This is a genomic window from Streptomyces sp. NPDC088733 (assembly GCF_044751185.1).
GTDB lineage: Bacteria > Actinomycetota > Actinomycetes > Streptomycetales > Streptomycetaceae > Actinacidiphila.
The window spans coordinates 1-225807 of record NZ_JBIVLH010000005.1; the positions used below are offsets into that span (position 1 = coordinate 1).

Consider the following 225807-nt stretch of genomic DNA (forward strand, 5'->3'; position numbering starts at 1 on the left):
TCGAAGCCCCAGACACCCGGCGCCTCGCCGTCGGCCAGGATCTTGGTCTTCGAGCGCAGCTTCGCGGTCGGCTCGGTACCGTCGATCCAGATGTACTCGGCCTTGTAACTCACGGATGTCATCCTCGGGGGCGCGGGCCTTGCGGGGCGGCTGGTCTGTTCCGCAGCAGCGTCACAATCCGTGATTTCACATCCATTGCCCATGTGTTAACCCGGTGTGAACGAGCCCGCGTCCCGTGCGCCGGGCACCGCCCGGGGCCCGGTACCCCTGCCCGACAGGGCCTCTGGGCAGCACTTACGCTGTGTGCCATGCCTCACATCACCGTGGACTACTCCGCCGGACTGGCGGACGCGTTCGACCGGCGCGGCTTCGCGCTCGCGCTCCACCCGCTCATCGCCAAGACCATCGACGCGCGGGCCGAAGCCTGCACGACCCGCTTCCGCCGCATCGAGGAGGCGGTCATCGCCGACGGCGGCGCGGAGCACGCCATGGTCTACACGCAGATCTCCGTCATGGCCGGGCGCAGCCCGCAGGCCAAGGCCGAGCTGAGCGAGGCCGTCCTGGAGCTCCTGGCCGTCCACCTGGCGGCCACGCCGGAGCTGCGGGTGCAGAGCGCCGTCGACATCATCGACCTCGACCCCGCCTGGTACCGCAAGCACACCGAGCCCGCGAAGGAGGCCTGAGCATGAGCATGCGCATCGGACTGCTCGGCACCGGCCCCTGGGCCGGGATCACGCACGCCCCCGCGCTCGCCGCCCACCCCGGCGTGGAGTTCACCGGGATCTGGGGCCGCCGCCCCGAGGCGGCGGAGGCGCTCGCCGCGGAGCACGGCACGCGCGCCTACACCGACGTCGACGAGCTCATCGCCGACGTGGACGCCGTCGCCGTCGCCCTGCCCCCGGACGTCCAGGCGCCGCTGGCCGTACGCGCCGCCGAGGCCGGCCGGCACCTGCTGCTGGACAAGCCGGTGGCGACCACCGCGGACGACGCGCGCCGCGTCGCCGAGGCCGTGGAGAAGGCCGGGGTGGCCTCGGTCGTCTTCTTCACCCTGCGCTTCGCCCCGCACAGCGCCGCGTGGATCGACGAACGCGCCGCCGAGGACGGCTGGTTCACCGCCCGTGCCGACTGGCTCGGCTCGGTCTTCACCTCCGGTGACAGCCCGTACGCCAACTCGCCCTGGCGGCGCGAGAAGGGCGCGCTGTGGGACGTCGGCCCGCACGCGCTGTCGGTGCTGCTGCCGGTGCTCGGCGACGTCACCGCGCTCACCTCCGCCCAGGGCCCCGGCGACACCGTGCACCTCGTGCTCCGGCACGCGAGCGGCGCGTCCAGCACCGCCACGCTCAGCCTCACCGCGCCCCCCGAGGCGGCGGGTGTGACCGTCGAATTCCGTGGCGACCACGGGGTCTCCACGCTGCCCCCGCGCAGCGACGGACCGGTCGTCTCCTTCGGCAAGGCGGTGGACGCCCTGCTCACAGCGGCGCAGACGGGTGTCGCCCACCCCTGCGACGCCCGCTTCGGATTCCGTGTGACGGAACTGCTCGCCTCGGTGTGACCCGCGGCGCGGGAAGGGTGACGCGCCGTCAGGCGCCAAACCCTGGCGGGGGGCTTGCGAAGTGCCTATCGTTTTGGGTATGGCAGCGGACTGGTGGTCCATCGAAGTCCTCAACGCCGGCACATCCGCCGCGGCATGGCGCGACGCGTACGCGCCCGCACTTGTGGAGTCCGCGGTCACCAACCGTGCGCTGGCGTGGGAATGGCACACGTTCGGTTGGGGCGTGGTCTTCGAGCTGTGCTTCCGCGAGGAGGAGCACTGGCTCGGCTGGTACACCCTGCCCGGGATCCGGGCGGCGCTCGACGCCGTGCCCGACCCGGTCTCCGGCGTCCTGGCGCACCGCGGCCGCGGCGGCACCAGCGGCGCGTACGTCCCGCGCTCCCCGCGCCGCTCCCCGGGCGCGGCGGCGCGCGCGCTCCCCGAGCCGCCGCCGGCGCCCGGGGGCGGCCCCGTCGTACTGTGCGACGGGATCGGGCGGGTCTGACCCCGCGGGCCGCCGGGCACGGGAAGAAACCCGCTCCGGCGGGACTTGTACGGATCATGAAGGCGATCGTGTACACGGAGGGCGGCGGCCCGGAGGTGCTGCGCCTGACCGAGCGTCCCGTCCCGGAGCCCGCTCCCGGCGAGGTCCGGGTGCGGGTCGAGGTGTCCGGGGTGAATCCCACGGACTGGAAGTCGCGGACGGCCGCGCCGCCCGGCGGCGGCGAACGCGTGCCGAACCAGGACGGCGCCGGCGTGGTCGACGCGGTGGGCGAGGGCGTCGACCCCGCCAGGAACGGCCAGCGGGTGTGGATCTGGGAGGCCGCCTACCAGCGCCCCGGCGGCACCGCGCAGGAGTACGTGACGGTGCCGGAGGCGCAGGCCGTGCCGCTGCCCGACGGGGCCTCCTTCGACCTCGGCGCGAGCATCCCCATCCCCGCGATGACCGCGCACCGCGCCCTGACCCTGCTGGAGGGCGGCCCGCACCGGCTCGGCCCCGGCACGCTCCGCGGCCGCACGGTGCTGGTCGCCGGCGGCGCGGGCGCGGTCGGCAACGCGGCGATCCAGCTGGCGCGGTGGTCGGACGCGACCGTGATCGCCACGGTCAGCGGTCCCCACAAGGCGGGCCTGGCCAGGGCCGCCGGCGCCGACCACGTGGTGAACTACCGGGCGGGCGACGCGGCGGAGGAGATCCTGCGGGCGGCCCCCGACGGCGTCGACATCGTCGCGGAGGTCTCGGTGGCGGTCAACGCGCAGCTCGACCTCGCCGTGCTCGCGCCGAACGGCGTCGTCGCCTACTACGCGGACAACGGCGGCCCCGAGGTGACGCTGCCCGTACGGGAGACCTTCTCCCGCAACCTGCGCTGGCAGGGCGTGCTGGTCTACACGATGCCGGCCGCCGCCAAGCGCGAGGCGATCGCGGCGATCACCGCCGCCCTGACCGTCGGCGCCCTGCGGGTGGGCGAGGAGGCGGGCCTGCCGCTGCACCACTTCCCGCTCGTGCGCACCGCGCAGGCGCACGCCGCGGTCGAGGGCGGTGCGATCGGCAAGGTGCTCATCGACGTGTAGCGCGGGCTTCCCGCCGGCCGGGTGGGGGCACCTCCCGGCGGTAGCCGGGGGAGTCGCGTTTGTTCAAGACCGGGTGCCGCCCGCGTTCCTAGCGTGGGCGGCATGACCGATCTTCACGCGTACCTGACCGAAGCCGCCGCCGAGGCCGCCCGCATCGCCCGCGGCGTGCCGTCCGGCCCGGAGCAGCTCGCCGCCCCGACGCCCTGCGCCGCATGGGACACACGGGCGCTGCTCAACCACTGGATCCTCTACACCTCGCACGGCCTGGAGCACCGCGCCCTGCGCCGGCAGCTCCCCGAGGAGCTGACCGCCCGCGACTTCACCGCCGACCCGGACTGGGCCGGGGCCTACGCACGGCAGCTGGACCGCGCCGTCGCGGCCTGGGCCGATCCCGCCGTCCAGGAGGGCGAGATCGACCTCGGGTACGCGCGGATGCCCGCCGCCGAGATCGCCGCGATGATCGTCAAGGAGCTGGCCGTCCACGGCTGGGACGTCGCCCGGGCGACCGGCCAGGAGTACCGCTGCGGCGACGCCCTCGGGGAGTTCGTCCTCGGTGTCGTCGAACGCCACGCGGAGGTCTACCGCCAGTACGAGGGCTTCGCCGCGCCCGTCGGGCTCCCCGGTCCCGGGGCGCCGGCCTTCGACCGCGCTCTCGCGCTGTCCGGCCGGGACCCCCGGGCCTGACCGGATCAGGCGCCGATGACGTCGGTGGCGAGCAGGCCGAAGAGGAGGGCGCCGATGACGAGGCGGTAGACGATGAAGGCGTTGAAGGAGTGCTTGGCGACGAACTTCAGCAGCCAGGCGATCGAGGCGTAGGCGACCACGAAGGAGACGAGGGTCCCGACGACCAGGGGCGCCGTGTCGATGCCGGCGCCGAGCGCGTCCTTCAGCTCGTACAGACCGGCGCCGACGAGGGCGGGGATGCCGAGGAAGAAGGACAGACGGGTGGCGGCTACCCGGTCCAGGTCGAGGATGAGCGCGGTGGACATCGTCGCGCCGGACCGGGAGAAGCCGGGGAAGAGCAGGGCGAGGATCTGGGAGGAGCCGACGAGCATGGCGTCCTTGAAGGTGGTGTCGTCCTCGCCGCGCTTGTGCCGGCCCATCTGGTCGGCGACCCACATCACACCGCTGCCGACGATCAGCGACCCGGCGACGACCCACAGGGAGGCCAGCGGTCCCTCGATGAGCTTCTTGGCCGCGAGGCCGACCACCACGATCGGGATGGTCGCGAAGATCACCCACCAGGCGAACTTGTAGTCGTGGTGGTAGCGCTCCTCGCGGTTGGCCAGGCCGGTGAACCACGCCTTGCAGATCCGGACGATGTCCTTGAAGAAATAGACGAGGACCGCGGCGATGGCGCCGGACTGGATGACCGCGGAGAAGGCGACGACGGCCTTGTCGTCGACGTCGATGCCCATCAGGCCTTCGGTGATCTTCAGATGGCCGGTGGACGAGATCGGAAGGAACTCCGTGACCCCCTCCACGACGCCGAGCACAGCTGCCTGACCGATACTGATGGCGCTCATGGGACCCATCTCTGCGGAGTACGTGGCGTGCCTGCGACCGTCACGGCCGGAGCCCTACGGAGTGTAAAAGACGGGTAGCGCCCCCCGCGAACCAGGGCGCCGGTCGCACCGGCCGCCGCGCCCCGTGCGGAGCCGGGCGCCCCTTCACGCCCGGCATCCCCCGCGCGGCGGGCCCTTGGGCATACTGGCGCAGGCCAGACGCGTTCAGGAGCCCTTCATGTCAATGATCAACAACCTCCGCAAAGCCGTCCGTTTCGCTCATCCGCGCCACCGGCGCGTGGACCTGAGCCACCCCGGGCGCTCGCCCCTCGGCAGTTCGGTGGTCAACTGCGTCGTCTACCAGGAGGGTCTGCGGCAGGGAGACTGCGCCGCGTACGAGGCGATAGCCCGGGTGCGCAAGTCCGGCCGGGGGTTCGTGTGGATCGGGCTGCACGAGCCGTCCGAGGACGAATTCGCGGGCGTCGCCGAACTGTTCGGGCTGCACCCGCTCGCCGTCGAGGACGCCGTGCACGCCGAGCAGCGGCCCAAGCTGGAGCGGTACGGGGACACCCTCTTCACGATCCTGAAGACCGTCCGCTACGTCGAGCACGACCGGTTGACGGCGACGAGTGAAGTCGTGGACAGCGGCCATGTCATGGTCTTCACCGGTGCCGACTTCGTCATCACCGTGCGGCACGGCGGGCACGGCTCCCTCGGGCCGCTGCGCGAGGGGCTGGAGACCGTCCCCGACCAACTCGCCAAGGGGCCGGCCGCGGTCCTGCACGCCATCACCGACCACGTCGTCGACCAGTACCTCGCCGTCACCGCCGCCGTGCAGCGGGACATCGACGACGTGGAGGCCGACGTCTTCGCCGACTCCCGCGGCCGGGGCACCGACGCCGGGCGGATCTACCAGCTCAAGCGCGAACTGCTGGAGCTCAAGCGGGCGGTGGCGCCGCTCGGCCGGCCCCTGCAGTCCCTGTCGCAGGACCAGCTGCCCGGCATCGACGCCGATCTGCGCGCCTACTTCCGTGACGCCGCCGACCATCTCGCGCGCGCCACCGAGCAGGTCACCGCCTTCGACGAACTGCTCAACTCGATCCTCCAGGCCAATATCGCGCAGGTGACGATGGCTCAGAACGAGGACATGCGCAAGATCAGCGCCTGGGTCGCCATCCTCGCCGTGCCGACCATGATCTGCGGGCTGTACGGCATGAACTTCGAGCACATGCCGGAACTGCGCTGGACCTACGGCTATCCGCTCGCCATCGGGGTCATGGCCGTCGCCTGCTTCGTCATTCACCGCGGGTTCCGGCGCAACGGCTGGCTTTGAGGCCGGCGGCATCGGCGCGCGAACTGCCGGCGGCCGGGCGCGCACCGGTCGAGGCGGTCCCGGTCCCGGTCCCGGTCCCGGCCGCGGATCGGCGACCCCGGTGCGGCGGTGCGGCCGCCCTCGTCCCGTGATTCCGCCCGGGTGAGGAGGAGTTGACCGGCGAGGCCTGGAGACCGCCGGCCTCTCCGACCGCCCCGGCCACTCGATGACGGCACCGGATCGCGCGTCCGCCGGCGCCGGCCGCCGGGGCGCGGGGAGAAGGGCTGTCGTGAGGCTGTTCGCGCGGCGTGCTGTGTGACATATTACTGACGTGAGCAGGCCGACGAACTGCGATGTCGTGGTGGTCGGCGCCGGAATGGTGGGCGCGGCATGCGCCTACTACGCCGCCTCGGCGGGGCTCCGTACGGTCCTGGTGGACCGCGGACCCGTGGCCGGCGGCACCACCGGGGCCGGCGAGGGCAATCTGCTGGTCTCCGACAAGGAGCCGGGTCCGGAGCTGCGGCTCGCCCTGCTGTCCGCGCGGTTGTGGCGCGAACTGGCCGGGGTCCCCGGGCTCGGCCGGGCCGTGGAGTACGAGCCCAAGGGCGGGCTGGTGGTCGCCGCCGACGAGGCGGGCGTGCGCGCGCTCGACGCGTTCGCCGCCGGCCAGCGGCAGGCCGGCGTGGACGCCGTGCCCGTCGCCGCCGACGCGCTGCGCGACCTCGAACCGCACCTCGCGCCCGGCCTCGCGGGCGGCGTCCACTACCCGCAGGACGCCCAGGTGCAGCCCGCGCTCGCCGCCGCCCACCTCGTCCGCGCCGCACGCGACATGGGCGCGGAACTGCGCACCGGGTCCGCCGTCACGGCGCTGCTGCGCGCCGCGGACGGCTCGGTGCGCGGGGTGCGCGTCGGGACGGCGGAGATCCACGCCCCCGCCGTGGTCAACGCCGCGGGCACCTGGGGCGGCGAGATCGCCGCCCTCGCCGGGGTGCGGCTGCCGGTGCTCCCGCGGCGCGGCTTCATCCTCGTCACCGAACCGCTGCCGCCCGGCACCGTCCGCCACAAGGTCTACGCGGCCGACTACGTCGCCGACGTCGCCAGCGACTCGGCCGCCCTCCAGACCTCCGCGGTCGTGGAGTCCACCGCCGCGGGGCCCGTCCTCATCGGTGCCAGCCGCGAACGCGTCGGCTTCGACCGCACGCTCTCCCTCCCCGCCCTGCGCCGGCTGGCCGCCCAGGCGGTCGCGCTCTTCCCGCGGCTCGCCGAGGTCTCCGCGATCCGCGCGTACGCCGGTTTCCGCCCGTATCTGCCGGACCACCTGCCCGCGATCGGCCCCGACCCGCGCGTCCCCGGACTCCACCACGCCTGCGGCCACGAGGGGGCCGGCATCGGACTCGCCCCCGCCACCGGCCACTTGATCGCCCAGGTGCTGACCGGGACGCCGCCCGAACTCGACCTCACGCCCTTCCGCCCCGAGCGCTTCGACGCGATGGAGACCCCGTGACCCGCCGCACGCCGCTCCGCCTCGCCCGCGCCGCACCCGGGCCCGCCTTCACGGTCACCCTCGACGGGCGCGAGATCCCGGTCCTGCCCGGCCGTACGGTCGCCGCCGCGTTGTGGTCGGCCGGTGTCGTCTCCTGGCGTACGACACGGACGGGCGGCGAGCCGCGCGGGGTCTTCTGCGGGATCGGCGTGTGCTTCGACTGCCTGGTCACGGTCAACGGGCGCCCGGGGCAACGGGCCTGTGTGGTCGAGGCGCGGCCCGGCGACGTCATCGAGACGGGGGAGGGGTCGTGAGCGCGCACCTCGTCGTCGTGGGCGCCGGACCCGCCGGGGTCGCGGCCGCGGTGGCGGCGGCCGACGGAGGCCTGCGGGTCACCCTCGTGGATGCCGCGTCCGAGGCGGGCGGCCAGTACTACCGGCAGCCGGCCGCGGGGCTCGGCGCCCGCCGGCCGCAGGCCCTGCACCACGCCTGGCGCACCTGGCGCCGGCTGCGCGACCGGCTGGCGGCCCACATCGCGGCGGAGCGCGTCCGTCACCTGGCGAATCATCAGGTCTGGCTGCTGGAGCCCGGCTTCACCGTGCACACCCTGGAGTCGGGGGCGCTGCGGGCGGACGGGGTCGTCGTCGCCACCGGCGGGTACGAGAAGGTGCTGCCCTTCCCCGGGTGGACCCTGCCCGGGGTGGTCACCGCGGGCGGCGCCCAGGCCATGCTGAAGGGCGGGCTGGTCCTGCCGGGCCGCACCGTCGTCGTCGCCGGGACCGGGCCGCTCCTGCTGCCCGTCGCCGCCGGCCTGGCCGCGGCCGGTGCGCGCGTCGCCGCCCTCGCCGAGGCGGCCGACCCCCTCGCCCTGCTGCGCCGCCCCGGCTCCGTGCCGCCCGGCAAGCTCGCCGAGGGCGCCGGGTACGCCGTCCGGCTCGCCCGCCACGGAGTCCGCCCGCTGCGCCGGCACACCGTCGTCGCCGCCCACGGCACGAGCCGCGTCGAGGCAGTCACCCTTGCCGGGCCCGGCGGCGCCCGGCGCACGGTGCCCTGCGACACCCTCGCCGTCAGCCACGGCATGCTGCCGCACACCGACCTCGCCGACGTCCCGCACACCGACAGCGAGCAGCGCGCCCCCGCGCCGGGCCTGTGGGCCGCGGGCGAGGCCACCGGCATCGGCGGCGCCGCGCTCGCCCTGGCCGAGGGCGAGATCGCTGGCCGCTCCGCAGCCGCCCGCCTGCGCGGCACGGAACCCGACCCCGCCGCCTGGGCCCGCGCCGCCCGCGCCCGCGACCGGCTGCGCCGCTTCGCCGAGGCCCTCGACACCGTCTACCGGGTGCCCGACGACTGGGCCGGCACCGTCGTCACGGACGAGACCGTCGTCTGCCGCTGCGAGGAGGTGCCCGCCGGCGCCGTGCGCACCGCCGTGCGCGACCTCGGCGCCGGGGACCTGCGGACGGTCAAACTGCTGACCCGCGCGGGCATGGGCCACTGCCAGGGACGCGTCTGCGGGCCCGCCGTCGCCGCGGTCGCCGGCTGCCCCTTCACCCCGCCGGCCCGGCCCTTCGCCCGCCCCGTACCGCTCGGCCTGCTCGCCGGCGGCACACCGCCCCCGCAGGGGGCCGGCCACGACCACAGCGCGACCGCAGCAGAGGAAGCCGGACGAGAGGGGACACAGGATGGACCGGAATGAAGGACGGCCGTGGCGGGGGGTGCTCGTCGCGACCGCGTTGCCGCTGCGGGCGTCGGACCTCGCGGTGGACTACGACGCCTACGCCGAGCACTGCCGGTGGCTGGTCGCCGGCGGCTGCGACGGGGTCGTGCCCAACGGCTCGCTCGGCGAGTACCAGGTGCTCACCCCCGCCGAGCGGGCCAAGGTCGTGGAGACCGCGGTCGCGGCGGTCGGCGGGGACCGGGTCATGCCCGGGGTGGCCGCGTACGGGTCCGGTGAGGCGCGCCGGTGGGCCGAGCAGGCGGCGGACGCCGGGTGCGCGTCCGTGATGCTGCTGCCGCCCAACGCGTACCGGGCGGACGAGCGGTCGGTACGTGCCCACTACGCGGAGGTCGCCAAGGCGGGCCTGCCCGTGGTGGCGTACAACAACCCGCACGACACGAAGGTCGACCTGACGCCGCCGCTGCTGGCCGCACTGCACGCCGAGGGCCACATCCGGGCGGTGAAGGAGTTCAGCGGCGACGTGCGCCGGGCGTACGAGATCGCCGAACTCGCCCCGGAACTGGACCTGCTGGTCGGCGCCGACGACGTACTCCTCGAACTGGCCGCCGCCGGCGCCAAGGGCTGGGTCGCCGGCTTCCCCAACGCGCTTCCGCAGGTCACCACCGCGCTGTACCGCGCGGCGGTCGCGGGCGACCCGGCGGCGCAGCCGCTGTACCAGGCGCTGCACCCCCTGCTGCGCTGGGACTCGCGGACGGAGTTCGTGCAGGCGGTGAAGGTGTCGATGGACGTCGCGGGCCGGTACGGCGGCCCCTGCCGCGCGCCGCGCCAACCGCTGCTGCCGGAGCAGGAGAAGGCCGTCCGGGCGGCGACCGAGCAGGCCATCGCGGCCGGCGCGAACTGAGCGGGGGCCCACGATGCGCAGCTCCCTGGTCCTGCACGCCGTCGACTCCCACACCGAGGGCATGCCCACCCGCGTCGTCACCGGCGGGATCGGCACCGTCCCCGGCGCCACGATGAACGAACGCCGGCTGTACTTCCGCGACCACCTCGACCACATCCGCCATCTGCTGATGGACGAACCGCGCGGCCACGCCGCCATGAGCGGGGCGGTCCTCCAGCCGCCCACCCGCCCGGACGCCGACTGGGGCGTCATCTACATCGAGGTCTCCGGCTACCTGCCGATGTGCGGCCACGGCACGATCGGCGTGGCCACCGTCCTCGTCGAGACGGGCATGGTGGCGGTGACCGAGCCGGTCACCACGATCCGCCTGGACACCCCGGCCGGCCTCGTCGTCGCCGAGGTCGCCGTCAGCGGCGGCGCGGCCACCGCCGTGACCCTGCGCAACGTCCCCTCGTTCGCCGTCGCGCTGGACCGCAAGGCCACCCTCGCCGACGGCCGCACGGTGACGTACGACCTCGCCTACGGCGGCAACTTCTACGCGATCCTGCCGCTGGAGGCCTTCGGCCTGCCCTTCGACCGGGCCCGCAAGGACGACATCCTCGCCGCCGGTCTGGCCCTGATGGACGCCATCGAGGCCGACGACCCGCCCGTCCACCCCGAGGACCCCACCATCCGCGGCTGCAAGCACGTCCAGTTGCTCGCCCCCGGCTCCGACGCGGTCCGCTCCCGGCACGCGATGGCCATCCACCCCGGCTGGTTCGACCGCTCCCCGTGCGGCACGGGCACCAGCGCGCGCATGGCGCAGCTGCACGCCCGCGGCGAACTGCCGCTGCACGAGGACTTCGTGAACGAGTCCTTCATCGGCACGCACTTCACCGGCCGGCTGACCGGCACCACCGAGGTGGGCGGGCACCCCGCCGTCCTGCCCTCGATCACCGGACGCGCCTGGATCACCGGCACCGCCCAGTACCTGCTGGACCCGGACGACCCCTTCCCGGCCGGATTCGTCCTGTAGCGGCCCCGCCCCGATACTGGTCGCCGACCCCATGCCCGGACGCCGAGGAGGACCGGCCCGATGACCGCTCACGACGGGCCCGCCCTGCCCTCCCTCGGCGGGCAGCGGCCCAGCTACCGCGAGCGCGTCGCGGACGCCCTGCGCGCCGCGCTCGTGGCGGGCGAACTGCGCCCGGGGGAGGTGCACTCCGCGCCCGCCCTGGCGGGCCGCTTCGGGGTCTCGGCCACCCCGGTGCGCGAGGCCCTGCTCGACCTGGTGAAGGAAGGCCTGGTGGACCCGGTGCCCAACAAGGGCTTCCGGGTCACCGAGGTCTCCGAGCGGCAGCTCGACGAGTACACGCACATCCGCGCCCTCATCGAGATCCCCACCGTCACCGGTCTTGCCGCCGGCGCCGACCCCGCCGCGCTGGAGGAGCTGCGCCCGGCCGCCGAGGCCATCGTCGCCGCCGCCGCGACCGGCGACCTCATCGGCTACGTCGAGGCCGACCGGCGCTTCCACCTCGGCCTGCTCGCGCTGGCCGGCAACGCGCACCTGGTCGAGGTCGTCGGCGACCTGCGCAAGCGCTCCCGCCTGTACGGGCTGACCGCGCTCGCCGAACGCGGTCTGCTGACGGCCTCGGCCGAGGAGCACCTGGAGCTGCTCGACGCCCTGCTCGCCCGCGACGAGGAGGCGGTGCGGGCGGTGATGACGCGTCATCTCGGCCACGTCAGGGGCCTGTGGGCGCGCTGATACGGTGGCCGGACCCCGAACCCCGTGGGTGGGAGCGTGACCCGCATGACCCTGCTCGTTGCACCGGCCGCCGCGCGCGCCGCCGGTGACCGGTAGGGCGGGCGCGTCGTGGGGCCCTTCTTCACCTTGCGCACCGAGCCCGGGGAGCCGCGCGCCGAGGGCTTCATGCCGCTGGCGGAGGTGTACGCGGGGCCCGCGCGGGAGGCCCTGACCGGGCGGGTCGCCGAGGTCGGCCGCCGGCTCGGCACGGACGAACGGCGCGTCGCGGCCTCGCTGGCCCACCAGGGTCTCGCGGCCCGCCTCTGGTCGGTCGCCCTCGGCCCCGCGGCGCTGACCGGGCAGCTGCCCGACGTGGCCGGCCTGTGGTGGCATCCGGAGCGGGCCGTGCCGGACGAGCTGTGGCTGCCGCCGGCGGGGGAGGGGCTGCCGGCCGACCGGCTCGGCGAGGCCGTCCTGCACGGGCACCTCGTACCGCTGACCGAGGCCGTTTGCGCGGTCTCCGGGGTCTCCGCGGGGCTGCTGTGGGGCAACGCGGCCTCGGCGCTGGCCGGGACGCTGCGGGTGCTGCACAGCTGGTGCCTGGGCGAGGGCGGGCGGCCCGAAGCGGCGAGCCGGGCGGCCGCCTTGGTGGCGGCACTGCTGGCCGACCCCTTGCTGCGGGACGCCGGGACCCTCGGCCTGTCCGGACCCGCCGCTCCCGCGTACATGCGGCGCAGCTGCTGCCTGTACTACCGGGTGCCCGGCGGCGGTCTGTGCGGCGACTGCGTACGGCGCTGAGGACGGGCCGGCCGGTCCGGCGGGTGCCGGACGGAAAGACGACCACCCCCCGGGAAGGACGCACCTGGGACCGCAGGTGCGCCCGGTCCGAAGGCTGACGGGCCGGCCGCGTCCTCGCCCTCCATGCTGATGCCCCTGAGTAGTTGTTGCAAGCCCTGTGCAACAAGCGTCGTCCGGACCCGGCCGTCACGGAGGGGTGACACGCGGGGCCAGCGTCGCGGACTCCGCGCCCGACAGCTCGTCCAGCGAGCGCCCGCGCGTCTCGATGCGGAAGGTCCACGTCACGAGGAGGCCCAGCGCGCTGGTCACGGCCACGCCGTACAGCAGCGCACTGGTCCCGGCGGCGTTCAGCAGCACCGGGAAGAGGAAGGTGCCCAGCGCCGCGCCGAGCTTGCCGCAGCCCGCCGCGAAGCCGTGGCCCGCCGCCCGCACGTCGGAGGGGAAGACCTCGGCGGGCAGGGTGAACGTCGTGGCGTTCGGGCCCAGGTTCATGAACGTGTTGAACAGCGCGAAGCCCACGAACACCAGCGGCAGGTGCGCGTCGCCCCCGCCGGGCAGCTGCTCGGCCACCGCCAGCATGCACAGCGCCACGGTCATCATGGCGAAGCCCGCGAGCTGCAGCGGCACCCGCCCGACCCGTTCCACCAGGACGATCGCCAGCACGAAGCCGACCACCAGGAAGACGTCCAGCAGCGCCGTGCCCTCGGTCGAGGCGATGTCGTCCGAGATGAACGTCGCGTTCGCCCCGCCGAGCGCCAGCCCGGCCAGCAGGGTCGGGGTGAAGATCCCCACCCCGTACGTCGCGATGTCCATCAGGAACCACGGCACCGCCGTGAAGACCGTGCGCCGCCTCAGCCGTCGTGAGAACAACTGCGGTTGCAGGAAGGCCTTCAGCCCCTCCGGCGGCGCCTCGCCGCGCTCCCGGTCCGCCTCCGTCACATGGCAGTCCCGCCCGGTCATCCTCCGCGTGATCGCGCAGGCCTCCGCCTCGCGCCCGTTCTGCGCCAGCCAGCGCGGGCTCTCCGGCACGTTCCGCCGCAACCAGATGATCACCAGCGCCGGCACCACCCCGAAGCCCAGCATCAGCCGCCACGACCCGGTCTCCGGCGCCGCCAGCAGGATCACCACACCGGCCGCGGCCCCCAGCACGATCCCCGCCGCCTGGAGGCTGAACGCGCTCACCAGCCACCGTCCGCGGTTGCGCGCGGGAAGGATCTCGGCCACGTAGCTCGCCGCGATCGGGTAGTCCAGCCCCACCGCGACGCCCAGCAGCAGCCGGAAGACGATCAGCGACCAGATGTCCCACGCGCAGGCGCACGCCACCGAGAACACCACGAACAGCCACAGGTCGACCTTGAAGATCCGGCTCCGCCCGATCCGGTCCCCCAGCGGCCCCAGCGCCGCCGCCCCGAACACCGCCCCCACGATCGCCGCCGACGACAGCAGCCCGCGCTCGGCCGCACTTCCCCCGAAGTCCTTGGCGATCAGCGGGTTCGCCACCCCGATGATGAAGAAGTCGAACCCGTCCAGCAGGATCCCCAGCCCCGCCAGCAACCAGAACCTCATGTGCAGCCGCGACATGGGCGCACTGTCCAGCGCCGCACCGAGCGGCCGCGACGTGCGGGGAGAGCTGTTGGTCACCACATGCAAGGAGTCAAGGTCACCCGCTCCGGCCGATCAACGTGCCACGCCCGATGCCCCCCAATGGTCACCGGCAGCCACCCGGCCGGTGGAGTCGACCGGCGTCGCCGGGATCCTGGGGCGAACTCGCGCCCGAAGCCGAAGACTTGCCCGGACGTACGACGGCCGCCGCCCGTGTCCTCCGCATGCGAGAGGACACGGGCGACGGCCCCGAAATGCCTGTGAACGCGCGGGCCGGAGACCCGCGGCCCTGTCACACGTCGAAGTAGAGCTCGAACTCGTGCGGGTGCGGCCGCAGCGCGATCGGCGCGATCTCGTTGACCCGCTTGTAGTCGATCCACGTCTCGATCAGGTCCGGGGTGAAGACCCCGCCCTGGAGGAGGAACTCGTGGTCGGACTCGAGGGACTCCAGGACCGCCGACAGCGAGGTCGGGACCTGCGGGACGCCCGCGTGCTCCTCGGGGGCGAGCTCGTAGAGGTCCTTGTCGACGGGCTCGGCCGGCTCGATCTTGTTCTTGATGCCGTCGAGGCCGGCGAGCAGCAGCGCCGAGAAGGCCAGGTACGGGTTGCCCGAGGAGTCCGGGGCGCGGAACTCGATGCGCTTGGCCTTGGGGTTGGCACCCGTGATCGGGATGCGGATGGCCGCGGAGCGGTTGCGCTGCGAGTAGACCAGGTTGACCGGGGCCTCGAAGCCGGGCACCAGGCGGTGGTAGGAGTTCACCGTGGGGTTGGTGAACGCCAGCAGCGCCGGGGCGTGCCGCAGGATGCCGCCGATGTAGTAGCGGGCGGTGTCCGACAGGCCCGCGTAGCCCTGCTCGTCGTAGAACAGCGGGTCGCCGCCTGCCCACAGCGACTGGTGGACGTGCATGCCGGATCCGTTGTCGCCGAAGATCGGCTTGGGCATGAAGGTCGCGGTCTTGCCGGCCCGCCAGGCGACGTTCTTCACGATGTACTTGAAGAGCATCAGGTCGTCGGCCGCGGCGAGCAGCGTGTTGAACTTGTAGTTGATCTCGGCCTGGCCGGCGGTGCCCACCTCGTGGTGCTGGCGCTCGACCTGGAGGCCGGACTTCATCAGCTCCAGGGTGATCTCGGCGCGCAGGTCGGCGAAGTGGTCGACCGGCGGGACCGGGAAGTAGCCGCCCTTGTACTTGACCTTGTAGCCGCGGTTGTCCTGCTCCGCACCGCTGTTCCAGGCGCCGGCCTCGGAGTCGATGTGGTAGAAGGACTGGTTCGCGCTGGTCTCGAAGCGGGCGCTGTCGAAGACGTAGAACTCGGCCTCGGGGCCGAAGTACGCGGTGTCGGCGATGCCGGAGGAGGCGAGGTAGGCCTCGGCCTTCTTCGCCACGTTCCGCGGGTCACGGCTGTACTGCTCACCGGTGATCGGGTCGTGGATGAAGAAGTTGACGTTGAGCGTGGAGTCCTTGCGGAACGGGTCCAGCTTGGCCGTGGACAGGTCCGCGATCAGCGCCATGTCGGACTCGTGGATGGCCTGGAAGCCGCGGATCGAGGAGCCGTCGAACATCAGCTGCTCGTCCGGGTCGAAGGACTCGACCGGGACGGTGAAGTGCTGCATCACACCGGGCAGGTCGCAGAACCGGACGTCCACGAACTTGACGTCGTTGTCCGAGATGAACTTCTTCACCTCGTCGGCGTTTTGGAACGACATCCAACTCCTCCTTGGCCCGGCCCGGGAGGCCGGATTGCAGCTCATGGGTGCGACCAGTGCGGTGGCGCACGTTGGAGGTGACGATAGGGACCGGGCATTTCCCCGTCGTGACCCATTTGTTTCTTGCAGGTTAACCGAGTGGCCGGGTGTGCGACGGGTCGGGCGCGGGCGGCCCGGGACGGGCGCGTACCGTGGAGCCGTGGACAACAGGGATGTCATCGGATCGTGGATCGAGGGCCCGAAGGCGGCCGCCGAGCGGATGGGCGTGGACTTCGGCTACCGCGGCAAGCGCCTCGGCCTGCCGGAGGAGGGCCCCGGCTCGATCGCCCCGGTCGGGCGGCGGATCGCGGCGCTCTTCATCGACTGGGGCCTGTGCGCGCTGATCGCATACGGCCTGATCGCGCACCGTGACGCGGCCGCGGCCAATCCGTGGACCACGGTCGTCTTCGGTGTCATGAGCGTGCTGCTGCTGGGCACCGTCGGCACCACCCCGGGCAAGCGCCTGCTGGGGCTGCGCGTGATCCGGGAGGACGGCGCCCGGCTCGGCCCCGGCGCGGCGGTGCTGCGCACCTTCCTCCTCCTGCTGGTGGTCCCGGCGGTGGTCTGGGACCGCGACACCCGCGGCATGCACGACCGGGCGGTGAAGGCGGTCCAGGTCCGGATGTGACCACCTGCCACCACACGAGAACGGGCCGTGCCCCGGACGATGGACATCGTCCGGGGCACGGCCCGTTCTGCTGCGTTCCTCGGGCGGTGGCCCGGTCCTCAGCGGCCCTTCGGCATCCGCATGCCCTTGGGCATCGGGCCCTTCGGGACCGGCATGTTGCTCATGAGGTCGCCGAGCGCCCGCAGGCGGTCGTTCACCTCGGTGACCTTGGGACCCGGCAGCACGCGCGGCAGCTTCAGCAGCGTCGCGCGGATCTTCTTCAGGGAGACCTCGCCCTCGCCGTTGCCGACGATGATGTCGGTCACCGGCACGTCGTAGACCACCCGCGACATCTTCTTCTTCTCGGCGGCCAGCAGGCTCTTCACCCGGTTCGGGTTGCCCTCGCCCACCAGGACGATGCCGGCCTTGCCGACCGCGCGGTGCACGACGTCCTGGTTGCGGTTCATCGCCACCGCGGGCGTCACCGACCAGCCCCGGCCGACGTTGTCCAGTACGGCCGCCGCGGCGCCGGGCTGTCCCTCCAGCTGGCCGAAGGCCGCCCGCTCGGCACGCCGTCCGAAGACGACCGCCATCGCGAGGAGGGCCAGCAGGAAGCCCAGGATGCCCGCGTAGATGGGGTGACCGATCGCGAAGCCGATGGCGAGGATGACACCGAAGGTGACGACTCCCACAGCCGCGAGGACGAGTCCGACCTTGGAGTCGACCCGCCTGGTCATCTTGTAGGTCTGGGCGATCTGCTTGAGGCGCCCAGGGTTGTTCTCGGATGTTTCCCTCGCCATGCCGCACAGGATACGTGTCCCGCACGGCGCGGGCCCCACCGGAGGGGTGGGAAACCCACCGGGCGGCGGCCGGGAAGGGGCTAGAAGGTGTCCTGCCGGCCCGTACGGGCGGAGACCAGGGCGTCCATGACGTGCTGGGCCTCGCGGCGGTCCCGGGCGCGCTTGCGGTCCTCGAGCACGGCCGTCCAGGCGTTGCGTCGCGCGGTCGCCTCGGCGCCGCGGAACAGGAAGGACTCCACGGCGCGCAGCGCGCCCGCGGCGGCGCCGGGGATGGTGCTCTGGCGATGGAGCTGTGCGGCCTCGGCCTGCATGGTGGTGTCCCCCTCAGGACGGCTCAAACGCGTCTGGTTGTTCCGCTTATCCAGAGTCACCACATTGTGTTACCAGCCCGTGACTGGCCGGTCAAACCGTCGTGAAACCCGGGCGGTCCCTTTGCGTCGGCCTGCTGCGTCCGCTGCACGTCAGAGACACGAAAGGGGCCCGAGCGGGGCCCCTGACGTGACGAACCGCACGTTCGCCGGCCGAGTGCGGTGGGTGATCAGACCGCCTCGGCGGCCACCGCTCCGCGCCGCTCCATCGCCTGCTGGAACAGGCGTCCCGCCCGGTACGAGGACCGCACCAGGGGGCCGGACATGACACCGGCGAAGCCGATCTCCTCGGCCTCCTCCTTCAGCTCCACGAACTCCTGCGGCTTGACCCAGCGCTCCACCGGGTGGTGGCGCAGGCTCGGCCGCAGGTACTGCGTGATGGTGATCAGCTCGCAGCCCGCGTCGTGCAGGTCCTGGAGGGCCTGGCTGATCTCCGCGCGCTCCTCGCCCATGCCGAGGATCAGATTGGACTTGGTCACCAGGCCGGCTTCGCGGGCCTTGGTGATGACCTCGAGCGAGCGCTCGTAGCGGAAGCCGGGGCGGATGCGCTTGAAGATCCGCGGGACCGTCTCGACGTTGTGCGCGAGCACCTCGGGGCGGGCGCCGAAGACCTCGGCGAGCTGCGCGGGGTCCGCGTTGAAGTCCGGGATGAGCAGCTCGACCTTGGTACGGCCGGCCGCGCGGGCGCCGGTCATGGCGTGGATCTGGCGCACCGTCTCGGCGTACAGCCAGGCGCCGCCGTCCTCCAGGTCGTCGCGGGCGACACCGGTGATCGTGGCGTAGTTCAGGTCCATCGTGACGACGGACTCGCCCACCCGGCGCGGCTCGTCGCGGTCGAGCGCCTGCGGCTTGCCGGTGTCGATCTGGCAGAAGTCGCAGCGGCGCGTGCACTGGTCGCCGCCGATGAGGAAGGTGGCCTCGCGGTCCTCCCAGCATTCGAAGATGTTGGGGCAGCCGGCTTCCTGGCACACCGTGTGCAGGCCCTCGCGCTTCACCAGGCCGTGCAGCTCGGTGTACTCGGGGCCCATCTTCGCCCGGGTCTTGATCCACTCGGGCTTGCGCTCGATGGGGGTCTGGCTGTTGCGGACCTCCAGACGCAGCATCTTGCGGCCTTCAGGTGCCACAGCTGACACGGTCGACTCCCTCTCGCGACTTCATTTCCTCGGTGAACATCAGCCTACGCCCGTGGATTCCCACCTCAGACCGCGCGCGGCAGCGGCTCGGCCGACTCCAGTACGGCCCGCAGGTGCTTCTCCACGACCGGCAGCGCGTCCGTGACGCCGATCTCCCGCCCCAGCTCGTTGCTGAGCGAGGCCACGCCCGCGTCCCGGATGCCGCACGGCACGATCCGGTCGAACCAGGTGTTGTCCGGGTTGCAGTTGAGGGCGAAGCCGTGCATGGTGACGCCCTTGGCGACCCGGATGCCGATCGCGCCCAGCTTGCGGTCCTCGCGGCGCTGGCCGGCGTTGGAGGGGGCGTACTCGGGGCCGGACAGCCGCGGGTCGAACTCGTCGTCGTGCAGACGGGGGTCGAAGTCCAGGGTCAGCCCGGGGATCACCGCGGGGCGGTCCTCGATCGGGTCGCCGAGCACCCACACCCCGCTGCGGCCCTCCACACGGGTCGTCGTCAGGCCGAACTCGGCGCACGCGTTGATCAGCGCCTCCTCCAGCCGGCGCACATGGGCGACGACGTCGACCGGGCGCGGCAGCTTCAGGATCGGGTAGCCGACGAGCTGGCCGGGGCCGTGCCAGGTGATCTTGCCGCCGCGGTCCACGTCGATGACCGGCGTGCCGTCCAGCGGGCGCTCGCTGTCCTCGGTGCGGCGGCCGGCGGTGTACACCGGCGGGTGCTCCAGCAGCAGGCAGGTGTCGGGGACCTCGTCCGCGAAACGCGCGGCGTGCACCCGGCGCTGCTCCTGCCATGCCTCCTGATACTCCACGGCGTCCTTGCCGAAGCCCAGATGGACGAAGTGCAGCTCACTCACGGCCGCTCCCTTGTGATCGCGTGCTGCGGCGCCCGTTCGGTCGACACCGGGCGCCCTGGCAACTGTACGTCCGCCGCGGTCCTGCCTTGCAGCGGGCTGCAGATAGCACCCGAAACGGGCGGAGGGATGGATTCCGGCGTTATGCGGGGGAAGGTTCACCCGTTACAGCGAATGCGAGGCTCCGGTAGTGAGCGTCCCGGTACAGAACGTTACATTCGCGCCGTTCTTGAGATAGCCCGGAAGGCAGGGGACCGCACCACTGATGTCCGACCGTTCCTCGCAGCGCCCCCCCAACCGCCAACTCGCGGCCCTCATCGCCGAAGCCGGCTTCTCCAACGCGGGACTCGCCCGCCGCGTGGACCAGCTCGGCATCGAGCACGGGCTCGACCTGCGGTACGACAAGACCTCCGTCACCCGCTGGCTGCGCGGCCAGCAACCGCGCGGCACCACCCCCGCGCTGATCGCCGAGGTCTTCACCCGGCGGCTCGGGCGGCGGCTGTCCGCCCACGACCTCGGCCTCGACGCCGTGGCCCCGGTCTACGCGGGACTGGAGTTCGCCGCCTCCCCCGAGGAGGCCGTGGAGATCGTGTCCGGGCTGTGGCGCAAGGACACCGGCAGCCCTGCCGACCTGCGCAAGATCGCCTTCACCCCGGCCGGCCTGGTCGTCCCCAGCCGCGACTGGCTCATCGGGCGCGCGGACGACCGCGTCGGGCGCAGCGCCGAACCTGGCCCCGCGGGCGGCGGCGTGCCCCGGCTGCCCGCCCAGCGCACCCGCGGCGACGCGGCGCCCCAGGTGCCGGGAGGCCCGGGCGGGAACCGGGTCACCATGGGCGACCTCGCCGCCCTGCGCTCCGTCGGCGAGCTCTTCCGCTCCCTGGACAACGCCTTCGGCGGCGGCCACGCCCGCCAGGCCCTCGTGCGCTACCTGGAGCACGAGGCAGAACCGATGCTGCGCGGCAGCTACGGCGAGACCATGGGCCGCCGCCTGTTCGCCGCCGTCGCCGACCTGACCCGGCTCGCCGGCTGGACCTCGTACGACATCGGCGCCCACGGGCTCGCCCAGCGCTACTTCGTGCAGTCGCTGCGGCTCGCCCAGGCGGCCGGCGACCGGGTCTACGGCGGCTACGTGCTGGTCACGATGAGCCGCCAGGCGGTCTACCTCGGGCACGGCCGCGAGGCCGTCCAGCTCGCCCGGGTCGCCCAGCAGGGCGTGGGCAGCGCGGCCCCGCCGGCCGTCCAGGCGCTGCTGCACGCGGCCGAGGCCCGCGGGCACGGCCTGCTCGGCGAGGTCCGGGCGTGCACCGCGGCGCTCGTGCGCGCCGAACGCGCCCTGGAGGCCGCCCGCGCCGGGGACGACGTCCCGTCCTGGGCCCGCTTCTTCGACGAGGCCCAGCTCGCCGACGAGTTCGGCCACTGCCACCGCGACCTCCAGCAGTACCGCGCCGCCTCCCAGCACGCGGAGCGCTCCCTGCAACTGCGGCCCGCCGCCTACGCCCGCAGCCGGCTGTTCTGCCGCACCGTGCTCGCCACCGCCCGCCTCGGACTCGGCGAGGTCGACGCGGCCTGCGCGCTGGGCGCCGAGGCCATGCAGGCCGCCGTCGAGATGCGCTCGGTGCGCGCCCTGGAGTACGTGCGGGACTTCGGCCGCCGCCTCGACGCGCACCGCGACGCCTCCTCGGTACGCGCCTTCCACGACCGGGCCGCGGCCCTCGGGGTGCTGGTGGGCTGAGGCGTGCCGGCCGGCCCCGGGGCATTGCTCCAGGGGCCGGCCGGACGGTTTCACGCGGCCAGGGGCTCCGTTCGGGACCCCGGGTGCAGGCCCACGTCGCGCAGCAGCCGCTGCGCCGCGCGGCGCCCGGACAGCATCGCGCCCTGCACCGTGCTGGTGTCCCGGTGGTCGCCGCAGACGTACAGCCCCTGGAGGATGCGCACCGGGCGGCGCAGATCGTGCGGCGCGGGCATGGCGGGCACGGCCTCCGGGTCGTGGTGCACGGCCAGCAGCCGCCAGCCCGCGGTGGAGGTGCCGTAGAGCTCGGCGAGATGCGCGCGCACCGCGTCGTCGTCCGGGTCGGGGACGGCCGCGGCACCGAGCAGCACCGAGGTCACCAGCGTCCGGCCGACCGGCGCGCGGGACGGGTCGACCAGGCTCGCCGGGAGCGAGTGCGAGACCGGCCCGCGCCGGTCCGCGTCCAGGACGAGCGCGGCCTCCCGCAACGGCGCGGTGGGGGCCGCGTGGTGGACCACGGTGACGGCGTGGAACTCCGGCACGCGCAGCCCCGGCAGCAGCTCGGCCGCCGCGCGGGCCCCGGTGGCCACCACCACGGCCCGGCACGGCAGTTCCTCCTTCTCCTCGGTCAGCACCGCGTTGGTGGAGGCCGCCACCGCGCGGGTGCCCAGGCGCAGCGACCCCTCCGGCAGCGCGCCCGCGAGCTGCCGCGGCAGGGCCTCGGCTCCGCCCGCGGGAAGGCAGGTGCGCCCCAGGGCGAAGGCCCGCAGCACCAGGTCGGCGCAGCGGCTGGACGTCGTCAGCCAGGGGTCGCACAGCAGCGCGGAGAGCAGCGGCCGCAGGTACCCGTCGACCGCGCGGGGGGCGAACCCGCGTGCGGCGAGCGCCTCGGCGGCCGTCGTCTCGGGCCGCTCCAGGAGGCGTTCGACCGGGGTGTCGGCGAGACGGTGCAGGGCCGTCCGCAGCCTGGCCTTGTCCAGCGGCGATCCCAGCGGGGCGCGGGCCGCCGCCAGGGCCCCGCGCGGGTCGCCGACGCGGTAGCCGCGGCCCGCGGCCCGCACCAGAACGGCGGGTGAGAACGGCCGCAGCTGGAGGTTGTCCAGACCCGGCGTGCGGAGCAGCTCCGGGTAGGAGGTGTTGAGCAGTTGCGGGCCCCGGTCCAGCAGGAAGCCGTCCACCTCGTCGGTGGCCATGCGCCCACCGGCCCGGTCGGCGGCCTCCAGGACGGTCACGCGGAGCCCTGCGCTGATCAGATGATGCGCCGCCGACAGACCGGCCACGCCGGCCCCGATCACGCATACGTCCGTTGAAGAACCGGTAGAGCGTGCTGTTGAGAGCACGTTGCCCCTCCCCGAGGTCGGCACGTTTCCCCGCTCGCGTCAGCTGGCGCTGGAAGCGTCATGCCCAGAACTTCCCCAACTGATGCCGCCCGAGGGCCGCCTGGTGGCATTCAGTGCCTTTCGTCGGCCAGTGCCGCGCGGATCGCCTCCTCGATGCCGGGGTGGGCGAAGACGAACCCGGTGTCGAGCAGCACGCGCGGCACGGCCCGCGTACTGCCGAGGATCTCGGTGGAGAACTCCCCGACGACGGTGCGCAGGACGGCCGCGGGGACCGGGAACAGCGCGGGCCGGCGCAGCACCCGGGCCATGGCGGCGGTCACCTCGGCGTTGGTCGGCGGCTCGGGCGCGCAGAGGTTGACCGGCCCGGCGACCGTGTCGTGGTCGATCATGTGGCGCAGCGCCGCGACCTGGTCGCGCAGCGAGATGAAGCTCCAGTACTGCCGCCCGCTGCCCAGCCGCCCGCCCACTCCCGCCTTGAACAGCGGGAACAGCCGCCCCCACGCGCCGCCCCGTCCCGAGACGACCAGGCCCGTCCGGGAGAACGCCGTCCGGATGCCCGCGTCCCGCGCCGGGGCCGCGGCGGCCTCCCAGTCGCGGCACACGCCGGGCAGGAACCCGTCCCCGTAGGGCGCGCTCTCGTCGACCCTGCGGTCGCCGGTGTCCCCGTACGCGGTGATCCCGGACCCGCTGACCAGGACGCGCGGCGGTGCGGCGAGGGAGGCCAGTGCCCCGGCGAGCGTCGCGGTGCCCCGTACGCGGCTGTCGTGGACGGTCCGCTTGTACGCCGGGGTCCAGCGGTGGTCGCCCACCCCCGCCCCGGCGAGGTTGACCACGGCCTCGACGCCCTCCAGGGCCGCGGTGTCGATCCCGCCGCCCTCGGGGTCCCAGCGCGCCTCGTCCGCCGCGGAGGGCGGGCGCCTGACGAGGCGTACGACGTCGTGGCCGTCGGCGAGCAGGGAGCGGACCAGGGCGGAGCCGATGAGCCCGGACGAGCCGGTGATGGCGATGCGCATGGGGACATGGTCGCGTGCCGGCGCGCCCCGTTGTGGCAGGGTGACGCTCATGTCCGGGATACATGTGCGCGCCGCCCTGCTCTCCGACGACCCCGACCTCGCCCGGCTGGACCGCGCCACGTGGTCCACGCTGCACGCGGTGACGCCCCCGCCGCGCGAGCACGGGGACTTCTTCGACGGGCACTCCGGGCCGGACGCCCACCTGGTCGCCGAGGTGGACGGGCGGACGGCCGGATACCTCCGGTTCGTGCCGCCGACGCCGCTGGTCTCCAACGGCCATGTACGGCAGATCCAGGGCCTGGCGGTCGACACCTGGGCCCGCGGTCGCGGCGTCGGGCTCGAACTCGTCATGGCGGCACTGGAGGCCGCCCGCGGGCAGGGCGCGCGGCGCATGACGCTGCGGGTGCTGGGCCACAACACCCCGGCCCGGCGGCTGTACGAGGCCGCCGGGTTCGCGGTCGAGGGCGTCCTGCCCGGGGAGTTCCTGCTGGACGGCGCCTACGTGGACGACGTGTGCATGGGGCGGGCGCTGTGACGGCCGCCGCGACCGCGCGGGAGGCTCAGCCGAAGCGCTCCCACAGCCGGGGGAAGCGCTGCGCCACCGCGTCCGCGTTCTCGAAGTCGACGTAGACGCCCTCCGGCTCGGCCGGCTGCGGCGGCAGGTCCAGATCCGGCAGCCGCACCCCGGTCAGCTGCTCGTACGCCTCGTCGGCCGCGTACCCCAGGTCCTCGGCGTCGCCGTCCACCTCGGGGTCGAAGTCCGGGGCCAGCTCCGCCAGCGCGTCGGGATCGTGCACCGCGCCCTCGAAGACATGGCGGCCCTGCCCGATCAGCCAGCACCGGAAGAAGTCGAACGCGTCGTCACCGGCCCCGCCCAGCATGAGATCCGCGGCGCCCCACACGTCCCACCGGTACGCCCGGTTGAAACGGCTCTCGAAGTGCCGCGCGAAATCGACGACGGACTCCGGGTCGAGCTGCGTCAGCCGCTCCACCAGCAGATCGGCGTGCTCCTCCGGGTCCCCGCCGGCCGCCGTCCGGGTACTGTCGACGATCTCCCAGAACTCCGTCTCGTCCATCACCGCTCCAGCATCCTGTCTGCGGCCTGCCCCCGCACGCGGAGAGACGCGGATGCGCCCGTGTCGTGACGTTACTCGCCCCGCGCGGGGGCCTGCGCACGCGGGTGTTGACGCCGCCGCCGGGACGGGCGGCCGGTACGGGAGTTGACGGGGCGGCGGGGGTCAGCCGGCGTAGGCCGCCGCCATCGCGCGGGCGGCCTCGGCGAAGCGGGCGCGCAGCGGGGCGGGGGAGAGGAGTTCGGCGCCGGGGCCGAGGGCGAGGAGCTGGTGGTAGGCGACGTCGAGGGACTCCACGGCCAGGGTGACGGTGACGCGGCCGTCGGCACCGGGCGGCGCGGCGGCGGCCAGGGCGTCGCGGGCCGCGGCCGCGTCGGCGACGTACGGCAGGTGCCGGGCGCCGTCCGGGGTGAGCCGCAGTACGACCTCGGCGCGCAGCACGGAGCGGGCGAACGCGGCCGCCCGCGCCTCCCAGAACGCGGGCAGGTCGAACGCCGGGTCCCTGACGAAGCGTTCGGGCAGGACCTCGGCAGCGGTGAACCGGTCCACCCGGTACACCCGGACCGCCTCCTCGGCCCGCTCGGCTCTCTTGGCTTCCTTGCCGGCCTCAGTCGGCTCGGCTCTCTCGGTCCGCTCGACCCTCTTGGCCTCCTCGGGCCTCTCGGTCCGCTCGGCCGCCTCGGTCCGCTCGGCTTCCTGGGCCCCCGGGGCTTTCTCGGTCCGCTCGGACCCCTCGGCCCCCGGGGCCTTCTCGGCCCCCCGCGCCCCGTCCGCCCGCGCGACCGCGTACCAGACGCCGGCCTTCAGCACGAGCGCGTACGGTTCCAGCTCCCGTGCCACCTCCGTGTCCGCGCGCCGGTACCGCGCCCGCAGCCGGCGGTCGCCCCACACCGCCTCCGCCAGGGCCGGCAGCAGCGGCGGCGTGGCCGGTTCCTGCCACCATCCGGGCGCGTCCAGGTGGAAGCGCTGCGCGGCGGCGCGCGGGGCGTCCCTCAGTTCGGGCAGCAGCGCGGCCGCCACCTTCAGCCGGGCCGCCGATCCCGCGTCGTGCAGTCCCATCGCCTCCAGCGCGGCGGGCACCCCGGACAGGAACAGCGCCTCCGCCTCGGCGCGGGCGAGCCCTGTGAGCCGGGTCCGGTAGCCGTCCACCAGCCGGTAGCCGCCGGCGCGCCCGCGCTCCGCGTACACCGGGACGCCCGCCTCCGACAGGGCCTGCACGTCCCGGCCGACCGTCCGCTCGGAGACCTCCAGTGCCCCGGCGAGTTCGGCCGACGTCATCGAGCCGTGGGACTGCAGCAGGAGGACGAGGTGGATCAGCCGGGCCGCGCGCATGCCGTCGAGGCTAAGCCCTGGGTCCGACACCGCGGCGGGGCCGGCCCGGGACGTCCGGGCCGGCCCCCGGGGGCCCGCTGCGCGCGCCTCGGCGCGGGGGGAAGGTCGACGCAGCGCGCGACCCGCAAGGGCGTGGAGGCCACTGAGGGGGGTGGTCGCCTCCCCGCCCTTGCCGGCGGTGCATGGTGGCCATGCCCCCTCCTGTACGGACGCCGCGCCCCAACCACTCACCGCCGCCCGGGATTTCTCCGGAAACGGCCGAGGCCCCAGCCCGGGAAGGGGCTGGGGCCTCGGCCGTCGTACGGTCCCGCGACGACGTGCGGTCGGTCAGAGACCGAGGTCGCCCTCGAACTCGCCGGCCTCCAGGCGGGCCTTGACGTCGTTCAGGTAGCGGGCGGCGTCCGCGCCGTCGACCAGCTGGTGGTCGTACGACAGGGTCAGGTACGCCACGTCGCGGATCGCGATCGTCTCACCCAGGTCCGGGTGGTTGATCACGATCGGGCGGCGCACGGTGGCCCCGATGCCCAGCTCGGCGACCTGCGGGAAGTTCACGATGATCGTGTCGAACAGCGCACCGCGCGAGCCGGTGTTGCTGATCGTGAACGTGCCGCCGGACAGGTCGTCCGGGCTGATCTTCTTGTTGCGGACCTTGCCGGCCAGCTCGGCGGTCTTCTTGGCGATGCCGGCCAGGCTCAGGTCGCCGGCGCCCTTGATGACCGGGACCATCAGGCCCTGCTCCGAGTCCACCGCGATGCCCACGTTCTCGACGTCGTGGTAGGTGACGGTGCCGTCCTCGTTGATCTTGGCGTTGATGACCGGGTGGGCCTTCAGCGCCTCGGCGGCGGCCTTGACGAAGAACGGCATCGGCGAGAGCTTGACGCCCTCGCGGGCCAGGAAGGACTCCTTGGCCCGGGCCCGCAGCTTCATGATCTTGGTGACGTCCACCTCGACCACGGTCGACAGCTGCGCCTGGCTGTGCAGGGCCTTCATCATGTTCTCGGCGATGACCTTGCGGATGCGGGTCATCTTGACGGTCTGCCCGCGCAGCGCGGCAGCGGCGGCCGGCACCGTGACACCCGCGGACGGGGCGGGCGCGGTCGGCGCGGCGGCGGCGGCCTTGGCGGCCTCCGCGGCGGCCAGGACATCCTGCTTGCGGATCCGGCCACCGACGCCGGTGCCCTTGACCGAGGCCAGGTCCACGCCGTTCTCGGCCGCGAGCTTGCGGACCAGCGGGGTCACGTACGCGCCCTCGTCGGTCGGCGCGGTGGCCGAGGGGGCGGCGGCCGGAGCCGGAGCCTGCGGGGCGACCGGGGCGGGAGCCGGGGCCGGGGCGGGCGCGGGGGCCGGAGCCACCGGGGCCGGGGCGGCCACGGGGGCGGGCGCCGGAGCCGGAGCGGCCACGGGAGCCGGGGCCGGGGCGGGCGCCGGAACCGCGGGGGCCGGAGCCGGAGCGGCGGGAGCGGCGGCCGGGGCCACGGCACCGGCCGCACCGATGACGGCGAGCTTGGCGCCGACCTCGGCGGTCTCGTCCTCGCCGACCAGGATCTCCAGCAGGGTGCCGGCGGCGGGCGACGGGATCTCGGTGTCGACCTTGTCGGTGGAGACCTCGAGCAGCGGCTCGTCGGCCTCGACGGTCTCGCCGACCGACTTCAGCCAGCGGGTGACGGTGCCCTCGGTCACCGACTCGCCCAGCGCCGGCAGGAGCACCGGGGTGCCCTGGGCGGCACCGGCCGGGGCCGGAGCGGGAGCGGCGGCCGGGGCAGCGGCGACGGGCGCCGGAGCCGGGGCCGGGGCCTCCTGCACCGGGGCCGGCGCGGGGGCGGGCTGCGCGGCGGCGGCCGGGGCGGGGGCGGCAGCGGGAGCGCCCGTGCCGTCGTCGATGACGGCCAGCTCGGCGCCGACCTCCACCGTCTCGTCCTCGGCCACCTTGATGGACGAGAGGATGCCCGAGGCGGGCGCCGGGATCTCGGTGTCGACCTTGTCGGTCGACACCTCGAGCAGCGGCTCGTCGGCCTCGACGCGCTCACCCTCGGCCTTGAGCCAGCGGGTGACGGTGCCCTCGGACACGCTCTCGCCGAGCGCCGGCAGGGTTACGGAAACCGCCATGGTTTCGGTTGCTCCTAACGATCTGTGCGGATTGGTCTGCGTGTCCGTGGATCAGTCGTGCGCGTGCAGCGGCTTGCCGGCCAGCGCCAGGTGGGCCTCGCCGAGCGCCTCGTTCTGCGTCGGGTGGGCGTGGATGAGCTGGGCGACCTCGGCGGGCAGGGCCTCCCAGTTGTAGACCAGCTGGGCCTCGCCGACCTGCTCGCCCATACGGTCGCCGACCATGTGGACGCCGACCACGGCGCCGTCGCGGACCTGGACGAGCTTGATCTCGCCGGCCGTCTTGAGGATCTTGCTCTTGCCGTTGCCGGCCAGGCTGTACTTCAGGGTGACGACCTTGTCGGCGCCGTACAGCTCCTTGGCCTTGGCCTCGGAGATGCCCACGGAGGCGACCTCCGGGTGGCAGTACGTGACGCGCGGCACGCCGTCGTAGTCGATCGGCACGGTCTTCAGACCGGCCAGCCGCTCCGCGACGAGGATGCCCTCGGCGAAGCCGACGTGGGCGAGCTGGAGGGTCGGGACCAGGTCGCCGACCGCGGAGATGGTGGGCACGTTCGTGCGCATGTACTCGTCGACGAGGACGTAGCCGCGGTCCATGGCGACCCCGGCCTCCTCGTAGCCCAGGCCCTGCGACACCGGGCCGCGGCCGACGGCGACGAGCAGCAGCTCGGCCTCGAACTCCTTGCCGTCGGCGAGGGTGACCTTGACGCCGTCGGCGGTGTACTCGGCCTTGGAGAAGAAGGTGCCGAGGTTGAACTTGATGCCGCGCTTGCGGAAGGCGCGCTCCAGCAGCTTGGAGCTGTTCTCGTCCTCGACCGGCACGAGGTGGGGCAGGCCCTCGACGATCGTGACGTCGACACCGAAGGACTTCCACGCGGAGGCGAACTCGACGCCGATGACGCCGCCGCCGAGCACGATGGCGGACTTCGGGATCCGGTCCAGGACCAGCGCGTGGTCGGACGAGATGATCCGGTTGCCGTCGATGGCCAGGCCCGGCAGCGACTTCGGCACGGAGCCGGTCGCCAGGAGCACGTGGCGGCCGGTGTAGCGCTGACCGTTGACGTCCACCGTCGTCGGGGAGGACAGCCGGCCCTCGCCGGTCACGTAGGTGACCTTGCGGGAGGCCACCAGGCCCTGCAGACCCTTGTAGAGGCCCGCGATCACGTCGTCCTTGTACTTGTGGACCCCGGCGATGTCGATGCCCTCGAGGGTGGCCTTGACACCGAACTGCTCGGCCTCGCGGGCCTGGTCCGCGATCTCACCGGCGTGCAGCAGAGCCTTCGTGGGGATGCAGCCGCGGTGCAGGCAGGTGCCGCCGAGCTTGTCCTTCTCGATCAGGGCGACGTCCAGACCGAGCTGCGCCGCGCGCAGCGCTGCGGCGTAGCCGCCGCTACCGCCACCGAGGATCACTAGGTCGAAAACGGTGCTGGCGTCGTTCGCCACGTCACGTCCTCCATGCATGGATACGCCGGAGCCGGTCCGTCATGACCGGGCGGCGGCTTTTGTTCGGCCGCTTCTGTTAAACGGGGCCCTGTCGTGCCGAGACAACATCTTCGCACTTGTTCGGGGCGGACGAGGCACCGGGCCGGGGTGTGAGACGTACGGAACGTCCCTGGCCACGACTACTCACCGGTATCCCGTGCGAAATACGGCAGCACTTGGTCCCTTTGCTCGCTCTTGGCGAACGCGTACGGCCCCGGATGCCATACCCGGGGCCGTACGGAATGTGCCGAGGCTTACACCGCGACCGGTCGTGATCAGATGTGACCGGCCGCGACGGGACGGTTACTGGAAGAGCTCGCCCTCGGCGGCCTTCTCGGCCAGCCGCACCAGGGTGCGCACGGCGGAGCCGGTACCACCCTTGGGGGTGTAACCGAACGGGCCGGACTCGTTGAAGGCCGGGCCAGCGATGTCCATGTGGGCCCAGGTGATGCCCTCGCCGACGAACTCCTTCAGGAACAGGCCGGCCGCCAGGCCGCCGCCCATCCGCTCGCCCATGTTCGCGATGTCGGCCGTGGCGGAGTCCATCGCCTTGCGCAGGTCGGTCGGCAGCGGCATCGGCCAGGACTGCTCGCCGACCTCGCCCGCCGTCTCGTGCACCGTGGTGCGGAAGTCGTCGTCGTTGGACATGACACCGAAGATGCGGGTGCCCAGCGCCAGCACCATGGCACCGGTCAGGGTCGCCACGTCGATGATCGCGTCCGGGGTCTCCTCCGAGGCGCGGGTGATCGCGTCGGCCATGACCAGGCGGCCCTCGGCGTCGGTGTTGAGCACCTCGACGGTCTTGCCGCTGTACATCCGCAGCACGTCGCCCGGGCGGGCGGCGGCGCCGGACGGCATGTTCTCGGCGAGCGCGAGCCAGCCGGTGACCGTGACGGGCAGGCCCAGGCGCGCGGCGGCGACCACGGTGGAGAACACGGCGGCGGCACCGCTCATGTCGCACTTCATGGTCTCGTTGTGGCCGGCCGGCTTCAGGGAGATGCCGCCCGAGTCGTAGGTGATGCCCTTGCCGACCAGCGCGAGGTGCTTCGCGTCACGGCCCTTGCCGCCGTTGTGGACGATCTTCACCAGCCGCGGCGGGTTCGCCGAGCCCTGGCCGACGCCCATGATGCCGCCGTAACCGCCCTTGACGAGCGCCTTCTCGTCCAGCACCTCGACCTTGAGGCCGTACTCCTTGGCGGCCTCCTGCACGAAGGCGGCGAAGGCCTTCGGGGTCAGGTCGTTCGGCGGCATGTTGATCAGGTCGCGCGAGCGGTTGACCTCCTCCGCGACGACCGTGGCACGCTCGGCGGCGGCCTTGTAGGCCTTGTCGCGCGGCTTGGCGCCGACCAGCGCCACCTCGGTCAGCGGCGCCTTGCCGTTGCCCGCCTGGTACGCGGTGTACGCGTACGCACCCAGCAGCGCGCCCTCGGCGACCGCCTGGGCGGCCGCGGCGTCCTCCACCGGCAGCGCGAGGGCGGCCTTCTTGGAACCGGCCAGAGTGCGGGCGGCGACACCGGCCGCCTTGCGCAGCACCTCGGTGTCGAAGCCGGCACCGTCCGCGGGGGCCTCACCGAGGCCGACCGCCAGCACGACCGGGGCCTTCAGGCCGGCCGGGGCGGGGAGCTTGGTCACCTCACCCTCAGCGCCCGAGGCGCCCAGCGTCTCGAGCGTCACGGCGAGCCTGCCGTCGAAGGCCTGGTCGACCGCCTCCGCGCCGGGGGCGACCTCGGGGCCCTTCGTCCCCTTGGTCACTCCGACGACGACGGCGTCCGCGCGCAGCGCCGCGGCGGAGGAGGTGCTGAGAGTCAGTGCAGTCACGGTGATGAAGATCCTGTTCCTTCGAAGGCCCGAACTTCTTGGCACCGGGCAACGCCCGGCGGCGCGGGGCGGGGGGTGCAGGACCGACCTTACGCTCACTCCTGACACTTCCGCCCACGGCGTGCGCCCCCGGGCCGAAGGCGCGGGTTTTCCCTACCCGGTGGCCCCGCCCGCGGCCAGCACGACGAGGGCCGCGGTGCACGCCGTCTCGCACAACGCGCCGAAGACGTCGCCCGTGACACCGCCCAGCCGCGCCCGGCAGCGCCGCAGCAGCAACTCCGCGGCGCCCAGGGCGATCAGGGCCGCGGCGGCGAACTGCGCGGCGGCGTACGGGCCGAACGCCAGCCCCGCGGCGGCGCACAGCACCACGATCGCGGCGGCCACCCCCCGTGCCGCCCGCGCCGGGACCGCCCCCGCCACCGCCGCGCCCAGTCCCTCCGGCCGGGCCGCCGGCACGCCGTCCCGGCAGGCGAGCGTCATGGCGGTGCGGGCCGCCACCGACGCCACCGCGAAACCGGCCGCCCCGCGGGCCCACGAGGTCCCGTACGCCCCGGCCACGGCGGCGACTTGGCCGATCAGGACCAGCACCAGGGTGAGCACGCCGAACGGCCCGATGTCCGACTGCCGCATGATGCGCAGCGCGTCCTCGGCGGGCCGGCCGCTGCCCAGGCCGTCGGCGGTGTCGGCGAGTCCGTCCAGATGCAGGCCCCGGGTGAGCGCGGCGGGCACCGCGACCGTGCCCGCGGCGGCGAGCAGCGGTCCGCAGCCGAGCAGCAGCAGCACCCCGCCGGCGGCCGCCCCGCACAGCCCCACGACCAGGCCGGCCAGGGGCGCCCACACCATCCCCGCCCGGGCCGCCGGGCGGTCCCAGCGGGTGACCCGCACGGGCAGCACGGTCAAGGTGCCGAAGGCGAACCGCAGTCCGTCGGCGGGGGTCGCGGCGGCGCGGCTGGCGGTCATGGCGTGCAGGGTAACGGCCGCCCCCCGACCGTATAGTGCGCATACCAGGCCGAACAGGAGCAATCGGTATGAGCGACTGGTGGTACCGCAACATCATCGAGCCGGGAAAGCTGCCACTGCTCCTCGCCCTCTTCGCCTTCGTCGCGACCTTCGTGATCACGCGGACCATCACCCGGCTGATCCGCGCGGGCAAGGGCCCGTTCCGGAACATCTCCTCGGGCGGGACGCACATCCACCACGTGGTGCCCGGCATCATCCTCATGACGATCGGCGGCTTCGGGGCCGTCGCCGCCTCCGCGCAGGGATTCGGGGCGGCACTGGCGGCGGTGGTCTTCGGCATCGGGGCGGGGCTCGTACTGGACGAGTTCGCGCTCGTGCTCTACCTGGACGACGTGTACTGGAGCGAACGCGGCCGCAAGAGCGTGGAGGCCGTCGTGATCACCTTCTCGCTGGTGCTCATGCTGCTCGGCGGGCTCGCCCCCTTCGAGGTCGACTCGCTCTCCGCCGACCAGCAGCAGAACCGCCTCGCGGCGATCGCCACCATCGTCGTCAACTTCCTGTTCGTCCTGGCCGCCCTGGTGAAGGGCAAGTTCCGCACCGCCGTCGTCGGCGTGTTCGTGCCCTTCGTCGCGCTCGTCGGCGCGCTCCGGCTGGCCCGGCCCGACTCCCTCTGGGCGGAGCGCCTGTACGGACGCCGCCCGAAAGCGGCACGCCGTGCCGAACTCCGCGCCGCCAAGCACGCCGCCCGCTGGCGCGCCCCCACCCGCCGCCTCCAGGACTGGCTCGGCGGCTTCTCCGAACGCTGACGGGCGCTCCGCGCGGGCCTTCCCGCCCCACGGCCCGGTCCCTTGCGCCTGCCGCAGGCGCCGGCGGCCGTGCGCAGGCCCCGTCGTCCCCCCGCTCGCGGCGGAGCGTGGCCGCCCGACGCGCGGGTGCCTCGCGCCCGGCCGGTACGGCGCTGTGAACGGTTCCCGGGGCGCGGCTCCCGGTGGGGCCGCGTACGGCAGTTGCGGGCCGCGGGTGCCATGGGCGTCGCGGTCGCGCGTGTGCCCCGGATGTCCCGGCGGGCTCGTCCCTTCCGCCCGGCCGGTACCGCGAGAGGAACGGCCACCGGCCTGCTCGGCTTCCGGTCGCAGTGCGTGCGGGCCGGCGTGCCCCAGGCCGTGCGCGTGCCCTGGTCTTCCCGGCGCGCAGGAATGTGTCCGGCCGACGGGGTACCGGCGTGCTCGGCTCCCGGCCGCAGTGCGTACACGATGGTCTGTCCCGGTCTTTCCGGCTCGCCGCGGAACACGACTGTCCGACCGGGTTGTTCCTTGCGCCCGCCGCAGGTGCCGGCGGCCGTGCGCAGGCCCCGTCGTTCCCCGCTCGCGGCGGAGCGTGGCCGCCCGACGCACGAACTGTCCCGCCGCGCGGCAGGGTACGGCCGCCGTGCCGCGGCAGTGCGTCCCGGCCTGACGCACGAACTGTCCCGCCGCGCGGCAGGGTACGGCCGCCGTGCCGCGGCAGTGCGTCCCGGCCTGCGGCATACGCGGCCGCCCGACGGGCTGGTTCCGTGCGCCTGCCCAGTACGGCTCGAACTGCCACCCGCGCCCGCTCCCGGCCGTGCCACGCGGGCCGCCGGGGGTCAGAGGGTCTCGGACGAGGCCGTGCAGAGTGTCGCGGCGCCCCCCGTGTACCGGTCCTTGCGGCCCGCAGTGGGAGGAGGCTGCCCGACAGGGCTGCCCCATCGCCCCGGCCGGTACGGCGGGACGAACCGCCGCCCGGCGCGCGCGGCAGGCCGCAGGCAGCCTGCCCCGGGTAGGCGGCGGGACGCCGGCGTCAGGGGTGTTCGGGGAGTTCCGCGGAGAGGGCCGCGGCAGCCTTCAGCAGTGGGAGCACCAGCAGTGCGCCCGTGCCCTCGCCGGCGGTGACCTTCAGGTCCAGCTGCGGTTCGATGGACAGCCGGTCCAGCGCCTTGGCCTGTCCCGGCTCCCCGCTGGTCTGGCCGGCCAGCCACCAGTCGGGCGCCCGGAAGGCGATGCGCTGGGCGACGAGCGCGCACGCCGCCGACACCACGCCGTCCAGGACCACGGGCAGCTTGCGCACCGCCGCCTGGAGCAGGAAGCCGGTGATCGCGGCCACGTCGGCACCGCCCACGGCGGCCAGCAGCTCCAACTGGTCGCCCAGGACCGGCCGCGCCCGGCGCAGCGCGTCGCGGATCGCCGCGCACTTGCGCATCCAGGCCACGTCGTCGATGCCGGAGCCCCGGCCCGTCACCACGGAGGCGTCCGTGCCGCAGAGGGCGGCGATCAGCACCCCGGCGACCGTGGTGCCGCCGACGCTCAGATCGCCGAGCAGGACCAGGTCGGTGCCGGAGTCCGCCTCTTCGTCCGCGACGGCCATGCCGGCACGGAACGCGGCCTCGGCCTCCTCGGCCGTCAGCGCGTCCTCGACGTCGATCCGGCCGGAGCCGCGCCGCACGCGGTGCGCCGTGACGTCGGCGGGCAGGTCCTCGGCAGGGGCGTCGACACCGACGTCCACCACCCGGACCGCCGCGCCGTACTGACGCGCCAGCACGTTCACCGGTGACGCACCGTCGAGGACGGCGCGGACCAGGTCCACCGCCGTGCCCTCGGGACGCGCCGACACCTTGAGTGCCGCCACGCCGTGGTCCGCCGCGAACAGCACGGCCTTGGGGTGTTCGATCGGCCGCACGGTGGCGGCGCTCTGCGCCGCGGAGAGCCACTCCGCGAGCTCGGCCAGATTGCCCAGCGCCCCGGCCGGGCGCACCAGGCGCTGCCAGCGGTCGTGTGCGTCACGGCGTACGCCGGCGTCCGGGCGCTCCACGAGGGAGGCGAAGTCATCGAGATTCAGGCCGCTCACGGGATCGAACACTACCGTTCCGGCGGCCCCCGCGCCGAGGTCAGCCCCGCAGCGTCAGCGCCTGTCCGGCCACGACCAGCAGGACGTGCTCCGACTCGGCGGCCACCATCGCGTTCAGGCGGCCCAGTTCGTCACGGAAACGGCGGCCGCTCGCGGTGGCCGGGACCACGCCGGAGCCCACCTCGTTGCTGACGGCGACCACGGTGCGCCGGGTGGCGCGCCATGCCGCGGTCAACTCCGCGACCCGCTCGCGCAGTTCGCGTTCGCCGCGGGCCGCCCAGTGCGTGTCGTCCCAGGCCCCGGCCTCGTCCATGGCGTGCGTCAGCCACAGCGACAGGCAGTCGACCAGGAGCGCGGGGCCGCCGTCCCGCGCGAGCAGCGGGACGAGGTCGCGGGTCTCCCGTGTCTGCCAAGTGCCCGGCCGGCGCTCGCGGTGCAGCGCCACGCGCCGGGCCCACTCCGGGTCGTCGTCCCGTGTGCCGCCGGTGGCCACGTACAGCACGTCGGGGAAGGCCGACAGCCGCCGCTCGGCCTCCGCCGACTTGCCCGAACGGGCACCGCCGAGCACAAGGGTGCGGCGGGGGAGGTCCGGCACCTCGTGGAAGTCGCCGACGGTCAGCGTCGTCCCGTCCGGTACCGCGCGGGCGCCCAGCGCGGCCAGCCGGCGGCGCGTCTCCGGGCCGGGGGGCACCGTGTGGTCCAGGTGCACGGCGATCACGTCCGTGGTGCCGGTGACCGCTCCCGCGGCCCGCAGCCGGGCCAGCGCGTCGGGCCGCGCCACGACGTCCAGCAGCACGGTCCCGTACGGCCGTTCGGTCTTCGCCGGTTCCGCGAGGCCCGCGGGGCCGCACTCCGGTGGCAGGTACAGCAGCCGTTCGCCCCCCGGCGCCGTCACCTCGTACCCGGCGCCGGGCGCGTCCACCGGCACCGACCGCACCTGGTGCCCGGTCGGCAGCGTCAGTTCCTGCCCCGCGGGCAGCCGCGCCGGCGCGGGCAGTCCCGGCGGGATCTCCACCGCGGGCCCGTCGTGCGGATGCGACAGCAGCACCTGGCCCACCGCGGTCAGCGAGTGCCCCGAACGGGCGGCGGCCAGCGCCACGCCGGGCGTCAGATCGAGCAGCAGCACCCCGTCCACGAGGACGGAGGTGGCCGCCCGGGCCCGTTCGCCCACCGCCACCGCGCATGCCGCGCACGGGCAGCCGGGCAGCGGCAGGCCGTCGGGTCCCCCGGTGCCGAGAAGTGTCAGTTCCACGTCCCGATTCTTTCGCGTCCGCGCACGCTACGCTGCCGGGCAGGCACCCCCTGGGACGAGGAGACGGACATGGCGTGGACCTGGCGTTTCGAGAAGACCGACGGCACGGAGGTCGCGCCCGCCGTCGAGCCCGAGGAGTTCACCACACAGGGCGACGCCGAGTCCTGGATCGGCGAGGTCTGGAAGGACCTGCTCCAGGGCGGCGCCGACCAGGTCGTCCTCTTCGAGGACTCCACCAAGATCTACGGCCCCATGAGCCTGCACGGCGACGAGTAGCCCGCGGCGGTGACGACCGCGGCGTGGAGGGCGCGCCATCGCGCCCTCCACGCCGCGTTCTGCCGGGTTGAGCCGGGTTCCGCCGGCTCCGTCAGAGCTCGCCCAGCGTCACGTTCACCGTCTTCTCGTTGCCGTCGCGCACGAAGGTGACGTCCACCTTCTTGCCCGGAGCGGACGGTGCCAGGGCCTCCGAGAGCGCCTGGGAGGTCTGGATCTGGGTGTTGCCGACGCCGATGATGATGTCGCCGGGCTGGATGCCCGCCTTGTCGGCCGGGCCGCCCTTGACGACGGAGATGACGGCGACGCCGGCCGGGCTGAAGTCCGGCCCGAGCACGGTGCGGCCGGTGACGCCGAGGGCGGCGCGCCCGGACGAGGTGACCTTGCCGTCCTTGATGATCTGGTCGGCGATGCGGGTGATCGTCGACGCGGGGATGGCGAAGCCGATGCCCGGCGCCGAGTTGTTCCCGCTGCCCGAGCTCGGGTTGACCGCGCCGAGGGTGGGGATGCCGATGATCTCGCCGGACAGGTTGACCAGCGCCCCGCCGCTGTTGCCCGGGTTGATGGGCGCGGAGGTCTGCACCAGGTTGGCGATGGTCGCCCCGGGCGCGCCGCCGGACGCGGTCTCGGTGACGGTGCGGCCCAGCGCGGAGACGATGCCCTGGGTCACGCTGCCGCTGAGCCCCAGCGGGCTGCCCATGGCGAGCGCGATCTGCCCCACCTCGACCTTGGAGGAGTCCGCGAAGCGGACCGCGCGCAGGTCGGACGGCGGCTTGTCGAGGGCGATCACCGCGAGGTCCTGCTCGGGGTAGCTCGCGACCAGCGTGGCCTTCAGCGGCTCGTTGCCGTTGGCCAGGGTCACCTGGAAGGTGGTGTTCTTCCCGACGACGTGGGCGTTGGTGACGATGTGGCCCTTGGTGTCGTAGACGATGCCGGAGCCGAGCTCCTCCGAGGTCGTGATCTGCACGACCGAGGGCAGCACGTTCTTGACGACGTCCTGGTAGTTGTCCTGGAGGTCGCGGGCGCCGGACGCCTCGGAGACCTCCGGCGCCGCCGAGGTCTTCGCCGCGGGGGACTGGGGGGAGGAGGGCGAGCCGGAGGTGCATCCGGCGAGCATCACGAGTGTCGCGGTCGCCGCGCACAGGGCCCCGAGCGTGCGTCGGGAGGTCGGCAGGGAAACGGTCATGCCGGAAGTGTCGCTTTTGGCGCACTCTGTGGCGTGTAGCCCGCCCCGGTCAGTCCCGTACGCCGCACAGATGCAGCAGTGCCGCCACCGATCGGTACGGATCGGTGCGCCCGGCGAGCTCCTCGGCCGCGAGCAGTTCCTCCGGCACCTCGGCGGGCGTGTCGCCGTCGGCGTCCGGAGCGGTGTCGGTGAAGACCCGCACCCCGTACCAGGCGTGCAGCGGCGCCCCGATGCCGCTGAGGGTGGCGGTGAGGGCCGTGCGCCGGTCGGCGCGGGCGGTGACTCCCAGCCGGTTGGTGTACGTGGCGGGGCCGCCCGAGAGCGCCGCCAGCGCGGCCGGCCAGTCGCCCTGCAGCCCGGGGCGCATCGCCAGGGCGTCGGCGTTCCGCACGAGCAGGGAGAGCAGCCCGCCCGGGGCCAGCACGCGTGCCAGCCCGGCGAGCATCGGGTCGGGCTCGGGCACGTACATGAGCACCCCGTGGCAGAGCACCACGTCGAAGGTGCCGGGCCCGAAGTGCCGGCCGGTCTCCCGGCCGTCGCCCTCGATCAGCGTGACGCGCTCGCGTATGCCCTCGGGTTCGGTGGCCAGTGCCTCGCGCAGCGTGCCCGCCATCGCGGGATCGGCCTCCAGGCCGGTGACGAGGTGGCCGGCGCGGGCCAGCCGCAGGGCCTGGGTGCCCTGCCCGGGGCCGACGTCGAGGACGCGCAGCCGCCGCCCCACCGGGAAGCGGGACGTGATCTGCTCGTCGAGCTGACGGGCCACCAGCTCCTGGCGCACGGTGTTCCGGAGCCCGCCCAGTCCGTCCAGCCAGCGGCCGGCGACGGAGGCGAACCCGCCGTCCGCGCTCAGAACTGCTTGGTGCCGCGCTTGACCTGCGGCTTGGGCAGGCGCAGGCGGCGCATCTGGAGGGACCGCATCAGCGCGTAGGCGACGGCGCCCCGGGTGTTCTGGCCCGGGAAGCGCTGGGCCAGCCGGCGGCGCAGCAGGAGCCCGGTGACGGCCGAGTCGACGACGATCAGCACGATCACCACGAGCCACAGCAGCAGCGAGAGCTGCTTCAGTGCCTCGTTCTGCACGACGCTCAGCACCAGGATGACCACGGCAAGCGGCAGGAAGAACTCGGCGGCGCGGAAGCGGGAGTCCACGTAGTCGCGGGCGTACTTGCGCACCGGGCCCTTGTCGCGCACGGGCAGGTAGCGCTCGTCGCCGTTCATCAGCGCCTCGCGCTGCTTGTTCATGTCGGCGCGCCGGGCGTCGCGTGCCTGCCGGGCCGCCGCCTTGCGGTCGCCGGGGGCGGTCACGACCTTGCGCCGCTGCGACTGCGCCTCGCTGCGCTTCGGGGTCGGCCGGCCCTTGGGGGCCTGGGGGTCACGGGTCTGCTGGTCCTCGACCACCGCGGTGGCTGAGGCCTGCTCATCTTGGGAACGACGTCGGAACACAACACCAAGGTTACGTGGTCCCCGGCCGGACCCCCAGCCCCCCACCTACTCCCTGGGCCTGAGGTCACCGAACCGTGATCGTTCTCAAGGATGAGCGCATCCGCAACAGAACAGTGGGGTAATGGAACCACGCCCCGTACTGTGGGGTCTGTAGATGGTGTGCCGGCCAGCCGACTGAAGGGGGCGCGCGAGGCCCATGAGCGGTGTCATGAAGCGGATGGGGATGATCTTCCGCGCGAAGGCCAACAAGGCCCTTGACCGGGCCGAGGATCCGCGCGAGACCCTCGACTACTCGTACCAGAAGCAGCTGGAGCTGCTGCAGAAGGTGCGCCGGGGGGTGGCGGACGTCGCGACGTCCCGCAAGCGTCTGGAGCTGCAGCTGAACCAGCTGCAGCAGCAGTCCGCGAAGTACGAGGACCAGGGCCGCAAGGCGCTCGCCCTGGGCCGTGAGGACCTGGCCCGCGAGGCGCTGTCGCGCCGGGCCGCGCTCCAGCAGCAGGTCACCGACCTGGAGACGCAGCACCAGACCCTCCAGGGCGAGGAGGAGAAGCTCACCCTGGCCGCCCAGCGGCTGCAGGCCAAGGTGGACGCCTTCCGCACCAAGAAGGAGACCATCAAGGCCACCTACAGCGCCGCCAAGGCCCAGACCCAGATCGGCGAGGCCTTCTCCGGCATCTCCGAGGAGATGGGCGACGTCGGCATGGCGATCCAGCGGGCCGAGGACAAGACCGAGCAGCTGCGCGCCCGCGCGGGTGCCCTGGACGAGCTCCTGGCCTCCGGCGCCCTGGACGACCCGACCGGTATCGCCAAGGACGACATCCAGGCCGAGCTGGACCGGCTGTCCGGCGGCAGCGACGTCGAGCTGGAACTGCAGCGCATGAAGGCCGAGCTCGCCGGGGGTTCCCCCCAGCAGGCCATCGAGGGCGGACAGCCCGGCCAGCCGGGTCGGCAGCAGGCACAGCCCCAGGACCAGCCGCGTTTCGACAAGCAGTGACCACCGGTGGGAAGCAGCGTTGAGGCACCCCTGAGGAGGGCGTCGTGATCGTGAGGATCATGGGGGAGGGCCAGGTGACGGTGGACGAGAGCCACCTCGCCGAACTCGACAAGCTCGACGACGAGCTCCTGGCCGAGATGGAGAACGGCGACGAGACCGCGTTCCGGCGCACGCTGACCGCGCTCCTCGACGCGGTCCGCGGGCTCGGCACACCGCTTCCCGACGACTCCCTGGAGCCGTCCGAGCTGATCCTGCCGGGCCCGGACGCCACCTTGGAGGAGGTCCGGGCGATGCTGTCCGACGGGGGCCTCATCCCCGGCTGACCCCGTCGACCCGGTCCATAGGCGGTCTCCCGCCGATCGGCGCACCCGGCCCGTGCCCCGGCCCCGGTTCCGTACCGGACCGGGGCACGGCCGTACCTCCGGGCCCGTACCGTTGGTGAGCGTGCAGCATCGTTCCATGCGGGACCGGGCCCGCCTGTGGCCGACGGCCCACCCCGTCGCCCTCGACGCCGGACTGGCGGCCGCGGTACTGGCGATCATCCTCGGCAACATGTTCGTCGGACCGCACGCGGAGCGGTACAACGCCTCCGTCACCGACATCGTGCTCAGCGTCGTCGCCTGCGCCGCGCTGCTGCTGCGCCGCCGCAGCCCCCTGGGCGTGCTGGTGTTCACCGGCGCCGTCACCGTGGTCTACCTGCTCACCGCGAGCGGCGACAGCCGGGGCCCGGTGGCCGGCGCCGTCATCGTCGCGCTGTACTCCGCCTCCTCCCGCACCGACCGCGCCACCACGTTCCGCATCGGGCTCGCGTCGTGCCTGGTGCTGACCGCGGTCGCCATGCTCTTCGGGGCCAGGCCCTGGTACTCCGCCGAGAACTTCGCCCTGTTCGCCTGGTCGGGCATGGCCGCGGCGGCCGGGGAGGCCACCCGCAGCCGGCGCGCCTACATCCTCGCCGTCGAGGAACGGGCCGAACGCGCGGAACGGACCCGGGAGGAGGAGGCCAAGCGGCGCGTCGCGGAGGAGCGCATGCGCATCGCCCGCGAACTGCACGACGTGGTCGCCCACCACATCGCCCTGGTCAACGTCCAGGCGGGCGTCGCCGCACACGTGATGGACACCCGGCCCGACCAGGCCAAGCAGGCGCTCGCCCACGTCCGGGAGGCCAGCCGCTCCGCCCTCGACGAACTGCGCGCCACCGTCGGCCTGCTCCGCCAGTCCGGCGATCCCGCGGCGCCCATGGAACCCGCGCCGGGGCTCGGTGTCCTGGACCAGCTCGTGGAGGGCTTCCGGCGCGCCGGGCTGCCGGTCGACGTGGCCGAGGACGGTGCCGGGCCGCTGCCGGCGACCGTCGACCTCACCGCCTACCGGCTGATCCAGGAGTCGCTGACCAACGTCCACAAGCACGCCGGCCGGGGTGCGCGCGCCGAGGTGCGGATCGCCCGCGCCGCGGGCGCCCTGGAGGTCACCGTCGTCGACCGGGGCGGCCGTCCCCCCGCGGTCCCCGCCCCCGCCGGCCCCGGCGGCGGGCACGGCCTCATCGGCATGCGCGAGCGCGCCGCGGCGCTCGGCGGCACCTGCGAGGCCGGTCCCTGCCCGGACGGCGGGTTCCGCGTGCACGCCCGGCTGCCGCTGGCGGTGACCGCCGCGGGAGGGTGAGGGCGTACGGCGGGCAGTGGGAGGATGCCCCCATGATCAGGGTGCTGCTCGCGGACGACCAGGCGCTGCTGCGGGGCGCGTTCCGCGTCCTCGTGGAGTCCGAGCCGGACATGGAGGTCGTCGGGGAGGCCTCCGACGGCGCGGAGGCGGTCGCGATGGCCCGCAGCACGCGGGCCGACGTCGTCCTCATGGACATCCGGATGCCCGGGACGGACGGCCTGGCCGCGACGCGGGCGATCACCGGCGACGAGGACCTGGTGGGGGTCGCGGTGCTGGTGCTGACCACCTTCGAGGCCGACGAGTACGTGGCCCAGGCACTGCGCGCCGGCGCCGCCGGCTTCCTCGGCAAGGGCGCCGAGCCCGACGAACTGCTCGGCGCGATCCGCACTGTCGCCGCCGGGGACGCGCTGCTGTCGCCGTCGGCGACGAAGAGCCTGATCGGCCAGTTTTTGGCCCAGGCGGGTTCGCCGGCTCGTCCCGCGCCCGAGCTGGATGCGCTCACCGCCCGTGAGCGGGAGGTGCTGATCGAGGTGGCGATGGGTCTGCCGAACGACGAGATCGCCGAGCGTCTCGGTGTGAGTCCGCTCACCGTCAAGACCCATGTGAACCGCACGATGGCCAAGCTGGGCGCCCGCGACCGCGCGCAGCTGGTCGTCGCGGCCTACGAGTCCGGCCTGGTCCGCCCGGCCGGGCGCTGATCGCTCGGCGCGATCCGTACCGTCGTCGCCGGGGACGCGCCCACTTGCCGAGCGCCTCGGCGTGAGCCCGCTCACCCGCACCATGGCCGAGCCGGGCGACCGCGACCGTGCGCAGCTGGTCGTCGCGGCGTACGAGTCCGGGCCCGGTGCGCCGGGCCGGACGCCGACTACGCCCGGCGCCGTACCGCAGCCGCAGTACGCCGCAGCCGCACACCACGACCTCGGGCTGAGGAAACCCCCCTTCCGGACAGGAGAAGGTGGGGTGGTCTGATGACAAAGTCCTTGAATCCGCATCCTCTGACCCAGAGAAGAGACCGCACCACGATGTCCTGGCTGTCCAGAATCAGCCTCGCCCAGCGCGCCCTGATCGCGCTCATGGCCGTGGTCGCCGTCGTATTCGGCGCGATCGCGATACCTTCGCTCAAGCAGCAGCTGCTGCCCTCCATCGACCTGCCCATCGTCTCGGTGATCACGACCTTCCAGGGTGCCTCGCCCGACGTCGTCGAGAAGCAGGTCGTCGAGCCGATCGAGGACGGCATCAAGGGTGTCGACGGGATCACCGGCATCACCTCGACGGCCGGCGAGGGCTCGGCCGTGATCATGGCCCAGTTCGACTACGGCAACGACAGCGACAAGCTGGTGGCCAACGTCCAGCAGGCCGTGAACCGGGTCTCCTCGCGTCTGCCGGAGGCCGCGGACCCGCAGGTCATCGCGGGTTCCACGGACGACATCCCGACCGTGGTGCTCGCCGCCACCTCCACCGGCCTGGACCAGCAGGCGCTGGCCGACGGCCTGGACCGCTCCGTGGTCCCGGTCCTCCAGGACATCGACGGCGTCGGCCAGGTCACGGTCACCGGCGTCCAGGACCAGATCGTCACGGTCACGCCGGACGACGCGAAGCTCGCCAGGTCCAAGATCGGCTCCTTCGACGTGGTGCAGGCGCTCCAGGCCGGCGGCCACCCGGTGCCCGCGGGCTCCTTCGACGAGAACGGCAAGAGCCGCACCGTCCAGGTCGGCGGCGAGTACGCCTCGCTGGACGAGATCAAGGACCTGCGCGTCCCGACGACGGACGGCAAGCCCGTGCGCCTCGGTGACGTCGCCACCGTCGTCGAGAAGCCGGACGTCACGGACTCCATCACGCGCACCGACGGCAAGCCGAGCCTCGGCATCGCGGTCACGATGACCCAGGACGGCAGCGCCGTCGCGGTCTCCTCGGCGGTCAAGGACAAGCTGGCGGACATGGAGCGGGACCTCGGCAAGGGCGCGAAGCTCACCGTCGTCAGCGACCAGGGTCCGGCGGTCTCCAAGTCGATCCACGGCCTGACCACCGAGGGCCTGCTCGGCCTGCTCTTCGCGGTCGTCGTCATCCTGGTCTTCCTGGCGTCGCTGCGCTCGACGCTGGTGACCGCGCTCTCCATCCCGCTGTCGGTCGTGCTGACGCTGATCGTGCTGTGGACCCGTGACCTGTCGCTCAACGTGCTCACGCTGGGCGCGCTGACGATCGCCATCGGCCGGGTCGTCGACGACTCCATCGTGGTGCTGGAGAACATCAAGCGGCACCTCGCCTACGGTGAGGAGAAGCACGCGGCGATCATCACCGCCGTGCGCGAGGTCTCCGGCGCGGTCACCGCGTCCACGCTCACCACGGTCGCCGTCTTCCTGCCGATCGGCCTGGTCGGCGGCCTGGTCGGGGCGCTGTTCGGCTCCTTCTCGCTGACCGTGGCGGCGGCGCTGCTCTCCTCGCTGCTGGTGTCGCTGACGGTCGTGCCGGTGTTCTCGTACTGGTTCCTCAAGCCCCCGGCCGACGCCGGCACGGTGGACCCGGACGAGCTCCGCCGTGCGGCCGAGGCGAAGGAGGCCGGCAGCCTCCTGCAGCGGCTGTACGTCCCGGTGCTGCGCTTCGCCACCCGTCGCCGCATCACCAGCATCGTGATCGCGGTGGCGGTGCTGCTGTGCACCTTCGGCCTGGTCCCGTTGCTGAAGACCAACTTCTTCGACCAGGGCGACCAGGACACGCTGACGGTCAAGCAGCAGCTCGCTCCGGGCACCGGCCTGAAGACCTCCGATGCCGCGGCCGGCAAGATCGAGAAGCTGCTCGACGGCATCGACGAGATCCAGGACTACCAGGTCACCGTCGGTTCCTCCGGCTTCCTGGCGGCCTTCGGCGGCGGCACCGGCGCCAACCAGGCCAGCTTCCAGGTCCGTCTGAAGGACGCCGGTGACACCACCGCCGCCCTGGACAAGATCCGCTCCGGCCTGAAGGCGCTCGACGGTGTCGGCACGACCTCGGTCTCCGCGGGCGGCGGCTTCGGCAGCCAGAACCTGTCGGTCGTGGTGAAGGCCGCCGACGGCGACACCCTCGCCAAGGCCGCCGAGCAGGTTCGCGCCGCGGTGGCCGGACTGGACGACGTCACCGACGTCAGCAGCGACCTCGCGCAGTCCGTGCCCCGGATCGAGGTCCACGCCAAGCAGGCGGAGGCCGCGAAGTACGGCCTCAACGACACCACGATCGGTGCCGCCGTCACCCAGGCCGTGAAGGGCACGACCGTCGGCAAGGCGGTCCTGGACGACACCGAGCGCGATGTGCGGGTCACGTCCGAGCAGGACACCACGACGCTGGCCGGCCTCAAGGCCCTCGTCATCCCCACCCCCGCGGGCCCGGTGAAGCTGGACAAGGTCGCCGACGTCGTGGAGGCCCCCGGGCCGGTGCAGAAGACCCGGATCGACGGCGCGCGGGCGGCGACCATCACGGCGACGCCGACGGCCGACAACACCGGCGCCGTCAACACCGCCCTGCAGGCGAAGATCAAGGCGCTCGACCTCCCCAAGGGGGCGACCGCCGCGATCGGCGGCGTCTCCTCGGACCAGGGCGACGCGTTCTCGGGGCTGGCGCTGGCGATGCTCGCCGCCGTCGCCATCGTCTTCATGCTGCTGGTCGGCACCTTCCGCAGCCTGATCCAGCCGCTGGTGCTGCTGGTGTCCATCCCGTTCGCCTCGACCGGCGCGATCGGCCTGCTGCTCGTCACCGGCACCCCGCTGGGTGTGCCGTCGCTGATCGGCATGCTGATGCTCATCGGCATCGTGGTGACGAACGCGATCGTGCTGATGGACCTCATCAACCAGTACCGGGCGCAGGGCTACGGCGTGGTGGAGGCGGTCATCGAGGGCGGCCGGCACCGTCTGCGGCCGATCCTGATGACCGCGCTCGCGACCATCTTCGCGCTGCTGCCGATGGCCCTCGGGGTCACCGGTGAGGGCGGTTTCATCGCCCAGCCGCTCGCCGTGGTCGTCATCGGCGGTCTGCTGTCGTCGACGCTGCTCACGCTGCTGCTCGTGCCGACCCTCTACACGATGGTCGAGCTCCGCAAGGAGCGGCGGGCCAAGCGCAAGGCGCTCAAGCGGGCCGCGAAGTCGGACGGTCCCGGCGCGGGCGAGGCCGAGCCGACGCCCGAGCTGACCAAGGTCTGACACGTGTGAGCAGGGCCTGACGACGGAGGGGCCAGGGGCGAACGCCCCTGGCCCCTCCGTCCGTTGGGGTCCGTACGGCTCTCAGAGGAAGAAGCCCGAGGGGATGTACGGCTGCGGCGGCCGCATCCCGCGCAGGCAGACCCAGCCGGACGTGGTGAGTTCCAGACCGGCCGTCAGGCCGACGTCCACCGCCCACTGCTGCTCGGCCGTCAGATGCGCGACCTTCGCCGGGGTGCCTTCCGGCAGGGACAGCAGCGCGGCCGTGAGCAGCCGGGTCGCCAGGCGGCGCGACGTGGCGGCCAGCAGCCGCACATGCCCGTCCGAGCCGACGTAGCAGTAGCCGCTGCCCGCGAAGTCGTCGACGACCAGCAGCCCGCACTCGGTGAGCAGGTGGTCGTGGTCGGGGCCGTGCGCGCCGCCGCGGGTGCGCCGGTCGACGGAGTCCATCATGTCCCGGTGCTTGACCGAGCCCTCGTGCACCGCCCCGTCCGGCGCGGGCAGGCCGCCCTTGCGGACGGTCCCCTTCAGGCGCATCGCGGGATGCAGCTCGAAGCCCGCCCGGCGGTACGTCGCCGCCGCCCGCGGGTCGGCGGAGCTGCAGATGATGCCGCGCAGGCAGCCGCGCCCGTGACTCAGGGCGGCGGCGAGCAGTTCGCGGCCGACCCCCTGGTGCTGCGCGGACGGCAGCACGGCGAACAGCGACAGCCCCCAAGTCCCTTCGCGGCGCGTCGACATGGAGACGCCCAGCGGCATGCCGGAGGCCTCGTCCACGGCCAGCCAGCAGCCCCCGGGGTCGGTGCGCGCGACGTACCGGTTGCGCCGGCGCAGCAGAGCGGCCCGCTCGGGAGGCATCTCCTCGGGCGGGCCGCCGCCGGGCAGTGCGTCGGAGGCACCGAAGGCGGCGGCCGCCACCACCGCCACCGCATCGGCGTCCTCGTCGGAGTCACGGAGGGGGCGCAGGATCATGCGCCCATCCTGCCCGCTACGGCAGGGCGAGCATCCGCTCCAGCGCGAGCTTGGCGAAGTGCTCGGTCTCCTTGTCGACTTGGATGCGGTTGACGACCTTGCCGTCGGCGAGCGACTCCAGCGTCCACACCAGGTGCGGCAGGTCGATCCGGTTCATCGTCGAGCAGAAGCAGACGGTCTTGTCGAGGAAGACGATCTGCTTGTCGGGGTGCGCCTTGGCCAGCCGGCGCACGAGGTTGAGCTCGGTGCCGATCGCCCAGGACGAGCCGGCCGGGGCCGCGTCCAGCGCCTTGATGATGTACTCGGTCGAGCCGACCTGGTCGGCCGCGGCCACGACCTCGTGCTTGCACTCGGGGTGCACCAGCACGTTGACGCCGGGGATGCGGGCGCGGACGTCCTCGACCGACTCCAGCGAGAAGCGGCCGTGCACCGAGCAGTGGCCGCGCCACAGGATCATCCGGGCGTCGCGCAACTGCTCCGTGGTGAGGCCGCCGTTCGGCTTGTGCGGGTTGTAGACGACGCAGTCGTCCAGGGAGAAGCCCATGTCGCGGACGGCGGTGTTGCGGCCGAGGTGCTGGTCGGGGAGGAAGAGCACCTTGTTCTCCCGGCCCTCGCCCTGCTCGAAGGCCCACTCCAGGGCGCGCTTGGCGTTGCTGGAGGTGCAGATCGTGCCGCCGTGCCGGCCGGTGAACGCCTTGATGTCCGCGGAGGAGTTCATGTACGAGACGGGCACGGTGACATCGGCGACGCCGGCCTCGGTGAGCACGTCCCAGCACTCGGCGACCTGCTCGGCGGTGGCCATGTCGGCCATCGAGCAGCCGGCGGCCAGGTCGGGGAGGATCACCTGCTGGGCGTCGGAGGTCAGGATGTCCGCGGACTCCGCCATGAAGTGCACACCGCAGAAGACGATGTACTCGGCCTCGGGCCGTGCGGCGGCGTCGCGCGCCAGCTTGAAGGAGTCGCCGGTGACGTCGGCGAACTGGATGACCTCGTCGCGCTGGTAGTGGTGACCGAGGACGAAGACCTTGTCGCCGAGCTTGGCCTTGGCGGCGCGGGCCCGTTCCACCAGGTCGGGGTCGGAGGCGGCGGGCAGGTCGCCGGGACAGTCCACACCGCGCTCGCTGCGGGGGTCGGACTCGCGGCCCAGGAGAAGCAGCGCGAGCGGGGTCGGCTGGACGTCCAGCGGTTCGGTGGTGGTGGTCACGGGCCCGGAGCCCTTTCTCTGCGGAACTGCGGCTCAACCTTTTCGTCTATTTGACGCTATCTATCATAACCCGTTCGCGTCAGGATGACGATGGGCATCGCGTCACTGTGACGCATTACCTGGAGCAGCCTCGGTGTGCGAGCATGGATGACGCGAAAGACGGTCGGACCCGGAGGAATGAATCCGGGGAGCCACCGGTTGACCGTCGTGGCAGCAGTCCGTACAACCCGGGAGTGATCAGATGACGGTTCAGGACGAGACCAGCCAGAGCGAGGGCATCCTGCTGTCCGACGCGGCGGCCTCCAAGGTCAAGAGCCTGCTCGAGCAGGAGGGCCGCGAAGACCTCGCACTGCGTGTCGCCGTCCAGCCCGGCGGCTGCTCCGGTCTTCGCTACCAGCTCTTCTTCGACGAGCGTTCGCTCGACGGCGACGTCGTGAAGGACTTCGGCGGCGTCAAGGTCGTCACCGACCGCATGAGCGCCCCGTACCTCGGCGGCGCCTCGATCGACTTTGTCGACACCATCGAGAAGCAGGGCTTCACGATCGACAACCCGAACGCGACCGGCTCCTGCGCCTGCGGCGACTCCTTCCACTGAGTCCCGGCGCGTACGCGCACCCGCACGAAGGCGGCGGACACCCACGGTGTCCGCCGCCTTCGGCGTTCCCCCGGCCGGCCTACGCCCGCGGCACGGTGCTGCCGTCGGAGAGGTCCACGACCTTGCGGTCGCCCAGCGGGGCGTCGAGCGGGACCGTACGGGTGAACTTCTTGGCGATCATGACGCAGGCCTCGCCGGGGTTCGTCTCCACCGAGGTGACCCGCACCTTCACCGCCCGGCCCGAGCCGTCGGCGCTCGCCGCGTAGCTGCTGCACACGCCGCCCCAGAAGCGCAGGGTCAGCTTCGAGCCCTCCACGGTGTACGACTCCACCTTCGTCGTCCCCACCCGCGGCGCGGTGCCGGGGCCGGGGCCGGGACCGCCGGGTGGGCCGGGGAGCGTCTCCGAGGGGGAGGGGACCCGGCTGCGCGGGCCGCCGCGCACGAACCGCGGGTCCACGGCGGGCTGCGCCACCACCGGGGTGCCCCGCACGCCCGGCTGCGTCAGCGTGAAGAGCCACGACGGGACCAGCGCCGGCCGGCCGGACACGAACTGCGCCGACAGCCCGAACTCGGCCTTGCGCACCTCCTGGCCCCGGGGGCCGTACGGCAGGCACGGCAGCTTCCTCGGCAGCGCGGGGTCCTCGCCCGGCGCGCGCGACTCCTTGGGGACCACCGTCGGGCAGTCGCGGAGCCCGTGGTCGCCGCCGGTGCCCGGATGACGCAGGAGCTCCAGCGCCTTCGCGGCCGGCACCACGGGATAGGTGGCGCCCGGGGTGAGCGGCGCCATCCTCCCGAACGCGGTGACGATCCCTTCGTGGCCCACGGTCAGCGACGTGCGCCAGCCCAGCGTCGGCAGGCCCGCGACCCGCGGGTCCGCGGTGACCTTGCGCAGGGCCCCGGCGGACTCGCCCGCGTCGGTGCGGGCGTCCCGCAGTCCCAGTGCCGCGAGCACCGGGGCGGCCGCGCGCAGCGCCCGCTCCCCGCTCACCGCGTGGTCCTCCGGCGCCGGTGCGCGCTTCTGCCGCGGCGCGGTGGTGTAGAGGGAGTACGCCCAGTCGCCGGGCGCCTGCCGGTTCACCCGCAGCGCGGGCCCTGCGCCGTCGGGGGTGCCGCCGGCCTTCCACATGCCGTGGTCGGCGACGACCGTCCCGGGCACACCGAGGGCGCGGGCCAGCCTCTCCACGGCGGCGCGGGAGACGGTGCCGGGGTGCTGTACGGCCGCGGAGGACGGGCCGGTGGGCAGCTTCGCCTTGAGCACCGGATCGCCGACGACCCCGTGGGTGGGGCCGTCGATCTCCAGCGGGGGCGGGGACTCGGCGCTTTCGCCGGGGCCGCCGCCACCGGGCGCCCGCGGGGTGCCGCTCTGCGCACTGGACGTCGCCCAGTAGGCGCCGCCGCCCCCGGCGGCCAGGACGGCCGCGGCGACCGCGACGACGGCCCAGGGCGACCTCCGCCGGCGCTGCGGCAGCGTGTTCTCGCTCTCCACGACGGCTCCTTCGGCTCCGTGCCGATCCGTACCGACCCGTAACGGTGCGTACCGGGCAGGTACAGCATGACGCCCCTGTGGCTCAGGAGCGGGACGTCACTTGGACGGGGCGGGGCGCGTCGCGGTTCCGGTCAGTCCCCGTACTCGGCCATGCCCTCGACGACGTGTGCGGACGCCTCGGGCACGGTGATGCCGTGCAGTCGGGAGGGAGCGACCCGTGGGGCCTCCGGCGTGGCGGGGGTCTCCCAGTGCTGGGCCATCTTGCGGCAGTCGCCGAGCAGCTCGGCGAGCGTCTCAGATTCGCCGAGCTGAGCGGCGGGCAGGGAAGGGGTCATAAGCCGACCCTAGGCATCCTGAATCACATGAGAAAGACCTACTATCGGGTAGTTTCTCCGTGTCGCGTCCGCCGGCTCAGCCGGTAACGTTGGCAGGTCTGTCCCCCCGTCCGCCCCCCGCAGGAGCAGCCAAGCCGTGCGTATCGCAGTCACCGGCTCCATCGCCACCGACCACCTGATGACCTTCCCCGGCCGATTCGCCGACCAGCTCGTCGCCGATCAGCTCCACACGGTCTCCCTCTCCTTCCTGGTCGACACCCTCGACGTGCGCCGCGGAGGCGTCGGCGCGAACATCTGCTTCGGAATGGGCCAACTGGGTGTACGGCCCGTCCTCGTCGGCGCCGCCGGCTCCGACTTCGACGACTACCGGGCGTGGCTGGACCGGCACGGGGTGGACACCGCGTCCGTGCGGATCTCCGAGGTCCTGCACACCGCGCGCTTCGTGTGCACCACCGACGCCGACCACAACCAGATCGGCTCCTTCTACACCGGTGCCATGAGCGAGGCCCGCCTCATCGAGCTGCACTCCGTCGCCGCCCGCGTCGGCGGTCTCGACCTGGTCCTCATCGGCGCCGACGACCCCGAGGCGATGCTCCGCCACACCGAGGAGTGCCGTTCCCGGTCCATCCCGTGGGCCGCGGACTTCTCGCAGCAGATCGCCCGTATGAACGGCGACGAGATCCGGATACTGCTGGACGGCGCGGCCTACCTCTTCTCCAACGAGTACGAGAAGGGCCTCATCGAGTCCAAGACCGGCTGGACCGAGGAGGAGATCCTCGGCCGGGTCGGCACCCGGGTCACCACCCTGGGCTCCCGCGGGGTGCGCATCGAGCGGTCCGGCGAGGAGCCGGTCGTCGTCGGCTGCGCCGAGGAGGAGGCCAAGGTCGACCCGACGGGCGTGGGCGACGCCTTCCGCGCCGGCTTCCTGTCGGGCCTGGCCTGGGGCGTCGGGCACGAGCGCGCCGCGCAGGTCGGCTGCATGCTCGCCACCCTGGTCATCGAGACCCTCGGCACCCAGGAGTACCAGCTGCGCAGGGCGCACTTCATGGACCGCTTCACCAAGGCCTACGGCGACGAGGCCGCCGACGAGGTCCGCGCGCACCTGCGCTGACCGCCGGCACGTCCGCTCCGCCGCGCCCCGCCGTCCCTTCCCGGGCGGCGGGGCGCGGCGCGTGGCGGGCTGTTCAGGACAGCCGGCGCACCCAGTAGGCGACGCCCCGTGGCGCCTCGTGCTCACCGGCGTACTCCTGGCCGCGCATCTCGCACCACGCGGGGATGTCGAGCCGGGCGGCCTCGTCGTCGGACAGCACGGAGACGATCCCGCCGACCGGTACGTCCTCGATGACCTTCGCCAGCTCGATGACCGGGATCGGGCACCGCTTGCCGAGGGAGTCCACCACCAGGTCCGGCAGGCCCTCGCCCGTCGTCGCGGCCGGCCGCGACGACGGCTCGGGAGCGCCGAGGCGTTCGCGGACGGTCCGGACCACGCCGGGCAGCGCCTCCAGGAAGCCCTCGACGTCGCCGGCGACCGCGCCGTGCGGGAGCGAGACGCGGACGTTCCCCTCCGACAGCACGCCCATGGCCTTGAGGACATGGCTGGGCGTCAGGGTGCTCGACGTGCAGGACGACCCGGAGGAGACGGACCAGCCCCCGCGGTCGAGTTCGTGCAGCAGCGCCTCGCCGTCGACGTAAAGGCAGGAGAACGTCACGATGTTGGGCAGCCGCAGCGACGGGTGCCCGACGACCTCGACGTCCGGCACCAGCTCCGGCACCCGGGTGCGGATCCGGTCGACCAGCGCCGACAGCCGCGCCGCCTCCGCGACCGCCTCCGCGCGCGCCGCCCGCAGCGAGGCGGCCGCCGCGACGATCGCCGGAAGGTTCTCGAAGCCGGGGGCGCGGCCGGACTCCCGTTCGTCCGCGGGTCCCTGGGGCGCGAAGCGGGTGCCCTTGCGCACCGCGAGCAGCCCGACCCCGGACGGGCCGCCCCACTTGTGGGCGCTCGCCGCCAGCAGCGACCAGGGCCCCTCGACCGGCCCCCAGCCAAGTGACTGGGCGGCGTCGACCAGCAGCGGCACCCCGGCGGCCCGGCACCGCTCGGCCGCCTCCGCCACCGGCTGCACCGTGCCCACCTCGTGGTTGGCGGACTGCAGGCACGCCAGCGCGGTGTCCGCACGCAGCGCGTCGCCGAAGGCCGCGGCGTCGACCAGGCCCGTGCGGTCCACCGCCACCTCGGTCACCGCGCCGTCCTCCACCGCGTGCAGCACGGAGGAGTGCTCGACCGCGGAGACGACCACGTGATTTCCCACCCGCCGCCGTCCGGCCAGCGTCCCGGAGACACCCGCGTGGACCGCGCGTGTCCCCGAAGGAGTGAAAACGAGTTCGTCCGGCCGGCATCCCACGGCCTCCGCAGCGGCCTCGCGCGCCGCGTCGAGCAGCAGCCGGGCCCGCCTCCCCTCCCGGTAGAGACGGGAGGGGTCGGCCCAGCCCTCGTCGAGGGCGGCGAGCAGGGCCTGTCGGGCGACGGGATGCAACGGAGCGGCGGATGCGGCATCGAAATAGGGCACGTCGGGCACGGTACGCCCCGCCGCTCCCGACGGCGTCTGGGCCTGCGTCAGAACTCCCCGGAACGGGGCGTTCCGCGGGTCCGCGAGGGCGCCCGACACCCCTTCGGGGGCCGCCCCGGCGCGTTGGCACCCCTCCCCGCGCGGCCCAAAAACGAGTCCAGTAGGGTTTGGTCCGCATAAACATCCACACCACTGCCCGCGCCAGGGCGACCGACCAGCACAGGCCGGGAATCCGGACGCGCGGGCGAGACTCTCGGGAAGGCGCTACGTGAGTCCCTACGGCTCCGACCGCTCGTCGCGGCGCCCGATGCGGCGGATTCTGCCGCAGGCGCTGGCCGCGGGCCTGGTCCTTGCGACCGCCACCGGTTGCACATACGAGGACTTCCCCCGCCTCGGCATGCCCAGCCCCGCAACAGCCGAGGCACCGCGGATCCTCTCGCTCTGGCAGGGTTCCTGGGCCGCCGCGTTCGCGGTCGGTGTGCTCGTCTGGGGACTGATCCTCTGGAGCATCATCTTCCACCGGCGCAGCCGCACCAAGGTGGAGGTGCCGCCCCAGATCCGGTACAACATGCCGATCGAGGCGCTCTTCACCACGGTCCCGCTGGTCATCATCTCGGTGCTCTTCTACTTCACCGCCCGGGACGAGTCCAAGCTCCTGGAGACCTCCAAGCGGCCCGACCACGTCATCAACGTGGTCGGCTTCCAGTGGAGCTGGGCGTTCAACTACGTCGAGGACGTGGACGGCAACCCGTCGACGCCCCCGGCCGGCAAGGTGCCCGCCGAGCTCTCCACGATCTCGGCGAAGAAGCTGGACGCGCCCGCCGGCGCGGACGGCGTCTACGACTTCGGCTCCGCGGCCACCAAGGACCCGGACACCGGCAACCCGGGCCCGACCCTGTGGCTGCCGAAGGGCGAGACGGTTCGCTTTGTCCTCACCTCGCGTGACGTCATCCACGACTTCTGGGTGGTCCCCTTCCTGATGAAGATGGACGTCATCCCCGGCCACACCAACGTCTTCCAGGTGACCCCCAACAAGGAGGGCACCTTCATGGGCAAGTGCGCCGAGCTGTGCGGCGTGGACCACTCCCGGATGCTCTTCAACGTCAAGGTCGTCTCTCCGGAGCTGTACCAGCAGCACCTGAAGGACCTGGCGAAGAAGGGCCAGACCGGTTACGTCCCGGCAGGCATTGCCACCACCGGCAACGCCAAGAACGCGGAGACCAAGACCCAGTGAGCATTCTCAACGAACCCCACGGCGCGGCCGCGGCGCACGAAGACACGTACGAGGACGAGCTGCCGCTCCGCACGAAGCAGCCCGGTGTGGCGATCGTGAAGTGGCTGACCACGACCGACCACAAGACGATCGGTTCGCTCTACCTCGCGACCTCGTTCTTCTTCTTCATCATCGGCGGCATCATGGCGCTCATCATGCGCGCCGAGCTTGCCCGCCCCGGCACCCAGGTGGTGTCGAACGAGCAGTTCAACCAGCTCTTCACGATGCACGGCACCGTGATGCTGCTGATGTTCGCGACGCCGCTGTTCGCCGGCTTCGCGAACTGGATCATGCCGCTGCAGATCGGCGCCCCCGACGTCGCCTTCCCGCGGCTGAACATGTTCGCCTACTGGCTCTACCTGTTCGGCTCGCTCATCGCGGTCGCCGGCTTCCTGACCCCGAACGGCGCCGCCGACTTCGGCTGGTTCGCCTACTCCCCGCTCACCGACGCGGTCCGCTCGCCGGGCATCGGCGGTGACCTGTGGATCATGGGTCTGGCCTTCTCCGGCTTCGGCACGATCCTCGGCTCGGTCAACTTCATCACCACGATCATCTGCATGCGCGCCCCCGGCATGACGATGTTCCGGATGCCGATCTTCGTCTGGAACGTGCTGCTCACCGGTGTGCTGGTGCTCTTCGCCTTCCCGGTGCTGGCCGCCGCGCTGCTCGCGCTGGAGGCGGACCGCAAGTTCGGTGCGCATGTCTTCGACGCCGCCAACGGCGGCGCCTTGCTGTGGCAGCACCTCTTCTGGTTCTTCGGGCACCCAGAGGTGTACATCATCGCGCTGCCGTTCTTCGGCATCATCAGTGAGGTCATTCCGGTCTTCTCCCGGAAACCGATGTTCGGTTATGTCAGCCTCATCGCGGCGACCATTTCCATCGCCGGCCTCTCGGCGACCGTGTGGGCGCACCACATGTACGTCACCGGCGGTGTGCTGCTGCCGTTCTTCTCCTTCATGACCTTCCTGATCGCGGTACCGACCGGTGTGAAGTTCTTCAACTGGATCGGCACCATGTGGAAGGGCTCACTGAGTTTCGAGACACCGATGCTCTGGGCCATCGGCTTCCTGATCACCTTCGCCTTCGGTGGTCTGACCGGTGTCATCCTGGCCTCGCCGCCGCTGGACTTCCACGTCTCCGACTCGTACTTCGTGGTGGCGCACTTCCACTACGTGGTCTTCGGAACCGTCGTCTTCGCGATGTTCTCCGGCTTCCACTTCTGGTGGCCGAAGTTCACCGGCAAGATGCTGGACGAGCGCCTCGGCAAGATCACCTTCTGGACGCTGTTCTTCGGCTTCCACGGCACGTTCCTCGTCCAGCACTGGCTGGGTGCCGAGGGCATGCCGCGCCGCTACGCGGACTACCTGGCCGCGGACGGCTTCACCACGCTGAACACCATCTCGACCATCAGCTCCTTCCTGCTGGGCCTGTCGATGCTGCCGTTCTTCTACAACGTGTGGAAGACCGCCAAGTACGGCAAGCCGGTCGAGGTCGACGACCCGTGGGGCTACGGCCGCTCCCTGGAGTGGGCGACCTCCTGCCCGCCGCCGCGGCACAACTTCCTCACGCTGCCGCGCATCCGGTCCGAATCCCCGGCGTTCGATCTCCACCACCCGGAGATCGCCGCTCAGGACCAGCTGGAGAACGTCGGCCCGGCCCCCAAGGCCGTCTCCGGCGGCGATGAGAAGGAGACGGGCAAGTGAAGTTCCAGGGCAGGCTGTTCCTGTGGCTCTCCTTCTTCTTCCTGGCCATGGCCGTCGTGTACGGCCTGTGGTCCAAGGAGCCGGTGGGCACCACGGCGCTCTTCCTCTCCTTCGGCCTGGCCGTGATGATCGGGTTCTACCTGGCCTTCACCGCCCGCCGGGCGGACACCGGGGCGCAGGACCGTGAGGACGCGGACGTCGCCGACGACGCCGGCGAACTCGGCTTCTTCAGCCCGCACAGCTGGCAGCCGCTGCTGCTCGCCTTCGGTGGTGCCACCGCCTTTCTCGGCATCATCTTCGGCTGGTGGCTGATCTACTTCGGCGCGCCCTTCATCCTCTTCGGACTGTGGGGCTGGGTCTTCGAGTACTACCGGGGCGAGAACCGCACCCAGTGATCTCCTGGTGAGCCCTTAGCGCACACGGGCGAGGCCCGGACACCCGAATGGGGTCCGGGCCTCGCCCGTTCGCACGCGCCCGACGCGCACAAATGGTCTCTTATGCATACCGTGTGATCATGGGTCTCTTTTCTCCCCGCCGAATGGCGATCGCACTCGTGACAGCGGTGGTGGCAGCTCCACTGGCGGCCTGTTCGAGTGACGGCGATCCGTTGGCCAAGGCTCCGTACGACGCCTCGGGCGACGTGGTGTGGGCCGCGGGCACGGGCACCAAGAAGGCCGACCCCGGTAAGCCGCTGGAAATCACCGTCAAGGGTGATGGCAAACGCATCACGGATGTGACGGCCACCGACGCCTCGGGCCGGTTCATCCGCGGGCGGCTCTCCGAGGACGGCAGGCACTGGCAGAGCACCTCCGCACTGGGGGCGGGGGCCCACTACACCGTCCGGGTGAGCACCGAGGACAAGGACGGCCGCCAGGGCCGCAAGACGCTGGCGCTCGACACCCGTGCCCCCGACAAACTGCTGCGGGTCACCTTCGGCCCGGAGGCCGGCACCTACGGCGTCGGACAGCCCGTCACCGCCGAACTCAGCGCCCCCGTCAAGGACATCAACGCCCGCATCGCCGTGGAGCGCAGTCTGCACGTCGACTCCTCGCCCTCGGCCGGCCAGGGCGCCTGGTACTGGGTGGACGACCGCACCCTGCACTACCGCCCGCGCGCCTACTGGCCGGCGCACGCCCGGATCGAGGTGCGCAGCACCCTCGACGGTCTGCACATCAAGGGCGGCATGTACGGCGGCCCGGCCAAACCCCTGACGCTGCGCACCGGGGACCGCGTGGAGGCGCTCACGGACGCCTCGACGCACACCATGACCTTCAAGCGCAACGGCCGTGTCGTGCGCACCATCCCGGTCACCACCGGCAAGCCCGGCTTCTCCACCCGCAACGGCATCAAGGTCGTGTTGGGCCAGGAGGCCAACGTACGGATGCGCAGTGAGACCGTCGGCATCGCGTCGGGCAGTTCGGACGCCTACGACCTGCCCGTGCAGTGGGCCACCCGGGTGACATGGAGCGGCGAATACGTGCACGCCGCGCCCTGGTCGGTGGGCTCGCAGGGTGTCGCCAACGTCAGCCACGGCTGCACCGGCATGAGCACCGAGAACGCGCACTGGTTCTTCGAGAACGTGCGGCGCGGGGACATCGTCGTGGTCTCGCACAGCCTGGGGGAGGAGATGGCGCCGTTCGGGAACGGATTCGGCGACTGGAACCTCAGCTGGGCGGACTGGCGCAAGGGCAGCGCCGCCGGGGCGCGGGCCGGTTCCGACCCGGCCGCGGCGGACGACACGGACGACCCGCAGGCCCGCCTGCGGCCCGTCCTGTGACCTCTGCGGCGGCTACGCGCCGACGGACAGCCGCTGCCTGAGCAGCCCCGCCAGGGCGGCGCTCAGCTCGACCGGGTCGACGGGGTGGCTCACCGCCGCGTCGGCCCGGCTCCAGCTCGCCAGCCAGGCGTCCTGGGGGCGCCCGATCAGCACCAGCACGGGCGGGCAGCGGAAGATCTCGTCCTTGACCTGCCGGCACACACCCATGCCGCCCGCCGGCACGGCCTCGCCGTCCAGCACGCACACGTCGACGCCGCCGCTCTCCAGGGCGCTCAGCACCGCGGGAAGGGTCGCGCACTCCAGGTACTCCACGGGCGGCAAGTCCGCCGCGGGGCGGCGTCCGACGGCCAGACGGATCTGCTCCCGGGTGTTCCTGTCGTCGCTGTAGACCAGCACCGTCGCGGTCGTCTGCATCCGTGCCTCCTCGCCTTCGTGGAGTCGCCTGCCTGTGGCCGAACCTTACTCCTGAGCAGGGTCCTTCGAGGAGTGTTAGCTCCTTCGGGCGATCTCCACCGGTGTCCCAAGGGCCTTGACACACCGAATGGCACCCCCCGGAGTGAGCGCGAGATAAGGGACCGACATAATGTCGGTCGTGGCGACAGCAACAGCAGTAGAAACCGGGCACGCGCACCCGTCGGTCAACCGGCCGAACCTCACCAGCGTCGGAACCATCATCTGGCTGAGTTCCGAGCTGATGTTCTTCGCGGCCCTCTTCGCGATGTACTTCACCCTTCGCTCGGTCACGGGTGCCGAGTACTGGAAGGCCCACGCCGATCTCCTGAACGTTCCGTTCTCGGCGGCCAACACCACGATCCTCGTGCTCTCCTCCTTCACCTGCCAGATGGGTGTCTTCGCCGCCGAGCGCGGCGACGTGAAGAAGCTGCGCGCCTGGTTCGTCGTGACCTTCATCATGGGCGCGATCTTCATCGGCGGTCAGATCTTCGAGTACACGAACCTCGTGAAGGAGGACGGCCTTTCGCTCTCCTCCGACCCGTACGGTTCGGTGTTCTACCTGACCACCGGCTTCCACGGTCTGCACGTGACGGGCGGTCTCATCGCCTTCCTGCTGGTCCTGGGACGGACCTACGCGGCCAGGCGGTTCACCCACGAACAGGCCACCGCCGCCATCGTCGTCTCCTACTACTGGCACTTCGTCGATGTCGTCTGGATCGGCCTCTTCGCCACGATCTACCTGATCAAGTAAGCGGACCGCCGCGGCAGACGCGGCCATCGGTCCGTCTCCCAGACCCATCGACGCAAGAGATCCTGACACCGGGGTAATCCGTGAAAAAGCTCTCCGCACGACGGCGCCACCCGATGGCGGCGCTTGTCGTCCTACTTCTCGCGCTCACGGCCATCGGGGGGCTGTACGCGGCGCTCGCGCCCGCGCCCAAGGCGCAGGCCGACGACAGCTCCCAGTCCCTCGCCATCGAAGAGGGCAAGAAGCTGTACGCCGTCGGTTGCTCCAGCTGCCACGGTACGTCGGGCCAGGGAAGCAGTGACGGCCCCAGCCTGGTGGGCGTCGGCTCCGCGGCCGTGGACTTCCAGGTCGGCACCGGCCGTATGCCGGCCCAGCAGCCGGGCGCGCAGATCCCGAGCAAGAAGGTCATCTACTCGCAGAAGCAGATCGACCAGCTCGGCGCCTACATCGCGTCGCTCGGCCCGGGCCCGTCCACGCCCACCAAGGAGCAGACCAACCCGAGCGGCGCGGACACCGCGCGAGGCGGGGAGCTGTTCCGCACCAACTGCGCGCAGTGCCACAACTACCAGGGCAAGGGTGGCGCCCTGACGAACGGCAAGTACGCCCCGTCGCTGTCGGGCGTGAGCAACAAGCACATGTACGAGGCCATGCTCACCGGCCCGCAGAACATGCCGTCGTTCCCCAACAGCACGATGCCCGAGCAGAACAAGCGCGACATCATCGCGTACCTGAACGCCGTCAACGGCGACAAGGCCCCGAGCCCCGGCGGTATGTCGCTGGGCAGCCTCGGCCCGGTCACCGAGGGTCTGTTCGGCTGGATCTTCGGTCTCGGCGTGCTGATCGTCTGTGCGTGCTGGATCGGCGCCCACACCACCAAGGCCAAGAAGTCATGAGTCAGGACATGTCAGAAGAGAACCTGCCTGAGCGTTCGGCTCACGGCGCCGGCGAGGTCGGCCGCGCGGATGAGCACCCGTTCGCGGACCCGGGCCTGCCCGCGCACCTGCCGCGCCGCCAGGACATCGACGAGAAGGCCGCGAAGTCCTCCGAGCGGACCGTGGCGCTGCTGTTCGCGGCGTCGATGATCGCCACGCTCGGCTTCATCGCGAGCTTCGTCGTCATCCCGATCGACAAGATCGTCTACATCTGGCCGCTGGGCCACATCAGCGCGCTCAACTTCGCGCTGGGCATGACGCTGGGCGTCTCCCTCTTCGCCATCGGCGCCGGCGCCGTCCACTGGGCCCGCACCCTGATGGACGACACCGAGCGCCCGGCCGAGCGGCACCCGATCGAGGCCGACCCGGAGACCCGGGCGCAGGTGATGCAGGACTTCGGCGACGGCGCGCGGGAGAGCCAGCTGGGCCGCCGCAAGCTGATCCGCAACACGTTGTTCGGCGCGCTCACCCTGGTCCCGCTCTCCGGCGTCATGCTGCTGCGCGACCTCGGCCCGCTGCCGGAGGAGAAGCTCCGCCACACCCTGTGGGCCAAGGGCAAGCTGCTGGTGAACCAGAACACCAACCAGCCGCTGCGTCCCGAGGACGTCGCCGTCGGCTCCCTCACCTTCGCCGTGCCCGAGGGGCTGGAGGAGGACCAGGAGGACTTCCAGGAGCAGATCGCCAAGTCCGCGCTGATGATCGTCCGCATCGAGCCGCAGGACATCAAGGACAAGCAGGCCCGCGAGTGGGCGCACCAGGGCATCCTGGCCTACTCCAAGATCTGCACCCACGTCGGCTGCCCGATCAGCCTCTACGAGCAGCAGACGCACCACGTGCTCTGCCCGTGCCACCAGTCGACGTTCGACCTGTCCGACGGTGCCCGGGTGATCTTCGGTCCGGCGGGCCACGCCCTGCCGCAGCTGCGGATCAGCGTGAACGACGAGGGCTACCTCGAGGCGCTCGGCGACTTCGAAGAGCCCGTGGGCCCTGCCTTCTGGGAGCGTGGATGAGTACCAACGAGAGCGCGAGCGCCAAGCCGCGCGGCAAGGCGCCCGCCGGCGAGCGGGTCGCCGACTGGGCCGACGGCCGGCTGGGCATTTACAGCCTGGCCAAGGCCAACATGCGGAAGATCTTCCCGGACCACTGGTCCTTCATGCTGGGCGAGATCTCCCTCTACAGCTTCATCATCGTCATCCTGACCGGTGTCTACCTGACGCTGTTCTTCCACCCGGCGATGAACGAGGTCGTCTACGACGGCTCGTACACCCCGCTGCAGGGCATCCGGATGTCCGAGGCGTACGCCTCGACGCTGCACATCAGCTTCGACGTGCGCGGCGGTCTGCTGGTCCGGCAGATCCACCACTGGGCGGCCATCGTCTTCGTGGCCGCGATGCTCGTGCACATGATGCGCGTCTTCTTCACCGGCGCCTTCCGCAAGCCGCGCGAGATCAACTGGCTGTTCGGCTTCCTGCTGCTCTTCCTCGGCATGTTCGACGGCTTCATGGGCTACTCGCTCCCGGACGACCTGCTGTCCGGCACCGGTATCCGCTTCATGGAGGGCGCGGTCCTGTCCGTGCCGATCGTCGGCACGTACCTGTCGTTCTTCCTCTTCGGCGGGGAGTTCCCGGGGCACGACATCGTGCCGCGGTTCTACACGATCCACGTACTGCTGATCCCCGGCATCATGGCGGGCCTGCTGGTGGCCCACCTGATCCTGGTCTTCTACCACAAGCACACGCAGTTCCCCGGTCCCGGCAAGACCGAGAAGAACGTGGTCGGCATGCCGCTGCTGCCGGTCTACACCGCGAAGGCGGGCGGCTTCTTCTTCCTGGTCTTCGGTGTCATCGCGGCCATGTCCGCGCTGGTGTCCGTCAACCCGGTCTGGGCGTACGGGCCGTACCGGCCGGACCAAGTGTCGACCGACGCCCAGCCCGACTGGTACATGGGCTTCTCCGAGGGCCTGATCCGCATCATGCCGGGCTGGGAGATCAGCCTGTGGGGCCACACCCTCGTCCTGGGTGTCTTCATCCCGCTGGTGATCTTCCCGATGGTCCTGGGCTTCATGGGCGTCTACCCGTTCCTGGAGTCCTGGGTCACCGGTGACAAGCGCGAGCACCACCTGCTCGACCGCCCGCGCAACCGCCCGGTCCGCACCGGCATCGGCGCCGCCTGGATCAGCCTCTACCTGATCCTGCTGGTCGGTGGCGGCAACGACCTCTTCGCCACCCGCTTCCACCTGTCGATCAACGCGATCACCTGGGTGGTCCGGATCTCCTTCTTCGTGCTGCCGGTGCTGGTCTTCTTCATCACGAAGCGGATCTGCCTGGGCCTGCAGCGGCGCGACCGCGACAAGGTGCTGCACGGCCGCGAGACCGGCATCATCAAGCGGCTGCCGCACGGCGAGTTCATCGAGATCCACGAACCGCTCGACCAGGCCAAGCTGTTCACGCTCACCTCGCACGAGCAGCCGGTGCCGCTGGCCGGCGGCCCGGAGACGGACGAGAACGGCGTGGAGAGGAAGGTCGGCCCCATCACGCGAGTGCGCGCGATGCTGTCGCGCGGCTACTACGGCGAGGGGACGCAGATCCCCAAGCCGTCGGCCGAGGAGTACGAGGAGATCACGAGCGGCCACGGCCACCACTGATCCCCGAAGCTGTGCCACCGGGCGGGGCCCTGCCCGTCGGAGTCCATCCGACGGACGGGGCCCTTTCCCGTTCCCCCGCGCCGATAGGCTGGGGCCGAAGGTATCCATTGCACGTCAGACCACCCGGAGTGTGGACCATGAGCGTTGTGAACCCCGCTGGAGGCGACACCGCGGCGGGTCGCTCCTGGCCCGGAATCCTGGGAGCCCTGCTGGCGGGACAGGACCTGAGCGCCGCGGAGACGGCCTGGGCGATGGACCGCATCATGAGCGGCGGGGCCACCGACGCCCAGATCGCCGGCTTCATGGTGGCCCTGCGGGCCAAGGGCGAGACCGTGGACGAGGTCAGCGGGCTCGTCGAGGCGATGTACGCGCACGCGCAGCCGCTCGACATCCCCGGGCCCGCCGTGGACATCGTGGGCACCGGCGGCGACCGGGCCAGGACCGTCAACATCTCGACGATGTCCGCCATCGTCATCGCCGGGACCGGGACCAAGGTCGTCAAGCACGGCAACCGCGCGGCCAGCAGCGCCAGCGGGGCCTCCGACGTCCTGGAGAAGCTGGGCATCAACCTGGACCTGTCGCCCCTGCGCGTCGCCCAGGTGGCCGAGGAGACCGGCATCACCTTCTGCTTCGCGGCCAAGTTCCACCCCGCGATGCGCTACGTCGCCTCGGCGCGGCGCGACCTGGGGGTCCCGACCTCCTTCAACATCCTCGGCCCGCTGACCAATCCGGCCCGGGTCGGTGCCTCGGCGGTCGGCTGCTTCGACACCCGGATGGCCGGTCTGATCGCGGGAGTGCTGGCCCGGCGCGGCTCCTCCGCGCTGGTCTTCCGCGGCGACGACGGACTGGACGAGCTGACGGTCACGTCCACCTCCCAGGTGTGGATGGTGCGCGACGGGGCGGTGGAGCAGATCCCGTTCGACCCGCGCGACGTCGGCATCGAGCTGGTCCCGATCGAGGCGTTGCGCGGCGCCGACGCGGCCTACAACGCCGATGTGGCGCGCCGGCTGCTGGCGGGGGAGACCGGCCCCGTGCGCGACGCCGTCCTGCTGAACTCCGCCGCCGCGCTCGTGGCGCTGGAGCCCGCGGAGGGCACCCTGGTGGAGCGGATCGCCGCCGGAATGGCACGGGCGGCGGAGTCCATCGACTCGGGCACGGCCGCCAAGACGCTGGAACGGTGGGCGGCGGCCACCAACGCCTAAGCCGCGCGGGCGTTCACGCGGAAGGGCCGGGGCCGGGTGCCCCGGCCCTTCCGCGTTCCCGCCGCGGGCCGCGGCCGAGGTGGTGCGGGATGTCCGGGATGCGGACCGCGGCTTGCGGCGCCGCCGGTGTGTGGCAGGATGCTGCGCAGGTCACGAGTGACAGCGACACGGCCCCGGCCCGCTGTCCGGCAACCCTCCTTCCGTGGCGGGGTGCCCCGGGTGATGACCAGGCCGCAGGCAGCGAGGTCTGCGGCAAGCGCGGTCATGAGGAGTTCTTCCGTGAGCAAGCGAATGCGCTAGGGCCGAAGGCCCCTTTTCACCCTCCCCGGGCGTGCCCGCTGTGCGGCGGCCCGGTGTTCCGAGGGCTTTCCCGTCAACCCTGACGCACTGTCGCCTCACCCTGCCCACAGGAGACTTCGCCATGTCCGTGCACCCCGCCGCGCCCGCGCCCGTCCGTGCCACCACTCCGCTGCCCGTGCTGGGCCGTGACGTCCTCGTCCCGCTCGTCACCGGCGGCGAGGTCGCCTACGCCGCCCTCGACTACGCGGCGAGCGCGCCCGCGCTCCAGCGCGTCTGGGACGACGTGGCCGCCTACGCGCCCTACTACGGCAGCGTGCACCGGGGCGCGGGGTACCTGTCGCAGCTGTCCACGGACCTGTTCGAGCAAAGCCGCGCGGAGGTGGCCGCGTTCCTCGGCTGCCGGGCCGACGACCAGGTGGTCTTCACCCGCTCGACCACCGACTCGCTCAATCTGCTGGCGTCCGTCGTGCCGGACGGCACCCGGGTCTTCGTCTTCGAGACCGAGCACCATGCCTCCCTGCTGCCCTGGCGGGACGGCGACGTCACCTACCTGAGCGCGCCCCGGACCCCCGCGGAGGCCGTGGCCCTGCTGGAGCGCGCGCTGGCCGCGCGCGAGCCGGGCGGCCCGGCGCTGGTCTGTGTGACGGGTGCGTCGAATGTGACCGGTGAGCTCTGGCCGGTGCGCGAGCTGGCGGCGGCGGCCCACGCGCACGGCGCGCGCATCGTCCTCGACGCGGCGCAGCTCGCGCCGCACCACCCCGTCGACGTGGCCGCGCTCGACGTGGACTGGGTCGCCTTCTCCGGGCACAAGCTGTACGCGCCCTTCGGTTCCGGGGTCCTCGCCGGCCGCGCCGACTGGCTCCGCGAGGCCGAGCCGTACCTCGCGGGCGGCGGTGCCTCCCGCCGCGTCGCCCGCCGCGCGGACGGCGGCGTGGAGGTGGACTGGCACACCACCGAGGCCCGCCACGAGGCCGGCTCGCCCAATGTCATCGGCGTCTACGCCATCGCGTCCGCCTGCCGGGCCCTGCGCGAGGCGGGCTTCGACGGCCTCGTCGAGCGCGAGCAGGCGCTGGTCGCCCGCCTGCGCGAAGGGCTCGCGGGGATCGAGCAGGTGCGGGTGCTGTCCCTGTTCGGGGAGGACGCCCCGCGGGTGGGCGTTCTGTCCTTCGTGGTCGACGGCTGGAACAGCTCCCACTTCGCCGCCGCGCTGTCCGCCGAGTACGGCATCGGCGTCCGCGACGGGCTGTTCTGCGCTCATCCCCTCGTGCGCACCCTGCTGGGCGACCACACGGAACCGGGCGACTGCGGCGGCGACACCACCCTCAACGCCGTCCGTGTCTCCTTCGGCGCGGGCACCCCCGACGAGCACGTCGAGCGCTTCCTCGCCGCGGTCGCCGCGCTCGTCACCGACGGCGCCCAGTGGCGCTACCGCACGGAGAACGGCCGCTGCGTCCCCGCGTAGGGCCGGACTAGGAGTCGAGGCCGATGGCGAAGGCGGCTTCGAGGTCGTGCTGCGAGTAGGTGCGGAAGGCCACGTGCGTGTCGGTGGCCTCGACGCCGGGGATCTTGCTGATCCGGCCGGGGATGACGTCCGCGAGCTGGTCGTGCTGGGCGACCCGGACCATGGCGACCAGGTCGTACGTGCCGGTCACGGAGTAGACCTCGCTGACGCTCTCCAGCGCCGCGATGGACTGCGCGATCTCGGGGATCCGGTCGACGCTGGTCTTGATGAGCACGATCGCGGTGATCACGGCTGTAGGTCTCCTTCGGTCGCCCTGGTGGCGGGCTCCAGCTTAGGCCTTGCCCGGTAGCAGCCCCATGCGCACAGGAAGCCGAAGAGGAAGCCGGTGATGTGCGCCAGGTACGCCACGCCCGGCCCGGACTGCTGGGCCTGCCCGGCCAGCGACTGGAGCACGAACCAGAAGACGAGCACCATCCACGCGGGGAAGCGCAGCGGCAGGAAGAAGAGGAAGGGGAAGAGGCTGGTCACCCGCGCCCGGGGATAGAGGTACAGGTACGCGCCGAGGACGCCGGAGATGGCGCCGGACGCGCCGACCAGCGCCTGGGTGGACGTGGTGTGCGCCAGGGCCCAGCCGTAGGTGGCCAGGTAGCCGCACACCACGTAGAAGACGAGGTAGCGCAGCCGGCCCATGCGGTTCTCGACGTTGTCGCCGAAGACGTAGAAGAACAGCATGTTGCCCAGCAGGTGCACCCAACTCCCGTGCACGAACAGGGCCGTGAGCACCGAGACGAAGGGCGACCGCCCGATGTCGGCGGGCGGGGGGCAGCCGGTCGGCATCACGACCGACGCGGGGGCGACGCGCCCGTGCCAGAGTTCCGCGGGAATGACACCCCACCGGGCGAAGTACGAGGCCTGGGCGCAGGCGAGCTCGTGGCCGGTGCCGTAGACGGGGTTGAGCCCGGAGGCCGGGCCGATGAGGAAGACCGCCACGCACAGCCCGATCAGGGCGTACGTCACCAAGGGTCTGCGGCGGACAGGGTTCTCGTCGTACACCGGGATGACCATGGATCGATCATGACGGACCGGGTTCAACCGGCACAGGACGCCTCGCCGCAGCGCCGGATCCCGCCGAGGCCGTAGGGTGACCGGAACGCAAACGCGCGACCTAGGAGCAGATCCGATGACGGTTCCCCTGCCGACCGCCACGACCCGGTGGCGCTGCACTCTCTGCGGAAACCTGACCCGGTTCGACGTGACGCGCTCCAGCAGGGTCGTCGAGTACGTGCATCTCGACCTCGCCGGGGAACCCTCGGTGGAGGAGCGCGAGGTGCTGAGCGAGACCGTCGAGTCGGTGCGCTGCCGCTGGTGCAACGCCGTGGACCGGGTGGAGCTGGTGGACCGTCCCGACGCGGCGGCTGCGCAGGCCTGACCGCCGCCGGGGACAATGGAGGGGCGCGGCGCGACCTGAGGGGTCGAGGGTGGCCGGGGAGGCGCCGAAGAACTGGACAGGAGTGACTGGTGGACCGGACCGGTGGTAACCCGGGCCACGGCGACGAGGCGGCCGGGCCCGCGGCTCCGGCTGCCCCGGACGGCTCGGCCGCGCCCGAGACCCTCGACCGCCCGCTGCCCGAGGGCGTGCGCCACCGCGTGGTCTCGCTGGCGGCCGACGCCTTCGGCGGGCTGACCCTGGGCGAGCTGCCTGCGGTGCTGCGCCCGTATGCCCGGTTCACCCCGAGTCGCCGCGCCAAGTTCGCGGCCACCGCCATGGCCAGCGCCCTGGAGAGCGATCCCGCGTTCCGGCAGCGGGTCGCCGGACGGCTGCGCGAGGCGGAGCCCGATCTGTGCGAGTCGCTGGACGCCGGCACGCCGCCGCCGGCCGTGGATCCGCTCGACGTGGCCGCGGCCGCCTATCTGCTGCGGCCCGCGGGCTGGGCGAAGCTGGTCGCCGCCGCGGGCGAGGAGGCGCAGCGCGCCAGCGCGGAGCGGGCCGGCGAGGAAGTGCTGCGCGAACTGCGGCAGCTGAAGAGCGAACTCGACGAGGTGCGGGCGCACGCCCGCACCGAGGCCGTCCGGGCCCGCTCCGACCTCGACGCGGCCCGCAAGGAAACGGAGTCGCTGCAACGCAAACTGCGCAGCGCCGGCAGCGATGTGAAGCGTGCCGAGGCGGCGCTGCGCAAGGTCGAGGCCGAGCTGGACGAGACGCGTTCGGCCGCGGCGGCGGACAAGGCGGCCGCGGACGGCGAGGCGCGCCGGCTGCGGGCCCGGCTGGCCGAGGCGGAGTCGGCGGTCGAGGCCGGCCGCCGGGCGGCGCGCGAGGGCCGCACCGTGGAGGAGATGCGGCTGCGGCTGCTGCTCGACACCGTGCTGGACGCCGCGTCCGGACTGCGCCGCGAGTTGGCGCTGCCGCCGCGCGACACCCTGGGCGTGCGCCCGGCCGACACGGTGGACGCGGTGGCGCCGGGGGCGATCAGCCCGAAGGACATCGCGCGCCGCGCCCTGTCGGAGGACGACCCCGCGCTGCTGGACCAGTTGCTCGCGCTGCCGCAGGCCCATCTGGTCATCGACGGCTACAACGTGACGAAGACCGGTTATCCCGCCCTGCCGTTGGAGAAGCAGCGGCTGCGGCTGCTGGGCGGCCTGGCGGTGCTGGCCGCGCAGAGCGGCGCGGAGGTCACCTGCGTCTTCGACGGCGCCGACCTGGACGCCCCGGTGCTGCTCGCCCCGCCGCGCGGGGTGCGGGTGCTGTTCAGCAAGGCCGGTGAGACGGCGGACGAGTTGATCCGGCGTCTGGTTCGGGCGGAACCTCCCGGTCGCCCGATTGTGGTGGTTTCGTCCGACCGTGAGGTCGCGGACGGGGTGGCTCGTGCCGGCGCCCGCCCGGTCGCATCCGTCTTGTTGCTCAAGCGACTTGCCCGGGTGTGACCTGGAGCACATCGTGGGGCGTGTGGGGCGGTTTTTCGGAGCTCTGCGTCAACTCGCCATCACTACGCGTGTGATGTGTGTAAAGAAAACGCGAGTGAATGACTTTTTTCCTTCAGAGATTTGATCCGATCACAAGATGGTCACTAGGGTCAGGCCTCGAACCTCTGCGCAGTCGATCACCCAATCAGGGTGGCAGCGGAGGTCCCGCCGATCCGAAGTGGCGTGCGTACGACGGGGGACGCCGACGCTCGGGGCCGGGGAACCGCGGTTCCCGATGCACGCGGCAGGCGGCTGGAGGAAGAAGGAGCTCGCCCGAGTGGCGTCCCACCGTCGTCCCAAGCAGACCAGTCGCGCACGTGTCACTGTGCTCACCGCGACCGCCGCCGCAGCTGTGGCCCTCTCCGCCCAGGCCGCCCAGGCCGCGCCCGCCAAGCAGTCCGTCAAGAGCGTCAAGGCCAAGGTCGACGCCCTGTACGAGCAGACCGAGCAGGCGACCGAGAAGCTCAACGGCGCGACGGAGAAGCAGGACCAGCTGCAGAAGCAGGTCGAGGTCATCCAGGACGAGGTGGCCCGCCAGCAGGGCGACCTCAACGACCTCCAGGACGACCTCGGCACCCTCGCCAGCGCCCAGTACCGCAGCGGCGGCATCGACCCGACGCTGCAGCTCTTCCTCTCCGCGGACCCGGACAGCTACCTCGACAAGGCGTCCACCCTCGACCAGGTGAGCACCAAGCAGGCCGAGGCGCTCCGCCAGATCGCGGAGAAGAAGCGCACGCTCAACCAGCAGAAGGCCGAGGCGGCGAGCAAGCTCTCCGAGCTCGACCAGACCCGCACAGAGCTGCGCAAGAAGAAGAAGGAAGTCCAGGGCAAGCTCGCGGAGACGCAGAAGCTGCTCAACTCCCTGACCGCCGCCCAGCGTGCCGCGCTCGCCGCCGAGGACGCGCGTTCCAGCCGCAGCAACGAGCGCGTCAACCTGGGCAACGACACCCCGGCCTCCGGTCGCGCCGCCGCCGCCCTCTCGGCCGCCCAGAGCAAGCTCGGCTCGCCGTACGTCTACGGCGCCACCGGCCCGAGCTCCTTCGACTGCTCCGGCCTCACCTCCTGGGCCTACGCCCAGGCCGGCGTCTCCATACCCCGGACCTCGCAGTCCCAGGCGTACGCCGGTTCGCACCTGACGATGAGCCAGCTGATGCCCGGCGACCTGGTGATCTTCTACGGCGACATGCACCACGTGGCCCTCTACGCGGGCAACGGCATGGTCCTGCACGCACCGCGCACCGGCACGGTCGTCCGCTACGAGTCGATCAACAACATGCCGTTCCAGTTCGGCGTGCGCATCTGATCCTCGTCCCCCGGTCACCTCGTGCCCGGGTTGAACCTATCGGGTGATCTCGTACGGTGACGGCCGGGCGATGACCTGCACAAGTGGGGCATCACCCGGCCTCCGTGCGTGTCCGGGTCTTTGAACTCCGCGTGCACGGCTGACTACTGTCGGCCGACGTGCCTTCCCATCGACGCATTCCGCAGCCGGGCCAGGGCCCCCGTACCGCACGGGTCACGGTCCTGACCGCCGCTGCCGCCACCGCCGCCGCGGTGGCCGGCGCCGCCTCCGCGCCCAGCGCGCAGGCCCGGCCCGCGGACAACGCGACCGACGTGGCCACCCGCATCGACCACCTCTACGAGCAGGCCGAGCGGGCGACCGAGCAGTTCAACGCGGCCAAGGAGCGCTCGGAGCAGCTGCGCGGCCAGGTGGAGGTCCTGCAGGACCGCGCCGCACGCGGCCAGGAACGGGTCAACGGGCTCCGCAACGACCTCGGCATGCTCGCCGGCGCCCAGTACCGCAGCGGGGGAGTGGACCCCACGCTCGCCCTGCTGCTCTCCTCGGACCCCGGCACCTACCTCGACCGGGCCGCCACCCTCGACCGGATCAGCAGCCGCGGCAACGCCCGGCTCGGCGAACTGCGCGACGCCCAGCGGGTGCTGGACCAGGAGCGCATGCAGGCCGCAGGCCGGCTGGTGGAGCTGGAGCGGGCCCGCACCACGCTCAACGCCCGCAAGAAGACGGTGCAGCGCAAGCTGATGGCCGCCGCGCGCCTGGTCAACTCCCTCAGCGACGAGGAACGGGCCCAGCTCGCCTCCCGCCTGGAGCAGCGCGCCTCGCGCTCCGGACGGCTGATCGACATCCCGGACCTCGCGGCGTCCTCCGCACGTGCCGCCGCCGCCGTGTCGGCCGTGCGCTCCGTCGTCGGCGCCCCGTACGCCTGGGGCAGCACCGGCCCCGGCGCCTTCGACTGCTCCGGGCTGATGGTCTGGGCGTACCGGCAGGCCGGCGTCGGACTGCCGCGCACCTCCCAGGCGCAGCTGCACGCCGGGCGGCAGGTGCCGCTCAGCCAGGCACGCCCCGGCGACCTGGTCGTCTACCGGGGCGACGCCAGCCATGTCGGCATGTACGTCGGCGGCGGCCAGGTCGTGCACGCCCCCTACCCCGGGGCGCGGGTGCGCTACGACCCGATCGGCATGATGCCGGTCGCGGCGGTGACCCGGCCCGTGTGACCCGGCCCGTGTGACGGTCGCCCGGCCGGTCGCCCGACCGGTTGCCCGGGACCGGGGGAACGTACGATCGGCGGCGTGGCCCGCATCCCCCGTCCCCTCGTCCGCCCTGCCGCCGCCGCGCTGTGCTGCGCGGCGGTACTGGCCGGCTGCGGGCCCACCGGGGACCTCGGCGACCGCCCGGACCGGGAGGCCGTGCAGCGGCTGCTGGACGGGCGGGCGGCGGCCCTGCTGCACCGCGACGAGCCGGCGTACCTCGCCGGGGCGGTACCCGCCCGCCGCGCCGCCGAACGGCAGGTCTTCCGGAATCTGGCGGACGTACCGCTGGCCGCCTGGTCGTACCGGGTCGTCTCGGTGGACGGCGGCGACCGCCCGGCCGCCCGCGTCGAACTGGACTACCGCGTCAAGGGCTACGACAGCGCGCCCGTCGCCGCACAGGAGTCGGTGCGGCTCGGGCAGGACGGCGACGGGCAGTGGCGCGTCGCCGCCGAGGGCGCGGACGGCGACCAGTTGTGGGAGCAGGGCCCGGTGCGGGTGGTGCGCGGCACGCACAGCCTCGTCCTCGGCACCACGGGCACCGCCTCGCTGAAGACGTACGCCGCCGACGCGGACCGGGCGGTCCCCGCCGTGCTGCGGGCCTGGGGCACGCGCGGCTGGGGCGGCAGGATCGTCGTGGAGGTCCCCGCGTCGCTGCGGAACATGGGCGAACTGCTCGGCGCCCCCGCGGACGCCTACCGGGACATCGCCGCCGTCACCACGGGCGAGGCCGGCGGCCCCGCCTCGGACGCGCCCGGCGGACGCGTCATCGTCAACCCCGAGGCCTTCGGGGAGTTGTCCGCCTTCGGCCGCCGCGTCGTGCTCACCCACGAGGCCACCCATGTGGCGACCCGCTCCGCCACCGCACCCGGCACCCCCCTCTGGCTCTCCGAGGGCTTCGCCGACTGGGTCGCCTACCGCGGCACCGGCCGCTCCGCACCGGCCGTCGCCCCCGAACTCGCCCGCGACGTCGCCGCGGGCCACGTGCCCCGGGCGCTGCCCTCCGACGCGGCCTTCGGCACCCGGGCCGCCGGGCTCGCGCAGGCCTACGAAGGCGCCTGGCTGGCCTGCCGGTTCATCGCGGAGGAATGGGGCGACGCCCGGCTCGTCGCCCTGTACCGTGCCGGTGCGGACACACGCCGCGTGCTGGGGATCGGCACCGACGAGCTCACCGCGCGCTGGCGCGCCTACGTCGAGCGGGAGTTGGGATGACCGAGGACTTCAGCCCCGCCGAGACCGAACGCGGCAGGGCGCTGCGCCGGGCCCAGCTGCCGCCCCTGCTCGGCGGCCGCCTCACCGGCCTCGCCCTGCTGCTCCTGCTCGGCCTGACCCCCGCGGGGGCCGCGCTGACCGGCGTGTTCGGCGACGCCTGGGGGCTGCGCGTCCTCGCCGGCGGGCTCCTCCTCGTCCTGCTCCGGCAGGCTGTCGCGCTGCCCTTCTCCGCCCGGGTACGGGTCGTCCGCCACCGCTACGGCCTGGTGACCCAGGGCTGGGGCGGCTGGGCGGCCGACGTCCTGCGCGGCCTGCTGGTCTCCGTGCCGCTCGCCCTCGCCGCCCTGTACGGCTTCTACGGGCTCGGCTGGGCCTGGGCCGCCCTCGGCGCGGCCTGCGCGGCCGTGGCGCTGTCCTGGCTCGCCCCCGTCGTCCTCGAACCGCTCTTCAACCGCTTCCGGCCCATGGACGCCGGGCCGCTGCGGGACGCCCTGCTGGCGCTGGCCGCACGCGACGGCGTCCCGGTGCGCGACGTCCTGGTCGCGGACGCCTCACGGCGCACGACCGCCCTCAACGCCTACGTCTCCGGCTTCGGCAGGACCCGGCGCATCGTCGCCTACGACACCCTGGTGACCACCGCACCGGCCGGCGAGGTGGAACTCGTCGTCGCCCACGAACTCGGCCACGTCAAGCACCGCGACGTGCTGCGCGGCACCCTCCTCGGCGCGCTCGGCGCCGCCGCGGGCGTCTGCGTCCTGGCCGCCTTCCTCGCCGCGGCCTCCCCGTACGCCGCCGACGACCCCCGCGGCCTCTTCCTGCTCGCCGCGGCGGCGGCCGTCGGCTCCGCCCTGGCCGGCCCCCTCGGCTGCGCCGTCAGCCGCAGCGCCGAACGCCGCGCGGACCGGCACGCCCTCGAACTCACCGGTGACCCGGCCGAGTTCATCGCCATGCAGCGCCGCCTGACAGTCGCCAACGTCTCCGACCCCGACCCGCCGCGCGCCCTGCACCTCCTCTTCGGCACCCACCCCACCCCCGTCCAGCGCATCGCCGCCGCCCGCGCGTTCGCGACCCCGCCCGCCTGAGCCGCGCCGCGCCGGGCGCCCGGCCCGACCCGCCGCGCGCCTGCTGGACGCGGGCCCGTCCGCGTGGGCGCGGTCACCAGGTGGGGAGTTCGCGGCCTTCGTCAGGCTCGGACTCGTCGTTGGGGGAGGGGGCTGGGGCCGCGGGCCGTGGCGTTCGGCCGCGCCTGGGGGGCGCGATTGTGTCCGACCCGATCCACTGCGTGCTGCGCACCTGCGGTGGGCCGACGCGCCCGCCTGATCGGTGCCGGGCCCAGGCGGGGTTACCGGCTTTCCCCGGGAAGGGGCCGTGGGGTTCCGCACACGGCGTCCGGCGTCCGGCGGCGCGCCCGGCTCGATCCGCCCTGCGACGCGGCTCGTCCGCCCGGGCACGGTCACCAGGTGAGGAGTTCGCGGCCTTCGTCGGGCTCGGGCTGCGCGGGACGGAGGGCCCTCCGGGGCGGTGGGGAAGGGGCCGGGGCCCACACACGGTGGCCGGCGGCGCCTGACGGTCGCCGATGTCTCCGACCCGGACCCGCCGCGCGCCCTGCACCTGCCCGTCGGGACCCACTGCCCGGCCGCGCAGCGCATCCCGGCCGCCCCGCCTTCGCCGGCTCGTCCGCCTGATCCGGGCCGGGCAAGGCGCCATCACCGGGTGGGGAGTTCGCGGCCTGTGCCGGGCTCCGGACCCGTCCTTGGAGGAGTGGGTTTGCGGGGATGATGGGGAAGGGGCTGGGGACGCGGGCAGTGGCGGTCGGCGCGGGGCGTGCGGCGGAGCCTGGCGGGCGCGATCGTGTCCGGGCCGATCCACTGCGTGCTGTGTACCTGTGCTGTGCGGACCCGCCTGATCTGTGCCGGGTTATGCCGGGTTACCGGGTTTCGCCGGGAAGGGGCCGTGGGGTTCCGTACACGGCGTCCGGCGGCGCGCCTGGCTGTCGAGCAGGGCGCGGTCACCAGGTGGGCCGCGGGGGCCGGGGACGGCGGCCGGTGGCGCTTGGGGCGTTCGGCCCGATCCGCCGTGCGCCCGCTGGACGCAGGCCCGTCCGCCCGGTCGGGGTCACCAGGTGAGGAGTTCGCGGCCTTCGTCGGGCTCGGGTTCGGCCTTGGGGGAGGACACGGGGGCGGTGGGGAAGGGGCCGGGGTCGCGGGCCGTGGAGGTCCACAGGCGGCGGCAGGCGACGACGCAGGCGGCGACCAGCAGGCCGTTGCGGACCACGAGGAGCGTGATGCCGAGGGGGGTGCTGGTGACGACGTCGCCGAAGCGGATCGGGAACTCGTAGAGGGTCACGCCGGTCGCCACGATCACCAGCACCGCCGGCACCGCCATGACGCTCGCGCGCAGCGTGAGGCAGACGGCCGCCATGCCGATCAGCCAGATCATGTACTGCGGGCTGATGACCCGGCTGGTCGTCGTGAACAGCAGGACGGCGGTGAAGGCCGCGTCGAAGGGCGTCGCCGCGTCGAGGGTGCGGGCCCGCAGCCGCCACAGGAGCAGCCACGCGAAGGCCGTCACGGTGAGGGTGAGCGCGATGTCGCTGACCAGGGCGACGTACGGACCGAGGAACTCCACGGAGCCGTAGTTGAGCAGCACTTGGCCCTGCCAGCCGTGGTGCCGGGCGATGTGGAAGACCAGGGAGCCCAGCGACTCGACCTCGGTGCCGCGCTCGCCCTGGAACCGCAGGAAGGCGAAGGCCCCCGGCATCCAGAGCCAGAAGCCCAGCGCGAGGACGCCCGCGCCGGCCACGGCGGCCGTCCACACCCGGCGGTCCCGCACCCCGGTCAGCAGCAGCACGGGCCAGACCTTGAGCATCGCCCCGAAGGCGATGAGCGCGCCGGCGACCCTGGGCCGCCGTACGGTCGCCAGCAGCGCGGCCACGGCGACGGCGGTGACCATCACGTCGTACCGGGCGTACGCGGTCGGTCCCAGCAGCGGCACGCCCACCACCCACACCCACACGCCCGCCTGCCGGCGTCCCTCGCCGCGCGAGCCGTGCAGCAGCATGGCGAAGGTGACCACGTCGGCCACGGACGCCAGCCAGAAGAAGGCGGTGGTGTAGTCGAGGAACGGCAGCAGCCCGGGGGAGAGCACGGCCAGCGCGGCGGCGGGCGGGTACTGCCAGGTGACGTCGTGCAGCGGGAAGGTGCCGGACCGCAGGACGTCGTACCAGCCGTGGTAGATCGCCGAGACGTCGGAGGTGACGTCGATCGGCGACACGCTGAACACCTTGAACACGCACAGCAGCAACGCGATCCGCGTGATCACCCAGGCGAGGGCCGGTCCCACCGGGGACCTCCCGCCATTACTGCCTGCCATGTCCACCTCGTCGTATCGCCTCTGGTGTGATGATGCACGATGCCGGTCGCGCCTGTGGACGGGCCCCGGTTCTCAAGGACGCATCGGCGGCCTCGGTCGGTTGCCGGGGCCCGCAAGCGCTACGCTCGGCGCCGTATGGACAAGACCTTGATCGTCACGAACGACTTCCCGCCCCGCCCCGGCGGCATCCAGGCCTTCGTGCACAGCATGGCGCTGCGCCTGGATCCCGGGCAGGTGGTGGTGTACGCCTCCACGTGGCGGGACGGCTCCGAGGTCGCCCGCTTTGACGCCGAGCAGCCCTTCCCGGTCGTCCGCGACCGTACGTCGATGCTGCTGCCGACCCCGCGCGTGACCGGACGGGCCGTGGAGCTGCTGCGGGAGCACGGCTGCACGTCGGTGTGGTTCGGCGCGGCGGCGCCGCTGGGCCTGATGGCCCCGGCGCTGCGGAAGGCCGGTGCCCGGCGGATCGTGGCGACGACGCACGGCCACGAGGCGGGGTGGGCGCAGCTGCCCGGCAGCCGCCGGCTGCTGCGCCGGATCGGCGAGGGCACCGACACGATCACCTATCTGGGTGAATACACCCGGTCGCGGATCGCGCCCGTGCTGAGCCCGCGGGCCGCGGCGCGCATGGTGCAGCTGCCCCCGGGGGTCGACGAGAAGACCTTCCACCCCGCCTCGGGCGGCGGCGCCGTCCGGGCCCGCCTCGGGCTGGCGGACCGGCCGGTGGTGGTGTGCGTGTCCCGCCTCGTGCCGCGCAAGGGCCAGGACACCCTGATCCTCGCGCTGCCGCGCATCCTGGCCGTGCAGCCGGACACCGTGCTGCTGGTCGTCGGCGGCGGACCGTACGCGAAGGAGCTGAAGCGGCTCGCGGCGGAGACCGGGGTGACCGACTCGGTCGTCTTCACCGGGGCGGTGCCCTGGGAGGACCTGCCCGCGCACTTCGGCGCGGGCGACGTCTTCGCCATGCCCTGCCGCACCCGTCGCGGCGGGCTGGACGTGGAGGGGCTCGGCATCGTCTACCTGGAGGCGTCCGCGACCGGGCTGCCCGTGGTGGCCGGCGACTCCGGCGGAGCGCCGGACGCGGTGCTGGACGGCGAGACCGGCTGGGTGGTGCGCGGGGGTGTGCCGGAGGACGCCGCCGACCGCATCCTGGCCCTGCTCGGCGACGCGGAACTGCGGCAGCGGATGGGCGAGCGCGGACGCAAGTGGGTCGAGGACGCCTGGCGCTGGGACCTGCTGGCCGACCGGCTCAAGGCGCTTCTCTAGCGCGGCCCGCAGGCCCCGCGGCCGGTCCGCCCCCGGAATACCGGTGGCCGCCGTCCGCGCGAGGCGTACGGCGGCCACCGCCGACGGTCGTCAGGGACCGCCGGTGCTCAGGTGGTGTAGATCGCGGCGATCTCGTCCGCGAACTCCCGCAGCACCACGTTGCGCTTCAGCTTCAGCGACGGCGTCACGTGCCCGGACTCCTCGGTGAACTGGGTCGCCAGGACGCGGAACTTCTTCACCGCCTCCGCCTTGGACACCGCGGCGTTGCCGTCGTCGACCGCCGACTGCACCTCGGCCAGCAGGTCCGGGTCCTCCCGCAGCGCCGCGGCCGTGCGGCCGGCCTTGCCGTGCTGCTCGGCCCAGCGGGGCAGGAACTCCTCGTCCAGGGTCACCAGCGCGCCGATGAACGGCTTGCCGTCGCCGACCACCATGCACTCCGCGATCAGCGCGTGGGCGCGGATGCGGTCCTCGATCACCGCCGGGGCGACGTTCTTGCCGCCCGCGGTCACGATGATCTCCTTCTTGCGGCCGGTGATGGTGATGTAGCCGTCCTCGTCCAGCGCGCCGATGTCGCCGCTGTGGAACCAGCCGTCCGTGACGGCCTCCGCCGTCGCCGCCTCGTTGTTCCAGTAGCCGCTGAACAGGTGCTCGCCGTGGAGCAGCACCTCGCCGTCGTCGGCGATGCGGACGGTGGAACCCGGCAGCGGCTGGCCGACGGTGCCGATCTTCGTACGGTCCCAGGGGTTGAAGGCCGTGGCCGCGCAGGACTCCGTCAGGCCGTAGCCCTCCAGGACGGTGAAGCCGATGCCCCGGTAGAAGTGGCCGAGCCGCTCGCCGAGCGGCGCGCCGCCGGAGATGGAGTACTCGGCGCGGCCGCCGAGCACGGCGCGCAGCTTGCTGTAGACCAGCCGGTCGAAGACCTTGTGCTTGAAGCGCAGGCCCAGCGAGGGCCCGTTCGCCGAGTCCAGGGCGCGGCTGAACTCGATCGCGACGTCGGACGCCTTGTCGAAGATCTTGCCCTTGCCGCCCGCCTGCGCCTGTGCGCGGGCGGAGTTGTACACCTTCTCGAACACGCGCGGCACGCCCAGCAGCATCGTCGGCCGGAACGAGGACAGCTCGCCGGTCAGGTTCTTGATGTCGCTGACGTGCCCGAGCTTGATCGGGGCCATCACACTGGCCACCTCGACCAGCCGGCCGAAGACGTGCGCCAGCGGCAGGAAGAGCAGCACCGAGGAGTCGCCGGTCCGGAACAGCGGCTTCAGCCGCTCCACCACGTTGCCGCACTCGGCGAAGAAGGCGCGGTGGCTGAGCACGCACCCCTTGGGGCGGCCGGTGGTGCCCGAGGTGTAGACGATGGTCGCGGGCGAGTCGGCCTTGGCGTACGCGCCGCGCTCGTCGACCGTCGCCTCGGCGATGTCGGTCCCGGCGGCGGTCAGCGTCTCCACGGCGCCGCCCTCGATGCGCCACACGTGCTTCAGCTGCGGCAGGCGCTCGCGGACGGACTCCACCGACTTCTCGTGCGCCTCGGTCTCCACGATCGCGGCGACCGCGCCGGAGTCGGACAGGATCCACTCGACCTGCTCGGCCGAGGAGGTCTCGTAGACCGGAACGGTGACGGCGCCCGCGCTCCACACGGCGAAGTCGAACAGCGTCCACTCGTAGCGGGTGCGGGAGATCAGGGCGACCCGGTCGCCGGGCTGCACGCCCGAGGCGATCAGGCCCTTGGCGGCCGCGCGCACCTCGGCGAGGAACGCGGTGGCGGTGACGTCCGCCCAGTCACCGGCGGGGGTCTTGCGGGCGATGACGGCGACGTCCGGGTGCTGAGCGGCGTTGCGGCGGATGAGATCCGTCAGATTGCCGTCCGCGGGGACCTCGTAGAGTGCCGGAAGGCTGAACTCGCGCAAGACTGCTGCTCCTCATCGGCGCCGGCGGCGGTGCTGGCTGCGGCCACTGCGGGGGTGAACAGTGGTGCGGACTGCCCGGACGTTACCCACCGGTAAAGCTCCAGCGGTAGGGGGTGCCGTGTAGATGTTTTGTGTGTCACATCGTGGTCACATTCCGGTGGTCCGCTGCGGCCCAGCGCGTATCCACTGGTGGAAAGCCTAGTCGAGGTACCCGACAACCCGCAGGTAACAAGGGCCCCGCCGGCACCGCCCGCGGGCCCGGCCCGGCGGCCTAGAGTGATCGGCATGCGTGTCCACGTCGTCAGCGATGTCCACGGCGCCGCCGAGGCGCTCGCCAAGGCCGGGGAGGGGGCCGACGCCCTCGTCTGCCTCGGCGACCTCGTCCTGTTCATGGACTACGCGGACCACTCGCGCGGCATCTTCCCCGACCTGTTCGGCGCGGCGAACGCCTCCCGCATGGTCGCCCTGCGCACCGCCCTGCGCTGGGACGAGGCCCGCGCCCTGGACCGGGAGCTGTGGGGCGGCCTGGGCACCGACCGGCGCACCGCCATCGAGGCCGCCGTGCGCCGCCAGTACGCCGAACTGTTCGCCGCCTTCCCCACGCCGACGTACGCCACGTACGGGAACGTCGACATCCCCGCGCTGTGGCCCGAGTACGCCGGGCCGGGCACGACCGTGCTCGACGGCGCCACCGCCGAGATCGGCGGCCTGGTCTTCGGGTTCGTCGGCGGCGGCCTGCGCACCGCCTACCGCACCCCGTACGAGATCGACGACGAGACCTACGCCGCCAAGGTGGCCGCCCTCGGCGAGGTCGACGTGCTCTGCTCGCACATCCCGCCCGCCGTGCCCGAGCTCTGCTACGACACGGTCGCCCGCCGCTTCGAGCGCGGCAGCGAGGCTCTGCTGGACGCGATCCGCAGCACCCGGCCCCGGTACGCCCTGTTCGGCCACGTCCACCAGCCGCTGGTGCCCCGGATGCGCATCGGCACGACCGAATGCGTGAACGTCGGTCACTTCAACTCGACGAGAACGCCGTGGGCACTGCAATGGTGACGGCCCCGGAGGTCTGCGGGCGTCCGACCAGGCGGTAGCCTTCAGCGGCAGGCACACGACAGCAGGTACATGACGCGACGTCCCGGAGGGGCCACGGCGATGGCGGAACACACGAGGTCCAGCATCACGATCGACGCGGCCCCGGCCGATGTCATGGGTGTCATCTCCGACTTCGCCCGCTACCCGGAGTGGACCGGGGAGGTGAAGGAGGCCGAGATCCTCGCCGCCGACCCCGAGGGCCGCGCCGAGCAGGTCCGCCTCCTCCTCGACGCCGGTGCGATCAAGGACGACCACACCCTCGCCTACACCTGGGTCGGCACCAGCGAGGTGCGCTGGACGCTGGTCAAGTCCCAGATGCTCCGCACCCTGGACGGCGCCTACCTCCTCGTCCCCGTCGAGGACGGCAAGCGCACCGAGGTCACCTACCAGCTGACCGTCGACGTCAAGATCCCCATGCTCGGCATGATCAAGCGCAAGGCCGAGAAGGTCATCATCGACCGTGCCCTCGCCGGCCTGAAGAAGCGCGTCGAGTCCCAGGACTGACGTGCGCACGGTCCTGGTCACCGGTGCCGGCGGGGCGGGCCGCACCACCGTCGCGGCCGCCACCGCCGTGACCGCCGCCGCCCCCGGGCGCCGGGTGCTGCTCCTGTCCGCGGACCGCGGCGGGGCGCTGGAACGCGTTCTCGGCACGGACGCCGCCGCAGGCCCCGTCCCCGTCGCTGTCCCCTCCGTGCCGGGGCTGTGGGCCGCCCGGATCGACCCCGCTGCCTCCTTCCGGGCCGACGCCATGGAGCTCCAGGGCCGGGTCGGCGCACTGCTCGAACTGCTCGGCGCCGCGCCGCTGGACCCCGAGGAGCTCACCGAACTCCCCGGCGCGGAACCGCTCGCCCTGCTCCGCGCCCTGCGCGACACGGCGGACGGCTGGGACCTGGTCGTGGCCGACCTCCCGCCGGTGCGCGCGGCGCTCGCCGCACTCGCCCTGCCGGAGCAACTGCGCCGCTACCTCGCCCGGCTGCTGCCCGAACAGCGCCAGGCCGCCCGTGCCCTGCGCCCGGTCCTCGCCCAGCTGGCCGGTGTCCCCGCGCCGGGCCCCTGGGCGTACGAGGCCGCCGCCCGCGCCGATCGCGAGCTGGCCGCCGCCCAGGCCGTGGTGGAGGACGCGGCGACGACCGTACGGCTGGTCGTCGAGCCCGGCGCGCACGCCGCCGAGGCGGTGCGCCACGCCCGGGCCGGACTGGCCCTGCACGGGCACCGGCTGGAGGCCGTCGTGGCCAACCGGCTGCTGCCCGCGCACTCGCCCGACCCGTGGCTCGCCGAACTGTCGGGCGTGCAGCGCAAGGAACTGCGCGCCCTGCGCGCCGAGATCGCGGACACGGGCACCGCCCTGCACGAACTGCCGCACCTGGGACGCGAACCGCGCGGGACCGGGGACCTGGCACGGCTCGGGGCCGAGCCGCCCGCCCCGGCCGCCGAGGGCCCCGCCGCGCCGCCCTGGACCACCGAGGACCGGCTCGCCGCCGAGGGCCACTTCCTGTGGCGGCTGCCGCTGCCGGGCGCGCTGCGGGACACCGTGGACCTCGTCCGCCGCGGCGACGAGCTCGTGGTGGACGCCGAAGGCCACCGGCGCATCCTGCCGCTGCCGTCCGCGCTGCGCCGCTGCACCGTGGAGGGGGCCGCCCTGCGCGACGGCGCGCTGCAGGTCCGGTTCGTTCCCGATCCGGCGCTTTGGCCCCGATGACGGCGATGGCCCCCTGAACGCACCGGCTTCATTCGGGTAACGTCGTAGTCAAAAGCCGGAGCGCCCCACGGAGCCCACCATGAGCGAATCCACGGACCGTACCGACCGCCCCGCGGCCGATCACGACGCCTGGGCCAAGGCGAGCGCGGAGGACATCGCGGCGGAGAAGGCCCGCCGCCGCCAGCAGTCCGGGCAGGAGCCGGGCAGTGCGGCGGAGGAACTGCGACGGCTCGCCGAGGCCGTGACCGAGCGGATCTCCCTGCTGCGCAGCCCCGCCGCCGAGATGGCCGCCCAGGGGCTCATCGCCCAGGTGAGGCAGGCGGTCGAGCCCGTCGTCGAACGCAACCCCGAGGTCTTCGACCACCTCGCGGCGGCCGGCGCCGAACTGATGGCCGCCTACCGGGCCGCCGTCGGAGGCCATGAACGGCGCTGGACCTCCGGCGACGCCGGCCCGTCCAGCGAACGCATTGACCTGGACTGAACACGAACTGAACAAAGGGCGGAACGGGGCGGACCCCGCCCTCCGGTACGGTTGGACGCAGCGGGGATCGACCGAATACTGAGGGACACATGGGACTCACCATCGGCGTCGACATCGGCGGCACGAAGATCGCGGCCGGCGTGGTCGACGAGGAAGGCTCGATTCTCGAAATCGTCAAGGTGCCGACTCCGTCGACTTCCGAAGGCGTGGTCGACGCCATCGCCGCAGCCGTCCACGACGTCAGCACGAGCCACACGGTCGAGGCCGTGGGCATCGGCGCCGCCGGCTACGTCGACGACAAGCGGGCCACCGTGCTCTTCGCGCCCAACATCCGCTGGCGGCACGAGCCGCTGAAGGACAAGGTCGAGCAGCGCGTCGGACTTCCCGTCGTGGTCGAGAACGACGCCAACGCCGCCGCCTGGGGCGAGTACCGCTTCGGCGCCGGCCAGGGCCACGACGACGTCATCTGCATCACGCTCGGCACCGGACTCGGTGGCGGCATCATCATCGGCAACAAGCTGCGCCGCGGCCGCTTCGGCGTGGCAGGCGAGTTCGGCCACATCCGCATGGTCCCGGACGGACTGCTGTGCGGCTGCGGCAGCCAGGGCTGCTGGGAGCAGTACGCCTCCGGCCGCGCCCTGGTGCGCTACGCCAAGCAGCGCGCCGTGGCCCAGCCCGAGAACGCGGCGCTGCTGCTCTCGCTCGGCGACGGCACACCCGAGGGCATCCAGGGCCAGCACATCAGCCAGGCCGCGCGCGGCGGCGACAGCGTGGCGGTGGACTCGTTCCGCGAACTCGCCCGCTGGGCCGGCGCCGGACTCGCCGACCTCGCGTCGCTCTTCGACCCCTCCGCCTTCATCGTCGGCGGCGGTGTCTCGGACGAGGGCGAACTCGTCCTCGACCCGATCCGCAAGTCCTTCCGCCGCTGGCTGGTGGGTGGTCAGCTGCGGCCGCACGCCCAGGTCCTCGCCGCCCAACTGGGCGGCAAGGCCGGTCTCGTCGGCGCCGCCGACCTGGCCCGCCAGGGCTGAGCCGCGCAACCGGCCGCCCGTTGAGCACCGGTGCCCCCGTACCCCGCTTCCGCGGAGTGCGGGGGCACCGCTGTGCCGGGCGAGTAGGGTGACGGCGTGAGCGAGGTCCCGCGGCCGGATCTGCCGGCGTCCCGTACGGAGCCGGACGGCTCCGCCGTCGTCCGCGTCCTGAGCTGGAACGTCCGCTCGATGAGGGACGACAAGGCCGCCCTCGGCCGGGTCATCCGGGCCTGCGCGCCCGACATCGCGCTGATCCAGGAGGCACCCCGCTTCTTCCGCTGGCGCAAGGCGGTCGCCCGGCTTGCCCGGGACTCGGGGATGGTGACGGTCACCGGCGGGGCGACCGCCGCGGGCCCGCTGGTGCTCTCCTCGCTGCGGGTCCACGTGGAGCGCACCGAGGACGTCCTGCTGCCGCGCACCCCCGGGCTGCACCAGCGCGGCTTCGCGACCGCCGTGGTCCGGATCGGCGGCGCCCGGCTGTCCGTGCTGAGCTGCCATCTGTCGCTGCGGGCCCAGGAGCGCTACGCGCAGGGCGGGATGCTGCTGGACCGCCTCGCCGCGATGGGCGAGCCCCACGCGGTGGCCGGCGGCGACCTCAACGACCGCCCGGACGGCCGCACTTTCCGCCGGCTCGCCGGTCAACTCCAGGACGCCTGGGCGGTCCGGCCCTGGGGCGGCGAGTACACCTCCACGCCCGGCGACCCGCACCAGCGCATCGACGCCGTCTTCGCCACCTCCGGCATCGAGGTCCTCGGCTGCGGTGTCCCCGAGGCGCTGCGCGGCGTCACCCGCGCAGACCTGAGGGCGGCCACGGACCATCTTCCGGTCCTGGCCGCCCTCAGGGTGCCGTCGGTGCGTTGACCGGGCTCAGACGACCGCGCCGCCGCCCGGCAGGTCGTCGTCCTCGTCGCCGCCCGGCCGCATCCGCGTGACCAGGGTGGCGAAGCCGCCCAGGAAGCCTCCGATGCCGACGGTGATGGCCCACCACGGCATCTCCTCCTGGAAGAGGACGAACGCGAAGATCAGCAGCGGACCGCCCAGCGCCGCCAGCCAGGCGAACTTGGTGGTGACGTCGGCGTTCGGCAGCGGCGGCGGCTCCGGCGGCACGAAGTGGCCCTCGTCCTCGTCCTCGTCGAGTTCGTAGTCGCGGGGACCGGAGAGCACGGGGTGGATGACGATGGAGGTGGTCTCGGGCGTCGTCGGCACCACGACGGGGCCGGGCTTGCCGGAACCCTCGGCGACGTCCTCGGCCTCGGGCCAGGACGCCGTGCCGGGCTCCGGGTCGTCGTCGTACCCCGCCACGATCTCGGCCCAGGCGGCGGCCTCGTCGACCGGCTTGGGCTCGGGCTCGCCGCCCTCGGGCAGCGGACGGCGGTCGTCCTCGGGCTCAGCCACGGGCGGCGTCCTCCTTCTCGTTGCTCTCGTCGTCGCCCGCGGACGGCCCGGCGCCGGTCAGCCGGCGCACGAACTCCCAGGACTGCTCGAAGATCGTCTCTGCGTCGTGGTCGAGGGTGGCGACGTGGTAGCTGCGTTCCAGCACGGTCTCCGTCACGTCCGTCGACGACACGCGGCTGAGCACGAGCGCCGAGTTGGACGGGTGGACGACGTGGTCGACCCGGCTGCGCAGGAGCAGCAGCGGCTGGGTCACCTGGGGCAGGTCGCGCCGCACGAGGGTCCAGAAGCGGCTCAGGGAGTGCACCGCGTGCAGCGGGGTGCGGTCGTAGCCCACCTCCGTGGAGCCCTCCTTCGCGATGTCGCTGGCGATGCCGGGCACCGAGGGCACGAAGTGCCTCAGCACCGGCACGGCCTTGAGTTGATGGCTGTCGGCCTTGACCGAGGGGTTCACGAGGGCGATACCGCTGACCGCCGCGCCGTGCTGGGCGGCGAGGCGCAGCGTCAGCGCACCGCCCATGGACATTCCGAAGACAAACACGCGTTCACAGCGTCCGGACAGGGCGCGGAATTCCCGGTCGACCTCGGCGTACCAGTCCTGCCACCCGGTGACCTGCATGTCCTGCCAGCGCGTGCCGTGCCCCGGCAGCAGCGGCGCCGACACGCTCAGACCACGCCCGGCCAGGTACTCGCCCCACGGGCGCATGGACTGCGGAGTGCCGGTGAAGCCGTGGCACAGCAGGACGCCGATGTCGCCGCCGTCGTGGCGATAGGACTCGGCCCCGGGCATGAGCGGCACCGTAGGTCTCCTGTTCGGTGGAATGCGCGGAAAGCGATACCTCACAGTACGCGGACGGCTCACACCGGGGGAGAGCCCTGCCCGATCTGGCGTTAAGGTCTTCCCGTCAGACACAGGAGGTCATCGGTTGTTGTACGGCGTGATGAAGATCGCGATCGGCCACCCCCTGCGCGCCGCCTTCCGGCCGTGGGTGGAGGGCATGGAGAACATCCCCAAGCGGGGACCCGCGATACTGGCGAGCAACCATCTGTCCTTCTCCGACTCCTTCTTCCTGCCGGCCGTGCTCGACCGCAAGGTCACCTTCATCGCCAAGGCCGAGTACTTCACCACGCCGGGCGTCAAGGGCAAGCTCACCGCGGCCTTCTTCAAGGGCGTCGGCCAGCTTCCGGTGGACCGCTCGGGCGCGCGCGGTGCCGGCGAGGCGGCCATCCGCAGCGGGATAAAGGTCATCGAGTCCGGCGAGCTCTTCGGCATCTACCCCGAGGGCACCCGGTCGCCCGACGGGCGGCTCTACCGCGGCAAGCCCGGCGGCCTGGCCCGGATCGCCCTCGCCACGGGCGCCCCGGTGATCCCGGTCGCCATGATCGACACCGAGAAGATCCAGCCGCCGGGCCAGGTCATGCCCAAGCTGATGCGTCCCGGCATCAGGATCGGCAAGCCGCTGGACTTCAGCCGCTACCAGGGCATGGAGCAGGACCGTTTTATCCTGCGCTCGGTCACCGACGAGGTGATGTACGAGATCATGAAGCTCTCCGGCCAGGAGTACGTGGACGTCTACGCCTCCGCCGCCAAGCGCCAGATCGCCGAGGCGGCGAAGAAGCAGCAGGCAGAACCCGGGGCATAGCCCCGGCCCGGGGGAACGGGGGAGGCCCATGGCCAGGGACACGGCCCGCGGCACGGTCGCGCGCCCGGCGGCGGGGACGGCCGGGCGCCCGAAGGGGCGTGTCGTCCGCATGTCGGTCGAGCAGCCGCTGTGGCGCGCCCTGACGGGCTACCGGCTGCTCACCGCCGGCTATGCCGTCGCGCTGTTCGCCGTCGGCTACGACGGCCACGCCCGGCCGGTGCCGGGCATCGCGTTCATGGCGGTGCTCGTGGTGTGGACGCTGGCCACGCTCGGCATGGTCAGCTCGCCGCAGCGGTGCACCCGGGGCTTCCTCTTCGTGGACCTCGGCATCGCGCTCACCGGCATCCTGTTCACCCCCGTCGTCGAGACGCACCAGCGCATCGTCGAGGGCGGGCCCACCCTGCCCTCGATATGGACCGCGGGCTCGGTCCTCGCCTTCGCCATCAAGGGCGGCTGGCGCTGGGCGGCGGCCGCCTCCTGCCTGGTCGGCGGCGCCAACCTGGTCGAACGCGGCGCCCCGGCCCGCGACACCGTGCACAACGTGCTGCTGGTGGCCATCGCCAGCATCGCGATCGGCTACGTCGTCGAGGTCGCCCGCGCCAGTGAGCGCACCCTCGCCCGCGCCCTGCAGATCGAGGCCGCCACCCGGGAGCGGGAGCGGCTGGCCCGGGACATCCACGACAACGTCCTCCAGGTGCTCGCGATGGTGCAGCGGCGGGGCACCGAGATCGGCGGCCAGGCCGAGGCGCTCGGCATCATGGCCGGTGAGCAGGAGGCCGCCCTGCGCGCCCTGATCGGCGGCGGCTCCGCGGCGCTGTCCGGGGTCCCCGCTCCGCGCCAGGCCGGAGCGGACGACGCGGCCCCGGACCCCGATGCGCCCCGCGACCTGCGGGCCCTGCTCACCCCGTACGGCAGCACCCGTGTCACCGTCGCCGCCCCCGGCACCCCCGTCCTGCTGCCCGCGCACGCGGCCGCCGAACTCGCCGCCGCGGTGGGCGCCGCCTTGGAGAACGTGCGCAAGCACGCGGGGGAGCGGGCGCACGCGTGGATCCTGCTGGAGGACGCGCCCGACGCGGTCCTCGTCAGCGTCCGCGACGACGGGCCCGGCATCCCCGAGGGCCGGCTCGCCGACGCGGAGGCCGAGGGGCGGCTCGGCGTCGCCCAGTCCATCAGGGGGCGGCTGCGCGACCTCGGCGGCGCGGCGGAGCTGGTGTCGGTGCCCGGCCAGGGGACAGAAGTCGAGTTGAGGCTCGGCAAATGAGGGAGGAGATTGGGGTCATGGCCGTAAAGGTGATGGTGGTGGACGACCACCCCATGTGGCGGGACGCGGTCGCGCGCGACCTCACCGAGGCGGGATACGTCGTGGTGGCGACGGCGGGCGACGGCCCGGAGGCGGTGCGCCGCGCCAAGGCCGCGCAGCCCGAGGTGCTGGTCCTCGACCTCAACCTGCCGGGCCTGTCCGGCGTCCAGGTCTGCAAGGACGTCATCGCCGACAACCCGGCCCTGCGGGTGCTGGTGCTGTCGGCGAGCGGGGAGCACGAGGACGTCCTGGAGGCCGTGAAGTCCGGTGCCACCGGCTATCTGCTGAAGTCCGCCGGCCGGGACGAACTCCTCGGTGCCGTCAGCCGCACCGCCGTCGGCGACCCCGTCTTCACCCCCGGCCTGGCCGGCCTCGTCCTCGGCGAGTACCGGCGCCTGGCCTCGGACCCCGCGCCCGTGGCGGCCGACCGGCCCGAGGCGCCGCGGCTCACCGACCGCGAGACCGAGGTACTGCGCCTGGTGGCCAAGGGGCTGAGCTACAAGCAGATCGCCGAACGGCTCGTCATCTCGCACCGCACCGTGCAGAACCATGTGCAGAACACCCTGGGCAAGCTCCAGTTGCACAACCGCGTCGAGCTGGTCCGCTACGCCATCGAACGCGGACTCGACGAGGAGTAACCCCGCCGGCGCCCTCATGGCACTGCTCCGCCTGCCGCACTCGGACGAGTGAATCCGGCCTTCCAACCTGCCCGCGTGCCAAGGGATTTCACCGAACGGCCCATCCCGTATGTGACACCGGTCACGCTAGCGTCTTCGGCGCAGGCAAATGGTGCGAACGGGAAGGGGAAGGATCATGCGAGTTGGCGTCCTGACCGGCGGCGGTGACTGCCCCGGGCTCAACGCGGTCATCCGTGCCGTCGTGCGCAAGGGTGTCCAGGAGTACGCATACGAGTTCGTCGGCTTCAGGGACGGCTGGCGCGGGCCGCTGGAAGGGGACACCGTGCCCCTCGACATCCCGGCCGTCCGCGGGATCCTGCCGCGCGGCGGTACGATCCTCGGCTCCTCGCGCACGAATCCGCTCAAGACGGAGAACGGCGTGCGCCGGGTCAAGGAGAACCTCGCCAAGTACGAGGTGGACGCGCTCGTCGCGATCGGCGGCGAGGACACCCTCGGGGTGGCGACCGCCCTGTCGGACGAGTACGGGGTCCCCTGCGTCGGCGTACCGAAGACCATCGACAACGACCTCGCCGCCACCGACTACACCTTCGGCTTCGACACGGCGGTCAACATCGCCACCGAGGCCATCGACCGCCTCCACACCACCGCCGAGTCGCACATGCGCGTCCTGGTGGTCGAGGTCATGGGCCGGCACGCGGGCTGGATCGCCCTGCACTCGGGCCTGGCCGGCGGCGCCAACGTCATCCTGGTGCCCGAGCAGCGCTTCGACCTGGACCAGGTCTGCGCCTGGGTGGAGAGCCGTTTCAAGATCCGCTACGCGCCGATCGTGGTCATCGCCGAAGGGGCGATGCCCAAGGACGGCGACGTGGTGCTGAAGGACGGCAGCCTCGACTCCTTCGGCCATGTCCGACTGTCCGGCGTCGGCGAGTGGCTGGCCAAGGAGATCGAGAGCCGCACCGGCAAGGAGGCCCGCACCACGGTCCTCGGCCACGTCCAGCGCGGCGGCACCCCCAGTGCCTTCGACCGCTGGCTGGCCACCCGCTTCGGCCTGCACGCCATCGACGCGGTCCGCGACCGGGACTTCGGGAAGATGGTCGCCCTGCGCGGCACGGACATCGTCCGGGTCCCGCTGGCGGACGCCACCAAGCAGCTCAAGACGGTCGACCCGAAGCTGTACGCCGAGGCCGGTGTCTTCTTCGGGTAAACAGCTCGTTTCCCCGGCGTCCCCTGGGCTTTCCCCGCTTGCCATGGGCGAACACGCGGCCGTACATTCCCTCCACCCGGCTTGTCCGGCCGCTTCGTTTTTCCCCCTTGAGCACATGAGGAGCGCCCGGCATGACGGGTGTACTGGCGGTCGCAGGCGGCACCGCATCCGGCAAGTCCACGCTGGCCGAAGCCCTGTCGCTGACCTGTACCGAGACCATCGCACTGATCCACCTGGACGACCACTACGTGCCCGCGCACGACCCGCGCAGGGGCGTGTGGACGGTCAGCGCCGGCGGGCACGAGGTCCTGGACTGGAACCATCCGGGCTCCATCGACGAGACCGCCGTCGGTGAGGCGATCGACGCGGCCCGGCTGCTGCCCGGGGTGCGCCTGGTCGTCGTCGAGGGGCTGTTCGCGCTCACCCTCCCGGCCGTCCTGTCACGGGCGGCCTGGCGGGTGTACGTGGACGCCCCCGACGACGTCCGCCTGGCGCGCAAGATCCTGCGGAAGATCGAGGTCCAGCGGCAGGACCCGCTGCTGTCGCTGCGGAACTACCTGCAGACCGGCCGGGACCGGCACGCCGCCCATGTGGCGCCCTCCCGGGCCCGGGCCGACCTGGTGGTCGACGGGACCGCCGACGGCCCCGAGATGCTGGCCGCCGTCCTCGGACTGGTCGGCGCCACCCTGGCGCCGGCCCCCGAGCCCGTCGCCCCCGTACGCCCCCGGCGGTCCCGCGCTGCCGCGCCCCGGACGCGGCAGCTGCCCGCGGCCGCCGTCTGACGGCCCTCACACGTCGTAGGCGTCGATGTGCACGTCCGCGGTGCCGTCGGCACCGCCCTCCGGGCAGAGGTCGGCGACGCAGGTGGAGGGGTCCGCTTCCGTGAGCCGGGGATACGCGGCGGTCAGCAGTGCCCCGGCCCGGTCGTGCGGCAGCCGGAAGTCGACCGAGCAGCCCGGGCAGCTGATGTCCGTGGCCTCGCTTGGTATCGCGCCGCCGAGGAACGACCCGGTTTCCGCGCAGTCCATCTGGTGCGGTTGCATTGCCGCCCGGAACAAGGACCCGGCCCGAACGATGAGGGCCGGCAGGAACAGCGGAGCCGCCGCGAGGAGCACCCCGAACCTCATGGGGCCGTCGGCGCGGGACGGGACGGGACGGGCGTGCGCGGACTCCATGTGCCGTTCAACGTCCCCGCCCACCCCGTCCACCCCGTCCGTTCGCCCGGGCCGGGCCGACCCGGCCTCAGCCGGCGGTCACCAGCGACGCCAGGAGCTCCGTCACGATCGCCGTGCCGTTCAGGGTGAGCACGGACTCGGGATGGAACTGCACCCCGGCGAAGCCCGGTCCGCGCATCGCGTGCACGTCGCCCGTGGCCGGGTCGCGGCTCAGCTCGACCCGGTGCATGGCCAGCTCCTCCGCCGCCTTGTCGCCGCAGCGCGCGGTGAAGGAGTTGTAGAAGCCGACCGTCTCCGTGCGCCCGAACAGGTCGACCGCCGTCTGCGCGCCCTGGAACGGGACGTCCTTGCGCACGATGTCGAGACCCAGCTCCGCGGCGATCAGCTCCTGGCCGAGGCACACGCCCAGCAGCCCGTGCCGGTGGTCCCGCACCAGTTCCGCGGCGAGTGCGCGCAGGAACGCCATCTTGGGGTCCCTGGTGTCCGCCGGGTTTCCCGGCCCCGGGCCGAGTACGACCGGGCCGCGGTGTGCGCGCACGGCCTCGCGCAGGCCCGGCGCGTCGTAGCGGCGCACCGTCACCTCCAGCCCCGACGAGCGCAGGACGTGCGCCAGCATCGCGGTGAAGGTGTCCTCGCCGTCGACCACGAAGGCGTGCCGTCCGGCGAGCGGGCCCGGCTCGCCCTCGCCGGCGGGGGCCTGCATCCGCAGCCAGAACGGCGCGAGGTTGCGGCGGCGTCCCGCCAGCGCGGCCTGCACCCGCGTGTCGTCGCCGAGCCGGCGCCGCGGCCCTCCCGGCTCGCGGGCGGCGCCCGGCCGGACCCCCAGGGCCGCCAGGACGCCCGCCGCCTTGGCGTGGGTCTCGGCGACCTCGCCGTACGGGTCCGAGCGGCGGACCAGCGTCGCCCCCACCGGCACCCCGAGACCTCCCGCGGCGTCGATGTCCGCGGTGCGGATCAGGATGGGGGAGTCCAGGGTCTGGACGCCGCCGCCGTCCCGGCCGATCAGCGCCAGCGCGCCCGCGTAGTAGCCCCGGCCCCCGGGCTCGTACCGCTCGATGACCCGGCAGGCGTTCTGCACCGGGGAACCGGTCACCGTCGCGGCGAACATCGTCTCGCGCAGCACGTCGCGGACGTCCATGGTGCTGCGGCCGCGCAGCTCGTACTCGGTGTGCGCCAGGTGCGCCATCTCCTTCAGGCGCGGGCCGACGACGACGCCGCCGAGGTCGCCGACGGTGCACATCATCTTCAGTTCCTCGTCGACCACCATGGTCAGCTCCTCCACCTCCTTCACGTCGCGCAGGAAGGAGAGCAGCCCGTCCATGTCCGGCCCCTGCGGCGGGTAGCGGTAGGTGCCGCTGATCGGGTTCATCACGACCGTGCCGCCCGCCATCCGGACGTGCACCTCCGGGCTCGCCCCGGCCAGGGTCCGCTCCGGCGTGCGCACCACGAACGTCCAGTAGGCGCCGCGCTCGCCGTCCAGCAGTTGCCGGAACAGCGCGAGCGCGTCCGCCGCGGAGAAGCCGGGGATCCGTCCGCGGAAGGTCCGGCGGATCACGAAGTTCGCGCCCTCGCCGCGGCCGATCTCGTCCTCGATCACCCGCTCCACGATCCCGGCGTAGGCGTCGTCGTCCACGTCGAAGCCGCCGTGCTCCACGTGCACCTGGTGGGCGGGCAGCGCCCGCTCCAGCTCCGGCAGCGGGATCTCGTACGCCTCCTGCGGGTGCAGGACCACCAGCGGCGTCCCGTCGTCCCGCGCCTCGAACCCGCGCTCCCTGATCTGCCGGTACGGCACCAGCGCCAGCGCGTCGGCGACCGGGCGGCCGCCCTCCGGCGCCCCCTTCGGCAGGGCGATGTCCGTCAGCCGCTCCACCGTGGAGACGGGGCCGAGCAGCACCTCGACCGTGTCCGTGTCGCGCCCCGGCGTCCTGCGCCGGATCAGCGCGAACGGCGGGCATGCCGGGTCCAGCAGCCGCTCCACGAGCGCTGCTGAGGTAAGCGGGTTCTTCTCGTCGTCCACGGCGGGTCCTTCCGATCGTCCGGTCATCCGTCAAGGGGGACCACCAGGGAAGGGACGGCCGCACAGACGCCGAAGGCCGCCCTTCGGGCGGCCTTCGCGTCGGTCAAGTGGTACGCGTCGCTAGTGGGCCGCCGGATCCGCGGTCCACCACCACTGCAGGTGCGTCTGCTGTGCGTACATGTTGTGCACGATAACGCATTCCGCCGCCGCGCACCCTGCTCACCTCCGGCCGGCGCCCGACGAGGCGAGTGCCCACAGCGACGCCCACTGCCGCGCCGTGAGGTCCTTGGGCAGCGCGGCCGGCGCGGGGCGCTCGGCGCGCAGCCACACGTGCAGCTCCCGGCGGTCGAACCGGCCGGTGCGCGCGAGGACTTCGCGCACGCCGCGCCCCGGTCCGGTGAAGACCCGCTGGACGAACGCCTGGTAGGGGCGCCGCTCGCCCGGGGGGACGAGCGGGTCCGTGCGCCGGGCGACGGTCAGCAGGCCGCCGTCGACGGACGGCACCGGGCGGAAGGCCCGCGCGGGCACCCGGGAGTGCAGGACGAAGTCGTACCAGGGCCACCAGGAGGCGGTCATCATGCTGGCCCCGCCGACGCCCGCGCGGCGGCGGGCGACCTCCCACTGGACGAGCAGGACGGCGGACTCCCAGCCGCCGGCGGACAGCAGCCGCCGCATGATCGGGGTGGTGAGGTGGAACGGGAGGTTGCCGACGACGACATGCGGTTCGCTCGGCAGGCGGTACCGCAGGACGTCGGCGTTGACGATCCGCACGCCCGGCGGCAGCCGCCGGGCCAGGCGCCGTGCGCGCCGGGGGTCGATCTCGACGGCCGTCAGGGGGCGGCCGGTCCGGCTCAGGGGGACGGTCAGCGCGCCGTCGCCGGGCCCGATCTCGACGATGGGGCCGCTGGTGCGGGCGACGAGGGCCTCGATGGAGGCGAGGACCGTACGGTCGGTGAGGAAGTTCTGGCCGAGCTCGTGCCGGCCGCCCACCAGGGACTGGTGGTCAGACATGGGTGTGTACTCCGCGACATGTGGAATGGCTCCGACGGTGGACCCGATGCCGCGGCGGTGTGCGCCGCGGCTATGCCCGGCGCGTCCGAATCCAGTGCCAACCCATGCACGGCACGCTATCGGGGGCGGCCGCCCCGGCGCACCCGGTTTTCCGCGGCGCTGTTCGCGGTGCCCCCGTGGACGCTCGCGTATGGGAACGAGCCTTCCGGCCATGTCCCGTCTCACCGTGTCGGCCTTTCACTGGTGCCATGACGTCCCGAGACGCAGTCCTCGCGGCGGCCGCGGTCGCCACCGGCCTGATGGCCGGCCTCTTCTTCGCCTTCTCCGTCGCCGTCATGCCCGGCCTCGCCAGGACCGGCGACCGGACCCTGGTCGAGGCCATGCAGCGGATCAACGCGGCCATCCAGAACGGCTGGTTCCTGCTGGTCTTCGCGGGCGCCCTGCTGCTCGGTGCCGCGGGTGCGGTGCTCTGCGTCCGCGACGGCGCGCGCACGGTCCTGCCCTGGGTGGTCGCGGGTACGGTCTGCTACCTGCTCGTGCTCGTCGTCACCTTCGCCGTCAGCATCCCGCTCAACGACCGGCTGGACGCCGCCGGCCCGCCCGGTGCGATGACCGATCCCGCCGCCGTCCGCGAGCGCTTCGAAGCCGCCTGGGTGCGCTGGAACCTGGTGCGCACCCTGCTGTGCACCGGCGCCCTCGGCTGCCTCGCCTGGGCGCTCGTCCTCAGCGGACGGGCCGGCGCGGCCGGTTCCTGAGGCCGTACGCGATGTGGAATCGCCGTCTCATTCACTGGTCCGGTGCGCCGAGCACCGGACACAACCACGTAATGTGGGGTGCGTGACCGTGAACGCTGATTCCCTCGCCGGGCGCAACACCTGGCGCTCTCTGCCCGCGGCCCAGCAGCCCGAGTACCCCGACACCGAGGCGCTGAGCCGAGTGATCGCGGAACTCGAGTCCTATCCCCCTCTCGTCTTTGCCGGCGAGTGCGACCAGCTGCGCGACCGCATGGGGGCCGTGGCCCGCGGTGAGGCGTTCCTGCTCCAGGGCGGCGACTGCGCCGAGGCCTTCGACCACGTCGGCGCCGACCAGATCCGCAGCAAGCTCAAGACCCTGCTCCAGATGGGCGCGGTCCTCACCTACGCCGCCTCCGTGCCGGTGGTGAAGGTGGGCCGGATCGCCGGCCAGTACAGCAAGCCGCGCTCCAAGCCGACGGAGACCCGCGACGGAGTGACCCTGCCGACGTACCGCGGCGACTCGGTCAACGGCTTCGACTTCACCGAGGCCTCCCGCGTGCCGGACCCGGACCGGCTGAAGCGGATGTACCACGCGTCCTCCGCCACCTTGAACCTGGTGCGCGCCTTCACCACCGGCGGCTACGCGGACCTGCGCCAGGTGCACGCCTGGAACCAGGACTTCGTCAAGTCCTCGCCGTCCGGGCAGCGTTACGAGGCCCTGGCCCGGGAGATCGACCGCGCGCTGAACTTCATGCACGCCTGCGGCGCGGACCCGGAGGAGTTCAAGACCGTCGAGTTCTACTCCTCGCACGAGGCGCTGCTGCTCGACTACGAGAGCGCGCTGACCCGCGTCGACTCGCGGACCGGCCAGTTGTACGACGTCTCCGCGCACATGGTGTGGGTGGGCGAGCGCACCCGGCAGATGGACCACGCGCACATCGAGTTCGCGTCCCGGATCCGGAACCCGCTCGGTGTGAAGCTCGGCCCGACGACCACGCCCGAGGAGGCGCTGGCACTGATCGACCGGCTGGACCCGGACCGCGAGCCGGGCCGGCTGACGTTCGTCACGCGCATGGGCGCGGGCAAGGTGCGCGACCTGCTGCCGAACCTGGTGGAGAAGGTCACCGCCTCCGGCGCCCAGGTGGCGTGGGTGTGCGACCCGATGCACGGCAACACCTTCGAGGCGGCCTCCGGCCACAAGACCCGCCGCTTCGACGACGTCCTGGACGAGGTCAAGGGCTTCTTCGAGGTGCACCACGCCCTCGGTACCCACCCCGGCGGCATCCATGTCGAGCTGACCGGCGAGGACGTCACCGAGTGCGTCGGCGGCGGCGACGAGATCTTCGTCGACGACCTGCACCAGCGCTACGAGACGGCCTGCGACCCGCGGCTCAACCGCAGCCAGTCGCTCGACCTGGCCTTCCTGGTGGCCGAGATGTACCGCGGGCAGTGACCCGCTGACACCGCCCGCAGGCGGACACGCGAAGGGGCGCGGATCACATCGATCCGCGCCCCTTCGACGGTTTTCAGCCACTCGATGGCCGGGTAAGGTTAGGTTAACCTGAGCCGGAACCGAGAAACGGGGGTGAGAGCGCGTGTACGTCTGCTCATGCTTCGGCATCACCGAAGAGCAGGTCAAGCAGCATGCGGACGCCGGGCGCTGCACCCCGCGGCAGATAGCCTCCGCCTGCAAGGCGGGCACCGACTGCGGCTCCTGCGTACGCCGCATCCAGGCGCTTCTCGGCCGCGGCGAGAGCTGGGCGGGCCGCGGCGTGCCCGCCGTCGGGAGCTCCGCACCGGCGCCGCGCCCCACCGCCCTGCCGGTCGCGCCGCCCGTGCCCGCGCCGCTGCCGGCCGCGGCGAGCGCCGCCTGACCGGACGGTTCAGCTGTCCGGCTGCTCGATGAGCTGGGCGATGTACAGCGGTTCCCCGAGCTTCTCGACGAGTTCGAGCTGCGTGTCGAGGTAGTCGATGTGGTGCTCCTCGTCCGCGAGGATGTCCTCGAAGATGTTGGCCGAGGTGATGTCCCCCTTGGCCCGCATGACCTCGATGCCGCGCCGGAGCCGGTCGATCGCCTCCACCTCGACCTGGCGGTCGGCCTGGAACATCTCCGTCACGGTCTGTCCCACCCGCACATGGAAGAGCCGCTGGTAGTTGGGCAGGCCTTCCAGGAACAGGATGCGGTCGGTCAGCACCTCGGCGTGCTTCATCTCGTCGAACGACTCGTGCCGCGTGTACTTGGCGAGCTTCGTCCAGCCGAAGTTCTCCTGCATCTTGGCGTGCAGGAAGTACTGGTTGATGGCGGTGAGCTCGCCCGTCAGCTGCTCGTTCAGGAACTCGATGACCTCGGGGTCGCCCTGCATGGCAAACCCGTCCTTTCCGGAGAAATCGACACGATGCGCGCATCCTCGCACCGCCGGGCGGGGCCGATCCAGTAAGTCCACACTTACCCCGGTCGACCGATTCATCCGTAAAGAAGCGATATGCCCCACAGGTGGTCGGTAGCACGGCATCCGGTCTGTCACCATGGACGCATGGGTCCGTCCGAACGCCACGAGGGAGCGCTTCCCCCGGGGCAGCGGCTCCAGCGGGGCTGGCCGGTCACCCACTACGGCCCGGTGCCGAGGTTCAAGCCCGACCGGTGGGACTTCCAGGTCTTCGGCGCCACGGCCGACGGCGCCAAGCACGCCTGGAACCACGAGGAGTTCTCGGCGCTGCCGTACGCGACGGTCATGGCCGATTTCCACTGCGTCACCAAGTTCAGCATGCTCGGCGTCGAGTGGGGCGGGGTCGCCGCGGCCGAGATGCTGCGGCTCGCGCCGCCCGCACCCGAGGCCACGCATGTGATGGTGTGGGCCGAGTACGGCTTCAGCTCCAACCTGCGGCTGTCGGACTTCGCCGCAGGCACGTCCATATTCGCGACCCATCGCGGCGGCGAGCCGCTGACCGCCGAGCACGGCTTCCCGGCCCGGCTGGTCGTGCCCCACCTCTACGCCTGGAAGGGCCCCAAGTGGGTCAGGGGCGTGGAGTACATGACCGCCGACCGCCGCGGCTTCTGGGAGGAGCGCGGCTACCACAACGTCGGCGACCCCTGGTCCGAGCAGCGCTACTCGTACCAGGAGGAGCCCGGAGACGGGCCGGAGCTGTAGCCCCCGCCCCGGTGCTCAGTGGTACCGGTGGACGACCGCGTGGCCCTTGCCGCGGCCGAGCAGCCACTTGTTGACGGGCGTGGTGACCAGGAACGCCACCACGAAGGACAGCGCCAGGCTGATCCAGAAGAGCGCGTCGGCGAGCGTCGCGTCCATGGCGCCCGGGAAGACCGCGATCGTCCCGTTGTCGGCGAGCTCCATGAAGACGATCGAGACGGTGTCGGCGGCCAGCGCCACCCGCAGCGCGGTACGGAAGTCCACGCCCGCGCGCAGGACCCCGCGCATCGTGAGCGCGTAGCCGAAGACGAAGGCCAGCACGATGGCCAGGACCATGGTCGGCACGTTGTGCCAGCCGAGCGCGGTGCCGACGGCCATGCCGAGGATCTCGCCGATCGCACAGCCGGTCAGGCAGTGCAGGGTCGCGCGCGCGGCGTCGGGCCAGCCCGAGGGCGCCGCCGGGTGGTGGTGCGCGGAGGAGGCGTGCGGCTCGTGTGCGTGCTCGAGGTGCTGCATTGTGCATCTCCCTCGTGTGCGCGTCCGGTGGCGGGGGTCCCGCTCGGTCGCAGATCTCCAACAACATACCCCCACGGGGTATTCCCGCCCACGGGTGTCACGCGTCCCGGAGCGCCTGGAGCGTGGCCACGTCCCTGGCCATCCCCGTCTTGTCCGGGCCGTCCGGGGTCTCCACGATCAGCGGGACACCGGCGGCCGCGGGGTGGCCGAACAGCTCGGCGAAGGCCGGGGCGCCGATGTGACCGGCGCCGATGTTCTCGTGACGGTCCTTGTGCGCGCCGACGACGTCCTTGGAGTCATTGGCGTGGACCAGGCGCAGCCGGCCCGGACCGACCGTGGCGACCAGTTCGTCCAGCACGGCCTTCACCCCGCCGGCCGCCGCCAGGTCGTGCCCGGCCGCGAAGACGTGGCAGGTGTCCAGGCAGACCCCGAGCCGCGGATGGCGGTCGAGCGCCTCGAAGTACGGGCCCAGGTCCTCCACCAGCGCGCACAGCGAGGAGCCCTGGCCCGCCGTGGGTTCCAGCAGCAGCCACGGGTCGTCCTCGTGCGTCAGCTCGTCCAGCAGCGGCAGCATCCGCTCCCGCACCTGCGCCAGGCCGTCTCCCGGGGGCGTCCCCCGGTCGCGGACCCGGTGTGCACGACCGTGCCGAGCGCCCCGATGCCGCGGCCCCGGCGCAGCGAGTGCCGCAGCGAGTCCACCGAGTGGTCGACGGTGGCCGCGGTGTGCGAACCGAAGTTGATCAAGTAGGGGGCGTGGACGTAGGCCGGGATCCCCTCCGCCGCGCAGTGCTCGCGGAAGAGCTCGTCCTGCCGTGGATCGCCGGCCGGAGTGGCCCAGCCGCGCGGGTTGGCGACGAAGACCTGCACGGCCTCCGCGCCCAGCCGCGCGGCCGCCGCGAGGCCCGTGGCGGTCAGGCCCCCGGCGACCGGCACATGCCCGCCGACCGGATTGCGCACGACGGCGGCCGCACGGGAGTCGGTCAGCTCACCCACAGTGTGATCGTGCTCCCCTTCGGTGCCTGGCTGCCCCCGGCAGGGGACTGGTTGCTGACCTGACCCGTGAAGAAGAAGCGGATCACGCGGACGTCGAACCCGGCGGCCTTCAGTTCCTGACGGGCGACGTCGGCGTCCTTGCCCTGGACGTCCGGGACCTCGATCATCTGCTGGCCCTTGGACACGGTCAGGGTGACCGTGTCGCCGGCCGCCAGCTGCTGCCCCGCCTGCGTGCCCTGCGCGGCGACCGCACCCTCGTCGGCCTGGTCGGAGAAGACCCGCTGCGGCGCGACCTTCACCCGCAGACCGGCCTCCTGCAACGCCCTGCGGGCGACCTCCAGCGGTGCGCCGACGACATCGGGAACGTCCACCGGCGCGCCCTTGCTGACCACGAGCGCCACCGCGGAGTCCGGCTTGCGGGTCGTCCCGCCGCCCGGGTCGGTGGAGATCACGTCGCCCTGCCGGACGCCGTCGCTGAACTCCCGGGTCACCCGGCCCGCCGTCAGGCCGGCCGACGCCAGCTCCTCCCGGGCCCGGGCCAGCGACTTGCCCGTCACGTCCGGGACCTTCACCTGCGCCGGGCCCTTGGAGACGGTGACGGTGACCGTGCCGTCGTCGCGGATGCGCGTCCCCGGGCCCGGATCGGTGCCGCTGACCTTGCCCTTCGGGGTGGCCGCGTCGAACGCCTCGACGACCTCGACCTGGAGCCCGGCGGCCCGCAACTGCGCCTCGGCGTCCGCCCGCGCCAGGTTCAGCACCGCGGGCGTCCTCGTGAACTGGCCGTCGTTGATGTACCAGACGCCCGCGCCGATGCCCGCGACGAGCAGCAGGACGACCACCACGGCGATCATGCCCGGCCGGGCCCGCAGCCTCGGAGCACCGGCGGACGCGTGCCCGGGGCCGGGGACGGGCTGCCGCCGCGTCGGCTCCGCCGGCATCTCCAGCCGTGTCGTGCGGTGCACCACGGCGGTCGCCTCCTCCGTGCCCGCCACCGGCGGCGCGGGGGCGTGCGCCGCGGGCGGAACGGCGTCCAGCTGCGCGGGGGTCAGGGCGGCGCACGTGGTGTGCAGCCGGGCCAGCAGCTCCACCGCGTCCGCCGGACGCAGCGCGGGCTCGCGGGCCGCCGCGTTCGCCACCAGGGCGTCCAGCGCCGGCGCCAGTCCCGGCACGGTCGCCGAGGGCGCCGGGATGTCCTCGTTCAGATGCTGGTAGATCACCTGCATCGGTGTCCCGCCCACCCGGGGCTTGCCGCCGGTGAGCATCTCGTAGAGCAGCACACCGCAGGCGTACACGTCGCTGCGCGGATCGGTCGTGCCGCTCTCGATCTGCTCCGGGGCCATGTAGGACACGGTGCCCAGCACGACGCCGGTGGTCGAGGTCGTCGTGGTGTGCGCGCCCACGGCCCTGACCAGGCCGAAGTCCGCCACCTTCACCCGGCCGTCGTCGCCGATGAGGACGTTCTCCGGCTTCATGTCGCGGTGCACCAGGCCCGCCCGGTGCGCCGCGCCCAGCGCCGCGAGCACGGGCTCCAGGACGTCCAGCGCCGCGCGCGGAGGCAGCGCGCCCCGGTCCCGCAGCAGGTCCCTGAGCGTGCAGCCCGCGATGTACTCCATCGCCAGGTACACGTAGGTGCCGTCGGCGCCCTGGTCGTAGATCTGCACCACATTGGCGTGGTCCAGCCGCGCCACGGACTTCGCCTCGCGGATGAAGCGCTCCACGAAGCCGGGCTCGGCCGCCAGCGCCGGGTGCATCACCTTCAGCGCGAGCACACGGTCCAGGCGGGTGTCCAGCGCTCGGTAGACCGTCGCCATCCCGCCGACCGCGATCCGGGCCTCCACCCGGTAGCGGCCGTCGAGCGTGCGCCCGACCAGCGGGTCTTGAAGGGTCATATCCACAAAGGTGCAGTTTACGGTGTTCGCCATAGCCGCTTTGGGCTAATGCGGCAACGTAGTGACGCGGCGCACCGCGCGCGGGGGCACGGGGGCACGGCGGCGCGGTGCCTCAGGCGCCGAAGGCCGGCCGCTCCGGGTCGAACGCCGCGACGCCCTCGGCGGGCGAGGAGGCCAGGGCGTGCCGTCGCCGCGGGATGCGGCCCGCGCGGTGGGCGAGCCGGCCGGCCTCCACGGCGTGGCGCATCGCCTCGGCCATGAGCACCGGCTCCTGGGCCCGGGTGACCGCGGAGGCGAGCATGACCGCGGCGCACCCCAGCTCCATCGCGAACGCCGCGTCGGAGGCCGTGCCCGCCCCCGCGTCGAGGATCACCGGCACGGAGGCCCGCTCCACGATCAGCTCGAAGTTGTGCGGGTTGCGGATGCCGAGGCCGGAGCCGATGGGCGACCCCAGCGGCATGACCGCCGCGCAGCCGAGGTCCTCCAGGCGGCGCGCCAGCACAGGGTCGTCATTGGTGTACGGCAGCACCGTGAAGCCGTCGTCGACCAGCGTCTCGGCCGCGTCCAGCAGCTCCACCGGGTCGGGCAGCAGCGTGCGTTCGTCCGCGATCACCTCCAGCTTCACCCAGTCCGTGCCCAGGGCCTCCCGGGCCAGCCGGGCGGTGAGGACGGCCTCGCCCGCCGTCCGGCAGCCGGCGGTGTTGGGCAGGACGCGGACGCCGTGGCGGGTCAGCACCGACAGCACGGAGCCCTTGACCGTGGGGTCGAGCCGCCGCATGGCGACCGTGGTGAGCTCGGTGCCGGAGGCGAGCAGTGCCTGCTCCAGTACCTCCAGGCTCGGCGCGCCCCCGGTCCCCATGATCAGGCGGGAGCCGAAGGCCGTTCCGGCGATGGTCAGCGGGTCGTCGGCCATGGCGGTCAGCCTCCCTGCACAGCGGTCAGGACCTCGACGCGGTCGCCCTCGGACAGCGCGGTTGCGGGCCACTGCCCGCGCGGCACCACGGTCTCGTTGAGCGCGGCGGCGACACCGGAGGGGGCGGTGGTCAGACCGGCGACCAGCCGGTCGAGCGTGAGTCCCGGCGTCACCTCGTGCGGCTCGCCGTTGACGGAGACGGTCATCGCGGTCATGCGTACTGCTCCTGAGGGGTGAATCGGCCGGGGGAGAAGGGACGGGCCACCTCGGGCGGTTCGCCGCCCGTCAGCACCTCCGCCATCACGTCGCCCGTGAGCGGGGTGAGGAGCACGCCGTTGCGGTGGTGGCCGGTGGCGACGAGCAGGCCGTCCAGTGCGGTGCGGCCCAGCATCGGGGCGTTGTCGGGGGAGCCGGGCCGCAGTCCCGCGACCGTCTCCACCAGGGGCAGTTCGGTGAGGCCCGGCACCAGCTCGTGGGCGTCGCGCAGCAGCTCGTACACGCCGCCGGCCGTGACGGTGGTGTCCCAGCCCATCTCCTCGCTGGTGGCGCCGACGACCAGCTCGCCGTTCTCCCGCGGCACGAGGTAGACATGCGCGCCGCGCACCACGGCCCGCACCGTGCGGGAGAGGAAGGGCGCGTACGCCGCCGGCACCCGCAGCCGCAGGACCTGGCCCTTCACCGGGCGCACGGGCGGCAGCAGGTGTTCGGGCAGCCCGCCGAGCAGGCCGCTGCGGCTCCCGGCGGCCAGCACGGTCTGCCCGGCGGCCAGCACCGTTCCGTCGTCGAGCACCACCCCGCGCGCCCGGTCGCCCGTGACGTCCACCCCGGCCACCGCCGCACGGCGGAACACCACCCCGGACAGTTCGCAGGCCCGCAGCAGCGCCGCCACCAGCCGCCGCGGATCGACCTGGTGGTCGCCGTCGACACGCAGCCCGCCGCGCACACCGGGCGCGAGCATCGGCTCCAGGCGACGGCACTCCCGCCCGCTCAGCCACTCCGCGCTCAGTCCCAAGGAGGTCTGGAAGGCGTGCAGTTCGCGCAGCTCCGCCCGGTCGTCGGCGTCCAGGGCGACGGCGAGCGTGCCGCACGCCCGGTAGCCGAGGTCCAGGCCCGTGGTCTCCTCCAGCTCGGCCGCGAACGCCGGATAGCGGCGGATCGCGGCGAGGTTGAGGTCGAGCAGGGCCTGCTCGCCGTACTGCAGCTCGGTGACGGGGGCCAGCATCCCCGCGGCCACCTGGGCGGCGCCGCCGCCCGGCTCGGGATCGGCGACCACCGTGCGCAGTCCGCGCAGGGCCGCCCTCCAGGCGGTGACCAGTCCGATGATCCCGCCGCCGACGACGACCGCGTCGGCCGGGTGGGACGCGTCATGACGTTGCACGGTGTTCCGCTCCTCCCTTCGCCGGCATGACCCGGATCAGGTTCGTACGGTCGGCGGCCGGCCAGCCGCCCTCTCAGCCCGGTGCGCCGGGCTCCCGCGAGTGCTTCGAGCGCCACTTTAGTACGCACTCCTGAGGGCGAGTAGGGCGCCGCTACCGGAGCGCGCGCCACCCGGGGTTACGGTGATCAGCGTGACCAGCAGCAGCGAGCAGCGAGCCGTCGTCGTCGGGGCCGGGATGGCCGGGGTGCAGACCGCCGTGTCCCTGCGCGAGCAGGGGTGGGGCGGCACGATCACGCTGCTCGGCGCGGAGCGGCATCCCCCGTACGACCGGCCGCCGCTGTCCAAGGGGGTCCTCTTCGGCGCCGACGAGGGCCCGGGCGCGCTGCTGGAGGTGGACTTCGGCGGCATCGGCGTCGAGCTGCTGCTCGGCAGGCACGCGAGCGCGCTGCGCCCGGACGAGCGCCAACTGCTCACCGACGCAGGCCCGGTGGAGTACGACACGCTCGTCGTGGCGAGCGGCGCCGAGCCGATCGTGCTGCCCGGCAGCGCGGGGGTGCCCGGCGTGCACATGCTGCGCACCCTGGACGACGCCGCCCGGCTGCGCCCGGTCCTGGAGGCGCGGAAGACGGTCGTCGTGGTCGGCGCGGGCTGGATCGGCGCCGAGTTCGCCACGGCCGCCCGGAACGCCGGCTGCGCCGTGACCGTCGTCGAGGCCGCCGACCGGCCGCTGGCGGGCGTGCTGCCCGAGCGGATCGCCGACCGGATGCGCGGCTGGTACGCGGAGGCGGGCGTCGAACTGCGCACGGGCGCCGCGGTCGCCGCTGTCGAACCCGGCCTCGTCCGGCTCGCCGACGGCGACGAGATCGCCGCCGAGGCCGTCGTCGTCGGCATCGGCGCCCGGCCGGCGACGGACTGGCTCGCCGGCTCCGGGGTCGACCTCGGCCCGGACCGGGCGGTCCTCGTCGACGACCGGCTGCGCACCTCCGTGCCCGGCGTGTACGCCGTCGGGGACTGCGCCTCCTTCCCCTCCGCCCGGTACGGCCGGCGGCTGCTCATCCACCACTGGGACAACGCCGTCCAGGGGCCCCGCACCGCGGCCGCCAACATCCTGGGCGGCGACGAGGCCTACGACCCCGTCCCGTACTTCTGGTCCGAGCAGTTCGGGCGCTTCGTGCAGTACGCGGGCTACCACGGCGCATCCGACGAGATGCTGCTGCGGGGCGACCCGGACGGCCCCGCCTGGTCGGTGCTGTGGCTGCGCGGCGACGTGCTCGTCGCGCTGTTCGCGGTGGGCCGCCCACGCGACCTGGCCCAGGCCCGCAAGCTCATCGCCCGGGAGGCCCGGGTCGACCGGACCCTGCTCGCCGACCCCGCCGTCCAGCTGCGGGCCGCCGTCCTCTGACCGGTTCGGACAGCCGGCCCGGCCTGCCGCCGGGGGCCCCGCATGCCCCTGGTGGACGCCACGAGTACCGCGGTACGGGTCCGGGATGGCACGCTTGTCCTGTGACCGAGATCGACGCAAAGATTGATGCCCTCGTACCCTCCTGGCTGACCGTCCCCGACATCGCCGAGCAGTTCGACGTGGAGGTGACCCGGGTCCGCCAGATGATCAAGGAAGGGCTGCTCATCGCGGTGCGCCGCGGGGAGAACAGGGTGCTCATGGTCCCCGCCGACTTCATCGGCGACGGGAAGATCGTGAAGGGCCTCACCGGCACGCTGAACCTGCTCAAGGACGACGGGTTCAGCGACGAGGAAGCCCTGGAGTGGCTGTTCACCCCGGACGAGAGCCTGCCCGGCACCCCGGTGCAGGCGCTGCGCGAGAACCGCGGGACCGAGGTGAAGCGCCGGGCCCAGGCGCTGGCCGTCTGACCTGCCCGGACACCCCGGACACCACCGCGTTCGTACCGACCGCACGCACCGCACCCGAGGGGGACCCACCGCATGACCGTCCACGCGCGCCTCGCCGACGCCCGGCTCTACCTGTGCACCGACGCCCGCCGGCGCCAGGGCGGCATCGGGGAGTTCGCGGCGTTCGCGGACACCGTGCTGGCCTCCGGGGTCGACATCGTGCAGCTGCGCGACAAGGGCATCGAGGCCCGCGAGGAGCTGGAGTACCTCGCGGTCCTCGGTGACGCGTGCCGGCGGCACGGTGCGCTCCTGGCGGTGAACGACCGCGCGGACGTCGCCCACGCGGCCGGTGCCGACGTCCTGCACCTGGGGCAGGGCGACCTGCCGGTCCGGGCCGCGCGGGCGATCCTCGGCTCCGGCGCCGGCTCCCCGTTCGTCGGTCGGTCGTGCCACTCCGAGTCCGAGGCGGCCGCGGCCGCCGTGGAGCCCGGTGCGGACTACTTCTGCACCGGGCCCGTGTGGCCCACCCCGACCAAGCCGGGCCGCCCCGCGCCGGGGCTCGGCCTCGTCCGGTACGCGGCGGGGCTCGGCACGGACCGGCCGTGGTTCGCGATCGGCGGCATCGACCTGGACAACGTCGAGCAGGTGCTGGACGCCGGCGCCCGGCGGATCGTCGTCGTCCGTGCCGTCACCGAGGCCGAGGACCCCGGCGCGGCCGCCGCGGAGCTGGCCAAGCGCGTGCGCTCGTACACCGGCTGAGCGGACCGGCCGCGTCCGGCCTGTCCAGGGAGTGAACATTTCCCCGCGTCCTGTTGGGGCGCCCCGCCCCCCGCGGCTAGCCTGAGGCGCATGGCCCTCGGAACCGCCTCCACCAGGACCGATCACGCGGTCACCATTCGCGAGCTGCTGGCCTCGGGACAGCGCTCGTACTCCTTCGAGTTCATGGCACCGAGGACCGAGAAGGGCGAACGGACGCTCTGGGACGCCATCCGCCGCATCGAGGCGGTCGGCCCCACCTTCGTCTCCGTCACCTATGGCGCGGGCGGCACCTCGCGGTCCGGCACCGTCCGGGCGACCGAGCGCATCGCCTCCGACACCACCCTCACGCCCGTGGCGCACCTGACCGCGGTCGACCACTCCGTCGCCGAGCTGCGCAACATCATCGGCCAGTACGCCGACGCCGGGATCCGCAACATGCTCGCGCTGCGCGGCGACCCGCCCGGCGACCCGATGGGGGAGTGGCAGCGGCACCCCGAGGGTGTGGACTACGCCTACGAACTCGTCCGGCTCATCAAGGAGTCGGGCGACTTCTGCGTCGGCGTCGCGGCCTTCACGGAGATGCACCCGCGCTCGACCGACTGGGAGAGTGATACGCGTCACTTCATCGCCAAGTGCCGTGCCGGCGCCGACTACGCCATCACCCAGATGTTCTTCGACGCGGAGGACTACCTGCGGCTGCGTGACCGGGTCGGTAAGGGCGGTTGCGAGACGCCCATCATTCCGGAGATCATGCCGGTCACGAACGTGCGCCAGATCGAGCGCTTCGCGCAGCTGGGCAACGCGCCTTTCCCGCCGGAGCTCGCGGACCGTATCCTCGCGGTCAAGGACGATCCGGCCGCGGTGCGGGCGATCGGGGTCGAGTACGCGACGGAGATGTGCCGGCGGCTGATGGCCGAGGACATTCCCGGGCTGCACTTCATTACCCTTAATCACTCCACGGCGTCGTTGGAAATCTACGAGAATCTGGGACTGCACCAGAGGTCGTGAGGGCGGAGCCGCCGCCCCGGTGGGCCGACGACGGTGAACGGTGAGGAAGTGCTCTCATGGCCTACACAGTGCTCTACATCGCCTTCGGCGTGGTCGCGCTGTGGCTGCTCGGCGAAGTGCTGCTCCAGTACAAGGCCCGGCTCAGGTGGCGACTGCTCGCCTTCGCGGGATTCATGGGCGTCGTCCTCGGCGTCTACCTGCCGTCCGTCGTCGTGATCGTCCTGGGTGCGCTCGCCTTCGGCGCCGGTCAGACCTTCGTCACGCTCTCCTACCGGCGGGGCTTCGTCGAGGGATGGGCCCTCAACGTCCCCAAGGGCGACCGCGACGGCGGCGGCGCCGACGACGGCGACGATGACGACGAGCCCGCGCCGGCCTCGCGCCGCGGACGCCGCGGCCGGGGCGCGCGCGGCGAGGCCGCGGAGGGCCACGACGGCTACACCGCCGAGCCGGTGACCCAGGATCCGGCCGGGGACCCCGGCGCCGGTGTCCCGGACGGCGCGGCCGCCGGGCAGTCGTACGACGTCTACGCGGGCCCGCAGCAGGGTGCACAGGGCGTCCCGGGCGCGCAGGGCATGGACTCCACGCAGGTCTACCAGCCGATGCCGCTGCACGAGGACAGCGGCGAGTACCCGGCGTACAACGCGCAGCCGCAGCCCGGGTACACCGCCGCCGATCCGTACAACGGCGGCGGCTACGAGGGCTACGGCACCACCGGCTACGGCGACTGGAACAACGGGGCGCAGCAGCAGCCCGCTGCGGCCTCGTACGACGCCTACGGGCAGCCGCAGCAGACCGGCGGCTGGGAGACCCAGCAGGCGTACGGGACCTACGGCGGCTACCAGGACCCGTACCAGCAGGGTCAGGGCGCCGGCGGGCAGCAGCAGGGGTACGGCTACGACACGCCCGCGGGCGGTGTCTGGGTGCCGCAGCAGGGCGCCGAGCAGCAGCCGTACATCCCGCAGCAGCAGAACTCCTACGACCAGCAGCAACAGCAACAGCAACAGCAGCAGCCGCACGAGCAGCAGGGCCAGCCGGGCCAGGGGCAGTACGACCCGTACGACCCCTACCGCTACAACTAGCGGGGCCTCAGCGGCTGCCGCCGGGGCCGCCCGCGATCAGGTCGGCGGTGATGGCCCCGGACATGCCCGTGTGCGCGAGCCCGCCCCCGGGGTGGGACCAGCCACCGACGACGTGCAGTCCGGGCACCGGAGTGCGGTTGTCGGGGTGCAGGTGCGCCCCGTCGGCGCCGGCCAGGGCGGGACGGGGGATCCGGCCGCCCGGGAGCCCCGTTTCCCGCTCGGTGTCCGCCGGGGTGTGCACCCGGCGCCACAGCAGGCGGTCCGCGAGGTCCGGCAGGGCGGCCGCGGCCGCCGACAGCACCGCGTCGGCGTACCGGTCGTCGAGGCCGGGGGCGTTCCAGTCCTGCCCGCCGGCGCCGCCCTGCGGGGGCACGGTCGCGCTGACGGTGACCGCCTCCGACGCGTCGTCGGGGCGCAGGGTGTCGTCGTCGGGCCGCAGCACCGTGACGGTCATCCGCTCGTACAGCTCGCCGCGTGCCAGGGCCGCCGCCTCCGCCGCCTGGTCGGGGGCGTGGACGACCGTGCGGTGTGCGGTGCCGCCGGGCCGCGCACCGCGCAGCGCCAGGCACACCGTCAGCCGGCCGGGGCCCTCGCCGTCCAGGCCGGGCGGGACGGCTTCCCCGGAGCCGGGCAGCAGTGCCGACAGCACCCGGGGCGCGACGCCCGCGACGACCTGGTCGGCCTCCACCCTTGTGCCGTCGGCGAGTTCGAGTCCCGCGGCGCGGCCGTCCTTCTCCACGACCGCCGCGACGCCCGTGCCGAAGTGGAACTCCACCCGCCGTTTCCGGCACCGCTCGTACACGGCGTCCGCCAGCGCACGCATCCCGCCGCGCACGTACCAGGAGCCGAAGGTCTGCTCGATGTACGGCAGCACGGCGGCGCTCGCCGGGGCCGTGCGCGGGTCGAAGCCGTGGGCCAGGGCGTAGGAGCCGAGCAGGGCGGCGAGGCGCGGGTCGCGCAGTTCGCGGGCGGCGGTCTCGGCCAGCGTCGGCGCGCCCCGCCGGAACAGGCCGCGGCGGACCGGCGCCGCCGGGTACGGGTCACGGCCGAGGGCGGCCGGGCCGACCGCGAGCGCGTCCTCCAGCAGCGGCCTGCGGGTGGCGTCCCACACGTCGCGGGCGCGCACCAGCAGTTCGCTCCAGCGCTCGCCCGCGCCCTCGCCCAGCGCGGCGTCCAGCGCGGCCACCACACCGCCGCGCGAGGCGTTGGGCAGGACGGCCTCCGTGCCGTCCGCGAAGAGATGGCGGCCGGCGGGCTCCACCTGGGACAGCGCGACGCTCTCCTCCAGGCTCTTCCTGCCGGTCTTCAGGAACAGGTCGCGGTAGACCGCGGGGAGATGCAGCAGACCGGGCCCGGTGTCGAAACCGAAGCCGTCCCGCTCGTACCGGCGGACGGCGCCGCCGTGCGACGCCGCGCGCTCGTACACCGCCACCCGATGCCCGCCCGTGGCGAGCCGGGCGGCCGCCGCCATGGCGCCCATACCCGCGCCGATCACCGCAATCCGTGCCATGTCCAGGACCCTATCCCCAGCCGCTGACAGTCCCTTGGCCGGACCGGCGCTGACGGCGCCGCTCCCTCCAGCGCCGCCAGGAGCGGCGGATCCGGGACATCACGAAGAACACCGTCGTGACGCCGACCGCGAGCAGCGTCGCCGCGACGACCGCCGCCGCGACCGGGTGGAACAGCGCGAGCACGATGACCCCGGAGACGCCGACGTCCTCCGCGAGACTGACCACGATGTTGCTCGCGGGCTCAGGCGAGGTGTTGACCCCCAACCGCACTCCGGCCTTGACCAGATGGCTGACCAGGGCCGTCGTGCCGCCGACCGCCCCGGCCGCCAGCTCGGGCAGCGAGCCGTTCTGCCCCGCCAGCAGAGCGGCCACGACGGCGCCCGCGACCGGCCGGATCGCCGTGTGGACGGCGTCCCACGCGGTGTCGACGTAGGGGATCTTGTCCGCCACCGCCTCGCACAGGAAGAGCACGCCGGCCACGACCAGCACATCCGTGCGCTCCAGTGCCGGGGGCACCTCGTCGCTGATCCCGGTGGCGCCCATCAGGCCGAGAAGGAAGACCACGGCATAGGCGTTGATCCCGCTCGCCCAGCCGCTGGTGAATACGAGCGGAAGAACCGACATGGGCGCTGATGCTAGCGAAGCCGCGCGGGGCGCTGAGCGGTACCGCCCACGAGTGAGTATCCGTACCTAGACGCGCACTTGAGTACCTGCGCGGATGAGCGCGACCCCGCCGGGACGCCAAGGTGGTGTCAACGGACGGGCAAGGCGCCGGGACCGCCGGCACGGGGCGGCGGAACGGCGCGGCGCACGGACGGGAACGGGGGGCACCACGGGGGAGCGCCACCCCGGCACGACCCGGCGGGGGACCGGGTCGCACCGGGGCGGCGCGCCCCCTTCGCCGCTAGGTGCGGGCCCGGCCCGCGACCCGGCCCTGCAGCAGCCGGGACAGGGCGGCGTGCACGTCGTCGATCGACCGCTCCGGCTGGAACGACAGCCAGTCCAGCGCCGCCACCAGCACCATCCCGAACAGGGCGGCCGCCGTCAGCGGCACGTCGATCTCGTCGCTCAACTCGCCCGCCTCGACGGCCGCCTGGAGTGTCCGCTCCACGACGGCCACGGCCTCCTTGCGCAGCACCATGAGCGTGTCCTGCCACGCCCGGTTGGTGCGCCACAACTCGGCGACGTACAGCTGCGTGAAGGACGGGTACTCCGCGATGAAGGCCAGGCCCGCGCGGATCATCGCGTCGATCGCGTCCACCTGGGTGCCGCCGCGGGCGGTCACGGTCTCGCCCGCCTCCTTCAGAGAGGTGGTCAGCAGACCGACGCCGTGCCGCAGCAGCTCCTCGAAGAGCTCGTTCTTGCTGGCGAAGTTGTAGTAGACCGTGCCCTTGGCCACGCCGGCGCGATCGGCGATCTCGTCCACCGTGGTGGCGGAGAAGCCCTGCTCGGCGATGAGGGTGACCGCGGCCTGGAAGAGCTTCTGCCGGGTGGCCTGCCGTCGTGCACTGTTCATGACGTCGATTGTCTACGGCCGCGCAGCCCCGGCGTCACAGGGACAGCTCCGGGTGCAGCCGGGCCGGCGTCCAGACCTGCTTGCGGCGCGCCGACCACGCGGTGAGCGCCAGCGCGCCCGCGGTGAACAGCGCCAGCACCAGGCAGGCCCGCCACACCGGCCACAGGCCCCCGCCCGTGATGAGGTGCCGCAGCCCCTCGACGACGTAGCTCATCGGCAGGAACGGGTGGACGGCGTTGAAGAAGCCCGGGCTGGTCTGCACGGGGTAGGTGCCGCCGGCCGAGGTCAGCTGGAGCATGAGCAGTGCCAGCACCAGGACGCGGCCCGCCGGGCCGAAGCGGGCGTTGAGCCACTGCACGATCGCGCCGAAGCAGGCGGTCACCAGCACCAGGAAGCCGATCGTGCCCCCTGCGCGGGCCATCCGCAGGCCGACGGCCCAGTGCAGTACGGCCATCAGCGCGAGCGTCTGGAGGACGCCGACGGCGACGACCGGCAGCCAGCCCGCCACCGCGATGCGCCACGCGGGGGCGCCCGCCGCCATGGCGCGCTTGTTCAGCGGTGGCAGCAGCATGTAGGCGACCATGGCACCCACCCAGAGGGACAGCGGGATGAAGTACGGGGCGAAACCGGTGCCGTAGTTGGGCGCCTTGTGCAGTGCGCCGGAGGCCAGCCGCACGGGGTCGGCCATCACCTTGGTGCGGTCCTCGCGCTCCTCGGTGCCGTAGTCGGGGATCCGCGCGGCGCCGTCGTGGAGGCCGTCGGCGAGCCGGCCGCTGCCGTCGGTGAGCCGGGTCAGGCCGCTGGTGAGCCGGTTGCTGCCGTCCGACAGCCGGTACATGCCGCCGGCCAGGCCGTCCGCGCCGGAGGACAGCCCGGTCAGTCCGCTGTCGAGGCTCCCGGCGCCCGCCGTGGCGGTGTGCAGGCCCTTGGAGACCTTCCAGGCGCCGGCGTTGAGCTCGTTGACGCTGTCGACGGCACTTTGCAGGCGGTCGCCCAGGTGCGGGTCGGACAGGTCCGCGGCGACCGAGTGCAGCGTGCCCCGGTCGTCGCGGAGTCCGTCCAGTCGGGCGTCGTGGGTGCGCACATAGGTGTCGAGCCGGCCGGCGACCCGCACGACCTCGTCCGCGGCGGCCCCGGCCTTGTCCAGCGCCCGGCACTCGGGGGTGACGGCGCCGAGCGGGCACTGCTGCGCATAGGCGCCGTGCACCTGGGCGGCGGCGGCCTTCGCGTCGCTCGCGGCGCGCTGCGCCTGCCCCGGCAGGTCGCCCAGACCGTCCTTCGCGTCCTGGGAACCCCGTGCGACCAGCCGCGCCACCGCGTTGATCTCCTTGACGTGCTTCTTGACGAAGGCGAGTTCGTCGGACGCGCCGTTGACCTCGTCGGCGAGCCTCTGGGTGCCCGCCGCGACGCGGACGGCGCCGGTGTCCAGCGCGTCCAGTCCGCCGGCGAGGGCGTGGCTGCCCTTCTTCGCGTCGCGCAGTCCGTTCGCCAGCCGCCGGGCACCGTCCTCGGCGCTGCTGATGCCGTCGCCGAGCTCCTTGGAACCCGTCCGGGCCGAACCGGCCCCCTTGGTGACGTCGTCCGCGCCGTCCGCGGCCTGCACCGTCCGGTCGTGGAGGTCGGAGAAGGAGACGAAGATCTTGTCGTAGAAGCCGCGCGACGCCTTGGCTGAGGCGGCGGAGCGCACCTCGGAGAAGACCGTCCGGGAGATCTGGCCGACGATGTAGTTGTTCGCGTCGTTCGTGCGCACCTGGAGCGCGCCGCTCTCGGGACGCCGGCCCGCGCTGGAGCCGATGCGGGAGCTGAAGTCCGGCGGGACGGTCAGCGAGAGGTAATAGGTGCCGTCCTCGACACCCCGGGCGGCCTCGGCGACGCTGGTCTCGTGCCAGTCGAACGTGGCGCTGCCGCGCAGCCCTTCGGCGATGGAATCGCCCGCGGCGAGCCGCTGCCCGTCCACGGTGGCGCCCTTGTCGGCGTTCACCAGGGCGACGGGGATCCTGTCCAGCCGCCCGTACGGGTCCCAGAACGACCACAGGTACAAGGCGCCGTAGAGCAGCGGCAGGAGCAGCAGCGCCACCATGGCCGCGCGGGGCAGCCGCCCCCTGCCGAACCTCCTCAGCTCAAGCGCTGCCAGCCTCGGCGTGCGCATGGGCCGCCCCCTTCCCGCTCGTGGCGCCGGCGTTCCCACCGGCCCCGGTCTCGATGTCGTCCTTTGCCGCGCTCCCGGTGCGGGTCGCGGCCACGGGTGGGCGCGGACGGACCACCAGGGCGTCCTCGGGCGCCCGCGTGCAGACCGCCAGCACGGTGGTGCCGCCCGCGGCGATGCCGCGCAGCATCGCCCATGCCTCGTCGCGTTCGGCCGGACCCAGCTTGTGGTCGACGTCGTCGACGGCCAGGACCTCGGGGCGGCCGAGGAGCGCGAGCGCGGTGCCCAGGCGCAGGGCTTCCAGGCGTTCCAGGTCGCGGGCGGCGGTCCGTTCGGCCTTGGGCAGGGCGGCGGGATCCAGTCCGGCCGCCTCCAGTGCCCCGGCGACCCGCAGCCGTCCCTCCGCCTCCCGCTCCGCGCGGGGCCGCGCCCAGCCGCGCAGCGACTCGCCGAAGCGCCGTTGCAGCAGCTGCCGTTCGCGCAGGTGCTCGCCCACGGTGAGCGCGGGGTCGAGCTCGCAGACCCCGTCGACGGGGCCGAGGGCGGCGACCCGGCGTACGGCGGCGAGCTGCCGCGGCAGCCGGTGCCCGGCCACCTCGGCGTGTCCCTCGCCGGCCCGCATGCGCCCGGTCAGCGCGAGCAGCAGACAGGTGCGGCCGGTCCCCGAGGCTCCCTCGACGGCGATCAGACTGCCCGCCGGTGCCGTGAAGGTGACATCCCGGAATGTCCAGCCCCGGGGCCCCTCGAGCCCGAACCCCTCCGCGGTGATCACTCGCCCGCCCCCGTTCCCGTCCCTGTTTTTGAACTGACCAGTCAGTGCAAAAACTGTAGCGCACTCCGCCTGCCCTCATTGAATGCACAGGTCAGGGCGATTGTCAGAGGGGTGCTTCACGATGAGTTGCGAAGGCCAGGAACTGTCGGACACGTCGTACGAAGACAGGAGGTACGTGATGACCGCGCCAGCTCGCAGGACCGCCGCCGGCGGCGGTGCCACCGACGTCCATCCCGTTCTGCGCAGGGCGGGTGCCCCCGCCGCCGCGCTCGATCTGCTCGCCCAGGCCGCGCGGGGACTCCAGGAGGCCGCCGCGCTGGAGACCGCCAACGACCGCTACGCCACCGCCCATTTGGCCGCACTGCGCACCGCGGCCGCCGTGCTCGCCGTGCACGGCCGCCCGGAGCCGACGAAGCGGCGCCGGCAGCGGATCCGCAGCGCGTGGGAGGTGCTGCCCGAGGTCGCGCCCGAACTGGCCGAGTGGGGCGCCCTGTTCGAGGCGGGCGCCGGGCGCAGGGCCCTGGCCGAGGCGGGCATACAGGGGGCCGTGACCCGGAGGGACGCCGACGACCTGGTCCGCGCCGCCGGGATGTTCCTGCGGCTCGTCGAGCGCCTGCTCGCGCTGCAGCCCGTCCTGCCGCGGCAGCAGGTGGACCGCCCGGCTTGATCGGGAGGCTTCGCGCGGCCCACTAGAGTGGGTGCCAGGCCGGGCCGACCGGTCCCGAGCCCCGACCGCCCGCGAGGAGCCGTCCGCATGTCCCGTCCAGGAGGGACCGAACCGCTGCGTCCCCGCGCAGCCCTGCGTACTGCCGTGGTCTGGGAGGTGCTGCGCGAGGCGCTGGACCGGCAGGCCAAGGCCGCCGGCCGGGACGTCCTCGACGTGCTCGACACGGGCGGGGGCACCGGCAACTTCGCCGTGCCGGTGGCCAGTCTGGGTCACCGCGTCACCGTCGTCGACCCCAGCCCCGACGCGCTCTTCGCCCTGGAGCGGCGCGCCGCCGAGGCCGGTGTCACCGAACGGGTCCACGGTGTCCAGGGCGACGCCCACGGGCTCCTGGACGTCGTGCCCGCCGGCAGCCAGGACGTGGTGCTCTGCCACGGCGTACTGGAGTACGTGGACGATCCCGCCGAGGGCATCCGCAACGCCGTCGGCAGCCTGCGCCCCTCCGGCACCCTGAGCCTGCTCGCCGCCGGCCGCCACGGGGCCGTGCTCGCGCGCGCCATCGCCGGTCACTTCGCCGAGGCCCGGCACACCCTCGACGACGCCGACGGCCGCTGGGGCGAGGGCGATCCGGTGCCGCGCCGCTTCACCGCCGGCGAACTGACCGCGCTGGTCGCCGACGCGGGCCTGCGGGTCGGCGCGGTGCACGGCGTGCGGGTCTTCGCCGATCTGGTCCCCGGCGTGCTGGTGGACACCGAACCGGGCGCCCAGGAAGCACTCCTGCGACTGGAACTCGCCGCCGCGGAGCAACCCGCGTTCCACGCGGTGGCCACCCAGTTGCACGTGCTGGCCGAGCGCGGCTGACACCGTCCCCCGGCCCGGGGCCCCTTACACCTTCCGGTCACTCAGCGGGAGGAGTCCGTCACACGCCCCCCGAGAAGCGGTTCCGGGCCGTATGCTGGCATGACGTGGCGTTCGACGGGGAAAACCTCCCCCGTCGGATTGGCGCAGTGGGGCGGGTTTCACGGGGGCGATTCCCTGCCTATCCTGGAAGGGTCGTAACGGTCGCTCCCCCGCGACCGACGAGTAGGAGGACTCCGTGCCGCTCTCGGAGCACGAGCAGCGCATGCTCGAGCAAATGGAGCGAGCGCTGTACGCCGAAGATCCCAAGTTCGCGTCGGCGCTTGAGGGAAGCGGGCTGCGCACCTACACCAGGCGGCGGGTCTACCTGGCTGTGGCGGGCTTCCTGGTGGGCATCGGACTGCTGATGGCCGGCATGATCGCCCAGCAGCCCTGGATCAGTGTCGTGGGATTCCTGGTCATGCTCGGCTGCGCCGTCCTCGCCGTCACCGGCTGGCGTCGCGCCGCACGGCCGGGCTCCACTGCGGCGCCCGCTGGACACTCCCATCCGGGCAACCCGGGCCGCGCGCGACGCCAGTCGCGCCGCGGAATGATGGACCGTATCGAGGAGCGGTGGCAGCGCCGCCGCGACGAACAAGGCCAGTGAAGCACGGCCCGACCGACCCAGCGCCTTCCACTGACTTCGCCCATGGGGGCGGGATCCCGACCGGGACCCGCCCCCATTCGCGTCCCCGGGCCGGCACCACAGCAAGCCCCCGCGGCCGCTCACCCGCCGTGGAGGGCCGGTAACGGAAAAAGGGGGCGGCATTCCCCGTCGGGAATGCCGCCCCCCTTCCGTACGCGGGCTAGGAAGCGCCGCGCCGCAGCGGTCGGCGCATCAGGTCACCGGCGCTCCGGAAGCGGTCGGAGGCCCGGGTGGTCCGGTCCGTCCAGGCCTCGCTGATCCGCCACAGGAGACGGACCGACGAGCGCGGCAGCAGCAGCGCCCGCAGCCGGCCGGTGCCGTCCGCCGAGCGCCGCAGGCCGTCCGCCACCAGGCGCACATCGGCCGCGCTGCCCAGGGCCGAGGTCGGCCGCGGCGAGAACAGCGCCTGCTCCACGGCGTCACCGAGCCGCCGGGCCGCCTCCTGCGAGGGGCCCTCCAGCCCGCCGTCCCGGACGAGCCGGGCCACCACGGCGCGCGGTGTCTCGGACTCGTTGGGCCGCAGGCCGTGGTCCCAGGCCGTGTCGACGAGCTCCTGCCACACCGCCAGCGTGCGTGCCCCCTCACGGGCGCCCGGCTCGGCGAGGTCCCGCCCGGTCAGCCGCAGCCACGCCTCCTCGGCCGCCGGGTCGTGCCGGCCGGACAGCCGCCGTGCCCGCACCCGGTGCCGCCACAGCAGCGGCACGAGGAGCACGAGGACCAGCAGCACGAGCACGCTCGCGACCCAGAACCACACACTGCCCAGCAGGTCCCGCACGCCCTGCCAGAAACCGCCTGCCGGGGGAGCGCTGTCGGCGGACCCGGCCAGCGGGTCGCAGTCGCCGAGCTGGATGTCCTTGGCCGCGCAGGTCGGCGTGGCGGTCGGGCCGTGCTCCGGCGCGACCGTCGGGTCCTGCTGGGGGGTGTCGGTGCCGGCGCCCGCCGGGTCCGGGGCCGTGGTCTGCGCGGTGTAGTCCGGGGTGGTGCCCCGGGTCGGGGTGGGCTCGAAGCGGGTCCACCCGATGCCCTCGAAGTACAGCTCGGGCCAGGCGTGCGCGTCCTTCAGCCCCACCGAGTACGTGCCGTCGGACTGGGGCGTGCCCGGGGTGAAGCCGACGGCCACCCGGGCCGGGATGCCGAGCGTCCGGGACATCGCCGCCATGGTGAAGGCGAAGTGGATGCAGAAGCCTTCCTTGTTCTTCAGGAAGCGCGTGATCGCCTGCACACCCGTGCCGGAGCGCACTGACGTGTCGTACGTGAAGGCGCCCGAGGTGAACCAGCGTTGCAGCGCCACGGCCCGCTCGTAGTCGTTGGTGGCGTCCTTGGTGATGTCCAGCGCGGTGCGGTTGACCTCCTCCGGCAGCGAGTCCGGCACCTTGGTGTACTCCGCGCGCAGCTTCGCCGGGGCCGGCGGGGCGGCGGCCAGCTGCTGGGCCGTCGGCTGCAGCCGCAGGCTGGTGACCTGGTAGCTGGCACCTGAGGTGTTCTGCCCGCGGTCGCCGATGATGGTCCGGCCCTCGGGCTCGTACCGCCAGCGGCCGTCGACGTGCACCTGCTGGGCGGGGTACGGCATCGGCAGCCACATCTGCACATAGCCGCGGTCCGCGACGATCGAGGTCTCGGTCAGGGAGGTCGCTGTCTGCGGACCGAGGCCCTGCGGGGCGGGCAGCACCTTGGGCACGTCGGTGAGGGCGCGTTGCGAGGGCTCCCACTTGTCGCCCGTGAACCGGTCGAGGGACACGATCCGCAGATACATGTCGCCGGTCGACTGGCTGTTGGTGCGGTAGCGGAGCACCTCCCGGTCCTGGGGCTGGTTCAGGTTGTCCTGGAGGGCGACCACCGGGTTGACCGCAGCGATGGTCCCGCCACCGCCCCCGCCGCCCTGGCCCGCGCCCGTCGCCTGGAGCAGTCCGCCGCCCAGCCCGGGGGCCAGGCCCGCCAGGAGTGCCACGCCCAGCGCGACCGCCCCGATGCGGTGCCCGGTGCGCACCGGCGCCACCGCACCGCCGCCCGATACCGCCGCGGGGCCGCCCCCGCCGCGCGCCGCGCCGCCCGGCCCGCCGAAGATCCTGCCCCAGCGCGCGAGCCGGTCCCGGCCCTCGGCGAGCAGGAGCAGCAGATAGCCCACGCCGGCGAGCAGGAAGAGCCACCACTTGCTCGCGCCCCCGGACAGCCCGGCCGCGACCGAGTACAGCGCCAGCAGCGGCAGTCCCGCCGGGGCCGCGCTGCCGTAGGTGACCGCCAGCGCGTCCACGACCAGCCCGATCACCAGGACGCCGCCCACCAGCAGCAGGCGGATGCCCTCGGTGACCGGCGCCGGGATGGCGAACTGGCCCACGTCCTGCACGCCCGCCGTCAGCAGCCGTCCGAACTCGGTGAAGGCCGGGGGCCCGGGGAACACCCCGAGCACGGCCTGGTCGTGGACGAAGATCAGGGTGAGCGCCAGCAGCGACACGATGCCCTGCGCCGCGATCGTCAGCGGCCTGGCCAGCGGCACCCGCCGGGCCGCGGCGCCGACGCCGGTCTGCAGCAGGACCAGGGCCATGGCCTGGACGACCCACGAGCTCGGTGTCGCCAGGGGCGTCAGCGCGAAGGAGGTCAGGATCGTCGCCAGCGCCGCGAACGCCGCGATCCGTCCGCGTCCGCTCATCATCGGGTTCCCGCCTCCTCCTGGGCGCGGCGCCGGTCGGCGCGCTGCCACAGCTCCGCCAGACCGTCGCCGTGGGAGACCGGCAGCACCGTCCAGCCGGCCTCGTGCAGCAGCCGCACGCTGCGCGCGGTGCCGTCCCGGTCGCTCACCGCCCCCGCCGGCAGGTCCGGCAGGTCCGTGCCGTGGTACGTCTCGCCGGTGTCCGCCCCGCCCCAGGCCTCGCGGCTCATCAGGAAGGCGACGGCGCCGCCGGCCCGCTGGCGCATCCGGGCGGCCATCGCGGCCTGCTCCTCGTCCAGGTCGCCGAAGAAGGCCACGAGCAGCCCCTCGCTGCCGGTCCGCAGCACGTCGAGCGCGCGCGACAGCCCGGCGCCGTCGGAGTGGTCGATCACGGCCAGTGTGTCGAGCAGTATCCCGGCGGCGTCCGAGGTGTCCGCGCCGAAGCCCTCGTGCCCGGGCACGGTGCTGCCGTTGTCGGTCAGCAGCCGTACCGTGTAGCCCCGCTCCAGCATGTGCACCGCGACGGACGCGGCTCCGGAGACCGCCCACTCGAAGGCCGAGTCGGGCCCGGCACCGAAGTAGGCCACTGCCCGGGTGTCCAGCAGGACGGTGCAGTGGGCCCGGTGCGGCTGCTCCTCGCGGCGCACCATGAGCTCGCCGTACTTGGCGGTGGAGCGCCAGTGCACGCGGCGCAGGTCGTCCCCGTGGCGGTAGCCGCGCGGGATCACGTCGTCCTCGCCGGCCAGCGCCAGTGCCCGGGTGCGGCTCTCGCCGTAGCCGGAGGAGTCGCCCTTGAGCTTGACCGCGGGCAGCGGCTCGACCCGGGGCACCACCGTCAGGGTGTCCTGCGCGCTGAAGGACCGGGTCAGCTCGCACATGCCGAAGGGGTCCGTCAGCCGCAGCTGCAACGGCCCCAGCGGGTAGCGGCCCCGCAGGTCGGAGCGGACCCGGTAGGAGACCTCCCGGTGGCCGCCGGGCTCCACGCGGTCCAGCACGAACCGCGGCCGGGGCCCCAGCACGTACGGCACCCGGTCCTGGAGCATCAGCAGCCCGGTGGGCAGCCGCGACACGTTGTCCATCCGCAGGTGGACCCGGGCCTCGGACATCGCCGGCACCCGCGACGGCGTCAGCCGGCGGCTGCCCGCGACGCGGTACCGCGTCCGGTGGAGCACGGCCACGCACAGCAGCGGCAGTACGGCCAGCAGCAGCCCGACGCGCAGCAGGTCGGTCTGGCCGAGCACGAACGCGCAGACCGCGGCGGCCACGCCCGCCGCGAGGAAGGAGCGGCCGCGGGTCGTGAGACCGCCCAGGGCGGCGCGGAGGCCGCCTTCACGCTCGGTCACGTGATGCCTCCTGCGCCCCGCCCTGTCTCGGATTCATCGGCTGCCGTACGGGTCGGGGACCGGGGTGCGCTGCACGATCTCGGCGACGACCTGTTCCGGCGTGCGCCGGTTCAACTGCGCCTGCGCCGTGGGCAGCAGACGGTGCGCCAGGACCGTGGAGGCCAGCGACTGGACGTCGTCGGGCAGGACGAAGTCCCGGCCGTCCAGGGCCGCCGCCGCGCGGGCGGCGCGCACCAGGTGCAGCGTCGCGCGGGGGGAGGCACCCAGGCGCAGGTCGGGGTGGTCGCGGGTGGCGGCGACCAGGGAGACGGCGTAGTGCCGCACCGCGGCCGACACGTGCACGGTGCGCACGGCCTCGACCAGCTTGACGATCTCGTGGGCGTGGGCCACCGGCTGGAGGTCGTCCAGCGGGCTGACACCCGCGTGCACGTCCAGCATCTCCAGCTCCGCCTCCATGCTCGGGTAGCCGATGGAGACCCGGGCCATGAAGCGGTCCCGCTGCGCCTCGGGCAGCGGATACGTTCCCTCCATCTCCACCGGGTTCTGGGTGGCGATGACCATGAAGGGGCTCGGCAGCGGGTACGTGCTGCCGTCGATGGTGACCTGCCGCTCCTCCATCGACTCCAGCAGCGCCGACTGCGTCTTGGGCGACGCGCGGTTGATCTCGTCGCCCACGACGATCTGCGCGAAGATCGCGCCCGGCTTGAACTCGAAGTCGCGGCGCTGCTGGTCGAAGACGCTGACACCGGTGATGTCCGACGGCAGCAGGTCCGGCGTGAACTGGATGCGCCGGACCGAGCAGTCGATCGACCGGGCCAGCGCCTTGGAGAGCATCGTCTTGCCGACGCCGGGGACGTCCTCGATCAGGAGGTGTCCCTCGGCGAGCAGCACCGTCAGGGCAGTCCGTACGACCTCGGGCTTGCCCTCGATCACGTTCTCCACCGACCGTCGTACGCGGTCCGCCGTGGCGGTCAGATCGCTGAGGCTTGCTCGCGACTCATAGGTCGTCACCCGGTTCTCCTCGGCCCGTTCCTGGGGTCGCGGTCATCCCTGGACCGGCCCTCCCCGTGTTTAAGGAGCATTCTCCCCTTCAACTATGCTCCGCGTCACTCGGCTTCCGTTACTCGTTCGTGATTTCCCGGAGCAGGCCGGTGTGGACGTCGAAGACAAATCCCCGCACATCATCCGCATGTGCCAGGAACGGCGAGGTCCGCACACGCTGTATGGACTGCCGGACGTCCTGGTCCACGTCGCGGAACGCCTCCACGGCCCACGTCGGGCGCTGGCCCACCTCTTCCTCCAGCTCCGTGCGGAAGTCCTCGGTGAGCGACTCCAGGCCGCAGCCGGTGTGGTGGATCAGCACCACCGAGCGGGTGCCGAGGGCGCGCTGGCTGATGGTGAGCGAACGGATGGTGTCGTCGGTGACCACGCCGCCCGCGTTGCGGATCGTGTGGCAGTCGCCGAGCTCCAGGCCGAGCGCGGCGTGCAGGTCGATCCGGGCGTCCATGCAGGCGACCACGGCGACCTGGAGGACCGGACGGGCGTCCATCCCGGGGTCGGTGAACCGCGCAGCGTAGCCGCGGTTCGCCTCGACCAGGCGATCGGTGACGGAGGAGGTGGCGGTGCCGGCGCCGGTGGCGGGCTGCTGCGCGTTTGTCGACATGGGACGACCGTAGACGGCGCGGGGCCGACACACCCGCTGCCGGGTCCGGCAAAACTCGGTCAAACACCCGCAGTGTGAGGTAAGCCACAGGCGTCGGCGTGGATCGCCCATGCGAGTGATTCCGTCGCGGCCGCACCCCTGTACGCCCGTGCCGGGGCGGGCTTCTCGTTGACCGTGGGGCCCCGTGGAGTAAAGTGGCGCGAAGTGGGTCGCCAGCCAGTGGCCGGTCAAGCGGGAGGTGCGGATGTTCCTCGGGACGTACGCGCCGCGGCTGGACGACAAGAGCCGGCTGGTCCTGCCCGCGAAGTTCCGCGAGCAGTTCGCCGACGGCCTGGTCATCACCAAGGGGCAGGAGCGCTGCCTCTGCGTCTGGCCCGCGGCGGGCTTCCGCGCCTTCACCGAAGAGCTCGGCAGGGTGCCGGTCACTTCGAAGGCGGCCCGGGACTACATGCGCGTGCTGTTCGCCGGGGCCCACGACGAGGTGCCCGACAAGCAGGGCCGCATCACCCTTCCGCAGCCGCTGCGCGACTACGCCGGCCTGCGCAGGGACTGCGCCGTCATCGGCGCCAACACCCGGGTGGAGGTGTGGGACGCCACCGCCTGGGAGGAGTACCTGGCCGCCCAGGAGGACGCCTTCTCCGCGTTGTCGCAGGAGGTGCCCCCCGGCCTACTGTGAGCCCGCCCCGTCCCGACCCCCGCACCGAGCCTTCCGAGGAGCCGCGCACACCCTCTGATCTAGCCTGATGGCTCACGTACGCGTACGTGACACTCGGCCTCCTCCCGCTCCGCGGTCCGCCGGCACTCCTTCCCCGGTGCCAGGGGTCCGTCCACGAGCGGGCGGGGACCCAGTGGTACGTCCCCGGAAGTACTTGAGAAGGGCCCCATGAGCACCACCCCCTCCGAGCCACGCCACGTCCCGGTCATGCTGGACCGCTGCCTGGACATGCTGGCCCCCGCCCTCGGCGCCCCGGGCGCGGTGGTCGTGGACGCCACCCTCGGCCTCGGCGGGCACAGCGAGGCCCTGTTGCGGCGCTTCCCGGAGGCCCGGCTCGTCGCCGTGGACCGGGACCCGGCCGCGCTGAAGCTGGCGGGGGAGCGGCTCGCCCCGTACGGCGACCGGGCCACCCTCGTGCACGCCGTGTACGACGAGCTGCCCGAGGTGCTGGGCCGGCTCGGAGTGCCCCGGGTGCAGGGCGTCCTGTTCGACCTCGGCGTCTCCTCCATGCAGCTCGACGAGGCCGACCGCGGCTTCGCCTACGCCCAGGACGCGCCCCTGGACATGCGGATGGACCAGAGCAGGGGCATCAGCGCCGCCGAGGTGCTCAACACCTACCCGCCGGGCGAGCTGGTCCGCGTCCTGCGCGAGTACGGCGAGGAGAAGTTCGCCCGCAAGATCGTCGAAGCGGTCGTCAGGGAGCGGGCCGCCGACCCCTTCTCCCACAGCGCCCGGCTTGTCGAGCTGATCCGGGAGGCGCTTCCCCAGGCGGCCAAGCGCACCGGGGGCAACCCGGCCAAGCGCACCTTCCAGGCGCTGCGCATCGAGGTCAACGGCGAGCTGACGGTGCTGGAGCGGGCGATCCCGGCCGCGGTCGCCGCGCTCGCGGTGGGCGGGAGGATCGCCGTGCTGTCGTACCACTCGCTGGAGGACCGCCTGGTCAAGGGCGTCTTCGCGGCCGGTGCGGCCACCACCGCGCCCCCCGGGCTGCCCGTGGTGCCCGAGGAGTACCAGCCCCGGCTGAAGCTGCTCACACGCGGCGCCGAACTGCCCACGGAGGACGAGATCGCCGCCAACCGCCGGGCGGCCCCCGCCCGGCTGCGCGGCGCCCAGCGGATCAGGGAGGCCCGGACATGAGCCGGCGCACGGCGGCACGGTCGCCCTTCGTCCTGCTGATCGTGCTGCTGCTCGGCGGCGGCCTGATCACCCTGCTGCTGCTCAACTCCGCGGTGAACCGGGACTCCTTCAAGCTCAGCGAGCTGCAGAAGGAGACCACCCAGTACACCGACGACGAGCAGGAGCTCCAGCAGGAGGTCGACCAGTACTCCGCCCCGGACGCGCTCGACCGGCGCGCCCGCGATCTCGGCATGGTGCCCGGCGGCAACCCGGCCTTCCTCGCCCCCGACGGCTCCGTGCTCGGCGACCCGGGCAACGCGAGCGACGACCCCGCCGCGCCGCCGTCGTCCCCGAGCACCGCCCCGGCCACGGTGGCCCCCAGCGGTTCCACCGCGGCCTCGCTGGGCCCGGCGCCCTCCACCAGCCCGCCCGCGAGCCCGTTCGCCGGATCGTCCGCCAGTCCGTCCGTCACCCCTCAGGAGACGCCGTGACCCCCGCCCCCGTACCGGGACGCCGGCGCACCCCGCCGTCCCGCGCCGGTGAAGGTACCGCCGCGTGGTGAGCCACGACGGCGAACCGCCCCGCAGGCGGCCCGTGCCCGGTGCCGGCCGCGACGCTGCGGGGCGCCGCCAGCCTCCGCGCGGCGGCGCGCGCAGGCCCGTTCCGCCCCGTGAGGCGCACGCCCCCGGCAACCCGCCGCCGCGGCAGCGGGTGCGGCGTCCCGCGCCGCGGGGACCGGTCTCGCCCTCCGGGGCGGCGCTGCTGCGGCTCGGCAGACCGCGCCCCCGGCTGCGGCTGGTGAGCCTGGCGCTCTCCCTCGTGATCCTGACCTTCGTCATCCGGCTCTTCCAGGTGCAGGCCGTCGACGCGGCGACGTTCACCGCCAAGGCGGAGATCAACCGGAACTTCAAGGCCACGCTGCCCGCCGAGCGGGGCACGGTCACCGACCGCAACGGCATCGACCTGGCCACCACCGTCGACGCGTACGACATCACCGCCGACCCGCTGCTGTTCACCCCCGAGTACGCCAAGGTCAAGGACGCCCCGCAGCGCGCGGCCGAGCTCCTGGCCCCGATCGTCGACGGCGACGCGCAGACCATCGCCAAGCAGCTGGCGAACTACCCCAAGTCGCGCAACGAGATCATCGCGCACCAGCAGTCGCCGCAGGTCTGGAACCAGATCAGGGACCTGCAGAACGCGCTGGCCGACAAGGCGGCCAAGGACGACGGCGGCAACTTCTTGGCCGGCGTCTTCCGGCTGCGGCACAGCAAGCGGGTCTATCCCGCGGGGGACCTCGCCGCCGGTGTCATCGGCTGGGTCAACGCCTCCGACGTCGGCGGCGGCGGCCTGGAGAACAGCCTCGACAAGCTCCTGGCCGGCAAGGACGGCACGATCACCTACGCCCAGTCCGGCGGCCGCCGGGTGCCCACGGCCAGCGTCCGCGAACGGGCGGCGGAGCCCGGCACGGACGTCGAGCTGACCCTCGACCGGGACATCCAGTGGGCGGCGCAGCGGGCCATCACCGACCAGGTGGCCGAGTCCGACGCCGACCGCGGCTACGTCGTCGTCCAGGACACCCGCACCGGTCAGATCCTGGCCATGGCCAACTCGCCCGGCTTCGACGCCAACGACCTGTCCAGGGCGGACGCCTCGTCGCTGCACAACTTCGCGATCGAGGACGCCTACGAGCCCGGCAGTGTCAGCAAGCTGATGTCCATGGCCGCCGTCCTCGACGAGGGCGTGGCCACCCCGGAGACCCATGTGACCGTGCCGGGCACGCTGCCCCGCGCCGACCGGGTCTTCCACGACGACGTGGACCACGGCACCTGGTACCTGACGCTCAACGGCGTGCTCGCCAAGTCGAGCAACATCGGCACGATCCTCGCCGCGGAACAGCTCGGCAAGAATCAGAAACAGGCCAATCGCGTCCTCTACTCCTACCTGAGCAGATTCGGCATCGGGCGGCCCACCGGGCTGGACTTCCCCGGTGAGACGCCCGGCATCCTGGCGAAGCCCGACGACTGGAACGCCTCCCAGCAGTACACGATCCCGTTCGGGCAGGGCCTGTCGCTGAACGCCGTGCAGGCCACCTCGGTCTACTCCACGATCGCCAACGGCGGTGTCCGGGTGGAACCCAGCCTGGTGCGCGGGACGACCGGCCCCGACGGGCAGTTCGTGCCCGCCGCCGCACCCAAGAAGACCCGTGTGGTCAGCACGAAGACCGCCCGGACGCTCGCCACGATGCTGGAGTCGGTCGTCGGCAGCGAGCAGGGCACCGGCGTCAAGGCCCGGATCGCCGGGTACCGCGTCGCCGGCAAGACCGGCACGGCCAACCGGGTGGACCCGGACACCGGCACCTACAGTGGCTACACCGCCTCCTTCATGGGTTTCGCGCCGGCGGACAAGCCCCGGCTGACCGTCTCCTGCGTGATCCAGAACCCCACGCGCGGCAGCTACTTCGGCGGGCAGATCTGCGGCCCGGTCTTCAAGCAGGTCATGGAGTTCGCCCTGAAGTCCCTGCGGGTGCCGCCCAGCGGTACGCGCGCGCCGGCCCTGCCGGTCGAATGGGGCCCGTCGAAGTCGTGAAGGGGCGTGAGGGACATCAACGGCGTGCGGGCGGAAGGACGGCGGACATGACCGAGGACGGCCCCGCCGCGGCGGGCACGCACGGTGGCGCGGCGGACGCGGAACGTCCGGGAGGCCCCGGGGGGCGAAGTGCCGCCCGGGAACCGGCGCGGAGGCCTTTTGGCCCCGGGACCGGCCCGGCGGGTACTCTCACCGCCGTGTCACTCGCTGATCAGTCCCCCACACCCGAACAGCCCCAGCCCGGCGCGCCCCGCCCTGTCCGGGTCCGCCCCAAGTCGCCCGCGGATCTGGCCGCGAGGCTGGGCGCGCGGCCGCCCGCGCAGGACGCCGCCCCGATCACCGGGATCACCCACGACTCGCGTGCCGTCCGTCCAGGCGACCTCTACGCGGCCCTGCCCGGGGCCCGCTTCCACGGCGCCGACTTCGCCCCCCAGGCGGCCGCTCTGGGCGCCGTCGCGATCCTCACCGACCCGGCGGGCGCCGAGCGCGCCGCCGCGACCGGGCTGCCGGTCCTGACGGCCCCGGACCCCCGCTCCTCGATGGGCGACCTGGCCGCCGAGATCTACGACCGGCCGGGCGAGGACCTGCTGCAGATCGGCATCACCGGCACGTCCGGGAAGACCACGACCGCCTACCTCGTCGAGGGCGGCCTGCGCGCGGTGCACGGCACCCGTACCGGCCTCATCGGCACCGTGGAGTCGCGGATCGGCGACGAGCGGATCAAGAGCGAGCGCACCACCCCCGAGGCCACCGACCTCCAGGCGCTGTTCGCGGTGATGCGCGAACGGGCCGTCGGCGCGGTCGTCATGGAGGTCTCCAGCCACGCCCTGGTGCTGGGCCGGGTGGACGGCGCGGTGTTCGACGTCGCCGTCTTCAACAACCTCAGCCCCGAGCACATGGAGTTCCACTCGGGCATGGAGGACTACTTCCAGGCCAAGGCGCAGTTGTTCACCCCGCGCCGCAGCCGGCTCGGCGTGGTCAACCTCGACGACGAGTACGGCCGCCGGCTGGTGCGCGAGGCGCAGGTGCCGGTGACGACGTTCTCCGCCGAGGGCCACCCGGACGCGGACTGGCGCGCCGAGCACGTCGAGATCGGCGCGCTGCGCTCCACGTTCACCGCGGTCGGCCCCGGGGGGCGGCGGATCAGCGCCGTGTCGCCGCTGCCGGGCCCCTTCAACGTCGCCAACGCACTCGCCGCGATCACCGCCCTCGCGGTGGCCGGGATCGACCCGCAGACGGCGGCCGACGGCGTGGCCGCCGTGCCGGGCGTCCCGGGCCGGCTGGAGCGGGTCGACGCGGGCCAGCCGTACCTGGCGGTCGTGGACTACGCGCACAAGACCGACGCCGTCGAGTCGGTGCTGCGGGCGCTGCGCAAGGTGACCAAGGGCAGCCTGCACATCGTGCTGGGCTGCGGCGGCGACCGCGACCAGACCAAGCGCGGCCCCATGGGCGCCGCCGCCGCGCGGCTCGCCGACACCGTGGTGCTCACCTCCGACAACCCCCGCTCCGAGGACCCCCTCGCGATCCTCACCGCGATGCTGTCCGGTGCCGCCGGGGTCCCGGCGCACGAGCGGGGCCACGTGATCGTCGAGCCGGAACGGGCCGCCGCCATCGCGACGGCCGTCTCCCTGGCCGGGCCCGGCGACACCGTGCTGGTGGCCGGCAAGGGCCATGAGCAGGGCCAGGACATCGCCGGAGTGGTACGCCCCTTCGACGACCGAGAAGTACTCCGCGCGGCCATCGGGCACGCCGCGGGCACACCAGCGCAGGAGAAGGACCAGGACCAGCTGTGATCCCACTCACCCTCGCCGAGGTCGCCCAGGCGGTCGGCGGGAGCACGTACGACATACCGGACCCCGGCCTTCGGGTCACCGGGTCCGTGGAGATCGACTCACGTCAGGTGCGGCCGGGCGGACTGTTCGTCGCCTTCCAGGGCGAGCGCGTGGACGGCCACGACTTCGCGGAGCAGGCCGTCGCGGCCGGCGCGGTCGCCGTACTGGCCGCCCGGCCGGTCGGTGTGCCCGCGATCGTCGTGGACGACGTCCAGCTCGCCCTCGGCCGGCTGGCCCGGCACGTGATCGAACGGCTCGGCGCGACCCTCGTGGCGCTGACCGGTTCGGCGGGCAAGACCAGCACCAAGGACCTCATCGCCCAGGTGCTCCAGCGGCTCGCCCCGACCGTCTGGACCCCCGGCTCCCTCAACAACGAGATCGGGCTCCCCCTCACCGCGCTGCGGGCCGACGAGTCCACCCGGCACCTTGTGCTGGAAATGGGCGCCCGCGGCATCGGCCACATCCGCTACCTCACCGAGCTGACCCCGCCGCGCATCGGCCTGGTCCTCAACGTCGGGACCGCCCATATCGGCGAGTTCGGCGGCCGCGAGCAGATCGCCCAGGCCAAGGGCGAGATGGTCGAGGGGCTGCCGGAGGCCGCCGAGGGCGGCATCGCCGTGCTGAACGCGGACGACCCCTTGGTGCGCGCCATGGAATCGCGCACCAAGGCGCGCGTCGTGTTCTTCGGCGAGGCCCCCGACGCCGACGTGCGTGCCGAGAACGTCCGTCTCAACGACCGAGGTCAGGCGGTCTTCACGCTCACAACGCCTACCGGGTGCAGCGAAGTGACCATGCGCCTGTACGGTGAGCACCACGTGTCGAACGCGCTCGCCGCGGCCGCCGTAGCCCGTGAACTCGGCATGCCCACAGACGAGATCGCCACCGCGCTCTCCGAAGCCGGGACGCTGTCGCGCTGGCGTATGGAGGTCGTGGAGCGGCCGGACGGCGTGACGGTCGTCAACGATGCCTACAACGCGAACCCCGAGTCCATGAGGGCCGCCCTGCGCGCGCTCGCGGCCATGGGGCGCGCCGCCGAGGCACGCGGGGGCCGCACGTGGGCGGTGCTGGGCGAGATGGCCGAGCTCGGCGGGGAGTCCCTCGCCGAACACGACGCGGTCGGACGGCTCGCCGTCCGGCTCAACGTCAGCAAGCTGGTGGCGGTCGGCGGCCAGGCGGCCGCCTGGGTGCAAATGGGCGCCTACAACGAGGGTTCGTGGGGTGAGGAGTCGGTGCACGTGTCCGACGCTGAGGCGGCGATCGACCTGTTGCGCAGTGAGCTGCGTCCGGGGGACGTCGTGCTGGTGAAGGCATCGAGGGCAGTCGGACTGGAACGGGTCGCGCTCGCGCTGCTCGACGGCGTCGAGGGCGGGGGCGCTCAGTAATGAACCAAGTTCTGGTCTCGGGCGTCCTCGGACTCTTCCTCTCCCTGATCGGCACCCCGATGCTGATCAAGCTGCTGGCCCGCAAGGGCTACGGCCAGTTCATCCGCGACGACGGCCCCAAGGAACACCACAGCAAGCGCGGTACGCCCACCATGGGCGGCATCGCGTTCATCCTGGCCACGCTGGTCGCGTACGCGCTCACCAAGGTGATCACCTCCGAGCGGCCGACGATCTCCGGCCTGCTGGTGCTCTTCCTCTTCGCGGGCCTGGGTGTCGTCGGCTTCCTGGACGACTACATCAAGATCGTCAAGCAGCGCAGCCTCGGTCTGCGCGCCAAGGCGAAGATGGCCGGCCAGCTGATCGTGGGCATCACCTTCGCGGTGCTGTCGCTGCAGTTCGCCGACTCCCGCGGGGTCACCCCCGCCTCCACGCGGCTGTCCTTCACCCAGGACTTCGGCTGGTCGCTCGGCCCGGTGATCTTCGTGATCTGGGCGCTGTTCATGATCCTGGCGATGTCGAACGGCGTGAACCTCACCGACGGCCTCGACGGTCTCGCCACCGGCGCCTCGGTGATGGTCTTCGCCTCGTACACGGTCATCGGCGTCTGGCAGTACGGGCAGTCCTGCTCGAACGTCGTCACCGCGGGGCCGGGCTGTTACGACGTGCCCCATCCGCTGGACCTCGCGGTCGTCGCGGCCGCGCTCATGGGCGCCTGCTTCGGCTTCCTGTGGTGGAACACCTCGCCGGCCAAGATCTTCATGGGCGACACGGGCTCCCTCGCGCTGGGCGGCGCGCTGGCCGGTCTGGCCATCTGCTCCCGCACCGAGATGCTGCTCGCCATCCTCGGCGGCCTGTTCGTCCTGATCACCCTCTCCGTGGTCATCCAGGTCGGCTCCTTCCGCCTCACCGGCAAGCGGGTCTTCCGCATGGCCCCGCTCCAGCACCACTTCGAGCTCAAGGGCTGGGGCGAGGTCCTGGTCGTGGTCCGCTTCTGGATCATCCAGGGCATGTGCATGGCCGTCGGCCTCGGCCTCTTCTACGCGGGCTGGGTGGCCGCGCAGTGACGCCGCCCTCCGGGCAGGGCGGCCCGCGCACGCTGCCCGCGCACGCCGTCGAGGCGGCCCGCGCGCTCGGGCTGCCGGGCCGCCGCGTGACGGTGGCCGGGCTCGGGGTCTCCGGGATCCCGGCCGCCGAGGTGCTCGCCGCGCTGGGCGCGCGGGTCACCGTGGTGGACGGCGGCGACAGCGAGCGGCACCGCGCGCAGGCCGCCCCCCTGGAGGCGCTCGGCGTCGCCGTACGGCTCGGCGACGGAGCCACCCTGCCCGAGGGCACCGAACTGATCGTCACCTCCCCGGGCTGGAAGCCCACCAGTGCGCTCTTCACCGCCGCCGAGGCGGCCGGGGTCGAGGTCTGGGGCGACGTGGAGCTGGCCTGGCGGCTGCGCGGCGCGGCGGCTGCCCCCTGGCTCGCGGTCACCGGCACCAACGGCAAGACCACGACCGTGCAGATGCTCGCCTCGATCCTGGATGCCGCGGGCCTGCGCACCGCGGCCGTGGGCAACATCGGCACCCCGGTCCTGGACGTCGTGCTCTCCGACGAGCCGTACGACGTGCTCGCGGTCGAGCTGTCCAGCTACCAGCTGCACTGGGCGCCCTCCGTGCGCCCGCACTCCGCCGCGGTGCTCAACCTCGCCCCGGACCACCTCGACTGGCACGGCTCCATGGCGGCCTACGCCGCCGACAAGGGCCGTATCTACGAGGGCAACACGGTCGCCTGCGTGTACAACCTGGCCGACCCCGCGACCGAGGCGCTGGTGCGCGAGGCCGACGTCGAGGAGGGCTGCCGCGCGATCGGTTTCGGCCTCGGCAGCCCGCGCCCCTCCGAACTCGGCGTCGTGGACGGCATCCTGGTCGACCGGGCCTTCGCCCCCGAGCGGCACACCTCCGCCCAGGAGCTGGCGGAGATCTCCGACGTGAACCCGCCGGCCCCGCACAACATCGCCAACGCGCTGGCCGCGGCCGCCCTCGCCCGTGCCTTCGGCGTGCAGCCGGCCGCCGTCCGCGACGGACTGCGCGCCTTCCGCCCGGACGCCCACCGCATCGCGCACGCCGGCACCGTCGACGACGTCACGTACATCGACGACTCCAAGGCCACCAACACGCACGCCGCCGAGGCCTCCCTGGCCGCGTACGAGCACATCGTCTGGATCGCCGGCGGCCTCGCCAAGGGCGCGACGTTCGACGGGCTCGTCACGGGGGCCGCCAAGCGGCTGCGCGGTGTTGTGCTGATCGGCGCCGACCGGGCGCTCATCGGCGAAGCGCTCGCGCGACACGCCCCCGAGGTCCCGGTCGTCGACCTCGACCGCACCGACACTGGGGCGATGGCGGCCGCCGTCCGCGCAGCGCGGGACCTGGCCCACCCGGGCGACACGGTGCTCCTGGCCCCGGCCTGTGCATCGATGGACATGTTCGCGAACTACAACGTCCGCGGCGACGCGTTCGCCGAGGCCGTACGGGACCTGCGGGCCCCCGGCACCGGGCAGTAGCCGCAGGCCGCTCCGGCACGCACCGCGACCAAGGAGGGGACATGACGGCAGCCGACCACGGTGGCGCCCCCGGTTCTCGTTCCCGCAACGCGCTCGGCGCCCCCGCCCGCCCGGCGCGCCCGGCGGCGGCACTGCCCCGCCCGGGGCGCGCGCGGCCGCCCGCGCCCCGGCCCCCGCGGAGTCCGTCGCGGGGGAGCGCCCTGCGCGGCGCCAAGGTGGTCTTCGACCGGGTGAAGCGGGCCTGGGACCGCCCGTTGACGGCGTACTACGTGATCCTCGGCAGCAGCCTGCTGATCACCGTCCTCGGCCTGGTGATGGTCTTCTCCGCGTCCCAGATCAAGGCCCTGGAGTACGGGCTGCCCTCCACCTACTACTTCCGCAAGCAGCTCTTCGCGGCCGTGCTGGGCACCGGGCTGCTCGTCGTCGGGTCCCGGATCCCCGTGCGGCTGCACCGGGCACTGGCGTACCCGCTGCTGGTGGGCTCGGTCTTCCTGATGGCACTGGTACAGGTGCCGGGGATAGGGCAGTCGGTGCACGGCAACCAGAACTGGATCTACCTCGGCGGCCCGTTCCAGCTCCAGCCCAGTGAGTTCGGCAAGCTCGCCCTGGTGCTGTGGGGAGCGGACCTGCTGGCCCGCAAGGACGACAAGAAGCTGCTCGTGCAGTGGAAGCACCTGCTGATCCCGCTGGTGCCGATCGCCTTCCTGCTGCTCGGCCTCATCATGCTCGGCGGCGACATGGGCACCGCCATCATCCTGACCGCGATCCTCTTCGGCCTGCTGTGGATCGCCGGCGCCCCCACCCGGCTGTTCGCGGGCGTGCTGGCGGTGGCGGGGGTCATCGGCTTCCTGCTGATCAAGACCAGCGGCAACCGGATGGGCCGGCTCGCCTGCATCGGGGCCACCGATGTCACTCCCAGTGGCGGCTGCTGGCAGGCCGTGCACGGGATCTACGCCCTGGCCTCCGGCGGATGGTTCGGTTCCGGTCTGGGTGCGAGTGTGGAAAAATGGGGCCAACTGCCCGAACCGCACACCGACTTCATCTTCGCCGTGACCGGGGAGGAACTGGGCCTGGCGGGGACGCTGTCGGTGCTCGCCCTCTTCGCGGCTCTAGGCTATGCGGGTATCCGCGTGGCCGGTCGTACGGAGGACCCCTTCGTCAGGTTTGCCGCGGGTGGGGTGACGACGTGGATCACGGCTCAGTTCGTGGTCAACATCGGTGCGGTGCTCGGCCTGCTGCCGATCGCCGGCGTCCCGCTCCCGCTGTTCTCCTACGGGGGCTCGGCCCTCCTGCCGACCATGTTCGCGATCGGGCTGCTCATCTCCTTCGCAAGGAGCGAGCCCGGGGCGCGGGCGGCACTCAAGGCGCGGGGGCCCGGCTACTGGCCGGGGGCAATGACACGGACGATGAGGCGGTTCGTCGCACGGCGGCCGTCCAGGGAGCGGTGAATTTCGGTGCACGTCGTACTCGCCGGTGGGGGGACCGCCGGCCACATCGAGCCCGCGCTCGCGCTTGCCGATGCCCTGCGCAGGCAGGACCCGACCGTGGGGATCACCGCGCTGGGCACGGAACGGGGCCTGGAGACCCGGCTCGTGCCCGAGCGCGGCTATGAGCTGGCTCTGATCCCCGCCGTCCCGCTGCCGCGCAGGCCCACCCCCGAGCTGATCACGGTGCCCGGGCGGCTGCGCGGCACGATCAAGGCCGCGGAGCAGATCCTGGAGCGCACCAAGGCGGACGCGCTGGTCGGCTTCGGCGGCTATGTGGCGCTGCCCGGCTACCTGGCCGCCAAGCGGCTCGGTGTGCCGATCGTGGTGCACGAGGCCAACGCCCGTCCCGGCCTGGCGAACAAGATCGGCTCGCGCTACACCGAGCACGTCGCGGTGAGCACACCCGACAGCAAGCTCCGGCACTCCCGTTACATCGGCATCCCGCTGCGCCGCTCCATCGCCACGCTGGACCGTGTCGCGATGCGGGGCGAGGCGCGGGCCGCGTTCGGGCTCGACCAGACCCTGCCGACGCTGCTGGTCTCCGGCGGCTCGCAGGGCGCGCGGCGGCTCAACGAGGTGATCGCCTCCGTGGCGCCGCGACTTCAGCAGTCCGGCGTGCAGATCCTGCACGCGGTCGGCCCCAAGAACGAACTCCCGCAGGCCGACAATATGCCCGGCATGCCGCAGTACATCCCGGTGCCCTACCTGAACCGGATGGATCTGGCCTACGCGGCCGCCGACATGATGCTCTGCCGCGCCGGCGCCATGACCGTCGCCGAGCTGTCCGCCGTGGGCCTTCCCGCGGCCTATGTGCCGCTGCCCATCGGCAACGGCGAGCAGCGGCTCAACGCCCAGCCGGTGGTCAAGGCCGGCGGCGGCGTCATCGTCGACGACGCCGAACTCACCGCGGAATGGGTGCTGGGCCATGTCCTGCCGGTCCTGACCAATCCGCACCGACTGTATGAAATGTCCCGCGCCGCGGCCGAATTCGGCCGGCCGCACGCCGACGAGCTGCTCGTCGGCATGGTCCACGAGGCGATCGCGGCCCGTCGTCGCTGAGCCCGGTGGGTGGGCCCCGGCCCACCCACCGGCGTGCGCCCGCAGGTGAGCCGGGCGGGGCGGCTAGCCTGCTGCGCAGCGGACGAACCCACCCCCAACCCCCGGAGGCGAACGTGGCCGTACCGACGACCGCCGAGCCGGCCGCCGACCAGGGCGACGACGAGATCCAGCCGTCGCCGGGATCGGCCCGCCGCCGCCGTGCGATCACGCTCGCGGCGCTCGCCGCCGCCGGTCTGCTCACGGGCACGTCCGCCTGGCTGCTGTACGGCTCGGCCTGGCTGCGCGCGACGTCCGTCACCGTGACCGGCACCGACGTGCTGACACCGGACGAGGTACGGGACGCCGCCGAGGTGCCGCTGGACGGCCCGTTGGTCTCCGTGGACACCGACGCGGTGGCCGGCCGGCTGCGGGAACGCCTTCCGCGCATCGCGAATGTGACAGTGGAACGTTCATGGCCGCACACGATCGTTCTTAAAGTGACGGAGCGAACTCCCGCGGCCCTGGTGAAAGATGGCGGGAACTTCATCGAAGTGGACGCCGACGGCGTACGGTTCGCGAAGATCCGCGACCTCATCAAGGGTGTCCCCGTCATCGAATTGAACCCCGACCGCAACTCGGCGAGCTTTCGCCATTTCGGGACAAAGCGGCTCCTCGCCGCTGCCGTCCAGGTCGCCGCCGACCTCCCGAAAGCCGCCTACCAGCAGGCCCGTCTGATCGAAGTCCGCTCCTGGGACGACATCTCGGTGGAGCTGGCGGGCGGACGCACCGTGGTGTGGGGGAGCGTGGAGCGCGGCGAGGAAAAGGCGTTCGCGCTCGCGGCGCTCATGAAAGTCGAAGCGCATGCCGTCTTCTACGACGTGAGTGCCCCAACAGCCCCTGCGGCATCGGACGGTTGACGTCTCAGCCTTCCGTTCGACACCCTGGTTGGTCCGGCTCCTGCGTGATCACATAGGGTCAAAAGAAAAACGGGAGGTTCGGCGTGTTCGTTGAACGCGAACCGCTTGTCGATTTAGTGTCCTGTCCCAAAGAACGTGCGGGACAGACATACTGGTAACCCTAAACCTGAGGGTTAGGGTTCGGGTCGGCCGGCACCTCCCGACCGTCCCACAGGTATACGTAACTCGAGGCGAGAGGCCTTCGACGTGGCAGCACCGCAGAACTACCTCGCAGTCATCAAGGTCGTCGGCATCGGCGGCGGTGGCGTCAACGCCATCAACCGGATGATCGAGGTCGGTCTCAAGGGCGTCGAGTTCATCGCGATCAACACCGATGCACAGGCCCTGCTGATGAGCGACGCCGACGTGAAACTCGACGTCGGCCGCGAACTCACGCGCGGCCTCGGTGCCGGCGCCAACCCCGATGTCGGCCGCAAGGCCGCCGAGGACCACCGCGAGGAGATCGAAGAGGTGCTCAAGGGCGCCGACATGGTCTTCGTCACCGCGGGTGAGGGTGGCGGCACCGGCACCGGTGGCGCGCCTGTGGTCGCCAACATCGCCCGCTCGCTGGGCGCCCTCACGATCGGGGTGGTCACCCGCCCGTTCACCTTCGAGGGCCGCCGCCGCGCCAACCAGGCCGAGGACGGCATCGCCCAGCTGCGCGACGAGGTCGACACCCTCATCGTGATCCCCAACGACCGGTTGCTGTCCATCTCGGACCGCCAGGTGAGCGTGCTGGACGCCTTCCGGTCCGCCGACCAGGTGCTGCTCTCCGGTGTCCAGGGCATCACCGACCTGATCACCACCCCGGGCCTGATCAACCTCGACTTCGCCGACGTGAAGTCCGTGATGTCCGAGGCGGGTTCCGCTCTCATGGGGATCGGCTCGGCCCGCGGCGACGACCGCGCGGTCGCCGCCGCGGAGATGGCGATCTCCTCCCCGCTGCTCGAGGCGTCCATCGACGGCGCCCGGGGCGTCCTGCTGTCCATCTCCGGCGGCTCCGACCTCGGCCTGTTCGAGATCAACGAGTCGGCCCAACTGGTCAGCGAGGCCGCCCACCCCGAGGCCAACATCATCTTCGGCGCCGTCATCGACGACGCCCTGGGCGACGAGGTCCGGGTCACCGTCATCGCGGCCGGGTTCGACGGCGGCCAGCCCCCGACCCGCAGCAACCGGGACAAGGTGCTCGGGACGTACGGCGGCTCCCGCGACGAGAGCGGCAGCACGGCGACGCCCCCGGTCCGTCCGGCCACCCCGCCGGCCGAGCCCTCGCGTCCGGCCTTCGCGGGTCTGGGCAGTGTCACCCAGCGCGACGAGGAGCCGGCCCAGCCCGAGCCGGTGGCCGACGTCCCGGCCCAGCCCACCGCCCCGCAGGTTCCCCCGGCGCGTCCCTACCAGGACACCAGCGCCGAGGAACTCGACGTACCCGACTTCCTCAAGTAAGCACAGCCTCACGTGATAACGCACAACCACGCACGTCCGGGCGGCGCCCACTTCGCCTTCACCGACAGGTGGGGCGGGGTGAGCGCCGCTCCGTACGACAGCCTCAATCTCGGCGGTGCGGTCGGCGACGACCCGGCCGCCGTCCTCTCCAACCGCGACCTCGCCGCCCGTGAACTGGGCCTGGACCCGGCGCACGTGGTGTGGATGAAGCAGGTGCACGGCAACGACGTGGCCGTCGTCGCCGCCCCCTGGGGCGAACGGCGGGTGCCGGAGGTGGACGCGATCGTCACCACCCGGCCCGGTCTCGCGCTCGCGGTGCTGACCGCCGACTGCGTCCCCGTCCTGCTGGCCGACACCGAGGCCGGGGTCGTCGCCGCGGCCCACGCCGGCCGGCCGGGACTGGTCGCCGGTGTCGTCCCGGCGGCCGTCGAGGCGATGGTCGGACTCGGCGCCAGGCCGGAGCGGATCATCGCCGCCACCGGGCCGTCGGTCTGCGGCGCCTGCTACGAAGTGCCCGAGCAGATGCGGGAGGACGTGGCCTCGGCCGTTCCCGAGGCGCGGGCCACCACCAGCTGGGGCACCCCCTCCGTCGACGTCGCGGCCGGGGTGCACGCCCAACTCGCCCGTCTCGGCGTGCCCGCGGGTGAGAAATCACATATCTGCACCATGGAGTCGGGCGACCACTTCTCCTACCGCCGCGAGCGCACCACCGGTCGGCTCGCCGGATATGTCTGGCTGGACGGCGACCAGTGAGCGGCGCGCGCAATGACTGACGGAACGGAAGAACGACGGGCCGAACTCGCGGCCAACCTGGCCCGGGTGGAGCGGCGGATCGCCGACGCGTGCGCGGCGGCCGGCCGGGCCCGGGACGAGGTGACCCTGGTCGTGGTCACCAAGACCTACCCCGCAAGTGACGTCCGGATCCTGTCGGGACTGGGCGTCCGCGAGGTCGCGGAGAACCGCGACCAGGACGCCGCGCCCAAGGCGGCGGCCTGCGCCGACCTCCCGCTCACCTGGCACTTCGTGGGCCAGTTGCAGACCAACAAGGTGCGATCGGTGGTGGGTTATGCCGATGTCGTGCACTCGGTGGACCGCGTCCGACTGGTCGAGGCGCTGTCCGCCGCGGTCATGAAGTCCGACCGGGCGGGCCGCGAACTGGGCTGCCTCGTCCAGGTCGCGCTGGACGCCGAGTCGGGGGCCCAGGGTACCCGCGGCGGAATCGCACCGGATGCCGTCGAAGGGATCGCCGAAGCGGTGACTGCCGCTCCGGGCCTGCGACTTGACGGCCTCATGACGGTCGCGCCGCTGGCCGGGGCCTACGCCGGTCAACCCCGCGCCGCGTTCGGCCGGCTGGCGGAAATCTCATCCTGCCTGCGCGAGATGCATCCTGCTGCGAACATGGTCTCGGCAGGGATGAGCGCGGATCTCGAAGAGGCCGTTGCCGCAGGTGCGACACACGTACGCATCGGTAGCGCGGTACTCGGAGTCCGGACCGGGCTCCGGTAACGTCACCAACCAAGTCGGACCACACAAAAAATATGGTCTTTCCCCGCTGAGAGGACGCAGAGCATGGCCGGCGCGATGCGCAAGATGGCGGTCTACCTCGGCCTCGTGGAGGACGACGGGTACGACGGCCCGGGATTCGACCCGGACGACGAGTTCGAGCCCGAGCCGGAGCCGGAGCGTCCCCGCCGGTCGCACCAGCCGCACCAGCCGCACCCGTCCCACCAGCCGCCGCACCAGACGCAACCGGAGGAGCCGGCACGCCTCGTGCACCCGCCGGTCCCCCGGGAACCACGGATCGCCCCAGTGGCATCCATCACACAAGAACGCCATAGCCTGGAGAAGAACGCACCGGTGATCATGCCTAAGGTCGTGTCCGAACGAGAGCCGTACCGGATCACGACACTCCACCCCCGGACGTACAACGAAGCCCGTACCATCGGGGAACACTTCCGCGAGGGCACCCCGGTGATCATGAATCTGACGGAGATGGACGACACAGACGCAAAGCGACTTGTCGACTTCGCCGCCGGTCTGGTCTTCGGGCTGCACGGGAGCATCGAGCGGGTGACGCAGAAGGTGTTTCTGCTGTCGCCTGCTAACGTCGATGTCACGGCGGAGGACAAGGCCCGCATCGCCGAGGGCGGGTTCTTCAATCAGAGCTGAGATACGCAACCGCACGAAACCGGCCGCGAGGCCCATGGACAGGCAGAGGAGAGGGAAGCGCGATGGACATCGCACTCCAGGTGCTGTGGATCGCGTTGATGTGCTTCCTGCTTGTCCTGATCTTCCGGTTGGTGATGGACTATGTCTTCCAGTTCGCCCGATCGTGGCAGCCTGGGAAGCCCATGGTGGTCGTCCTGGAGACCACCTACACTGTCACCGATCCGCCACTCAAGCTTCTGCGGCGGTTCATTCCGCCGCTGCGTCTCGGGGGCGTGGCGCTCGACCTGTCCTTCTTCGTATTGATGATCATCGTGTACATCCTGCTCACCGTCGTGGGGGGCTTGAGATGACCGATGCGGGCTCCCGATATGTCGACGATCACGTTGAGGTGAAGAGATGCCACTGACCCCCGAGGACGTGCGGAACAAGCAGTTCACGACCGTCCGCCTCCGAGAAGGCTATGACGAGGACGAGGTGGACGCCTTCCTCGACGAGGTCGAGGCGGAACTGACCAGGCTGCTGCGCGAGAACGAGGATCTGCGCGCGAAGCTGGCCGCGGCCACGCGCGCCGCTGCCCAGAACCAGCAGCAGGGCATGCGCAAGCCCGAGCCGCAGGACGGCCGCGGCGGCCCCGGGGCCCCCGTGCCCGCCGCCATATCCGGACCGCAGCCGGTGCCGCCGCAGCAGATGGGCGGCCCCCAGGGACCCGGCAGTGGCCTCGCCCTGCCCGCCGGGCCCAGCGCTCAGCAGGGCCACATGGGGCAGCACCCCATGCAGCAGCAGGGTCTGCAGCAGCAGGGTCCCGGCCACATGGGCCAGCACCCGATGCAGCAGCAGGGTCCCGGTCCCATGCAGGGCGGCCACCCGATGCAGCAGGGTCCCGGCCACATGGGCCAGCACCCGATGCAGCAGCAGGGTCCCGGCCCCATGCAGGGCGGCCACCCCATGCAGCAGCAGGGCCCCGGCGGCGACAGCGCTGCCCGCGTGCTCTCGCTCGCGCAGCAGACGGCCGACCAGGCGATCGCCGAGGCGCGCGCCGAGGCCAACAAGATCGTCGGTGAGGCCCGCAGCCGTGCCGAGGGTCTGGAGCGCGACGCCCGCGCCAAGGCGGACGCGCTCGAGCGGGACGCGCAGGAGAAGCACCGCGTGGCCATGGGCTCGCTCGAGTCCGCCCGCGCGACGCTGGAGCGCAAGGTCGAGGACCTGCGCGGCTTCGAGCGCGAGTACCGCACCCGTCTGAAGTCCTACCTGGAGAGCCAGCTGCGCCAGCTGGAGAACCAGGCCGACGACTCGCTCGCCCCGCCGCGGACCTCCGCGGCCCCCTCCCTGTCCTCCGGTTCCGGCGGTATGGGCGGCATGGGCGGCGGCACCATGGGCGGCGGCATGGCCACGGCCGGTGCCGGCACCATGGGCGGCGGCCAGAGCTACGGCGGCCAGGGCATGGGCGGCCACAGCGGCCCCAACCCGACCTACGGCGGCCAGCAGCAGATGTCCCCCGCCATGACGCAGCCGATGGCACCGGTCCGGCCGCAGGGCCCGGCTCCGCTGCAGCAGGCGCCCACGCCGATGCGCGGGTTCCTGATCGACGAGGACGACAACTAGTCGCAGGGTCGCTCACGCACCACCGCACGACACAGGGCCGGGCCCCCAGGGAATCACTTCCCTCGGGGGCCCGGCCCTTGTGCGTGGCCTGCTGCGTCCCGGTGCGCCCTTCGCGCCGCCGAGGTCTCCAGGCCCCCTTGCCGGGGCACGGCGGCCGCTCCGGACGCACAAAGGAGCCGCCCCCGCCCACGGTGCTGTGGACGGGGGCGGCGGGGTGCCGGAACACCCGGATGGAGCAAGCCGGGCCGGCGGACCCGGCGCGGGTCCCGCGCCGGGTCGGCCGGACTTCCGTCAGGTGCCTACCGCTTGCGGAGGTGGAAGGTGAGGCCGAGGGCCTCGTCGGTGAAGGCGGGGCCGTAGCCGTCCTCGGGACCGCCGGCGGCGAAGTCCGTCGCGAGGACCTCGTCCGCGACGAGCCCCGCGTGCTCCTCCAGGGCCGAGGCCAGCTCCGCGTCCGCGGCGGCCCAGCGCAGCGCGATGCGGTCGGCGACGTCCAGGCCGCTGTTCTTGCGTGCCTCCTGGACGAGCCGGATCACGTCACGGGCCAGCCCCGCCCGGCGCAGCTGCGGGGTGACCTCCAGGTCGAGCGCCACGGTCGCGCCGGAGTCGGAGGCGACCGACCAGCCCTCGCGCGGGGTCTCGGTGATGATCACTTCCTCCGCCGACAGGGCGACCGGCTCGCCGTCCACCACGACGGAGGCCGTGCCCTCGCGCAGGCCGAGCGACAGCGCCGCGGCCTCGCACTCGGCGATGGCCTTGGCGACGGCCTGGACGCCCTTGCCGAACCGCTTCCCGAGCGCGCGGAAGTTGGCCTTGGCCGTGGTGTCCACCAGGGAGCCGCCGACCTCGCTGAGGGACGCCAGCGAGAGGACGTTCAGCTCCTCGGCGATCTGCGCCCGCAGTTCCTCGCCCAGCGACTCGAAGCCCGCCGCGGCCACCAGCGCCCGCGAGAGGGGCTGACGGGTCTTGACCCCGGACTCCGCACGCGTTGCCCGGCCCAGCTCCACCAGACGCCGTACGAGGGCCATCTGCTCGGACAGGGCGGGGTCGACGAGCGCCTCGTCCACCGTCGGCCAGCTCGTCAGGTGCACGGACTCCGGTGCGCCCGGGGCGACCGGGACGACCAGGTCCTGCCAGACGCGCTCGGTGATGAACGGCACCAGGGGGGCCATCAGCCGGGTCACGGTCTCGACGACGTCGTGCAGGGTGCGCAGCGCCGCCCTGTCGCCCTGCCAGAAGCGGCGGCGGGAGCGGCGGACGTACCAGTTGGACAGGTCGTCCACGAAGGAGGAGAGCAGCTTGCCGGCCCGCTGGGTGTCGTACGACTCCAGCGCGCCGGTGACCTCGCGCACCAGGGTGCCGAGTTCGCCGAGCAGCCAGCGGTCCAGCAGCGGGCGGTCGGCGGGCGCCGGGTCGGCCTCACCGGGGGCCCAGCCCGCGGTGCGGGCGTACAGGGCCTGGAAGGCGACGGTGTTCCAGTAGGTCAGCAGCGTCTTGCGGACGACCTCCTGGATCGTGCCGTGGCCGACCCGGCGGGCCGCCCAGGGCGAGCCGCCGGCCGCCATGAACCAGCGCACGGCGTCGGCGCCGTGCTGGTCCATGAGCGGGATGGGCTGGAGGATGTTGCCCAGGTGCTTGGACATCTTCCGGCCGTCCTCGGCGAGGATGTGGCCCAGGCAGACCACGTTCTCGTAGGAGTTCCGGTCGAAGACCAGGGTGCCGACCGCCATCAGCGTGTAGAACCAGCCGCGGGTCTGGTCGATCGCCTCGGAGATGAACTGCGCGGGGAAGCTGCGCTCGAAGACCTCCTTGTTGCGGTACGGGTAGCCCCACTGCGCGAACGGCATGGAACCGGAGTCGTACCAGGCGTCGATGACCTCGGGCACGCGCGTGGCGGCGCCCTGGCACTGCGGGCAGGCGAAGGTGACGTCGTCGATGAAGGGGCGGTGCGGGTCGAGGCCGGTCTGGTCGGTGCCGGTCAGCTCCGACAGCTCGGTCAGCGAGCCGACGCAGGTGAGGTGGCCCTCCTCGCAGCGCCAGATGGGCAGCGGAGTGCCCCAGTACCGGTTCCGGGACAGCGCCCAGTCGATGTTGTTGTTCAGCCAGTCGCCGAACCGGCCGTGCTTGACCGCCTCGGGGTACCAGTTGGTGCGCTCGTTCTCGCGCAGCAGCGCGTCCTTGACCGCGGTCGTCCTGATGTACCAGGACGGCTGCGCGTAGTAGAGCAGCGCGGTGTGGCAGCGCCAGCAGTGCGGGTAGCTGTGCTCGTACGGCAGGTGCCGGAAGAGCAGACCGCGCTCCTGGAGGTCGGCCACCAGGGCCTCGTCGGCCTTCTTGAAGAACTGGCCGCCGACGAGCTCCAGTTCCTCCTCGAAGGTGCCGTCGGGGCGCACCGGGTTGACCACGGGCAGGCCGTAGGCGCGGCAGGTCTTGAGGTCGTCCTCACCGAACGCGGGCGACTGGTGGACCAGACCCGTGCCGTCCTCGGTGGTGACGTACTCGGCGTTGACGACGTAGTGCGCGTTCTCGATCTCGACCAGCGCGAACGGGCGCCGGTACGTCCAGCGCTCCATCTCGCGGCCGGTGAAGCTCTGTCCGGTGGGCTCCCAGCCCTCACCGAGCGCCTTGCCGAGCAGCGGCTCGGCGACGACCAGCTTCTCGGAGTCGTCGGTGCCCTTCGTCGCCACCACATAGGTGACGTCGGGGTGCGCCGCGACGGCGGTGTTGGACACCAGCGTCCAGGGCGTGGTCGTCCACACCAGGAGCGCGGCCTCGCCGGCGAGCGGGCCGGAGGTGAGCGGGAAGCGCACGAAGACCGAGGGGTCGACCACGGTCTCGTAGCCCTGGGCGAGTTCGTGGTCGGACAGGCCGGTGCCGCAGCGCGGGCACCAGGGCGCGACGCGGTGGTCCTGGACGAGCAGGCCCTTGTCGAAGATCTGCTTCAGCGACCACCAGACGGACTCGATGTACTCGGGGTCCATCGTGCGGTAGGCCTCGTCGAGGTCGACCCAGTAGCCCATACGGGTCGTCAGCTCGGCGAAGGCGTCGGTGTGCCGGGTCACCGACTCCCGGCACTTGGCGTTGAACTCGGCGATGCCGTATGCCTCGATGTCCTTCTTGCCGGTGAAGCCGAGCTCCTTCTCGACGGCGAGCTCCACGGGGAGGCCGTGGCAGTCCCAGCCGGCCTTGCGGGTCACATGGTGGCCCTGCATGGTCTTGAAGCGGGGGAAGACGTCCTTGAAGACGCGGGCCTCGATGTGGTGCGCGCCGGGCATGCCGTTGGCCGTCGGCGGGCCCTCGTAGAAGACCCATTCCGGCTTGCCCTGGGTCTGCTCCAGCGAACGGGCGAAGACCTTGTTCTCCTGCCAGAACGCGAGCACTTCGTGCTCCAGCGCGGGCAGGTCGACCTGGGCGGGGACCTGGCGGTACTGCGTCATCGGATTCTGCCTCCGGCGGACACGTCATTGGTGCGTGCGTATTCCGTCGGAGGGACGAGAGCCGGCAGCTGCGCCGGTCCCGCGGTACCACCCTCCTTGGCGGCGGGCGGGCCCCTGGCGGGGTCGTTCCGCAGCCCCCTCATTGGGGTTGCGCTACCGGGTCTACTCGCCCTCGCGGGCTTTCTTCCGGCGGCTCCGGGGTGATCTTCACGTCGCGCACACCCCCGGGCTTCCACCGTCCCCGGGTCGCTATGGGCTGCGTGCGGCGCTACTCGTCCCCTTCCACGCCTTTCGCTCAGGCCAGTGTACTGGGGTCGCCCGCGCCGAAGGCCAGGCATTGAGGGGGCCGCCCCGGGCCGGGTCGCCCGCGGGGCCGGAGTGACCCGAATGGCCGGGTGCGCCCCCCGCTACCGGTCGGTACCGGAATACCTGGCGGAGAGCTGGGCACAACGGATGCATGCCCGCCTCCCGACCGGGCAAGGCGGGCGAATCCGGCGGCGTGCCCCGTTGCCGCGGGTCCGGGGCCGATTTATCGTTCCGGCACGATTCGCGTGCAAGATCACAATATGTGAAGGGGCCGCGACCATGGTGGGGAAGAAGGCCACCGCCACGAAGAAGGCGACGGCGAAGAAGGCGACACCCAGGGCCGCCACCGCGGGCCGCGGGAAAGCCGCGCCCAAAGCCGCGGTCGAACGCCCCGCCCCTTCCGCGCCCGCACGCAGGACGGCCGCCGCGTCCCCCAAGGCGGGGAAGGCCGCGAAGAAGACCGCGAAGCCCGGCAAGGCGACGGCCCCGGTGGAGGCGCCCGCGAAGAGCCCGGCGAAGAGCCGCGCCAAGGCTCCCGCGAAGGCCCCGGCCAAGGCCCCGGCCAAGGCTGTGAGGGCCGCTTCCGCGACCCCCGCGAAGAAATCGGCGTCCTCCGGAAAGGCGAAATCCGTCACAAAGGCGGCATCCTCGAAGGGGACGGCATCCGAGAAGCCGCCCGCCAGGAAGACGGCCGGTGCCGTGAAGCAGACCGCGGAAGGCGCGCGGAGGACCGCGGTCAAGGCCGCAGGGAAGAGAGCTGCCGTGGCGGAGGCCGAGAAGACCACGACGACGGCGCCCACACGCGCCGCGGGCCAGTCGGGCAAGGCCGGCAAGACGGCGGGACGGGCGGCCCACAGGACCGCGCCCCCCGCGAAGAAGACCGCCCCCGCGGCGGAGAAGGCGCCGGCGGCCAAGAAGGCCGCCGCCGCGCCGAAGAAGACCGCGAAGGCGGGGCGGACGGCCGGGCCCCCCAAGGAGTCCGGGCCGGCGAAGTCCGGCGCGACCGCGAAGACCGACGCGACCGCGAAGGCCACGAAAAAGGGAGCCAAGAAGGTGGTAGCGAAGAAGACCGCGGCCGGTACGGCCGCATCAGGGGGGTCCGCCTCCGCGGTGCCCACGGCCCGTATCGCCCGGCCGACCGGCATCGTCGCCCCCGGCGACCTGCCGGTCCGCCCCGGCGAGGAGCCCTGGTCCGCCGAGGAGGTGGACGCGGCCCGCGCCGAGCTGCTGGCCGAGATGGACCGGCTCCGGACGGAGATCTCGACCTCGGAGGACGCCATCACCGGCCTGCTGCGCGACTCCGGCGACGGCGCCGGTGACGACCAGGCCGACACCGGCACCAAGAACATCACCCGCGAGCACGAAATGGCGCTCACCGCCAACGCCCGCGAGATGCTCGCCCAGACCGAGCACGCGCTGGAACGGCTCGACTCCGGTACGTACGGGCTGTGCGAGTCCTGCGGGGAGCCCATCGGCAAGGCGCGGATGCAGGCCTTCCCCCGCGCCACGCTGTGCGTCGACTGCAAGCAGCGGCAGGAGCGCCGCTACTGAGATTTCGCGGGGGCAGCGCCCGGCCGCCCCCGCCGTTCGGACGTGTGTGCCGTAACCTCGTCAGCGTCAGGATCAGGCCTGGCCGGGACATCGGGGCTGAAGGACTCACATGGCGAAGGCACAGGAGACGGCGACGGACACGGCGGACGAGCCGACCGGTGGCACGGAAGCGACCGTCCCCAAGGGGCCGCGGCGCGTCGCCGTGCTGCTCGGTGTGGCGGCCCTGGCGTACACCCTGGACCTGCTGTCCAAGATCTGGGTGGTGACGCGCCTGGAGGGGCGTGAGCCGATCGACGTGTTCGGGCACTACCTGCGCCTGGAGGCGGTCCGCAACGCGGGCGCGGCCTTCGGTTTCGGGCAGGGCATGACGATCGTCTTCACCGTGATCGCGGTCACGGTCATCGTGGTGATCGCGCGCATCGCGCGGAAGCTGCACAGCGTGCCGTGGGCGATCGCGCTCGGGCTGCTGCTCGGCGGCGCCTTCGGCAACCTCACCGACCGGGTGTTCCGGGCGCCGGGCTTCTTCCAGGGGCACGTGGTCGACTTCGTCGCCCCCGCCCACTTCGCCGTCTTCAACCTCGCCGACTCGGCGATCGTCTGCGGCGGCATCCTGATCGTCCTGCTCTCCTTCCGGGGCCTCGACCCGGACGGCACGGTCCACAAGGACTGACGGCCGCCGGGCCGCCGGGCCGCCAGGCCGCCGGGCCGCCGAAGACCGGCCGGAACGCGCGGGCGGGGAAGCACCGGTCACCCATCCGGCATACTCGACCAGGTGAGTATGTCTGCCGAAGTTCGGTCCCTCCCTGTTCCCGATGGTCTCGAAGGCGAGCGTGTCGACGCCGCCATCGCCCGCATGTTCGGTTTCTCCCGGACGAAGGCCGCCGAGCTGGCGGCGTCGGGGAAGGTGACGATCGACGGCAGCACCGCGGGAAAGTCGGACCGCGTCTCGGGCGGCGCCTGGCTGGAGGTCGAGCTGCCGGCCCCGCCGCGGCCCGTGGAGATCGTCGCCGAGCCGGTGCCGGGCATGCGCATCGTCCACGACGACGAGCACGTGGTCGTCGTCGACAAGCCGGTGGGCGTCGCGGCGCACCCCAGCCCCGGCTGGACCGGTACCACCGTCATCGGCGGCCTGGCGGCGGCCGGCTACCGGATCTCCACCTCCGGCGCTGCGGAGCGCCAGGGCATCGTGCACCGGCTGGACGTCGGCACCTCCGGTCTCATGGCCGTGGCCAAGTCGGAGATCGCCTACAGCGACCTCAAGCAGCAGTTCCGCGAGCGGACCGTCGACAAGCGCTACCACGCCCTCGTCCAGGGCCACCCCGACCCGCTGAGCGGCACCATTGACGCGCCGATCGGCCGCCACCCCACCCACGACTACAAGTGGGCCGTGACCGCGGACGGCAAGCCCAGCGTGACGCACTACGACCTGGTCGAGGCGTTCCGCGCCGCCTCGCTGCTGGACATCAAGCTGGAGACCGGCCGCACCCACCAGATCCGCGTGCACATGGCCGCCCACCGCCACCCCTGCGCCGGCGACCTGACCTACGGCGCCGATCCGACCCTCGCCAAACGGCTGGGGCTGGCACGCCAGTGGCTGCACGCGGTGCGCCTGGGCTTCACGCACCCCGGGGACGGCACCTGGGTCGAGTTCGAGAGCGACTACCCCGAGGACCTCCAGCACGCCCTCGACATCGTGCGGGGCGACAGTGCCTGAGACCTACACGATCCGGGTGCCCGAGGGCCCGGACGACCTGAAGGCGTACTTCGCCGTGCGGCACGAGGTCTTCGTGCTGGAGCAGAAGGTGCCCGCCGACCTGGAGTACGACGAACTCGACGCGACCGCCGTCCATGTGGTGGCGATCGGCCCCGACGGCGCGCTGGGCGCCGGCCGGCTGCTCCCCGGCGCGGACGGCACCGGTGTGCTGGGCCGTCTCGCCGTGCTCTCCGCGGCCCGCGGGCTGGGCCTGGGGGCGGCACTGGTGCGGGCCGTGGAGGAGCAGGCCCGGCTGCGCGGACTGCACACCGTCGAACTGCACGCACAGGTCCACGCCCTCGGCTTCTACGAGCGCCTGGGCTACGCGTCCTACGGCGAGGAGTACGAGGAGGCGGGCATCGCCCACCGCTCCATGAGGCGCGCGCTGTGACGGGCTGACCGGGACCGGCTCGGCGGACATGTCACGCTAGGGGCGTGGATCAACTCGCGCTGTTCTTCGCCCTGATGCTCGCGGCCATCATCATGGTGCCGCTGGGCGACCGGCTGGGGCTGCCGTCGCCCGTCCTCATGACACTGCTCGGGGTCGTGCTGGCCCTGCTGCCGTTCGTGCCCAATGTGCAGATCGACCCGGCGCTCATCCTGCCGCTCGTGCTGCCGCCGCTGCTCTACGCCTCCGTCCAGCGCACCTCGTGGCGGCAGTTCGCCGCCAACAAGAGGGCGATCTTCCTGCTCGCCGTCGCCCTGGTGCTCATCACCACGGCGGCCGTGGGCGGCATCGCCAGCGCCGTCGTCCCCGGCATCTCTCTGGCCGGTGCCGTCGCGCTCGGCGCGCTCGTCGCCCCTCCGGACCCGGTGGCGGCCACCGCCGTGGCGGGGCGGCTCGGGCTTCCCCGGCGCATGGTCTCCACGCTGGAGGGCGAGGGGCTGTTCAACGACGTCACCGCGATCGTGGTCTACAACGTGGCCGTCGCCGCCGCCGTCACGGGCGCCTTCTCCTGGCCGGAGGCGCTCGGCGAACTGCTGCTGTCGGCGGTCGTCGCGGTCGTGGTGGGCCTCGCCCTGGGCTGGATGGCCTCCAAACTGATGGGGGTCGTGGGCGACCCGACCCTCCAGATCGGGCTGTCGCTGCTCGTCCCCTTCGCGGCGTACGCCATCGCCGACGAGGCCCACGGCTCCGGCGTCCTCGCCGTCCTCACCACCGCGCTCTTCCTGGCCGAGCACGCCGTGGACGCCGACGACGTGACGGGCCGGCTGGTCGGCGCCACCTTCTGGGAGGTCGTCGACACCCTCGTCACCGGCGTCGCCTTCGGCCTCATCGGCCTGGAACTGCACAACGTCTTCGGGGTCGGTGCCGGGCGCTGGGGAACGATGGTCGGCCACGCGGCGCTCGTCGTCGGCGCGGTGATCGTCGTACGGCTCGCGTACCTGCTGCCCGCCTCCCTGCTGGCCAGGAAGCTGCACAAACGGCGCGACCTGGACGAGGACATCCCCATGAGCGGGCGCGAGACCCTCGTCATGTGGTGGTCCGGCATGCGCGGAGTGGCGTCCGTCGCCCTGGCCCTGGCCATCCCGCACACCAGTGACAACGGCGACGCGTTCCCGGCGCGCGACGAGATCCTCTTCATCGCGTTCGCCGTCGTCCTGACCACCCTGGTGCTCCAGGGCCTCACTCTGCCGTGGGTCGTCAGACGGCTCGGGGTCAGCAGCGACACCCAGATCGAGCACGACATGGAGATGCTGCTCGCGCTGCGCGCCATGGCGGCCGCCAAGCAGCGGCTGAAGGAGGTGGAGGCGACCGAGAGCTTCCCCGAGGAGGTCTCCGAGCTCCTCCACCGCCGCGCCTTCGACGTCGGGGCGCGGATCTGCCCCGACATCGTCGACGACGACAAGCGCGACCGGCACACCGCGCGGGTGGGCCGCATCAGGACCCTGGAGCGCGTGCAGCGGGACATGCTCTCCGCGGCCCGGCACGAGATCCTGGCCGCCCGCAGCGAACCCGGCTACGACCCGGAGATCGTCGACCGGGTGCTGCGCCAGCTCGACGTCCGCAGCCTGCGGGTGTCCCGCTAGCGCGTCCCGGTGTCCCGGCGTCCCGGTGTCCGGCTAACGGGCGCCGGGGCCCGGCCCGATGTCGCTCGCGTCCGGCGTCGCCTGCTCGCGTTCCGGGGCCTCGGCAAGGCCCGGTGCCTGGGCGGTGTTGATGCGGGGCAGGGCGTACGGGTGCTCACGGCGCAGCCAGTCGATCATCTGCTCGCGCACCACGCAGCGCACCGTCCAGATGTCGTCCGCGTCCTTCGCCGTGGCCAGCGCCCGCACCTGGATCGTGGTGGGGGTCGCGTCCGTCACCACCAGGCCCCAGGCCCGGCCGTCCCACTGCGGGCACTCCTTGAGGACCTCCTGCAGCCGGGCGCGCATCAGGTCCACGGGAGTGGTGTGGTCGAGGTGGAAGTAGACGGTGCCCGTCATCCGGGCGTCGCCGCGCGACCAGTTCTCGAAGGGCTTGCTGGTGAAGTACGACACCGGCATGGTGATCCGCCGCTCGTCCCAGGTGCGGACCACGAGATAGGTCAGGGTGATCTCCTCGACCGTCCCCCACTCGCCCTCCACCACCACGGCGTCGCCGATCCGCACCATGTCGCCGAAGGCGATCTGCAGCCCCGCGAACAGGTTCCCCAGCGTCGACTGGGCCGCGATACCCGCCACGATGCCGATCAGGCCCGCGGAGGCCAGCACGGACGCCCCGAAGCCGCGCATGGCGGGGAACGTCAGCAGCATTGCCGCCACCGCGACCACACCGACCACCGCCGACACCGCCCGCTGGATCAGTGACACCTGCGTGCGCACCCGGCGCACCCGCGCCGCGTCCTGCGCCCCGGAGGCGTACCGCGAGTACGAGGCCTCCACGATCGCGGCCGCGACCCGGACCACCAGCCAGGCGCAGGCCCCGATCAGCACCAGGGTCAGCACCTGGCCGACCGCTTGCGTGTGGCCGCGGGCAAGATGCGCCTGCTCGTACGAACCCCGCAGCAGGGAGCTGCCGATCACCAGTTGCAGCGGCAGCCTGGCGCGCCGCAGCAACTGCCACAAGGGGGTCTCGGGGTGACGGGCGTCGGCGCGGCGCAGCGCGTGGTCGACGGCCCAGCCCACGGCAAGAGTCACGATGAGGGAGCCGCCCACCACGCCCAGCGGCCGTACGACGGAGTCCATGGTCTCGACGGTAACGGGCATGATGGAGCCCGTACCCCGATCGTGCACCACCCATGGGACGTGAGATTGTGACCTCCGGCATGACCATCGTGCTCTTCCACTCGGCCTACGGACTCCGTCCCGCCGTGCACGCCGCCGCCGACCGGCTGCGCGCCGCCGGGCACGAGGTGCACGTGCCCGACCTGTACGAGGGCCGGACCGCCGGGACCGTCGAAGAGGGCATGGCCATCAAGGACGAGATCGGCCGCGACGAGCTGCTGATGCGCGCCGTCACCGTCTCCGGTCCGCTCTCCGAACGCGGCCTCGTCTACGCGGGCTTCTCCCTCGGCGGCTCCATCGCCCAGAACCTCGCCCTCGCCGACGACAACGCCCGCGGCCTCCTGCTGCTGCACGGTACGTCCGACATCGCCGACGACGCCTCGACCGGCATGCCCGTCCAGCTGCACGTCGCCGAGCCGGACCCCTTCGAGCCCGACGACTGGCTGAACGCCTGGTACCTGCGCATGCGCAAGGCCGGCGCCGACGTGGAGGTCCACCGCTACCGCGGCGCGGGCCACCTGTTCACCGACCCCGGCCTCGACGACTACGACGCCGAGGCCACCGAGCGCGCGTGGGCGATCGCCCTGGACTTCCTCGCGGACATCGCGGCGGACGCGCAGTAGCAGGGCGGGGCCGCAACTACCCTGCTCCCAGCGGCCGTTGTCAGTGCCGGATGGGATCATCCGGCCATGGGTGCTCTCTACGGCTACTACTCCGCCGGCGACGACCGGGACGCGGTCCGCGCCGTGCTCCGCGCAGAGGTCCACGACGACGGCGCGGCCCTCGCCCCCGACTACGACCAGCTCGTGGTCGAGGGCGTCGACCCGGTGCTCGAACTCCTCCCCGCTGAGGTACTGATCACCGGCCGTGCGCCCGAGGACGTCCAGACCGACCCCCGCCGCGGCGCGCTGGTCGGCATGGCCGGCGACGGCGGGGTCGTCGCCGTCTCCCTGACCGACACCTTCCGCGACGCCCTCGCCGCGTTCGACCCCCGCCTGCTGGAGGACGTCGCCGTCGGCTGGGCCCGCACCTCGCGCACCCCGGCCGTCCCCGGCGCCTCCCGCGCGGAGTTGGACCCCCGCGCCCTCGGGGTCTTCCTCAAGGACCTCGCCGCCCTCGCCGGCCGCGCCCGCTCCACCGGCCGCCGCCTCTACTGCTGGATCTGCCCCTGACGGGCCCGGCCCGCCGGGCCACAGTGCGGAGCACCGAGTCGCCGACACGGGGGAGAGCTGCTGTCTTCCCGGACGCGGGAACCGACGGCCGGCGCATCGAGCAGGCGACGCACAACCACCCCTTCACGTCGGGCAAGCCGTACGACGGACAGGCCGCGGACCGGTGTCCTGGCGGGGTGCGGCCGGGAGGCCGTGAGAGAGTCGGCGGGTGCTGATGCCTCGTGAGAACACCCACTTCGTGCTGGGACCCGTGCCGCTCCTCCTGCTCGCCGGAGCGCCGATCCACTCCGCACTGCCCGGGCTGCACGCGCCCGGGGGCAGGATGCCGTCGTGCCCCGAGTGGCGCCTCATGCCGAAGCTCACCATGTCGGTGGTCGACGGCCCCGGCGACGCGGGATGCCTGGTCCAGGGCGCCCGGTCGCAGGAGGAGGCCGAGGCCATGGCCCAGTGGTGCGGAGCGGCGGAGCAGGCCGGGGGAGCCGTCGTCGTCTCCCTGGACTCCTTCGACGTTCCGCCCGAGGACATCGACTGGGAGGAACTCTTCACCGGCGGCCGGTCGCGGGGCGGATTCGTCGCCATGGCGTGAGCGCACCCGGTGTCAGGTCCGGGTGTCAGGTCCGGGCGTCCGCCGGCTCGATCCCCGGCGGGAAGCCGTGGACGCCCGGGAGGACGACGGAGCCGTCCGGGATGTCGAGGGGGCAGACGCCCCAGCGGCGGGCGATGTCCATGACGTCGTCCTCGCCGGGCGTGGCCTCGTACCAGGCGTCCCAGTCGGCCTCCTGCCAGTCCTGCCGCCGCTCCTCCATCCGGCGCAGCCCGACGCCGAGTTCCCTCTCGACGTCGGTGGGCTCGCCGAGCCGGAGCGGGATGTCGTCGTGCATCCCGACGCAGCAGTACGCGCGGGTCAGCTCACCGGCGTCGACCCGGGCCCAGGCGTGGAACTCGCTCACGCGCTCGGTGGTGAAGAACTGGAGGTCGCCAAGGCGTGCGCCCAGCGACCGGAGCCAGTCGGGAAAGCCCGGCTCGGTCGCGTCGGTCCCCGCCGGCAGATGGACGCGGCCGTGCGCGATCGTCCACGCGGCGACGGGCCGTGCCACGAAGACCCCCTGCCGGTAGGCCGCCTCGGTGCCGTCCTGCCAGCCCATGGCCCGGCGGTGCCGCAGCCCGAGGGCGTCCGCCACCTCCTCGGGCCCGGCGTCCCGGACCGCGAGCCAGGACGTCTTGTAGCCGATTCCCATGTCCCCTCCCGTCGCGACGACTCGAAGCGCGCGCCCTACAAGTGCCGCATCCACAGATTGCTCTCGGAGTACGTTCCCAGGTCGCGCTCGCGGTCGATCTCGACGGGGTCGAGGGCGTCCGGCACGACATAGCGTCCGGTCTGCGGGAAGGCCATGCCGGCCCACTCCTCCCACTCCGCGACGGTGCCGGGGACGACCATGGAACGCGGAGCGCTGGCGAGGACGGTCGCCCCGAGCCGCTGGTGGGTGCGGATCCACGGATCGAGGTGCAGGCCGTCCGCACGTGTCCAGCGGGCGAAGTCCTCCATCGAGGTCAGCGGATAACGCGCCTTGAGGGCCGGACGCACCGGCACGATCACCCGGCGCAGTCCGGCTTCGGCCGCGCGCCCGCGCAGCGCGGTGAGGACCTCCCCGGCCAGCCCGCGGCCCGCGTGCCCGGGCAGCACGGTGGCGGCCATGACGCAGAGCGTGTCGGGTGCGAAGGACGCCTCGTGCTCGGCCACCGAACGCTCCAGGGCGTCGTCGTAGCCCTCCGGCAGCGTGTCCACGTCCCCGTCCCACCGCAGGGCCACCGCGGCGGCGTTGGCGACCACCTCGCCGTCCTGCACGAGGAGCACGTCGAAGCGCGGGAAGTAGGCCGACGCCCGGCGGCGGCACCTTCCCGAGACCGGGGAATGCAGGACGAAGGCCGGCCAGCGGTCGCGCAGCGCGACCTTGACCTGCTGGTACAGCTCGGGTTGCTCACTGGTCGTCAGGATCTCGGTCGCGGGCACCCGTGGATCCTAGGGCGACGCGCCGTTCCCCGCACAGGGCCCGGCAGCCTGTGGCGGGCTTCCGTCCGTCTGCCGACGGGCGGCGTCGCGGGCTTCGACGATGCGGGTCTGCACCTCCAGGACCACGTCGTGGAGGCGCCCGGGCAGCACGTGCTCGCGCGCCATCCACTCGTCGAGGCGGGGACGCAGGAGCCTGACCGCCCAGAGCCCTTGACGTCGCAGGACGGAGCGGCTGACCGAGATCTCCTCCTGGACCTCCCGGCGCAGTTCGTCGGTCCAGCCCTGCTCGCGGTCGGCACGTTCCAGCGGGGCCTTGAGGACCGTCACGGCGAGGGCGAGAGATTCCGGCAGATCCATCGGCAGGTGCCCGTCCAGGAGAACGACGAGGGATCCGGCAAGCCGCAGGCCTGCACGGGACGCCCATCATTCCCCATGCGGGCCGTGCCGCAGGGGCAATCCCGCCGACCACGGGCTGCAACCTGCGCCGGTGGACGCGACAACGGCTCGCAGCGAACGTGAGGGTGGACCCCTCCGGCGGCGTTCATGACCGGCCGCAGCGGCGCGTCGGCACCGTCGTGCGGCATCACGTCGAGGACGTCGTGGTGCTCGTGACGACGAGCGGGTTCACCCCGCCGGCGCTCGAGTTCGCACACGAGCGGGGCGTGCGGACCGTCGACGGCGCAGCCGTCGAGTGGGACCGCCGCGGATACGCGCCGTTCCCGTGAATCGCACGACGCCGAAGCCCCGCCGCTGCGATGCGGCGGGGCTTTCGTGGTGTCCGGTCAGCATTACTCGATTACTCGCCTGCCTTGATGATTGCCGCAGGCACCGAAATGAACTCGCCCATTTCTGCTGGTCATCGACATGGCTTCGTGACAGTTGAGGTATCAAATACGTGTATTGGGCCATAAGTGGACACGCTGCACGCCGCTCGCTAGGGTCGAATTTAAAGACGCCATAAGTGCAGGAGTGGTCCGCACGCAGGGGAGTTGGCGTAGCAGGCCGGAATTCGCCGGCCCTCACGACGTACACCGCATCACGGCGCAGTCGTCACTCCCCGGAGATGACGTGTGTCATGCGCAGGTCAAATGCTGGAAGGAAGTCAAGCCTCATGACCAGGGACAACCTCGCACGCAAGGCCGTGATCGCGACCTTTGCGGGAATTCTCCTCGCGGGTGGAAGCGCGGGCATCGCGTCCGCTTCCGCTCCGGAGACGACTCCGTCCCATGTCGGTGTCATCGAGTGCTTCCGAGCACCGTGCCCCGACGACGACGGCTACGGCGGCGGGCACGGCCGTGACGGCTGGGGTGGAGGCCACGGTCACGACGGCTGGGGTGGCGGGCATGGTCACGACGGCTGGGGTGGCGGGCATGGCCACGACGGTTGGGGTGGCGGGCATGGCCACGACGGTTGGGGTGGCGGGCATGGCCACGACGGCTGGGGCGGCGGGCATGGCCACGACGGCTGGGGCGGTGGCCACGGGCGTGACGACTGGGGCGGCGGGCACAGCGGTGACGACTGGGGCGGCGGGCACAGCGGTGACGACTGGGGTGGCTACGGGGGCAGCGACTAGCGCAATCGGGCCGAGCGGTTCGACAGCGCCCCGCACGGCACTTGCCGCGCGGGGCGCACGCACGACGGCGAGACCTGTGCAACTCGTCACAGTGACCTCCGCACACCGGTGGGGGCCGCTCGTGTGCCCGGAAGTGACGCCGTATCGAGCCGCAACGCACCGCACCGCACTGCGACCGGGCTCGCCGGTCACCGGCAGTGGCCCGGCGGCGAACCGAGCCCGATCCGGCGGCCCGGCGTCAGCGGCACGCCGGCGTGCGGTGCGGTGGCTCGACGACAACGCAAAGGGCGTGCCGACGGGTTCGCCGCGCCTGAGCAGGGGAACCGAGTCGGGCGCGAAGTGCCCGGCTGGTCACGCGGCTGCTCAGTAGACCGATATGTGCACGTGGTCGAAGTGGTTCTGGGTGATCGAGCCGCGGTCCTCCATGAGTTTCCAGCCCTGTTGGGGGAGGCGGCTGGACCATATGTGCTGCTCGAAGATCACGTACCATATGCCGTATTCGTCCGCGTGCTCGCGGACCCAGGCGACGATGTCGTTGCCGAGGTCCTCCGGCTTGCCCGCGACCTTGTGGCCGGCGGGCATGAGCATGAAGTCGCAGGCGCGGCCCAGGGGGTGCTCGCCGCCGCCGGCGATGCCGCCGTCCTCGCGGTAGCAGCCGGGGGCGCCGCGGAGGCCGCGGGGGCCGAACTCCGCGACGACGGCGTCGCGGACGGCCGCCATGCGCGGGGTGATGTGGTCGGGGCCCCCGGGGGCCTCCTTCGGCCAGTTGGCCGCGCGGACCTGGGCGGAGAGGGTGGGCCAGACCACGGCGGCCAGTACGAGGGCGCCGATCACGAGCAGCCCGAAAACGGTGCGGCGGACGCTGCGGCCGCGTGTGGTGTCCCGCCCCCTGGTGGTGTTCATCGCCCCCCCAACGCCCGGCGCGAGCGTTAAGTGCCCGGTTGAACGCGCGGCGTCGGTGACGCGAATATCACGTACCGCCGCGGGCCGCGCCGGCCGGCGCGGGCGTACGCTCCTGGGTTGACCGGTCGACGGCGATCCGGCACACGTACCGCCAGGAGGCGCAGGACAGATGGCCACAGGTCTCACGAGCGACGAGCAGCGCGGGGAGCGGATCGTCGAGGTTTTCGGGACCGCGTTCGGCGAGCTGCTCGCGGCCGATCCGGCCGCCTTCCGCGTCAAGTTCCGCAAGATGGCGGCCTCGGCGTTCGCGTTCTACCGCGGCACGGCCTGCCTCTACTACGCGGACCTCGCCGAGGCGAAGGACGACAGCCCCTTCGTGGACGAGCGCACCTCCCGGGTGTGGATCCACGGGGACCTGCACGCCGAGAACTTCGGCACCTACCTGGACGCCAACGGCCGGCTGATCTTCAACGTCAACGACTTCGACGAGGCCTATGTGGGCCCCTTCACCTGGGACCTGCAGCGCTTCGCCGCCTCCATAGCGCTGATCGGCTACAGCAAGGCCCTGGCCGACGACGTGATCTCCGGCCTCGTACGCACCTATGCGACCGCCTACCGCGAGCGCGTCCGCGCGCTCGCCCAGGACGAGGCCGTGCCGTCGCTCACCCTGGACACCGCGGAGGGCACCCTGCTGGACGCGCTGCGCCACGCGCGCGCCCAGACGCGGGTGGGCCTGCTGGACTCGATGACCGAGATCCGCGAGTGGGACCGCCGCTTCAGCCCCGACGGCGGCGCCGTCGCCCTGGACGAAGCCACCCGCGCCAAGGTGCTGCGGGCCTTCGAGGGGTACCTGGCGACCCTGCCGGAGACCAGCCTGATCAACCCGGACAGCCACCGCGTCAAGGACGTGGTCGGCCGCCGCGGCGTCGGCATCGGCAGCGCGGGCCTGCCCTCGTACAACCTCCTTCTCGAGGGCCACACCGACGCCCTGGAGAACGACGTCGTGATCTACATGAAGCAGGGGCAGACCCCCGCGGTCTCCCGGCACATCACCGATCCCGCGGTGCGCGAGTACTTCCGCCACGAGGGCCACCGCACCGTGATCTCGCAGCGCGCGCTGCAGGCGCACGCCGACCCCTACCTGGGCTGGACCGAGCTGGACGGCGTCGGCCAGCTGGTCGCCGAGGTGTCCCCGTACGCCGTGGACCTGGACTGGTCGGACCTCGACGACCCGGCCCAGATCGAGGCGGTCGTGGCCGACCTCGGCCGGGCGACGGCCGCCATGCACGCGGCGGCGGACGACGAGAGCGGCCACTCCCTGGTGCCGTTCTCGACGGAGGACGCGATCGACGAGGCCATCGCGCGGGACGAGGACGGCTTCCTGGAGGCGCTCGTGGACTTCGCGCACTCCTACGGGGCGCGGGCCCGCGAGGACCACCAGATCTTCGTGGACCTGTTCCGCAACGGCCGGTTCCCTGGGCTCTGATCCCGGATTTCCGGGGGTTTAGGCAGTGCTTACACACCGGCATGGCACACTCGGCGCCATGGAAGGGACCGGGCCTCAGTTGAGGGCGCTGCGCGCGGGGTGTTTCGCCGCGCTGTGCGTCACGCTGTCCGCGACCGCCCACATCCTGCTGTCGAGGGAGCCCCTGCCGCTGGTGACCACGGCGGGGGCCGCCGTCGGCGTCTTCGCCGTCGCGTACGCGCTCGGCGGCCGGGAGCGCGGCTACTGGCCGATCGCCGGCCTCCTCGTCCCGCTCGAACTGGCCGTGGACACGCTGTTCACGGCTGGCCAGCAGACCTGCTACGGCCCCGCCGGCGGGCCCGTCACGGGCTCGTGGCGCTCCATCAACGAGGCGCTGGCCTGCCACGGCGGTGATGTCGGCGGCCCGCTCGCCGGTGCCGCCGGGGGACCGGGCCACTCGGCCTCGCCGTGGCTGCTGCTGGCCGTGCACGTCGCCGTGGGCCTCGCCGCCGCCTGGTGGCTGCGCAGCGGCGAGGCCGCGCTGCACGGCCTGCTGCGCACCGTCTTCCTGCCGCTGATCGTCGCCGTGGCCGCCTTCCGCGGCACCGCCCGGCCGCGGGCCGCCGCCCGCCGCCGCGTGCCCGCTGCTGCCCCTGTCGCGCCCGCGCTGCCGCTGCTGCTCCACACCGTCGTACGCCGAGGGCCCCCGGCCGTCTCCTTCGCTCGCTGAACCGAGCCGAGCACGGCCTTTCCACCCCGCACATCCCCTCACGCACGTCACGACGACACGGAGAACCCACCACCATGAGCAAGAGGAACAGCCAGACCGCCAAGACCGCCGCCCGCGAGCGGCTGCGCGCGGAGCGGGAGCGCCAGGCCAAGCGCGACAAGGTGCGCCGCCAGTTCGTCGTCGGCGGCGCCGTGGTCGGCGTTCTGGCGCTGGGCGCCGGCATAGCCGTGGCCGTGGTCAAGATGAACGCGCCGTCCTACTGGGAGAAGGCCGCGGACCAGAAGCTGGTCCAGCCCGCCAACTCCACCGGCAAGAACGGCACGTCCATCGAGATCGGCGACGCCAGTGCCAAGCACACGCTGAAGGTGTACGAGGACCTGCGCTGCCCGGTCTGCGCCCAGTTCGAGCAGACCTCCGGCGAGGAGGTCCAGAAGGACGCCAAGGACGGCAAGTACAAGATCTCGTACACGATGGGCGCCTTCCTCGACGACGCCCTCAAGCAGGGCCAGGGCTCGAAGAACGCGCTGAGCGCGCTGGGCGCCGCGCTGAACGTCAGCAAGGACGCCTTCGTGCAGTACCACGCGCTGCTGTACTCCAAGGACGTCCACCCCGAGGAGACCAAGGACGACTTCGGCAGCGACGCCAAGCTGATCGAGATCGCGCAGAAGGTCGACGCCCTCAAGGGCAACAAGACCTTCGAGGACGCCGTCCGCAACGGCACCTACGACAAGTGGGCGCTGACGATGGCCAAGCAGTTCGACACGGACGGCATCACCGGCACCCCGACCGTGAAGCTGGACGGCAAGACGATCGAGAACGTGCAGACCATGACGCCGCAGCAGTTCACGGCTGCGGTGGACGCGCAGATCGGCGCCAAGCAGTAGGCACCGCACCGCACTTGCGGAGCCCCCGGCCCCCGGCGACCTGCCGGGGGCCGGGGGGCGAAGTGTTCGCCAACACTTGCGGCGCGGGGTGCCGGAGAGCGGTTACTGACGCGTAATCTGATCGGCCGTGACCGAGACCTCTGCATCCTCACAGACCTCTCCGAGAACACCCAGCCGCCGTTCGGTGGTCAAGGCCGGCGCCGTGGTGACGGGCGCCGCGCTCATACCCCTCGCCGCCACCGCCGGCCAGGCGGAGGCGGCCTCCGCCCCCGCCTTCCTGCACGGCGTGGCCTCCGGCGACCCGCTGCCCGACGGCGTCCTGCTGTGGACCCGTGTGACGCCGGCCCCCGAGGCGGTCCCCGGCTCCGGGCTCGGCCCGGCGACGGAGGTGACCTGGACCGTCGCCACGGACAGGGCGCTGACCTCCGTCGTCGCGACCGGCACGGCCACCACGGACGCCGCCTCCGACCACACCGTCAAGGCCGATGTGCGCGGCCTGCTCCCCGCGACCGACTACTGGTACCGCTTCTCCGCGGGCGGCGCTGACTCGCCCGTCGCCAGGACCCGTACCGCCCCCGCCGACAACGCCACCGCCGCCCGCCTGCGCTTCGGCGTGGTGTCCTGCTCGAACTGGGAGGCCGGGTACTTCGCCTCCTACCGGCACCTGGCCGCGCGCGGCGACCTGGACGCCTGGCTGCACCTGGGCGACTACATCTACGAGTACGCCAGTGGCGGCTACGCCGCCCGCGGCACCGTCGTCCGCCCGCACGCCCCGGCGCACGAGATCGTCACGCTGGCCGACTACCGCACCCGCCACGGCCGCTACAAGACCGACGCCGACCTGCAGGCGCTGCACGCCGCCGCGCCGGTGGTCGCGATCTGGGACGACCACGAGTTCGCCAACGACGCCTGGTCCGGCGGCGCCGAGAACCACACCGAGGGCGCCGAGGGCACCTGGACCGCCCGGGTGGCGGCCGCCAAGCAGGCCTACTTCGAGTGGATGCCGGTGCGGCCCTCGATCGCGGGCACGACCTACCGCCGCCTGCGCTTCGGCAAGCTCGCCGACCTGTCGCTGCTGGACCTGCGCTCCTTCCGCTCGCAGCAGGCCGGTGTCGGCAGCGGCTCGGTCGACGACCCCGCCCGCTCGATCACCGGGCGCGCGCAGCTGGACTGGCTGAAGGCGGGCCTCAAGGCCTCGGACACCACCTGGCGGCTCATCGGCAACTCGGTGATGATCTCGCCGGTCGCCTTCGGCGCGCTGCCCGACTACCTGCTCGCGCCGCTGGCCAAGCTCCTCGGCCTGCCCGGCGAGGGCCTGGCGATCAACCCCGACCAGTGGGACGGCTACACCGACGACCGCCGCGAGCTCCTGGCGCACCTGCGGGACAACGGCATCCGCAACACCGTCTTCCTGACCGGCGACATCCACATGGCGTGGGCCAACGACGTCCCGGTCAAGGCCGCCACCTACCCGCTGTCGGCGACGGCGGCGACCGAGTTCGTGGTCACCTCCGTCACCTCGGACAACCTGGACGACATCCTCAAGGTCGCCCCGGGGACCGTCTCCCCGATCGCCGAGGCCGCCGTCAAGGTCGCCAACCGGCACGTGAAGTGGGTGGACATGGACTCGCACGGCTACGGCGTGCTGGACATCACCAGCGAGCGGGCCCAGATGGACTACTACGTCCTGTCCGACCGGACCAGCGCCAACGCGACCTCCACGTGGGAGCGTTCATACCGCACGCTGTCCGGTACCCAGAAGGTGGAGCGGGCCGACTCGCCGGTGCGCTGAGCGCCCCCTGAGCGCCCCCTGAGTGCCGGTCGCCGGCCGGCGCGTCCGGATTCCGCATCCGGACGGGCCGCCCGGCCCGGCACCGGCCCGGCACCGGCCCGGGTACGGCCAGCGGTGCGGCCCCGGGTCCGCCGTTCCGGCGACATCGTCTACGCCTCCCCGGCCCCGCGGTCCGTGCCGTACGCGGTCACCCGCCCGGCACGGACCGTCCCGGCCGTGGTTGTCGGACCCCCGGCGTAGGATTCCCCTCGCCGCCAGATGACCACCGATGCCGGAGGTGTCGCTTCCCGTGACCACGCCCTTCACCCATCTGCATGTTCACACCCAGTACTCGCTGCTGGACGGAGCGGCGCGGCTGAAGGACATGTTCAAGGCCTGCGGTGAGATGGGCATGACGCACATCGCCATGACCGACCACGGCAACCTGCACGGGGCGTACGACTTCTTCCACCAGGCCAAGGGCGCCGGGATCACGCCGATCATCGGCATCGAGGCGTACGTGGCGCCGGAGTCCCGGCGCAACAAGCGGAAGATCCTCTGGGGCCAGCCGCACCAGAAGCGGGACGACGTCTCGGCGTCCGGTTCGTACCTGCACAAGACGATCTGGGCGGCGAACAGGACGGGGCTGCACAACCTCTTCCGGCTCTCCTCCGACGCCTACGCCGAGGGCTGGCTGACGAAGTACCCCCGGATGGACAAGGAGACCATCGCCCAGTGGTCCGAGGGCCTGATGGCCTCCACGGGGTGCCCCTCCGGCGAGGTGCAGACCCGGCTGCGGCTCGGCCACTTCGACGAGGCGCTGAAGGCGGCGGCCGAGTACCAGGACATCTTCGGCAAGGAGCGCTACTTCCTGGAGCTGATGGACCACGGCATCGAGATCGAGCGCCGGGTCCGCGACGGGCTGCTGGAGATCGGCAAGAAGCTCGGCATCCCGCCGGTCGTGACCAACGACTCGCACTACACGTACGCCAGCGAGGCCGACGCCCACGACGCCCTGCTGTGCATCCAGACCGGCAAGAACGTCTCCGACCCGGACCGCTTCCGCTTCGACGGCACGGGCTACTACCTGAAGACGACGGACGAGATGCTCGCCATCGACTCCTCCGACGCCTGGCAGGAGGGCTGCCGCAACACCACGCTGCTGGTCGCGGAGCAGGTCGACACCGAGGGCTGGTTCCAGGAGAAGAACCTGATGCCCCGCTTCGACGTGCCCGAGGGGTACACCGAGGTCACCTGGTTCCGCGAGGAGACGCTGCGGGGCATGCACCGCCGGTACCCCGGCGGCATCCCGGACGACAGGATGAAGCAGGCCGAGTACGAGATGGACACCATCATCCAGATGGGGTTCCCCGGCTACTTCCTCGTCGTCGCCGACTTCATCATGTGGGCCAAGAACAACGGCATCGCCGTCGGCCCCGGCCGCGGTTCCGCGGCCGGCTCGATCGTGGCGTACGCCATGGGCATCACCGACCTCGACCCCATCGAGCACGGCCTGATCTTCGAGCGCTTCCTCAACCCCGAGCGCGTCTCCATGCCCGATGTCGACATCGACTTCGACGAGCGCCGGCGCGCCGAGGTGATCCGCTACGTCACCGAGAAGTACGGCGCCGACAAGGTCGCCATGATCGGCACCTACGGCACCATCAAGGCCAAGAACGCCATCAAGGACTCGGCCCGCGTCCTGGGGTACCCGTACGCGGTCGGCGACCGGCTCACCAAGGCGATGCCCGCCGACGTCCTCGGCAAGGGCATCCCGCTCAACGGCATCACCGATCCCACGCACCCGCGCTACAGCGAGGCCGGCGAGATCCGCGGGATGTACGAGAACGAGCCCGACGCCAGGAAGGTCATCGACCTCGCCCGCGGTGTCGAGGGCCTGGTCCGGCAGATGGGCGTGCACGCCGCCGGCGTGATCATGTCCAGCGAGACGATCACCGACCACGTCCCGGTCTGGGTGCGGCACTCCGACGGCGTCACCATCACGCAGTGGGACTACCCGAGCTGCGAGTCGCTCGGCCTGCTGAAGATGGACTTCCTCGGCCTGCGCAACCTCACGATCATGGACGACGCCGTCAAGCTCGTGAAGACCAACAAGGGCGTCGACATCGAGCTGCTCGCGCTGCCGCTGGACGACCCCAAGACCTTCGAACTGCTCGGCCGCGGCGACACCCTGGGCGTGTTCCAGTTCGACGGCGGCCCCATGCGCTCCCTGCTGCGCATGATGAAGCCCGACAACTTCGAGGACATCTCCGCCGTCTCGGCCCTCTACCGGCCGGGCCCGATGGGCATGAACTCGCACATCAACTACGCCCTGCGCAAGAACAAGCAGCAGGAGATCACTCCGATCCACCCGGAGCTGGAGGAGCCTCTCAAGGAGGTCCTCGACATCACCTACGGCCTGATCGTGTACCAGGAGCAGGTGCAGAAGGCCGCCCAGGTGCTCGCCGGGTACTCGCTGGGCCAGGCCGACCTGCTGCGCCGCGCGATGGGCAAGAAGAAGCAGGAGGTCCTGGACAAGGAGTTCATCCCCTTCCAGAAGGGCGCGCGCGAGCGCGGCTACTCCGACCAGGCCATCCAGGCGGTGTGGGACGTGCTGGTCCCCTTCGCCGGCTACGCGTTCAACAAGGCGCACTCCTCCGCGTACGGCCTGGTCTCCTACTGGACCGCGTACCTCAAGGCCAACTACCCGGCCGAGTACATGGCCGCGCTGCTCACCTCGGTGCGCGACGACAAGGACAAGTCGGCGATCTACCTCAACGAGTGCCGCCGCATGGGCATCAAGGTGCTTCCGCCGAACGTCAACGAGTCGGACGCCAACTTCACCGCGCAGGGCGACGACGTGATCCTGTTCGGCCTGACCGCCGTCCGCAACGTCGGCCAGAACGTGGTGGACTCGATCATCCGCTGCCGCAAGGCGAAGGGGAAGTACACCGCCTTCCCCGACTTCCTCGACAAGGTCGAGGCCGTCGTCTGCAACAAGCGCACCGTGGAATCGCTCATCAAGGCGGGCGCCTTCGACGAGATGGGCCACACCCGCAAGGGCCTGACCGAGCACTACGAACCGATGATCGACAACGTGGTCGCGGTCAAGCGCAAGGAGGCCGAGGGGCAGTTCGACCTCTTCGGCGGCATGGGCGACGACGCCGCGGCCGACGAGCCGGGCTTCGGGCTCGACGTCACCTTCTCCGACATCGAGTGGGACAAGACGTATCTGCTCGCGCAGGAGCGGGAGATGCTCGGTCTCTACGTCTCCGACCACCCGCTCTTCGGGATCGAGCACGTCCTCAACGACAAGGCGGACGCGTCCATCGCCGCGCTCGCCGGCGATTACACGGACGGCTCGATCGTCACCATCGGCGGCATCATCTCCGGCCTCCAGCGGAAGATGACCAAGCAGGGCAACGCCTGGGCCATCGCCACCGTCGAGGACCTCGGCGGCTCCATCGACTGCATGTTCTTCCCCGCCACCTACCAGTTGGTCTCGACCCAGCTGATCGACGACGCCGTGGTCTTCGTCAAGGGCCGCCTGGACAAGCGCGAGGACATCCCGCGGCTGGTCGCGATGGAACTGATGGTCCCCGACCTCAGCGACGCCGGCGCCAACGCGCCCGTGACGATCTCCATCCCGACGGTCAAGGTGACCCCGCCGCTGGTCGCGCGGCTCGGCGAGGTGCTGGCCAGCCACAAGGGCAGCACCGAGGTGCGGGTGCGCCTGGAGGGTGTCCGTTCGACCACCGTGCTGCGGCTGGACCGGCACCGGGTCACCGCCGACCCGGCGCTCTACGGTGACCTCAAGGCCCTCCTGGGCCCCGCCTGCCTCGGCGCGGCACAGCAGGCGAGCTGATCGCCGGCTTTCGCCCGATCACCCTCCGTGCACAGGGAGAAGACGATCAAGGGTGGCACCCCCGAGCGGGATGCCACCCTTGATCACTGACGCCCGGCGCTAGTTGTGGCCGAACTTCTTCTGCCGCTTCTGCGACACATGCGGCTCGGCGCCGGGGGCCGTCATCGTCATGTGCTCGCGTCCGGAGCCCTTCGCGTGCTCTTCGGTGGTCGCGGAGGTGCCGCGCTCGGACCGCTGCCCGGTGCGCTCGCCCCGGTTCTTGTTCTTGCCCACGATGTTCCTCCTTGGGGGAAATCACGGAATGGGCCGCACTCAGGCTTGCACGGGAGTACGAAGGTCGCATTTCGGGCAGTTGCCCTGTGTGGCGCGCCGGTGATCGCCCAACAGGTCACAACGAGCCGGTGTTCGGGCAGACTCGGGGAAACGTCGGGGGGACGGACGACAGGACTCCGGAAAAGAGGGTGAGACCGATGGACCGCTGCGTCGTCCTGGTGGACGCCGGTTACCTGCTCGGCGCCGCCGCGAGCCTGCTCGCCGGAGAGCCCTCGCGCTCCCGGATCCTGGTCGATCACGCGGAAGTCGTCGCGGGCTTGCGCGAACGCGCCGAGAAGGAGACCGGGCAGCCGCTGCTGAGGATCTACTGGTTCGACGGCGCCCCCGACCGCGTACCGCAGCCCGAACACCGGCGGTTGCGGGTCATGCCGCGCGTCACCGTGCGGCTCGGCGCGCTCACCCGCACCGACGGACGCTGGGCCCAGAAGGGCGTGGACGCCGCCATGCACGCCGAACTGTCCGAGCTCGCCCGCAACCGGGCCTGCTCCGACGTCGTGCTCGTCACCGGCGACGGCGACCTGCTGCCCGGCATGATGTCGGCCAAGGAGCACGGCGTCGCCGTCCACCTGTGGGCCGTCCAGGCCGCCGACGGGGACTTCAACCAGTCCGAGGACCTGGTCGCCGAGGCCGACGAACGCCGTGTGCTGGACCGCGAGTGGATCACCCGCGCGATCCGGGTCCGGGAGCCCGCCGGGGTCTGCGCGCCGCCCACCCCGCGCCCCGAGATCGCCGCCATCCTCTCCGCCCCGCTCCCCGAACCCGCACCGGCCGCCAAGCAGCAGCCCGTGGCACCCGAGGAGCCGCCCGCGGCCGAGCCCGCCGTGGCCGTCGCCGCGCAGAACGGCTCGGGACTGCTCGCCGATCCCCCCGCGACCGTCGGCAAGGGCCTCGTGCCCACCCCCAAGGACCTCGCCGGGCTCGTCCACCGCGGCCACTCCGCCCCGCACCCCTCGTCCGCGGCGGGCGCCACCCTGCGCTGGTCCTCGGACCGCGGCATGGTCGGCGGCAGCGACGCGGCGGACGCCGGGCTGCCCACCCTCGCCCAGCTCACCAGCGCCGAGCAGCGCTGGGCCGACCGCGAGGAGGACATCACCGCCGTCAGCGGCGACCCCTACGAGGTCGGACAGGTCTTCGCCCGGCGCTGGATCGCCCGGCTCACCGAGGGCCTGCACCTCCAGCTGCTCTCCGCCGAGTACCCCCGCGTCCCGCACCGCATCGACGGCGAGCTGCTGCGCTACGCCGCCCGCTTCGGACTGCTCGCCCACAAGGACGACCAGATCGACGAGCACGACCGTTACGCCATCCGGGCGGGCTTCTGGCGCGAGGTCGACGCCCGCGCGGTCGTCCCCCGGCCCCCCGCCGCGGAGTGAGGGCGCCCGGGACCGACCCTGGGGCGCATACCGCCCGGGATGGAGCGTAGTCTCGACCCTCGGTACTACGTAGACCAGTAAAGCTGCTGGTCAGAGAGATTTAGAGTGATCCAGTACGGCAGATCTCTCACAATTTCTCACCGCCAGTCTCAGAATCGGGGCTGTGGAAGGCGTCCCAAGCGGTCGCCGCGGGGCGCAGATCCTCGACGTCCGGGTGGACGTACTTGGCCTTGGTGAAGGCCGCGTTCATGTGGCCCGCCCAGGCCGCGAGTACGACGTCTGGAACGCCGTTCGTGGCCAGGTAGGTCAGGCAGGAGTGCCGAGCGTCGTACAGGCGGACCCTGCGCATCTCCAGCTGCTCCATGAGCCGGTAGGCGTGCTCCCGGAGCTCGCCGTCCTCGTGCCGGTACTGACGACCGTGATCGGGTGGATCACGAAGTTCACGGACATCCTGACGAAGGCTGTGAACTGGGTCGTTGACAAGTTCAAGGAAATGTTCGACATCCTGCTCGGCCACAGCATCATCCCCGACCTGGTCAACGGGATCGTGCACTGGTTCACGTCGCTCTGGGACAAGACGAAGAAGATCTTCACCGACCTCATGAACGGGGTCGTGAGCATCTGGAATTCGCTGTGGAAGTCGGTCCGTGACCGCTGGAACTCGTTCTGGTCGGGGCTGAGTGGCGCTGTGACGGGGGCGTGGAAGTGGGTCCGCGACTCCGTCTCCAGCCTGCGGACGTCCGTCACCAACGCATGGAATGGGCTCTGGTCGGGCGTCAGCGACAAGGTGACGTCGATCTTCTCGACGATCCGCGGCAAGGTCGGTGACTTCAAGAACTCGCTGACGTCGACCTTCAGCGCCCCGGCGTTGACCGTGCAGGGCTTCGTGAAGGCCGTGTGGCGGGACCGCAGCATGGCGGAGGCGTGGCCGCTCATGGAGTACCCGCTGCGCCTGTTCTGGGCCGACCTGTGGCTGCGCAGCTGCCTCGCCGACATGAAGGCCGCCAGCTTCGACCCTGACGAGGTCATCGCGGACCTTGCCGCCGCCGGCCCGGAGCACGTCATGTGGCCGGAGTTCGCCGAGTCGCTGATGGTCACGTTCCTCGGCTGGTCGCAGGACGTGCACGAGGGGGTGCCGACGCTGCGGCAGGAAGTCGTCGGCCTCGACCTGGTCGTAGTCGGCATGGTGCCGCAGCCCGCGGAGGGTACGGCCGTGCCGGAGGACTCGCCGCTCCTGCCGTTCCTGATGCGGTACAGCGCCGAGGCGGGGTGGCTGGTGGCGAACGCGGGCGGCACCGTCCTGCCGGAGCTCGGCCACGCCTGAACCGTCAGGCGCCCTGCTGCTCATCTGGTCTGCGGCTAAGTTGCCCGTCAGTAGATGGGTGATCCGCTGGCATCACAAGGCACGTGGTCCCACGTGACCTTATAGAAGCCCGCGGCCCGCTGCATCATCAGATAGAAGTCGTATCCGTTGTCGATGTCTACGAAGTCGTGGACGCGCACCTCCTGGGTGTCGAGGACTGTGTAAGTCACCCGGTAGATCGTCGTCGGCACCGGGTACTGGGGCGTCTCTTCTGCCTCAACCTCGCTTGCGGCGACGCGCGGCCGTGCGTTTGCGGCCAGCGTCCCGACGACACCCACTGCGGCCAGTCCAATGCCCATTACCCATCTGCTAGGCACGGGTTCCCCCTCGTGGTGGTATGCGCCCTGCGGCTCGCCCGTGGACCTGGTGCGGTGATCTGCGCACCAGCCTCATCGGGGATGGCGCGGGCGAGCCGGCGTGCCCGTCCGGGGCCCTGCATCGGCCGGCCGAGGGGCTCAAGGTCGAGAGCATCGCACAAGCGGCCGAGGGCGGCGCGTACCTCGCCCTCGGCGTCGCCCTGGACGCTGAACGTCAAGCTCATATCCGGCAGTCTGGCGGCCCGTGCAGCCAGTTCGCAGCCGGATCCCGCAACCGTGCGCCCGCCCTACGCCCTGCTCGCATCGGCCGGATCCCTGAACCGTGGAAGGTCTCCGACCCGAGGGGGCACCGATGGGCAAGAGCCACTGGCGTGAGGGGTACAGGCGGAAGAACGGCACGTGGGTGCCCGGACACCGCGTGCGCGGCAAGAACCCCAAGCAGGGGTGCAGTTGGTGGCTTCTCGGAATGTTGGCACTCGTGGCCCTGGTCGTCGGGATACTCGTGGGCTGACCCATCGGGGTCTCTGCAGGAGGTTGCCATGGCGCACGTGGAAGAACGGGATGGGTACGTCGTCGATCCGCCAGTGATCAAGACGCTCGTGCTCATCAGCGAGTTGGATCAGGCCCTTGAGCTGCTTCAATCCGCGACTCAGCTCGGCTTCGGGATCCGACTCACCAACTCCATGAACGAGTTAAGGGGTGAGCTCAAGGAGACGTGGACCCTTGAGATCCTTGACGACATCCCGCTGGACGTGGACGACGACGAAGAAGAGGAGTCCGAGGAACCAGCTAAGTAAGCGATCAAGGGACGCCACCAGAGTCTGCCCCTACGATCGATCGGTATGAATACCCGCAAGGGGGTCGCGACCGTCATCACCGAAGCCGGTGAAGCCCAGGTCGCCCTGGACCTCCGCAGCAGCAAGCCCGACGGCAACCACACGAACTGGTCGGGAACCCTGACCATCGACGACGCCGAGGTCTGGAAGGCCATCGCCAACACCAGCCAGGTCAGGATCCGCACCACAGACGGCCGCGAGACGGAGTTCATCGTGCCTGACGGGGCCGGTTTCCCGCCCGCGCCCGGGCAGCCTGTCGTTCTGCACATCGAGAGCTCGGACGGCGCGGAGCTCTGACAGCACAATGTCCCGCCTCCTTCACGGAGGCGGGGCCTGGGGACGGGGGCTAGTGGTTCGGCTGGTTGGCATAGATGGCTCGCACGCGCGCGCTCAGAGCGTCGAAAGCCTCGGCGACGGCTTTGTTCATCTCGAAGTGGGGGACGGGGCTACCCCCGAGCACCTCGAAAGTAGCCCCGCCGATGGCCTGGATCGCTTCTTGGACCTTGAGCCGAATCTCGTCATTGAGGATGAAGCCAACATTGCCGTGAAGCGCTCCCTCGGCCGCGTCCATGGCGTCGCGAGCGGCGGTCAAACCGGCTTGGTCTTGGTGGCCGTCCGCCTGGTTTGAAGCTCGAACCTTGCGGGCTTCCAACGTGAAGTCCCATAACCTCTGCCGAAGCACGTGCAGCTTCTCGTTCGTCTCGATGAGGTGCTGCAGCTCGAATTCTTCGCGACGCTTCTTGAGGGCATCGGCATCTTCCACAGCCTTGTCCATTCGCTGCCGCCGGTACGTGAGCCAGCCGCTGAACTGCGTCGACAGGCCGCCCAAGAAGAACGCTGCGATGCCCCACCAGAACTTCCACCCCTCCATGCCCCAGGAGTCTACGGAGACGCCTCCACTCGCGGCATCATGGACCTGTCTGGACATAGCAATGAGCCCGCCCCCAGCTCGAATGGGGACGGGCTCATCGAGCTGATCGTCGTCGCGGCCGGCGTCGGGGCATCTGCGGGACGCCGCCGGAGCGCAGTTGGTAGATCGCGGCGCGGGTCGCCTTGTCGGTGATGACCCTGCTGCCGGGCTTGGGCTTGATCTTCAGGTCGCGGAGGGCCGCCCGGATCGACCGCACGCTGCAGTGCATGACGTGCGCAGTCTCCGGGAGGGTCATGTAGTCCGCGTTGATGTCGGCGGGGGGAACCGGCATCTCGTACTTGATGTACTTTTCGCTGGGCATTGTCAGGACTCCTTGCGCTTCAGCTTGGGCTCGGGCGGGCGCATCTCCGGACGGGGCCTGAACGCGACATCGTCCTGGGCGCGCTGCCACTCCTCGACCCACTCAGGGCGGGCGATGATGCGCTTGCCGTGCTTCCGGTACAGCGGACCCTTTCCGGCCATGCGCCACTTCTTGTACGCGCTGGCGCTGATGCCGAGACGGGTGGCGATCCCTGCGGTCACGGTCCCGTCATCTGCCTCGAAGTCCTCCACGAAGACGTACCCGGGCGGGGGCTTCTGGTGCGTCACGTCAGGTCCTTCGCTTCGGCTTCTGCATGGCCGGCTCGTCGAAGCTCTCCACGAGCTCCTTGATGTGGGGGAGCCGGAGCGTCACCCGGCCGCCCATGCGGCTACGCGTGAACTTCCGCTGGTACGCCCACTCGCGGATCATTCGCGCGGTGGTCGGGAGCCGGAACTCTCCCTCGGGGTCGACCAGCTCTTCCGGTGTGTAGTGCCTGAAGTCGGCGTAGGCGAGGATCGCTTCAAGGACAGCGGTCAGGCGCTCGATGAGGCCGCGGTCGAGGGTCGGAGGGCTTGACACTCACGTTCTCCTCAGCCTTTGCTGGCGTCTTGGGCTTGCGGCCGGGCTTGGCCGTCGGGTTGCGGTGCTCTTCGGTGATCCACGCGAGGTCGGAGTCGCTGAAGATGAGCTGTCCGCACATCCGGCGGTGGGGGAACTGTGGGCCCTTGCTGCCGTCGATGGGCCGGTTGCATCCGTCGCGGAGCCAGCGGTGGCCGGATTCATCCTTCGGATCCGTGCCGTCGTTCAGGCCGAGGCGGATCGCGGCCTTCTTGATGTTGTAGAAGCCCTCAAGGGCGGCGGGGGGCGAATCGCGGTCGGATTTCTGCTGTACCTGGGCCACACCACGAGGGTCGGGGGTCTCTCGGATCTTGGGCAAGATGTGTCACCGCATGTCGCTGCCGACACCCATGTACGAGGTCGCGCTCGCCGGATTTGAGCAGGCTCGCGCCCGCCTGGTCGAACAAATACGGGTGAACCCGAACGTGCGCGAAGTGCTGATCCCGGCGATGGAGGCCGCCTACTGGGCCAACGCCCTCGACCTGAAACTGCGCGACGATGATCTTTCCTATCGCGGGCTGAACGGGCCAGGACCCGAACTCATGCTGGGCTTGCGGTATGTGCGAAACCGGGCCGCCCACCAACTGCCCATGGTCGTGCGCACCGCAGGCGGCTTCTCCTTCCCGGTCACATTCCCCGCGGCCTTTGGCCCGATCACCGTGCACTGGCGGCCGTTGGCTGAACTCCCACCTGCAGATGCGAACCACCAAAGCCCACGAGGGGAAGCCGCCTACGTGGCGCGCTTTGAGAACCGGATCGTGCCTGAGACTTTGGAAGAGGTTGCGCAGTGGTTTGCGGGCGAACGTAGTCGTCGTGGGTCATTCCTCAATCGCTGAGTGGGGCCCGGCCCGCTCCTAGGCCGGCTCAGGTCGTAGGCGGCTGCTGCCAGCCATGCGGCGGGGTCTGCTGGTGCCCGGGCGGCGGCCCGTACTGACCCTGCGGCGGGTACGCAGTCGGCGGCAGCTGCTGTGGCGGGTACGGGGTCTGCGGCGCGCCGCCGTAGGTGGTGACGGTCTGGCGGCGGCCGATGAGCGCGGCGATCGGCCAACCTGTGACGGCCCAGACGCCGCAGGTGCAGATGCTGAGCGCGAGGTGCAGGCCGTGGTTCGCGCCGCGCTTGACGACCTGGTGCTGGTATCCCGGGTGCATGGATCCCCCATGTGGTGATGCGGGTGGGTTGCCCCAGCGTGGCGAGCACTGGCACGACCTGTGGGCGTTGTGGCCCATTTGTGACATGACGAAGCCCCCACCGCGGCGGAGGTTGCGGTGGGGGCTCGTTGCCGTCTGCTCCCTGTGAAGCTTCGCCGTCGGAGGCAGCCAGCAGTCAGCGGGGCCCGGTGTGGGGCGGGGCCGGGGCGCGGCTCACGCAGGCTGCTGCGTCGGCGCAGATGACTCCCATGCCGCCGGGGCCGGAACCGGTCTCCACCATGAACGGCACCGTGTCGGTGTTGGTCCTCCCGCAGCGCGCACAAGGGCGCGGCATGCCGCCCTCGGCCGCAGTCACTGCTGGCCCCCGCGGGCTTCCGTCCACGCGCTCCACAGGCTGGCGCCGAGGCCACAACGGACCTCGCCATGGCAGGCGGAGCAGTCAACCAGATGGTCCATGTGCAGGCGGTGGGCGCGCTGTGCAGCGCCTTCAAGCCGAGTGAGTTGGGCAGCTACGCGCGAGCTGTCGTGGGCGGTACCGTGGCCCATGTCGACCCCTTTCCGGTCGGCCTGCCCTCGGGGCCGTGACAGCGGCTGCCGGGGGCTTTCTCATGTTCTCCCACCGTACAGCGGTATGTAGTCCTCTGTAGAGGAGTGCGGAGGGATCTGGAGATGTGTGCAGGTCAGGGCACATCTACGGTCGAATGGTGAGCACTGACGATCCCGCGGACCTGATCGACCACGAGAGCGGCCGGCCGATCTACATGCAGCTGGCCGACATCGTTGCCGGGCAGATCGAGGCGGGCGCGCTCGTACCGGACCGGCCGATCCCCGCGGAGACCCGGCTAGCCGAGGAGTACGGCGTGGCCCGGCTGACGGCGCGGCGCGCGGTGCGGGAGCTCCGCGAACGCGGCCTCGTGTACACCGTCCAGGGCAAGGGCACGTTCGTGCAGCAGCCCGAGGCCAACGCATAGGCCCTGCGATAGTGAGTGACGCGTAAGGACGTCGCTGTCCTTAAGATCCGACGGCGTCAGAGTGCGACGCGCGTCCGCTTTTCCTCGCGACCGAACCAGAAGGGCCCTCGCTCCTATAGGGAGCGAGAGCCCTCGGTGGGCCACGGTCAGTGTCAGTTGCGGTAGCCCCGCCAGGTGTAGCGGTCGAACTCGACGGCGCCGTAACCGCTGACGTAGACGGCATCACCGTTGGCGGAGCTGCGGAGGCTCATTCCGTTCCAGCTCGCGAGGCTGTCGCCGTCGCCGCTCCACCACTGATCGGGAGCGTTTCCACAGGCACTCGTCCAGACAGCATTGTTGTCGGTCTTGTGGTCCGTGGTGAGGCACTTGCCGTTCTCCGCGCTTATCAGCTGGCGCCACGTCGAGCCCCCGGAAGTGATCGTGTCACCCCACCACCATTGGTAGCGGGCGATCGTCTGACCACAAGGTTCCGACCACACGTTGGAGGTCGTGGAGGACGAGGAGAGGCAGCTATTTTCATAGCCGTCTATGTACCTCCAATACGTCACGGATGCCGACGCGGGGGACACGGCGCCCGCGACGGAGAGCATGAGGGTGGCGAGCGCCATGGGGAGGGTGAGCCTCAGGGTCCTCAGAGATTTCATGATCGCGAGGATTGAGGAATGAAGCGTTAACCATGTGAATCAAACATGAACACGCCGTGTCGCGGTGACCACGTTCTCGACATGCACGCGTCAGAAAAGCGACAGACGCCCGCCATCTCGGGGGAGAACGGGCGCCTTCGCCGTGTCAGGGCTGCTCTGGCAGGTCGGCGAGGAACGCCGCCCACTCGCTGCGGTCGAACGCCAGGACGGGGCCATGAGGGTCCTTGGAGTCACGCACCCAGACCGGGCCCGTTGCGGGCCGGGCGACCTCGATGCAATCATCCGGCTCGCTGAACGACGACTTCTTGAACGGCGCCTCGGGGATCATCCCCATGCTGTGGATACCTCCGTCATGAACGTGCGGGAGTCGTCCGGCGACAGTGCCGCCTCCGCCATGGTCTCGAACGCTGAGTGCAGGCGGGCGACATCGGCGGCACGGACCGTGTACCAGCCGCCGATCACGCTCTCCAGGTAGCCCAGCCGGGACAGACCCGCGCCACGCAGGCCGTACAGCGCGAACTGGCCCGAGCGTCCCGGGGTCAGCCGGCCTTCGAGAACGATGCGGATGTCGATCCGCGGGTTCGACTCGGCCAGGTTCGCCAGGTACCGCAACTGCGCGCCGTGCGCCCGGTCGTTGGCCAGGGGCTGGCGCAGGGCCTGCTCGCCGACGAAGAACATCGCCTGCCCCACGTGGTCGAGGCTGGCCCAGCGGCGGAGGAACGAGTCGACCCGCGCTGCGCGGGCGTGGGCGCGACGCATCACCTCGCCGTCCTCCAGCGTCGGCACCCGGGTGCGGATCGCTGCGGCGGCGTAGCGGGTCAGCTGCAGCGGGCCGGGGATGATGCTGGCGTTCCATGCGCGGATGGACACGGCGCACGCCTCGACGGCCGTCAGCCGTTCGGCGGTGATGGGCCCGGTCTCTTCGGTTGCGGCCCTGCCTTGGTGGCGCTGGTCGTCCGCGTGCAGCCCTCTGATGGCGTCGGCGGGGTCGGGCTGGGCTGGGTGCTGGTGGTCGCTCAACGGGTGCTCCTGATAGCGGGTTGGCGGGCAGGGAGGGAGGCGACGCGGGGGAGGCGGAACCCCTGAAAACGGGGGTTCGGGGCGTCCCGAAGCGCTGCCTCCCTTGCCTCCCTAATCGCATGTCTGTGCAGGTCAGGCGCAGGGAGGCGGGGTAGGGAGGCGGCTGGGGAGAACTCCCTCCCAAACGGCCGCCTCCCCGCGATCAGCTGGCGTCGAACTCGGCCTCGTCGTCGCCGTCGTCGTCACGGTCCGCGATGGCATCGACGATGCGCTGCCGGGACACGTGCTGCCGGCCGCCCATCTTGTACTCCCCGTGGCCGGACTCGTCGAGGACCCGGCGCAGGTTGCCGAACGACCAGTCGCCGTAAGCCTCCGGGTTGAGGTCGGACAGGCCCCGGACCACGTCCTGCGTGCGCATCCGCGGGGCGTTCTCCAGCACGGTCAGGATGTCGACCAGCGGATCGGCCGGCGTGAACGACGGCTCGGCTGGGGCGGGGCCGCCGTCGTGCACGCCCATCGCCCGCTCGACGACCGGCGTGACCTCGTCGATGCCCTTCTCCGGATCCCGGGCCACGTAGTGGCAGCGGATCACCTCGAACGGCTTCGCGTTGAACCCGACCGTCACCTCGGTACCGACGTCCTCACCAGGGATCAGGGTCGTCGCCGTGATGCCCGCCTTGTGCTTGCCCGTGCCGAGCAGGCCATCGTTGGCGATGTAGTCGCCGACCGCGAACGCCACGTTGTGGCTGGTGTTGCGGGTCAGCTCCTTCGGGATGGAGCCGGCGTTCGGCGACGGGGTCACGAACACCAAGGTGATGCCGCACTTCCTGGCCTTCTTGATGACCTTCTCGGCCAGCTCGGCGGCCTCCTTGCCGTACAGCTTGTGCAGGAACAGCTCCTGGCACTCGTCAAAGACGACGATCTTGGGCCGCATCCGCGGGTCGGCCCGTGGAGCGAGCGAACGGATGACGATTCCGGCAGTTGACGTCTCACCGATTTCTCACGGCCACCCCACCCGGGGGTGGCCGTTGCGCGTTTGACCTGGACTTTTCTTGTGTGGCATGGACGTGAGCGGTCCACATGGACGAGGGGTAAGCTCGACCCTCGTGAGTACCGGCACGGGACAGGACACCGCCGCACGCACGGCGGTGGTCGTGACCGTGCGCGGGCTCGTCAAGACGTATCCGGCCGGGCGCGGGCGCCGCGCGGCCGCGAAACCGGCCGTGCGGGCCAACGACGGCATCGACCTCGACATCCGCGGCGGCGAGATCTTCGGCCTGCTCGGCCCCAACGGCGCCGGGAAGACCACCCTGGTGCGGCAGTTGACCGGCCTGCTGCGCCCGGACGCCGGGAGCGTCGACCTCCTCGGCCACGACCTGGTGCGCCACCCCGAACGGGCCTCCCGGCTCATCGGCTACCTCGGGCAGGAGTCCAGCGCGCTGGACGAGCTCACCGTCGCCCTGGCCGCCGAGACCACCGGCCGGCTGCGCGGGCTGGACGCCCACTCCGCACGCGCCGAACGGGACGCGGTCCTGGAGGAGCTGGGGCTGACCGAACTCGCCGGCCGCCCGCTGCGCAAGCTCTCCGGCGGGCAGCGCCGGCTGGCCTGCCTGGCCACCGCGCTGGTGGGGGAGCGGCCGCTGCTGGTCCTCGACGAGCCGACGACCTCCATGGACCCCGTTGCTCGGCGCGCGGTGTGGGCGGCGATCGACCGGCGGCGCGCCGAGCGCGGCGTCACCGTCCTGCTCGTCACCCACAACGTGCTGGAGGCGGAGACCGTCCTGGACCGCGTCGCAGTCGTCGACGAGGGCCGGGTCATCGCCTGCGACACCCCGGCCGGCCTCAAGGCGCTCGTCGCCGACGAGGTGCGGCTCGACCTGGTCTGGCGTGACGAGCCCCCGCTGTCCGTGCCCGGCATCGCGGGGCTGCGCGACAGCGCGCGGATCACTGGGCGCCGCTGGACGCTGCGGCTGCCCCAGGAGCGGGCCCGCGCCGTGGTCGCCGAGGTGACCGGCGGCCCGGCCTTCGCCGCGCTCGACGACTTCACGCTGGCGACACCGAGCCTGGAGGATGTCTACCTGGCCCTCGGCGGACGCCGGAAGGGACTGGTCAAGGCGTGAACGGCGGCAGCAGCGGCGACGGAGCCATGAGGGGAACGGCCGTGTACGAGATCCCGGACGGACGCGCGGGGGAACGGGGCGGCGCGGCGTGACCATCGTCTCCGCGGGAGCGGACACCACCGCGGCGGCGCGTACGGCGGCCCCCGCGGCCCCCCTGCCCGGCGCGCCCGCGCCGCTCGCCCCCCGTGCCCGGCTGGTGCCGGCGATGATCGCGGTCTACCGGGCCCAGCTGTCGCGCGCCCGGGTCGCGCGCATCCCGCTGCTGTTCGTCGCGACGTTCCAGTCCGTCGGGATCATGGTGCTCATGCGCGGCGTCGTGCACGGCGGCGCGGCCGCCCGCGCGGTGGTCGCCGGCTCCAGCGTCCTCGTCGTCGCCTTCGTCGCACTCAATCTGCTCGCCCAGTACTTCGGGCAGCTGCGCGCCTCCGGGGGCCTCGACCACTACGCGACGCTGCCCGTGCCGCCCGCGGCGGTGGTGCTCGGCGCGGCGGGCGCGTACGCGTCCTTCACGGTGCCCGGGACGCTGGTGACCGCCGCCATCGGCTGCGGCCTCTTCCAGCTCCCGTTCACCCATCTGTGGGTACTGGCCGCCGTCATTCCGCTGGCCGGCGCCGCGCTGTCGGGACTCGGGGCCGCCCTCGGGCTGCTGGCCCCGCGCCAGGAGCTGGCCACGCTCGCCGGGCAGCTCGGCATGTCCGCCGCGCTGCTGCTGGGCGTCCTCCCGGCGGGCAACCTGCCCGCGCCGATCGGGTACGTGCGCGACCTGCTGCCGTCCACGTACGGGGTCGAGGCGTTCATCCGCAGCTTCGACGCCCACCCGCACTGGCCGGCCGTGCTCGGCGACCTGTCGGTGTGCGCCGCCGTCGGCCTGGTCTCGCTGGCCGTGGCCACCTGGGCGTACCGCAGGGCCGCCTGCCGCTGAGGGGCCGAGGGGCTGATGACGCGTCGCGCGGGCGTACCTGGCACGATGGCAGGGTGACCGCACCTCTGACGCCGCACGACCACTGGCCCTCCATGCCGCTGCCGTCGCCCAAGGACGACGACTCGCGCATGGCCCCCGCGCAGGAGCTCAGGAACGGCGCACTGACCGCCGTGCTCGTGGCGGTGGCGGGGGTGCTGCTCGGACTGCTGTGGCTCTGGCTGGCGCCCCGGGTGCCGCTGATCTCCGACGGCAAGGCGGTCTACCTGGAGGACACCGAGGGCGAGCAGGCCGTCGGCGGGGACGGCACCTTCGTGCTGCTCGGCCTCGGCATGGGCGTCCTGACCGCCGCCCTGGCCTTCTGGCGGGTGCGGCGCGGGGGAGTGGGCGTGGTGTTCGGCCTCGCCGTGGGCGCGCTGCTCGGCTCCGTGATCGCCTGGCGGCTGGGGGTCTGGCTCGGCCCCACCTCGGACCTGATAGCGCACGCCAAGGCCGTCGGCCCGAAGAAGGTCTTCGACGGACCCCTCCAGCTCCAGGCCAAGGGCGCCCTGCTGGCCTGGCCCGTGGGCGCCGTCCTCACCCACCTGCTGCTGACCGTGGGCCTCGGCCCGCGCGACCCCGAACCGCCGCTCATGCCGTACTGGGACCACCCCGGGCAGCACCTGCCCCCGAAGGACTGACGCGGGCCGCTCAGCCGCGGCCGATCGGCGCGGTGACCGCGTCCGTGAGCCTGACCAGGTCCTGCGGGGCCAGCTCGACCTCCAGGCCGCGCTTGCCCGCCGAGACGAAGACGGTGGCGTGCTCCAGGGCCGAGGCGTCCACAACGGTGCGCAGCCGCTTGCGCTGCCCCAGCGGGGAGATACCGCCCCGCACATAGCCCGTCGTGCGCTCGGCGGCCGCCGGGTCGGCCATCGCCGCCCGCTTGCCGCCCGCCGCGGTGGCCAGCGCCTTGAGATCCAGCGAACCGGCCACCGGGACGACCGCGACCGTCAGCGCGCCGTCCACGTCCGCGACGAGGGTCTTGAACACCCGGTCCGGAGACGTGCCGAGCGCCTGCGCGGCCTCCTCGCCGTACCCCAGTTCCGAGGCGGGATCGTGCGCGTAGGCGTGCACGGTGAAGACGGCGCCCGCCTTCTCCAAGGCGACCGTGGCGGGCGTACCGCCGGACGGCGACTGCTTCTTCTTGGCCATGATGAATTGACGTCCCGTCAGTTGAGGCTCGGGGCCTGGCGGGTGAGGTCCACGGCGGGCAGGGTGCCCAACTTGTCGATGACCGCCGCCTCCCGGCGCAGAATCCGCAGCTCCTGCTCCAGCCGGGCCGCGGTGTCCGCGGCCTCCAGCAGCCGCTGCTTGGCCGGGGTGTCGACGACGGCCGCCGCGGCCACCAGGTACGACAGCACGGTCGGGTCGTCCGGAAGCTCCTGGACGCCCGCGATGCTGGACTCGCGCGCCCCCGCCAGCCGCTTCTGATAGGTGCGGAAGGCCCGTGCGACACCGGCCGCCAGCGCGCCGGAACCGCTGCCGCTCTCCTCCGGCACCTCCTCGACCTCGCCGACGAGGTACGGGCCCGAGGCGTCCACCGACACCAGCCGGAAGCGGGTCGTGCCGGTCGCCACGACCTTGAAGCCGCCGCCCTCGCGCTCACCGATCGTGGCGGCCTCCGCGGTGCAGCCGACGGTGAACAGCGACGCCGCCGGATCCGGGCCGAAGCCCGCCGCCGCGCCGTCCTCCTCGCCCGCGGGGGCCACCTCGTGGCCGTCCCGGATCGCCACGACCCCGAACCGGCGAGGCTCCTCCTCGGGGAGCTCCAGCAGGGCGCGGAAGAGGGCGCGGTAGCGCTCCTCGAAGATGTTCAGGGGGAGCACGAGGCCGGGGAAGAGGACGGAGCTCAGGGGGAAGAGGGGGAGACGAGCGTTCACGACGAGCAAGCCTAGGCCCTTCGGGCCGGCTTTCCGGTCCTGGCCTTTTCCCCGCCCGCCCTCCCGTGTGCCCTGTGAAGTCACGCGCCCCGACGCAAGTGGTTGGGGGGCCGGGTTCGGGGCCTCCGGGGCTGCCATTCTGGACAGCACATTTAGGTGCCTCAGGCGCTCTCCGCTGCCTGCCCCGGGTTGTGCACCCAAATATGCTCCACAGTCCAGAACGCCACCCCTACGACCCCGCCCCCTCCGTAGTTGCAAGCGCCTGATCCCCGGTGGGTGGTGTTGAGCGGCACCGTGCTCAAGCCGTCATCGGCGCAGCGCGGCCGTCACCTGTCGGCGCTTGGACCGCGCCGGATCGCCAATGCACCGGGAAGCGTCGCAAGCGCATCACGGGGCCGCCCAGCGCTGTCGGCTGATCTCGACCGCAGCGGACGTGACCGCCGGCCGTGCCGCACCGACGGGTGGCCTGCCCGCTTCCTTGCTCCCGCCGGGGATTCAGGCGCGAATGCGCACCTGCGGGCACCCCCGGTCGAAGGCTGGTGGGGGTTCTCCTGCGGCCGATTCCGCCGCGCTGACTGCGGCCCGGGCCAGGGTCGCCTCCATCCCCCCACCGGGGATCAGGCGCATGACGAGACGGAGGGGGCGGGGTCGTAGGGGTGGATGTCCTGGACGTTCGGCATATTTGTGTGCGGTACCCGGGGCGAACAGTCGAAGACACTGGAAATGCACGTAAATATCCAGTCCAGGACGTGCAGCCCCGGAGGCCCCGAACCCGGCCCCCACACCACTTGCGTCGGGGCGCCCTGACTTCACAGGGCACTCGGGCGGGAGGGCGGGGGAAAAACCCGGACCGGACGCGAAGCGTCAGCCGCGGCGGAGGAGGCGGGAGGCGCCCGCGGCCACCGTCGTCGCCAGGATCCACCCCAGCATCGTCAGGAACGCCGCCGCCCACTGGGCGCCCCCGCTGAGGCGCCACGCGTTGTCCTGCCCGAGGTTGATGACCGGGAGCAGCAGGTCGAGGGCGAACAGGGGCGCGTTCCAGTTCGGGAAGGCGCCGCCGTCGACGGGTCTGGGCGCGCCGTGGACCTGGAAGTAGACGGCCCCGATCGCCCAGAGCAGGGCCATCCAGATCGCCGCGCGGCCGGGCCGGTAGCCGTAGCCGACGGTGATGTCCTGGAGGAAGCCCCAGAGCTTCCCGGCGACGGGGAGGGTCTCGCGGCGCCGTCGCTGCTTGGCGAGCTGGACCTCGCGGGCGTCGGAGTCCTCGCCGCTGGCGCGCAGGGCGGCGGAGAGCTGCTCGTACGGCTCGGGGCTGTACTCGGGGGTCGCCGCCGCGAGCCAGCCGATGCGGGCGCGGAGCGGGAAGGAGCCCTCGGGGCTGAGGGAGCCGTAGGTGAAGCCGGTCAGGTCCATGCCGCCGGTGCCGGGCCAGCAGGTGCGGTTGTCGGTGAGGTTGCCGACGCGGGCGCCGGCCAGCGAGACCGTGCCGGTCGGCGGCTGGTCGAGGGTGAGCCGCAGTTCCGGGGTCTGGACGCGGCGCAGCGACAGCTGCTGGCCCTCCGCGAGCCGGAACCGGGCGCGGTGGATGATCACGCCGTTGCCGAAGCGCCCGTCGTCCAGGCGGACCCCGCCGTCGCTGCTGAAGGGCCGGACGCCGCCGGCGCTGAGGTAGAGGGTGTGCTCGACCGTCACGCGGGCGGCGTTGAGCGCGTAGCGGCCCTCGGGATTGCGCAGCCGGCTGCCGCGCAGGCTGAGGCGGCCGCCGATGCGGGCGCTGCGCAGGCTGATCTCGCCGGTCGCCTCGATGAGTTCGGCCTCGACGTCCTGGGCGACGCTCAGCCCGTCGGCGGCGAGTGCCCGGCCGTGCCGGTCCTTGCGCAGGGTGATCTGGTTGAGCAGCAGGTCCGTGCCGATGTGGGCGTCGGTGAGCCGTACGCCGCCCTCGATGGTGCACTGCGGCAGGTGCAGGTCGCCGGAGGTGTGCAGCCGGGCGGCCTCCAGCCGCGGTATGGCGCAGCGCACCATGCGCAGGGTGGTGAAGCTGCACTCCGCGAGCAGCACCTGCTGCTCGAAGCGGCAGTCGTGCAGTTCCACGTACGGCACCACCGCGCCGCCGGAGAGGTTGAGCTGCCCGCTGATCTGCGCGCCGGACAGCTTCACGCAGGAGACACGCCCGGAGGCGGCCGGCGGCCCGTCCAGCAGCAGCCGGGCGACGGTCTCGGCGCGCACGGTGCGGTCGGGGCCCCAGAAGCGGTCGGCGGCCGGGTCGTCCCGCTCGGGTATCCCGGTGCGCAGGTCGTACAGCTCGCCGAGGCGGAAGGCCCGCCACAGGCCCTGTTCCACCGGGGTCCAGTCGTGCGGCGGCGCGATGTCCGGCGGCTCGGTCACCGGGTTCCCTCCCTGGCTGGCGACGACGACGGAAACGCTAGCGGGGATGATCACCCTTGGGGAGCCGTACGCGTATCAGGGACTGATACTCGGCGAAGCCGCGGTGGCCGGTTCTCTACACTTGGGAGGGTGATCTCCCGAATCGATCTGCGCGGTGACGCCTTCCCCGAGGACGGCATCGACCGCGATCTGCTACCCCGTGCCGAGCTCGACGTCGAGGCCGCCCTGGAGAAGGTGCGGCCGATCTGCGACGACGTGAGGCATCGCGGCACCGCGGCACTGATCGACTACGCGGAGAGGTTCGACGGGGTCACCATCGAACGGGTGCGGGTTCCGGCCGGGGCGCTGACCCGGGCCCTGGCGGAGCTGGACCCGCGGGTGCGGGCCGCGCTGGAGGAGTCGGTCCGCCGCGCCCGGCTCGTCCACGGGGAGCAGCGCCGCACCGACCACACCACGCAGGTCGTGCCGGGCGGCACGGTCACCGAGCGCTGGGTGCCGGTGGAGCGGGTGGGGCTGTACGTGCCGGGCGGCCGCTCGGTCTACCCGTCGTCCGTGGTGATGAACGTGGTGCCCGCCCAGGAGGCCGGGGTCGGCTCGATGGCCGTCGCCTCGCCGCCGCAGAAGGACTTCGGCGGTCTGCCGCACCCGACGATCCTCGCCGCGTGCGCGCTGCTCGGCGTGGACGAGGTGTACGCGGCGGGCGGCGCCCAGGCCGTCGCGATGTTCGCGTACGGCACCGAGGAGTGCCGTCCGGTGAACATGGTCACCGGCCCCGGCAACATCTGGGTCGCCGCCGCCAAGCGCCTGCTCAAGGGCCGTATCGGCATCGACGCGGAGGCCGGTCCCACCGAGATCGCGATCCTCGCCGACGGCACCGCCGACCCGGTGCACGTCGCCGCCGACCTGATCAGCCAGGCCGAGCACGACCCGCTGGCCGCGGCCGTCCTGGTCACCGACTCCGCCGACCTCGCCGAGGCGGTGGAGAAGGAGCTGGAGCGCCAGGTCGCCGCCACCAAGCACGTCGAGGACCGGATCGCCCCGGCCCTGTCCGGCCGCCAGTCCGGCATCGTGCTGGTCGACGGGATCGAGCAGGGCCTGCAGGTGGTGGACGCCTACGCGGCCGAGCACCTGGAGATCCAGACCGAGAACGCGAGGGCGGTCGCCGCCCGGGTGCGCAACGCGGGCGCGATCTTCGTCGGCGCGTACGCCCCCGTCTCGCTCGGCGACTACGCGGCCGGGTCCAACCACGTCCTGCCCACCGGCGGCTGCGCCTGCCACTCCTCGGGCCTGTCGGTGCAGTCGTTCCTGCGCGGCGTCCACGTCGTCGACTACACGCGCGAGGCGCTGGCGGAGGTCGCCGGCCACGTGGTGACGCTCGCCGACGCCGAGGACCTGCCGGCGCACGGCGCGGCGGTGCGGGCACGATTCGATTGGACGGTACCGGGCTCGTGACCGGCATCGACGACCTGCCCATCCGGGACGAGCTGCGCGGCAAGTCCCCGTACGGAGCGCCCCAACTCGACGTCCCCGTACGCCTGAACACCAACGAGAACCCGTACCCGCTGCCCGAGGCGCTGGTCGAGCGGATCGCCGAGCGGGTCCGCGAGGCCGCCCGCGACCTCAACCGCTACCCGGACCGGGACGCGGTGGAGCTCCGCACCGAGCTCGCCAAGTACCTGACCCGCACCGCAGGCCACGCGGTGGGGCCGGCCAACGTGTGGGCCGCCAACGGCTCCAACGAGGTCATCCAGCAACTGCTGCAGACCTTCGGCGGCCCCGGCCGCACCGCGATCGGCTTCGAGCCCTCGTACTCGATGCACGGCCTGATCGCACGCGGCACCGGCACCGGCTGGGTGGCCGGGCCCCGCGAGGACGACTTCACCATCGACGTGGCCGCCGCCGGGCGGGCCGTCACCGAGCACCGGCCGCACGTGGTCTTCATCACCTCGCCCAACAACCCGACCGGCTCCGCGGTCGCGGCCGACACCGTGCTGGCCCTCTACGAGGCCGCGCAGGCCGCCCGTCCCTCGCTGGTCGTGGTCGACGAGGCGTACGGCGAGTTCAGCCACTCCCCGTCGCTGCTGCCGCTGATCGAGGGCCGCCCCCACCTGGTGGTCAGCCGCACCATGTCCAAGGCCTTCGGCGCGGCCGGCCTGCGGCTGGGCTATCTCGCGGCGCACCCGGCGGTCGTGGACGCGGTGCAGCTGGTGCGCCTGCCGTACCACCTGTCGGCGGTCACCCAGGCCACCGCGCTCGCCGCGCTGGAGCACACCGATACCCTGCTCGGGTACGTCGAGCAGCTGAAGTCCGAGCGGGACCGCCTGGTCGGGGAACTGCGGGGGATCGGGTACGAGGTCGTCGACTCGGACGCCAACTTCGTGCAGTTCGGCCGCTTCGAGGACAGCCACCGGGCGTGGCAGGCGATCCTCGACCGCGGTGTCCTCGTCCGCGACAACGGCGTACCGGGCTGGCTGCGGGTCACCGCGGGCACCCCCGCCGAGAACGACGCGTTCCTCGAAGCGGTGCGCGAGCTGAAGAAGGAGCGGTAACCACATGACACGCGTCGGCCGCGTGGAGCGCACGACCAAGGAGACCTCCGTCGTCGTCGAGCTCGACCTCGACGGCACCGGCAGGACCGAGATCTCCACCGGAGTCGGCTTCTACGACCACATGCTCGACCAGCTCGGCCGCCACGGCCTCTTCGACCTCACGGTCAAGACCGAGGGCGACCTGCACATCGACACCCACCACACCATCGAGGACACCGCCCTCGCGCTCGGCGCCGCCTTCAAGCAGGCGCTCGGCGACAAGGTGGGCATCTACCGCTTCGGCAACTGCACGGTGCCGCTGGACGAGTCCCTCGCCCAGGTCACCGTGGACCTCTCCGGTCGCCCCTACCTGGTGCACACCGAGCCGGAGAACATGGCACCGATGATCGGCTCCTACGACACGACGATGACCCGGCACATCCTGGAGTCCTTCGTCGCCCAGGCGCAGATCGCCCTGCACGTCCACGTGCCGTACGGGCGCAACGCCCACCACATCGTGGAGTGCCAGTTCAAGGCGCTGGCCCGGGCCCTGCGCTACGCCTCCGAGCGCGATCCCCGCGCCGCGGGCATCCTCCCGTCGACGAAGGGCGCGCTGTGACCAAGCCGGCCATCCTGTTCATCCTGCTGGGCCTCTTCCTGGCCGGCGGCGTCTACTCGTTCTGGAAGCAGAAGATGCCCAAGGGCGTCATCGTGCTGCTCGGCATCGGCTCGGCCATGTCGCTGGTGTCCGGCCTGCTGCGGCTGTAGGGGGTCGCGCAGATGAGCAAGGCGGCCAGGAAGGTCGTGGTCCTCGACTACGGCTTCGGCAATGTGCGTTCCGCCGAGCGGGCGCTGGCCAGGGTGGGCGCGGACGTCGAGATCACCGCCGACTTCGGCAAGGCCCTGGACTCCGACGGGCTGCTCGTGCCCGGCGTCGGCGCGTTCGCCGCCTGCATGGCGGGGCTGAAGGCGGTGCGCGGCGAACAGGCCATCGGCCGCCGCCTCGCCGGCGGCCGTCCGGTGCTGGGCATCTGCGTCGGCATGCAGATCCTCTTCGCGCAGGGCGTCGAGCACGGTGTGACCACCGAGGGCTGCGACGAGTGGCCCGGCACGGTCGAGCCGCTGCGCGCGCCGATCGTGCCGCACATGGGCTGGAACACCGTGAAGGCGCCCGGGGACTCGCAGTTGTTCGCGGGGCTCGACGCCGACGCGCGGTACTACTTCGTGCACTCCTACGCGGTGCGCTCCTGGGAGCTGGAGACCGGAAACCCGGCCATCCGGGCTCCCAGGGTCACCTGGGCGACGCACGGCGAGCCGTTCGTCGCCGCGGTGGAGAACGGCCCGCTGTGGGCCACCCAGTTCCACCCCGAGAAGTCCGGCGACGCCGGCGCCCAGTTGCTGTCCAACTGGCTCGACACCTTCAAGGACTAGGACCCGACGCCGTCATGAGCACGACGCACCGCCTCGAACTCCTCCCCGCCGTCGACGTCCGCGACGGTCAGGCCGTCCGCCTCGTGCACGGGGAGTCGGGCTCCGAGACGTCCTACGGCGACCCGATGGCCGCCGCCCTCGCCTGGCAGCGGGCCGGCGCCGAGTGGCTGCACCTGGTCGACCTGGACGCCGCCTTCGGCACGGGTGACAACCGCGCCCGGATCGCCGAGGTCGCGCGCTCCATGGACATCAAGGTCGAGCTGTCCGGCGGCATCCGCGACGACGAGACGCTGGCCGCGGCGCTCGCGACCGGCTGCACCCGGGTCAACCTCGGCACCGCGGCGCTGGAGACCCCCGAGTGGGTCGCCAAGGTCATCGCGGAGCACGGCGACCAGATCGCGGTCGGCCTGGACGTCCGCGGCACCACCCTGCGCGGCCGCGGCTGGACCCGCGACGGCGGCGACCTCTACGAGACGCTGGCCCGCCTGGACTCCGAGGGCTGCGCCCGGTACGTCGTCACCGACATCAACAAGGACGGCACCTTGCAGGGCCCCAACCTGGAGCTGCTGAAGAACGTGTGCGCGGCCACCGACCGGCCGGTCGTCGCCTCCGGCGGCGTCTCCTCCCTCGACGACCTTCGGGCCATCGCCTCCCTGGTGCCGCAGGGGGTCGAGGGCGCCATTGTCGGGAAGGCGCTCTATGCGGAGGCGTTCACCCTGGAAGAGGCCCTGGAGGCGGTGTCCCGATGACGGAAACCCCCGACGACGTACGGCGGGTGCACAGCGACAGCCCCTGGGAGGAGCAGTTCGGTTTCGCACGCGCCGTCGCGGCGGGGGACCGTGTCCACGTCGCGGGCACGATGCCGTTCGAGGGCACCGTGCTCTTCGGCGAGGGCGATCCGTACGAGCAGGCGAAGGTCGCGTTCACCAAGGCCCTCGCCGCGCTGGAGGCGTTCGGACTGGACGCCGACTCCGTCGTCCGCACCCGCATGTACCTCACCCACACCCATGACGTGGAGGAGGTCGGCCGGGCGCACAAGGAGTTCTTCGACCGCGCCCGCCCGGCCACGACGATCGTCGTGGTCTCGGGGTTCATGGACCCGCGGGTCCTGGTCGAAGTCGAACTGGAAGCATTCCGAGGAGCCCGAGCGCAATGACCCTGGCGGTCCGAGTCATCCCCTGCCTGGACGTGGACAACGGCCGGGTCGTCAAGGGCGTCAACTTCCGCGACCTCCGGGACGCGGGCGACCCCGTCGAGATGGCCAGGCTGTACGACGCCGAGGGCGCCGACGAGCTCACCTTCCTCGACATCACCGCGTCCTCCGGCAACCGCGAGACCACCTACGACGTGGTGCGGCGCACCGCCGAGCAGGTCTTCATCCCGCTCACCGTCGGCGGCGGCGTGCGGTCCGCCGAGGACGTCGACAAGCTGCTGCGCGCCGGCGCCGACAAGGTGGGCGTCAACACCGCCGCCATCGCCCGGCCCGAGCTGATCCGCGAGATCGCCGAACGCTTCGGCCGGCAGGTCCTCGTCCTGTCGGTGGACGCCCGCCGCACGGACGCCGGCACCCCGTCCGGCTTCGAGGTCACCACGCACGGGGGCCGCCGGGGCACCGGCATCGACGCGGTGGAGTGGGCGCACCGCGCGGCCGAACTCGGCGCGGGGGAGATCCTGCTGAACTCCATGGACGCCGACGGCACCAAGGACGGCTACGACACGGAGATGATCGCCGCCGTGCGCAGGCTCGTCACGGTCCCCGTCATCGCCTCCGGCGGCGCCGGCGCGCTCTCCCACTTCGCCCCGGCCGTTGCCGCGGGCGCGGACGCGGTCCTCGCCGCCTCCGTCTTCCACTTCGGCGACCTGCGCATCCGCGAGGTCAAGCAGACGCTGCGCGAGGCCGGCCGGCCCGTCCGCTGATCCGCCCCCTGCCCGGGGCCGTATGCGCACGACCAGTTGCGCAAATTATCTTGCGCAATTTTACTTTTGTATCTAGCCTCCGGAACATGGCAGAGCCCACACCCCCCGGCGGCACCGCGGACCACCCGCACCGGATCACCGACCTCGACGCGCTCAAGGTCTTCACACACCCGCTGCGGATCAGGCTCTACCGCGCGCTGTTCACCGCCCGCACCGCCACCGCCTCCCAACTGGCCGACCAGGTAGACGAAGCGGTCTCGCTGGTCAGCTACCACCTGCGCAAGCTCGCCGCGCACGGCTTCATCGCCGAGGCCCCCGGGCACAGCAGCGACGCCCGCGAACGCTGGTGGAAGGTCACCACCGAACGCGGAATCACCTTCCGCTCCTCGGACTTCGTCGACCGCCCCGAGGGCGCGGCCGTGATGAGCGAGGTCACCCGCCACCTGCTCGCCACCCGCTACGAGCGCTACGCCTCCTACCTCGACCAGCAGCACGCATGGGGCAAGGAGTGGTCGGACGCCGGCTTCAGCTCCGAGTACCTGCCCCGCCTGACGGTGGAGGAGACCCGCCAACTCGGCGCGGAACTCGACGAACTGATGACGCGCTGGGCCGACCGGGCGCGCGCCGCCGAGGACACGGGCGACACCGCGGGCCGCGAGCACGTCGCGGTGCACCTGTACGGATTCCCCTACCGGTCCTGACCGCGGCACCACCGACGAAGGAGGCGACCGCATGGCGGCCCCCGGAATCTCCGCACCGCCCCTCGCCCCGCCCGGCCTCCCCGCCCACCGGGACGCCAACGTCCTGCGCTGGCTGGCCGCGTTCACGGCCTCGCTCATCGGCGACGCCATGTGGTTCCTCGCCCTGTCCTGGGCCGCGACACGCGCCGGCGACCCCGGACGGGCTGGACTGGTGCTCGCGGCCGGCGCCGTGCCGCGCGCCGTGCTGATGCTCGGCGGGGGCGTGCTCGCCGACCGCTTCGGCCCGCGCCGCATCGTCATCGGCAGCGATCTGACGCGCTGCGTGGTCATGTTCGCGGCGGCCGCGCTGCTCGCCCTCACCACGCCGGGGCTGTGGGCCCTCGCCGTGATCGCGCTGCTCTTCGGCGCCGTGGACGCCGTCTTCCTGCCGGCCGTCGGCGCCCTGCCGCCCCGTATCACCGGCCCCGGCCAACTGGGGCGGCTCAACGGGATGAAGGGCATCGCGGTCCGCGTCGGCGGCGTCGCCGGCGCCTCGCTGGGCGGCACCGCCGTCGCGACGGGCGGCCCCTCCGCGGCCTTCGCCGCCGCGGGCACCCTTTTCGCCGTCTCGCTCGCGCTGCTGGCCGCCGTCCGCCTGGCGCCGCTGCCGCCCGACGACCGCGGGGGAGAGGGCCGGGCCGGCACGCCCTGGAAGGACCTCACCGAGGGCCTGCGCTACATACGCCGCCGCCGCGTGCTCGCCGCCCTCATGACCGTCATCGCGGTGGGGGAACTCGGCTTCGCCGGCCCGCTCAACATCGGCCTCACCCTGCTCGCCGCCGAACGGGGCTGGGGCGCCGCGGGGCTCGGCTGGATCGTCAGCGGGTTCGGCGCCGGCGCGGGCGCCGCCTCCCTGCTGCTGACCGTACGCGGGCGCCTGCCGCGCGCCGGACTCGCCCAGTCCTGCTGCCTCGGCGTCGGTGCGGTCGCCGTCGCGCTGCTCGCCTTCGCACCGGCCCTGCCCGCGGCGGTCGCCGTCGCGGCCGTCGTCGGCCTCGTGGCCGGACTCAGCGGCGCGCTCTGCGGCGCCCTGCTGCAGACCGTCACCGAGGGCCCCTACCTCGGCCGCGTCAGCTCCGTCGCCGCGCTGTTCTCCCTCGGCATCGCGCCCCTGGGCTTTCCGCTGACGGGCGCCGCCATCGGCGTCTGGGGCGCCCGCCCGGTGTTCGTCGCGAGCGCGGCGGTCGCGGCCGCGGGAGCCGTCCTCGGACTCGCCGCGCCCGCGCTGCGCCGGGCCGAACTCGCCGACAGGGCCTAGCCCGAGATGCCGAGCCGGGCCTCGTACAGCCGGCCCACGGCATCCTTGTCGCCCTCGGTCTCCACCTGGGCCGCCTCCTGCCGCCCGAAGGCGAACAGCAGCAGCTCCGCCGGTTCGCCGGTGACCGTCACGACCGGCGTGCCGCGGTGGGCCACCGCGGTCTGCCCGTCGGGCCGGCGCAGCACCACGCCGACCGGCGCCTTGCGGCCCAGCAGCCGGGCGGAACGCTCCAGGCGGGACCAGAGCAGGTCGGCGAAGACCGGGTCCAGCCGGCGGGGCGACCAGTCCTGCTGGGCCCGGCGCACATCCTCGGAATGGACGAAGAACTCAACGGTGTTGGCGGCCTCGTCGATCTGCTTGAGGGCGAACGGCGACAGCCGCGGCGGCCCGGTGCGGATGAGCTGGACGAGTTCCTCGTACGGCTTGGCCACGAACTCCTGGCGGATCCGCTCCGACCGGGCCGCGAGCTGCGGGATGACCACGCTGGCCGAGGCGTCGCTGCGCCGTTCGCGGACGACGATGTGCGCGGCCAGGTCGCGGGTGGTCCAGCCCTTGCAGAGGGTGGGCGCGTCGGAGCCGGCGCTCTCCAGCAGGTCGGCGAGGAGCAGACGTTCACGCTGGGCATGAGTCGACATGCCGTCAGCCTACGTCGGCTCCCCGCCCACGGGCAGCACCTACGAGAGCGGTTTGGTCAGCTTCTCGCCATCGGGCTTGTTGCTGAGCGTCAAGGAGCAGGAGACCGTGTCCTTGTGCTGCACCTGGTACCCGGCCAGCTTCGGGTAGAGCGCGTAGTAGTAGAACGTGCGGCTGTCCGTGATGTGGTCCAGGCGCTTGCCGGCGTCCGCCTCGCAGAGCTTGAGGACCTGCTTCTTCAGCGCGGCCTCGGTGGCGAAGGTGCCGGTGATCTTCTCGTGCGCGATGACCTCGGCGTCGTGCGGGCCGTTGCAGGAGACCGGCGTGACCTCGGTGACGCCGCTGTCCAGCCCGGGGTCGTTGAAGCACTGGCCGACATCGAGCACCACGTACTTGCGGAACGTCTCCGCGGGCGCCGGCGAGGTGTCCGTGGGGTTCGTGGGCTGCGACGAGGTCGCGGCCGACGCCGCCGGGCTGCTGGAGGAGGCCGCCGCGTCATTGCCGTCGTCGCCACCGCCCAGCGCCACCGCGAGACCGCCGACGATCACCGCGATCAGCACGACCGCCCCGATGACCATCGCCGCGACCTTCGCCCCGCCGCCGCTGCGCGGAGGAGGCTGCGGGGGCGGATAGCCGCCGTAGCCACCCGGCTGCGGCTGCTGCTGGTAGGGCGCCTGCGGCGCCTGCTGGGGCTGGTACTGCTGCGGCTGGTACGGCTGGGGCTGGTAGGGCTGAGGCTGCTGCGGCTGGTACTGCGGCGGACCGAAACCCCCGGGGGGCGGCCCGAAACCGCCGCCCTGGCCGGAGCGCGGGTCGTCGGGAGGGGGCTGCGGAGGAAAACTCATGGACGAAGCATGCCCCATACGGGTGATCGTCGTGTGTGCGGGAGTCGAAGTACGGCCTGCCCGGACGCGGCAGAATGGAGGGCATGGAATCCCCGCTCGACCCCGCCGTCGCCGCCCGCCTCAAGCGCACGTCCGACGGGCTCGTCCCGGCCGTCGCCCAGCAGTACGACACGGGTGAGGTCCTCATGCTCGGATGGATGGACGACGAGGCGCTGCACCGCACCCTGACCACCGGCCGCTGCACCTACTGGAGCCGCAGCCGCCAGGAGTACTGGGTCAAGGGCGACACGTCGGGGCACGTCCAGCACGTCAAGTCGGTGGCCCTGGACTGCGACGGCGACACGATCCTGGTGAAGGTCGACCAGATCGGCGCGGCCTGCCACACCGGCGACCGCACCTGCTTCGACGCGGACGTGCTGCCCCTTTCTTGAGGGGCTCGGTTCGCCTCCGGGTCGCTGAGCCGCTGCTGGGGGCACCTCCCAGCGGTAGCTGGGGGAGGTCGACCGTGCTCAGCCGCTCGTTCCGCACGGCCTGCGCGTGCTCTCCTTTCCGGCAGCGGCCGCTCCCCCTTCGGCCCCCACGCCGCGGGAACGCGCCGCGCGGACCGGACGGGCGGGGGCACTAGGCTGCGGGGCATGACCACGGGCACTGTCACCCCCGACCTCGATACGTTCCGCAAGCTGGCGATGGACCGGCGGGTGATTCCGGTCAGCAGGAAGCTGCTGGCCGACGGGGACACCCCGGTCGGGCTGTACCGGAAGCTGGCGGGGGAGCGTACGGGGACGTTCCTGCTGGAGTCGGCGGAGAACGGGCGTTCCTGGTCGCGGTATTCGTTCGTGGGCGTGCGCAGCGCGGCGACGCTGACCGAGCGGGACGGGCAGGCGCACTGGCTGGGGACGCCGCCGGTGGCGGTGCCCCGGGGCGGCGATCCCCTGGAGGCGCTGCGGGCGACGACGGAGGCGCTGCACACGCCGCGGGACCTGCACGAGGACGCGGGGCTGCCGCCGTTCACCGGCGGGATGGTCGGCTACCTGGGGTACGACGTGGTGCGCCGGCTGGAGCGCGTGGGCGACCACGCGCGGGACGACCTGGGGCTGCCCGAGCTCACGATGCTGCTGACCTCGGACCTGGCGGTGCTGGACCACTGGGACGGCTCGGTGCTGCTGATCGCCAACGCGATCAACCACAACGACCTGGACACCGGGGTGGACGAGGCGTACGCGGACGCCGTGGCGCGGCTCGACGCGATGACCGCGGACCTGTCCCGGCCGGTGGACACCGCGCCGGTGGAACTGCCGCCGTCACGGCTCCCGGAGGAGATCACGGCACGCTTCGGGGGCGCCGCGTACCACGGGGCGGTGGAGCGGACGAAGGAGTACATCAGGGCCGGGGACGCGTTCCAGGTGGTGCCGTCGCAGCGGTTCGAGACGCCGTGCCCGGCGAGCGCGCTGGACGTGTACCGGGTGCTGCGGGCCACCAACCCCTCCCCGTACATGTACCTGTTGCGGTTCGAGGGCTTCGACGTGGTGGGGTCGAGCCCCGAGGCGCTGGTGAAGGTGGAGGACGGCCGCGCCACGGTGCACCCGATCGCTGGCACGCGGCCCCGCGGTGCGACGCCCCGTGAGGACCAGGCGCTGGCCGACGAGTTGCTGGCCGACCCCAAGGAGCGGGCGGAGCACCTGATGCTGGTGGACCTGGGCCGCAACGACCTGGGCCGGGTGTGCGAGCCGGGCAGTGTCGAGGTCGTCGACTTCATGTCGATCGAGCGCTACAGCCACGTGATGCACATCGTCTCGACCGTCACCGGCACCCTGGGGGCGGGGCGCACCGCGTTCGACGTCCTGACGGCGTGCTTCCCGGCCGGGACGCTGTCGGGGGCGCCGAAGCCGCGGGCGATGCAGATCATCGACGAGCTGGAGCCGACGCGCCGGGGGCTGTACGGCGGGTGCGTGGGCTATCTGGACTTCGCGGGCGACTCGGACACGGCCATCGCCATCCGCACCGCGCTGCTCCGCGACGGCACGGCGTACGTCCAGGCCGGCGCAGGCATCGTCGCCGACTCCGACCCGGTCTCGGAGGACACCGAGTGCCGCAACAAGGCGGCGGCGGTGCTGCGCGCCGTGGCCACGGCGAACCGGATGGGCGCGGGGGCGTAGCCCCGCGTACGCGGGCCGCGGGGCCAGGGGGGATAGTGGTCGGATGACCAGCGCCGTACCGCAGCCCCGTGCCGATGCCGATGTCGATGCTGCAAGCACGGCCGTGCCCCACGGGCCGCGCCGCGCGGGCGGCCGCCGCAGCATGGCCGTCGCGCTGGCGGGCGGAGCGCTCGGCGCGGCGCTCGTGCTGCTGGCCGCGGGCAAGACGTGGCAGCACGGTTTCGCCGGTGCGGCCGGGGCCGGCGTGGCGGTGCATGCCGACGGCAGCCAGGTGACGGCGGTGCCGGGAGCGCTGGCGCTGGTGGGACTGGCCTCGCTCGTCGCGGTCTTCGCCGTGCGCGGCGCGGCCCGCAGGGTCGTGAGCGCGCTGCTCGCGCTGTGCGGGGCGGGTGCCCTGCTCGCCGCGCTGCTCGCCACCGGGGACGCTTCCTCCCTGGACGCCGCCGCGGCGGCCGCCAGCGGACTGACCCGGGCCACCGCGACGGACACCGCCACCACCACGTGGCCCGCCGTGTCGGCCGTGGGCGGGGCGCTGCTGCTGCTCGCCGGGGTGACGGCCGTCCTGCGCGCCGCGGCCTGGCCGGGGATGTCCAGCCGCTACGAGCGGGACGGCGGTGCGGCGGCCCGCCCCTCCGGGGCCCGGAATGCCCGGCCCGCCCGCGCGGCCGACGGCGAGGAGCGCCCCGAGGACATCTGGAAGGCGCTGGACCGCGGCGAGGACCCCACCGACGCCCTCTGACGCGCCGGGCCACCCCCCGCGCGCGGAGCGTGAGCGGAACAGGGGACAATGGGCCGCGACGCGTGCCATCGCGCGGCGAACGACCAAACGAACCTTCAGTAGAACGACTTGGGAGCACTCATGGCGGGCAACAGCCACGGACACACCCCTGCCGCCTGGACCGGCGTGATCATCGCCTTCATCGGCTTCTGCGTCGCGGGTGCTTTCGTCGTCCTGGCGGAGCCGATCGGCATGTTCGCGGGCCTGGCCCTGGCCGCGGTGGGCGGTCTCATCGGCCTCGGCATGCGTGCCGCCGGCCTGGGCAAGCCGGTGGCGCGCAAGGTCGCGCGCGGCTGACCCGCCGTACCAGGGCACCGTAGCCGCCCCGGCCGCGTGCCGCGGGCGGCTTCGCCGTTTGCGCGGCGACCCCGGGTGTTCCCCGGCGGCCCGGCGCGGGACAATCGGCGGGTGACCGAGACCGCCATCGCACCGAAGGCGAGCGCCCTCGCCGCCCCGCTGGGCCTGCTGGGCGGCGTCGTCGCCGCCTTCGCCTACGTCGGGACCGTCGACCCCAACCACCCCGGGCACTACCCGGTCTGCCCGCTCCTGCACTACACGGGCCTGTACTGCCCGGGCTGCGGCGGGCTGCGCAGCGCGTACGCGGTGGCGCACGGCGACTTCGGGGCCGCGTTCGGCCTCAACGCGCTGGCCGTCGTCATGTACCTCCTCTTCGCCGTCGGATGGGTCGTCTGGTTCTCCCGGGCACTGCGGGGGCGGCCGTTCTCGGTCGGCCTGCGGCCGGTGCACTGGTGGGCGGTGGGGGCGGTCGTGGTGGTCTTCACCGTTGTCCGGAACCTGCCGTTCGGGGCCGCGCTGGCGCCCTGACGGCGGCTTCCCGGGCCTGTCTGGGCCTGTCCGATCTGTCCACCTGGTGGTCGTTCGTTCCGTCGGATGCGGGTCCGGCGGCCCCCGGCGGTTACCATCGCAGTGCTGGTGGAACATCTCACTGGCTTGATCGTTTCGCTTTCGGAAGGGGTCCCCTCGCGTGAGTGTGCTCGACGAGATCATCGACGGCGTCCGCGAAGACCTCGCCGAGCGGCAGGCCCGGGTCTCGCTCGACGAGCTCAAGCAGCGCGCCGCCAAGGCGCGTGACGCGAAGGACGGCGTGGCCGCCCTGCGCGGCGAGGGCGTCACCGTCATCTGCGAGGTCAAGCGGTCCAGTCCCTCCAAGGGCGCCCTCGCCGCCATCGCCGACCCGGCGGGCCTCGCCGCGGACTACGAGGCGGGCGGCGCGGCGGTCATCTCGGTCCTGACCGAGCAGCGCCGCTTCGGCGGCTCGCTCGCCGACCTGGAGGCCGTGCGGGCCAAGGTCGACATCCCCGTGCTGCGCAAGGACTTCATCGTCACCGCGTACCAGCTGTGGGAGGCGCGCGCCTACGGTGCCGACCTCGCGCTGCTGATCGTGGCCGCGCTGGAGCAGGACGCGCTGGTCTCCCTGATCGAGCGGGCCGAGTCCATCGGGCTCACCCCGCTGGTCGAGGTGCACGACGAGGACGAGGTCGCCCGCGCCGTCGACGCCGGGGCCCGGGTCATCGGCGTCAACGCGCGCAACCTGAAGACGCTCGAGGTCGACCGGGGCACCTTCGCCCGGGTCGCGCCGGAGATCCCCGACCACATCGTCAAGGTCGCCGAGTCCGGCGTGCGCGGCCCGCACGACCTCATCGCCTACGCCAACGACGGCGCCGACGCCGTGCTGGTCGGCGAGTCCCTGGTCACCGGCCGCGACCCCAGGACCGCGGTCGCCGACCTCGTCGCCGCCGGGGCCCACCCCGCGCTGCGCCACGGACGGGGCTGAACCCGCCCATGCACACCTACGCGCGACTGGCCCGGGGCTGCCGTCCCCGTGGCTGCCGCGCGCCCGCGCGGCGCATTCTCGGGCGCCGCGTGCGGTACCACATCGGCTGCGAGCCGGGGCAGATCAACGGTCGCCGATGGCGCTAGCCGCCGCGCGCGCCGCCCGGACGGGGTTCCGTCCCGGCCTGTGACGCGCGCGGACGCGGACGCATACGGCGCTCGACGCGCCGTAGCGTGACCATCGGTACGCCCAGAGACTCTGGGGGCGCGAGCGCGCCCCCGAAGGAGCCGAGAACGTCATGTCCGTTGACTTCTTCATTCCCGACCCCGAGGGCCGGGTGCCCAGCGCCGAGGGCTACTTCGGCCGGTACGGCGGCAAGTTCATCCCGGAGGCGCTCGTCGCCGCCGTGGACGAGGTCGCCGTCGAGTACGACAAGGCCAAGGCCGACCCGGCCTTCGCCGCGGAGCTGAACGACCTGCTGGTGCACTACGCCGGCCGCCCGAGCCCGCTCACCGAGGCGGCGCGGTTCGCCGAGCACGCCGGCGGCGCGCGGATCTTCCTCAAGCGCGAGGACCTCAACCACACCGGCTCGCACAAGATCAACAACGTGCTGGGCCAGGCGCTGCTCACCAAGCGCATGGGCAAGACCCGGGTGATCGCCGAGACCGGCGCCGGCCAGCACGGCGTGGCCACGGCGACCGCGTGCGCGCTGTTCGGCATGGAGTGCACGATCTACATGGGCGAGATCGACACCGAGCGCCAGGCGCTGAACGTCGCCCGTATGCGCATGCTGGGCGCCGAGGTCGTCTCGGTGAAGTCCGGCAGCCGCACGCTGAAGGACGCGATCAACGAGGCGTTCCGCGACTGGGTCGCCAACGTGGACCGCACGCACTACCTGTTCGGCACCGCCGCCGGCCCGCATCCCTTCCCGGCCATGGTGCGCGACTTCCACCGCGTCATCGGCGTCGAGGCGCGCCGGCAGATCCTGGAGCGCGCCGGCCGGCTGCCCGACGCGGTCGCCGCGTGCGTCGGCGGCGGGTCCAACGCCATCGGCCTGTTCCACGCCTTCATCCCCGACGCGTCGGTGCGCCTGGTGGGCCTGGAGGCGGCCGGCCGCGGCGTGGACTCCGGCGAGCACGCCGCGACGCTCACCAAGGGCGAGCCCGGCATCCTGCACGGTTCGCGCTCCTTCGTCCTCCAGGACGACGAGGGGCAGATCACCGAGCCGTACTCGATCTCGGCCGGACTGGACTACCCCGGCATCGGCCCGGAGCACGCCTACCTCAGGGAGACCGGCCGCGCGGAGTATCGCCCGGTCACCGACGACGAGGCCATGCGGGCGCTGCGCCTGCTGTCGCAGACCGAGGGCATCATCCCGGCGATCGAGAGCGCCCACGCCCTCGAGGGAGCGCTGCAGCTCGGCCGCGAACTCGGCGAGGACGGCCTGATCCTGGTCAACCTCTCCGGGCGCGGCGACAAGGACATGGACACCGCGGCCCGCTGGTTCGGGCTGTACGACGGGGCCGAGGGGGCCGAGAAGTGAGCGGGCAGATCGAACTGCTGGACCGGACCCTGGCCGCCGCGAAGGCCGAGGGGCGGGCGGCGCTGGTCGCCTACCTGCCGGCGGGCTTCCCCACGGTCGACGGCGGCATCGCGGCCGTCAAGGCGGCCCTGGAGGGCGGCGCGGACATCGTCGAGGTGGGCCTGCCGCACAGCGACCCGGTGCTCGACGGCCCGGTCATCCAGACCGCCGACGACATCGCGCTGCGCGGCGGCGTCCGGATCAAGGACGTCATGCGCACGGTGCGCGAGGCGCACGCCGCGACCGGCAAGCCGGTCCTGGTCATGACGTACTGGAACCCGGTCGACCGCTACGGCGCCGAGCGCTTCGCCGCGGAACTCGCCGAGGCGGGCGGCGCGGGCTGCATCCTGCCGGACCTGCCGGTGGAGGAGTCCGAGGGCTGGCGCAAGGCGGCCGAGCAGCACGGGCTGGCCACCGTCTTCGTGGTCGCGCCGAGCAGCCGGGACGAGCGGCTGGCGAAGATCACGGCGGCGGGCACCGGCTTCGTCTACGCGGCCTCGCTGATGGGCGTGACCGGCACCCGGGCGAGTGTCGGCGCCGAGGCGGCCGAGCTGGTGGGCCGCACCCGTGCGCAGACCGCGCTGCCGGTCTGCGTGGGCCTCGGCGTCTCCAACGGGGAGCAGGCGGCCGAGGTCGCCGGCTTCGCCGACGGGGTGATCGTCGGATCGGCCTTCGTCAAGAAGCTGCTGGACGCGCCGGACCTGGAGCAGGGCCTCACGGCGGTGCGCGAACTCGCCGCGGACCTGGCCAAGGGCGTCCGCCGCTGAGCGGTGCCGTCGCCCGAACGGGCGAATTACGGCCGGGGGCGCGCGCGGGTGCGCCCCCGGTTCGTTGTCCCGGGGTGTGAGCGAGAAGAACCGTGAAGGAAAGCGCAGCGCCCGCGAGCGGCTGCAGGAGCAGCGTGCGCACGACCAGCGCCGCCAGAAGCGCAAGAGGACGGCGATCGTCGCCGGGTCCGTGGTCGGGGTCCTGGTGATCGGTGCCGTCATCGGGGTCCTGGTGGCCAACAGCGGGGGCGGCTCCGAGGGGGCCGCCGCGGTCTCCCCGGCGGGCGCGACGGGTGAGAACAAGCTCGTCATCCCCACCGGCGCGAGCGACGCACCGTCCACGCTGACCGTGTACGAGGACTTCCGCTGCCCGGCCTGCGGCGCCTTCGAGCAGGGCTACCGGGACACCGTCCACGCCCTGGAGGACAAGGGCCAGCTGAAGGTGGACTACCACCTGGTCCGGATCATCGACGGCAACCTGGGCGGCACCGGCTCGCTCAACGCGGCCAACGCGGCGGCCTGTGCGCAGGACCAGAACAAGTTCCGCGCGTACCACGACGTGCTCTACCGGAACCAGCCGCCGGAGCAGGACGACAAGTTCGCGAGCAAGCCCTACCTCCTGCAGCTCGCCGGCCAGGTGCCGGGGCTGGTGACCCCGGCGTTCACCACCTGCGTGAACAAGGGCACGTACGACGACTGGGTGAACAAGAACAACAGCGCGTTCTCGTCGTCCGGCTTCAACTCCACCCCGACCGTGCTGCTCAACGGGAAGAACATCTACGGGGCCCAGGCGGCGCCGCTGACCCCGCAGAAGCTGGAGCAGATGGTCGCCGAGGCCAACAAGGGCAAGAAGCCCGGCACGGTCACCCCGAGCGCGACCCCGCCCAGCGCTCCGGCGTCCGGCTCGGCGGCCGCGTCCGGCACGGCGTCCGCCCCGGCCTCCTCCGTCCCGGCGAGTCCGCCCGCGAGCACCCCGGCGACCCCCTCGGCGACCGGCTGAGGCACGCCGGTACAGCAGCCCGTTATTCAGCCGTTGCCGGGCGGGTGCCCGCCGTACCCGCCCGGCACGGTAGCGTCGGCAGTGCCATGGAATTCATCGCCTTCATTCCCAGCCCGTCGCGCGGGGTGATCCACCTCGGACCCGTACCGCTGCGCGGCTATGCCTTCTGCATCATCATCGGTGTCTTCGTAGCCGTCTGGCTCGGCGGCAGGCGGTGGGCCGCCCGCGGCGGACAGAAGACCACGATCGCGGACATCGCCGTATGGGCGGTGCCGTTCGGTCTGGTCGGTGGCCGTCTCTACCACGTGATCACCAGTTACGAGCTCTACTTCGGTGAGGGCAAGCACTGGGTGAACGCGTTCAAGATCTGGGAGGGCGGCCTCGGCATCTGGGGCGCGATCGCCCTCGGCGCCCTGGGCGCGTGGATCGGCTGCCGGCGCCGGGGCATCTCACTGCCCGCCTACGCCGACGCCGTCGCCCCCGGCATCGCCTTCGCCCAGGCCATCGGCCGCTGGGGCAACTGGTTCAACCAGGAGCTCTACGGACGGCCGACCGACCTGCCGTGGGGGCTGAAGATCGACAGCGCCCACCGCCCGGCGGACAGCCTGGACGTCGCCACGTACCACCCGACGTTCCTGTACGAGTCCCTGTGGTGCGTGGGCGTGGCCCTGCTGGTGATCTGGGTCGACCGCCGCTTCAAGCTCGGCCACGGCCGTGCCTTCGCGCTGTACGTCGCGGCGTACACCGTGGGCCGCTTCTGGATCGAGTACCTGCGCGTCGACGACGCCCACCACATCCTGGGTCTGCGGCTGAACGACTGGACGTCGATCGTCGTCTTCGCCGGGGCCGTCGCCTACATGATCGTCTCCGCGCGGCTCCGCCCGGGCCGTGAGGAGAACGTCGAGCCGGCGCCCGTCACCGCCACCGAGGGTGCGTCGGACAAGGACGCCGAGGCCGGAAAGGACGTCAAGGACGGCAAGGACGGCAAGGACGCCGAGGCCGGCAGGACCGACCTGACGAAGCCCGCGACGGAGGACGAGACCGCCGAGCCCGACGCGGCCGCCGAGCCCGACGAGGACGACGAGCCGCAGGAGGCGGCGGAGGCCGGGGCCGCGGCCCGGGCCGAGTCCGCCAAGAACGGCTGATCCCGGCAGACACCGACGCCGTACCGCGGCGCCGCCAGGGGCACGACCCCGGGCGGCGCCGCTGTCGTTTCCGCAGGTAGGGGAGGCTTTCCTTGCTGGAAACGCAGGGAATCCGGGCGTACGGTCGAGGCGTTCCCAGGGAGGACGCGGGCGGTCGTCACCCGCGGGAAGGAGAACGCGGGCCATGTCGGCAGCCGTCGAGAGCAGCGAACTGGAGCGGAACGCTCCCTACCACGTCGCGCACCACACCCACCGTGACGTGACCGGTGGCTGGCTGCGGCCCGCGGTGTTCGGCGCGATGGACGGCCTGGTCTCCAACCTCGCGCTCATGACCGGCGTCGCGGGCGGCAATGTCGCGCCGTCCACCATCGTGATCACCGGTCTGGCCGGTCTGGCCGCGGGCGCGTTCTCGATGGCGGCGGGCGAGTACACCTCCGTGGCCTCCCAGCGCGAGCTGGTCGAGGCGGAGCTCGCCATAGAGCGGCGGGAGCTGCGCCGCCATCCCAAGGACGAGCTGCGGGAGCTCGCCGAGCTGTACGTCGCCCGCGGGGTGGAGCCCGAGCTGGCCTACGAGGTGGCCCGGCAGATGTCCCGCGACCCGGAGCAGGCACTGGAGATCCACGCGCGCGAGGAGCTGGGCGTCGACCCGGGCGACCTGCCGTCGCCGCTGGTGGCGGCGGGCTCGTCCTTCCTGTCCTTCGGCATCGGCGCGCTGCTCCCGGTGCTGCCCTACCTGCTGGGTGCCACCGTGGTGTGGCCCGCGGTGATCGTGGCGCTGATCGGACTGTTCGTCTGCGGTGCGGCTGTGGCCCGTGTGACGGCGCGCAGCTGGTGGTTCAGCGGTTTGCGGCAACTTGTCTTGGGCGGAGCGGCCGCCGGGGTTACCTTCGTTCTGGGCGCGCTTTTCGGAACCGCCGTCGGCTGAGGCGTGACCGAGCCACGAACCACTTGTTACCCGCTCGTTTCAGCGCGACCAACACAGGGCATCAGTCTGTGGCGCCGCGGGCAGTGTCGCCTGCGTCTCACGTGAGCGATGCTGGCCCCGAACTGCCTGCTCGTAGCGCTGCTTAGTCCACATGATGGAATCCGCTATCCACTTTTCGGTCATCGGGCCATCATGTAACCTGCACGAAATCGCAGAGGGCCAACGTCGTCCCTAGCGCGCATGCATATGCCAGATGACGACGACGGGAGAGCCGACCAGATGCGTCCTGTTCTGCACCGGCCTACACACCTCCAGGCCGCCGCCTCCGGTTCCGGCCGGGCCCACATGGACGGGCGTCCCGCCGCCCAGGGGCTGTACGACCCCCGCAACGAGCACGACGCGTGCGGCGTCGGCTTCGTGGCCACCCTCACCGGCGAGGCCGACCACGCGCTCGTGGAGCAGGCCCTGACCGTGCTGCGCAACCTGGAGCACCGCGGGGCCACCGGCTCCGAGCCGGACTCGGGCGACGGCGCGGGCATCCTGATGCAGATCCCGGACGTGTTCCTGCGCGAGGTCGCCGCCGAGCGCGGATTCGAGCTGCCGGGCGCCGGCCACTACGCCGTCGGCATGGCCTTCCTGCCCGTCGAGGACGAGGACCGCCGCAAGGCCGTCGAGTCCATCGAGCGCATCGCCGCCGAGGAGGGCCTCACCGTCCTCGGGTGGCGCGAGGTCCCGACCGACGCCGCGGGCCTGGGCGCCACCGCCCGCTCGACGATGCCGTACTTCTCGCAGCTCTTCGTCGCCGACGCACAGGACGCCGCGAGGGCCGGGATCGACCTCGACCGCCCGTCGTTCGTGCTGCGCAAGCGCGCCGAGCGCGAGGCGGACGTCTACTTCCCGTCGCTGTCCGCCCGGACGGTCGTCTACAAGGGCATGCTGACCACCGGCCAGCTGGAGCCCTTCTTCCCCGACCTGTCCGACCCGCGCGTCGCCACCGCCATCGCCCTGGTCCACTCGCGCTTCTCCACCAACACCTTCCCCAGCTGGCCGCTGGCGCACCCGTACCGCTTCGTCGCCCACAACGGTGAGATCAACACCGTCAAGGGCAACCGCAACTGGATGCGCGCCCGCGAGTCGCAGCTGGCCTCGGAGCTGTTCAGCGGGGACCTGGAGCGGATCTTCCCGGTCTGCACCCCGGACGCCTCCGACACGGCGACCTTCGACGAGGTGCTGGAGCTGCTGCACCTCGGCGGCCGCTCGCTGCCGCACAGCGTGCTGATGATGATCCCCGAGGCGTGGGAGAACCACGGCTCGATGGACCCGGCCCGCCGCGCCTTCTACCGCTACCACTCCACCCTCATGGAGCCCTGGGACGGTCCGGCCTGCGTCACCTTCACCGACGGCTCCGTCGTCGGCGCGGTCCTGGACCGCAACGGCCTGCGCCCGGGCCGCTACTGGGTCACCGACGACGGCCTGGTCGTGCTCGCCTCGGAGTCCGGCGTCCTGGACGACATCGCCCCGGAGCGGATCGTCCGCAAGGGCCGGCTGCAGCCCGGGAAGATGTTCCTGGTCGACACCGTCGGGCACCGGATCATCGAGGACGACGAGATCAAGTCGCAGCTCGCCGCCGAGCACCCGTACGGGGAGTGGCTGGACGCCGGCCTGATCCACCTCGACGACCTGCCCGAGCGCGAGCACATCGTGCACACGCACGCCTCGGTCACCCGCCGCCAGCAGACCTTCGGCTACACCGAGGAGGAGCTGCGCGTCATCCTGGCGCCGATGGCCAAGACCGGCGGCGAGCCGCTGGGCTCCATGGGCACCGACTCGCCGATCGCGGCGCTGTCCGAGCGGCCCCGGCTGCTCTTCGACTACTTCACCCAGCTGTTCGCGCAGGTCACGAACCCGCCGCTGGACGCCATCCGGGAGGAGCTGGTCACGTCGCTGATCAGCGCCGTCGGCCCGTCCGGCAACCTGCTGGAGCCCTCGCCCGCCTCCTGTCGCAACATCACCATGCCGTTCCCGGTGATCGACAACGACGAGCTGGCCAAGCTCATCCACATCAACGCCGACGGCGACCTGCCGGGCCTGAAGGCCGCGACCCTGTCGGGCCTGTACCGGGTCTCCGGCGGCGGCGAGGCGCTGGCCGCGCGGCTCACCGAGATCTGCGCCGAGGCCGACGCCGCCATAGAGGCCGGCGCCCGCTTCATCGTGCTGTCCGACCGACACTCCGACGCCGAGCACGCGCCGATCCCGTCGCTGCTGCTCACCTCGGCCGTCCACCACCACCTCATCCGCACCAAGCAGCGCACCCAGGTGGGCCTGCTGGTCGAGGCCGGCGACGTCCGCGAGGTCCACCACGTCGCCCTGCTGATCGGCTACGGCGCCGCGGCGGTCAACCCGTACCTGGCCATGGAGTCGGTCGAGGACCTGCTGCGCGCGGGCACCTTCATCTCCGGCATCGAGCCCGAGACGGCCATCAAGAACCTGATCAAGGCGCTGGGCAAGGGCGTGCTGAAGGTGATGTCCAAGATGGGCATCTCCACCGTCGCCTCCTACCGCGGCGCGCAGGTCTTCGAGGCGATCGGCCTGGACGGCGAGTTCGTCGACACCTACTTCCACGGCACCACCAGCAAGATCGGCGGCGCCGGCATCGACGTGGTCGCCCAGGAGGTCGCGGCCCGCCACGCCAAGGCGTACCCCGCCTCCGGCATCGCCCCCGCGCACCGCCGGCTGGAGATCGGCGGCGAGTACCAGTGGCGCCGCGAGGGTGAGCCGCACCTGTTCGACCCCGACACGGTCTTCCGGCTCCAGCACGCCACCCGCTCCCGCCGCTACGACATCTTCCAGCAGTACACGCAGCGGGTGAACGAGCAGTCCGAGCGGCTGATGACGCTGCGCGGCCTGTTCCGCCTCAAGGACGGCGAGCGCCCCGCGATCCCCGTCGAGGACGTCGAGCCGGTTTCCGAGATCGTCAAGCGCTTCTCCACCGGCGCCATGTCGTACGGCTCCATCTCGCGCGAGGCGCACGAGACGCTGGCCATCGCCATGAACCGGCTGGGCGGCAAGTCCAACACCGGTGAGGGCGGCGAGGACCCGGACCGCCTGTACGACCCGGAGCGCCGCTCCGCGATCAAGCAGGTGGCCTCCGGCCGCTTCGGCGTGACCTCGGAGTACCTGGTCAACGCGGACGACATCCAGATCAAGATGGCCCAGGGCGCCAAGCCCGGCGAGGGCGGCCAGCTGCCCGGCCACAAGGTCTACCCGTGGATCGGCAGGACCCGGCACAGCACCCCCGGTGTCGGCCTGATCTCGCCGCCGCCGCACCACGACATCTACTCCATCGAGGACCTGGCGCAGCTGATCCACGACCTCAAGAACGCCAACCCGGCCGCCCGCATCCACGTGAAGCTGGTGTCCGAGGTCGGCGTCGGCACGGTCGCGGCGGGCGTCTCCAAGGCCCATGCCGACGTGGTGCTGATCTCCGGCCACGACGGCGGCACCGGCGCCTCGCCGCTGACCTCCCTGAAGCACGCGGGCGGTCCCTGGGAGCTGGGCCTGGCCGAGACGCAGCAGACGCTGCTGCTCAACGGGCTGCGCGACCGGATCGTGGTGCAGACCGACGGCCAGCTCAAGACCGGCCGCGACGTGGTCGTCGCCGCCCTGCTGGGCGCCGAGGAGTTCGGCTTCGCGACCGCGCCGCTGGTGGTCTCCGGCTGCGTGATGATGCGCGTGTGCCACCTGGACACCTGCCCGGTCGGCATCGCGACCCAGAACCCGGTGCTGCGCGACCGCTTCTCCGGCAAGGCCGAGTACGTGGTGAACTTCTTCGAGTTCATCGCGCAGGAGGTCCGCGAGCTGCTGGCCGAGCTGGGCTTCCACTCGATCGAGGAGGCCGTCGGCCACGCCGAGCTGATCGACACCACCGCGGCCGTCGACCACTGGAAGGCGCAGGGCATGGACCTCGCCCCGCTCTTCCACGTGCCCGAGCTGCCCGAGGGTGCCGCCCTGCACCGCACCACCGAGCAGGACCACGGCCTGGACAAGGCGCTGGACCAGCAGCTCATCGAGCTGGCCGGCGAGGCGCTGCACACCGGTGACCCGGTGCGCGCCCAGATCGGGATCCGCAATGTGCACCGCACGGTCGGCACCATGCTCGGCCACGAGGTGACCAAGAAGTACGGCGGCGCGGGCCTGCCCGACGACACCATCGACATCACCCTGACCGGCTCGGCCGGCCAGTCCTTCGGCGCCTTCCTGCCCAAGGGCATCACCCTGCGCCTGGAGGGCGACGCCAACGACTACGTCGGCAAGGGCCTGTCGGGCGGCCGCATCGTCGTCCGCCCGGACCGCGGTGCCGACCACCTGGCCGAGTACTCGACCATCGCCGGCAACACCATCGCGTACGGCGCCACCGGCGGTGAGCTGTTCCTGCGGGGCACCACCGGCGAGCGGTTCTGCGTCCGCAACTCCGGCGCCACCGTGGTGTCCGAGGGCGTGGGCGACCACGGCTGCGAGTACATGACCGGTGGCCGGGCGCTCGTGCTCGGCCCGACGGGACGCAACTTCGCGGCCGGCATGTCCGGTGGCATCGCCTACGTCCTCGACCTCGACCCGGACAACGTCAACACCGGCATGGTGAACGTCGAGGACCTGGACGCGGACGACATCAAGTGGCTGCACGACGTGGTGCGCCGCCACCACGAGGAGACCGGCTCGACGGTGGCCGAGAAGCTCCTCGCCGACTGGGGGAACACCCTGACCCGCTTCGGCAAGGTCATGCCGAGGGACTACAAGGCAGTGCTCGCCGCCAAGAACGCCGCCGAGCAGGCCGGGCTCTCCGAGTCCGAGACCACCGCGAAGATGATGGAGGCGGCAAATGGCTGACCCGAAGGGCTTCCTCACCACGCCCCGCGAAACCGCTCCGACCCGGCCGGTCGAGGAGCGCAAGCAGGACTGGAACGAGGTCTACGTTCCCGGCGGGCTGCTGCCGATCATCAGCGAGCAGGCCGGACGCTGCATGGACTGCGGCATCCCGTTCTGCCACAACGGGTGTCCGCTGGGGAACCTGATCCCCGAGTGGAACGACTACGCCTACCGCCAGGACTGGAAGGCCGCCAGCGAGCGCCTGCACGCGACCAACAACTTCCCGGAGTTCACCGGCCGGCTGTGCCCGGCGCCCTGTGAGTCCGCCTGCGTGCTCGGCATCAACCAGCCCGCGGTGACCATCAAGAACGTCGAGGTCACCATCATCGACAAGGCCTGGGACAGCGGCGACGTCACGCCGCAGCCCCCGGACCGGCTCTCCGGCAAGACCGTCGCCGTCATCGGCTCGGGCCCCGCCGGCCTGGCCGCCGCCCAGCAGCTGACCCGGGCCGGCCACACGGTCGCGGTGTACGAGCGCGCCGACCGCATCGGCGGTCTGCTGCGCTACGGCATCCCCGAGTTCAAGATGGAGAAGCGCCACATCAACCGGCGCATCGAGCAGATGCGCGCGGAGGGCACCAAGTTCCGCACCGGTGTGGAGATCGGCCGCGACATCGACGGCGCCAAGCTGCGCAAGCGGTACGACGCGGTCGTCATCGCCGCCGGCGCCACCCAGTGGCGGGACCTGCCGGCCGAGGGGCGCGAGCTCAAGGGCATCTACCAGGCCATGGAGTACCTGCCGCTGGCGAACAAGGTGCAGGAGGGCGACTTCGTCACCCCGCCGATCAGCGCGGCGGGCAAGCACGTGGTCGTCATCGGCGGCGGCGACACCGGCGCGGACTGCGTCGGCACCGCCCACCGCCAGGGCGCCCTGTCGGTCACCCAGCTGGAGATCATGCCGCGGCCGTCCGACGACCGCCCGGCGCACCAGCCGTGGCCGACCATGCCGATGACGTACAAGGTCACCTCGGCCCACGAGGAGGGCGGCGAGCGGGTCTACGCCGTCAACACCGTGCGGTTCGAGGGCGACGAGCACGGCAACGTCACGGCGCTGCACCTGGTCGAGGTCGTCTTCCAGGACGGGAAGTTCGTCCCGCAGCCGGGCACCGAGAAGGTCATCCCGGCCGACCTGGTGACGCTGGCCATGGGCTTCACCGGCACCGACCAGAAGAACGGCCTGGCCGAGCAGCTGGGCCTGGAGATGGACGCCCGCGGCAACGTGGCCCGCGACAAGGACTTCGCCACCAACGTCGAGGGCGTCTTCGTCGCCGGCGACGCCGGGCGCGGCCAGTCGCTGATCGTGTGGGCTATCGCCGAGGGCCGCTCCGCCGCCCGCGCGGTGGACCGCTTCCTCACCGGCGCCAGCATCCTGCCCGCCCCGATCCGCCCGACGGACCGGCCGCTGACGGTCTGAGCGTTCCGCGGAGAAGAGAGCTGTCCCGTACAACGGCGTACGGAACGGAAGGCGGCGTCTGCCCTCACTACCCGGCCGAGGGCAGGCGCCGCACTTGCAAACCGGCGAACGCGGCCTGCGCGTCCTCGGTGTAGGCGCCCACGCTGCCGCTTGTGTAGGGCCGTTCGGCGTCGGTGAACGAGGTCAGGAAGCGCCCGCCCGCGGTGACGGTGACCACGGCGCCGCGCTGCTCCACCCCGACCTCGTACCACGGGCCGGGCGGGAACGGTGTCGGCCCGGTCGCCAGGAAGCGCTGGCCGCCGGGGTAGGCGGGGTCGCGCTTGCCCAGCTCCCAGCCGTTGGGCTTGAGGGTGACGTAGTAGAAGTGCTCGGGGTCGCCGTACCCCCACACCAGCCAGGGCACCTCCCACGGGTTGGGCGCGGGGGAGCGCAGCCGGCGCAGGGCCCGCATGCGCGCGGTGTACGCCACGTCGGCGTACCGCTCGGTGGTGACGACCAGTCCGGCGTGCGTCTCGTCGGGGCGGGTCGAGGCGGCCGGGGTGAGCGTCAGCGAGGTGTCGTCGCCGCGGTTGTCGCCGTACCCGTCGTACACCGACAGCCAGCGCCCGTGCACCGAGCCGTCCTCCCAGCCGGGGACCGCCGCGCCGGGCCGGGTGCAGGCGTACACGACGCCGCCCGCCACCAGCAGCAGCACCGCCAGCGTGATCCCGGCAGGCCGGCGGCCCCTCCGCCGCGGGCGGGGGAGGGGCCGGGACATCAGGAACCGGGGCGCGGTGGTCATGCCCTGGAGTACGGCTCCGCGGCCTGCGGCGAAGCGGCCGCGGCGAGTTCGCCGTGCAGCGCGTCACCACGCACGTCCGTCCCGAACTCGCCGAAGTCCTCCGCAAGTTGCGCGAGGATGCGGTCGGCGGCGAGGCCGTCGCCGAAGGGATTGCCCGCGGTCGCCATGCGGTGGTACTCGGCCGGGTCGTCCAGCAGCCGCGTCGCCGCGCCGAGGATCGCCTCGGGGTCGGTGCCGATGAGCCGGGCCGCGCCCACCTCGACGGCCTCGGGCCGCTCGGTGGTCGTACGCAGCACCAGGGCGGGCTTGCCGAGGCTCGGCGCCTCCTCCTGGATGCCGCCGGAGTCGGTGAGCACCAGGTCGCTGTCGGCGAGGGTGGCCGCGAAGTCCGGGTAGCCCAGCGGCTCGACGACATGGACCGCGTGATGGCCGGTCAGTTCGGGGAGCAGCGCGTCTCGGACGGCCGGGCTCTTGTGGAGCGGCAGCAGGATCTCCACGTCACCGCGCTCGCCGAGCCGGCGCAGCGCCCTGCCCATCGCGCGCATGCGCTCGCCCTGGTTCTCCCTGCGGTGCAGCGTCAGCAGCACCCGGCGGCGGCCGGTGCCGGGGAAGGCGCTGCGGCCGACGCCCTCGCCGATCACCCACAGCAGGTTGTCGATGACGGTGTTGCCGGTGACGAACACCTGGGTGTCCGGGGTCCCTTCGGCACGCAGATGGCCGGCGGCACGCGCCGTGGGCGCGAAGTGCCAACGTGCGATGCGTCCGATGAGGCGCCGGTTGAGCTCCTCGGGGAAGGGGTTGTCGAGGACGCCGGTGCGCAGGCCCGCCTCGACGTGGGCGACGGGCACCCGCTCGTAGAAGGCGGCCAGCGCGCCGGCCAGCGCGGTGGTGGTGTCGCCCTGGACGACGACCAGGTCGGGGCGGTCGCCCCGGATCACCTCGCCCAGGCCCTCCACCAGACGGGCGGTCAGTTCGGACAGCTGCTGGCGCTCGCGCATCACGTCCAGGTCGGTCCTGGCCGGGACCCGGAGCAGGTCCAGCATCTGGTGGAGCATCTCGCGGTGCTGCCCGGTGGTGACCACCAGGGGTTCGAAGAGGTCGGAGGCGGCCATCGCGCGGGCCACCGGGGCCAGCTTGATCACCTCCGGCCTGGTGCCGAGGACGAGCATCGCGCGGATGGTGCCCGGCACTTCGGGCGCATCGGCGGAGTATGCGGACATGGATCCCCCTGGGACGGTGTGGCGGTCTGTGTCGGTGTGCTGATGAGCGTGGGGAACGCGCGGTGCGCGTCAGGTGCGGGCGGTCTTCAGCCAGGTGCGCTTTCCGGTGACCATCCGCCACAGGCCCCACCATCCGGCGGCGAACCAGATGTAGCCGTAGAGGATGAACACGTGCGCGACCAGGACCGAGCGCAGCAGCCCGAGGGTGCGCTCGCGCTTGGCGTAGACGAACCCGTACACATAGGCCGCGGTGAAGGAGAGCACGTACGGGCCGAGCAGCCACATCGGCGAGACGAGCGAGTGGCCCGCGCGTACGGAGGCGACGGCGGTGCCGGCGAGGGCGATGAGGAAGGAGAGCGGCAGCAGCGAGGTCAGCAGGATCAGCACCGGGCTGGACAGGTGGTAGAGCAGGTCCAGGGCCGGCCGGGTGGCGACCTCGCGCAGGATCAGCGGAACGAGGTTGGCCGACTGGAGGTGGCCCTGGAACCAGCGGGAGCGCTGCCGCACCAGCCGGCGCACGTCGAGCACGGCCTGCTGGGAGACCGCCGCGGTGGTGCAGTACTGGTTGCGCCAGCCGCGGGCGATCAGCCGGACGCCCAGGTCGAGGTCCTCGGTGAGGCTGTCGCTCCACGGGCCCGCGCCGCCCAGCGACTCCAGCGCGGACAGCCGCATGAACTGCCCGTTGCCGCCCATGCCGACGCTGCCGATGAAGCGCCGGGCGCTCTGGAAGACGTCGCCGTAGACGACGAACTCCATGTCCTGGAGCCGGGCGAGCAGGCCCAGGTGGCGGTTGTACATCCGGACGCCGATCTGGACGGCGCCGGTGCCCGGGTCGTCGAAGTACGGGTCCACGGACTGCAGGGTGTGCGGGTCCAGCCGGCCGTCGGCGTCGACGACGCAGATGATCACGTCCCGCGGGTCGCGGCCGCCGAGCAGTCCCGAGGACCGCAGGTGCCGTACGCCGGCGTTGAGCGCCGCGCCCTTGCCGCGCCGGGCGTCGGGCAGCCGGCGCCGGTAGAGCCAGACCCGCTCGCCGCCGGGGTCGGCGGCGCGGACGGCATCGGCCGTGCGGTCGTCGGAGGCGTCGTCGATGACCAGGGCGACGAAGCTGTCGGCGGGCAGTGAGGTGATGCGCGCCAGGCTCTCGCCGATGACCTTCTCCTCGTTGAGGCAGGCCAGCAGGAAGACGTAGAAGCGGGGTGTGCCGGGGCGGCGGGATCGGCGGATCCGCCGTCTGGAGAGCAGGAAGAGCACGGTGTTGTAGGCGCCGGCCATCACGATCAGCGAGGTCGCGGCCCACAACGGGATCCGGGAGATCATCCGCCGCTCCCGGGGAGCCGCGGGGCCGGGGTCCGGCCGGTGTGCCGGCGCAGCCACCATCGGGCGGTCAGCAGACCGAATGCGATCAGGCAGTACAGCAGGAAGCCCATTCCTGCTGCTATTTGTAAAGCCCTGGCGAAAGGAATGCCAGGGACGGTTCTCGTCGCCGATGCCATACCGGCAAGCGGCAGCATTGTGCCCAGTGCGGGCCTTCCGTACATGAGTGAGTCCCCCCAATTCGCTTCGGCTCCACAGTCGGGCCGAAACTCCCTCACGGAAGTTAGCAGATACTTTTAGACGATCATCCGCGATGGCGTCAGCCGTGGGAGAGGGCTCCTGGTAAGCCTTGCGTTCTTGCAGGTGAGGAGGGTTGGGGGAGAAGGTAATTCACCCGTCCGGGTGGGATTGGCCACGGTAATGGAATGGATAATCGAACGGGATGCACATCCGATGATCCGGTTGACAGCGGGCATTGCCGCTCTGAACAATCAGCGGCCTGTTCATTCGGTGCAATGGGGGGAAATATGCAATCCCGCATCAGGAGACCGCGGAAGTCCCGGGTCTCCGTCGTGTTCATGCTCGTCGCGTCGCTCGTGGGCGCCGCATTCCTGACCGGCCCGGCCGGCGCCGCACCCCGCGGCCCGGAGGCCGACCTCGGCGGGCACCTTCACCGCCACGCGGAGAATCTCGCCGGCCGCTCGGGCGTCGGCGCGATCGACCTGGGCGCGTGGGCGAAGTCCCAGCAGTCCGCGGACCGCGACCGCCGTACCGAGGGCCCGCTCCGGCAGGCCGCCGCGAGCCGGCCGGCCGCGCGGGCCGCGGCGCTCGCGGCACCCGCCGTCGCGCCGTCCGGTACCTCCGCGCTCGTGCTCTACGACACCGCGGGGCCCTACGGACAGCTCGGTGAGCTGTACGCCATGGCCACCGCCAACCTCGCCGGCCACTTCGGCACGGTGACCGCCAAGCCGGTCCAGCAGTACACCGCCGGCATGGTGAACCAGTACACGGCGACCGTCTACCTCGGCTCGACGTACTACGGCGGCAGCGTCCCCGACGCCGTCCCGGCCGCGTTCTACCAGGACGTCGTCACCACCACCCGCCCGGTGACCTGGGTCGGGGACAACATCTGGTCACTGGCGAACGCCACCGGCGCCGCCCAGTTCCAGAGCACGTACGGCTGGGACCCCAGCACCTCGTACTTCGACTCCGGCTCCGTCACGCAGGTGACGTACCGGGACCAGACCCTCACCCGGAAGATCCCGGCCGGCCAGGACGGCGGCGTGCTGCGCCCCGCCATCGTGTCGGGGCCCGGCTACCCGGCGGTGACGGAGCTGGCCCAGGCAGTCGACACGGGCACCGGCACGTCCTTCCCGTGGGCGGTGCGCTCGGGCAACCTCACCTACGTCGGTGAGATCCCGTTCGCCTACGTCTCGGAGACCGACCGCGTCATCGCCTTCGAGGACCTGCTCTTCGACGCCCTGGCGCCCAGCACCCCCGAGCGGCACCGGGCACTGCTGCGGCTGGAGGACATCAGCCCCGACTCCGACCCGGCCGAACTGCGCGCGACGGCCGACTACCTCTACTCGCAGAGGATCCCCTACGGCATCAACGTCATCCCCGTCTACACCGACCCGCACGGCACCTACAACAACGGCCGGCCCGAGACCGTCACCCTGCTCCAGCGCCCGCAAGTGGTCTCCGCGCTCAAGTACATGCTGGCGCGCGGCGCCGTCCTGATGAACCACGGCTACACCCACCAGTACGGCACCGTCGCCAACCCCTACAACGGCGTCTCCGGCGACGACTTCGAGTTCTACCGGGCCCACGTCGACAGCGCCGACAACGTGGTCTACGACGGCCCGGTCGCCGAGGACTCCGCGCTGTGGGCGCAGACCCGGGTGACCCTCGGCCTCGCCCAGTTCACCCTCGCCGGGCTGCCGACGCCGAAGCTGTGGACCACCCCGCACTACGCGGCCTCCGCCACCGACTACAAGGTCTTCGCGCGGAACTTCACGGCCCGCCTGGAGCGCTCGCTGTACTTCTCCGGGACGCTGAGCGGTACCGCCGGTGATCCCAATCGCTTCATCGGGCAGTTCTTCCCCTATGTCGTGAAGGACGTGTACGGCACCACCGTGCTGCCCGAGAACATCGGCAACTACGAGCCCGAGGCGTACAACAACCACCCGGCCCGGCTGCCCGCCGACCTGATCGCCTCGGCCAAGGCGAACCTCGCCGTGCGCGACGGCTTCGCCAGCTTCTTCTACCACCCGTACAACCCGGTCCAGCCGCTCCAGGAGACGGTCGACGGCATCCGCGCCCTCGGCTACACCTTCGTCAGCCCCGCGGCGCTCACGTGACCCTGATCCGGAGGACCGCCGCCGCCGCTCTCGCGGCGGCGGCGGTCCTCGCCCTCACCGCCGGCTGCACCGCCGTCCCCGCGGCCGACGACGGCGACGGCCGTTCCGTAGCCCCCGCGCACCCGTCCGCACCGGCCGGGGCCGGGGCGCCCCGGCTGCGCGGCATCGCCCTGCCGTCGTGGGCCGCCGAGGACTACGACAGCCCCGCCGCGGGCCGCTACCTGCGCGACATCGCGGCCACCGGGGCGGGCTGGGTGTCGCTCACCCCGACCTGGTACCAGTCGGCCCCCGGCGCCGCGTCGATGCACACCACCGGGGAGACCGCGAGCGACGACTCGCTGCGCCGGATCATCCGCGAGGCGCACGCCGCCGGCCTCAAGGTCCTGCTCAAGCCGCACGTCGACCTCCCCGGCGACCAGGACCGCGCGGAGATCCGGCCCGCCGACCCCGCCGCATGGTTCGGCGCGTACACCCGCTTCATCACCCACTACGCGCGCCTCGCCGAGGACCTCGGGGCGGAGCAGCTGTCCGTGGGCACCGAACTGGCCGGCACCTCGCGGGACGGCGCCCGCTGGCGGGCGGTCGTCCGCGCCGTCCGGCGGGACTACCGGGGACCCCTGGTCTACGCCGCCAACTACGACGAGTACGCGCACATCCCCTTCTGGGACGACCTCGACCTCATCGGTGTCGACGCGTACTGGCCGCTGGCCGACCGCCCCACCACCGACGTCGGCCGGCTGCGCGCCGCCTGGCGGCCGATCGCCCGGCAACTCGCCGGTTTCGCCGCCCGGCACCACCGCCGCGTGCTGTTCACCGAGGCCGGCTACGTCAGCCAGCGCGGCACCACCACCGCCCCCTGGTCCTGGACGGTCAGCGCGCGTCCCGCCGACGACGAGCAGGCCGCCGCCTACCAGGCCCTGCTCGGCGCCATGGAGGGGGAGCGCTGGTGGGCCGGGGTGTGCTGGTGGATGTGGGACGACTGGCCGGACAGCGGTGAGACACCGGCGCGGCTGGCCTACACGCCGCACGGCAAACCCGCCGAGGAGGTGCTGCGCCGCTGGTGGCGCAGATGAACGAGACAAAAGGTGCGAATCGCTGGGATCGTGTTCCCATGACCGCTCTCGCGCCCCCCGACCACGAGGACACGACGGACTTCGCCGACGCCGAACGCGGCTTCCTCGGCGCCCTGGCGCCCGGCCGTGTCACCGCCGACGACGGCCGGGTGGTCTGGGACAACGACGCCTACTCCTTCCTGCAGGAACCCTGCCCCGACACCGCCCACCCGGGCCTGTGGCGGCAGAGCAGGCTCGCGGCGAAGCAGGGGCTGTTCGAGGTCGTCGAGGGCGTCTACCAGGTCCGCGGCCTGGACCTGTCCAACATGACACTCGTCGAGGGCGACCGCGGGGTCGTGGTCATCGACCCGCTGCACTCCACCGAGGTCGCGGCCGCCGCCCTGGCGCTCTACCGCGAGCACCGGGGCGACCGGCCGGTCACCGCGCTCATCTACACCCACTGCCACGTCGACCACTTCGGCGGCGCGCGCGGCGTCCTGCCGTACGGCCACGACCCGGTCCCGGTCCTCGCCCCGGCCGGCTTCCTGGAGCACGCCGCCAGCGAGAACGTCTACGCGGGCACCGCCATGAACCGCCGCGCCGTCTACATGTACGGCTCGGAACTGCCCAAGGGCCCCGCCGGCCAGATCGGCTGCGGGCTCGGGCAGACCGTCTCCACCGGCGCCATTGCCCTGATCCGGCCGACCGTCGCCGTCACCCGCACCGGGCAGGACGAGACCCTCGACGGCGTCCGCATCGTCTTCCAGCTCACCCCGGGCACCGAGGCGCCCGCCGAGATGAACTTCGTGCTCCCCGGCAAACGCGTGCTGTGCATGGCGGAGAACGCCACCCACACCATGCACAACATCCTGACCCTGCGCGGCGCCCAGGTCCGCGACGCCCGCGAGTGGGCCCGGTACCTCAACGAGTCGCTGGTGATGTTCGGCAACTCCGTCGACGTCGTCGTCGCCTCCCACCACTGGCCCACCTGGGGCCGGGAGAACATCCACCGGCTGCTGGCCCACCAGCGCGACCTGTACGCCTACCTCCACGACCAGACGCTGCGGCTGCTCAACCAGGGCCTCACCGGCAGCGAGATCGCCGAGGAACTGCGGCTGCCGCCCGCCCTGGAGCGCTTCCACGCCAACCACGGCTACTACGGCTCCCTCAGCCACAACGTGAAGGCGGTCTACCAGCGCTACATGGGCTGGTTCGACGGCAACCCCGCCCACCTGTGGCAGCATCCGCCGGCGGAGGAGGCGCGCCGGTACGTGGACTGCCTCGGCGGCGCCGACGCCACCGTGGCCAAGGCGCGGGAGTACGCCGACGCCGGCGACCTGCGCTTCGCCGCGACCCTGCTCGACCACGCCGTCTTCGCCGACCCCGGGCACGAGAGCGCCCGCCGCGAACTGGCGGCTGTGTACACGCGGTTGGGCTTCGGCTGCGAGAACGGGCCCTGGCGGAACTTCTACCTGATGGGCGCCAAGGAACTGCGCGACGGCATCAGCCCCACCCCCACGACGACGGCCGGTCCCGAGCTCACCGCCGCCCTGACGGTCGACCAGCTGATCGACTCGCTCGCCATCCGGATCAACGGCCCCCGGGCCTGGGACACCCACCTCACCATCGACTGGCGGCTCACCGACGAGCACCGCACCTGGCACCTCACGCTCTCCAACGGCGCGCTCACCCACTGGTCCACCCAGGACGGCCGCCCCAGCCGGCACGCCGACCTCACCCTCACCCTCACCCGGCCCGAACTGCAGGGACTGCTGGCCGGCGGGCGCTTCGACGGGATCGAGCACGAGGGCGACCTCAAGGTGGTCACCACCCTCGTCGGCCTGCTGGACGGCCCCGACCGGAACTTCGCCGTCGTCACCCCCTGAGCCGCGGAACGGCGTTCGGTGTCCCCGGTGACCTGATTTCGGCGGCGCGGCCGGACGGCGGGCGCATAGCCTGAGCGCCATGGTCGAACACCGCTATGCCGAAGTGAACGGTCTCCGCCTCCACATCGCGGAGGAGGGTGAGGGCCCCCTCGTCGTACTGCTGCACGGCTTTCCCGAGTGCTGGTACTCCTGGCGCCACCAGTTCGGCCCGCTCGCCGCGGCCGGCTACCGGGTGGTCGCGCCCGACCAGCGGGGCTTCGGGCGCAGCGACCGCCCCGAAGCCGTCGACGCGTACACCATGCTGGACCTGGTCGGCGACGTGATCGGGCTGATCCACGCCCTCGGCGAGGAGACCGCCGTCGTCGTCGGCCACGACTGGGGCGCCCCCGTCGCCTGGCACACCGCGCTGCTGCGTCCCGACGTGGTGCGCGCCGTGGCCGGGCTGAGCGTCCCGCCCACCCCGCGCGGCGGGGACATGCCCCCGCTGCGCGCCATGTCGGAGCTGTACGACGGACGCTTCTACTGGAACTACTTCGCCCAACCCGGCGTCGCCGACGCCGAGTTCGCCGCCGACCCGACCTCCACCTTCCGCCGCTTCCTGTACGGCGCCTCCGGCGACAACCCGGCCAACGACCCCGTTCCCGCGCAACCGCTGGTCCCGCCCGGCCACGGGTTCCTCGACCTCGTCGGCGAGCCGGAGAAGCTGCCGGCCTGGCTGACCGAGGAGGACGTCGCCACCTTCGTCGCCGAGTACGGGGCCGAGGGCTTCACCGGCGGGCTCAACTGGTACCGCAACCTCGACCTCAACTGGCGGCTGACGGCGCCCTGGAACGGCGCGACCCTCCAGGTCCCCGGGCTGTACATCACCGGCGACCGCGACGTCGTGCACGCCTTCCCCGGCGTCTCCGACCTCGTTCCGGCGCTGCCGCAGATCTACCCGACGCTGCGCGAGCCCGTCGTGCTCCGCGGCTGCGGCCACTGGACGCAGCAGGAGCGCCCGCAGGAGGTCAACGCGGCGCTGCTGGACTTCCTGCGCGAGACGGCACCGGCCCGCGTCTGACCGCCCGGCCACGCGCCGCCGGCCACCGGCTCAGGTGTCGCACTCCAGCACGGTGCGGCACAGCCCGCACCGTGCCTTGACCCGGCCGCGCACCGGGACGCGGATGCGCTGGCGGCAGGTCGGGCAGGGGAAGGAGACCCGCATCGGCGCCTCCCCCTCGAAGGCGTAGCCGGCCACCGGGTGCGCGGTGCCGCGGCGGCGGTCGTGGGCGTAGCGCCGGCGGTTCGCCCAGCCGCAGCCTAGCAGCGGCGCGTTCCGCAGGTCCTCCCGGGCCAGCCCGAGACCGTCCCGGTAGGCGTCGCGGGCCCGGGGGCCGGTCAGCCACGGCTCGATGTCGTCGCCGAACGCCAGCGCGCGCTTGGCCAGGACGTACCCGAACTCCTCCGGGGTGAGGTAGCCCAGCTTCGTCGCCGCCATCGTCACCCGGTCGCCGAACAGCGCCGGCTCCTCCCGGTAGGAGTCCAGCAGCAGCCAGCCCGCGCCGAGGTAGGCCGTCGCGGTGTCCGTGAGGATCTCGTTGTCCCGCGTCCCGGGGAACTCCAGGCCGAGCCGGTGCAGATACACATGCATGACCTCGTGCGCCAGCGCCGCGCCCACATCGCGCCGGTCCTCCCGGAAGCGGTCGTGCAGTTCCACGAAGTACTCGGGGCCGGAGGCCAGTTCCACATTGCCCGCGTGCGCCATGTCGCGGAAGCTCACCACCATCCGGGCCTCGGGCAGCCGGAAGTGCTGCACGATGACCCGGGCCACCCGCTGCGCGCCCAGGTGCAGGTCCTCGTCCTGCGGGAACTCCACCGCCTCCGGGCGGACGCTCGCCGCGAAGCGGCTCACCGTGTCGTACGACAGCCTGCGGTAGAGCGCGGTCAGGGCCGACCGCACCTTCTCCAGATGCGGAAAGCCGTGCTCGATCGGGCTGGACGACGGCTCGCCCACGGCGCCTCCCCCAAGCGGTGCGACCCTACGAGCCTACGCGTCCACCCACGCCGTTGTCGCCGTACGATCCGGACCCGGACCCGAACCCGACGCCGAACCGGCCACCGGCAACCCCGTCCCCGCCAGCCGCTCCGCCGAGCCGCGCCGGCGGCACGCAGTCGGCGAGGACGTGCACAAACGTGAAGCGCCGGCCACCGTCCGGGCGCCAGTCCAGCGCGTTGCCGACGGATATCCGGTCAGCCCACTGCGGCAGCCGGCGGCGCGCCAGCTCCACCAGGCCCGGCGCGATGTCCACCCCGTACGGTTCGACCGCCCGGCCGCGCTCGGCGGCCCACGCCCGCACGGACTCCATCAGCAACCCGTTGGCGCAGCCGACGTCGAGGAAGGTGCCGTCCCTGTGCAGCGCCTCCACCACCATCGAGCGGCGCGCCCGCCACTCCTGCGGGCCGCCGCCGAAGCCGGAGCCGCCCTCGGCGGTCGCGGCCCGCAGATAGGCGGGCTGGATCAGCCGCAGGTTGTCCGCGAACCACGAGGCGTCGTCCTGCTCACGGAAGGAGCGTGCCGCGTCCAGCACGGCCCGCCGCTCGGTGCGGTCCGCCAGCCGCGCGGCGACCTCCTGCGGGGTGCCGGCGAACAGCTCCACCCGGGTGTGCGGCCGCCGCCCGCGGTAGCGGTCGCCGTCCAGCCACGCGTACAGCCGCAGCTCCAGGCCGTCGTAGGCGAAGGGGTGCACCCGCTGCCGCAGGAAGCCGGCGGTCATCAGCGGCACCCGCTCGGAGGTGTCCAGCCCCCAGTCCTCGCCCGGCAGCACGCGGCCCGACGGCAGCCGCAGGCCGGCGCCGCCGTGGCCCTCCGCGGGGACCGCGCAGCGGCCGTCCGGCAGGAAGAGCACGTACGTCACCCGGCGCACCGCCTCCGGGTCCCGCGGATCGTGCTCCATCGGCTCGTACTCGTGCGGCCCCCGCAGCATGCCGTCCCCCCTCGGCCGGATCCGTTCGCCCCCCTGACGACGCGCCGGACACCCCGGCGCCGGTGTGGGAAACACCGTACAAGTGACCACCGACATCCGGCTGCCGCCGCGTCCCGGGGCGGCTCCGGGTCAGCCCGCGGCGGGTGCCGGGGGCGGCGGGAGCTGCCCGTAGCAGAGGCAGAACGGGTGCCCGGCGGGGTCCGCGAAGACGAGGAAACCGCTGCGTTCGCCCCCGCTGTCGTGCAGGAAGGCCGCGCCGAGCGCGAGCACCTCCTTCCGCGCCCGTTCCACGTCCGCGCGGGTGGGCACCTCGAAGTCGAGGTGGAGCTGCTGCGGGTGCTCGGGGTCCGGCCACCGCGGCGGGCGGTGGAACGGCACCTCCTGGAACGCGAAGCGCGTGCCGCCCGGAGCCGTCAGGGTCACCCAGGAGGCGTTGGAGGCGTCCAGGACCCCGCCGAGGATCCCCTGGTAGAAGGCGCCCAACGCCCTCGCGTCGGGACAGTCGATCACGGTGAGCTGCATCGTGGCGATCATCCGGCGAGCCTGCCCGCTGTCCTACTTGAGACGCAAGGCCCGCTGCCCGGACCATACTTTCGGTGGACACGGACCGGGACGGACGGGGGAGGCGCGGCACGCCCCCGGCTCCGTACCCTGGGGACCGTCGCCGTAGCCGCCAGCCGCGAAGGACCCCGTCGCCATGCCTGCCCTGTCCCTGCCGCCCGCCGTCCTCGCCGCCCTCCTGGCCACCGGGGTCGCCGCCGTCGTGTGCTGTGCCGCGGTCGCGTGCGGCCCGCTCGCGGCGGTGTTCGCGGGACTGCTGGCCCTGGGCGTGTGGGGTGTGCGCTACGCGGTCCACCCGCGGTGAGCCCATGGGCCCCGTACCGGCGTCCCACCGCCGGATCAACCTGCTCGCCCTCGCGCTGCTCGCCGTCGCCACCGCCGTGACGGTCCGGGCCGTCGGGCACACCGGCGCGGGCGGTCACGGCGCGGGCGACGCCGTCGTCCACGGCAGCACCTCCGCGCGGGCCGCCGACCCGTCCGGCCACACCCCCGTGCGCCTCGACATAGCCCGCGCCCGGGTCCACGCGCGCGTTCTGGACCTCGGGCTCAACGACGACGGCAGCCTCCAGACCCCCGCCGGCGACGAGGGCCGCCACTGGGCGGGCTGGTACGACCGCAGCGCCGCGCCCGGCGACCCCGGCACCGCCGTGCTCGTCGGCCACCACGACACCGGAGGCGCCCGGGGCGTCTTCCACGACCTCGGCGACCTGCGCCCGTCCGACACGGTCGTCGTCACCCGCCGCGACGGCAGCCGCGCCCGCTTCGCGGTCACCCGGGTCCGCCGCGTCCCGGGGCGCTCCCGGCTCACCGGTGCCTGGTCCACCGGTACCGGCGCCCCCGCCCTGCGCCTGATCACCTGCACCCGGGGCCGCGGCGACTACCTGGTCGTCGACGCCGCCGCCGTCCGCCCCTCCTGACGCCCCCGCTGCCGCCCGCAGCGAACTTCCGTGCGGGTCGTACGGCCCATGAGGCAGCATGGCGGCATGCCTGCTCTCACCCGTGCCGAGGCCGAGACCCGCGCCCGGCTCCTCGACGTCCACACCTACGCCGTCGACCTGGACCTGACGCGTGGTGACGACGTGTTCGGCTCCACCACCGTCATCCGCTTCACCGCCCTCGCCGACGGCGACACCTTCGCCGAGCTCAAGCCCGCCGTCCTGCACCGCGCGGTCCTCGACGGCCAGGTGCTCGACCCGGCCGCCCTGGAGGACAACCGGCTGCCCCTCACCGGCCTCACGGCGGGCCCGCACGAGCTGCGGATCGAGGCCGACATGCGCTACTCGCGCACCGGGGAGGGCATGCACCGCTTCACCGACCCCGCCGACGGCGAGACGTACCTGTACACCCAGCTCTTCCTCGACGACGTCCAGCGCGTCGCCGCCGCCTTCGACCAGCCCGACCTGAAGGCCGTCTTCGAGGTCACCGTCACCGCACCGCCCGCCTGGACCGTCCTCGGCAACGGCGTCGCCGAGCGCACCGGTGAGGCCGAGGGCCACTGGCGGATCGCGCCGACCCCGCGCATCAGCACCTATCTGCTCGCGGTCGCCGCCGGTCCCTGGCACACGGTGCGCACCGAGCACGCGGGCCTGCCCTTCGGCCTGCACTGCCGGCGCTCGCTGGCACCCCACCTCGACGCCGACGTCGAGGAGCTGTTCGACATCACCCGGCGCTGCTTCGACCGCTACCACGAACTCTTCGCGGAGCCCTACCCGTTCGACTCCTACGACCAGGCCTTCGTCCCCGAGTTCAACGCGGGCGCGATGGAGAACCCGGGCCTGGTCACCTTCCGCGACGAGATGGTCTTCCGGTCCGCCGTCACCGACGCCGAGCGGCAGACCCGCGGCATGGTCGTCGCCCACGAGATGGCGCACATGTGGTTCGGCGACCTCGTCACGCTGCGCTGGTGGGACGACATCTGGCTGAACGAGTCCTTCGCCGAGTACATGGGCTACCAGGTGCTCTCCGAGGCCACCCGCTTCACCGGGACCTGGACCGACTTCGCCGTCGCCCGCAAGGGCTGGGGCTACGACGCCGACCAGCGCCCCTCCACCCACCCCGTCGCGCCCGATCCCGATGCCGTCCCCGACACCGCGTCGGCGCTGCTCAACTTCGACGGCATCTCGTACGCCAAGGGGGCCTCCGCCCTGCGGCAGCTGGTGACCTGGCTCGGCCGCAAGGACTTCCTCGCCGGCATCAACGAGCACTTCTCCCGGCACCGGTTCGGCAACGCCGCCCTCGCCGACTTCATCGACTCCCTCGCCTCCGCCACCGACCGGGACGTGCACGCCTGGGCCGACCGCTGGCTGCGCACCACCGGCGTCGACACCCTCACCCCGGTCCCGGCCGAGGCGGACGGCGGCTGGCGGCTGGAGGTGGCCCGCGCGGGCGAGCGCCCGCACCGCATCGCCGTCGCCGCGTACGACCGCGACGGTGCGGATCCGGCGCGGCTCGTGCTGCGCGAGCGCTTCGAGACGGACGTCCCCGCCGGCGCCGAGGCCGCCGCGACGCGGCCCGGCCCGCGCCCGGACCTGGTGCTCCTCAACGACCAGGACCTGACGTACGCCAAGATCCGCTTCGACGCCGGGTCCTGGGACACCCTCGTCAGCGGCCTGAGCGGTCTGCCCGACCCGCTCGCCCGGGCCCTGGTGTGGAACGCCGCCCGCGACCTGGTGCGCGACGGCGAACTGCCGCCCGCCGCCTACCTGGACGTGGCCCGCGCCCACCTGCCGCACGAGACCGATGTCGCGGTGGTGCAGGGCGTGCTCGGCTTCGCCCGCCACCAGATCGCCGACCGCTACCTGCCGGCCGGGCAGCGGCCCGACGCGCTCGCCGTCCTGGAGTCGCTCACCCGCGAGCTGCTCCGCCACGAGGACCCGGGCATGCGGCTCGCCGCCGCCCGCGAACTGATCACCGCCGTCACCGCCCCCGCCGAACTGCGCGGCTGGCTCACCGCGGGGTCCCTGCCGGACGGGCCGCCGCTCGACCCCGAACTGCGCTGGCAGGTCCTCACCCGGCTCGCCGTCCTGGGCGCCGCCGACCGCGCCGACATCGCCGCCGAACTCGAACGCGACCCCAGCGCCACGGGCCGGGAGGGCGCCGCGCGCTGCCGGGCCGCGCTGCCCGACCCGGAGGCCAAGCAGGAGGCGTGGACGTCGATGTTCGAGGACGACACGCTCTCCAACTACCTGTTCAACGCGACCGCCCAGGGCTTCTGGCAGCCCGAGCAGCTCGACCTGCTCGGCGACTGGGTGCCGCGCTACTACCCGGCCGCCGTCGCCCTCGCCGCCCGCCGGGGCCCCGCGCTGGCCGACGCCGCCGGCCGCTGGGCCTTCCCCGGCGCCGTCGTCGACGTCTCCGTCCTCGAACTCGGCGAGGCCTGCCTCGGTTCCGCCGATCCCGCTCCCACGCCCGCCCTGCGGCGCAGGCTCGCCGACCAGCTCGACGACCTGGCCCGCGCCCTGCGCGTACGGGGCGCGTGACCGCTCACCGCGGTGCGCGGGGGCGCCCGACGGGCACTCACCCCCGCGCACGGCGGTGACGTCGGTCCGAAGAGGGGGACTTCGGACCCGGGGCAGCATCCCCGGACCGGCGGCGTCGTTACGCAGTCCGGACCGCGCGGACGGGTCGTGCGGCGGTGATCGACGCGTTCTCGGAGGGTGCCAGGCCGTGTCACCTCAGCTCGCCGGCGGCAGGGGAGGGCCGCGCCGGCTGCGACCGTTGCTGGGGGTGGTGCTGGACGCGCTCGCGGAGGGTGCCGCGCGGCGCGCGGGCCCGCTGCCCGCGGGCGGACCCGGCGCGGTGTCGGCGCGGGTCGCGGAGGCCCTGGCGGAGGTGCTGCCGGAGCACGGGACGGGGGCGGAGGAGGCCCTGGGGACGCTGGTGCGGCTGGCCGCCGAGGGTGCGGCGGACCCGGCGGAGCCGCTCTGCGCGGCGCACCTGCACTGCCCGCCGCTGGCGGTGGCCGCGGCGGCCGACCTGGCCGCGAGCGCGCTGAACCCGTCGATGGACTCCTGGGACCAGGCCCCGGCCGCGACCGCCCTGGAGGCGGCGGTGACGGCGGCACTGGCGCGGCTCGTGCACCCCGCGGCGGCCGCGCCCGACGCCCTGATCACGACCGGCGGCACCGAGTCCAACCAGCTCGCGCTGCTGCTCGCCCGCGAACGCGCCCCCGGTGTGCGGATCGTGACCGGGGCCAACGTCCACCACAGCGTGCCCCGCGCCGCGTGGCTGCTCGGGCTGCCGGCGCCGGTCGTCCTCGACACCCCCGCCGGGGTGCTCGACCCCGCACGGGCCCGCGCGGCGCTCGCCGCCGTGCCGGGCCCCGCCCTGCTCGTCGCCACGGCCGGGACCACCGACACCGGCGCGCTCGACCCGCTGCCCGAACTGGCGCGTGCCGCGCGGGAGTACGGCGCCGCCCTGCACGTGGACGCGGCCTACGGCGGCGCCCTGCTGTTCAGCGACCGGGAGGCGCCGCGGCTGGCCGGGCTGGCGGAGGCAGGCACCGTCACCCTGGACCTGCACAAGCTCGGCTGGCAGCCGGTCGCCGCGGGCGTGCTCGCCGTGCGCGAGGGGGAGTCGCTGCGTCCGCTCGGGCACCAGGCGGACTACCTCAACGCCGCGGACGACACCGAGGCCGGCTTCCCCGACCTGCTCGGCCGCTCGCTGCGCACCACGCGCCGCCCGGACGTGCTGAAGATCGCGGTGACGCTGCGCGCCCTCGGCAGGCAGGGCCTGGGCCGGCTCGTGGACACCGTGTGCGACCGCGCCCACGAGCTGGCCGACCTGGTGGAACGGCACCCGGACCTCACCCTCTACGCGCGCCCCGCGATCAGCACCGTGCTGCTGCGCCCCACCGGGGCCGGCGACACGGCCGTCGCCGCGATCCGGCGCCGGCTGATGCTCGACGGACGGGCGGTCCTCGGCCGGGCCCGCGCCGGCGGACGGCTGTGGCTCAAGGCGACCCTCCTCAACCCGGCGCTGGCCGCCGGCGACCTCCAGGCACTCCTCGCGCTCGTGTGCGCGACCCACCAGGAAGGCAGCACGTCCGATGACCGTGGCTGAAGACCCTGAGTACCCCGCGTACCCCCAACACAGCGAACACAGCGAACACAGCGAACACAGCGGAGACACCGGGTACCCGGGACACACGGCGTACACCCCGTACACCCCGTGCGCGACCGCCGACCGCGCCGCG

222 protein-coding genes, 2 pseudogenes and 2 riboswitches (1 of these 226 only partly in view) are annotated in these 225807 nt (G+C 72.6%); of the genes and pseudogenes, 141 read left to right on the forward strand and 83 right to left on the reverse strand.

Annotated features, from left to right (window positions below):
- A pseudogene (locus tag ACIP64_RS10725) lies at window positions 1-185 on the reverse strand (glutamine synthetase); the annotation flags it as partial.
- A gap of 123 nt (window positions 186-308) precedes the next feature.
- On the opposite strand from ACIP64_RS10725, the gene ACIP64_RS10730 reads away from it, so the two are divergent.
- The 5 genes from ACIP64_RS10730 (at window position 309) to ACIP64_RS10750 (ending at window position 3784) form a co-directional block, all read left to right on the forward strand.
- Complete coding sequence (locus ACIP64_RS10730) at window positions 309-683, forward strand: 5-carboxymethyl-2-hydroxymuconate Delta-isomerase (RefSeq protein WP_401583845.1); 375 nt, start codon at window positions 309-311, stop codon at window positions 681-683.
- Between the two features lie 8 nt (window positions 684-691).
- Entirely contained in the window at window positions 692-1552 is an 861-nt protein-coding gene (locus ACIP64_RS10735) for a Gfo/Idh/MocA family protein (protein WP_401584724.1), read from the forward strand.
- Between the two features lie 79 nt (window positions 1553-1631).
- Complete coding sequence (locus ACIP64_RS10740; protein ID WP_401583848.1) at window positions 1632-2036, forward strand: hypothetical protein; 405 nt, start codon at window positions 1632-1634, stop codon at window positions 2034-2036.
- Window positions 2037-2092: 56 nt separating this feature from the next.
- Window positions 2093-3100, forward strand: coding sequence for an NADPH:quinone reductase (locus tag ACIP64_RS10745; RefSeq protein ID WP_401583850.1), 1008 nt, complete (start codon window positions 2093-2095; stop codon window positions 3098-3100).
- Window positions 3101-3202: 102 nt separating this feature from the next.
- Window positions 3203-3784 carry a TIGR03086 family metal-binding protein gene (locus ACIP64_RS10750; RefSeq protein ID WP_401583853.1) on the forward strand — a complete coding sequence of 194 codons (582 nt, stop codon included), beginning with the start codon at window positions 3203-3205 and terminating at the stop codon, window positions 3782-3784.
- Between the two features lie 5 nt (window positions 3785-3789).
- Here ACIP64_RS10750 and ACIP64_RS10755 read toward each other — a convergent pair whose 3' ends face one another.
- On the reverse strand, window positions 3790-4626 hold the full coding sequence (locus ACIP64_RS10755) for an undecaprenyl-diphosphate phosphatase (protein WP_401583856.1): 837 nt from the start codon (window positions 4624-4626) through the stop codon (window positions 3790-3792).
- Window positions 4627-4843: 217 nt separating this feature from the next.
- On the opposite strand from ACIP64_RS10755, the gene ACIP64_RS10760 reads away from it, so the two are divergent.
- From ACIP64_RS10760 to ACIP64_RS10795, 8 genes are all read left to right on the forward strand, one after another.
- On the forward strand, window positions 4844-5938 hold the full coding sequence (locus ACIP64_RS10760; RefSeq protein ID WP_401583858.1) for a magnesium and cobalt transport protein CorA: 1095 nt from the start codon (window positions 4844-4846) through the stop codon (window positions 5936-5938).
- Window positions 5939-6248: 310 nt separating this feature from the next.
- Window positions 6249-7421: an NAD(P)/FAD-dependent oxidoreductase gene (locus ACIP64_RS10765; RefSeq protein ID WP_401583861.1), complete on the forward strand. Its 1173-nt coding sequence runs from the start codon at window positions 6249-6251 to the stop codon at window positions 7419-7421.
- Window positions 7418-7714 (forward strand): (2Fe-2S)-binding protein, encoded by a 297-nt coding sequence (locus ACIP64_RS10770; RefSeq protein ID WP_401583864.1) that lies wholly within the window; start codon window positions 7418-7420, stop codon window positions 7712-7714. Before ACIP64_RS10765 ends, ACIP64_RS10770 begins: the two co-directional genes overlap by 4 nt.
- Entirely contained in the window at window positions 7711-9093 is a 1383-nt protein-coding gene (locus ACIP64_RS10775) for an FAD-dependent oxidoreductase (RefSeq protein ID WP_401583867.1), read from the forward strand. Before ACIP64_RS10770 ends, ACIP64_RS10775 begins: the two co-directional genes overlap by 4 nt.
- Complete coding sequence (locus ACIP64_RS10780; RefSeq protein ID WP_401583870.1) at window positions 9080-9976, forward strand: dihydrodipicolinate synthase family protein; 897 nt, start codon at window positions 9080-9082, stop codon at window positions 9974-9976. The genes ACIP64_RS10775 and ACIP64_RS10780 overlap by 14 nt, the downstream gene beginning before the upstream one ends.
- 13 nt (window positions 9977-9989) lie before the next feature.
- Window positions 9990-10991 carry a proline racemase family protein gene (locus ACIP64_RS10785; RefSeq protein ID WP_401583872.1) on the forward strand — a complete coding sequence of 334 codons (1002 nt, stop codon included), beginning with the start codon at window positions 9990-9992 and terminating at the stop codon, window positions 10989-10991.
- A 60-nt stretch (window positions 10992-11051) separates the two neighbouring features.
- Window positions 11052-11720 (forward strand): GntR family transcriptional regulator, encoded by a 669-nt coding sequence (locus ACIP64_RS10790; protein WP_360911515.1) that lies wholly within the window; start codon window positions 11052-11054, stop codon window positions 11718-11720.
- A gap of 108 nt (window positions 11721-11828) precedes the next feature.
- Window positions 11829-12497 (forward strand): (2Fe-2S)-binding protein, encoded by a 669-nt coding sequence (locus tag ACIP64_RS10795; RefSeq protein WP_401583875.1) that lies wholly within the window; start codon window positions 11829-11831, stop codon window positions 12495-12497.
- A 186-nt stretch (window positions 12498-12683) separates the two neighbouring features.
- Here the strand turns inward: ACIP64_RS10795 and ACIP64_RS10800 are convergent, their stop codons facing one another.
- Window positions 12684-14078 (reverse strand): MFS transporter, encoded by a 1395-nt coding sequence (locus tag ACIP64_RS10800; RefSeq protein WP_401583877.1) that lies wholly within the window; start codon window positions 14076-14078, stop codon window positions 12684-12686.
- A gap of 313 nt (window positions 14079-14391) precedes the next feature.
- The gene (gene glnA, locus ACIP64_RS10805) at window positions 14392-15804 is read right to left on the reverse strand and encodes a type I glutamate--ammonia ligase (RefSeq protein WP_401583880.1); all 1413 of its coding nucleotides are present in this window, start codon (window positions 15802-15804) and stop codon (window positions 14392-14394) included.
- Window positions 15805-16003: 199 nt separating this feature from the next.
- Between glnA and ACIP64_RS10810 the strand changes: the two genes are divergently transcribed.
- The gene (locus ACIP64_RS10810; protein WP_360911508.1) at window positions 16004-16471 is read left to right on the forward strand and encodes an RDD family protein; all 468 of its coding nucleotides are present in this window, start codon (window positions 16004-16006) and stop codon (window positions 16469-16471) included.
- A gap of 98 nt (window positions 16472-16569) precedes the next feature.
- On the opposite strand, the gene ACIP64_RS10815 is transcribed toward ACIP64_RS10810, so the two are convergent.
- The 4 genes from ACIP64_RS10815 to lipB all read right to left on the reverse strand — a co-directional run bounded on the left by ACIP64_RS10815 (window position 16570) and on the right by lipB (window position 19602).
- Entirely contained in the window at window positions 16570-17250 is a 681-nt protein-coding gene (locus tag ACIP64_RS10815; protein WP_401583883.1) for a DUF4191 domain-containing protein, read from the reverse strand.
- Window positions 17251-17330: 80 nt separating this feature from the next.
- Window positions 17331-17561 carry a hypothetical protein gene (locus ACIP64_RS10820; RefSeq protein ID WP_360911622.1) on the reverse strand — a complete coding sequence of 77 codons (231 nt, stop codon included), beginning with the start codon at window positions 17559-17561 and terminating at the stop codon, window positions 17331-17333.
- A gap of 227 nt (window positions 17562-17788) precedes the next feature.
- A complete protein-coding gene (gene lipA / locus ACIP64_RS10825) occupies window positions 17789-18751 on the reverse strand; it encodes a lipoyl synthase (RefSeq protein ID WP_401583886.1) in 963 nt (320 codons plus the stop codon).
- 65 nt (window positions 18752-18816) lie between these two features.
- Complete coding sequence (lipB, locus tag ACIP64_RS10830; protein WP_401583888.1) at window positions 18817-19602, reverse strand: lipoyl(octanoyl) transferase LipB; 786 nt, start codon at window positions 19600-19602, stop codon at window positions 18817-18819.
- Between the two features lie 262 nt (window positions 19603-19864).
- Here lipB and ACIP64_RS10835 point away from each other — a divergent pair, with 262 nt between their 5' ends.
- A complete protein-coding gene (locus ACIP64_RS10835; protein ID WP_401583890.1) occupies window positions 19865-21331 on the forward strand; it encodes a regulator in 1467 nt (488 codons plus the stop codon).
- A gap of 50 nt (window positions 21332-21381) precedes the next feature.
- On the opposite strand, the gene ACIP64_RS10840 is transcribed toward ACIP64_RS10835, so the two are convergent.
- Together ACIP64_RS10840 and ACIP64_RS10845 are read right to left on the reverse strand one after the other, a co-directional pair.
- Window positions 21382-22623 carry an NAD(P)/FAD-dependent oxidoreductase gene (locus tag ACIP64_RS10840; RefSeq protein ID WP_401583893.1) on the reverse strand — a complete coding sequence of 414 codons (1242 nt, stop codon included), beginning with the start codon at window positions 22621-22623 and terminating at the stop codon, window positions 21382-21384.
- Between the two features lie 155 nt (window positions 22624-22778).
- Window positions 22779-23681 carry a TIGR01777 family oxidoreductase gene (locus tag ACIP64_RS10845; RefSeq protein ID WP_401583896.1) on the reverse strand — a complete coding sequence of 301 codons (903 nt, stop codon included), beginning with the start codon at window positions 23679-23681 and terminating at the stop codon, window positions 22779-22781.
- Window positions 23682-23730: 49 nt separating this feature from the next.
- On the opposite strand from ACIP64_RS10845, the gene ACIP64_RS10850 reads away from it, so the two are divergent.
- Window positions 23731-24216, forward strand: a complete 486-nt coding sequence (locus tag ACIP64_RS10850) for a GNAT family N-acetyltransferase (protein ID WP_401583899.1) — start codon at window positions 23731-23733, stop codon at window positions 24214-24216.
- 25 nt (window positions 24217-24241) lie between these two features.
- Here the strand turns inward: ACIP64_RS10850 and ACIP64_RS10855 are convergent, their stop codons facing one another.
- From ACIP64_RS10855 to ACIP64_RS10880, 6 genes are all read right to left on the reverse strand, one after another.
- Entirely contained in the window at window positions 24242-24757 is a 516-nt protein-coding gene (locus ACIP64_RS10855; RefSeq protein WP_401583902.1) for a DUF4240 domain-containing protein, read from the reverse strand.
- A gap of 162 nt (window positions 24758-24919) precedes the next feature.
- On the reverse strand, window positions 24920-26086 hold the full coding sequence (locus ACIP64_RS10860; protein ID WP_401583904.1) for a WYL domain-containing protein: 1167 nt from the start codon (window positions 26084-26086) through the stop codon (window positions 24920-24922).
- A gap of 327 nt (window positions 26087-26413) precedes the next feature.
- Entirely contained in the window at window positions 26414-28192 is a 1779-nt protein-coding gene (sucB, locus tag ACIP64_RS10865) for a 2-oxoglutarate dehydrogenase, E2 component, dihydrolipoamide succinyltransferase (protein WP_401583907.1), read from the reverse strand.
- A 51-nt stretch (window positions 28193-28243) separates the two neighbouring features.
- Window positions 28244-29632, reverse strand: coding sequence for a dihydrolipoyl dehydrogenase (lpdA, locus tag ACIP64_RS10870; protein ID WP_360911484.1), 1389 nt, complete (start codon window positions 29630-29632; stop codon window positions 28244-28246).
- A 342-nt stretch (window positions 29633-29974) separates the two neighbouring features.
- Window positions 29975-31489, reverse strand: coding sequence for a leucyl aminopeptidase (locus ACIP64_RS10875; protein ID WP_401583911.1), 1515 nt, complete (start codon window positions 31487-31489; stop codon window positions 29975-29977).
- A gap of 153 nt (window positions 31490-31642) precedes the next feature.
- Window positions 31643-32449, reverse strand: coding sequence for an adenosylcobinamide-GDP ribazoletransferase (locus ACIP64_RS10880; protein WP_401583914.1), 807 nt, complete (start codon window positions 32447-32449; stop codon window positions 31643-31645).
- Window positions 32450-32517: 68 nt separating this feature from the next.
- On the opposite strand from ACIP64_RS10880, the gene ACIP64_RS10885 reads away from it, so the two are divergent.
- The gene (locus tag ACIP64_RS10885) at window positions 32518-33255 is read left to right on the forward strand and encodes a hypothetical protein (RefSeq protein ID WP_401583916.1); all 738 of its coding nucleotides are present in this window, start codon (window positions 32518-32520) and stop codon (window positions 33253-33255) included.
- A gap of 1012 nt (window positions 33256-34267) precedes the next feature.
- Here ACIP64_RS10885 and cobT read toward each other — a convergent pair.
- Both cobT and ACIP64_RS10895 read right to left on the reverse strand, forming a co-directional pair.
- Entirely contained in the window at window positions 34268-35311 is a 1044-nt protein-coding gene (cobT, locus tag ACIP64_RS10890; RefSeq protein ID WP_401583918.1) for a nicotinate-nucleotide--dimethylbenzimidazole phosphoribosyltransferase, read from the reverse strand.
- A gap of 40 nt (window positions 35312-35351) precedes the next feature.
- The gene (locus ACIP64_RS10895; RefSeq protein ID WP_401583921.1) at window positions 35352-36563 is read right to left on the reverse strand and encodes a bifunctional adenosylcobinamide kinase/adenosylcobinamide-phosphate guanylyltransferase; all 1212 of its coding nucleotides are present in this window, start codon (window positions 36561-36563) and stop codon (window positions 35352-35354) included.
- 69 nt (window positions 36564-36632) lie between these two features.
- Between ACIP64_RS10895 and ACIP64_RS10900 the strand changes: the two genes are divergently transcribed.
- Entirely contained in the window at window positions 36633-36839 is a 207-nt protein-coding gene (locus ACIP64_RS10900; RefSeq protein ID WP_401583924.1) for a hypothetical protein, read from the forward strand.
- Between the two features lie 91 nt (window positions 36840-36930).
- Here the strand turns inward: ACIP64_RS10900 and ACIP64_RS10905 are convergent, their stop codons facing one another.
- Genes ACIP64_RS10905 through ACIP64_RS10915 form a run of 3 tightly spaced genes read right to left on the reverse strand, consistent with a single transcriptional unit; the run spans window position 36931 to window position 39462 of the window.
- Complete coding sequence (locus tag ACIP64_RS10905) at window positions 36931-38022, reverse strand: S1C family serine protease (protein ID WP_401583927.1); 1092 nt, start codon at window positions 38020-38022, stop codon at window positions 36931-36933.
- 49 nt (window positions 38023-38071) lie between these two features.
- The gene (locus ACIP64_RS10910; protein WP_401584727.1) at window positions 38072-38821 is read right to left on the reverse strand and encodes a class I SAM-dependent methyltransferase; all 750 of its coding nucleotides are present in this window, start codon (window positions 38819-38821) and stop codon (window positions 38072-38074) included.
- A 47-nt stretch (window positions 38822-38868) separates the two neighbouring features.
- A complete protein-coding gene (locus ACIP64_RS10915) occupies window positions 38869-39462 on the reverse strand; it encodes a DUF3043 domain-containing protein (protein ID WP_401583930.1) in 594 nt (197 codons plus the stop codon).
- 196 nt (window positions 39463-39658) lie between these two features.
- Between ACIP64_RS10915 and ACIP64_RS10920 the strand changes: the two genes are divergently transcribed.
- The 6 genes from ACIP64_RS10920 to ACIP64_RS10945 all read left to right on the forward strand — a co-directional run bounded on the left by ACIP64_RS10920 (window position 39659) and on the right by ACIP64_RS10945 (window position 46278).
- On the forward strand, window positions 39659-40456 hold the full coding sequence (locus ACIP64_RS10920; RefSeq protein ID WP_401583932.1) for a PspA/IM30 family protein: 798 nt from the start codon (window positions 39659-39661) through the stop codon (window positions 40454-40456).
- Between the two features lie 44 nt (window positions 40457-40500).
- Entirely contained in the window at window positions 40501-40779 is a 279-nt protein-coding gene (locus ACIP64_RS10925) for a hypothetical protein (RefSeq protein WP_360911467.1), read from the forward strand.
- 136 nt (window positions 40780-40915) lie between these two features.
- Window positions 40916-42112, forward strand: a complete 1197-nt coding sequence (locus tag ACIP64_RS10930; protein WP_401584730.1) for a sensor histidine kinase — start codon at window positions 40916-40918, stop codon at window positions 42110-42112.
- 32 nt (window positions 42113-42144) lie between these two features.
- The gene (locus tag ACIP64_RS10935; RefSeq protein ID WP_401583935.1) at window positions 42145-42810 is read left to right on the forward strand and encodes a response regulator; all 666 of its coding nucleotides are present in this window, start codon (window positions 42145-42147) and stop codon (window positions 42808-42810) included.
- A 61-nt stretch (window positions 42811-42871) separates the two neighbouring features.
- Window positions 42872-43081, forward strand: a complete 210-nt coding sequence (locus ACIP64_RS10940) for a hypothetical protein (protein WP_401583938.1) — start codon at window positions 42872-42874, stop codon at window positions 43079-43081.
- Window positions 43082-43134: 53 nt separating this feature from the next.
- Window positions 43135-46278 (forward strand): efflux RND transporter permease subunit, encoded by a 3144-nt coding sequence (locus ACIP64_RS10945; protein ID WP_401583940.1) that lies wholly within the window; start codon window positions 43135-43137, stop codon window positions 46276-46278.
- Window positions 46279-46359: 81 nt separating this feature from the next.
- Here ACIP64_RS10945 and ACIP64_RS10950 read toward each other — a convergent pair whose 3' ends face one another.
- Together ACIP64_RS10950 and nadA are read right to left on the reverse strand one after the other, a co-directional pair.
- Entirely contained in the window at window positions 46360-47244 is an 885-nt protein-coding gene (locus tag ACIP64_RS10950; protein ID WP_401583943.1) for a GNAT family N-acetyltransferase, read from the reverse strand.
- A 16-nt stretch (window positions 47245-47260) separates the two neighbouring features.
- Complete coding sequence (gene nadA, locus ACIP64_RS10955; protein ID WP_401583945.1) at window positions 47261-48448, reverse strand: quinolinate synthase NadA; 1188 nt, start codon at window positions 48446-48448, stop codon at window positions 47261-47263.
- A 241-nt stretch (window positions 48449-48689) separates the two neighbouring features.
- Between nadA and ACIP64_RS10960 the strand changes: the two genes are divergently transcribed.
- Entirely contained in the window at window positions 48690-49043 is a 354-nt protein-coding gene (locus ACIP64_RS10960; RefSeq protein WP_360911457.1) for an iron-sulfur cluster assembly accessory protein, read from the forward strand.
- A gap of 79 nt (window positions 49044-49122) precedes the next feature.
- On the opposite strand, the gene ACIP64_RS10965 is transcribed toward ACIP64_RS10960, so the two are convergent.
- Both ACIP64_RS10965 and ACIP64_RS10970 read right to left on the reverse strand, forming a co-directional pair.
- Window positions 49123-50529, reverse strand: a complete 1407-nt coding sequence (locus ACIP64_RS10965) for a hypothetical protein (protein WP_401583948.1) — start codon at window positions 50527-50529, stop codon at window positions 49123-49125.
- Between the two features lie 131 nt (window positions 50530-50660).
- Complete coding sequence (locus ACIP64_RS10970) at window positions 50661-50864, reverse strand: hypothetical protein (protein WP_401583951.1); 204 nt, start codon at window positions 50862-50864, stop codon at window positions 50661-50663.
- 136 nt (window positions 50865-51000) lie between these two features.
- On the opposite strand from ACIP64_RS10970, the gene ACIP64_RS10975 reads away from it, so the two are divergent.
- Window positions 51001-51975 (forward strand): carbohydrate kinase family protein, encoded by a 975-nt coding sequence (locus ACIP64_RS10975; protein ID WP_401583954.1) that lies wholly within the window; start codon window positions 51001-51003, stop codon window positions 51973-51975.
- Window positions 51976-52048: 73 nt separating this feature from the next.
- Here the strand turns inward: ACIP64_RS10975 and ACIP64_RS10980 are convergent, their stop codons facing one another.
- Window positions 52049-53428: a cysteine desulfurase/sulfurtransferase TusA family protein gene (locus ACIP64_RS10980; RefSeq protein ID WP_401583957.1), complete on the reverse strand. Its 1380-nt coding sequence runs from the start codon at window positions 53426-53428 to the stop codon at window positions 52049-52051.
- Window positions 53429-53696: 268 nt separating this feature from the next.
- Here ACIP64_RS10980 and coxB point away from each other — a divergent pair, with 268 nt between their 5' ends.
- The 4 genes from coxB to ACIP64_RS11000 all read left to right on the forward strand — a co-directional run bounded on the left by coxB (window position 53697) and on the right by ACIP64_RS11000 (window position 58181).
- Window positions 53697-54662 (forward strand): cytochrome c oxidase subunit II, encoded by a 966-nt coding sequence (coxB, locus tag ACIP64_RS10985; protein WP_401583960.1) that lies wholly within the window; start codon window positions 53697-53699, stop codon window positions 54660-54662.
- Window positions 54659-56404 (forward strand): cytochrome c oxidase subunit I, encoded by a 1746-nt coding sequence (ctaD, locus tag ACIP64_RS10990; RefSeq protein ID WP_401583963.1) that lies wholly within the window; start codon window positions 54659-54661, stop codon window positions 56402-56404. The genes coxB and ctaD overlap by 4 nt, the downstream gene beginning before the upstream one ends.
- Complete coding sequence (locus ACIP64_RS10995) at window positions 56401-56799, forward strand: cytochrome c oxidase subunit 4 (protein ID WP_360911443.1); 399 nt, start codon at window positions 56401-56403, stop codon at window positions 56797-56799. Before ctaD ends, ACIP64_RS10995 begins: the two co-directional genes overlap by 4 nt.
- A 119-nt stretch (window positions 56800-56918) precedes the next feature.
- Window positions 56919-58181: an Ig-like domain-containing protein gene (locus ACIP64_RS11000; RefSeq protein ID WP_401583967.1), complete on the forward strand. Its 1263-nt coding sequence runs from the start codon at window positions 56919-56921 to the stop codon at window positions 58179-58181.
- A gap of 12 nt (window positions 58182-58193) precedes the next feature.
- Here the strand turns inward: ACIP64_RS11000 and ACIP64_RS11005 are convergent, their stop codons facing one another.
- On the reverse strand, window positions 58194-58595 hold the full coding sequence (locus ACIP64_RS11005) for a hypothetical protein (RefSeq protein WP_401583970.1): 402 nt from the start codon (window positions 58593-58595) through the stop codon (window positions 58194-58196).
- A 169-nt stretch (window positions 58596-58764) separates the two neighbouring features.
- On the opposite strand from ACIP64_RS11005, the gene ACIP64_RS11010 reads away from it, so the two are divergent.
- From ACIP64_RS11010 to ACIP64_RS11035, 6 genes are all read left to right on the forward strand, one after another.
- Window positions 58765-59385, forward strand: a complete 621-nt coding sequence (locus ACIP64_RS11010; protein ID WP_401583973.1) for a heme-copper oxidase subunit III — start codon at window positions 58765-58767, stop codon at window positions 59383-59385.
- A gap of 80 nt (window positions 59386-59465) precedes the next feature.
- Window positions 59466-60275: a c-type cytochrome gene (locus ACIP64_RS11015; protein WP_401583976.1), complete on the forward strand. Its 810-nt coding sequence runs from the start codon at window positions 59466-59468 to the stop codon at window positions 60273-60275.
- Window positions 60276-60283: 8 nt separating this feature from the next.
- A complete protein-coding gene (locus ACIP64_RS11020; protein WP_401583979.1) occupies window positions 60284-61324 on the forward strand; it encodes a Rieske 2Fe-2S domain-containing protein in 1041 nt (346 codons plus the stop codon).
- Window positions 61321-62958: a cytochrome bc complex cytochrome b subunit gene (locus ACIP64_RS11025; RefSeq protein ID WP_401583982.1), complete on the forward strand. Its 1638-nt coding sequence runs from the start codon at window positions 61321-61323 to the stop codon at window positions 62956-62958. The genes ACIP64_RS11020 and ACIP64_RS11025 overlap by 4 nt, the downstream gene beginning before the upstream one ends.
- Window positions 62959-63095: 137 nt before the next feature.
- Window positions 63096-64160, forward strand: coding sequence for an anthranilate phosphoribosyltransferase (gene trpD, locus ACIP64_RS11030; RefSeq protein ID WP_401583985.1), 1065 nt, complete (start codon window positions 63096-63098; stop codon window positions 64158-64160).
- A gap of 148 nt (window positions 64161-64308) precedes the next feature.
- Window positions 64309-64425, forward strand: a riboswitch (SAM riboswitch).
- A gap of 156 nt (window positions 64426-64581) precedes the next feature.
- Entirely contained in the window at window positions 64582-65922 is a 1341-nt protein-coding gene (locus ACIP64_RS11035; protein WP_401583988.1) for an aminotransferase class V-fold PLP-dependent enzyme, read from the forward strand.
- Window positions 65923-65929: 7 nt separating this feature from the next.
- Here ACIP64_RS11035 and ACIP64_RS11040 read toward each other — a convergent pair whose 3' ends face one another.
- Together ACIP64_RS11040 and ACIP64_RS11045 are read right to left on the reverse strand one after the other, a co-directional pair.
- On the reverse strand, window positions 65930-66211 hold the full coding sequence (locus ACIP64_RS11040; protein ID WP_360911426.1) for an Lrp/AsnC ligand binding domain-containing protein: 282 nt from the start codon (window positions 66209-66211) through the stop codon (window positions 65930-65932).
- On the reverse strand, window positions 66208-66987 hold the full coding sequence (locus ACIP64_RS11045) for a rhomboid family intramembrane serine protease (protein WP_401583993.1): 780 nt from the start codon (window positions 66985-66987) through the stop codon (window positions 66208-66210). The genes ACIP64_RS11040 and ACIP64_RS11045 overlap by 4 nt, the downstream gene beginning before the upstream one ends.
- A 115-nt stretch (window positions 66988-67102) precedes the next feature.
- On the opposite strand from ACIP64_RS11045, the gene ACIP64_RS11050 reads away from it, so the two are divergent.
- The 6 genes from ACIP64_RS11050 to ACIP64_RS11075 all read left to right on the forward strand — a co-directional run bounded on the left by ACIP64_RS11050 (window position 67103) and on the right by ACIP64_RS11075 (window position 73724).
- Window positions 67103-67351, forward strand: a complete 249-nt coding sequence (locus ACIP64_RS11050) for a hypothetical protein (protein ID WP_360911422.1) — start codon at window positions 67103-67105, stop codon at window positions 67349-67351.
- 89 nt (window positions 67352-67440) lie between these two features.
- Window positions 67441-68844, forward strand: coding sequence for an NYN domain-containing protein (locus ACIP64_RS11055; RefSeq protein WP_401583996.1), 1404 nt, complete (start codon window positions 67441-67443; stop codon window positions 68842-68844).
- A gap of 316 nt (window positions 68845-69160) precedes the next feature.
- Window positions 69161-70186: an NlpC/P60 family protein gene (locus tag ACIP64_RS11060; protein ID WP_401583999.1), complete on the forward strand. Its 1026-nt coding sequence runs from the start codon at window positions 69161-69163 to the stop codon at window positions 70184-70186.
- Window positions 70187-70344: 158 nt separating this feature from the next.
- Window positions 70345-71397, forward strand: coding sequence for an NlpC/P60 family protein (locus tag ACIP64_RS11065; RefSeq protein ID WP_401584002.1), 1053 nt, complete (start codon window positions 70345-70347; stop codon window positions 71395-71397).
- A 75-nt stretch (window positions 71398-71472) separates the two neighbouring features.
- Window positions 71473-72642 (forward strand): hypothetical protein, encoded by a 1170-nt coding sequence (locus ACIP64_RS11070; protein WP_401584005.1) that lies wholly within the window; start codon window positions 71473-71475, stop codon window positions 72640-72642.
- Window positions 72639-73724 (forward strand): M48 family metalloprotease, encoded by a 1086-nt coding sequence (locus ACIP64_RS11075; RefSeq protein WP_401584008.1) that lies wholly within the window; start codon window positions 72639-72641, stop codon window positions 73722-73724. Before ACIP64_RS11070 ends, ACIP64_RS11075 begins: the two co-directional genes overlap by 4 nt.
- 1033 nt (window positions 73725-74757) lie before the next feature.
- Here ACIP64_RS11075 and ACIP64_RS11080 read toward each other — a convergent pair.
- Window positions 74758-76014, reverse strand: a complete 1257-nt coding sequence (locus ACIP64_RS11080; RefSeq protein WP_401584010.1) for a glycosyltransferase 87 family protein — start codon at window positions 76012-76014, stop codon at window positions 74758-74760.
- 135 nt (window positions 76015-76149) lie between these two features.
- Here ACIP64_RS11080 and ACIP64_RS11085 point away from each other — a divergent pair, with 135 nt between their 5' ends.
- Window positions 76150-77280: a glycosyltransferase family 4 protein gene (locus tag ACIP64_RS11085; RefSeq protein ID WP_401584013.1), complete on the forward strand. Its 1131-nt coding sequence runs from the start codon at window positions 76150-76152 to the stop codon at window positions 77278-77280.
- A 107-nt stretch (window positions 77281-77387) separates the two neighbouring features.
- Here ACIP64_RS11085 and ACIP64_RS11090 read toward each other — a convergent pair whose 3' ends face one another.
- Window positions 77388-79184, reverse strand: a complete 1797-nt coding sequence (locus ACIP64_RS11090) for an AMP-dependent synthetase/ligase (protein WP_401584015.1) — start codon at window positions 79182-79184, stop codon at window positions 77388-77390.
- A gap of 285 nt (window positions 79185-79469) precedes the next feature.
- Here ACIP64_RS11090 and ACIP64_RS11095 point away from each other — a divergent pair, with 285 nt between their 5' ends.
- From ACIP64_RS11095 to ACIP64_RS11120, 6 genes are all read left to right on the forward strand, one after another.
- Window positions 79470-80237: a metallophosphoesterase gene (locus ACIP64_RS11095; protein WP_401584017.1), complete on the forward strand. Its 768-nt coding sequence runs from the start codon at window positions 79470-79472 to the stop codon at window positions 80235-80237.
- A gap of 99 nt (window positions 80238-80336) precedes the next feature.
- Complete coding sequence (locus tag ACIP64_RS11100) at window positions 80337-80780, forward strand: SRPBCC family protein (protein ID WP_360911405.1); 444 nt, start codon at window positions 80337-80339, stop codon at window positions 80778-80780.
- A 1-nt stretch (window position 80781) separates the two neighbouring features.
- Complete coding sequence (locus ACIP64_RS11105) at window positions 80782-81975, forward strand: ArsA family ATPase (protein ID WP_401584020.1); 1194 nt, start codon at window positions 80782-80784, stop codon at window positions 81973-81975.
- Between the two features lie 79 nt (window positions 81976-82054).
- Window positions 82055-82456, forward strand: a complete 402-nt coding sequence (locus ACIP64_RS11110) for a DUF5304 family protein (protein ID WP_401584023.1) — start codon at window positions 82055-82057, stop codon at window positions 82454-82456.
- Window positions 82457-82545: 89 nt separating this feature from the next.
- The gene (locus ACIP64_RS11115; RefSeq protein WP_360911399.1) at window positions 82546-83487 is read left to right on the forward strand and encodes an ROK family glucokinase; all 942 of its coding nucleotides are present in this window, start codon (window positions 82546-82548) and stop codon (window positions 83485-83487) included.
- A gap of 96 nt (window positions 83488-83583) precedes the next feature.
- On the forward strand, window positions 83584-84348 hold the full coding sequence (locus tag ACIP64_RS11120; protein WP_401584027.1) for an endonuclease/exonuclease/phosphatase family protein: 765 nt from the start codon (window positions 83584-83586) through the stop codon (window positions 84346-84348).
- Window positions 84349-84354: 6 nt separating this feature from the next.
- On the opposite strand, the gene ACIP64_RS11125 is transcribed toward ACIP64_RS11120, so the two are convergent.
- Together ACIP64_RS11125 and ACIP64_RS11130 are read right to left on the reverse strand one after the other, a co-directional pair.
- A complete protein-coding gene (locus tag ACIP64_RS11125; protein ID WP_401584030.1) occupies window positions 84355-84882 on the reverse strand; it encodes a hypothetical protein in 528 nt (175 codons plus the stop codon).
- Window positions 84875-85678: an alpha/beta hydrolase gene (locus ACIP64_RS11130; RefSeq protein ID WP_401584033.1), complete on the reverse strand. Its 804-nt coding sequence runs from the start codon at window positions 85676-85678 to the stop codon at window positions 84875-84877. The genes ACIP64_RS11125 and ACIP64_RS11130 overlap by 8 nt, the downstream gene beginning before the upstream one ends.
- A gap of 130 nt (window positions 85679-85808) precedes the next feature.
- Between ACIP64_RS11130 and ACIP64_RS11135 the strand changes: the two genes are divergently transcribed.
- The 5 genes from ACIP64_RS11135 to ACIP64_RS11155 all read left to right on the forward strand — a co-directional run bounded on the left by ACIP64_RS11135 (window position 85809) and on the right by ACIP64_RS11155 (window position 90446).
- A complete protein-coding gene (locus tag ACIP64_RS11135) occupies window positions 85809-86522 on the forward strand; it encodes a lysophospholipid acyltransferase family protein (RefSeq protein ID WP_401584733.1) in 714 nt (237 codons plus the stop codon).
- Window positions 86523-86631: 109 nt separating this feature from the next.
- Window positions 86632-87783 carry a MacS family sensor histidine kinase gene (gene macS, locus ACIP64_RS11140; protein ID WP_401584736.1) on the forward strand — a complete coding sequence of 384 codons (1152 nt, stop codon included), beginning with the start codon at window positions 86632-86634 and terminating at the stop codon, window positions 87781-87783.
- Window positions 87784-87800: 17 nt separating this feature from the next.
- Entirely contained in the window at window positions 87801-88460 is a 660-nt protein-coding gene (locus tag ACIP64_RS11145; RefSeq protein ID WP_401584035.1) for a response regulator, read from the forward strand.
- Between the two features lie 175 nt (window positions 88461-88635).
- Window positions 88636-89664, forward strand: a complete 1029-nt coding sequence (locus ACIP64_RS11150; protein WP_401584038.1) for a 6-phosphofructokinase — start codon at window positions 88636-88638, stop codon at window positions 89662-89664.
- 131 nt (window positions 89665-89795) lie between these two features.
- Entirely contained in the window at window positions 89796-90446 is a 651-nt protein-coding gene (locus ACIP64_RS11155; protein WP_401584040.1) for a uridine kinase, read from the forward strand.
- 6 nt (window positions 90447-90452) lie between these two features.
- Here the strand turns inward: ACIP64_RS11155 and ACIP64_RS11160 are convergent, their stop codons facing one another.
- The 3 genes from ACIP64_RS11160 to erm all read right to left on the reverse strand — a co-directional run bounded on the left by ACIP64_RS11160 (window position 90453) and on the right by erm (window position 93867).
- Entirely contained in the window at window positions 90453-90839 is a 387-nt protein-coding gene (locus tag ACIP64_RS11160; RefSeq protein WP_401584042.1) for a hypothetical protein, read from the reverse strand.
- A 67-nt stretch (window positions 90840-90906) separates the two neighbouring features.
- Entirely contained in the window at window positions 90907-92856 is a 1950-nt protein-coding gene (locus ACIP64_RS11165) for an anthranilate synthase family protein (protein WP_401584045.1), read from the reverse strand.
- Between the two features lie 219 nt (window positions 92857-93075).
- Entirely contained in the window at window positions 93076-93867 is a 792-nt protein-coding gene (gene erm, locus ACIP64_RS11170) for a 23S ribosomal RNA methyltransferase Erm (protein ID WP_401584047.1), read from the reverse strand.
- A 248-nt stretch (window positions 93868-94115) separates the two neighbouring features.
- Between erm and ACIP64_RS11175 the strand changes: the two genes are divergently transcribed.
- The 3 genes from ACIP64_RS11175 (at window position 94116) to ACIP64_RS11185 (ending at window position 96475) form a co-directional block, all read left to right on the forward strand.
- On the forward strand, window positions 94116-94622 hold the full coding sequence (locus tag ACIP64_RS11175; protein WP_401584050.1) for a DUF1772 domain-containing protein: 507 nt from the start codon (window positions 94116-94118) through the stop codon (window positions 94620-94622).
- Between the two features lie 82 nt (window positions 94623-94704).
- Window positions 94705-96054: a class II 3-deoxy-7-phosphoheptulonate synthase gene (locus ACIP64_RS11180; RefSeq protein WP_401584053.1), complete on the forward strand. Its 1350-nt coding sequence runs from the start codon at window positions 94705-94707 to the stop codon at window positions 96052-96054.
- A gap of 142 nt (window positions 96055-96196) precedes the next feature.
- The gene (locus ACIP64_RS11185; RefSeq protein ID WP_401584056.1) at window positions 96197-96475 is read left to right on the forward strand and encodes a bacterioferritin-associated ferredoxin; all 279 of its coding nucleotides are present in this window, start codon (window positions 96197-96199) and stop codon (window positions 96473-96475) included.
- A 9-nt stretch (window positions 96476-96484) separates the two neighbouring features.
- Here ACIP64_RS11185 and bfr read toward each other — a convergent pair whose 3' ends face one another.
- Entirely contained in the window at window positions 96485-96964 is a 480-nt protein-coding gene (bfr, locus tag ACIP64_RS11190; RefSeq protein ID WP_360911372.1) for a bacterioferritin, read from the reverse strand.
- Window positions 96965-97135: 171 nt separating this feature from the next.
- Here bfr and ACIP64_RS11195 point away from each other — a divergent pair, with 171 nt between their 5' ends.
- Window positions 97136-97750 (forward strand): sulfite oxidase-like oxidoreductase, encoded by a 615-nt coding sequence (locus ACIP64_RS11195; RefSeq protein ID WP_401584060.1) that lies wholly within the window; start codon window positions 97136-97138, stop codon window positions 97748-97750.
- A gap of 15 nt (window positions 97751-97765) precedes the next feature.
- Here the strand turns inward: ACIP64_RS11195 and ACIP64_RS11200 are convergent, their stop codons facing one another.
- The 6 genes and pseudogenes from ACIP64_RS11200 to thiO all read right to left on the reverse strand — a co-directional run bounded on the left by ACIP64_RS11200 (window position 97766) and on the right by thiO (window position 103436).
- The gene (locus ACIP64_RS11200) at window positions 97766-98263 is read right to left on the reverse strand and encodes a DUF4396 domain-containing protein (RefSeq protein WP_401584062.1); all 498 of its coding nucleotides are present in this window, start codon (window positions 98261-98263) and stop codon (window positions 97766-97768) included.
- A gap of 97 nt (window positions 98264-98360) precedes the next feature.
- A pseudogene (locus ACIP64_RS11205) lies at window positions 98361-99247 on the reverse strand (deoxyribonuclease IV).
- The gene (gene pknB / locus ACIP64_RS11210; RefSeq protein WP_401584065.1) at window positions 99244-101145 is read right to left on the reverse strand and encodes a Stk1 family PASTA domain-containing Ser/Thr kinase; all 1902 of its coding nucleotides are present in this window, start codon (window positions 101143-101145) and stop codon (window positions 99244-99246) included. The pseudogene ACIP64_RS11205 and the gene pknB overlap by 4 nt, the downstream one beginning before the upstream one ends.
- Before the next feature lie 112 nt (window positions 101146-101257).
- On the reverse strand, window positions 101258-102058 hold the full coding sequence (locus ACIP64_RS11215; RefSeq protein WP_401584067.1) for a thiazole synthase: 801 nt from the start codon (window positions 102056-102058) through the stop codon (window positions 101258-101260).
- 5 nt (window positions 102059-102063) lie between these two features.
- Window positions 102064-102264 (reverse strand): sulfur carrier protein ThiS, encoded by a 201-nt coding sequence (gene thiS / locus ACIP64_RS11220; protein WP_401584739.1) that lies wholly within the window; start codon window positions 102262-102264, stop codon window positions 102064-102066.
- A 5-nt stretch (window positions 102265-102269) separates the two neighbouring features.
- On the reverse strand, window positions 102270-103436 hold the full coding sequence (thiO, locus tag ACIP64_RS11225; RefSeq protein WP_401584070.1) for a glycine oxidase ThiO: 1167 nt from the start codon (window positions 103434-103436) through the stop codon (window positions 102270-102272).
- Window positions 103432-103544, reverse strand: a riboswitch (TPP riboswitch). Its footprint overlaps the gene before it by 5 nt.
- A gap of 82 nt (window positions 103545-103626) precedes the next feature.
- On the opposite strand from thiO, the gene ACIP64_RS11230 reads away from it, so the two are divergent.
- The 5 genes from ACIP64_RS11230 to ACIP64_RS11250 all read left to right on the forward strand — a co-directional run bounded on the left by ACIP64_RS11230 (window position 103627) and on the right by ACIP64_RS11250 (window position 108130).
- Window positions 103627-104838, forward strand: coding sequence for an NAD(P)/FAD-dependent oxidoreductase (locus ACIP64_RS11230; protein ID WP_401584072.1), 1212 nt, complete (start codon window positions 103627-103629; stop codon window positions 104836-104838).
- Between the two features lie 101 nt (window positions 104839-104939).
- Window positions 104940-105305: an Rv2175c family DNA-binding protein gene (locus ACIP64_RS11235; protein WP_360911357.1), complete on the forward strand. Its 366-nt coding sequence runs from the start codon at window positions 104940-104942 to the stop codon at window positions 105303-105305.
- Window positions 105306-105377: 72 nt separating this feature from the next.
- Window positions 105378-106043: a thiamine phosphate synthase gene (gene thiE / locus ACIP64_RS11240; RefSeq protein WP_401584075.1), complete on the forward strand. Its 666-nt coding sequence runs from the start codon at window positions 105378-105380 to the stop codon at window positions 106041-106043.
- A 90-nt stretch (window positions 106044-106133) separates the two neighbouring features.
- The gene (metF, locus tag ACIP64_RS11245) at window positions 106134-107051 is read left to right on the forward strand and encodes a methylenetetrahydrofolate reductase [NAD(P)H] (RefSeq protein ID WP_360911353.1); all 918 of its coding nucleotides are present in this window, start codon (window positions 106134-106136) and stop codon (window positions 107049-107051) included.
- Between the two features lie 56 nt (window positions 107052-107107).
- On the forward strand, window positions 107108-108130 hold the full coding sequence (locus ACIP64_RS11250) for a hypothetical protein (RefSeq protein ID WP_401584079.1): 1023 nt from the start codon (window positions 107108-107110) through the stop codon (window positions 108128-108130).
- Between the two features lie 7 nt (window positions 108131-108137).
- On the opposite strand, the gene ACIP64_RS11255 is transcribed toward ACIP64_RS11250, so the two are convergent.
- The 5 genes from ACIP64_RS11255 to ACIP64_RS11275 all read right to left on the reverse strand — a co-directional run bounded on the left by ACIP64_RS11255 (window position 108138) and on the right by ACIP64_RS11275 (window position 114075).
- A complete protein-coding gene (locus ACIP64_RS11255) occupies window positions 108138-109640 on the reverse strand; it encodes a phytoene desaturase family protein (protein ID WP_401584082.1) in 1503 nt (500 codons plus the stop codon).
- A 10-nt stretch (window positions 109641-109650) separates the two neighbouring features.
- Entirely contained in the window at window positions 109651-110265 is a 615-nt protein-coding gene (locus tag ACIP64_RS11260) for a DUF4126 domain-containing protein (RefSeq protein ID WP_401584084.1), read from the reverse strand.
- Window positions 110266-110545: 280 nt separating this feature from the next.
- Window positions 110546-111157 (reverse strand): TetR/AcrR family transcriptional regulator, encoded by a 612-nt coding sequence (locus ACIP64_RS11265; RefSeq protein WP_401584087.1) that lies wholly within the window; start codon window positions 111155-111157, stop codon window positions 110546-110548.
- Between the two features lie 34 nt (window positions 111158-111191).
- Window positions 111192-113306 carry a YhgE/Pip family protein gene (locus tag ACIP64_RS11270; protein WP_401584089.1) on the reverse strand — a complete coding sequence of 705 codons (2115 nt, stop codon included), beginning with the start codon at window positions 113304-113306 and terminating at the stop codon, window positions 111192-111194.
- Window positions 113278-114075: an ATP-binding cassette domain-containing protein gene (locus ACIP64_RS11275; RefSeq protein ID WP_401584092.1), complete on the reverse strand. Its 798-nt coding sequence runs from the start codon at window positions 114073-114075 to the stop codon at window positions 113278-113280. Before ACIP64_RS11275 ends, ACIP64_RS11270 begins: the two co-directional genes overlap by 29 nt.
- Window positions 114076-114253: 178 nt before the next feature.
- On the opposite strand from ACIP64_RS11275, the gene ACIP64_RS11280 reads away from it, so the two are divergent.
- From ACIP64_RS11280 to ACIP64_RS11290, 3 genes are all read left to right on the forward strand, one after another.
- Window positions 114254-114742 (forward strand): SAV_6107 family HEPN domain-containing protein, encoded by a 489-nt coding sequence (locus tag ACIP64_RS11280; RefSeq protein WP_401584094.1) that lies wholly within the window; start codon window positions 114254-114256, stop codon window positions 114740-114742.
- A gap of 87 nt (window positions 114743-114829) precedes the next feature.
- Window positions 114830-115600, forward strand: coding sequence for a methyltransferase (locus ACIP64_RS11285; RefSeq protein WP_401584096.1), 771 nt, complete (start codon window positions 114830-114832; stop codon window positions 115598-115600).
- Between the two features lie 235 nt (window positions 115601-115835).
- The gene (locus tag ACIP64_RS11290; protein ID WP_389251364.1) at window positions 115836-116243 is read left to right on the forward strand and encodes a DUF3040 domain-containing protein; all 408 of its coding nucleotides are present in this window, start codon (window positions 115836-115838) and stop codon (window positions 116241-116243) included.
- Between the two features lie 199 nt (window positions 116244-116442).
- Here the strand turns inward: ACIP64_RS11290 and ACIP64_RS11295 are convergent, their stop codons facing one another.
- The 4 genes from ACIP64_RS11295 to ACIP64_RS11310 form a co-directional block, all read right to left on the reverse strand.
- On the reverse strand, window positions 116443-118929 hold the full coding sequence (locus tag ACIP64_RS11295; RefSeq protein ID WP_401584099.1) for a DUF3488 and DUF4129 domain-containing transglutaminase family protein: 2487 nt from the start codon (window positions 118927-118929) through the stop codon (window positions 116443-116445).
- Window positions 118929-120272: a DUF58 domain-containing protein gene (locus ACIP64_RS11300; RefSeq protein ID WP_401584102.1), complete on the reverse strand. Its 1344-nt coding sequence runs from the start codon at window positions 120270-120272 to the stop codon at window positions 118929-118931. The genes ACIP64_RS11295 and ACIP64_RS11300 overlap by 1 nt, the downstream gene beginning before the upstream one ends.
- A gap of 33 nt (window positions 120273-120305) precedes the next feature.
- On the reverse strand, window positions 120306-121283 hold the full coding sequence (locus ACIP64_RS11305) for a MoxR family ATPase (RefSeq protein ID WP_360911904.1): 978 nt from the start codon (window positions 121281-121283) through the stop codon (window positions 120306-120308).
- A gap of 109 nt (window positions 121284-121392) precedes the next feature.
- Window positions 121393-121935: a carbonic anhydrase gene (locus ACIP64_RS11310; protein WP_360911906.1), complete on the reverse strand. Its 543-nt coding sequence runs from the start codon at window positions 121933-121935 to the stop codon at window positions 121393-121395.
- A 244-nt stretch (window positions 121936-122179) separates the two neighbouring features.
- Between ACIP64_RS11310 and mraZ the strand changes: the two genes are divergently transcribed.
- From mraZ to ACIP64_RS11395, 17 genes are all read left to right on the forward strand, one after another.
- Window positions 122180-122611, forward strand: a complete 432-nt coding sequence (gene mraZ, locus ACIP64_RS11315; protein ID WP_401584106.1) for a division/cell wall cluster transcriptional repressor MraZ — start codon at window positions 122180-122182, stop codon at window positions 122609-122611.
- Window positions 122612-122818: 207 nt separating this feature from the next.
- A complete protein-coding gene (gene rsmH, locus ACIP64_RS11320; protein WP_401584109.1) occupies window positions 122819-123787 on the forward strand; it encodes a 16S rRNA (cytosine(1402)-N(4))-methyltransferase RsmH in 969 nt (322 codons plus the stop codon).
- Complete coding sequence (locus ACIP64_RS11325) at window positions 123784-124257, forward strand: septum formation initiator family protein (protein WP_401584112.1); 474 nt, start codon at window positions 123784-123786, stop codon at window positions 124255-124257. The genes rsmH and ACIP64_RS11325 overlap by 4 nt, the downstream gene beginning before the upstream one ends.
- Before the next feature lie 64 nt (window positions 124258-124321).
- Window positions 124322-126352, forward strand: a complete 2031-nt coding sequence (locus tag ACIP64_RS11330; protein ID WP_401584114.1) for a peptidoglycan D,D-transpeptidase FtsI family protein — start codon at window positions 124322-124324, stop codon at window positions 126350-126352.
- A 197-nt stretch (window positions 126353-126549) separates the two neighbouring features.
- A complete protein-coding gene (locus ACIP64_RS11335) occupies window positions 126550-128145 on the forward strand; it encodes a UDP-N-acetylmuramoyl-L-alanyl-D-glutamate--2,6-diaminopimelate ligase (protein ID WP_401584117.1) in 1596 nt (531 codons plus the stop codon).
- Window positions 128142-129566, forward strand: a complete 1425-nt coding sequence (gene murF, locus ACIP64_RS11340) for a UDP-N-acetylmuramoyl-tripeptide--D-alanyl-D-alanine ligase (protein WP_401584120.1) — start codon at window positions 128142-128144, stop codon at window positions 129564-129566. The genes ACIP64_RS11335 and murF overlap by 4 nt, the downstream gene beginning before the upstream one ends.
- The gene (gene mraY, locus ACIP64_RS11345) at window positions 129566-130630 is read left to right on the forward strand and encodes a phospho-N-acetylmuramoyl-pentapeptide-transferase (RefSeq protein ID WP_389251344.1); all 1065 of its coding nucleotides are present in this window, start codon (window positions 129566-129568) and stop codon (window positions 130628-130630) included. The genes murF and mraY overlap by 1 nt, the downstream gene beginning before the upstream one ends.
- Before the next feature lie 71 nt (window positions 130631-130701).
- Window positions 130702-132111 carry a UDP-N-acetylmuramoyl-L-alanine--D-glutamate ligase gene (gene murD / locus ACIP64_RS11350; RefSeq protein ID WP_401584742.1) on the forward strand — a complete coding sequence of 470 codons (1410 nt, stop codon included), beginning with the start codon at window positions 130702-130704 and terminating at the stop codon, window positions 132109-132111.
- Between the two features lie 41 nt (window positions 132112-132152).
- A complete protein-coding gene (gene ftsW / locus ACIP64_RS11355) occupies window positions 132153-133559 on the forward strand; it encodes a putative lipid II flippase FtsW (protein WP_401584123.1) in 1407 nt (468 codons plus the stop codon).
- A 6-nt stretch (window positions 133560-133565) separates the two neighbouring features.
- Window positions 133566-134657, forward strand: a complete 1092-nt coding sequence (gene murG, locus ACIP64_RS11360; protein ID WP_401584126.1) for an undecaprenyldiphospho-muramoylpentapeptide beta-N-acetylglucosaminyltransferase — start codon at window positions 133566-133568, stop codon at window positions 134655-134657.
- Window positions 134658-134770: 113 nt separating this feature from the next.
- Entirely contained in the window at window positions 134771-135553 is a 783-nt protein-coding gene (locus tag ACIP64_RS11365) for a cell division protein FtsQ/DivIB (RefSeq protein ID WP_401584129.1), read from the forward strand.
- A 246-nt stretch (window positions 135554-135799) separates the two neighbouring features.
- The gene (ftsZ, locus tag ACIP64_RS11370) at window positions 135800-137035 is read left to right on the forward strand and encodes a cell division protein FtsZ (protein WP_401584132.1); all 1236 of its coding nucleotides are present in this window, start codon (window positions 135800-135802) and stop codon (window positions 137033-137035) included.
- A 15-nt stretch (window positions 137036-137050) separates the two neighbouring features.
- A complete protein-coding gene (pgeF, locus tag ACIP64_RS11375) occupies window positions 137051-137788 on the forward strand; it encodes a peptidoglycan editing factor PgeF (RefSeq protein WP_401584745.1) in 738 nt (245 codons plus the stop codon).
- A gap of 12 nt (window positions 137789-137800) precedes the next feature.
- The gene (locus ACIP64_RS11380) at window positions 137801-138541 is read left to right on the forward strand and encodes a YggS family pyridoxal phosphate-dependent enzyme (protein ID WP_401584134.1); all 741 of its coding nucleotides are present in this window, start codon (window positions 137801-137803) and stop codon (window positions 138539-138541) included.
- Between the two features lie 63 nt (window positions 138542-138604).
- Window positions 138605-139204, forward strand: coding sequence for a cell division protein SepF (locus tag ACIP64_RS11385; RefSeq protein WP_360911931.1), 600 nt, complete (start codon window positions 138605-138607; stop codon window positions 139202-139204).
- Between the two features lie 62 nt (window positions 139205-139266).
- Window positions 139267-139554, forward strand: coding sequence for a YggT family protein (locus tag ACIP64_RS11390; protein ID WP_319661048.1), 288 nt, complete (start codon window positions 139267-139269; stop codon window positions 139552-139554).
- 46 nt (window positions 139555-139600) lie between these two features.
- The gene (locus tag ACIP64_RS11395) at window positions 139601-140806 is read left to right on the forward strand and encodes a DivIVA domain-containing protein (protein WP_401584139.1); all 1206 of its coding nucleotides are present in this window, start codon (window positions 139601-139603) and stop codon (window positions 140804-140806) included.
- A 299-nt stretch (window positions 140807-141105) separates the two neighbouring features.
- Here the strand turns inward: ACIP64_RS11395 and ileS are convergent, their stop codons facing one another.
- Together ileS and ACIP64_RS11405 are read right to left on the reverse strand one after the other, a co-directional pair.
- Window positions 141106-144243 carry an isoleucine--tRNA ligase gene (ileS, locus tag ACIP64_RS11400; protein ID WP_401584142.1) on the reverse strand — a complete coding sequence of 1046 codons (3138 nt, stop codon included), beginning with the start codon at window positions 144241-144243 and terminating at the stop codon, window positions 141106-141108.
- 407 nt (window positions 144244-144650) lie between these two features.
- The gene (locus ACIP64_RS11405) at window positions 144651-145289 is read right to left on the reverse strand and encodes a hypothetical protein (RefSeq protein WP_401584145.1); all 639 of its coding nucleotides are present in this window, start codon (window positions 145287-145289) and stop codon (window positions 144651-144653) included.
- Window positions 145290-145311: 22 nt separating this feature from the next.
- On the opposite strand from ACIP64_RS11405, the gene ACIP64_RS11410 reads away from it, so the two are divergent.
- From ACIP64_RS11410 to ACIP64_RS11430, 5 genes are all read left to right on the forward strand, one after another.
- Window positions 145312-146100 carry a TraR/DksA family transcriptional regulator gene (locus ACIP64_RS11410; protein ID WP_401584148.1) on the forward strand — a complete coding sequence of 263 codons (789 nt, stop codon included), beginning with the start codon at window positions 145312-145314 and terminating at the stop codon, window positions 146098-146100.
- A 109-nt stretch (window positions 146101-146209) separates the two neighbouring features.
- A complete protein-coding gene (gene lspA, locus ACIP64_RS11415) occupies window positions 146210-146770 on the forward strand; it encodes a signal peptidase II (RefSeq protein ID WP_360911941.1) in 561 nt (186 codons plus the stop codon).
- Window positions 146771-146878: 108 nt separating this feature from the next.
- Window positions 146879-147814, forward strand: coding sequence for an RluA family pseudouridine synthase (locus ACIP64_RS11420; RefSeq protein ID WP_401584150.1), 936 nt, complete (start codon window positions 146879-146881; stop codon window positions 147812-147814).
- Window positions 147807-148244: a GNAT family N-acetyltransferase gene (locus ACIP64_RS11425; RefSeq protein ID WP_401584152.1), complete on the forward strand. Its 438-nt coding sequence runs from the start codon at window positions 147807-147809 to the stop codon at window positions 148242-148244. The genes ACIP64_RS11420 and ACIP64_RS11425 overlap by 8 nt, the downstream gene beginning before the upstream one ends.
- A gap of 44 nt (window positions 148245-148288) precedes the next feature.
- The gene (locus ACIP64_RS11430; protein ID WP_401584155.1) at window positions 148289-149884 is read left to right on the forward strand and encodes a Na+/H+ antiporter; all 1596 of its coding nucleotides are present in this window, start codon (window positions 148289-148291) and stop codon (window positions 149882-149884) included.
- Window positions 149885-149917: 33 nt separating this feature from the next.
- On the opposite strand, the gene ACIP64_RS11435 is transcribed toward ACIP64_RS11430, so the two are convergent.
- Complete coding sequence (locus tag ACIP64_RS11435; protein ID WP_401584747.1) at window positions 149918-151021, reverse strand: mechanosensitive ion channel family protein; 1104 nt, start codon at window positions 151019-151021, stop codon at window positions 149918-149920.
- Between the two features lie 80 nt (window positions 151022-151101).
- Between ACIP64_RS11435 and ACIP64_RS11440 the strand changes: the two genes are divergently transcribed.
- The 3 genes from ACIP64_RS11440 to ACIP64_RS11450 all read left to right on the forward strand — a co-directional run bounded on the left by ACIP64_RS11440 (window position 151102) and on the right by ACIP64_RS11450 (window position 152818).
- Window positions 151102-151683, forward strand: coding sequence for a dienelactone hydrolase family protein (locus tag ACIP64_RS11440; RefSeq protein WP_401584749.1), 582 nt, complete (start codon window positions 151102-151104; stop codon window positions 151681-151683).
- A gap of 66 nt (window positions 151684-151749) precedes the next feature.
- Window positions 151750-152232 (forward strand): hypothetical protein, encoded by a 483-nt coding sequence (locus ACIP64_RS11445; RefSeq protein WP_401584157.1) that lies wholly within the window; start codon window positions 151750-151752, stop codon window positions 152230-152232.
- 214 nt (window positions 152233-152446) lie between these two features.
- Window positions 152447-152818: a hypothetical protein gene (locus ACIP64_RS11450; protein ID WP_401584751.1), complete on the forward strand. Its 372-nt coding sequence runs from the start codon at window positions 152447-152449 to the stop codon at window positions 152816-152818.
- A 25-nt stretch (window positions 152819-152843) separates the two neighbouring features.
- On the opposite strand, the gene ACIP64_RS11455 is transcribed toward ACIP64_RS11450, so the two are convergent.
- From ACIP64_RS11455 to ACIP64_RS11465, 3 genes are read right to left on the reverse strand one after another with little or no spacing between them, the layout of a single operon-like run.
- Window positions 152844-153470 (reverse strand): hypothetical protein, encoded by a 627-nt coding sequence (locus ACIP64_RS11455; RefSeq protein WP_401584160.1) that lies wholly within the window; start codon window positions 153468-153470, stop codon window positions 152844-152846.
- A gap of 35 nt (window positions 153471-153505) precedes the next feature.
- A complete protein-coding gene (locus tag ACIP64_RS11460) occupies window positions 153506-154243 on the reverse strand; it encodes a hypothetical protein (RefSeq protein ID WP_401584163.1) in 738 nt (245 codons plus the stop codon).
- 9 nt (window positions 154244-154252) lie between these two features.
- Window positions 154253-154600: a hypothetical protein gene (locus ACIP64_RS11465; protein WP_401584165.1), complete on the reverse strand. Its 348-nt coding sequence runs from the start codon at window positions 154598-154600 to the stop codon at window positions 154253-154255.
- 158 nt (window positions 154601-154758) lie between these two features.
- Here ACIP64_RS11465 and ACIP64_RS11470 point away from each other — a divergent pair, with 158 nt between their 5' ends.
- Together ACIP64_RS11470 and ACIP64_RS11475 are read left to right on the forward strand one after the other, a co-directional pair.
- Complete coding sequence (locus tag ACIP64_RS11470) at window positions 154759-154968, forward strand: restriction endonuclease (protein ID WP_401584168.1); 210 nt, start codon at window positions 154759-154761, stop codon at window positions 154966-154968.
- A gap of 386 nt (window positions 154969-155354) precedes the next feature.
- Entirely contained in the window at window positions 155355-155816 is a 462-nt protein-coding gene (locus ACIP64_RS11475; protein WP_401584170.1) for a hypothetical protein, read from the forward strand.
- Window positions 155817-156179: 363 nt separating this feature from the next.
- On the opposite strand, the gene ACIP64_RS11480 is transcribed toward ACIP64_RS11475, so the two are convergent.
- A complete protein-coding gene (locus tag ACIP64_RS11480) occupies window positions 156180-156719 on the reverse strand; it encodes a hypothetical protein (protein ID WP_401584172.1) in 540 nt (179 codons plus the stop codon).
- Between the two features lie 169 nt (window positions 156720-156888).
- Between ACIP64_RS11480 and ACIP64_RS11485 the strand changes: the two genes are divergently transcribed.
- The 5 genes from ACIP64_RS11485 to dnaE all read left to right on the forward strand — a co-directional run bounded on the left by ACIP64_RS11485 (window position 156889) and on the right by dnaE (window position 165434).
- Window positions 156889-158205, forward strand: a complete 1317-nt coding sequence (locus ACIP64_RS11485; protein ID WP_401584174.1) for a DUF2252 domain-containing protein — start codon at window positions 156889-156891, stop codon at window positions 158203-158205.
- Window positions 158206-158263: 58 nt separating this feature from the next.
- Window positions 158264-158914: a hypothetical protein gene (locus ACIP64_RS11490; protein WP_401584176.1), complete on the forward strand. Its 651-nt coding sequence runs from the start codon at window positions 158264-158266 to the stop codon at window positions 158912-158914.
- Between the two features lie 74 nt (window positions 158915-158988).
- Window positions 158989-159798, forward strand: a complete 810-nt coding sequence (locus ACIP64_RS11495; protein ID WP_401584178.1) for a thioredoxin domain-containing protein — start codon at window positions 158989-158991, stop codon at window positions 159796-159798.
- A 127-nt stretch (window positions 159799-159925) separates the two neighbouring features.
- Window positions 159926-161590, forward strand: a complete 1665-nt coding sequence (locus tag ACIP64_RS11500) for an alkaline phosphatase D family protein (protein ID WP_401584181.1) — start codon at window positions 159926-159928, stop codon at window positions 161588-161590.
- 268 nt (window positions 161591-161858) lie between these two features.
- Complete coding sequence (dnaE, locus tag ACIP64_RS11505) at window positions 161859-165434, forward strand: DNA polymerase III subunit alpha (RefSeq protein WP_401584184.1); 3576 nt, start codon at window positions 161859-161861, stop codon at window positions 165432-165434.
- Between the two features lie 99 nt (window positions 165435-165533).
- Here the strand turns inward: dnaE and ACIP64_RS11510 are convergent, their stop codons facing one another.
- Window positions 165534-165707, reverse strand: a complete 174-nt coding sequence (locus tag ACIP64_RS11510; protein WP_401584186.1) for a hypothetical protein — start codon at window positions 165705-165707, stop codon at window positions 165534-165536.
- A 197-nt stretch (window positions 165708-165904) separates the two neighbouring features.
- On the opposite strand from ACIP64_RS11510, the gene ACIP64_RS11515 reads away from it, so the two are divergent.
- Window positions 165905-167137, forward strand: a complete 1233-nt coding sequence (locus ACIP64_RS11515) for an NYN domain-containing protein (protein WP_401584189.1) — start codon at window positions 165905-165907, stop codon at window positions 167135-167137.
- Between the two features lie 127 nt (window positions 167138-167264).
- Here ACIP64_RS11515 and ACIP64_RS11520 read toward each other — a convergent pair whose 3' ends face one another.
- Window positions 167265-167486, reverse strand: coding sequence for a hypothetical protein (locus ACIP64_RS11520; RefSeq protein ID WP_401584192.1), 222 nt, complete (start codon window positions 167484-167486; stop codon window positions 167265-167267).
- A gap of 27 nt (window positions 167487-167513) precedes the next feature.
- Here ACIP64_RS11520 and ACIP64_RS11525 point away from each other — a divergent pair, with 27 nt between their 5' ends.
- Window positions 167514-168461 carry a hypothetical protein gene (locus ACIP64_RS11525; RefSeq protein WP_401584194.1) on the forward strand — a complete coding sequence of 316 codons (948 nt, stop codon included), beginning with the start codon at window positions 167514-167516 and terminating at the stop codon, window positions 168459-168461.
- Window positions 168462-168508: 47 nt separating this feature from the next.
- Here ACIP64_RS11525 and ACIP64_RS11530 read toward each other — a convergent pair whose 3' ends face one another.
- Complete coding sequence (locus tag ACIP64_RS11530) at window positions 168509-168799, reverse strand: hypothetical protein (RefSeq protein ID WP_401584196.1); 291 nt, start codon at window positions 168797-168799, stop codon at window positions 168509-168511.
- A 557-nt stretch (window positions 168800-169356) separates the two neighbouring features.
- Between ACIP64_RS11530 and ACIP64_RS11535 the strand changes: the two genes are divergently transcribed.
- Both ACIP64_RS11535 and ACIP64_RS11540 read left to right on the forward strand, forming a co-directional pair.
- A complete protein-coding gene (locus ACIP64_RS11535) occupies window positions 169357-169614 on the forward strand; it encodes a hypothetical protein (RefSeq protein ID WP_401584199.1) in 258 nt (85 codons plus the stop codon).
- 45 nt (window positions 169615-169659) lie between these two features.
- Complete coding sequence (locus tag ACIP64_RS11540; RefSeq protein WP_401584201.1) at window positions 169660-169950, forward strand: hypothetical protein; 291 nt, start codon at window positions 169660-169662, stop codon at window positions 169948-169950.
- A 49-nt stretch (window positions 169951-169999) separates the two neighbouring features.
- Here ACIP64_RS11540 and ACIP64_RS11545 read toward each other — a convergent pair whose 3' ends face one another.
- The 5 genes from ACIP64_RS11545 to ACIP64_RS11565 form a co-directional block, all read right to left on the reverse strand.
- Window positions 170000-170524 carry a hypothetical protein gene (locus tag ACIP64_RS11545; RefSeq protein WP_401584203.1) on the reverse strand — a complete coding sequence of 175 codons (525 nt, stop codon included), beginning with the start codon at window positions 170522-170524 and terminating at the stop codon, window positions 170000-170002.
- Between the two features lie 94 nt (window positions 170525-170618).
- Window positions 170619-170885 carry a DNA-binding protein gene (locus ACIP64_RS11550; protein WP_401584205.1) on the reverse strand — a complete coding sequence of 89 codons (267 nt, stop codon included), beginning with the start codon at window positions 170883-170885 and terminating at the stop codon, window positions 170619-170621.
- A gap of 2 nt (window positions 170886-170887) precedes the next feature.
- Window positions 170888-171172 (reverse strand): hypothetical protein, encoded by a 285-nt coding sequence (locus tag ACIP64_RS11555; RefSeq protein ID WP_401584207.1) that lies wholly within the window; start codon window positions 171170-171172, stop codon window positions 170888-170890.
- Window position 171173: 1 nt separating this feature from the next.
- Complete coding sequence (locus tag ACIP64_RS11560) at window positions 171174-171464, reverse strand: hypothetical protein (protein ID WP_401584210.1); 291 nt, start codon at window positions 171462-171464, stop codon at window positions 171174-171176.
- Window positions 171406-171786: a hypothetical protein gene (locus ACIP64_RS11565; protein ID WP_401584213.1), complete on the reverse strand. Its 381-nt coding sequence runs from the start codon at window positions 171784-171786 to the stop codon at window positions 171406-171408. Before ACIP64_RS11565 ends, ACIP64_RS11560 begins: the two co-directional genes overlap by 59 nt.
- Window positions 171787-171835: 49 nt before the next feature.
- Here ACIP64_RS11565 and ACIP64_RS11570 point away from each other — a divergent pair, with 49 nt between their 5' ends.
- On the forward strand, window positions 171836-172339 hold the full coding sequence (locus ACIP64_RS11570; RefSeq protein WP_401584216.1) for a hypothetical protein: 504 nt from the start codon (window positions 171836-171838) through the stop codon (window positions 172337-172339).
- Window positions 172340-172367: 28 nt separating this feature from the next.
- Here the strand turns inward: ACIP64_RS11570 and ACIP64_RS11575 are convergent, their stop codons facing one another.
- Entirely contained in the window at window positions 172368-172652 is a 285-nt protein-coding gene (locus ACIP64_RS11575) for a hypothetical protein (protein ID WP_401584219.1), read from the reverse strand.
- Window positions 172653-173075: 423 nt separating this feature from the next.
- Here ACIP64_RS11575 and ACIP64_RS11580 point away from each other — a divergent pair, with 423 nt between their 5' ends.
- The gene (locus ACIP64_RS11580) at window positions 173076-173237 is read left to right on the forward strand and encodes a hypothetical protein (protein ID WP_401584221.1); all 162 of its coding nucleotides are present in this window, start codon (window positions 173076-173078) and stop codon (window positions 173235-173237) included.
- Between the two features lie 116 nt (window positions 173238-173353).
- The gene (locus tag ACIP64_RS11585) at window positions 173354-173623 is read left to right on the forward strand and encodes a GntR family transcriptional regulator (RefSeq protein WP_401584224.1); all 270 of its coding nucleotides are present in this window, start codon (window positions 173354-173356) and stop codon (window positions 173621-173623) included.
- Window positions 173624-173775: 152 nt separating this feature from the next.
- Here ACIP64_RS11585 and ACIP64_RS11590 read toward each other — a convergent pair whose 3' ends face one another.
- From ACIP64_RS11590 to ACIP64_RS11605, 4 genes are all read right to left on the reverse strand, one after another.
- Window positions 173776-174267: a hypothetical protein gene (locus ACIP64_RS11590; protein WP_401584226.1), complete on the reverse strand. Its 492-nt coding sequence runs from the start codon at window positions 174265-174267 to the stop codon at window positions 173776-173778.
- Between the two features lie 145 nt (window positions 174268-174412).
- The gene (locus ACIP64_RS11595; RefSeq protein ID WP_401584229.1) at window positions 174413-174601 is read right to left on the reverse strand and encodes a DUF397 domain-containing protein; all 189 of its coding nucleotides are present in this window, start codon (window positions 174599-174601) and stop codon (window positions 174413-174415) included.
- Window positions 174592-175287: a DUF5753 domain-containing protein gene (locus tag ACIP64_RS11600; RefSeq protein WP_401584232.1), complete on the reverse strand. Its 696-nt coding sequence runs from the start codon at window positions 175285-175287 to the stop codon at window positions 174592-174594. The genes ACIP64_RS11595 and ACIP64_RS11600 overlap by 10 nt, the downstream gene beginning before the upstream one ends.
- A 202-nt stretch (window positions 175288-175489) precedes the next feature.
- Window positions 175490-176221 (reverse strand): hypothetical protein, encoded by a 732-nt coding sequence (locus ACIP64_RS11605; protein WP_401584234.1) that lies wholly within the window; start codon window positions 176219-176221, stop codon window positions 175490-175492.
- 172 nt (window positions 176222-176393) lie between these two features.
- Between ACIP64_RS11605 and ACIP64_RS11610 the strand changes: the two genes are divergently transcribed.
- The 3 genes from ACIP64_RS11610 to ACIP64_RS11620 all read left to right on the forward strand — a co-directional run bounded on the left by ACIP64_RS11610 (window position 176394) and on the right by ACIP64_RS11620 (window position 179006).
- The gene (locus ACIP64_RS11610) at window positions 176394-177407 is read left to right on the forward strand and encodes an ABC transporter ATP-binding protein (RefSeq protein WP_401584237.1); all 1014 of its coding nucleotides are present in this window, start codon (window positions 176394-176396) and stop codon (window positions 177405-177407) included.
- A gap of 88 nt (window positions 177408-177495) precedes the next feature.
- Window positions 177496-178329, forward strand: a complete 834-nt coding sequence (locus ACIP64_RS11615) for an ABC transporter permease (RefSeq protein WP_401584239.1) — start codon at window positions 177496-177498, stop codon at window positions 178327-178329.
- Between the two features lie 53 nt (window positions 178330-178382).
- Window positions 178383-179006: an ABC transporter permease gene (locus ACIP64_RS11620; protein ID WP_401584242.1), complete on the forward strand. Its 624-nt coding sequence runs from the start codon at window positions 178383-178385 to the stop codon at window positions 179004-179006.
- A 10-nt stretch (window positions 179007-179016) separates the two neighbouring features.
- On the opposite strand, the gene ybaK is transcribed toward ACIP64_RS11620, so the two are convergent.
- The 3 genes from ybaK to ACIP64_RS11635 all read right to left on the reverse strand — a co-directional run bounded on the left by ybaK (window position 179017) and on the right by ACIP64_RS11635 (window position 182633).
- Window positions 179017-179517 carry a Cys-tRNA(Pro) deacylase gene (ybaK, locus tag ACIP64_RS11625; protein WP_360911990.1) on the reverse strand — a complete coding sequence of 167 codons (501 nt, stop codon included), beginning with the start codon at window positions 179515-179517 and terminating at the stop codon, window positions 179017-179019.
- A 17-nt stretch (window positions 179518-179534) separates the two neighbouring features.
- The gene (locus ACIP64_RS11630; RefSeq protein ID WP_401584246.1) at window positions 179535-180254 is read right to left on the reverse strand and encodes an LON peptidase substrate-binding domain-containing protein; all 720 of its coding nucleotides are present in this window, start codon (window positions 180252-180254) and stop codon (window positions 179535-179537) included.
- Between the two features lie 855 nt (window positions 180255-181109).
- Entirely contained in the window at window positions 181110-182633 is a 1524-nt protein-coding gene (locus tag ACIP64_RS11635) for an oxidoreductase (protein WP_401584248.1), read from the reverse strand.
- 129 nt (window positions 182634-182762) lie between these two features.
- On the opposite strand from ACIP64_RS11635, the gene hisD reads away from it, so the two are divergent.
- From hisD to ACIP64_RS11685, 10 genes are all read left to right on the forward strand, one after another.
- Window positions 182763-184085, forward strand: coding sequence for a histidinol dehydrogenase (gene hisD / locus ACIP64_RS11640; RefSeq protein ID WP_401584251.1), 1323 nt, complete (start codon window positions 182763-182765; stop codon window positions 184083-184085).
- Entirely contained in the window at window positions 184082-185182 is a 1101-nt protein-coding gene (locus ACIP64_RS11645) for a histidinol-phosphate transaminase (RefSeq protein WP_401584253.1), read from the forward strand. The genes hisD and ACIP64_RS11645 overlap by 4 nt, the downstream gene beginning before the upstream one ends.
- A 4-nt stretch (window positions 185183-185186) precedes the next feature.
- A complete protein-coding gene (gene hisB, locus ACIP64_RS11650; RefSeq protein WP_319661088.1) occupies window positions 185187-185780 on the forward strand; it encodes an imidazoleglycerol-phosphate dehydratase HisB in 594 nt (197 codons plus the stop codon).
- Window positions 185777-185929, forward strand: coding sequence for a hypothetical protein (locus ACIP64_RS11655; protein WP_319661089.1), 153 nt, complete (start codon window positions 185777-185779; stop codon window positions 185927-185929). The genes hisB and ACIP64_RS11655 overlap by 4 nt, the downstream gene beginning before the upstream one ends.
- Window positions 185930-185941: 12 nt before the next feature.
- A complete protein-coding gene (gene hisH / locus ACIP64_RS11660) occupies window positions 185942-186592 on the forward strand; it encodes an imidazole glycerol phosphate synthase subunit HisH (protein WP_401584257.1) in 651 nt (216 codons plus the stop codon).
- Window positions 186593-186606: 14 nt separating this feature from the next.
- Window positions 186607-187341 (forward strand): bifunctional 1-(5-phosphoribosyl)-5-((5-phosphoribosylamino)methylideneamino)imidazole-4-carboxamide isomerase/phosphoribosylanthranilate isomerase PriA, encoded by a 735-nt coding sequence (priA, locus tag ACIP64_RS11665; RefSeq protein ID WP_401584260.1) that lies wholly within the window; start codon window positions 186607-186609, stop codon window positions 187339-187341.
- Complete coding sequence (locus tag ACIP64_RS11670; protein ID WP_360912004.1) at window positions 187338-187748, forward strand: RidA family protein; 411 nt, start codon at window positions 187338-187340, stop codon at window positions 187746-187748. Before priA ends, ACIP64_RS11670 begins: the two co-directional genes overlap by 4 nt.
- Window positions 187745-188509 (forward strand): imidazole glycerol phosphate synthase subunit HisF, encoded by a 765-nt coding sequence (gene hisF, locus ACIP64_RS11675; RefSeq protein ID WP_360912006.1) that lies wholly within the window; start codon window positions 187745-187747, stop codon window positions 188507-188509. Before ACIP64_RS11670 ends, hisF begins: the two co-directional genes overlap by 4 nt.
- 86 nt (window positions 188510-188595) lie before the next feature.
- Entirely contained in the window at window positions 188596-189210 is a 615-nt protein-coding gene (locus ACIP64_RS11680) for a helix-turn-helix domain-containing protein (RefSeq protein WP_401584264.1), read from the forward strand.
- A 31-nt stretch (window positions 189211-189241) separates the two neighbouring features.
- The gene (locus ACIP64_RS11685; RefSeq protein ID WP_401584266.1) at window positions 189242-190507 is read left to right on the forward strand and encodes an MFS transporter; all 1266 of its coding nucleotides are present in this window, start codon (window positions 189242-189244) and stop codon (window positions 190505-190507) included.
- Here ACIP64_RS11685 and ACIP64_RS11690 read toward each other — a convergent pair.
- Complete coding sequence (locus tag ACIP64_RS11690; RefSeq protein ID WP_360912013.1) at window positions 190504-191142, reverse strand: TIGR03085 family metal-binding protein; 639 nt, start codon at window positions 191140-191142, stop codon at window positions 190504-190506. The two genes, ACIP64_RS11685 and ACIP64_RS11690, sit on opposite strands and share 4 nt — an antisense overlap.
- A gap of 39 nt (window positions 191143-191181) precedes the next feature.
- Complete coding sequence (locus tag ACIP64_RS11695) at window positions 191182-191985, reverse strand: hypothetical protein (RefSeq protein ID WP_401584269.1); 804 nt, start codon at window positions 191983-191985, stop codon at window positions 191182-191184.
- Between the two features lie 83 nt (window positions 191986-192068).
- Between ACIP64_RS11695 and hisI the strand changes: the two genes are divergently transcribed.
- The 14 genes from hisI to ACIP64_RS11765 all read left to right on the forward strand — a co-directional run bounded on the left by hisI (window position 192069) and on the right by ACIP64_RS11765 (window position 208473).
- Window positions 192069-192416, forward strand: a complete 348-nt coding sequence (hisI, locus tag ACIP64_RS11700; protein ID WP_401584272.1) for a phosphoribosyl-AMP cyclohydrolase — start codon at window positions 192069-192071, stop codon at window positions 192414-192416.
- A gap of 204 nt (window positions 192417-192620) precedes the next feature.
- The gene (locus ACIP64_RS11705; RefSeq protein WP_360912020.1) at window positions 192621-194141 is read left to right on the forward strand and encodes an anthranilate synthase component I; all 1521 of its coding nucleotides are present in this window, start codon (window positions 192621-192623) and stop codon (window positions 194139-194141) included.
- Between the two features lie 43 nt (window positions 194142-194184).
- The gene (locus tag ACIP64_RS11710) at window positions 194185-194880 is read left to right on the forward strand and encodes a TIGR02234 family membrane protein (protein WP_401584275.1); all 696 of its coding nucleotides are present in this window, start codon (window positions 194185-194187) and stop codon (window positions 194878-194880) included.
- Between the two features lie 120 nt (window positions 194881-195000).
- The gene (locus ACIP64_RS11715) at window positions 195001-195216 is read left to right on the forward strand and encodes an HGxxPAAW family protein (protein ID WP_401584278.1); all 216 of its coding nucleotides are present in this window, start codon (window positions 195001-195003) and stop codon (window positions 195214-195216) included.
- A gap of 111 nt (window positions 195217-195327) precedes the next feature.
- Window positions 195328-195744 (forward strand): DUF2752 domain-containing protein, encoded by a 417-nt coding sequence (locus ACIP64_RS11720; RefSeq protein ID WP_401584280.1) that lies wholly within the window; start codon window positions 195328-195330, stop codon window positions 195742-195744.
- A gap of 160 nt (window positions 195745-195904) precedes the next feature.
- The gene (gene trpC, locus ACIP64_RS11725) at window positions 195905-196714 is read left to right on the forward strand and encodes an indole-3-glycerol phosphate synthase TrpC (protein WP_360912028.1); all 810 of its coding nucleotides are present in this window, start codon (window positions 195905-195907) and stop codon (window positions 196712-196714) included.
- An 8-nt stretch (window positions 196715-196722) separates the two neighbouring features.
- Window positions 196723-196860, forward strand: coding sequence for a tryptophan biosynthesis modulator TrpM (trpM, locus tag ACIP64_RS11730; protein ID WP_389251235.1), 138 nt, complete (start codon window positions 196723-196725; stop codon window positions 196858-196860).
- A 152-nt stretch (window positions 196861-197012) separates the two neighbouring features.
- Window positions 197013-198257 carry a tryptophan synthase subunit beta gene (gene trpB / locus ACIP64_RS11735; protein WP_401584285.1) on the forward strand — a complete coding sequence of 415 codons (1245 nt, stop codon included), beginning with the start codon at window positions 197013-197015 and terminating at the stop codon, window positions 198255-198257.
- A complete protein-coding gene (gene trpA / locus ACIP64_RS11740) occupies window positions 198254-199063 on the forward strand; it encodes a tryptophan synthase subunit alpha (RefSeq protein ID WP_401584288.1) in 810 nt (269 codons plus the stop codon). Before trpB ends, trpA begins: the two co-directional genes overlap by 4 nt.
- A gap of 76 nt (window positions 199064-199139) precedes the next feature.
- Window positions 199140-200063: a DsbA family protein gene (locus tag ACIP64_RS11745; protein ID WP_401584290.1), complete on the forward strand. Its 924-nt coding sequence runs from the start codon at window positions 199140-199142 to the stop codon at window positions 200061-200063.
- An 86-nt stretch (window positions 200064-200149) separates the two neighbouring features.
- On the forward strand, window positions 200150-201208 hold the full coding sequence (gene lgt, locus ACIP64_RS11750; RefSeq protein WP_401584293.1) for a prolipoprotein diacylglyceryl transferase: 1059 nt from the start codon (window positions 200150-200152) through the stop codon (window positions 201206-201208).
- Window positions 201209-201392: 184 nt separating this feature from the next.
- On the forward strand, window positions 201393-202133 hold the full coding sequence (locus tag ACIP64_RS11755; RefSeq protein ID WP_401584296.1) for a VIT1/CCC1 transporter family protein: 741 nt from the start codon (window positions 201393-201395) through the stop codon (window positions 202131-202133).
- Between the two features lie 345 nt (window positions 202134-202478).
- Entirely contained in the window at window positions 202479-207020 is a 4542-nt protein-coding gene (gene gltB / locus ACIP64_RS11760; RefSeq protein WP_401584754.1) for a glutamate synthase large subunit, read from the forward strand.
- Window positions 207013-208473 (forward strand): glutamate synthase subunit beta, encoded by a 1461-nt coding sequence (locus ACIP64_RS11765; RefSeq protein WP_401584299.1) that lies wholly within the window; start codon window positions 207013-207015, stop codon window positions 208471-208473. Before gltB ends, ACIP64_RS11765 begins: the two co-directional genes overlap by 8 nt.
- A 67-nt stretch (window positions 208474-208540) precedes the next feature.
- Here the strand turns inward: ACIP64_RS11765 and ACIP64_RS11770 are convergent, their stop codons facing one another.
- The 3 genes from ACIP64_RS11770 to ACIP64_RS11780 all read right to left on the reverse strand — a co-directional run bounded on the left by ACIP64_RS11770 (window position 208541) and on the right by ACIP64_RS11780 (window position 211794).
- Complete coding sequence (locus tag ACIP64_RS11770; RefSeq protein WP_401584302.1) at window positions 208541-209254, reverse strand: calcium-binding protein; 714 nt, start codon at window positions 209252-209254, stop codon at window positions 208541-208543.
- Entirely contained in the window at window positions 209251-210474 is a 1224-nt protein-coding gene (gene wecB / locus ACIP64_RS11775; protein ID WP_401584305.1) for a non-hydrolyzing UDP-N-acetylglucosamine 2-epimerase, read from the reverse strand. The genes ACIP64_RS11770 and wecB overlap by 4 nt, the downstream gene beginning before the upstream one ends.
- Before the next feature lie 69 nt (window positions 210475-210543).
- A complete protein-coding gene (locus tag ACIP64_RS11780) occupies window positions 210544-211794 on the reverse strand; it encodes a glycosyltransferase family 2 protein (protein ID WP_401584307.1) in 1251 nt (416 codons plus the stop codon).
- A 524-nt stretch (window positions 211795-212318) separates the two neighbouring features.
- Here ACIP64_RS11780 and ACIP64_RS11785 point away from each other — a divergent pair.
- The 4 genes from ACIP64_RS11785 (at window position 212319) to ACIP64_RS11800 (ending at window position 218149) form a co-directional block, all read left to right on the forward strand.
- On the forward strand, window positions 212319-214151 hold the full coding sequence (locus ACIP64_RS11785; RefSeq protein ID WP_401584310.1) for a DUF2334 domain-containing protein: 1833 nt from the start codon (window positions 212319-212321) through the stop codon (window positions 214149-214151).
- Window positions 214148-215224 (forward strand): glycoside hydrolase family 113, encoded by a 1077-nt coding sequence (locus ACIP64_RS11790; RefSeq protein ID WP_401584313.1) that lies wholly within the window; start codon window positions 214148-214150, stop codon window positions 215222-215224. Before ACIP64_RS11785 ends, ACIP64_RS11790 begins: the two co-directional genes overlap by 4 nt.
- A 38-nt stretch (window positions 215225-215262) precedes the next feature.
- Window positions 215263-217089 (forward strand): alkyl/aryl-sulfatase, encoded by a 1827-nt coding sequence (locus tag ACIP64_RS11795; protein ID WP_401584316.1) that lies wholly within the window; start codon window positions 215263-215265, stop codon window positions 217087-217089.
- A gap of 79 nt (window positions 217090-217168) precedes the next feature.
- Entirely contained in the window at window positions 217169-218149 is a 981-nt protein-coding gene (locus ACIP64_RS11800; RefSeq protein ID WP_401584319.1) for an alpha/beta fold hydrolase, read from the forward strand.
- Between the two features lie 30 nt (window positions 218150-218179).
- On the opposite strand, the gene ACIP64_RS11805 is transcribed toward ACIP64_RS11800, so the two are convergent.
- From ACIP64_RS11805 to ACIP64_RS11815, 3 genes are all read right to left on the reverse strand, one after another.
- Window positions 218180-219082 (reverse strand): hypothetical protein, encoded by a 903-nt coding sequence (locus tag ACIP64_RS11805; RefSeq protein ID WP_401584322.1) that lies wholly within the window; start codon window positions 219080-219082, stop codon window positions 218180-218182.
- A gap of 25 nt (window positions 219083-219107) precedes the next feature.
- Entirely contained in the window at window positions 219108-220052 is a 945-nt protein-coding gene (locus tag ACIP64_RS11810; protein WP_401584324.1) for a class I SAM-dependent methyltransferase, read from the reverse strand.
- Between the two features lie 129 nt (window positions 220053-220181).
- On the reverse strand, window positions 220182-220586 hold the full coding sequence (locus ACIP64_RS11815) for a VOC family protein (RefSeq protein ID WP_401584327.1): 405 nt from the start codon (window positions 220584-220586) through the stop codon (window positions 220182-220184).
- Between the two features lie 163 nt (window positions 220587-220749).
- On the opposite strand from ACIP64_RS11815, the gene ACIP64_RS11820 reads away from it, so the two are divergent.
- The 5 genes from ACIP64_RS11820 to ACIP64_RS11840 form a co-directional block, all read left to right on the forward strand.
- A complete protein-coding gene (locus ACIP64_RS11820; protein WP_401584330.1) occupies window positions 220750-220917 on the forward strand; it encodes a hypothetical protein in 168 nt (55 codons plus the stop codon).
- A 4-nt stretch (window positions 220918-220921) separates the two neighbouring features.
- The gene (locus tag ACIP64_RS11825; protein WP_401584333.1) at window positions 220922-221530 is read left to right on the forward strand and encodes a sortase domain-bontaining protein; all 609 of its coding nucleotides are present in this window, start codon (window positions 220922-220924) and stop codon (window positions 221528-221530) included.
- A gap of 66 nt (window positions 221531-221596) precedes the next feature.
- Window positions 221597-224092, forward strand: a complete 2496-nt coding sequence (gene pepN / locus ACIP64_RS11830; protein WP_401584335.1) for an aminopeptidase N — start codon at window positions 221597-221599, stop codon at window positions 224090-224092.
- A gap of 187 nt (window positions 224093-224279) precedes the next feature.
- Window positions 224280-225674: a pyridoxal phosphate-dependent decarboxylase family protein gene (locus ACIP64_RS11835; protein ID WP_401584338.1), complete on the forward strand. Its 1395-nt coding sequence runs from the start codon at window positions 224280-224282 to the stop codon at window positions 225672-225674.
- On the forward strand, window positions 225661-225807 hold the 5' portion of the coding sequence (locus ACIP64_RS11840; RefSeq protein ID WP_401584341.1) for a lysine N(6)-hydroxylase/L-ornithine N(5)-oxygenase family protein. Its footprint extends 1398 nt past the window's final position; the window shows 147 of its 1545 coding nt (coding positions 1-147); the start codon lies at window positions 225661-225663; its stop codon lies beyond the right edge, outside the window. Before ACIP64_RS11835 ends, ACIP64_RS11840 begins: the two co-directional genes overlap by 14 nt.

Coding starts and splice junctions, on each gene's coding strand:
- ACIP64_RS11440 (WP_401584749.1), top strand. CDS start 151,102: ATGACCATCGTGCTCTTCCACTCGGCCTACGGACTCCGTCCCGCCGTG.
- ACIP64_RS11150 (WP_401584038.1), top strand. CDS start 88,636: ATGCGAGTTGGCGTCCTGACCGGCGGCGGTGACTGCCCCGGGCTCAAC.
- ACIP64_RS10885 (WP_401583916.1), top strand. CDS start 32,518: ATGAGCGACTGGTGGTACCGCAACATCATCGAGCCGGGAAAGCTGCCA.
- trpD (WP_401583985.1), top strand. CDS start 63,096: ATGAGCGTTGTGAACCCCGCTGGAGGCGACACCGCGGCGGGTCGCTCC.
- ACIP64_RS11280 (WP_401584094.1), top strand. CDS start 114,254: ATGACCGCGCCAGCTCGCAGGACCGCCGCCGGCGGCGGTGCCACCGAC.
- ACIP64_RS11690 (WP_360912013.1), bottom strand. CDS start 191,142: ATGTCGACTCATGCCCAGCGTGAACGTCTGCTCCTCGCCGACCTGCTG.
- hisB (WP_319661088.1), top strand. CDS start 185,187: ATGACACGCGTCGGCCGCGTGGAGCGCACGACCAAGGAGACCTCCGTC.
- ACIP64_RS11050 (WP_360911422.1), top strand. CDS start 67,103: ATGACGGTTCCCCTGCCGACCGCCACGACCCGGTGGCGCTGCACTCTC.
- priA (WP_401584260.1), top strand. CDS start 186,607: ATGAGCACGACGCACCGCCTCGAACTCCTCCCCGCCGTCGACGTCCGC.
- ACIP64_RS11695 (WP_401584269.1), bottom strand. CDS start 191,985: ATGAGTTTTCCTCCGCAGCCCCCTCCCGACGACCCGCGCTCCGGCCAG.
- ACIP64_RS11450 (WP_401584751.1), top strand. CDS start 152,447: ATGCCTCGTGAGAACACCCACTTCGTGCTGGGACCCGTGCCGCTCCTC.
- ACIP64_RS10780 (WP_401583870.1), top strand. CDS start 9,080: ATGGACCGGAATGAAGGACGGCCGTGGCGGGGGGTGCTCGTCGCGACC.
- ybaK (WP_360911990.1), bottom strand. CDS start 179,517: ATGGCCAAGAAGAAGCAGTCGCCGTCCGGCGGTACGCCCGCCACGGTC.
- ACIP64_RS11825 (WP_401584333.1), top strand. CDS start 220,922: ATGGGCCCCGTACCGGCGTCCCACCGCCGGATCAACCTGCTCGCCCTC.
- glnA (WP_401583880.1), bottom strand. CDS start 15,804: ATGTCGTTCCAAAACGCCGACGAGGTGAAGAAGTTCATCTCGGACAAC.
- ACIP64_RS10970 (WP_401583951.1), bottom strand. CDS start 50,864: ATGACCCCTTCCCTGCCCGCCGCTCAGCTCGGCGAATCTGAGACGCTC.
- pknB (WP_401584065.1), bottom strand. CDS start 101,145: ATGACCCTTCAAGACCCGCTGGTCGGGCGCACGCTCGACGGCCGCTAC.
- hisF (WP_360912006.1), top strand. CDS start 187,745: ATGACCCTGGCGGTCCGAGTCATCCCCTGCCTGGACGTGGACAACGGC.
- ACIP64_RS10740 (WP_401583848.1), top strand. CDS start 1,632: ATGGCAGCGGACTGGTGGTCCATCGAAGTCCTCAACGCCGGCACATCC.
- ACIP64_RS11595 (WP_401584229.1), bottom strand. CDS start 174,601: ATGGGGATGATCCCCGAGGCGCCGTTCAAGAAGTCGTCGTTCAGCGAG.
- ACIP64_RS11325 (WP_401584112.1), top strand. CDS start 123,784: ATGAGCCGGCGCACGGCGGCACGGTCGCCCTTCGTCCTGCTGATCGTG.
- ACIP64_RS11005 (WP_401583970.1), bottom strand. CDS start 58,595: ATGCAGACGACCGCGACGGTGCTGGTCTACAGCGACGACAGGAACACC.
- ACIP64_RS11755 (WP_401584296.1), top strand. CDS start 201,393: ATGTCGGCAGCCGTCGAGAGCAGCGAACTGGAGCGGAACGCTCCCTAC.
- ACIP64_RS10880 (WP_401583914.1), bottom strand. CDS start 32,449: ATGACCGCCAGCCGCGCCGCCGCGACCCCCGCCGACGGACTGCGGTTC.
- ACIP64_RS11260 (WP_401584084.1), bottom strand. CDS start 110,265: ATGTCGGTTCTTCCGCTCGTATTCACCAGCGGCTGGGCGAGCGGGATC.
- thiS (WP_401584739.1), bottom strand. CDS start 102,264: ATGACCGTCTCCGTCAACGGCGAGCCGCACGAGGTGACGCCGGGACTC.
- mraZ (WP_401584106.1), top strand. CDS start 122,180: ATGTTCCTCGGGACGTACGCGCCGCGGCTGGACGACAAGAGCCGGCTG.
- metF (WP_360911353.1), top strand. CDS start 106,134: ATGGCCCTCGGAACCGCCTCCACCAGGACCGATCACGCGGTCACCATT.
- ACIP64_RS11520 (WP_401584192.1), bottom strand. CDS start 167,486: ATGCGCAGGGTCCGCCTGTACGACGCTCGGCACTCCTGCCTGACCTAC.
- ACIP64_RS11455 (WP_401584160.1), bottom strand. CDS start 153,470: ATGGGAATCGGCTACAAGACGTCCTGGCTCGCGGTCCGGGACGCCGGG.
- ACIP64_RS11780 (WP_401584307.1), bottom strand. CDS start 211,794: ATGATCTCCCGGATCCCGTTGTGGGCCGCGACCTCGCTGATCGTGATG.
- ACIP64_RS11395 (WP_401584139.1), top strand. CDS start 139,601: ATGCCACTGACCCCCGAGGACGTGCGGAACAAGCAGTTCACGACCGTC.
- ACIP64_RS11285 (WP_401584096.1), top strand. CDS start 114,830: ATGTCCCGTCCAGGAGGGACCGAACCGCTGCGTCCCCGCGCAGCCCTG.
- trpB (WP_401584285.1), top strand. CDS start 197,013: ATGTCCGTTGACTTCTTCATTCCCGACCCCGAGGGCCGGGTGCCCAGC.
- ACIP64_RS10820 (WP_360911622.1), bottom strand. CDS start 17,561: ATGCAGGCCGAGGCCGCACAGCTCCATCGCCAGAGCACCATCCCCGGC.
- ACIP64_RS11570 (WP_401584216.1), top strand. CDS start 171,836: ATGTCGCTGCCGACACCCATGTACGAGGTCGCGCTCGCCGGATTTGAG.
- ACIP64_RS11495 (WP_401584178.1), top strand. CDS start 158,989: ATGAGCAAGAGGAACAGCCAGACCGCCAAGACCGCCGCCCGCGAGCGG.
- ACIP64_RS11545 (WP_401584203.1), bottom strand. CDS start 170,524: ATGGAGGGGTGGAAGTTCTGGTGGGGCATCGCAGCGTTCTTCTTGGGC.
- ACIP64_RS10900 (WP_401583924.1), top strand. CDS start 36,633: ATGGCGTGGACCTGGCGTTTCGAGAAGACCGACGGCACGGAGGTCGCG.
- ACIP64_RS11540 (WP_401584201.1), top strand. CDS start 169,660: ATGAATACCCGCAAGGGGGTCGCGACCGTCATCACCGAAGCCGGTGAA.
- wecB (WP_401584305.1), bottom strand. CDS start 210,474: ATGTCCGCATACTCCGCCGATGCGCCCGAAGTGCCGGGCACCATCCGC.
- ACIP64_RS10960 (WP_360911457.1), top strand. CDS start 48,690: ATGACGGTTCAGGACGAGACCAGCCAGAGCGAGGGCATCCTGCTGTCC.
- ACIP64_RS10735 (WP_401584724.1), top strand. CDS start 692: ATGCGCATCGGACTGCTCGGCACCGGCCCCTGGGCCGGGATCACGCAC.
- ACIP64_RS11195 (WP_401584060.1), top strand. CDS start 97,136: ATGGGTCCGTCCGAACGCCACGAGGGAGCGCTTCCCCCGGGGCAGCGG.
- ACIP64_RS11530 (WP_401584196.1), bottom strand. CDS start 168,799: ATGGGCATTGGACTGGCCGCAGTGGGTGTCGTCGGGACGCTGGCCGCA.
- ACIP64_RS11795 (WP_401584316.1), top strand. CDS start 215,263: ATGACCGCTCTCGCGCCCCCCGACCACGAGGACACGACGGACTTCGCC.
- ACIP64_RS11550 (WP_401584205.1), bottom strand. CDS start 170,885: ATGCCCAGCGAAAAGTACATCAAGTACGAGATGCCGGTTCCCCCCGCC.
- ACIP64_RS10785 (WP_401583872.1), top strand. CDS start 9,990: ATGCGCAGCTCCCTGGTCCTGCACGCCGTCGACTCCCACACCGAGGGC.
- ACIP64_RS11435 (WP_401584747.1), bottom strand. CDS start 151,021: ATGGACTCCGTCGTACGGCCGCTGGGCGTGGTGGGCGGCTCCCTCATC.
- ftsW (WP_401584123.1), top strand. CDS start 132,153: ATGACGGCAGCCGACCACGGTGGCGCCCCCGGTTCTCGTTCCCGCAAC.
- ACIP64_RS11010 (WP_401583973.1), top strand. CDS start 58,765: ATGTCGGTCGTGGCGACAGCAACAGCAGTAGAAACCGGGCACGCGCAC.
- ACIP64_RS11155 (WP_401584040.1), top strand. CDS start 89,796: ATGACGGGTGTACTGGCGGTCGCAGGCGGCACCGCATCCGGCAAGTCC.
- ACIP64_RS11385 (WP_360911931.1), top strand. CDS start 138,605: ATGGCCGGCGCGATGCGCAAGATGGCGGTCTACCTCGGCCTCGTGGAG.
- ACIP64_RS11145 (WP_401584035.1), top strand. CDS start 87,801: ATGGCCGTAAAGGTGATGGTGGTGGACGACCACCCCATGTGGCGGGAC.
- ACIP64_RS11295 (WP_401584099.1), bottom strand. CDS start 118,929: ATGAGCGGACGCGGACGGATCGCGGCGTTCGCGGCGCTGGCGACGATC.
- ACIP64_RS10755 (WP_401583856.1), bottom strand. CDS start 4,626: ATGAGCGCCATCAGTATCGGTCAGGCAGCTGTGCTCGGCGTCGTGGAG.
- hisH (WP_401584257.1), top strand. CDS start 185,942: ATGAGCAAGGCGGCCAGGAAGGTCGTGGTCCTCGACTACGGCTTCGGC.
- trpM (WP_389251235.1), top strand. CDS start 196,723: ATGCACACCTACGCGCGACTGGCCCGGGGCTGCCGTCCCCGTGGCTGC.
- gltB (WP_401584754.1), top strand. CDS start 202,479: ATGGACGGGCGTCCCGCCGCCCAGGGGCTGTACGACCCCCGCAACGAG.
- ACIP64_RS11575 (WP_401584219.1), bottom strand. CDS start 172,652: ATGCACCCGGGATACCAGCACCAGGTCGTCAAGCGCGGCGCGAACCAC.
- ACIP64_RS11680 (WP_401584264.1), top strand. CDS start 188,596: ATGGCAGAGCCCACACCCCCCGGCGGCACCGCGGACCACCCGCACCGG.
- sucB (WP_401583907.1), bottom strand. CDS start 28,192: ATGGCGGTTTCCGTAACCCTGCCGGCGCTCGGCGAGAGCGTGTCCGAG.
- hisI (WP_401584272.1), top strand. CDS start 192,069: ATGGAATCCCCGCTCGACCCCGCCGTCGCCGCCCGCCTCAAGCGCACG.
- ACIP64_RS10905 (WP_401583927.1), bottom strand. CDS start 38,022: ATGACCGTTTCCCTGCCGACCTCCCGACGCACGCTCGGGGCCCTGTGC.
- ACIP64_RS11000 (WP_401583967.1), top strand. CDS start 56,919: ATGGGTCTCTTTTCTCCCCGCCGAATGGCGATCGCACTCGTGACAGCG.
- lgt (WP_401584293.1), top strand. CDS start 200,150: ATGGAATTCATCGCCTTCATTCCCAGCCCGTCGCGCGGGGTGATCCAC.
- macS (WP_401584736.1), top strand. CDS start 86,632: ATGTCGGTCGAGCAGCCGCTGTGGCGCGCCCTGACGGGCTACCGGCTG.
- ACIP64_RS10730 (WP_401583845.1), top strand. CDS start 309: ATGCCTCACATCACCGTGGACTACTCCGCCGGACTGGCGGACGCGTTC.
- ACIP64_RS10745 (WP_401583850.1), top strand. CDS start 2,093: ATGAAGGCGATCGTGTACACGGAGGGCGGCGGCCCGGAGGTGCTGCGC.
- ileS (WP_401584142.1), bottom strand. CDS start 144,243: ATGACGCAGTACCGCCAGGTCCCCGCCCAGGTCGACCTGCCCGCGCTG.
- ACIP64_RS10850 (WP_401583899.1), top strand. CDS start 23,731: ATGTCCGGGATACATGTGCGCGCCGCCCTGCTCTCCGACGACCCCGAC.
- ACIP64_RS11705 (WP_360912020.1), top strand. CDS start 192,621: ATGACCACGGGCACTGTCACCCCCGACCTCGATACGTTCCGCAAGCTG.
- ACIP64_RS11390 (WP_319661048.1), top strand. CDS start 139,267: ATGGACATCGCACTCCAGGTGCTGTGGATCGCGTTGATGTGCTTCCTG.
- mraY (WP_389251344.1), top strand. CDS start 129,566: ATGAACCAAGTTCTGGTCTCGGGCGTCCTCGGACTCTTCCTCTCCCTG.
- thiE (WP_401584075.1), top strand. CDS start 105,378: ATGACCGTCCACGCGCGCCTCGCCGACGCCCGGCTCTACCTGTGCACC.
- pepN (WP_401584335.1), top strand. CDS start 221,597: ATGCCTGCTCTCACCCGTGCCGAGGCCGAGACCCGCGCCCGGCTCCTC.
- ACIP64_RS11475 (WP_401584170.1), top strand. CDS start 155,355: ATGACCAGGGACAACCTCGCACGCAAGGCCGTGATCGCGACCTTTGCG.
- ACIP64_RS11605 (WP_401584234.1), bottom strand. CDS start 176,221: ATGCGGCCCAAGATCGTCGTCTTTGACGAGTGCCAGGAGCTGTTCCTG.
- ACIP64_RS11770 (WP_401584302.1), bottom strand. CDS start 209,254: ATGACCACCGCGCCCCGGTTCCTGATGTCCCGGCCCCTCCCCCGCCCG.
- ACIP64_RS11420 (WP_401584150.1), top strand. CDS start 146,879: ATGTCTGCCGAAGTTCGGTCCCTCCCTGTTCCCGATGGTCTCGAAGGC.
- rsmH (WP_401584109.1), top strand. CDS start 122,819: ATGAGCACCACCCCCTCCGAGCCACGCCACGTCCCGGTCATGCTGGAC.
- dnaE (WP_401584184.1), top strand. CDS start 161,859: ATGCCGGAGGTGTCGCTTCCCGTGACCACGCCCTTCACCCATCTGCAT.
- ACIP64_RS11100 (WP_360911405.1), top strand. CDS start 80,337: ATGGCGGAACACACGAGGTCCAGCATCACGATCGACGCGGCCCCGGCC.
- ACIP64_RS10835 (WP_401583890.1), top strand. CDS start 19,865: ATGTCCGACCGTTCCTCGCAGCGCCCCCCCAACCGCCAACTCGCGGCC.
- ACIP64_RS11785 (WP_401584310.1), top strand. CDS start 212,319: ATGCAATCCCGCATCAGGAGACCGCGGAAGTCCCGGGTCTCCGTCGTG.
- ACIP64_RS11175 (WP_401584050.1), top strand. CDS start 94,116: ATGACGTCCCGAGACGCAGTCCTCGCGGCGGCCGCGGTCGCCACCGGC.
- ACIP64_RS11580 (WP_401584221.1), top strand. CDS start 173,076: ATGGCAGGCGGAGCAGTCAACCAGATGGTCCATGTGCAGGCGGTGGGC.
- ACIP64_RS11810 (WP_401584324.1), bottom strand. CDS start 220,052: ATGCTGCGGGGGCCGCACGAGTACGAGCCGATGGAGCACGATCCGCGG.
- ACIP64_RS10750 (WP_401583853.1), top strand. CDS start 3,203: ATGACCGATCTTCACGCGTACCTGACCGAAGCCGCCGCCGAGGCCGCC.
- lspA (WP_360911941.1), top strand. CDS start 146,210: ATGGCGAAGGCACAGGAGACGGCGACGGACACGGCGGACGAGCCGACC.
- ACIP64_RS11095 (WP_401584017.1), top strand. CDS start 79,470: ATGCGTGTCCACGTCGTCAGCGATGTCCACGGCGCCGCCGAGGCGCTC.
- ACIP64_RS10790 (WP_360911515.1), top strand. CDS start 11,052: ATGACCGCTCACGACGGGCCCGCCCTGCCCTCCCTCGGCGGGCAGCGG.
- ACIP64_RS10930 (WP_401584730.1), top strand. CDS start 40,916: ATGCGGGACCGGGCCCGCCTGTGGCCGACGGCCCACCCCGTCGCCCTC.
- ACIP64_RS11110 (WP_401584023.1), top strand. CDS start 82,055: ATGAGCGAATCCACGGACCGTACCGACCGCCCCGCGGCCGATCACGAC.
- ACIP64_RS11215 (WP_401584067.1), bottom strand. CDS start 102,058: ATGGCCGACGACCCGCTGACCATCGCCGGAACGGCCTTCGGCTCCCGC.
- ACIP64_RS11270 (WP_401584089.1), bottom strand. CDS start 113,306: ATGCGCACGCCGAGGCTGGCAGCGCTTGAGCTGAGGAGGTTCGGCAGG.
- ACIP64_RS10860 (WP_401583904.1), bottom strand. CDS start 26,086: ATGCGCGCGGCCCGGCTGATCCACCTCGTCCTCCTGCTGCAGTCCCAC.
- ACIP64_RS11085 (WP_401584013.1), top strand. CDS start 76,150: ATGGACAAGACCTTGATCGTCACGAACGACTTCCCGCCCCGCCCCGGC.
- ACIP64_RS10760 (WP_401583858.1), top strand. CDS start 4,844: ATGTCAATGATCAACAACCTCCGCAAAGCCGTCCGTTTCGCTCATCCG.
- ACIP64_RS11485 (WP_401584174.1), top strand. CDS start 156,889: ATGGCCACAGGTCTCACGAGCGACGAGCAGCGCGGGGAGCGGATCGTC.
- ACIP64_RS11160 (WP_401584042.1), bottom strand. CDS start 90,839: ATGGAGTCCGCGCACGCCCGTCCCGTCCCGTCCCGCGCCGACGGCCCC.
- ACIP64_RS11685 (WP_401584266.1), top strand. CDS start 189,242: ATGGCGGCCCCCGGAATCTCCGCACCGCCCCTCGCCCCGCCCGGCCTC.
- ACIP64_RS11200 (WP_401584062.1), bottom strand. CDS start 98,263: ATGCAGCACCTCGAGCACGCACACGAGCCGCACGCCTCCTCCGCGCAC.
- ACIP64_RS11025 (WP_401583982.1), top strand. CDS start 61,321: ATGAGTACCAACGAGAGCGCGAGCGCCAAGCCGCGCGGCAAGGCGCCC.
- ACIP64_RS10800 (WP_401583877.1), bottom strand. CDS start 14,078: ATGTCGCGGCTGCACATGAGGTTCTGGTTGCTGGCGGGGCTGGGGATC.
- ACIP64_RS11535 (WP_401584199.1), top strand. CDS start 169,357: ATGGCGCACGTGGAAGAACGGGATGGGTACGTCGTCGATCCGCCAGTG.
- ACIP64_RS11265 (WP_401584087.1), bottom strand. CDS start 111,157: ATGAACAGTGCACGACGGCAGGCCACCCGGCAGAAGCTCTTCCAGGCC.
- ACIP64_RS11590 (WP_401584226.1), bottom strand. CDS start 174,267: ATGAAATCTCTGAGGACCCTGAGGCTCACCCTCCCCATGGCGCTCGCC.
- ACIP64_RS11710 (WP_401584275.1), top strand. CDS start 194,185: ATGACCAGCGCCGTACCGCAGCCCCGTGCCGATGCCGATGTCGATGCT.
- ACIP64_RS11815 (WP_401584327.1), bottom strand. CDS start 220,586: ATGATCGCCACGATGCAGCTCACCGTGATCGACTGTCCCGACGCGAGG.
- erm (WP_401584047.1), bottom strand. CDS start 93,867: ATGTCTGACCACCAGTCCCTGGTGGGCGGCCGGCACGAGCTCGGCCAG.
- ACIP64_RS11380 (WP_401584134.1), top strand. CDS start 137,801: ATGACTGACGGAACGGAAGAACGACGGGCCGAACTCGCGGCCAACCTG.
- ACIP64_RS11820 (WP_401584330.1), top strand. CDS start 220,750: ATGCCTGCCCTGTCCCTGCCGCCCGCCGTCCTCGCCGCCCTCCTGGCC.
- ACIP64_RS11020 (WP_401583979.1), top strand. CDS start 60,284: ATGTCAGAAGAGAACCTGCCTGAGCGTTCGGCTCACGGCGCCGGCGAG.
- ACIP64_RS11490 (WP_401584176.1), top strand. CDS start 158,264: ATGGAAGGGACCGGGCCTCAGTTGAGGGCGCTGCGCGCGGGGTGTTTC.
- ACIP64_RS11800 (WP_401584319.1), top strand. CDS start 217,169: ATGGTCGAACACCGCTATGCCGAAGTGAACGGTCTCCGCCTCCACATC.
- ACIP64_RS11310 (WP_360911906.1), bottom strand. CDS start 121,935: ATGTCGACAAACGCGCAGCAGCCCGCCACCGGCGCCGGCACCGCCACC.
- ACIP64_RS11080 (WP_401584010.1), bottom strand. CDS start 76,014: ATGGCAGGCAGTAATGGCGGGAGGTCCCCGGTGGGACCGGCCCTCGCC.
- ACIP64_RS11515 (WP_401584189.1), top strand. CDS start 165,905: ATGGACCGCTGCGTCGTCCTGGTGGACGCCGGTTACCTGCTCGGCGCC.
- ACIP64_RS11255 (WP_401584082.1), bottom strand. CDS start 109,640: ATGGCACGGATTGCGGTGATCGGCGCGGGTATGGGCGCCATGGCGGCG.
- ACIP64_RS11585 (WP_401584224.1), top strand. CDS start 173,354: ATGGTGAGCACTGACGATCCCGCGGACCTGATCGACCACGAGAGCGGC.
- ACIP64_RS11115 (WP_360911399.1), top strand. CDS start 82,546: ATGGGACTCACCATCGGCGTCGACATCGGCGGCACGAAGATCGCGGCC.
- ACIP64_RS11250 (WP_401584079.1), top strand. CDS start 107,108: ATGGCCTACACAGTGCTCTACATCGCCTTCGGCGTGGTCGCGCTGTGG.
- ACIP64_RS10845 (WP_401583896.1), bottom strand. CDS start 23,681: ATGCGCATCGCCATCACCGGCTCGTCCGGGCTCATCGGCTCCGCCCTG.
- ACIP64_RS10945 (WP_401583940.1), top strand. CDS start 43,135: ATGTCCTGGCTGTCCAGAATCAGCCTCGCCCAGCGCGCCCTGATCGCG.
- ACIP64_RS11480 (WP_401584172.1), bottom strand. CDS start 156,719: ATGAACACCACCAGGGGGCGGGACACCACACGCGGCCGCAGCGTCCGC.
- ACIP64_RS11075 (WP_401584008.1), top strand. CDS start 72,639: ATGACCGAGGACTTCAGCCCCGCCGAGACCGAACGCGGCAGGGCGCTG.
- ACIP64_RS10855 (WP_401583902.1), bottom strand. CDS start 24,757: ATGGACGAGACGGAGTTCTGGGAGATCGTCGACAGTACCCGGACGGCG.
- ACIP64_RS11045 (WP_401583993.1), bottom strand. CDS start 66,987: ATGGTCATCCCGGTGTACGACGAGAACCCTGTCCGCCGCAGACCCTTG.
- ACIP64_RS11715 (WP_401584278.1), top strand. CDS start 195,001: ATGGCGGGCAACAGCCACGGACACACCCCTGCCGCCTGGACCGGCGTG.
- ACIP64_RS11465 (WP_401584165.1), bottom strand. CDS start 154,600: ATGGATCTGCCGGAATCTCTCGCCCTCGCCGTGACGGTCCTCAAGGCC.
- ACIP64_RS10950 (WP_401583943.1), bottom strand. CDS start 47,244: ATGATCCTGCGCCCCCTCCGTGACTCCGACGAGGACGCCGATGCGGTG.
- bfr (WP_360911372.1), bottom strand. CDS start 96,964: ATGCAGGGCGACCCCGAGGTCATCGAGTTCCTGAACGAGCAGCTGACG.
- ACIP64_RS10920 (WP_401583932.1), top strand. CDS start 39,659: ATGAGCGGTGTCATGAAGCGGATGGGGATGATCTTCCGCGCGAAGGCC.
- ACIP64_RS10815 (WP_401583883.1), bottom strand. CDS start 17,250: ATGGCGAGGGAAACATCCGAGAACAACCCTGGGCGCCTCAAGCAGATC.
- ACIP64_RS10935 (WP_401583935.1), top strand. CDS start 42,145: ATGATCAGGGTGCTGCTCGCGGACGACCAGGCGCTGCTGCGGGGCGCG.
- ACIP64_RS11765 (WP_401584299.1), top strand. CDS start 207,013: ATGGCTGACCCGAAGGGCTTCCTCACCACGCCCCGCGAAACCGCTCCG.
- ACIP64_RS11670 (WP_360912004.1), top strand. CDS start 187,338: ATGACGGAAACCCCCGACGACGTACGGCGGGTGCACAGCGACAGCCCC.
- ACIP64_RS11035 (WP_401583988.1), top strand. CDS start 64,582: ATGTCCGTGCACCCCGCCGCGCCCGCGCCCGTCCGTGCCACCACTCCG.
- ACIP64_RS11445 (WP_401584157.1), top strand. CDS start 151,750: ATGGGTGCTCTCTACGGCTACTACTCCGCCGGCGACGACCGGGACGCG.